Source organism: Brucella sp. GW823-FHT04E01 (genome assembly GCF_058796175.1).
On sequence record NZ_JBXAIK010000003.1, the window covers coordinates 301,641 to 530,492 of the forward strand.

Genomic DNA, 228,852 nt, shown 5'->3' on the forward strand with positions numbered 1-228,852 from the left:
GTGGCGGGACTGCCGACAGCTTCAAGAGTGCTGGCATGTTCCTTGACGTGACCAGCACTCAGGCGCGCATCGCCTTCATCGCTGAACAGATCGTGTTTTCGAACGGTACCGAGTTCTTCAAGCCTTTCGTCATCCAGAACAACGTGATGTACGGCGAAGGCTTCGTCATGGATTGGGCGAAGATCGTAAATGTTTCGATCCAGTGGGCACAGATACAGAATGCCGTTATCAATAATCTGGTCGTCGGAACAAGCAATCTGGATTTCGGGGCAGTCACAGGCGGTTCACGCGCTTCATTCAACCAGCTTCTGAACGGATCAACCGGAGCTGTTGCGGCCCTGACCATTAACAATCCGGTCGGCAACAAGACTATCCCCGGCTGCAATGTTTCCCTAACCTATTCGTCTACGGGTTCAATGACGCTGAAACTGGCGCTCCTGAATATAACCACCGGTGCAGAGATAATCTCGAACACCGGCACGGCTTCGGGCGGTAGCAACACACTGACCCTTGGCGGCAGCAATGTCGATTTCAGTTCGGTTGCCGGAAACAACGTCTACGGGCTTCAGGTAACCGTACTGGCCAGCAGCGGAACCACAACAGTGAACAATACTGTCGGGACCGTACAAGCGCTCTTCTGGAAGCGCTGACTTTCATCAAAATCCAATCATAGGAAACCGCGTTGACGGCGCGGGGAGGTATTTCATGGCTGTTCTGTCGGACTATACCGATGGCACGATCACCGTAACCAATGGATCGGTTGATTTCACGGGCACGGACACGCTCTGGCGAAGTGCTGCATTTCGAGAGGGTGATACCGTCCTTCTACAGGGCTTCACCGGAGTGATCGCCGGTACGTCGGACGATGATCCGCTGATCTTGTCCAACACGACAGGGCAGTTCACCGAGCCGTGGCCGGGTGCAAGCGGTACGTTCAACTATCGGATGCGCTATCAGCCAGACAATGCCCGTTTTTCGGCGAAAAGCACGGCTCTGATCAATCTTCTCGCCAACGGAATTCTGCGCGGGATTGCGGACATCGGTGTTGAAGATGGTAAGCTGCTGATCGGCAACGTTGCGGGCCTTTATGATCTCATCGATAAATCAGAGCTTGGCATCCAAGACCCCAACGGCAGTATTGGGAAGCTTGCGGCGCTGCAGCTGGCTGCAAACATGGTTCTTCGGACAAACGCCGAAGGAGCAATGGAACAGTCTCAGTTAACGTCATCCGGCGTGGCGCTCTTAAAGGCTCCACCAGTCGCGGACGGCCAGTTTCTATACGCAATTGGACCGGACGAATTTTCTGTCGCTACGCTCACGACATGGTCGCGCAGTTTTCTGGCTTCACCAGATGCGGCCGAGCAGCGCCGTATCATCGGCTATAATCGACCGGCATTCAAAGCGCATCTCGCTGCCAATCAGCTTGTCTATAACGGCACGACTAATCTGACCTTCACGGCAGCGCCTTTGAATGTCAACAACGGGTGGTCAGGCGGCAGGTTTACCATCACCCAGCCAGGCACCTATTTCTTCATGTTGAATATTACGATTGGCGATGGCTTTGCCGGGCAGTTCATCCCGCAGATATTCGTCAGTAACGGTACAAATCCATCATCTGTCTACAGTGAGGTCGTTGCCCCCATCGGGCCGCAGAGTGCGCAGCGGTTCTATGCCGGAGGAAACGTGGGAGCCGCTATATGGCTCAACACAGGATCTTACGTAGAATTCAAGCTGGTGTTGGATGCCGTACAGGGCAACCCGTACATGGGTGCCTTTCGGTGTTCTGCGACCGGCTTTTTGATGTGAGGGCACTATGAAATACAAGTTCATCAAGTTCGGCCCGGAGGGTTTCCCGCTCTTCTATTATGACGAGTTGCCCTATCCGCCGACCGAAGACGGAATCCGGAACCCTGATATTCCTTTAGATGCGGTTCCCGTTACCGACGAACAATGGGCAGATGCACAGCGTATTGCGTTGTGGCAATCTCCAGACGGCACGCTTACAACCCCGCCGCCACCGGAGCCGGTGGAAAGCCCGTCAGTTGTCGTCATTCCATCGGTAAGCCTCTGGGAGCGCCTGACTGAAGCCGAGGCGGAGCAAGTAAATGCTGTAATGGCAACACAGCCGTTCCGCACCCGACAGATTTTCCTGACAGCAAACACCTTCCGATCCGATCATGAACTGTGGCCTCTTCTCGTTCAGATGGCGACCGAATTGTTTGGAGAGGATAGAGCGGCGGAGCTTCTCGCAGTATAATAAATGATATCGGTTACTCGACACACTCGCCGCCCACTGAGGCGGCTTTTCTTGGCGAAGGATAAGGCCCCAGTAAGGTTTCACTGAACTGGGGCCGAGCACTTTGGGAAATCAAGCTGAAAGCAATGATAGGTGCCCAGTCGACGTTTATCTCGCATATTGTAAACAGTCTGTTTCGGGATGAAAGAAAACCCCCGGCGCCGTGTCGCGATCACCGGGGCTGCACCGAACATCCAGTCACGTCAGAAGGTTGGTCGGCACTCCTATCGATGTAGTACTGCTGTAGATAAAATGAAGCCCCGGCACGTCTCCCAACACGCCGGGGCTACGCGCCTCCACGTGCGGCGAACACGATGGGCACGCTGATGAAGTATATCATAGACGCAGCGACTATAGCGTCCATCCATACACAGCGAGGGCTACACCTCCGACGGCACCAATAACCGACCATCCAATCATGCTGATTCCCATGAAGCTGTGATACGTTTCGGAAGAGATCTTGTTGAAAGCTGCGGCCACAAAAAGGTTGGCAGCGGCACCGAGGATTAGACCGATACCGTTGGCGACGTAAGCGGCGGGATGAAGTGCCATGCTCTGCATGAAATATGGCCGCAGTAGGAAAGTTGCTCCAAGCATTCCTGCAATCAGCACAAAAACCGATACCATTCCGAAGCCGGACCATCTTACTAGCATTTGGTGAACTACCTTTGTCTTGGGGAGAGGTCAGGCGGTAATGGCCCTTGCTCGTTCGTCGGACAACCCATCGACGACAAAATCCTCAAGAAAAACCCCGGAATGAGTGGGGGTCTATGTTCATTGTTTTCGTCTGGTGTCCCAGAAAAGCATTGATATGACCCAGAGCAGCGCAACGAGAATTGTGCCTTCAATTAGAAAATACCAGTGCATGACACCACCTCACATCGGAATTCTACCGCCGCTCGAGGCTTTGCTCATCATCCATGGCATTGCCGCTTCCGGCTGTTCAAGCAGATTGCGCTTTCTCGCGAAGCCTTCGAATGCGTTACGCGCTACGTGAACCGGCTTAAGCCCATTCTGTGCATCGCAGCAGGTTTTCCACGTAACCTCAAATATGACGTCGCGTTGTTCGTCGGGCCATTCATAAAGAAAATCAATAGCATCTTCGATGCTTGCAATCTCTTGGATTAAGTATTCGCCGTCCTTCACAAAAATTGGACTGTCAAACAAACGGTCGCTCATCGAAACCTCCATTTGATCGAACGAAGTGTGTTGGAATGACGGCTTCGATTTAGTGATCGCGTCGGCGGTTTCAAGAGCCTCTTATCGTTAAATTTCAGGACATCCCCATGAACAAAACAACGTTCTTCGCGTATGCGAGGCGCGCGCCTTTTGGCGGGCGCTTGAGCCAGGCTCAGATCGACGCCGCCTTCGCGTATCCGATATCGAAAACTCGACACACCGCACCGCCTTCGAGGCGGTTTCTTGTGCCTGAAAGGGAAATTCAATGAAAACCAGTGCAGCAGGGCGGAAGCTCATCGAACAGCGCGAAGGCGTTGAATTGACGGCCTACAAGGATAGCGCCGGGATTTGGACTATCGGCGTGGGCCACACATCCGCAGCTGGAGCGCCAAAGGTGGTAGCCGGAATGAAGATCACGGCGGCGCAGGCCTCAGAAATTCTATCTCGTGATTTGGCAACCTTTGAGGCGGCGGTGTCGTCGGCGGTTAAGGTTCCGCTCAATCAGAATGAATTCGATGCTCTAGTTAGCTTTGCGTTCAATGTCGGTGCTGGAGCTTTCAAGGGCTCGACCTTGCTGAAGCGCCTCAATGCGGGTGCCAGGCAGGCCGCAGCCGATCAGTTCCTTGTGTGGAACAAGATCACCGTCAACGGAAAAAAACAGGTCCTCAAGGGGCTGACAATCCGCCGTGAGGCAGAGCGCAAGCAGTTTCTGACACCAGTATCCGCAGCGAAGCCCGAAGTCGGAATTCCGGCCACGCAAATCTCAACCGGTTTCTGGGCCGATCTATTCCAGGCAATTCTCGCGATTTTTGGAAAGGGCAAATGATGGATATCGCCCTGTTTATTCCGATCATTCGGCAAATCCTTCAGGTTGTCGGCGGCATGCTGATTGCACGCGGCTGGCTGGATGACGGCGCAGCCGATGCCCTTACAGGTGTCATCGTGAATGGCATCGTGTTCGTCTGGTGGCTGTACGACCGCCACCGGATCAACAAGAAGGCTCGCCTTCTGCGGTACAAGGTAGGAGAAACCGACCATGCTTGAAGCAATTCTTGGCCTTATCGCCGCTTCGAATGGATGGGTGGCTTATATCGGGCTTGCCATTGCCGGTGCGTTCGGCCTGTATCTGAAGGGCCGGGCAGACGGCAAGGGCGCTGAAAAGACGCGGCAGAAAGATGAAAGCTCTGCCGCTCGATCAGTTGCGGACGAAATTGACGCAGCAGTGGCGGGCCGCGATCCGCAGCAGAACCGCGAAAGGCTGTCGAGATGGTCAAGGTGATTGCACTGACCGCTCTCTGCGCTCTCTCGGCATGCGCCAGCCCGCAAGGCTCATTCTGTCTGGTATCGGCCCCTATGCGCCCTTCGCCTGCCGCTCTGGCTGCGATGACAGATCGGGAGGTATCAGCGATGCTATCTCACAATGAAAAAGGTGCAAAGCTTTGCGGGTGGAAGGCATGACCGAATTCGAAGGTGGCGAGGAACACTGGCGATGAGTGAAGACTTCAAATGGCTAATGGGTACAGCCGTCACGCTAATTGTCTTTTTCAGTGGTGCGCTGATTGCGTCATTTCGATCGCTGGCAAAGTCTCAGAAGGACGGTGACGATCAGCTACATGACCGGGTGAACCGGGTCAGAGACGAGTACGTTCGCCGCGTCGATCTTGACGATCACGTCAAACAGCTGCGCGACGGAATGAAAGAAATGCGGGATGAAACTCGTGAGGGCCTGAAAGAAACGAACAAGCGCCTTGATCAGGTGCTGGCTGTCCTGGCGCAAGATAAAAAGGTGTGACCTAAAAAGAACCCCGCAGCGGATCGCGCGGGGCCGGAAGTCATGTCTCATCGGCACCCAAAATTTTATTCAGGGAATCGGATTTGTAAAGCCCCGATGTTTAACGCTCATTCAGTCGGTACCAGCCTCGCATTACGCGGATGTAGGTAGGTTTGTGCGCCCGGTTGAACTTAACTGCGTTCTTCCGCAGATGATCAGCGATTTCTGTGGCATCCAAATTTGGCAAAGCGCGTTGAACTGTCTTGGCGCTGAACGGCTCGCGCAATTTGAGGTGCCGGATTGCCCGCTCGATTTCGGAGCTTTTCATAATCCCCTATCCGTCAGCAACCTGCAGCAATAAAAGCCCCGACGCTTTCGGCAGGCGTCGGGGCCGCGCTTGGCAAATGAGGTGCATGTCCTCGCCCGCGCTCTATCCGCTGAGCTTCGTACGGACCCAGCGAATAACTGAAAAATGCCCTGCCGAGGGACGAGCTAGGCAGGGCTGCGCCAGCGATGGTTCTGGTGCCAGTAGATTTGAACTGGCGCGAAGTTATCGTTCTTGCATCATTAAAACTCTGGGGAGGGGGAATGGTTCCGCGGCGGGAGCTCCAGACCATTCTTCGGGAATAGTTCTCTTATCACCCGTGTGTACGCCATTAACCATGCTATTCATTAAATCATAGCCAAGCGTTTCTGCGACGGCGCTTATTGGTTAGCAGGGTCTAATTAAAAGTTGTTAAGAAGGTGTTTGGCTTCGCCTGGGCGTGGTCGGTGCCTTGCGCTTAGGCTTGGGTAACAAGCCTTCCCTTTGTGCCTTCTTTTTCGCATCCTTACGTGCACGTCGAATAGCCTCTCCCTTTTCGCGGGTGCGCTTTTCGGATGGCTTTTCGTATGCTCGGCGCTCTCGAAGTTCACGGAAAATGCCTTCTCGCTGCATCTTCTTTTTGAGCACGCGCAGCGCTTGATCAATATTATTATCTCTTACAAGTACCTGCATTAAATTCCTAACTATGGCTTTGGTGGTCGGTTATGTTCTAATCGCGCAGCTCGCAGCCGCTCTGTTTTGGCGTCTATAGCTGCTTTTTCTGTCTCGAGAATAGCTTTTGCGGCGTTGTCCGTTATCGCGTTTTTCGCTTCCGTACGTGACAACGTTTTTTTGAAAAGGGTATCTTTAGTTAGTTCGGTCGATTTTGCTTCAAGCATTTTCCTTGTCCTCGTTCTGGAAAGGTCACACTTTCCGTGAAGGATTGAATGGGTGGGGGCAAGCCTCCATATGATCGCCGTAACATCGGCTTCGCCGACATGATTGGAATTGCTGATATCTATCCTATCAATGCGAGAACACCGTTTGGATGTTTTAACCTCTGTTTACGGGCAAAAAACAAAAAAGGCCGGGAAAACCCGACCTTTTAATCGCCTCAACGATCAGTGCCAGTACATCCGTGGTCATGGATCGAAGGCAATGTCTGAACACTAAAACTAAAGTGCTTGCAGATTATCTGCGGCTTTCTTGCCAGAACGGCGATCAGCTACGAGTTCGAAGCTAACCCGTTGACCTTCGTTGAGCGTATGCAATCCTGCGCGTTCAACTGCGGAAATGTGAACAAAAACATCTGGAGATCCGTCTTCGGGTTGGATAAATCCAAAGCCTTTGCCGCCATTAAAGAATTTTACTGTTCCGTTGGTCATATTGAATATCCTTCAAATCGAACGGTTAAATACTAACGAAAATTAATTCGCTGCGAGTTTTACGATTTGAAAGAAAAAGAGGGGCTTTAAATCTTAGCCACGTCGTTCGATAACAAAGTCGATGGACATCATTTAGCGTTAATCAACGCTTTTTACAAGAGTAGCGCTCTTGTTTTATTAAAAATTGATTCTGCGGCTTAAAAAAAGAACCCCGCAGCGAAAACTGCGCGGGGTAATGGGGAGGTATCATGAACCTGACCAAAATTCTAATCACGCGAGATAAAAAGTAGAGCCCCGACGCTTTCGACCGGCGTCGGGGTCGCGCTCGACAAATGAGGTGCGCGACCTTGCCGTGCGCTCTATCCGCTGAGCTTCGTACGACCCAGCGAATAACTGAAAAATGCCCTGCCGAGGGACGAGCTAGGCAGGGCTGCGCGCGATGGTTCTGGTGACAGTAGAGGTGAACTGGCGCGAAGTTATCGTTCTTGCATCATTAAAACTCTGGGGAGGGGGAATGGTTCCGCTGTGAGCGCCACGCTATTCCTCCGGATCAGTTCCCGTTTCTCCCATCTGGACGCCTTTTGCCATACTAGCGATAGCCCGTGCTATTTCGATGCGATCCCATCCGGCCTCTTGTGCGTCTTCTATCAGGCTGAACAGGCCGTCGGCCAGAGCTTCCTGACAGTCCATAAACCGTTCCGGGTAGCCCTCGTCTTTCTTCGGCCCTTTCATTCTATCCTCCCTAAAATAAACTCGGCTGCTCTTCCTTATTGTCATTGCTTGGCGTGAGGTCGATCAGATCGGCGTCGGGCAGGGGCTTTTGCATTTCCTTGGCTTCATCCCATGGAGCGCGTAGCCAGGTGTCGATTTCCTCCGTGGTGCGGAGAATGACCGGCATTGCCTTCGGATGAACCGGCTTCACGACAGCGTTTGGCTCAGTGGTGAGGAATGCAAAGATATCGACCTCGACCGGGCCTTCCTTCTTCTTCCGCACGCCTTTCCAGCTTGTCCAGATACCTGCGAAGGCAAACAGCGGCTTTTCCTCATTCAGCGCGAACCAGTGCAGCGGCTTACGCTTGGTCTTCGGGTCGGGTTCCTGCCCGTATTCGGAGAACGATGTGGCCGGCACAGCGCAACGGCTTTCGACGCCTTGCCACCGCCACCAGTGAGGCGAGGTGAGGTTGCGGATATTCGTTACTCCGCTATCCGCTTCGCCCTTCACATATATCGGGGGCGTAGACATGCCCCAGCGGAGCATTGCGAGCTCCGGCTCATCACCTTTGATGTTTCGCAAAACAGGGGCCGGATAGTCGGGAAAGATATCTATCTGCGGATCGACACGGTTCGTAAGGTCCGAGAATTTCTTGAACAGGCGGCGCATGGCCTCATGTGTCGTGGTGATATTGTATAGATTGCACATGCGCTCCTCCTCGTTACGAAAAGAATAGCGCGGTTATTGTTGGCGTCTAGCTGGTTGCTTTCACTCTGACTGTAGTGCGAAGCTGCGCGGGTTAGGTTGTATCGCATCTCAAATAGTCGGGCTGATCAATTTAGGATTTTGCAATGCGAATTGTTGATATCAGAGAAAGGTCGATTGATCTCAGTCGTTTCGCGGATTTGAGCATTCATCAGTCGCTGCTAACGACGAGTATTGTGGCTGTCGTGACTGATGTTTTACGTAACGGCATCCCGATCGTCGGATATGGCTTCGGTTCTGTCGGTCGGTTCGCCCAGTCAGGATTGATCAGAGAACGGTTCGCTCCTCGCTTACTTGCAGCCGACATTGATCAATTATCGAATTCCGCAAACGATAATATCGATCCGTTTCGCGCTTGGAAGCTAATGATGTCTGATGAAAAGGCAGGCGGCCATGGTGAACGCTGCGTTGCGGTCGGAGCCCTAGACATGGCAATCTGGGATGCCGCAGCAAAAATCGAAGACGCCCCACTATTCAGCTTTCTCGCCGAAACCTTGGGCAATAATTCAGAGCCCGGGACTCAAATTAACTGTTACGCTGCCGGCGGATATCCTTACCCCATCGAAGACCATTCTTCGTTGCGCACTGAAATTCGATTGATTGTTGATCGAGGCTTTACGCATGCGAAAATCAAGATCGGTAAAGGGGAAATATCGGAAGACTTACAGCGGATCGATATAGCTGCAAAAGAATTGCCAAATGGCTATTCTAGTTTGGCTGTGGACGCAATGAACGCCTACAGCCATGAAAGTGCGATACAGGCCGCAACCGCGCTCTCGGTAAAAGAACTGTGGTGGTTCGAAGATATCTGCGATCCGTTGGATTTCGATACTCAATCTGACATTGCCGAAATTTACGCGCCGCCTCTTGCTGCCGGCGAAGCGTTATTTTCTCTCTCTGAGGCCAAGCTGTTGGCGCGTCACGGTGGTTTAAGATCCGATCACGACGTCTTGGTATTTGATCCTGTTCACTGTTACGGGTTGCCTGTCTACCTCAAAATTGTTGACCATTACGTCAAACAGGGATGGTCGAAAAAGTCATTCTGGCCACATGGCGGCCATCAATTTTGTCAGCACGTAGTGGCTGCGCTAGGCCTTGGAGGCGCGGAGGTGAACCTCACTAGCTTTCAGCCGCTTTGTGGGCTTGCGGACGATACTGTTGTGGTGGATGGAAGGATTAGTATGTCTGACCGCCCTGGCATTGGTTTTGAGCATCGCAACGCAGTGCGCCAATTGTTTCATAGCTTGCTGGAAACGGGGTAAGTACTCATCCGTGGCGGTGGCCTTGGCAACCGAAAGTGCCATCCTTATCTGCGCCGTCCAGTCACGTCGAAATACGACATTTGCCGTATAGCGCTTCACTTGATTCTGCCGTCGTGTGTTTGCAGATCGTGCACTTCGCCTGCACGGTCCCATTTGTGTTTCAGGCGAATTGCTGGTGAGGCCAGCAGTGGAGGACATATGAAGACCTTAGCAATAGTGGCCGTTGGCGCATTCATGGTGTCGGGAACGGCATTCGCGTCCGCGCCTGCTGTATCGACTTCTAAGCAGACCATCAAGCAAGCCCCAGCATCCGGCCCAGTGGTGGCAACTGGCTCGGGCAAACAGAATCGCGTTGGTTTGCCAGGGACGGGTAAGAGCTTTCGTTTTTAAGTTGGATGGTTTGCCCCGTTTAGGTGGGGCAAACGCCTATTTCTTTCTGCCAGCCAGTGCGTTGTCGTTTTTGTAAGCAGTCATTATCCCCTCGGCATTTTCGTAATTCCAAACTGCGCATAGCCTTTTGTCGTGCAGACCTTGCAGCGCATGCGCCTGTGTAGGTCCACAAACCAAGTATGCGTTCCGTATTTGCGTAGAAGCATCTCTCTATCAACCGATCCGATGTGCCCGCACTGGCAACAGAACCCGTAAAGCTCGTACCATTTGAACAGGTCCATGATCCTTGTCGATACCGGCATTTCGGTCAGGTAAGGTGGACGATGTTTCATCGGTCAAAGTACGTCTCCCACGGCTTGGATTTCTTGTCCGTTGGGTCGTAGGGTACGCCGCCATATAGCTGGATGAACTCCTGCTGGCCTTCTTCAGTCCGGAACATTGCTACACTGAACAACGTGATATTGTGCCGAGCGATGCTCCATAGTCGATAACCGCCAAGCCGCTCACGATCATCCAGCATTTGAACGAGATTCGTTCGGTGCCATTCAGTCAAGAAAAGCACGACCTGAAACGGATATTGCTTATTGACGAGCGTCTTTGGCGGTTCGCCGCGCGATCTCCCGCTCATTTCACGAACACCGTAGGCTTCCAACCGCGTGCAAAGCCCATCGACATAGCCAGACTGGCGTATTCGATCTCTTTGACGAGAAAATCCCGATCTTTCAGAAGTGCCTCAATTGCGGCCCGCGCATCGCCCTTGTGGTAGGCGAGAACCATTTCAATTTCGTCGTCGTATTCATTTTCCTGCGCAACCGAATTCATTGTTCTGCTCCAGCGAAGCAGACACACACGCCACCTAACGTGTCCGGATTTCATCAGCGCCGCTCGCCGATGTTCCTAAAATGTTCTCATCCTGAAAAAGAGTCAATCGAGATTTTGCGATCGTGGAAATTGCCTTAGGGAGTGTCTTCACTGCAGACATGGAGCGTGATATGAGCGACGGCAACTGCGTTCTGTCAAATTAACTTCGGTATTCTATAGTTTGTCAAACGCTTCCGTCCGGTCTGATTCTTTGACACCGGTCGCTAAGCGAAAAGGTACGAAAAAGGATAAACCAATGCCAACGGCCGTATCTTTATTTAGTGGTTGCGGGGGGTCCGACATAGGCTTGAGTGCCGCCGGCTTCGATGTTCTTTTTGCTAATGATATTTTGCGTTATGCAGCAGATGTGTATCGTACCAATATGCCTGATACGGAATTCAAGTTGGGCGACATTCAGCAGATTACCAACTTTCCTAAAGCAGACCTCTTGGTTGGCTGCTACCCGTGCCAAGGGTTCAGTCAAGGCGGTGTGCGCAAAGCCGATCGTAAAATCAACTATTTGTATCGTGAGTTTGATCGCGCATTAAGGCAAATTAAGCCGAAAGCATTCATTGTGGAAAACGTTTCCGGAATGCAGCGAGCTGATTTCAGACACTTGTTAAATAATCAAATTACTCGGTTTCGTTTGGCTGGATATCGAGTGAATGCTCAAATACTTGATGCGCGAGAGTATGGAGTTCCGCAGGAACGTAAACGACTATTCATTGTAGGTATTCGATCAGATCAGGGTATTCATTATCAGTTTCCTGATCCGACACACAGTGAAAGCGATCCAAAGCTTAAACCTTTCACCACATTACGTGAGGCAATTGGCGATTTGCCTGACTGGCCCAAAGGACAATTCAACGAAGAAAACTTTCATTGGTATTATCTCTCAAGAAATAGATATCGCGGATGGGAAGAATGCAGCCGTACTATCGTAGCAAAGGGACGGCACGTTGGGCTGCACCCCATTAGTCCAAAACTGCTGAGGATTCATACCGACAAATGGATTTTTGAAACCGACAACCCAGCACGACGGCTGTCATTCTTGGAGTGCGCAAGAATTCAGGGATTTCCCAAAGATATGGTATTTCCCGATACTGCGAACTTGAACGAAAAGTACAAAGTCGTTGGTAATGCTGTTCCTCCCCCTTTGTTTGGAGCTGTAGCTCGGGCTTTGCCAAATATTTGGTGAAATCCGCTTATACAAGTTCTAAGCGGGCTTCGAGGAAACGGTGAAGAACGTTGGGCTGTTCAAAAGTATTAATGTCTTCTTCATCTACGTGGTTAAGTATTCTTAGTCTGTCCATGACAATTATCGCCGTCACATCCGCCTTGACCGCCCAGCTTCCCCGGTTATCTCGAAAAGAAAGGGGAATGAAAATCATCTCCATCCACGGGTAACTAGGTCTTAAATGATTACCTAATCGTTGATGCGTGATTTCAGATTGTTTTTTCACCCACTGCGAGCGCGAACAAGCGCATTGGGCCAAGGCACTTGGTATGTGCGACCCTTCATGCTTATCTAGTTGAAGCCAAGCTACGAGATCAACGCCGCCATCTCCGCTATCGTTCTTTCGAAAATCTTCCTTGGTTAAAGACGCACTGCCGCCGAGATCTTTACTAAGCGCGTTGAGACGCTGCCATTTTTCACCTTTATACTCGGTCTCGTTTTTGCCAAATGCTCTCACGACCGCATTTGTGGGCCAAAGCTTCCGAATTGCAGCGAGCGAAAGTTTCTCGAACGCATCAGTGAGTGGTTTAGTTGCACCACGTTCGAGAAATGGCAAATTGGCACACAGCAATAAGAACACATACAGGTTCTGTGAGTCAGACGTTTGAGGTACCCCGCTGAGAACTCTCCCGTGCTCTATGAGAGTGAAGGGATAACGTTCTCCAAAAGCCAATGTCCTCCATCTAAGTTGTTCAAATGTGTCTTCTAGCTGATCATCTGAAATGACTTTGTCTGGATTATTGTCTCTCACATAATCAGCAAGGCTGTCGCGGCTGCACATTCGATCTGGAGTTAAGAGGCAAAGAATCTCGGTGAAATCCGCCAACGTGTGTATATCGCCGTCGCGAGGGAAATCAAAAGTCAGCATCATTACCCTCGGTTAAGAGTGTCCTCATCGAAGATACAAGGAAAGACGCGGCTTTTTGCACACGTTGGGCGTGCTCCACGTCAGATGGCGTTAATCCCTCAACAATAGCTAAAGTCTCTTGGACCGTCTGGAGCGATTTATCAGCCGCCATTAAATTGGTGCGAACAGCTTCCAAAGGGCCAGATGTGAGCAGGTCTGCGCGTTCAAGAGGTTCTCCCCGGCGGAGCATCGTAAGTGCAGGCGAACTCCGAACAACGCGTGCAAGCATGGCAAAATTACGAGATTCGCCAAGCGCGGTTGGTCCATGTCTCTTATCGAAAACCCAAGTAAAAAACTCTTCAAAATGTTCTGAATTTAGGTCGTTGGCGCTTACATCGGTGATGCCATTCAGTCCAATAAACTCCTGAATCCCTTCCCAGCCTATACCTGTAGTTAGTAATGAGAAAGGAATATCATCAGGAGTGATCTTCAGTCTATCTAAAATACCTAAGTCTTCCGCGCGCTGTAATAATTTTAAACCAGTAAGAAGTTTGGCAACCGTAGTTGATTTGCTTCCAATTTCTTTCGCTAGAGCTTTATGGGCCGCATCGTGATCATGTTCATCGTGGAGTTTTCTCAATTGCGCCAAGTAACGCGCTTTGGCTAATGAATCCCATTCCTTTATGCCAGTTATATGACGATAGCCAAGATATGATAGAATATCTTCGCGCTTCTCAAATATAAGAACCGGAATCACATCCGGCTTGAATTTAGCTGTATTTCTGACCTGTTGTATAAGGTTTTCTTGTACAGGTATCGGTGTCGTGTCCTGTAAGAGTTTTAGAGCGCCGAGCCGTCTATTGCCTTCAACGATGACGAGGCGTCCGTCTCCTCCTAAAGGAGCAGCCATGAGAGGCTCGCCGGCGAAGTAATCTTTCTCGCCAATCGACATCATGAGCTCAACCAAATTGCATTCCAAGACGAAAAATCTCAGAATTTCAGAATCGGGCTGCCCTTTTAGTCGATCAGGTAGCCGCGGGTTTTCTGGATCAAATTCCAGATGAGACAAGTTTACGTATTGAAGCTCGGGCTTGTTCATCTAATTCGTCTCACGCATTGATCTCTTTTCTGTCTTATGACGCGTGGCCTCTCTATCTGCAAGGCCAACACTAATATCTCTTTCTAGTAAGAGCCACACACTTCAACATTCGATGAACAGTTCAGAAAAAATGCTTATTCGGTTGATTTTATCGGTGAAGAGCAGTCAGTCGTGTTTTAGGCCACAAAATAGTGCACATATGAGTGCACATATGAGTGCGCAAAAATACGATAGTGTCCAGAAAAGCGGTATTCTGGAATAGTTGATATGGTGAATGGTTCCAACCGACCGTACCATTGTCTCTCATATATTCGTTGCGAGTTTAAATCAGCGATAAAACGCTGGTTCGTAGATCTGAGAAAAATTCATAAAAACAACAGTTTGACGCGAATTGCAGGAATGCGATAGCGCGCTCGATGCTTTAATTGGAACCAATAGCCTACCCTGCCATTAGGTCTGTAGCGGCAAATCTTATGCCGCTGAAACCAACAGGAGGATTTGATCCATGAAACAGGTCAACCCGACTGAGGCAAGGCAGGGGCGCGAAGGCAAGCCCGTTCTCATCGTGCTGCTGGTCAGTATCGCGGCGGCACTGGTCGTGTGGGTGCTGGTCGAAATCTACGGAACCGTTATTTCTCCCGATGAGAATACGCCCAATGGCGAGAACTCCCTGCCACCCGCCACGACGGAATCGGTCCCACCGGCGTCGGCGAAATGATCGTTTGCTTGCGAGTGCGCGTCGTTGGTACATTCGTCTATAGCGGAACCAAACCCAATGGTGCCCGTTGTGAAGCATGGAACAATTCTGGGCTGAATTTACGCATGAGAATGTAATCAGTTTGCCGGTGGTTCTGGCGCGGATGCTGCTGGCAACACTGCTCGGTTCCATTATCGGTCTGGAGCGGGAATGGCGTCGGCGACCGGCCGGGTTGAAAACCCATATGCTCGTCTGTCTCGCCTCCGCTACCTTCACGATTGTTTCGCTGGAACTGGTCAATGTGCCGGTATTCAACGATCAGAATATCCGGATGGACCCTTCGCGGCTCGTTGAAGCAATCACCAGCGGCGTCGCCTTTCTGGCGGCGGGCTTCATCATCTTCGCACGCGGAAAAATAACCGGCATCACGACCGGCGCCGGCATGTGGCTTGCGGCCTCAGTGGGGCTCGCCAGTGGTCTGGGCCTCTGGCATATCGCAATCATGGCGACGTTGATTGCCGTCACGGTTCTGGTCGTGGTGGGCAGGATGGAAAACTCGGTTGGCCCGGACAACAGCAAAGTCGAGGACAAAACCTCCTGAGCTGTTACCGAGCCAACAGTTTGCCGGAGTGACGGATTAAGCGTCGGCGAGCGCTTCGGCGATGCTGTCCTTCAAGGCAAGGCGCTGTTTGCGCAGGTTTGTTTCTTCTTCCTGGCTTACTGGCGCAATCTTCGTTTCAGCGCGGTGGATGCGGTCATTGACGGAATCGTATTCTTCCAGAATGCGGGCAAAATGCGCATCCTTTGCCTTCAATGCGTGAATGGCGTCGAGCTGGCCGGGAAACTCTTCTCCAAGTGTATGGGGGGTGTTCGACATTCTTTAGCTCCTTCCTTTGTTGAAAAGAGCTTCGCAAGCCAGCGAGCCAAAGGCATTGATCGCGATCAAGTTGAGCGGAAAGGAATATGCGGAAACTGCATGGCTGGCATGCAAATGCCGATCTTCTAAGTTGTCAGTGCGATCCCCATCTCATGGGCACGGACCAATGAAGTGTCCGTGATGGAGAGAAAAATGTTTACCCGCTTCCATAATCGTTTCGGTCGTGCATTCGCGCAATTCGGCAGCGCCGTTCGTGCTTCTGCTGCTGTGCGCGCTGGTCAGAAGCCTACTGCCCAGGACCTTGAGACGCTTGGCATCGACGTTGACCAGTTCCGTCGTATTCAGGGTTGAGCAATCAAGTAAGCGTATGTGTATCTGAGTAAAAAAGCCCCGGGTTTCCGGGGCTTTTGTTTTTAGTCTTCGTCCGTTGCCATCTGGCTCAGCAGGGCACCCTTGCCACGCTGGCGCATGATCATCGGCACAACGACTGCTGCAATCGCCAGTGCGATCAGCACGATCGATACCCAGGAATGCACCAGAGCCATCGGGTTGCCCTGACTGATCTGCAATGCCTGACGCAGGCTCTTTTCTGCCATTGGCCCGAGGATCAGGCCAACAACAACCGGCGCGATGGGATATGAGAAGCGCCGCAGCACGTAGCCCAGCACACCGAATGCCAGTAGCAGGCCGAGCTCGAATGAAACCGGCAGGCCGAACAGCATCGAGGTGGAGGCATTCGCACCGATTGTTCCAAGCGTTGCGAAAACCAGAATGCCTGCATAGAGCCAGTGGCGCGGGATGGTGAGCATCTTCACCCACAGGCCGATCAGCGGCAGGTTGAGAACCAGCAGCATCAGATTGGCCACGAGAAGGCTCGCCACCAGACCCCATACCAGCGTGGCATTGGTCACGAACAGGAGAGGGCCGGGCTGCAGGCCGAACTGCTGGAAACCGGCAAGCATGATTGCTGCCGTTGCCGTGGTTGGCAGGCCGAGCGTCAGAAGCGGCACGAGGGTGCCCGCAGCCGAAGCGTTATTGGCCGCCTCCGGTCCCGCAACGCCTTCGATAGCGCCTTTGCCGAATTCTTCCGGATGTTTCGAGAACTGCCGTTCCGCTGAATAGGAAAGGAAGCTCGACACGTCGGCGCCGCCTGCTGGCATGGCTCCGATTGGAAAGCCGATGGCGGTGCCGCGCAACCACGGCATCCATGAGCGTTTCCAGTCATTCTTGGTCATCCAGACGGAACCCTTGACGGCGATGACTTCATCCTCTGGTCGAAGCTTCTTCGACACGACCGCAAGGGTTTCACCGATGGCGAACAGCGCCACCGCCAATGTGGTGACATTGATCCCGTCGAGCAGGTTCGGCGTTCCCATGACGAGACGTGCCTGACCCGTCAGCTGATCGATGCCGATCAGGCCGAGCGCCAGTCCGATGAACAGGGACGTCAATCCGCGAAGCGTGGAATCGCCAAATGCTGCCGAGACCGTCATGAAGGCCAGAAGCATGAGCGCGAAATATTCGGACGGTCCGAAGGACAGGGCGAATTTCACGACCCATGGTGCGACGAAGGCAAGCGCCAGAGTGGCGAGCAGGCCTGCGATGAACGAGCCGATGGCCGCCGTTGCAAGCGCTGGCCCGCCACGCCCGGCCCGGGCCATCTTGTTGCCCTCCAATGCGGTGACGATGGAGGCGCTTTCTCCCGGTGTATTGAGCAGGATCGATGTGGTCGACCCGCCATACATGCCGCCATAATAAATGCCCGCGAACATGATGAGCGAGCCGGATGGATCCAGCTTGTAGGTAACGGGCAGGAGGAGCGCGACGGTAAGTGCAGGGCCGATACCTGGCAAAACACCGACGGCGGTGCCGAGCGTGACACCGATCAGCGCGTAAAGAAGGTTCGATGGTTCAAGCGCCACCAGAAGTCCGTTGGCGAGAAGTGCGACAGTATCCATGATGGCACTGAGCCTTTAAAGCATTTCCAGCAAAAATGCGAAGCGGTTTTGCGTGGAATAATGCGACAAAACAAGGACTTAGAGCATTTCCAATGTTTCAGTCAAAACTGGGAATGCTCTAAACGAATTGTTCGAGCCAGCCGGACGGCAGCGATAGCTGCAGGCCGCGTGCAAAGATAAACCAGATCACGAAGGCGAAGACGATGCCGACGGGAACGCTGATCCAGAATTTGCGATAGCCGAAGCCACGTGCGGTTGCTGCGAAAAGCAGGCCGGTGGACAAGGAAAAGCCGACAGTCTTCATCGTCAGCATCTGGATGGCCAGACCGCCGATGATCCATGCCATCGGGGCGATCTCCTGATGCTCTCGCTCTGGAAAATCACCGCGAAGCGCCTCGAATACGGTCCAGATGGCAAGGCCGAACAATCCGGCTGCGACGACATAGGGAACGGTTTTCGGGCCGACCGGCGAGTAGCTCGTCACGTCGTTTCCATAGGTTGTCGACCAGGCAATGGCGATGGCGACAGCGGCAAGAACAAGGGCGATGACAAGAGCGGCGAAATCTGGCGCCGCCCCTTCCGGGCGGCGCTTTTCCTGCGGTTCTGTTCCTGTCATTTGACGAGGCCGATTTCCTTGAGGATGGTTTCAGTCGCAGCGACGTCCTTGGCAAGCTGCTCCTTGAACGCCGGGCCGGCGAGATAAGTATCCGCCCAGCCCTTGTCTTTCAGAGCCTTCTGCCAGGATTCCGACTTCACCATTTTCTCGATATCGGCATTGATGGCAGCTTCCTGCTCGGCAGTGATGCCGGGAGCAGCGGCCACCATGCGCCAGTTCTGGATAGAAACGTCCACGCCGCCTTCCTTGAAGGTCGGTGCGTCAATGCCTTCCACGCGCTCGTCGCTCGAAATGCCGATGATGCGCAGCGTACCGGCCTTGATCTGGGCGTCGAATTCGCCATAGCCGGAAATGCCGACGGTTACCTGATTGCCGAGAATGGCTGCCAGTGCTTCGCCGCCGCCTGAGAAGGCGATGTAATTGACCTTGGTCGGGTCGACGCCTGCTGCCTTGGCAAAGAGGCCAGCGGTGATGTGATCGGTGCCGCCCGCAGAACCGCCGCCCCACGAAACGGAGCCTGGATCAGCCTTCAGCTTCGCGGCAAGGTCGCCAAGGTTCTGGATGTCGGAAGAAGCAGGCACGACGATGGCTTCATATTCACCGGTAAGGCGTGCAATCGGCGTGATGGCGTCGAGCGTGACCGGCGATTTGTTGGTCAGGATAGCGCCGACCATGACATAGCCACCGACGATGAGCTGGCTTGGGTCGCCCTTGTTCTGGTTCACAAACTGGGCAAGGCCGATAGTGCCACCAGCGCCCGGAACGTTGATGACCTGCACGCTGCCGGAAATCTTTTCGTCCTGAAGCGCGCTCTGCATCGTGCGCGCCGTCTGGTCCCAGCCGCCGCCCGGAGCCGCAGGCGCCAGCACCTTGTAGTCTTCTGCGGAAGCAGAGCCTGCCATAGCCAACGCCGCTACCGACGTCAGGGCCAGAATAAATCTACGCATATGTCCTCCCAGATAGAATGTGTGCCGCCTCCCGGCGGACCTCCCCAAAGTCCCGCTCCTCTAGCGGGAGAAAACTACATGGAGATTAGCGAAAACAAATTCAATAGGCCAGCGCATGCGACGATAGTTTGGCCGCAATTTAAATAACGGGCTTTCGAATCGCTTGAAAACCGTGTGTTGGAAATAGCCATCGAGACCTGCTTGACGGCGACATCGGGTCAACGTAATAGTGTAACGACGGTTCCCCGACCGAGAGCGAAGGGGATTAATAGGGAACACGGTGAGGACGACCCGAAAAGGGGCCAAGACCGTGGCTGCCCCCGCAACTGTAAGCGGATTGCCGTTCATCCTCGTGACGTTGAAAGCGTCATGCCACTGTGCCGGAGAAGCGCGGGAAGGCAGATGAACAGCAGATATTCGTGAGCCAGGAGACCTGCCGTCTAGTGTTGTCCATTGTCACGGGCGGGGATGCCCGGAGCAGGAGCCGGTTATGACAGATTTCCGCGTCGCAGGACGCATCCTTCCATCGTCATCACATGATTTCGACATGTCCCCGGATATGCCTGTCCGTCTTCCGTATCGGATTTTTTCCGTCAGCTGACAGGGCGTCTTTTTCTCATCATTTCGGGGACTTTCATGAATATTCTCGGCAAGATGCCGTTTCGCGCCGCCCTCTGTGCGGTTGCATTTCTCGCAGGCGGTTTGGCTGCACAGGCAGCGGAAACGCAATATCCGCTGACGCTGAAAAATTGCGGTCGTGACGTGACCTTCAAGCAGGCACCGAGCCGCGCGGTTGCGGTCGGCCAGAGCAGCGCAGAAATTCTTTACAGCCTTGGTCTCGGCGACAAGGTCGTCGGCACGGCAGTGTGGTTCGGGCCTGTTCTCAAAGGTTTTGAGGAGGTGAATGCCAAGGTAAAGCGGCTCGCCGATAACGATCCGAGTTTCGAAAGCGTTCTGGCGCAGAAGCCGGATATCGTGACGGCGGATTTTCAGTGGCATGTCGGGCCGACCGGCATTGTTGCGAAGCCTGAACAATTCGAGGAACTGGGCATTCCGGCCTATACATCGCCTTCCGATTGTGTTGGCAAGGACAATTCCGGCGGTGGCGACGGTGTTCGTACGGCAGCCTTCAAGATGGATATCGTCTATCAGGAAATCACCGAACTGGCGGAAATCTTCAATGTGCAGGATCGCGGCGAGAAACTCGTCGCCGACCTGAAGGCGCGCGAAGCGGCCGCGCGCGAAAAAATTGGGTCTGCTGGCGGCAAGCTGTCTGCCGTTGTCTGGTTCTCCAGCACGCAGGTCGATGCCGATCCTTACGTCGCAGGCAAGTTCGGCGCGCCCGCCTACATTCTTTCGGCACTCGGCATCAAGAATGTCATCAACAGCGAAGAAGAATGGCCAACGGTTGGATGGGAAACGATTGCAAAATCAGACCCTTCGATGATCGTTGCTGCAAAGCTGGACCGCCGCCGCTATCCGGCTGACGACATCGCCGTCAAGCATCAGTTCCTTGATAGTGATGCGGTCACGAAGCTGATGCCAGCAGTCAAGGACAAACATGTCTTCGACATGGATGCGCAGTCGATGAGCACTTCGCTTCGCGTGATCGAAGGCATCGAAACACTTGCAGCCGATATCGCCGCCTCGGACCTGAACAAGTGACGGCGCGGGCAGCGACAACAGGCTTCAAACAGAAGGGAAGGGCCCGCTCCGGCGTGTTCTTCCTGGCCTTTTCGCTTGTCCTGCTTCTTCTTGCCCTTTGGCTCGGAGCGGCGATAGGCGAAACGGCGATACCACTCGATGTGGTTGCGAAAACCGTAGCCAATCGGGTGTGGAACGCCGGTTATCCGCTCGAACCCATCGATGAAGGGATTGTCTGGAGCTATCGCCTCAGCCGTGCGGTTATCGCTGCATGTTGCGGCGCGTCTCTCGCAATATCCGGCGTTATTCTGCAGTCGCTGCTCCGAAATTCGCTCGCGGATCCGTATATTCTGGGCATTTCCGCCGGCGCCTCGACTGGAGCCGTCGCCGTTGCCATTCTTGGCATCGGCGCTGGCGTGCTGACACTCTCGCTGGGTGCGTTCATTGGCGCTATTGTTGCTTTCTGTCTCGTGTCCCTGCTGGCGCTGCGGGCGGGGCGAGGCAGCAGCGCTATCATTCTGGCGGGTATTGCCGGTTCACAGCTTTTCAACGCGTTGACGTCATTCATCGTCACCAAAGCAGCAAATGCCGAACAGGCGCGCGGTATCATGTTCTGGCTCCTTGGCAACCTTTCCGGCGTGCGCTGGCCCGATGTCACTCTTGCTCTGCCTGCCTGTCTGATCGGTCTTGCCATCTGTCTGTGGCATGCGCGTGCGCTCGATGCCTTCACCTTCGGAACGGAATCCGCAGCTTCTCTCGGCATACCGGTGCGCCGCGTCTACGCGGTGCTGATCGGCGTCAGCGCCATGATGACGGCGGTCATGGTCTCCATCGTCGGCTCTGTGGGCTTTATCGGTCTCGTCATTCCCCATGCGGCGCGAATGGTGGTCGGGGTCAGGCACGGCAGGTTGTTGCCCGCGGCGGCCCTTATTGGAGCAATCTTTATGATCGTCGCCGATATTCTGTCGCGTATCATCATTCCGGGTCAGGTTCTGCCGATCGGGGTCATTACGGCGTTGTTCGGTGCGCCGGCCTTCGCCCTGTTGCTTGGACAAAGGAGGGCGTCGTCATGATCCTCTCAGCATGCAATGTCGGCTGGTCGGCGGGCAGTGTCGAAATCTTGCGCGATGTTTCGCTGGAAGTGGCGGAAGGTGAGTTTCTTGGCATCATAGGGCCGAATGGATCGGGAAAGACCAGCTTTCTGTCTTTGCTTTCCGGTGTTCGCAGATGCCGCGTGGGCGAAGTGAACCTCTGCGGTGCATCCATCGACAGTTTTAGTCGTCGCGAGATTGCGCGCCAACTGGCGCTGGTCGAGCAACAGGCGGGAACAACCGAGCGCATTACGGCGCGTCAGGCGGTCGAACTCGGGCGAACGCCCTATCTTGGGGCCCTGTCGCCATGGTCGGCGGAAGACGATGCAATCGTTGACCAGGCGCTGGTCAATGTCGATATGGTCCATCTGGCTGACCGCTATTGGCATACGCTTTCCGGCGGAGAGCGGCAGCGCCTGCATATAGCGCGCGCCCTGGCGCAGGAGCCGCGGATTTTGCTTCTGGACGAACCGACCAATCATCTCGATATCGGGCACCAGATCGGGTTGCTTGATCTTGTCAGTCGTCAAAAACTGACAGTCGTGGCTGCCTTGCATGACCTGAACCATGCTGCGATGTTCTGCGACCGCATCGCGGTGATGGACAAGGGCAATCTCGTCGCGCTCGGCACACCGCGAGAGGTGTTGCGGGCAGAGCGTATCGCCGAGGTCTTCGGTGTCGATGTCGACGTCGAATATCAGGGCATCAGCGGCTGTCACATCCGCTATCGTGCTCCAGGTCAGCGCCCGTTGGAACTCAGACATTCTGCATGATCGGTCAGGCTGCAAGTCATTGTTTCGGTTGCTGCGGTACTTCTAATAAACGGGAAATAAATAGGATTATAAAATAGGTATTACTAATATTAATATTGATGTTTTCGGATAACATCATGAAAAGTTGTAGCTTTTTCAGAGTTTACTCACAGTAATGTGAGCGGTTTTGTTGACAAACTGTTTCCATCGCGTTGACGGTTGCGCTATACAGCCTCAGCGCATCAGGGCATGCATTCACTTGTAAGGCTGTGGCCTTTCTTGTTGAGTGCAGGCTGAAGGACAGAAGAGATCATTCTTTGATTTGTTCCGTCATTCACGGTTCTGATATGCGGGTCGCCCCGGTTTTGGGCCGGGAAGATCCGTTTTAAATAAAGAAACCTTATTGGCAGGTTCGCATGAATGCGACGTGCGGCGAATGCAGTTTTTTCAATGAATTATTATACTTATAAAGAGCGGCGGCTTTTCGTTTTGGAAAGCCGCCGTTGTTTTATCAAGGATATTGGGCGCCGGTGACTGTGAGATAGACCGCATAAAGCGACTTCGTTGCTGTGATGAACAGCCGATTGCGGCGTGGACCGCCGAAAGTCACATTGGCGACCGTTTGCGGCGTCCTGACCTTGCCGAGAAGCGTCCCTTCCGGCGAAAAGCAGTGCACGCCATCACCAGCACTGGTCCATAGATTACCATCCGTATCGAAACGAAAGCCATCCGGCAGGCCCATGTCGATGGTGCAAAAAACCGTGCCGCCCGTCAGGCGCTTACCGCCATCCACAACGTCGAAGACGCGGATGTGACGGGGCGCATCCTCATTGTGGCTATAGGCGCTGTCGGCGACGTAGAGTTTTGTTTCGTCCGGTGAAAAGGCGAGACCATTCGGCTGGTGGAAGTCAGTTATGACCGCATCGATATTGCCGGTCTTCGGGTCGAGGCGATAGACATTGCGCGACGGCTGTTCCGGCTCAGCCTTATAGCCTTCGTAATCGGCCATGATGCCGTAGGTCGGATCGGTGAACCAGATCGTTCCATCCGAGCGCACGATGACGTCGTTAGGCGCATTGAGCTTCTTGCCCTGATAGCTGTCCGCCAGCACAGTGATGCTGCCATCTGGTTCCGTGCGGGTGACGCGGCGACCGCCATGCTCGCAGGTGACGAGGCGTCCTTCACGATCACGGGTGTTGCCGTTGGAGAAATTGGAGGGCTGGCGGAACACTGAAACGCCGCCATCTGGGACCCAGCGCAGGATGCGCTGGTTCGGAATGTCACTCCACAAAAGGCAGTTCTGGTCACCGAACCACACCGGGCCTTCCGCCCAGCGGCAGCCGCTATAAAGTTCGTCCAGATCGGCGCTCGGCACGATCATCTGCTTGAAGCGTTCGTCGTGGATTTCGTAAATCGAAACAGTCTGAGACAAGGGAGATACTCCGAAGATAATTAGCGCTCGGCGCGTCGACCACTGGCGAGGATGATCACCGCAATGATGGTGAGGCCAGTCAGGACAAGACGGACACCGGCGCCGAAGCCGTAGGTGTTGAGCATCGAAACTATGAGGAACATGAAGAGGGCGGCACCCCAAATACCAGGGATGTTGGAATCACCGCCTGCAACCGCCGTGCCGCCGATGATGACGACGGCAATCGACATCAAAAGATATTCCGCGCCCATGTTCAGCGCTGCACCGCCCGAGAAGCAGGCAAGCAGAAAGCCGCAGAGCGAAGCGAGCACTGCACAGAGCAGATAGGTGATGAAGCGGGTGCCATCGACCGGAACGCCCGCCATGCGCGCAGCGAAAGGATTCTGGCCAATTGCCGAAATCCAGCGTCCATAGATGCTCTTCTTCAACAGTACCCAGCCAATGACTGACAGGATCAGCGCCACGAGGGCGACATTGGGAACGCCAAGCGTGGAGGATGTCGTGAACTGCGCTAGGCTTTCCGGCGGTTTCACGCGCAGGCCGCGATTGCTCCAGATGGCGGTGGACTGGATCAGGAAGCTCATCGACAAGGTGGCGATGATGGGCGGAATGCGCAGAAGCTTGATCAGCGTATAATTGCAGATGCCAATGGCAACACCAACCAGAATGGCAACACCAAGCCCCGCAAGCACCATGCCGTCCTGCGTATCCATGAGCTTGAGCGCCAGTGTTGCGGCGAGCGTCATATTGGCCGGGACCGACAGATCGATATTGCCGGGTCCGAGCGTGATGACGAACATCTGGCCGAGGCCGACAATCACCGAAAAGGACGCGAAAGTGAAAGCTGCGTGGGAGAGCCCGTGCGCGCCAGCGCCGCCGGTAAAGAGGATGGTGATGATCCAGACGACGGCAGTGGCGATGAACGACCATATCCACGGACGGTTGGTCAGGATGGTGAGACCGCTCATTGCTTTTTCTCCCTCTTTTCGAGGCGATTGAGGAAGAGGCGCAATGCCAGCACCACGATGAGAATGCCGCCTTGTGCACCGATCTGCCAGTCCGGCGAAATGCGCATGAAGGAGAGGAACGATCCGGCAAGCGTCAGCGTCAGTGCGCCGATGACGGCTCCGATAGGCGATACGCGTCCGCCGACGAATTCACCACCGCCGAGAATAACGCCTGCGATAGACAGAAGCGTATAACGTAACGCGATATTGGCATCGGCCGATGTGGTGAGACCGACGAGTGCGATACCTGCAAGCACTGCGAAGAAGGCCGCCAGTGCATAGGTTCCGGCGCGGATCATGGTCACAGACCAGCCCGCACGTTCTATGGAGCGGCTGTTACCGCCCGCGCCACGCATTAGCACGCCGAAGGTCGAGCGCATGACGATGAAATGCGTGACGACCGCGATCAGGATGCTGGCGACAATGGCCATCGGCATGAAAGGCGGCTTGGCGGTCATGATCCAGCGCGCCCAGTCCGGCGCCTGTCCGCCGGGCGAGGGCAGCAGCAGAACGGCAAACCCGCCCCAGACGAAGCTCATGCCAAGCGTGACGACGATGGAAGGCAGATTGCGCAGGTGGATCAACGCGCCAAGCGCCGCATAAGCTGCAATGGCTGCGGCAAGGATCAGCACTCCGATGACGGGCGCAGTGTTGAGATAGGTTGCGGCAACACAGACCACGAAACTCACGAAGGTGCCCATCGAGAGGTCGAGGTCGTTGACCGCCATGATGAGCATCTGGGCGATGGTCGCTAGCGCAATGGGGACGGCCAGATTGAACAGCAGATTCAGCCCGGTATAGCTCATGGCGCGTGGTTGCATGTAGAAGACGGCGGCAAGCAGCAGAACCAGCGAGAAAACCGGCGTCAGCAGGCGGATGGAGGAAGAGGAAAGGCGCATTATTCGTGACCTCCCTCAAATGATGCTGCAAGCACGTTCTTTTCCGTAATGTCTTCGCCGGTCAGTTCCGCAACGATACCGCCGTCGCGGAAAACATAGACGCGGTCACAAAGTTCGATTTCATCCATTTCGGTGGAGTACCAGACGAAGGTGCGTCCGTTGTCAGCCTCATGGCGCAGGATTTCATAGACTTCCTGCTTGGTGCCGACATCGACGCCACGCATCGGATCGTCCATCAAAATAGTGTTGGCGCTGGTTGCCAGTGCACGGGCGAAAAGCACTTTCTGCTGGTTGCCACCCGACAGTGACAGGATGCGGTTACCCATATCCGGTGTGCGTATCTGGATGCGGTCTTTCCAGTCACTGCCGAGGACGTCTTCCCGCTTCTGGTCAACCAGCTTTGCCGACGACAGCCGGTCCAGCGAGCCGATGGTGAGATTGTGCAGAATGCTCCACAGCGGGAAGGTGCCGTTGAGGCTGCGGTCGCCCGCAACGAAGGCGATTTCGCAATTGCGAGCCGGAACCCAGTTCGGCCGCCGTGCATAGTAGAGATCGAGCAGCATCCTGGTCTGTCCGTGTCCGGCAAGACCGGCGAGACCAATGACTTCGCCCCTGAATGCCTGAAACGGCTTGATGTCGCTGGCGCGCTTGGCAAAGGACAGAACGGGCGTGCCGCTCATATCGGTCTTTGCAACGCGGCGCGCAGCCTTTTCGCGCTCGACGCTGCCCATGGCTTCGACAAGGCTGCGATTGGTGAAATCGTTTGCGGCGCGGTTGGCGACCACCTTTCCGTCCTTCATCACCACGATGCGGTCGGAGGTTGAGAGGATTTCACCCAACATATGCGAAATCAGGATAACCGCGCCGCCGGTGCTGACGAAACGGCGCACATAGGCCATGAGCTGCGCGGCGATGCCTGCATCAAGCGAAGAGGTCGGCTCATCGAGAATAACCAGTTTTGGCGCAGTGCCGGGCGCGGTAAAGTTGATGGCGATTTCGACCATCTGCCGCTCGGCGATGGAAAGCTCGTCGATGGTGGCACTGCTGTCGATCTTGTGGCCCGGAAAAATCTCGTCGAGCTTTTTGGAAATCAGTTCGACGGCCTTGCCGCGCCAGCCAGCGCCCGTCAGGTCGCGCTGCATGATGCGGACATTTTCGGCAATGGTCAGGTTTGGAAACAGCGACAATTCCTGAAAGACGCAGCGCACGCCATGCTTGCGCGCCATCGTTACGCCGTATCCTGCTTCCTCATGATAGGAAACGCTGCCTTCATGTGGCGACAGCCCGCCATTGATGACATTGACGATGGTGGATTTGCCCGCGCCATTGTGGCCGACCAGCCCGACGCATTCGCCTTCGCGGATCACGAGCTCGGCACCATCCAGTGCTTTCACCGCACCGAACTGCACGCGAATATTGCGCGCGGCGACGACCTCCCGTTTCTCTGCTGTTTCTGTCATACGCTCAACTGATTGCTGGAAATGCTGAAGAATAGACGATGGAAAAGGGCGGGAACGAAACCCGCCCCAATCGCTCGATTATGTGAGGCCCGGCTTACTTGGCCGCGTCGATAACCTTCTGCGCGTCTTCCAGCGAATATTCGACATTGGCGACGCCACCCTTCCGGGTGTTGGCCAGATCCTTGTCGAGCGATTCCTGGCTGACGCTGAGGAACGGAACCACGAGGTCCTTCTTCACGTCCTTGCCGTCGAGAATCTGCTGGGCAACCCAGAAAGCAAGCGTCGAAACGCCGGGTGCAATCGAAACCGACATGGTTTCGTAGCCATTGGCGTCCTTCTGTTGCTTCCACCACTGCAGTTCGTCTTCACGGTTGCCCATGATGATGATCGGCGTTTCGCGCTTGGCGGCGGCGAAGGCCTGCGCAGCGCCATAGCCGTCACCGCCTTGCGTCACGACTGCGTCAACTTTCGGCAGGCTTGGGAGGATGCCGGCGACGGCACGCTGTGCGACGTCCGCCGCCCAGTCGCCATTGACGGAGCCGACGATCTTGAATTTCGGATGCTTCTTCACGCCTTCTTCGATGCCGGCATGGATATTGTCATCGACCGAAACACCGGCAAGGCCGCGGATTTCAAGCAAGTTGCCGCCATCGGGGAAGCGCTTTGCGAGATAGTCGATCTGGCCTTCGCCCATTGCCTTGAAATCGACCGCGATGCGCCATGCGCAAGGCTCGGTGACGATGCCGTCGAAGGAGACGACGGTGATGCCCGCATCGCAGGCTTCCTTCACGGCACCGTTTAGGGCCGTCGGTGAAGCCGCGTTGATGACGATGGCGTCATAGCCCTGCAGGATCATGTTCTGGATCTGTGCAGCCTGTTCTGTCGCCTGATTTTCTGCGGTCGTGAACGGATCGGCGGCGGCCACCACGCCAGCCTTCACGGCTTCCTTGGTAATCTTGTCCCAGCTTTGCAGCATGGCCTGGCGCCATGAGTTGCCAGCATAATTGTTGGAGAATGCAATCTTCTTCGACGATGTGTCAGCCATCGCGCTGCCAGCGGCGAGAACGCCTGCCAGTGCTGCGGATGCGAAAAGGATTCTTGCGAGTTTCATTCTTTCCTCCCGGTTGCCAGTGTACGACCCGCAGCGCCCCGGCACTTCGGATCGTCTGAATTGATTGTGATGCGGGCCTCCCGCACCGCCGCTCCTCAACGGCACCAGTCTGCACCTGACGCGATTTTACGCTCTTGTCTTGCGGGCAATTTTCTGGTGAAGCGAGGATGAAAGAAGACAAGCCTTCTGTGAAGGCCGAATGAAGCAACTGTCTTGCGGGTTCCCGCAGCAAAATTGCGGGAACCCGCAAGACGCGCCGAGGATGTGACGGCGTATTATAGTGCTTCAGGAGCAATTTGCGTTTGGAGGAGAAACGCTTGGCCGAACTCGTGCCCCAGAGGTTGCTCGACCACTATCTGAATATTTCCAGATTGCTGGCGGGACAACTCGACTTCGATTCCATTATTCAGGCGGTGGCGGCGGAAATCACGCATATCGTGCCCTATGATCATCTGGACGTTTGCATCAAGATGGTCGATGGCAAGTTCCACATCGCCTATGAGAGCGGCATATCGACGGCCTGGAGCCGTAATCCTCCCGCCCTGTTGTCGGGCAGTCCCATTCGAACAGTGCTCTCCGGCGAAGTCGACCATCTTCTGACCGACGATGCGCGCACCGATCAGCGTTTTCACTTTGAAGGTTCCTTTTCCAGTCCGATCATCGAGCATGATCTGAAAGGCCGCCTGCATGTGCCCTTGAAGGCGCAGGGCGATATTATCGGCGCGCTCAGCTGCTCCAGTCTCGCGCTCGCCTGCTACACCATGCGGGACGTGGAAAACGCCCAGTCGATTGCCGATCTGCTTGCACCATATTTTTTTGCGATCCGCGCGGCGGAACAGGCCAAGCGTTCCGCTATCGTGGAAACGGAAGCGCGCGCTCGCGAGGAAGGCTTGCGTTTCGGCGCGTTGAAGCTGACCGAAGCGCTGGAGACAGAGCGCCATCGCATCGGTATGGATTTGCATGATCAGACGCTGGCCGACCTGACACGCCTTGCGCGTCACGTGGAGCGGCTTACCCATGCACCGGACCTCTCGGGCGAGCAGCTTGAACCGCTGTTTCGCGGGCTGCAGCATTGCATGCACGATCTCAGGCAAATCATTGAAGAAGCTAAGCCTTCAATTCTTCAGCTGTTCGGTTTTGTGCAAGCGACGGAAAACCATCTTGACCGTTCGGTGCGCGACAGTGGATCGTCCATCGAGTGGACGCTGGACGACCGCAGCGACGGCATGGCCGATCGGCTGGAGGAAACAGTTGCGACTTCGCTGTTCCGCATCGTGCAGGAAGCGATCAACAATACGATCCGCCATGCTCATGCCAGCCGGTTGCGGGTTACGTTTCGCGACAAGGGCGGTCGCCTGCACGTCGAAGTCGCTGACAATGGCATCGGCATGGATCGCCAGATGCAACGTTCCAGTGACGGGCATGGTGTCGGACATGGGATCGACAATATGCGCACGCGCGCGCGGTTGATTTCTGCAAGTTTTGCTATCAGGAAAAATGGGGAAGGCGGTGGCACCAGCGTGACGATCCATCTGCCTGTGGAAATGTGCCGGGAGACGGGAGGGTAAAATGCATGTTCTGATCGTGGAAGATGATCCATTGCATCGCGCCTATCTTGGCGAGGCTGTGCGTGCGGCATTGCCTGAATGCAGCGATGTGCTGGAAGCCGACAACGGCTCGGCAGGTGAGAAGCTGGCCCGTCAGCATCGCGCAGCCCATATCGTCATGGACCTGCAGATGAGTGGACGTAACGGCATTGAGGCCGCCCGCACCATCTGGAAGGAGAATCCTGAAACGCGCATCCTGTTCTGGTCGAACTATGCCGACGAAGCCTATGTGCGCGGTGTGTCGCGCATCGTGCCGGAAGGGGCGGCTTATGGCTATGTGCTGAAATCGGCGTCCGACGATAAGCTGCGGCTGGCATTGCGCAGTATCTTTGTCGAAGCACAATGCGTCATCGACCGCGAGGTGCGCGGCCTGCAGCAAAAGAGCCTCGGTCATGCCAGCGGTTTCAGCGAAAGTGAGTATGAAATTCTGGTCGATATTGCGCTGGGGCTTACGGATCGCGTTATTGCGCGCCGCCGCAATCTGTCGCTGAGAAGCGTCCAGAACAGATTGCAGCAACTCTATGAAAAACTTGGCGTTTATCAGGAGAAAGGCGAGCCGGAGGAAGGGCGTTTCAATCTCCGGGCTCGTGCCGTGACGGTAGCGCTTTTGCGCAAACTACTGAATTACAGTGCGCTGGAACGCGCAGAAATCGAACTGAACGAATGGCTTAGCCGACAGCTGCCTTCAAACGGCTCTGTGCGAGATTGAGGCCGAGTTCCGACGCACGGGCGATGACCGGAGCGAAGCGACGCCGCTTCTTTTCGTCATGGTTGGAAGCAATGTCTGCGATGCGATGCTTGAGGAAAGGGTTGAGAAACCGCTCCCGCACCGAAGCCACGTAAGCTTCGGCCTGTTCGCCAAGGCCGTCCGCAGCAAATACCGGCAGGACTTCCTCGCGCCATACCGCTTCCAGTTCATTCCGGATCGTTTCGTCCTGCATGGCTTCCAGTACGATCTCGTCTTTCGGACGGCTGCCCTTGAGCCATTGTTCCGCGATGAATGTGTGGCCAAGGTTGAGCAAGTAGAGTTTCAGATGCTCATAGCGCGCAAGATCGTCGGTGACGACGATATCTTCGTGTTCGCAAGGAAGCGTCAGGCCATCGGCCTTCTCGATTGCCCAGAGCGCATAGGGCTCGGCGATGGCGCCGATTGGCTCGATGGGTTCGGAAACGATGCGATCGACAAGGCTGTTGGCAAAAATGCATCGGGTTTCGAGCCATTGCACGAAACCGTCCGGCAGTTTCCAGTTATGGGCAAGATCGATGAGGATCGAGCGCAACCTGTCGCCATTGCGCGAGATCAGCTCGCAGGGAAACAGCGACAATGGCGCATCGGGATTGTGCTGCCAGCGGTGATGTAGAAGCACCAGAAGTTTGGCTGGAAAACTCTTCGGCAAAGCATCCGGGTTCGCAAGAAGCGAGCTGTCATCGCTTCTGTCGAGTTCGTAGCCCTTGTCGCCGGTGTTGGAGAGGATCACATCGACGCTGGCACCGAGGTCGAGAATCGCCGCCCAGTCGTGATGTGCGGAATAGGCAGCGGTAACGCCCTTCGCCTGATGTTCCGTCTCGGATGGCTTGCTGTCGACAAGCCCACGGATCATCACAGGATAGCCGTTGCTTTCGTTCAAAGCCGCGATGCGCTGGCTGCTCTGCGGGTTTGAAGTCGTCTGCACGACGGCAATTGTCCCAATGGCTTTGCCCTTGGAAAGCGCCTCCGAAACAAAGAAATCGACATGAGCCAACAGAAAACGGCTGGTGCCGAACTGCAGGATCGCTGGCTTCTCGTGCATGACCTTCTCCCATAAATCAGTGGTTTTAACTAAGCGATGCAGGGTAAATTGGTCAAGCCAGTAGGATTCTTTATCGAACGATTGGTTCGGTTCCACATGTTGAAATGCGCGATTTGCCGCAATTAACCGGGTTTTTAAGCATATTGCGCTTCTGTCCGGTTGGAAATATGGTAAGGCCAATTCGAGGAGAGGCGGATTTGGGAGCGCTATGAGCGATTTTACGGCAACTGCGGAACCGCGCAGGCTTTATCAGCAGATTGCAGACCGGGTGAGAAGCCTTATCCAGGACGGCCAGTTTCCTGCTGGCAGCAGGCTACCGGCTGAACGCGAGCTGGCGCAGCAACTTGGCGTGTCGCGGCCTTCGCTGCGCGAGGCGCTTATCGCACTCGAAATCGCCGGTAATGTCGAAATCCGCATGGGGTCGGGCATCTATGTCACGGCAGAGTCGGAAAAGCGTTCGCTTTTACATGGCGCTTCCATCGGCGAGAGCCCGCTTGAAATCATGCAGGCGCGCGAAATGGTCGAAGGCAGCGTGGTCGTCACGGCTTGTGCGCGCATGACGCCTGAAAGGCTTGCCGAGTTGCGCGCAACGATTGACGCAATGAAGGTGAATGTCGATGCCGGGCGCAAGGCGATTGAGCTCGACAGGCAGTTTCATCTGCTCATTGCCGAGCAATCAGGCAATTCCGTGCTGGTGCGCATCGTGCGCGACCTTTTTGACGAGCGGCATAGTCCGCTGACGTCGCATATCAGGACGCGCTTCGAGGACAACGATACATGGGCTCTGGCTTTGGCCGAGCACGAAGCCATCTATGCGGCGCTGGAAGCGAGGGATCCGCTTCAGGCGCAGGCAGCCATGCGAACGCATCTGGACCGGTCCAAGCAGCGTTGGATGGATAATGAACCCAGCGAGTAATTAGCCGGGACGATTTGGGAGTGAGGTCAGACAAATGAATGAATCCGTTGATACAGCGGTTGCGCCGGTTATTCTGCTGCATCCGTCGGATGATGTTGCCGTTGCGCGCGTTTCCGTTCGCGCCGGTGATCCGATCGGCCTTGACGGGATCAGGGCCAGCGAACTGATCGGTCGCGGGCATAAGGTTGCCATTCGCGATATTCCGGAAGGCAAGGAAGTCCTGAAATACGGTCAGGTGATCGGCGTTGCGACGAAGGATATCGCTCAGGGCGAGCATGTGCATTTGCAGAATCTCGCCATGCTGCCCTCCGAACACGAGCATCAGTTCTCCATCGATATTGAAGAGCGCGGTATGCTGCCCGAGGCGGAGCGTCGTCATTTCATGGGCTATGACCGGGGTGCTGGCGGTGTCGGCACGCGCAATTTCATTGGGGTGATTTCGTCGGTCAATTGCTCGGCCACGGTGTCACGTTACATCGCCGATTATTTCAACCGCATGGGCGGTCTCGATGGTTTCGACAATGTCGATGGCGTCGTGGCGCTGACACATGGCAGCGGCTGTGCGCTCAACACCAAGTCGGAAGGCTATCGCCTTTTGACGCGCACTATTCAGGGCTATGCCAAGCACCCGAATTTCGGCGGCATCCTGCTGATCGGCCTTGGGTGCGAAACCAACCAGATCGCGCCGATCCTCGAACATTACCGCATGGAAGAAGGCTCGCGCCTGCGTACCATGACGATCCAGCAGCATGGCGGCACGCGCAAGACCATCGATCATGCGATCGCCGAGATCAAGGAAATGCTGCCGCTGGTCAATTCGGCGGTGCGCACCAAACAGCCTCTGTCAAAGTTGAAAGTAGCGCTGGAATGCGGCGGCTCGGATGGCTATTCCGGCATTTCGGCCAATCCGGCATTGGGCTATGCCTCGGACCTTATCGTGCGCAATGGCGGCACGACCGTTCTTTCGGAAACGCCGGAAATCTATGGTGCCGAACATCTTTTGACCCGTCGCGCAGTAACGCCTGCGGTCGCTGAAAAGCTGTTGCAGCGCATCGACTGGTGGCGTGATTACACGGCGCGCAATGGCGACGAACTCAACAACAACCCATCGCATGGCAACAAGCTCGGCGGGCTGACCACCATTCTGGAAAAGTCGCTCGGTGCAGTTGCCAAGGGTGGTTCCATGCCGCTCAAGGCCGTCTATGAGTTTGCCGAAACCGTCACGGAACAGGGTTTCACTTTCATGGATACGCCGGGTTACGATCCCGTCGCGGTGACTGGACAGGTGGCCGGTGGCTGTAACGTGATCTGCTTCACCACTGGCCGTGGTTCGGTTTCCGGTTTCAAACCTTCGCCTTGCATCAAGATTGCCACGAATTCCGAAATGTACGAGCACATGAAGGAAGACATGGACATCAATTGCGGCGGTATCGTCACCGGCGACGAGACCATCGAACAGTCCGGCATCCGCATCTTCGAACATATCATCGCGGTCGCATCCGGCGAGAAGACGTTGAGTGAAGTCTACGACTATGGCGACAACGAATTCGTGCCTTGGCAGGTCGGCGCCGTAACCTGATCCCTTTCTTTAATGACGACTGACAGGAATAATTCGATGGTCAAAGCTCTGCGTATCGAGAGCGAAAACGTCACACGTTTTGCAGAAATCGACGAAGCGCCGTTGCTGGCCGGTCAGGTCCGTGTGCGGGTTCGGCACGTGGGTCTCTGCGGCAGCGATCTGAACACCTTCAAGGGGCTTAATCCGCTGGTGCAGCTGCCGCGCATTCCTGGGCATGAAATCGGCGGCGAGATCATGGAAGCCGGAGAGGGTGTCAGCGCTGCCTATGTCAAAGGCAAGCGGGTTATCGTGCTGCCTTATACGAATTGCGGTGAATGCTCGTCCTGCCGCAAAGGTCAGCTCAATGCGTGCCGTTATAACAAGACGCTCGGCGTGCAGCAAAATGGCGGACTGGCCGACCAGATCGTGTTGCCTGCCGAAAAATTGATCCTCAATGAGACACTGGCGCCCCGTCATCTGGCGCTGGTCGAGCCGCTTTCGGTTGGCTTCCATGCCGTCGAGCGCGGACGTGTTCAGGCAGGTGATACGGTTGCTGTTCTCGGTTGCGGCATGATCGGTATGGGTGTTCTCATCGGCGCGCTGGCGCGCGGTGCCAAGGTCATCGCCATTGATCCAAGTGCCGAAAAGCGCGAACTCGCGCTGCAATTTGGCGCAACGCACGCATTGCCGGGCGGTGAGGATGTCGTCGCCAAGGTTCAGAAACTGACCAACGACGACGGCGTGGATGTTGCTTTCGAAGCGGTCGGCCTGCCGATCACCTTCACGCAGGCTGTCGACCTGGCGGGCTTTGCGGGCCGGGTGGTTTATGTCGGCTATTCCAAGGCGCCAGTCACCTATCAGACGCAGTTCTTCAACCTGAAGGAACTCGACATCATGGGATCACGCAATGCGACGCTGACCGATTTCGAGGCCGTCATTGCGCATCTGGAAAAGCTTGGGGCGGATGCCGACAAGCTGATCTCGAAGATATTTCCGTTTGATGAGGCTGAAGCGGCACTCCCTTACTGGGACGGCGACCGTAACGTTTTGAAGATCATCATCGAACGCGACTGAAATCGAAGCAAATGCTCCACGTCGGGAAGGAAGACGTGGGCTGCCACGCATCGATGGAAAATCGATGCGTAAACTGAAGAAATTAGAGCGTCCTTTAAGCGTCCAAATTGGACGCATGGCGCTCTAACGGAGGAAACCGGCCCTAGGGCCAATTGTTTAATGACCCCATATGGGAGGACAAAGATGAAGAAACTCGTTACCGGCATGATCGCCGCCAGCATGCTGCTGGCAGGAAGCATGGCCGCCTATGCTGCCAATGTTTCGATCAAGGTTGCCTATGAAAACAACCCCGGCGAGCCTTTCGATGAGGTGATGCATTACTGGAAAGATGATCTTGCCAAGCGCAGCAATGGCGAGATCACGCTCGAACTCTATCCAAGCTCGCAGCTTGGCTCCAAGAAGGACGTGACCGAGCAGGCCATGATGGGGCTCAATGTCGTGACCATTTCCGACGTTGGCTTTCTGGCCGAATATGACCCGGACCTCGGCGTACTCTACGGTCCGTTCCTGACCGATGATCCGGCACAGCTTTTCAAAGTTTATGATGGTCCCTGGTTCAAGGAAAAGAGTGAAGAGCTGATGAAGAAGGGCATTCACATCGTAATGCCGAACTATCTCTACGGCATTCGTCAGATCATTTCCAAGAAGCCGATCCGTACGCCTGAAGATTTGAAGGGCATGAAGATTCGCGTGCCGAACAACGTCATGCAGATCAAGACTTTCGAAGCCATGGGCGCAACGCCGACCCCGATGCCGCTGGGCGAAACCTTCCCTGCGCTGGCGCAGGGCGTGATTGATGGCGTTGAGAACCCGATCTCGGTTCTTTACGGCCAGAAGTTCCAGGAAGAAGCCAAATATCTGAGCAAGGTCGGCTATCTGACCAACGTTGCTCTGATTGTCGGCGGCGAAGCCTTCTTCTCCACGCTGCCGGAAGATCAGCTCAAGATGATCCATGAGTCCGCTTACGATGCGGGTCTCTACAGCCAGAAGCTGACGATCGAAAAAGACAATGAAATGATCGAGAAGATGAAGGAAGCTGGTGTCGAGATTATCGATGTCGACCGCGCTCCTTTCAAGGCACTTGCTGAAAAGGTCTACACCCAGTTCCCGGAATGGTCGCCCGGCCTTTATGACAAGATCAAAGCCGAACTGAACTGATCCATCCTTACTCGGATAATGCCGTGTCGCGGTTTGCCGCGGCATGGCTCGATCGTGGAACTCAATCCGATGAAATACTTTGAAAAACTGATCGAATGGCTGGCTGCTGTGCCGCTGTTCATCCTGCTTGCGATGTTCAACATCGCCGTCGTCATGCGCTATTGGATGCATCAGCCATTGCAATGGACCGAGGAAATGGCCGGTCTGTTGATGATCTGGATCGTGATGCTTGGCAGTGTCGCCGCAGAACGCAGCAACCAGCATCTTGCCATTCCGATGCTCGTGGATCTGCTGTCGGAAAAGGTGCGCGATGTCGTCAACGCCATCGTCTCCATCCTGTCGGGACTGTTCCTGCTTTACGTGTCCTATGCCGGTTACAAGCTTTCGGTTGCGGCTCAGTTCAAAGTGACTGACGTGCTGCGGGTCTCCTATTACTGGATCGATATCGCTGTGCCGGTCGGCTTCGTCATTATCGCTCTTTATATGTTTGCAGGCGCATTCAAATCCTTGCGCGCCGCTTTTGCGGGAGGCAAGGCATGAACCTGACAACCATCGTTCTCATCATGCTGGCGCTGATCGCGCTCAATATGCGCCTCTATGTGGCCATTTTGATTGCGGTCTTCACCTATTTCACCTTTTTCAACCAGATGCCGATAGCGATTGCCGTGCAGCGCTTCATCAGCCCGGCACAGAACACGTCGCTGCTTGCCATTCCGTTCTTCATCATGCTTGGTACGGTGATGTCGCATACCGGCATTGCAGAACGTCTGATCAAGGTCGCGGAAATTCTGGTCGGTCGTATGCGCGGCGGCATGGCACTCACCAACATCATGGTTTCCACCCTGATGGGTGGCGTCAGCGCTTCCAATCTGGCCGACAGCGCCATGCTCACCCGCATGATGGTGCCGGAAATGGTCAAGCGTGGCTATGACAAAGCGTTCTCCTGCGCGGTGACGGCAGCTGGCTCGCTGATTACGCCGATCATTCCTCCCGGCATTGCGCTCATCATCTATGGTCTGATTGCGGATGTTTCCATTGGCAAGATGTTCATGGCAGGTGTGCTGCCGGGCATTCTGGGCGCCGTTATCCTGATGATCGCGGCTTATGCGACATCGGTAAAGCGCGGCTACAAGCCAAGCCGTGAAAAGCGGATGAGCGGCGCCGAAGTTGCCTCGACGCTTGCTTCGGCATGGCCTGCGGTGCTGCTGCTGTTCGCGATCATCGGCGGCATCCGCTTGAACATCTTCACCCCGACGGAAGCCGGTGCAGTTGCCGTTACGCTGGTTCTGATTATCGGCTTCGTGATCTATCGCGAAATGCGCGTCTCGCATGTGGTGGATTCGCTGATCGAAACGGCGAAATCGACCGCATCCGTCATGCTGGTCATTATGGCATCATCGGCGCTCGCATGGGTGTTTTCGCTTGAACAGGCCGGCCAGTCGCTTATGCAGCTGATCTCGTCCTTCACCAGCAATCCTTATGCGTTCTTGCTGGCAGTCAACGTGATCTTGCTGATTCTCGGCGCGCTGATCGAGGGCACGGCCCTGATGATCGTTCTGGTGCCGCTTCTGATACCGACGGTAAAGGCTCTGGGCATTGATCCTGTGCATTTCGGTATCATCGTGATTATCAACCTGTCGATTGGCACGCTGACACCGCCTGTCGGAACGGTCATGCTGATGGTCTGCAATATTGCGAAGGTGAGGGTGGGAGATTTCACCCGCCAGGCATTCAGCATGTATATGGCGCTGTTCATCCTGCTGGCGCTGGTCACTTACGTGCCGATTATCTCAACCTATCTGGCTCATTAGAGCATTTTCAGCAAAAATGCGAAGCGGTTTTGCGTAGGATAATGCTTAAAAACAAAGAGATAGAGCATTTCCAATGTTTTAATTTAAACCGGAAATGCTCGAAAAAAGCGCGGGAAATTCCCGCGCTTTTTTCGTTTGTTCACCACGGGTTTTCGACACGCGGCCAGATGGCACGGCTGAGCTTGCGGTAATTGGTCGTGCGCGGATTGCTCGGATAGGAGCTGGGCGCCGCGACATAGATAATCTCGGCAGCAATCGGCACGAAGCCTGCGTGGAAATGATTGGTGGATTTGACTACCAGTATATCCTTCTTCATCGGATCGATGCCGATATTGGAGAAGATATCCGGCTCGAATGTCTGCGTCCGGTTGGTGTTGAGAATGATATCGATCTCGGTGCCTTCAAGTCGCACAACCGCCGAGGCCCCCAGCGTCACGCGGCTTGGGCCAAAACTCTGCCAGCCTTCGGCAAGGGTTTTCATGACCGTCACGCGGGCATCGATGGGTTCGCCACCAAGCGGACCGGACTTGCCGCCGAAACGAAGATCGATCACCGCGCCTTCGCCTGCCGCATGACAGAAGGTCACTGCGATGGGGTCCCAGATCGTAGCAATGCCTATATTGTCGATGCCGCGTTCGATCAGGCGGCGAAGGACATAGGTTCCGTCGCCTGCAACCCCGCCGCCGGGATTGTCCCATACATCGGCGATCACCGCAGGTTTGGCGGGATTGGCTGCATGGGCAGCCAGCGCCCGGTCGATGCCCTGATCGGTGTCGAACATGGTCATCAATGTCTGCTCGCGCATCGCAATCAGTTCACGCCCGAGTTTTTCGGCAAGTGCTGCCCCCTTTGCCGGATCGTTGTCTGTGACGACGAGAATGCGGGTTCCCATTTCCGGCACATCGGCAGCCATGAAGCCATGAATGACGGAGATCGACAGAATCCCGTCTTTGCCGTGCATCGCCTTGATGCGATCGACGAAGGAGCGCATCGGCTCCTTGCTTGTGGGAAACACACTGATCATATGGCAGTCGAATGTGGATATGACCGGCTTGATGTGACCTTTCAGGGCGTCCAGCGCAAGATCGACCACATGCTCGCCGCGCTCATAAAAATCCGTGTGAGGAAATTCGAGGAACGACGCGAAAATATTGAGGTTTTCGACACGCTTCGGCGTCAGGTGGCTATGCGGATCGAATTCGCTGGCAACCAGAATATCCGGCCCGACAATGGCGCGCACGCGTTCCAGAAGATCCCCCTCGCAATCGTCGTAACCTTGAGCGACCATGGCGCCATGCAGGCCGAGCACGACTGCATCAACGGGCATTGCGGCTTTCAGCTGGTCAAGGATTTCATCGCGCAATTCCTCGAACGCCTGCCGCTGCAACAATCCGCCCGGTTCCGCCCAGGTGGCAGTGCCTTCGATGACGGTCAGCCCTTCCGCTGCCGCACGCTTGCGCAACGCGACAATGGGCGAAGAGCAAAGCGTCGGCGTTTCCGGATGCTTGCCCGGCGCGGCATAAAAAGCCATCTCGAACGAGGCCCTGTCGGTTGGAACCGGCGAGAACGTGTTGGTTTCTGTCGCAAGCGATGCGGTGAAAATGCGCATGGAAATACTCTGTGCGGGGAGGTGACGTGCTTATTTTTGTGGTGCGTAGGCGATGGCTTCGACTTCGATCTTGATGTCGATCATCAGGCGGGATTCAACCGTGGTGCGCGCGGGAGGCTCTTTTGGAAAATAGGTGCCGTAAACGGCATTCATCCGCCCGAAATCCCGAGCATCTTCCAGCCATATGGTGGTTTTGACCACGTCTTCCATTGTGGCGCCTGCAAGCGCAAGTGCGGCCTTGACGTTTTCGAGGACCTGTTTTGTCTGGGCTTCGATGCCGCCTTCAACAATCTGGCCGTTTGGTCCAACCGGTACCTGACCCGAAACATAGACTGTGTCGCCTGCGCGAACGGCGGGGGAAAGTGGCACATGTGATGCGCCGAAGACCTGTTTTCTGGACATGATTTTCTCCGGTTATTTGACTGCTCCAAGGGCCAGTCCCTTGATGAGATAGCGCTGGAGCCAGATGAAAAGGATGGCGACCGGCAGTGTTGCAAGAAAGGTGGCTGCCATGACGTAGTGCCATTCGACCGTGTAGCGCCCCGCGACGAGCGAGAAGACCTGAATGGGCAGGGTGTAGCTTTCCTGCCTGCGCAGCATGGTCAGCGCCACGACAAATTCGTTCCATGCATTGATGAAGGTGAAGATTGCCGTGACGGCAATGGCGGGCAGGCAGAGCGGCAGAAACACTTTTATCAGTGTCTTGCCGCGCCCGGCGCCTTCCATCCACGAAGCTTCTTCCAGATCGCGCGGTATGGTGTCGAAATAGCTTTGCAGCATCCACACGGTGAAGGCGATGTTGAAGGCCATATAGACCGCGCCGACCGCGGAGACACTTTCAATCAATCCATAGGCGGCGAGCAGCCGGAAAAGGCCCAGCACCAGAACGATGGGCGAGATCATCTGCGAAATCAGCAGGAATTGCCGGAATGCACCGTGGCCTGCAAAGCGGAAGCGCGACATGGCATAGGCGGCAGGAATGGAAACAATGATGGCACCGACGGAAGCAATAACCGAAACGTAAAGCGAGTTCAGAAGCGCTTGCCCGAATTTGGTCTGAACCCACATTTCCGAAAAATTCTGCCAGCGGAAGCTGCTTGGCCACCATGTTGGAGACAGGACCTCCTGTGGAGGCTTGACGGCGGTGAAAAACATCACCGCGAAGGGAAACAGTGTCAGCACGATAAGCGGCGACAGAACGGCCCAGGCAATGATTGTGCGTTTCAGCTTCGAGCCGGTCATGCGCGTTCTCCCCGCATTGCGAGGCGGATATAGATCGCCGTGAAGACGAGGAGTATTGCCAGCATGATAAGCGATACGGCGGAGGCTTCTCCCAGCTTTCCGAGGCGGAAAGCCAGCTTGTAGAGATGCGTTACCAGAATATCGGTGGAGTTTGCCGGTCCACCCTGCGTCATGACCCAGATGATCGGGAATGAATTGAAGACATAGATCGTATTGAGCACGATGGCGATGTTGACGAAGGGCTTGAGCAGCGGAAACGTGATTTCGCGAAACTGCTGCCACAGGCTAGCGCCTTCGAGAGACGACGCTTCATAAAGATCCTCCGGGATGGATGACAGTCCGCCGAGAAATATGGTGGTCGTGAACGGCACGGTGACCAGAATGCCGACCAGTATTTGCATTGGAAAGGCGGTGGCCGCGCTCGCCAGCCATTGAATATTGCTGTCGATGATACCGAGATTGCGCAGTGCGGAATTGAGCATTCCGCTTTCGCCATTGAGCGCCCAGCGCCAGACAATGGCTGTCATGGTGAGCGAAACTGCCCACGGCAGCATGACGATGACCCGCGCTACCGAACGGCCATAGAAATCCATGTTGAGGATGATGGCGACCGGAATGGAGACGATAAGTGCCCCGCCAACCACGGCGACGGTCCAGAGTGCGGTGCGCCAGAGTGCATTCAGAAAATCGGGTGTTGCGAAAAGTGCAGTGAAATTTGCGCCGTCGTTGAAATCGCGTAGCTGCCCGAAGCGGTTTACGTCATGGCTGGCAATTTCAACGAGATGCACCACGGGCCAGAAGATCACCACCGCAGCCAGAAGCAGGCTCGGCAGGATCAGGAAATAGGGCAGGGTGCGGCTTTGCATTGGCAATCAAAATCCCTGAAAAGAAAAAAGCCCGGCAGAGCGAGGGCACTGCCGGGCAGGCGGGGAGTGTTACTTCTTCAGGATTGCATCCGCCTTGGCGGCGGCGTCCTTCAGCACGGCATCAGGTTCGCCCTTGCCGAGATAGATGCTCTGCATGGCGTTGGACGTGATGTCGGCAATTTCTTCCCAGCCCGGAATGATCGGTGCAAAGCGGGCATCCGGCAGAAGCGCGGTGAAGGCGGCAAGATCGGCATTATTGACGTAATAATCCATCTTCGCTTCTTCCTTGTTGACCGGAAGGAAACCTTCGCCCTGCGTGAACTTGGCGCGCCATTCAGTCTGGAACAGGAAGTCGAGCACCTTCCAGGCTTCCTCCTTGTTCTTGGAATTCTGGAACATGATGACGGAATCGGTCACGCCATAGGTACCACGCGCGCCTGACGGTCCGGCAGGAATGGCTGCAACGCCATATTTAAGGTTTGGCGCTTCTTCCTTGATCTGGTTGGAAAGGAAAGGCGCGGTAATCATCATGCCGACCTTGCCCTGCTTGAAGAGGTTCTGAACGTCTTCACGGGCATAGGAGGTGACGCCGGGCTGGGTCAGGCCATCATCTATCAGCGACTTGTAAAGCTTCGCGGCTTCAAGCGCGCCGGGTGTGCTGAGGCCCGACGTGCCGTCCTTGTTGAGAATTTCTGTCCCATAGGACCACATGCCGTAATAGTAATAAACGTCGGTCTCGATTTCCTTGCCCTGTAGGCCGAAACCGTAATTCTCTCCGCCAAGTGCCTTGATCTTGGTGGCGGCGGCTCTCAGCTCGTCCCAGGTTGCGGGCGGGTTTTCGACGCCTGCCTTGGCCAGCAGATCCTTGTTGTAATACATAGCGCGGGCAGAGGCTGCGATCGGCAGGCCGTAAGTCTTGCCCTCAAGGATGGACGGAGACAGGAAAGTCTCGATGAACCGGCCCTTGAACTCGTCGTTCATGTAACCGTCGAGCGGTTCGGCGATGCCCTGTTGCACGAAATCGATCAACCAGCGTGTGCCGATGATCGAAAGGTCCGCATTGGTGCCTGCTGAAATATCGGTAGTCAGTTTCTGCAGAAGTACATCCCATGGAACCACTTCAAAGTTGAGCGTGATGCCGGGATTGGCAGCTTCAAATGCCTTCTTGACCTCTTCGAAGTAGGGGCCGGTCTTGGAGCTGTACTCCGCGACAGTCATGCGCACTTCGCCTGCATTCGCAACCGATGACAGCGCCAGAACGCTCAATCCGGCCAGCAGGCCGGCCTTCCATTTATTGATAGACATCTTCCCGTTCCCTTGTTTTGCCCCGCATTGGTGCGATGACGATCTATTTTTGTTATTTTCTTACATTATCGGCTTAATCCGTACTTTCAAGCGAAAAGTTTTGTTGCAAACTTACATTTTGACTTTTACGCTGGTGGGAATAAACAGGTGCAGAAAGCTGCCGCATAAAAGGGGAATAGCGTGGAGCAAGCAGGCGAATTTACCGGAAAGTCGGTGCTGGTTACCGGAGCCGGTGGCGGTGTTGGAAGCGCGCTGGTCAAGCTGTTCTCTGAACGCGGCGCCCGCGTGATCGGTTGCGATACGACACTGGAGGCAATGACCGGCGATGATTTTCATGCGCGTCATGCCTTTGATCTGCTTGACCGCGACGGGCTGGAGCTGGCTGCAAAGCGGATAATAGCGGAATCGGGCCTGCCCGATATTGTCATCAACAATGCGGGCTGGACCCGTGCCGAGACCTTCGATGGGCTGGATCAGGGCAACATCGACGCTGAGATCGATCTCAACCTGACTGCGGTTGCCGGATTTTCAAATGTCATGGCGCAGGCCATGGCGTCGCGCGGACACGGCGTTTTCGTCTTCATTTCCTCGGTTAACGGTCTCCTGCATTTCGGAAACCCGGCTTATGCAGCTGCCAAAGCCGGAATCAATGCCTTTGCGCGTGGTATTGCGGTTGAGTTCGGAAGGAAGGGCGTGCGTGCCAACGTCGTCTGTCCGGGGTCGATAAGAACACCCGCATGGGATCATCGTATCGCACAGGATGCGAGCGTGCTGGAGCGCCTACAGCGCTTTTATCCGCTGGGGCGCATCGTTGACACGCGTGAAGTGGCGGAAACGGTAGCATTTCTGGCCTCTGACCGCGCATCGGGGATTACCGGCGCGATCCTTCCGGTCGATGCCGGGCTGACTGCGGGCTGCCGTCCTTTCATCGAAGATATTCTCGGAGGGAACTGACCGATGAAAGAAGTTTCTCTGCGCGGCATCACCAAGACTTTCGGACAATTGACGGTCCTCGACCATGTCGACCTTAATATTCAAAGTGGGGAATTCCTTGTGCTAGTTGGCCCTTCCGGCTGCGGAAAATCCACGCTTTTGCGGATGGTGGCCGGGCTTGAACCCATTTCCGGTGGTGACCTTCTGATTGGTGGGGAACGGGCTAACGAGTTGCCACCGCAAAAGCGCAATATTGCGATGGTCTTTCAATCCTATGCGTTGTTTCCGCATATGACGGCGCGTGAAAACATCGGCTTTGGTCCGCGCATTCGCGGCGAGAAATCGGAAGAAACGGCCGCGAAGGTGGACAGGGCGGCGTCCATCCTCAATCTCCATTCCTATCTTGATCGCTACCCACGCCAGCTTTCAGGCGGGCAGCGCCAGCGCGTCGCCATGGGGCGCGCCATTGTTCGCGAACCGTCGGTATTTCTGTTTGATGAGCCGCTTTCCAATCTCGATGCGCAATTGCGCGTACAGATGCGCACGGAAATCAAGGCGCTACATCAGCGGCTGAAGTCGACGGTGATCTATGTCACCCATGACCAGATTGAGGCCATGACCATGGCCGACCGGATTGTGGTCATGAATCAGGGCAGGATTCAACAGATCGGTGCGCCGCTGGATCTTTACGATCGTCCTGCCAACAAGTTTGTCGCGGGCTTTATCGGCTCGCCGTCGATGAGTTTCATTCCGGGAACTGTGTCAGACGGAGTATTCCGTACCGGAGAGGGCGAGGAAATCGCTGTTGGCGCGGGATCATCCGAAATCCGGCAGGTGGAAGCAGGCATTCGACCGGAAAATTTTACGGTCGCGCCGGATGGCAAGGGGCTGAAACTCACCGTCGAGGTGATCGAGCCGACTGGTCCGGAAACGCATATTTATGGCCGGATTGCAGGACAGCCTATACGAGCTGTGTTTCGCGAGCGCATACATCTTGCGCCCGGCGAGCAAGTGCCTGTAACTGCGAAGAGCGAACACATACATCTTTTCGACAAGGATAGCGGTCTCCCGCTTTAAATTTCCGATGAGCAAGGTTGCCGACATCATCACGCGGCTGCATGTCGTGGCGCAGGACGGATCGAAATCCGACCGGAGGCTGGCTGCGCTCGTGCTGGCTGATCCCGATTATGCTTCCAAGGCGGCAATCTCGGAAATTGCAGCCAGAGCAGGTGTCAGCGAACCCACGGTGACACGTTTTTGCCGGGCACTTGGCTGTGACGGGGTTCGCGACTTCAAGTTCTTTCTGGCGCAGGCCTTGGCCATCGGCGGGCAGTATCTGACGGCTGAAATCCCCGCGCGGGATGTGCGTGAAAGCCGCATAGCGACGGCTGTGACCGATGCGGCAGTTGCTGCTATCCAGCGCGCCAGCGACGGGCTCGACATGGGCGTGTTGATGAAAGTGGCCGAACGGCTTGCCGCCGGTGGCCCTGTGCTATGTCTCGGGTCTGGCGGCATCTCGTCCATGCTGGCAACAGAAATGCAGAACCGCTTGTTCCGGCTCGGTATTCCGGTCAGCGCACAGGTTGATGGGCAATTACAGCGCATGTATGCCGCCGTCACCACGCATGAAACAACGGTAATCGCTTTCTCCGTCTCCGGCTTTGCGCGTTCGGTGGTGGAGGCCGTGCTGGTTGCGCGGCAATATGGAGCGCAGACGGTAGCGATCACGCCTGCCGGTTCCGATCTCGCCAAGGCGGCGGATGTGCTCATTCCATATCAGGCCAATGAAGACGGCAATATCTACAAGCCGACATCGTCACGCTTCGCGCTGCTGGCCATTCTCGACATGATCGCCACGGCGACAGCAGAAGCGCGTGGCCCGAAGGTGCTGGAAAGCCTGCGCCGCATCAAGCATAGCCTCAATACGCTCACCATAGACGATCCGCGCTTGCCGCTGGGAGACTGATCCATGACCAGACCGAAAACCGTTCACGAGGTGGATACACCTGCGATCCTCATCGATATTGATCGCGTGAAGGCGAATATCGCTAAGGCACAGGCCCATGCGGATGCGGTGGGGATTAAACTGCGCCCGCATATCAAGACGCATAAGCTGCCGCTCTTCGCCAAAATGCAGGTGGAAGCGGGCGCGACCGGGATCACCTGCCAGAAGCTAGGCGAGGCAGAAGTCATGGCCGATGCCGGGCTGACGAACATTTTCCTGCCCTACAATATTCTCGGACAGGAAAAGCTTGATCGCCTTCATACGCTGCATCAACGCATCACCCTGTCTGTAACGGTCGATAATCGAACCTCCCTTGCAGGACTGGCGGCGCGTTTCACTGATGAAAAGCATCCGTTGAAAGTGCTTGTCGAATGCGACACGGGCATGGGGCGCTGTGGCGTGCAGACGCCAGCCGAAGCCCTGGAGCTGGCACGCATTATAGACCAGAGCGCAGGACTGCGTTTCGGTGGTCTGATGACCTATCCCGCAGCGGGTAAGCCGGACGAGGCTGAACAATGGCTTTATTCGGCCCGTGAGTTGCTGGAGGCGAATGGCCTTCCCTGCGAGACGATTTCAAGCGGCGGCACGCCCGATATGTGGCGCAAACCCAGCGACAGCGTCGTCACCGAATATCGCCCCGGCACCTATATCTATTTCGATCGTTATCAGGTCGAAAAGGCCGCGGCGACAGTGGATGACTGCGCCTTGACGGTGCTTTCAACGGTCGTCAGCCATCCAACATCAGAACGAGCGATCATTGATGCCGGGTCCAAGGCACTATCCAGCGATACGCTGGGACTGAGCGACTTTGGTGAAGTGATGGGCCGTCCCGATGCCCGTGTGATCGGCCTGAGTGAGGAGCACGGCAAGCTGGTTGGTGATGTCGCGGGTCTGAAGGTTGGTGAGCGGCTCCGAATTATTCCCGACCACGTCTGCGTCGTTTCCAATCTCTTTGATGAAGTTCATCTTGTTTCGGGCGAGGATGTCGTCGATATCCTGCCGGTCGCCGCACGTGGAAAATTAAGATAATCAGGAGGATAGCATGAAGGGTGCGGCCAATCCGTTTGCTGGCGACAAGGATCGCGAGCAGATTTGGGAGATGCTTGTACGGCGCGATATCGAGGCCTTCGTATCGCAGGACTGGTCATTGGTGGCCGATGATTTCGATGAGGTGCGCTTCCTTGGCATTCATGCGCACAATGATCGCGATCCTGACAATTGGGACGCCGGTTTTCCGACGCTCGCAAGTTATCGCGATGAATGGCTGCGACAGGCAGCGGAGAGTGCAGCGGTGGAATATGCCGAATCTCTGGCGGACGGTATCTTTCGTGCGACCAACCTGAGTGTGATCGATATTACCGGCGACGTCGCTCTCGCACGGAAAAAATTCGATGGAACGATCGCCAGAAAGGACGGAACAATCGATCGCCTCAACTGGCAGACGCTTTATTTTTGTCGTCGCGACGGGGCACGCTGGAAGATCACCGGCTTTGTCGGATATATGGCTTATCGTTGAAGAAACAGGCCTTTGAAACAGGTCTATCACGGCGCGGATTGCTCAATCCGCGTCGTCTTTATGTATAGACTAGATAATTCCGAGCGACAGTATAATCACACTATTTTTCTGTAATTATAGTCATTTTTATCCCGAATTATACTAATTCGGACGATGTCGCAGCTGATAGCATATTTGTCGCAGGGTGTTCCGGTAATTGACTGGATCGGGACTACTATTGTCTTCAAGCTGGTCGATTGCCTCCTGCTTTAGGCAGTGTCGAACAGCCCTCGAAATGCGTCGTGCAACCCTTCAAAAAAATCATTCAAGGGGACGGTTGCTGGACGGATCATTCAGATGAATTCACGGCTGTGGGTGGACATGTCGGGAAATGACCTATATAGAATCAAGCAATCTATCGATAATCATTCCATGCGGACCGTTTGCGGAACGCAGATCGCGTGTGGGCACTTTGCGCTGGAATGAAGTTCTATCAATGTTAAAAAGGAGATTAAGTCCGCCAGCACAGCGGGGTTAAACTTAATGCATGGTATTTTATACAAGGAAGAAAGTATGAAGTCGCCGGCTGAGACGAAAATAAGCTTGAAGAGCGTTTTTAAAGTCTTCGGCGATGACCCGGAGCGTGCAATGCAAGAATTGCGCGCAGGTAAATCAAAAACCCAGATTCACAGCGAACTTGGCGCAACAATCGGCGTCGATGATGCGACCTTCGACATCTATGAAGGCGAAGTATTCGTTATTATGGGCCTCTCCGGCTCGGGCAAATCCACGCTTCTGCGTCTGCTCAATCGCTTGATCGAACCGACTGCCGGTTCCATCGAAGTGGACGGCCGCGATATCGTCAAAATGACGAAGCGCGAGCTGATCGATCTTCGTCGTCGCGACATGAGCATGGTGTTCCAGTCTTTTGCGCTCCTGCCCAATCGTTCGGTTCTGAACAATGCGTCGTTCGGTCTCGAAGTGGCCGGAATGGGTGAGGCTGAACGTCACCAGAAGGCACTGAAAGCACTCGCTGCTGTTGGTCTTGAACCATATGCCCACAGTATGCCGGATCAGCTTTCCGGCGGTATGAAGCAGCGTGTCGGACTGGCGCGCGCGCTGGCAAGCGAGCCGACCATTCTTCTGATGGACGAGGCATTTTCTGCCCTTGATCCGCTGATCCGCACCGAAATGCAGGACGAACTCAAGCGGTTGCAGGCTGAACATAGCCGGACGATCATTTTCGTGAGCCATGATCTGGACGAAGCCATGCGTATCGGTGATCGTATCTGCATCATGCAGCACGGCAAGGTCGTCCAGGTGGGAACGCCGAACGAAATCGTGTCCGCACCGGCCAACGATTATGTTCGTTCCTTCTTCCGCAATGTCGACGTGTCCCGCGTATTCAAAGCCGCTGATGTGGCTCGCGACGACGAGCTGATCGTGTTTGAACCCGAACAGCTGGCGACGGCGCTCGAGCGTTTCGACGCGAGCGGCAAGACGTTCGGCGTGTTGATCGATGCCGACCGTACATATCGCGGCATGGTCAGTCGTGATGCGCTGGCAAAGGGTGCTGTCGCGCAGGATGGCGAGAGACTGGATAGCGTCTCTGCTATCGAAGCCGAAGCGCCGCTTGCCGGATTGCTGACACAGGTGGCGGAAAGCCCTTGGCCGGTCCCGGTCACTGACCGCCAGAACCGTTATGTCGGTGCTATCAGCAAATCGGCCTTGCTTGAAACGCTTGGTCGCGCGGGCTGAGACCTGCGCGCCAACGGCCTTTTGCCTGATGAAGGCAGAATTGGTCCAATCCAGAAGAAATACGGAAATGGACGGTAAAACATGGATTTGAATTTCAGTGTCGGCGGATGGGCGGATGTTGTGGTCAACTACATTCTCGACCACTTTACGCCTGCGCTCGATATGATCGCAGCCGCCATCGGTTTTGTGACTGACGGTATTCAAAACGCTCTTCTCGCAGTCCCGCCGATAGGTGGGGTCGCAATTCTTACACTGCTCGCGCTGTGGCGTGTGGGGTGGAAGTTCGCGATATTCACGGCTCTCGCATTGGGCCTTATCATCCACATGGAATTGTGGACGGGCACGATGGAAAGCCTCTCTCTGGTGCTGGCATCAACGGTTATTGCTGTCGTGATCGGCATTCCGCTTGGCATCGCCATGGCGCGCAGCGATACAGTCGCCTCGATTGTGCGCCCGGTGCTCGACCTCATGCAGACGATGCCCGCTTTCGTCTATCTTATTCCGGCAGCAATGTTCTTTGGCCTCGGTGCCGTGCCCGGAACAATTGCGACGGTGATATTCGCCATGCCGCCGGTTGTGCGTCTGACCAATCTTGGTATCCGGCAGGTACATGCCGAATTCGTTGAAGCCGGGCTGGCCTTCGGCTGCACGTCACGGCAGCTTCTGTTCAAGGTGCAGCTTCCAAACGCCATGCCCTCGATCATGGCCGGCATCAACCAGACGATCATGCTGTCGCTTTCAATGGTGGTCATCGCGTCGATGATCGGTGCGGGCGGCCTCGGCAATACAGTGTTGACCGGCATCCAGCGCCTCAATGTGGGCCTCGGCTTTGAAGGTGGCCTTGCCGTGGTCATTCTGGCGGTCATTCTCGACCGCATTACCCAGAGCTTCGGCAAGGGCGGAGCCGGATTTTTCAAAAGGCTCGCATCTTTAAGAAAGGCGGCGGACACTCAGTCCGCCTCGTCCTTTCGCAAGCAGGAAGCATAAAGAAAGCCAAAATAACCAAGAATAACCCAATAATAACAATGGGAACTGATACCAATCGAAAAGGAGAAGCTATGTTAGGCAAACTAACCAAATTCGGTCTGGCGGCAGTTGTGGCGGGAACGATGACTATGGGCGCAGCATTTGCGCAGGACGGCAAGCCGGTGAAGATCGGCTGGGCACCGTGGTCGGATGCTGAGTTCGTCACCAAACTTGCCAAGAAACTGATCGAAGACAATCTCGGCCAGAAGGTTGAACTGGTTCAGACGGACGTGGCCCCACTTTATCAGGGCGTGAGCCGTGGCGATATCGATGCCATGATGATGGCCTGGCTGCCGGAAACGCACGCCGATTACTATGCACGTGTGAAGGACAAGGTCGAAGACCTAGGCCCGCTCTATGAAGGTGCAAAGCTCGGTTGGATTGTTCCGGCTTACATCCCGGAAAGCGAGATCAGCTCCATTGAAGACCTGAAGAAGCCAGAAGTTCGCGAGAAGCTGAAGGGCGAAATTCAGGGCATCGATCCGGGCGCAGGCCTCACTCGTCTATCGCAGGAAGCGATCAAGAAATATGGGCTGGACTACAAGCTCAATATTTCGAGTGAAGCGGCCATGCTGACGACAGTTGATCGCGCCACACGTTCCGACGGCTGGTTCGTGGCAACTTCGTGGAGCCCGCACTGGATGTTCGGCAAGTACAAGCTCCGCTATATTGCCGATCCTGAAGGCGCACTGGGTGGTGCCGAACATATCGACGCCATTGCACGTAAGGGCTTCAAGGAAGACAATCCGAAAGTTGCTTCGTTGCTGACCAAGATGAGCATTCCGATCAGCGAGCTCGAAGCTGCAATGTTCGATGCGCAGGAAACATCCTATGAGAAGGCCGTCGATAAATATATCGCGGACCATCCGGACCGCATCAAGGAATGGCTGGCTGAGTAATCAGCCCCGGAAGAAAGCCCCGGGAAACCGGGGCTTTTTCATGCCTTATCCTCTTCGAGCGATCAAAATGCCCGATATCACGATGATACCGCCCAGAGCCTGCAACATGCCGATAGGTTCCGACAGGATAGTCCAGGCAAGAAACGCTGCGACAACCGGTTGCAGAAGCAGGGTGAGTGACGAGAACGATGCCGGAAGATAGGCGAGGGCATAAGCGATCATGCTCTGGCCTGCGGCATGAGTTACCCATGCGAGGCCTGCAAGAATAAGCCATCCATAGAGCGTGGCAGGCAGTATCTGACCTTCCATGAAATACGCAACCGGCAGCGAAAAGACGGCTGCAATCGCGCTGCTCCACAGCATGATGCGCATGGTGGAAAAGCGGCTGCGCAAGCGGCCAACCGAGAGAATGTAACCGGCATAGAAGACTGCGGCCAGAAGCGCCATCGCATCGCCGGACGATTGGGACTGGAGAAGCTCGCCCGGTCCACCCTTTAGCACGACGACGCCAATGACCGCGACGGCAAGGCCGATCATGAAAGACGTGCTCACGCGCGATTTGAAAAGCAACCAAGCGCCCAATGTCACGAAAATCGGCGCCATATTGGCAAGCAGCGTGGCATTTGCAACGGATGTCATGTGCAGCGACAAGTGCCACGCGCCGAGGTCAAAAGCGATAAATAGGCCTGGCAGGGCGAGGCGCAAACAGTCGGACAGCGTGAGCGGGGTAGTATCCTTTTCGTCGCGCCGTTCGCGACCATCCATGAGCAGAAGCGGTAAAACTGCGAGTGCAAGACGCCAGAAGCCTGTTGCGAGCGGACCCACCTCGGAAAGTCGGACAAAGATCGGCGAGCTGCCAATAGCGATTCCGCCAACGATCAGAGCGGTCATCGCCAGACGTTGCGCATTGGTAGGAGCGGGGCTTGCGGCGGTGGTATGCGACATTCTCAAACTCAAGGTTGTGCCGAAATCGTTCTGTTGCCCGCGCAATGCACGCAGCTAAAGAGCGACTGCCGGCTTTGGACTGAACTGGTCGTGGAGAAAGTCGAGCACATTTCTTTCACCATCCACGTTCTGAATATTGTCCGTCATGTCGCAAAAGAATGGGAACGAAGAAAATTTTGCCCGCGACATTGCTATGACGCGGGCTTGCTTATTCCTCTTTGAGAGAGGCGTCCAGCATTGGGTTATCGCAGAAACCGGAAATTTCATCACGTTTCTGTTCGGCACATCGTAAACTATATGAAAAAGCGCCCTCAAAGGGCGCGTTTCCAATTATCAACGAGAATAGGGCGAATAGCACTGTCTGCGCGGCCCATTATAGGGCTGGAATGTATTGTCCGAGGAGCGATAGGATTTGTAGCGGTTATAGCACCACTGAACATGCGCGTTGGACATCCTCGGTGCACGATAAACGGGGCGAGGCTGACTCACGGCACCGCCAATGATGGCACCTGCGCCGAAAGCTGCCAGCGGATACCACCACCCGTCATTATAGCGACGATAGCCATGACGATAATGCCGATAGCCGCGATGACCGTTCCAGTATCCCGGCCGGTGGGGCCTATGGCCATTATAGTGACGTGGCGGGCGGCGATGATCGCGCACCTGTTCCACATTATGATTGATGACCGGACGTTCCAGATTCAAAGGCGCTGCCATTGTCGGCGCGATGGACGTCGCTCCGAAGATCACGGCCAACGCACCGACACAGGTCTGTTTGAAGATATTCACGTGCAACCCTCCGTCTTAGGTGATTAAGGTAAACGCTTGAAATATCGATTTGTTCCCGCTTTTCTACAGGCGGAAAGCCGGGTTTTCGCTGTTTTGGGCAGGACTGAATGTTGCGCAAAATGAAAGGGAGCAGGCTCCTCCCCAAGAACCTGCTCCCCCAATGCATCGCCCCCCGCCATAGGTGGTGCGATGCTTACTTTTATGGCCCTTGCCGAGCCTGAATTCAGCGTGTCAGACCTTACCTTCGAGTGCAGCATTTAGCAACTTCAACGCGCGTTCTTTTGTCAATTCAATCGGGTTGCCGCCAGCGGTTGGATCGACGATAGCCATCTCGGCAATCAGGTCTTTCCGGGCGTCATCCATTGTGAGGCCTTTGATGAATTCGGGCAGCGTATTGGGGACGCTCAAATCGCTCCGCAATTTCATGACTGCTGCCAGAAATCCGTCGAATCCGCCCTTGATGCCGAGATAATCGGCAAGCCGTTCTATACGCTTTTCGATGGCAGATCGGTTCTGAAGCAGGACATAGGGCATGAAAACCGCATTCGTCATGCCATGATGGGTATCATAAAGGGCACCGATGGGATGCGACAGCGAATGGATTGCGCCGAGCCCTTTCTGGAAGGCCGTTGCACCCATTGCGGCCGCTGCCATCATGTTCGCACGCGCTTCAATATTCTTGCCATCGGCATAGGCGGTGGGAAGGTTTTCAAGAACCAGACGGATACCCTCCACCGCGATGCCATCGGCCATCGGATGAAATCCCGGAGCGCAATAGGCTTCAAGGCAGTGTGCCAGTGCGTCCATGCCAGTGCCCGCAGTGATGAAAGGTGGCATTCCGGTGGAAAGCTCAGGATCGGCAATGACTGTGACCGGCAGCATCTTGGGGTGGAAGATGACCTTCTTGGTATGGGTCGCTTCGTTGGTCAAGACACCTGCACGGCCAACTTCCGATCCTGTGCCAGCGGTCGTGGGCACGGCAATGATCGGGGCAATTGCTTTGCTGTCAGCGCGCGTCCACCAGTCACCAATGTCTTCGAAATCCCAGACCGGTCGTGTCTGCCCTGCCTGAAAGGCAATCAGCTTGCCGAGGTCGAGCGCTGAACCACCACCAAAAGCGATGACACCATCATGCTTGCCGCTTTTGAAGACCTCAACGCCCGCATAGAGATTGCTTTCGACCGGATTAGGTTTGACGTCGGAGAAAACCCCGTATCTCACACCGGCTTCATCCAGAATAGCGAGCGTGGACGCCACCACTGGAAGTTTTGCCAGACCGGGGTCAGTCACAAAGAGCGGATTCTGAATGCCAGCGGCCTTGAGGACGGCAGGCAATTCCTTGATGCGGCCTGGGCCAAAAAACACGGTGGTGGGGAAATTCCATTTGGCAGTCAAAGTGGTCATGTCGATTGCTTTCCAGAAATTCAATTCAGATCAGATTTTCTCACGCAGGTGGAAGGATTTCGGTCGCGTGAGGTTGCCGTAGCCGATGGGTGACAGGGCAGCACCCTTGCCAGTGTCTTTGACCCCGGTCCAGACAAGTGCGGGGTCGAGATAATCGCAGCGGTTCATGAAAACCGTGCCCGTTTCGATGCGGTCACCGAGAGCGGCAGCGTGGTCCGTATCTGCTGTCCAGAGCGAAGCTGTGAGGCCGTAGATGCTGTCATTCATGAGCGCGAGAGCTTCCTCGTCATTGCGTACTTTCATGATGCCGACGATGGGGCCGAAGCTTTCTTCACGCATGACGCTCATCTGGTGGTCGACATTGGTGAGCACTTCCGGCGCGACATAGGGAGAGCCCGCGCGATCATTCTCGACGCTCATATTGACGTGGGTCTTCGCACCCTTGCGCAACGCTTCCGCCTTCTGCTCGCGGATGAGATCGGCAAAGCGCGCCTGCGCCATTGGTCCAAGCGTCGTTGAGTTATCCAGCGGATTGCCGACGACATATTGCTTCGTCAGGTCGATGAAACCATCGACGAAGCGGTCATAGACTGCTTCATGAACATAGATGCGCTCGATCCCGCAGCAGCACTGGCCGGAATTGAAAAAAGCACCATCGACCAGATTGGCGACGGCATGGTCCAGATTGACATCAGGAAGCACATAGGCCGGGTCCTTGCCGCCAAGCTCCAGCCCGAGCGTCATGAATGTGCCTGCAGCAGCCTTTTCGATGGCGCGCCCCCCGCCAACCGAGCCGGTGAAATTCACGTGGTCAATTGTGCCGGATGCAAGCAACTTTTCGGTCGATGCGTGATCGAGAACGATATTCTGGAAGACACCCTTGGGCAGCCCGGCCTTCTCAAACGCTTTTGCAAAGCGTTCACCAGCCAGAAGCGTCTGCGTTGCATGTTTGAGGATCACGGTATTCCCGGCCATAAGTGCGGGAATGATTGTGTTGACGGCGGTGAGATAGGGATAGTTCCACGGTGCAATCACCAGAACCACGCCGAGCGGCACGTGCTTCACATACCGACGGAAACCATCCTTCTGTGTGGGCACATAAGGTTTCAGCGCCTCTTCGGCGATGTCGATCATATATTGGCCGCGTTCCTGCACGCCGCCATTCTCCCCGCCGTAACGGATCGGGCGCCCCATCTGCCATGCGATTTCAGGGATAATCTCTTCCTGCATCCCGGCAAGCGCATCCAGTGCGGCCCGGCAATAGCGCGCGCGCTCAGCAATACTCAACTGAGCCCAGCCTGTTTGCGCAGCGCGCGCTGCCGCCACCGTCGAGGCGATTGCAGCCTCATTTAAAAAAGGACGCTCGGCATAAACCGAGCCGTCTATCGGAGAGATGATCTTGGCCGTGCCGCTCATCTGCAATTTCCTCTGAAGTCTGGCATTGCGTTATTCATTTCGGGACCGGTCACGCGGGTCAATAGCGCTCGAAACCGCGATGTAGTTCCCAGTCGGTCACGCGCCGGTCGTATTCGATCTGCTCCCAATGGGCGGTGTGGACATAGTGGTTGACCACAGCCTCCCCAAAAGCTTCCTTGAGAAACGACGAGTTCTTGAGCGCCTGTGCGGCCTCCCGGAGCGTGTAAGGAATTTCCTTGAGTTTGACCGCACTATAGGCATCGCCGACAAAGGGCTCATCAAGTTCCAGTTGTTCATCTATGCCTTGCAAGCCCGATGCGATAAGCGCTGCAAAGGCCAGATATGGATTGAGATCAGCACCACCGATGCGGCATTCGATACGGATGCCTTTCGTGCCTTCGCCGCAAAGGCGGAAACCTGCAGTGCGGTTATCCTGGCTCCACATGATTTTCGTCGGCGCAAAAGTGCCTGCCTGAAAGCGCTTGTAGGAATTGATGTAGGGCGCCAGGAAATAGGTGTAGTCGGTGGCGTATTTGAGCTGTCCGGCCACCCAGGAACGCATCAACGGCGTCATAGTGTATGGGGCTTTCGGATCAAAGAAGAGCGGTTCCTTGCCATCGGCGCTCCAGATGGAATTATGCACGTGGCTGGAGCTTCCAGCCTTGCCGTAATCATACTTGGCCATGAAGGTGATGCATTTGCCGTGTGCTTCGGCGATTTCCTTCATCGCATTCTTCATGATGACATGGCGGTCTGCCATTTCGAGCGCTTCGGCATAGCGCACATTCAGTTCTTCCTGTCCCGGACCCCATTCGCCCTTGGAGTTTTCGACCGGAATTCCCGCTGCCGCGAGCTGGTTGCGCATTGCGCGTAGAACCGGTTCCTCCTTGGTGGTCAGGTGGATGACATAATCCTGCACGTAAGGAGATGCCGTTTCCATATCCTGCCAGTGCTTTGCGCGGGCTGTCTTATAGGTCTCGTCAAAAAGATAGAACTCAAGCTCAGACGCGAAATAGGCGCGATAGCCGCGCTCGTGCAGGCGCGCGAGCTGTTTCTTAAGGATAGCACGCGGGGAATGCGCCAGATCCTGATGGTCGTGATGATCGAGCACGTCGCAAAGCACGATGGCGGTCTTTTCCAGCCATGTGGCGACGCGCAAGGTTGAAAGATCCGGCTTGATGACAAAATCACCATAGCCCTTGTCCCATCCGGCGGCCTCATAGCCCGGCACTGGTTCCATATCGATATCGTCGGCAAGAAGATAATTGCAGCCGTGGGTCTCGTCGTAACCAGATTCCACGAAAAACTGCCCGTAGAAGCGTTTGCCGATCAAGCGTCCCTGCATGTCCACAAAACATGCGAGAACCGTATCGATTTCATCATTCGCAACAGCTTTTTTCAATGCATCGAAAGTCAATTGTCCGGCCATTTATGCTCGCTCCAGAACGGAAAAAAGTGATGGACGCGGCACAGTGTGCCGCGTCCAAAATCCTTAGGCATAACGGTAAGGTGCACCCGCACCTCGCATGGTTTCCTGATATTTTTTCAGGATTGCGACCACCTTCGCGTTTCTCTCGCTCTTGGTTGCGATTTCATCCCAGAACTGTTCGGCAGCGTCCTCGATCTGCTTCCATTCCGATTCCGGAATAGTTGTCAGTTCCAGCTTCCCACCGGTGGTGCGATAGTGAGCTTCGCCCCACCAGTACCAATGCTGGCGATAATAATGCGATGAGTCCATTGCCAGCTTGAAGAGCGTCTTCAGGTGATCCGGCACGGCGTCCCATTTCTCGGTGTTCGCGAAATAGGAACCGGCCCATGCGCCGTTGATATTGTTGGTCAGATAGTATTTGTTGATGTCGGCCCAGCCGACTGTATAAGCCTCGGTCGCGCCACACCATGCAACGCCGTCAAGCTCACCCGTCTGGATAGCGACTTCGATATCTTCCCAAGGCAGCGTGACAGGCACGACGCCGAATTTGGTCAGGAAGCGGCCACCGGTCGGGAATGTGAAGACCCGAAGTCCCTTTAGGTCAGCAACGCTGCGGATCGGCTTGGTGGTTACGAAATTGCAGGGGTCCCAGGAACCGGCGCTGAGCCATGTGACGCCCGGAATTTCCTTATAGGCTTCCTCCCAGATTTCATTGAGTCCGTACCAGTTGAACAGGGCAGGCACATCGAGGCTGTAGCGCGATGCAAAGGGGAAATAAGCCCCAAACACCGCGACATCGACTGGTGACGCCATGGAGTCGTCATCACTTTGCGCGGCGTCGATTGTGCCGGACTGAACCGCGCGGAACAGCTCACCCTGCGGCACAAGCTGGTCGGCAGTATAAAGTTCGATCACCATCTCGCCATTGGCAGCCTTGTTGAAGGCGTCGATAGACGGCTTGATGACGTGCTCTGCAAGTGCCGGACCTGCATAAGTCTGGAGCCGCCATTTGATTGGGCTTTGCGCCCTCACATATGGCGTTGCAAGCGTGCTTGCACCCAGCGCGCCAACGGTTGTCAGCCCGGCTTTCTTGAGAAAATCGCGTTTGTTAAGCTTGCTATTCTCACTCATGCCCATTCTCCCACTCTTGTTTGAGTTCACCCTTTATGTGTTCCGGTCTGGCCGTTCTGGCTCTTGTCACCGGCTTATGCGTATTCTCCCGTAATTATCGTCATCGTCCGGTGTACCAGTTGGGCAACCACATCGCGATCTGCGGAAAGATCATCAGAAGGATGATGGTCAGCACCATGAGGAAGAAGAACGGTACGATTGAACGATAGATGTCTATCAGCGTGACTTCCTTCGGGGCCAAGGCTCGCATCATGAAGAGATTGTACCCGAAAGGCGGCGTGATATATGCGATCTGGCAGGTGATCGTGTAGAGCACACCGAACCAGATGGCGTTGAAGCCGAGGCTCTTGACCAGCGGTATGTAAAGCGGTGCCACGATGACCAGCATTGCCGTGTCATCAAGGAACATGCCCAATATGATGAACGAAAACAGCATCAGTATCAGGATTGTCCAGGGCGACAGATCGAAGGTGTTCAGCAACACCCTTTCAATGGCTTTCACCGCTCCGAGGCCATCGTAGACCGACGAAAAGCAGAGTGCAGCCAGAATGATCCAGAGGAACATGCAGGTGACGGTGAGACTGTTCCGTGACGTGGTTTCCCAGACAATCTTGTTGAGGCGTCCGGTGAAAAGCGCGGCAAGCGTTGCAAGCAATGCGCCGACGGCTGAGCTTTCAACAAGGCTGGTAACGCCGGTGAGGAACAGGCCCATCATCGCGCCGAAGACCACGAGTGGCAGAATGCCTGCGCGTAGCGCGACGAAGCGGTCGTGCCATGTGATCCTGTCCAGTTCTTCTTGTGGCAAAGTCGGTCCGAGCTCGGGCTGGAGGCGGCAGCGTATGTAGATATAGATCGCAAAGAGCGCGGCCATGAGAAGGCCGGGACCAATCCCTGCGAGCCAGAGCTGCAATACCGGCTGCCGGGCAATCATCGCATAAAGTACCAGCACGACGCTTGGCGGAATAAGGATACCAAGCGAGCTGCCCGCCTGGATGACGCCCGTTACCATAACCTTGTTGTAGCCACGCTTGAGAAGCTCTGGCAGTGCGACGGTAGCACCGATTGCCATGCCCGCAACGCTCAGGCCGTTCATGCAGGAAATAATGACCATCAGGCCGATCGTACCCAGTGCCAGACCGCCGCGAATGCCGCCGAACCACACGTGGAACATGCGGTAGAGATTGCTGGCAATGCCCGATTCCGAGAGCATGTAGCCCATGAAGACGAAGAAGGGCACAGTGATAAGCGGATACCAGTTCAGCACCGCAAAGGTGGCATTATACGGCATCTCGAACGAGCCTTTGCCCCAAAGCAGAAGCGCGGCGAGCGAGCCGACAAAACCGATCACGCCGAATACGCGCTGCCCGGTCATGAGCAGCACCATCATGGTTGCAAACATGAAGAGCGTTATGAATTCCGAACTCATATGTGATGCCCTTCCTCAATGGCAGGACCCGCAATGGTGCTGATCGGCTGTCCACGCAGGGAGGCCCAGTCCTTGAAGAAATTGGAGACGCATTGCAGCAGCAGCAGGAGAATACCGACAGTCATGATGAGCTTGATCGGCCAGAGAAGCGGCGCCCAGGCGGTATAGTTCTTCTGGCTGTAAACGATGGCGTAGTTGGTCGATGAAATGCCACCGGCGACCATCACACCGAGATAGAAGATGATGAACAGGATGGTGATCATGTCGGTGATCATTTTCCTGCGTGGTGAAAGACGGTCAAAGAACAGGTCCATGCGCACATGCGCGCCTTGCTGCATGGCGTAGGCACCGCCGAGCAGATAATAGGCAGAGAGCAAGAACTGGGACATTTCCAATACCCAGTTGACCGGTACTCCGAGAACAACACGCGAAAAAGTCGAATATAGAAGGCAGGCACCGAGCACGAAGAAGAGATACATCGCGAAGCGCCCGACATAGTAATTCACTGCATCAACATATTTGACGAACAGTCTGATCGGCTTCGGCATTTCCCGCTCCTTCAGGCTTTCTGTTCTGTGTTGCGAGGGTCGATTGCTTTCGCAATGTCCCTCAATATCGTTGCGAGTTTTTCGGCCCAGGCAATCTGTGCCGGACCGTCGGCAATCTCATTGTTGCGAAGTTCGATCATCACGCAGGGCGCATTGCGCGGACGCGCGTGCCGCTCCAGCGTGTAATAGACGCGATCGGCTGGTGAATAGGGTTCGTTGACGCCGACATTGAGCGCTGGATCTTTTCGCAGTGCAGCGATCAACGGCTTGCCGATCCGGTCATCTTCGTCGTGGATGATGCCGATCGGCCAGGGGCGGGGGACGTCGCGATAGATGGGCGTGAAGGAGTGGATTGTCACGATCCAGGATGCCTGTCCTCGTCGCGCACGCTCTGCAATCACGTGTTCGACAGCAGTGTGGAATGGCCGATGTGAAAGATCGATACGTGCCAGACGTTCCATGGAATTGAGCGCGTGATTTCCGGGAACCACGGTTGTCTCGCTGATTTCCGGAATGAGGTCGTGAGCGTCGAGTGGACGATTGCAATCAATCAGCAGTCGCGAAAGCTGGCTTTCGACGAGCGGCGCATCGAGAGACGTAGCGAGATGTCTTGCGACTTCCACCGCGCCGGGGTCCCACGCGATGTGTGCCTGCAAGGCATCTCCCTCTAGACCGAGCCCCTTGAAAGTCTCGGGAATGAAATTGGATGCGTGCTCGCAGACAAGAAGATAGGGACTTTCCCCATCCTTGTTGAAGACAGAAACAGGCTCGCACGAAGCCGTGCGATGTTCTCGCTCGTCCGTCATTCTGTTCGTTCCCCGCGCTGTAACTTATGTTACGTTTTTTCCAATTATGCGCTATTGCGGATTATTTGATACGTCCTATGATTATTTGTCAAACACAATTTCGCCCGAATTCAAAAAGGGCGTTCAGGAATGGGAAGTGCTGTGCCGGTGCATGCAAGCGTTGCGGAATTGATCAATGAACGGATCGACACGATGCCAGCGGGCGAGCGCAGTGCCGCCCAGACGCTGATCGCCAATTACCCGATGCTGGGACTAAAAACTGTCGCGGAGTTTTCCGGCTTGGCCGGTGTCAGCTCCCCAACGATATTGCGCTTTGTGAACAGGCTCGGGTTTCAGAGCTATCCTGATTTTCAAGCGCGTTTGCAGGATGAACTTGCGGCTCAACTGCAATCACCGCACCACCGCAACGAACAGCCGGGAACCGGGCGAGACACAGCCTATCCGGCGGTGGAACATACGCTTGAGAATATTCGTGAAAGTTTCCGGCATTTGGGTGCAAAGCAGTTGCGGCAGGCCGTGTCGGCTTTGAGTGACGCCAAGGGCAATGTCTATCTGATTGGCGGGCGCTTCACCGATCCGATTGCGCAATATATGGCGGCGCATATGACGGTCATTCGCCCGCATGTCTTTCACTTGGGTGGACAGGAGAGCGTGTGGCGTGACCGTCTTCTCGATATGGGAAAGCGTGATGTTCTGGTGGTTTTCGATATTCGTCGTTATCAGGACAGTCTTTTGAAACTGGCTGAGACGGCAAGGTCACGAGGCGTGGAAGTCATCCTCGTGACCGACCAGTGGCTTTCACCGATTGCACGCGTGGCGCGTCATGTTCTGGCGGGACGTACGGCCGTACCGTCAGCCTGGGATTCTTCGGCAGCGCTCTTTGTGCTGGCGGAAACGGTCATTCGCGAAATGACCAGAATGCTTGAAAAAGACAGTGCCGCCCGCATCGCGGAACTTGAAGGATTACGCTGAAAGGGTTGTCGGTACGCGTTTTATTCCAATCCACAGGCCCGCAGAAACAGCGCCGAAACCTCTTTCTCGATCCTTTCGAGATCGAGCGGTTCGTCCTTGTTGAGTTCCATCATGCTGCGAACCTGCGTTTCAAAGTCGGCATAATGCTGGGTGACGGCCCAGATATGCATCTGAAATAGTAGGGGATCGACAGGTTTGATCCGACCATCATCCACCCACGACTGGATGAGTTTCACTGCATTATGGGTCGCTGCGACGTGCTTTTTCCAATGGCGGCTCAGATAAGGTGCGCCATTGGCAATTTCGGTGGTGAAAAGGCGCGAGGCTTTGGGGCTTTTCTGGCTATATTCGAGCTTGGCGCGGATATATTGGCGGATCACCTTGGCAGGGTCATCTTCGGTACTAGCCCCGAGGAATATGTCTTCCCATTCTTCGAGGATGTATACGATGATGTCCTCGTAAAGCTCTTCCTTGCTCGAAATATAGTAGTGCAGTTGCGGCTTGGTGAGACCGGCGCGGTGCGCAATGCCTTGCGTGGATGCCCCCGCAAGGCCTTTTTCGGCAAATTCATCGATCGCGGCAGCCCGTATTGCACCGAGAATGCGCCGCCTGCGTCCGAGAACCTTGTCCCGTCCGGTCAGTTCGGTGTCGTCATTCTCGTCGCCGTTGTTCATTCATGCCTGCCGCGATTGAGGAGGGGTTATTGCCCCAGCTTTTTCTTGATGTCGAGCCCTACGCCCTTGTTTACGAAGGCATCGGTCGCGACCTTGCTCATGTCGAGTTCGTCGCCGCTGACAATCCCTGCCTTGCGGGCGAGTTCGTAGAACGCCTTGACGCGATCCATCGAGATTGCGCCAATTCCCTTTTCAAGCGTATCGCCACTGTCGATAAGCTGAAGGTTCTTGATCCGCTCCAGTTCCGCATTGAGCGTTTCCTTGCTCATATCCGGATTGTCTTTCAGGATCAGTTCATAGGCTTTGCTGCGGTCGCCGTAGAGGAAATTGGTCCAGCCTTCCACGGAAGCGCTGACGAAGCGCTGTACCAGATCAGGGTTCTTTTCGATCAGATCCTGACGGGTTTCGATTGTATTGCCGTAAGTGCTGTAACCGTAGTCGGCGAGGAGATAGGTCGTAACCTTAGCGCCTTCCTTTTCTGCATAGATCGGCTCGGCGGTCGCATAGGCCTGTTGCACGACTTTCTTGTCGTTGAGGAACTGGGCGAGGCTGTAGCCATAAGGGCGCAGCTGTTCGTCCTTGAAGCCGAAATCCTTGACGAGCCATGGCCAGAACGAGAACTGGCCGTCCTTCGAAATCAGGATCGTTTCGGCATTGGCCAGGTCCTTGAAGTCCTTGTACGCACCTTCATGCGCCATCAATGCCTGCGGATCCTTCTGGTAGAATGCGGCAACAACCGTCGTCGGCACGCCGTTGGCGACATTGTTGAACGACAGTAGCAAGTTTCCGGTCAGCAGGAAGTCGAGACGGCCTGCAGCAAGCATCGGGCGATTGTTGACCTGCGGTCCGCCCATTTCGATTTGCACATCGAGGCCGTATTTTTCATAGGTACCATCTGCGACAGCCTGATAGAAACCGCCGTGACCGGCTTGCGCGAGCCAGTTGGTGCCGAGCGTCACCTTGTCGAGCGCATAGGCCATCTGTGCAGAAAGGCCCATGGAAAGTGCAGCCAACGCCGCAACCAGTGTCTTTTTCATTTGGTTCCCCTTGTTTTAATCAGTCAAAGCCATGTCAGCGGTCCAGCCGCGCGTTTTGCCCGGATTGAGCAGGCCATATGGGTCTGCCAGTTTCTTGAATTCGATCTGGACACTGTCGATTTCTTTCATGCCGCCATCCTCGATGGTGTAGGCATGCGGATCGTAGATATCGCAACCGTCAACCTGCTCCAGTTCCTTGATCAGGCGGTACATCTCGTCACGACCTTCAAAGCGAACAAGCGGAAGCGCGAAAATCTGCACTTCTCCTTCAAGGCGCGCCATTTCATGATGCATATACTGCGTTTCGCCGTAGCGCTTGATCTGGCGTGTCACTACGTCCACGTCAAACGGGCGCGGATAGGCGACCTGCAGATAGGTCCAGCCTTCCTCGGCTTTCAGCGCCTGCAAGGTTGTGTGGTTCCAGCCACATTCATAAGCGGGTTGCAGCCCGTTCTTGTGCAATTCATCCAGCGTCATGGCGAAGGAAATCTTGCCACCAAATTCAGTGGCGAGCGCTTCGAAACGAGCCATTTCTTCCGGGGCAATCATGGCAAAAACCGCATCCTTGTCGGATGGGAATAGGTCGCCGAACTTGGTGTAAAAGCGCGCAAAACGGCGATCTACAGTGGTCAGAAGATAGCAGTCGAGATTGCCTTCTAGCGCCTTGAGGCAGAAGTTGAGCGTTGCCTCGTAACTATCGAACAAGGCTGCAGTATGTATCCAGTCCGTTGCCTTGGTAAGACCGATTTCCAGTTCCAGAATGATGCCGTTGGTGCCATAGGCATGCTGGACTTTATGAATGTCGCGTCCGGTCAATTCGATAATCTTCGGCTCCGGTTCGACAGTCAGAACCTTGACCGAATAGACATTGCCATCGTCGCGCAACATGCCGTGACGCAATGAGCCGATGCCGCCTGAACCACCCGAGAAGAAGCCGCCAATCGTGGCGATGCGGCGGGTCGACGGATACATCAACAGTTCCTGACCGGTTTCGCGTACGGCATCGTCCAGACGCGAAATGCGCGCGCCGCCTTCCACGCGAACCTTGCCGGGTTCGATGGAGACGATGCGGTCGATCTTGGTCATGTCCAGAATGATGCCGCCTTCGAGCGGAACGCATTGACCGTAATTGCCGGTACCTCCGCCACGAACGGTGATCGGGATACGCAATTTTGCAGCGGCTGCCGCTACGCGACGCACCTCATCCTGATCTTTCGGGATGACGACGAGATCGCCGACATAATGGCCGATATCTTCGGTGAGGATTGGGCTATACCAGAAATAATCACGCGAGCGCAGTTCGACTTGCTTTGGGTCGTCATAAATGCGGATTCCATCGATTTCGGCGCGAAATGCGGCCCAGTCGTAGATGCGCTGTGGAGCGGCAGAATTCATGTGGCTCTCCCGTTGATTTGAGGCACGGCAACGCCATTACGCCAGACGACGCGGCGGGCCTGCGGGCGGCTGATGAGATCGTTCAGGTCTGCTGCGTCGTGCCAGACAAAACTGGCCACGCCACCTGCCTGCGGTTGCTGCACGCATTCGCTGCCAATAAGGCGGGCGGGCAGGGTGGTGATGCTGTCGAGCCAGTCCTGCGGCTCGACATGGCAAACCGGCGCTGCGAGACGAAGAATGGCGAGCGGGTCGTAATCGCCATAGGGATAGAATGCATCGCGGACATTGTCGGAACCGAGCATGACATCCATGCCTGCTGCGCGCGCTTCCTTCAACGGTGCAACACCGCGCAGGCGCGGAGACTTTCCGCCGATCCGGTCTTGCAGATAGAGATTTGTCGTGGGTAGCGAAACGAGTGCCGTGCCTGCATCCGCGGCAGCGTCCAGGATACGCTGCAGTTCGTCCGGCTTGCGCAGTGATAGCGAGCAGGCATGACCGCACAGCACCCGACCAGCCATGCCATGGCGTTTGGTTGCCGATACTATCAGCGAAAACCCGTTTGCTTCGACATCCAGACCTTCATCGACATGGAAGTCGAGATTGAGATCATGCTGCACGGCGAGGCGGAACATCTCTTCGATTTTGGCTTCAAGATCGGCGTTGCGATAGAAGAACGCTCCGAAGACGCCGCCGTCTTTTGCAACACGGGCCGCGATTTGTGAGCCTGCATCAAGCACCAGATCACCATGCACAAGTGCCGCCAGCTGAAGGTCGATCCGGTCTTTCCATTCCTCGCGCAGCTCGTTCAGAACGGGCCATGCAACAGGAACTTCCGGTGTCGTCCAGTCCACATGGCTGCGCATGGCGCCGACGCCTTGTTCGAACGCAGCCTCAATGCCTCTGCTAGCGCGCGTGCGGATATCTTCCGCGCTCCAGTTCTTCCGGTCTGTGCCCATCAGGTCTATGGCGTCGAACAGGCAATCCACTGTGGCGCTGCCATTTTCTGTAATACGCTGAATCGTGAACGTCTTGTCGAGATGGACGTGGACATCCGCAAAAAGCGGGGTGACAAGTCCACCATCCACTGCCTGCGACGGAACAAGCGATGCGATGCGATCACCTTCGATCTTGATGTCGTAGTGTCCGGAACGTCCGGCTATGGCGACGCCAGTCAGCATTTTAGCGCTCACGACGGATTTCGCTTTCGTGCCAGCGTCCGAGGACGAAGCGCGACAACCAGCTTGTGATGAGGAAAATCACGATGCCGAGCAGCGACACGAGGAAAAGTGCCGCAAACATGCGCGGAATTTCGTTGCGAAAGCTCGATTCCAGAATACGCGAGGCAAGACCGGTGCTCTGGCCTGCCGTACCGGCAACAAACTCAGCTACAACCGCACCAATCAGTGACAGGCCGCCAGCGATTTTTAGCGCGGCCATGAAATAGGGCAGAGCGCTTGGTGCCAGCAGATAGCGAAGGCGCTGCCATGGCGAGGCGCGGTAGAGCTTGAACAGATCGCGCAGATTGTGGTCGGCGCTGCGCAATCCTATTACCGTGTTGGAGAGGATCGGAAAGAACGCCACGATCCAGGCGCAGATCAACAGGGCTGAAAATGTATCGCGTACATAGATGAGGATGAGCGGCGCAATAGCAATGACCGGTGTGACCTGCAGGATTACGGCGAAGGGAAAGAACGCCATTTCTATCGGGCGCGATAGGGCAAAGATCATGCCGAGCAGAACGCCGCCAATAATGGCACAGGCCAGCGAAATCAGGGTTAGCTTGACGGTGAACCACATGGATGCCGTTAAGGATGGACCGTCCTTGATCAGGGTCTCGGCGACCAGCGAAGGAGCTGGGATCAGGTAATGCGGTACCTGATAGTAGCGGACAAGGCCTTCCCATATGCCGAGCGCGATGATGATTGCCAATGTCGGCATCATGATGCGCAAAGTGCGCTCGCGCCGGGCGAGGCGATCCTGTTCGGAATTGAGAACTGGCAGTTCGTTTTGCATCTGGTTCATCTTCCCGCCCTCAATGGTCTATATCTTGAGAAGAAAGCGTCGCGGTCAGCGCGTCGGAAACCTTGGCGCAATATTTCGCATATGCGTCTGTCGTGCGGTAATTTTCGGCGCGAGGATAGGAACCAATGATTGGTATATCGGCAACCACTCGGCCCGGTCTTGCCGCCATGACGATAACGCGGTTTGACAGGTAGACCGACTCGTAAACGCTGTGAGTGACGAAGATCACCGTCAGGCCATGTTCCTGCCAGAGGCGCAGCACGTCATTATTGAGCTTGAAGCGCGTCATTTCATCGAGTGCCGCAAAAGGTTCATCCATCAAGAGAAGACGCGGACGTGTAACCAACGCGCGGGCGATGGAAACGCGCATTTTCATGCCGCCTGAGAGCTCTCGTGGAAAAGCCTTGGCAAAGCGTGACAAGCCAACCTGTGCCAGAGCTTCTTCAACGCGCGGGGTCGCCTCCTTGCGGGAGATACCGGCAAGGCGCAGCGGCAGATAGACATTGTCGAAAACGCTGGCCCACGGCATCAGCGTCGGCTCCTGAAAAACAAAGCCGATATCCTGCGCTCCGATAGGACCTTTGCCGGGAGCATGGCCGTTGACGCGGATATCACCGGCGGAAATCGATTCCAGACCGGCGATCATACGCAGCGCTGTGCTCTTGCCGCAGCCCGATGGACCAAGGAAGCTGACGAACTGGCCTTGCTCGATCGTGAGCGACATGTCGCTCACGGCCATCACACCAGTGCCATATTGCTTGTAGACGCCGTCTATCTCGATCAGAGAGGACGAAGCTTGCGAGTTGGGGGCCACGCTCATTGTCCTTACCAGGCTGGTTGATTGTCGAGCCAGGAAAGCGGCGCTCGTTCGATTTCTGCGAGAACCTCGACCAGCCGCTCGGCGGCAAAATCGATGGTCGCTCGACCTTTTTCGGCAGTCGCGAGCGTTGCGTCGCCAGCGGCGCCATAGGGATTGATATCCTGAATCTGCCAGGCAGGCTTCGCGCCGCCGCTCAGCGCAAGATGCTTGAAATCACGTGCAAAAGTTTCCGTAAGAGTGCGGAAATCCTGGGCTTTCGACATGTCGACCAGGTCTGGATGCATTTCCAGCATCACCGAGGTTTCCATGTCACCGGCATGAATGCCGTGCTTGGCGTCGTGGTCGCTGTAGACGCCTTCCGGCATTCCGAGACCGAACCAGTTGATGCTCACCACCATCATATTGTGGCGGATACGAAGTTCTCGTGCCACGATATCCATGACACTGATCTGGCCGCCATGGCTGTTGAGAAGCGCCATCTTGCGAACGCCGCTTGCCGCCACGCAGCCACCTATTTCACACCACATGCGAATGATTGTCTCTGCCGAGAACGTCAGCGTGCCGGGATAAAGACTGTGTTCGTTGCTCTTGCCAATGGCCTGCGTCGGCAGGAAAAGCGCGTGGCTTGTTTCAGGCAGGCGGGCGATTGTTTCCTTCACCATGCCGTCGACAATCGCGGCATCGACCGCCAGCGGCAGGTGCGGTCCGTGCTGTTCGATTGCGCCGACGGGCAGAACCGCCACGAGCTTCTCGCGATCGAGGCGGGAGAATGCCTCGCTCGTATAATCGGACCAATATCGTTTCAAGATTGCAACTCCTACACGCTCGGGCCAAGGGCGTTAGACATATCCTACTAAACAATCTGACCGATCGGTCAAACTAAATGTTTTAAATATTCGAATTGCGTGCAATTAAGGTGTGAATCCGTGGCTATTCGGTCACGCGACGGGCCGTGACGTGTTTATGATGCGCGGAAATTTCCGGAGGTCCTATGGACGACAGATGCATTATCATTGGTGCCGGCCATGCCGGTTCGCAGGCCGCTATCAGCCTTCGGCAGGAAGGCTATGCAGGCGAAATCGTTCTCATCAACGACGAAACCGATATTCCCTATCATAAGCCTCCGCTCTCCAAATCCTATTTGAAAGCCCCGGAAGGCGGTGGCCTGGTGTTGCGCCCGGAAGCAACCTATCGCGACAATAATATCGAGATGCTGTTCGGCCATCACGTCGATGCCGTATCGATTGCCGACAAGACGGTCGCGCTTGATGATGGGCACGTGTTGAACTGGTCTGAACTGATCTTCGCGACCGGCGCACGTGCGCGCATTCCCAATGTACCAGGTGTCGGGCTCGAAGGTGTCTTTACGCTGCGCCGGATGGAAGATGTACGCCGTATCGCAGCGGCAATGCCGAATGTCGAGAATGTCGTCATTATCGGTGGCGGTTTCATTGGCCTCGAAATGGCTCATAGCGCAATCGCGCTTGGCAAAAAGACGGTTCTGATCGAAGCGGCGCCTCGTGTGCTGGGGCGTTCGGTTGCAACTCATATCTCTGCCCATGTGGAAGCGCGCAGCCGCGCCGCTAACATCACACTTTTAACCGGTCTCGGCGTGGCGGCAGTCGAGGGGGAAAATAACCATGTTATCGGCGTGAAAGCTGCAGACGGCACGATATTCCCGGCGGATATGGTCGTGATCGGCACTGGTGCGGTGCCAAATGTCGAGCTTGCAGTAACGGCGGGACTTGCAATCGACAACGGGATTATTGTCGACGAGAACCTGCGTACTTCTGCCAGCCGTGTCTACGCCATTGGCGACTGCGTGAGCTACGATCACTTTCATGCTGGTCGCCGGGTACGGCTGGAATCGGTACAAAACGCGACCGATCAGGCAAAGCATGTGGCGCGCACCATTGTCGGACGCGAAGCGCCGTTTCGGGAAGTCGCCTGGTTCTGGTCTGATCAGGGCGATATGAAGCTGCAGACGGCAGGACTTTCCTTCGATGCTGATCGGCATATCCTTTCGGGGAACCCGGAAGAAAATGCATTTTCCATCTTCCATTTTGCCGGTGACAGGCTTGTGGCTGTCGATTCCATCAATCGTCCGGCAGACCATATGATCGCGCGCCGTCTGCTGGCTGCGGGTATTAATCCGACCGAGGCCGATATTGCCGCCGGGGCGGCGCGGCTGAAAGAAATGCTGGCCGCTGCGCCGAAATCTTGAGGATTCACGATGAACAGTTTGAAACATCTGCTGCCCGCTGACATGGCAGCACCCTTTGCCGCCTACAGCCATGGCGTGAAGGTTAAAGCCGGTGCTGAAATGATTTTCTGTTCCGGTCAGTTAGGCATCGCGCGGGATGGAAATGTGCCGGAAGACGCAGGCGCTCAGGCTGAACTCTGCTTCGAGAATATTCGCCGTATTTTGCGCGATGGCGGTATGGACCTTTCCGATGTCGTGCGTATCAACGCCTATGTGACAGACCGGGCCTATATGCGTCCTTATATGGATGTTCGTGACAGGCTGTTCCCGCAACCAGCGCCAGCCTCCACGCTGATGATCGTTTCCGGTTTCACACGTGAGGAATTCAAGGTCGAAATCGAGGCGGTCGCGGCCAGATAATCGTTTGTTTTGAGCCGTCAAAGCGCCGCAGCAATGCGTATCGCCTTTACCTGAAAGGAGTGGTAGGGTTGTCCGACATCCTCCATTCCCTTCAGGCCCATTCATGTCCAAAATTCAGCCTTCGGCTTCATCGCCGGAAACTTCGCTACGTTCGTCTGCACGATTGGCGGAACTAGCGCTTGCCATCGGCGGCTTCGGTATAGGTACCGGTGAGTTCGCCATTATGGCGCTGCTGCCCGATATCGCGCGTGATCTTAAGGTGACCATACCGCAAGGCGGCCATCTCATCAGTTCTTACGCGCTCGGTGTTCTGATTGGCGCACCGGTGCTTGCAGTGATCGGCGCAAAGCTTGACCGCCGCAAGCTCCTCTTCCTGCTGATGGGGCTATTCGCTTTCGGTAATCTCGCAAGCGCATTCATGCAGGACTATGCCGGTCTTTACATGATGCGGTTCATCGCTGGTTTTCCTCACGGAGCCTATTTCGGCGTTGCTTCACTCGTCGCCGCATCTTTGGCGGAACCGGGCAAGCGTGCTCAGGCTGTAGGACGGGTCATGATGGGACTGACCATTGCGACATTGTGCGGGACGCCGCTTGCGACCTCTCTTGGCCAGATTGCCGGGTGGCGCGCAATGTTTGCATCCGTTGGCCTGATCGCAATGCTAACTATGGTGCTGGTCGCGATCTATGTACCCAAACAGCCTGCAGAGGAGGGGGCGTCACCCCTACGCGAACTGGGAGCATTTCGCCGCAAGCAAGTCTGGCTGACGCTTGGGATTGGTGCAATTGGCACGGGCGGCCTGTTTTCCGTTTTTACCTATGTCGCGGCAACAGTTACCGAGGTTTCGCATGTCGATGTGAAATGGATGCCTTTCGTCTTCGCGATGTTCGGCCTCGGCATGGTGCTTGGTAATATAGTTGGGTCGCGACTGACAGATCGTTCGGTTATGGGAACTGTTGGTCTGGTACTGCTCTATGATATGGCCGTCATGTTGGCATTCCCCGTCCTCATGCAGCATCCTGTGACTGCATTCTTGAACGTGCTTCTGGTCGGCGGCGGGTTTGCACTCGTCCCAGCATTGCAAACGCGTCTGATGGATGTAGCGGCGGATGCGCAGACGCTGGCTGCTGCCCTCAACCATTCCGCGCTCAATCTCGCCAATGCGCTCGGTGCTTGGCTCGGCGGTCTTGCGGTTGCATGGGGCTATGGCTGGACGTCGACGGGAACAGTCGGCGCATTGCTTGCCTTGTCTGGTCTGGTGGTCTTTGCAATCTCGATTGCATTCGACAGACGCGGTGCGGCAACACCTGCCTCGCAAGAGGCATAAATACAGCCCATAAACGAAAACACCCGTCGCGGGAGGAGGCGACGGGTGTTTTATGGGGAAGACCGGACTTGGGAGGAGGACATCCGGTCTTGAATCACCGAGGAAATGGGAGGAGGAGAAAGCACCCCGGTGATATTCTGGAAACTGTAGGACCGCGCGGTTATGGGGACTCGCGATCCTTGAAGAAGGCTGATGCCTTCCGGAGGCGCTATTAGCGAGCAGCGGCCTTGCGTGCAACGAACGGGATTTCCGAAGGCAGGATGCCAAGGTCGTTCAGTTCACGTGGGCTCAGGCGGCTCAGTTCGTTTACGGTGTTACGGTAACGGCGCCAGTTGTTGTACGAGCGGATCAGGTTCATTTCTCTCACCTAGTAAAATCTTATCTCTTTGTTGCAAACAGCATATAGGCTTGAAGCATTTCGAATTGGAGAGACAGATTTGCATAGCTGCAATGCGTTAAAGCTTGTCAGTTGCACGCCTTTTGCGCAGCTTGGTCATCATGCGATCACAATCTGATGCCCTGTTAGGCAAATCGGTTGGATTCAGGCTGCTCCGGCAGCTAACTGGTTAAAACTTCTTTAAAAATTCGCTGGCCGAAAAACTGCTCCACAAAATGTGGTGGAGAGCGGCACGTCCAACGGATTTAGTTGCCGGTAAATGCGCGGTCTCGTCTGTGCCGCAATATGCATGTATAATAAAGTATAAATCCGGACCTCCTGTCCGCTTAAAATTTTGTCGCAAAAGTCCGGGAAATCGTCGGTTAGAGACAACAATTCTACATGACTTGCGCGCCGGATTGGGGTAAGGGAGTTCCGTCGGGTGTCGGGACGCCATATAATATGACGTTCTTGCACTGTCTGTCTGCGGGAGAGCGCCAATTGGCCGCCGAAGGGGAAATCGCCCGAAATCTCTCAGGTACAAGGAACCGCAGACGGGTAAGACAACTCTGGAAAGTCAGGGGAAACCCTGCGCCGAAGGTGTAAGTATGGCTTTCTATATAGCCATGCGAGTCTCTCAGGCCTGAGACAGAGGGGCACGAAGCAACCGCATTTTGCGGAGGCACACGTGCGACTCTGGAGTTGTTATGGGCGATACCGCACATTTGAATACCCTGCCTTTGCAGGATTTGCATGAACAGGCTGGCGCGCGCTTCGGCGGCTTTGCTGGCTGGAACATGCCGATCACCTATCCGCTGGGCGTCATGAAGGAACATCTTCATACGCGTGAACATGCGGGCCTTTTCGACATTTCTCATATGAAGCTGATCGAGGTTTCGGGTGCGGATGCCGCTGCGCTTCTTGCCGAAACCTGTCCGCTCGACCCGACTGTGCTGAAGGAAGGTCAGTCGAAGTACACTTTCTTCCTCAATGATAATGGCGGCGTTCTGGACGATCTGATCGTCACGCGTCTTGGCGAAGACCGTTTCATGGTTGTCGCCAATGCGGGCAATGCCGATGCCGATATCGAGCATTTGACGGAAGCCGCATCGGGCAAGGACGTTAAGGTCAATCCGCTTGACCGTGTGTTTCTTGCTCTTCAGGGGCCGGAAGCGGAAGCCGTCATCAATGATGCCGGGCTGGCTGGTGCCGAGCTTGCTTTCATGAGCGGGTTTGAACCCAAGGCTGGCTGGTTCATGACCCGTTCGGGCTATACCGGCGAGGATGGTTTCGAGATCGGCGTTCCAGCCGATGAAGCCCGTGCGCTTGCAATGAAACTGCTTGCCGACGAGCGCGTCGAATGGATCGGCCTGGCTGCTCGCGACAGTCTGCGCCTTGAAGCCGGTCTCTGCCTGCATGGTCAGGACATCACGCCGGAAACGGATCCTGTTTCGGCGGGCCTCACATGGGCAATCACCAAAGCCGTGCGCGAAAAGGCTGCATTCAACGGCGCAAAAGCCGTGCTGGACGCGATCGCCAAGGGCGCATCTGCCAAGCGCGTCGGCCTGAAGCCGGAAGGCCGTCAGCCGGTTCGCGGCGGAGCCGATCTTTTTGATGAATCCGGTCGCCAGATCGGAACAGTTACTTCCGGTGGGTTCGGTCCATCGGCAGGCTTCCCAGTCGCCATGGGTTATGTCGAGGCAAGCCTCGCTACCCCCGGCACACGTGTTTTCGCTGACGTTCGCGGCAACAAGGTTCCCGTTGACGTTTCGGCGCTTCCCTTCACTCCGCATCGCTATCGCAAAGGATGATTTCCATGGCCAATATCCTGTTCACCGAAGATCACGAGTGGATCAGCGTCGAAAACGGCGTTGCCACTGTCGGCATTACGATCCACGCACAGGAACAACTGGGTGACCTCGTTTTCGTCGAACTGCCGGACGTCGGCCGCACGGCCACCAAGGGCGAAGGCATCGTGGTTGTGGAATCGGTCAAGGCCGCTTCCGACGTTTACGCGCCAGTCGATGGTGAAGTGGTCGAAGTCAACGAAGCCGTTGCAAGCGATCCAGCCCTTATCAATCAGGCTGCAGAAGGCGAAGGCTGGCTGTTCAAGCTGAAGCTTTCCGACGAAGGCCAGCTCTCCGGTCTGCTCGACAAGGCCGGTTACGACAAACTGGTAGGATAAACAAATGACGCAACAGGTTCTTCCCTTTGTTGCCCGTCATATCGGGCCAAGACTGGAAGACGAGCGCGCAATGCTTGCAGCGCTCGGCCTTCCTTCCATGGAAACCCTTATCACCCAGGCGGTTCCAGCATCCATTCGTTTGAATCGCGCGCTCGATTTGCCAGCCGCTTTGAGCGAACATGCAGCGCTTGCGGAGCTCAATGAAATCATGGGCCGCAATGTGGTGAAGAAGAGCTTCATCGGCGCGGGCTATCATGGTGTGGAAACGCCACCCGTCATTCAGCGCAACCTGTTTGAGAATCCGGCCTGGTACACGGCTTATACGCCTTACCAGTCGGAAATCAGCCAGGGTCGTCTTGAGCTTCTTTTCCACTTTCAGACGCTGGTTGCTGAGCTTTCCGGCCTGCCGGTTGCCTGCGCATCGCTCCTGGATGAAGCGACTGCGGTTGCTGAAGCCATCGGCGTTGCTTGCCGTCACCACCGCGACAAGCGCAGCCGTATTCTGCTTGCAGGTGAACTGCACCCACAGACCGTCGATGTGATCAACACCCGCGCCGAACCGCTCGGCTGGGAGATCGAAACTGGCAGCACTGTCGATGACAATACCGCTGCCATCGTCGTGCCGTGGCCGGATACGCGTGGTGTCTATGGCGATTTCAGCAAGGTCATCGCCGATGCGAAAGCCAAGGGCGCCCTCGTCATCGCCGTTGCCGATCCGCTGGCATTGACCATTATGGAAGCGCCTGCCAGCTGGGGTGCCGACATGGCTGTAGGCTCCATGCAGCGTTATGGCGTTCCGATGGGCTTCGGCGGTCCGCACGCCGCGTATCTGGCGGTGTCCGAGCCTCTGACCCGCATCATTCCGGGCCGCATCGTCGGTCAGTCGGTTGATGCGCATGGTCGTGCGGCCTATCGTCTGGCGCTCCAGACTCGTGAACAGCATATCCGTCGCGACAAGGCCACGTCGAACATCTGCACTGCACAGGCACTGCTTGCCAATATGGCTGCATCTTTCGCGATCTGGCATGGCCCGGCAGGACTGCAGGCTATTGCTACACGCGTGGCCGGCCTTGCTGCACGCTTTGCGGCTGGCCTCAAAGCTGCTGGTGTCGAGATCGCAGGTGATAGCCTATTCGATACGGTAACGATTAAAGTTGCCGGTAAGGCTGCGAAGATTGCCGACGAAGCCGACAAGGGCGGTCGTCTGCTCCGCATCATTGATGCGGATACAGTTGGTGTCACCTTTGACGAAACCTCGACCGAGGAAGATCTTGCAGCACTCGCCGTTCTGTTCGGTGCCAAGTCGGTCGATGGCGACAAAGCTCTTGTTCCCGGCAAGGGGCGCGGTGAAGGTTTCCTCACGCAGGACGTGTTCCATTCGCACCGTTCCGAAACCGAGATGATGCGCTTCCTGCGTCGTCTGGCCGACAAGGATCTGGCGCTTGACCGTGCAATGATCCCGCTCGGTTCCTGCACCATGAAGCTCAATGCAGCGGCAGAAATGATGCCGGTGAGCTGGAATACGGTTGCAAACCTGCATCCATTCGCGCCTGCGGCCCAGACTGAAGGCTATGCGAAGATGACGGCTGACGTCGAAGCATGGCTTTGCGAAATCACCGGCTTTGCGGGTGTTTCGTTGCAGCCGAATGCAGGCAGTCAGGGCGAATATGCTGGTCTCCTGGCCATCCGCCACTATCACCAGTCACGCGGCGAAGGTCATCGCAACATCTGCCTTATCCCATCGTCTGCACATGGCACTAATCCGGCCAGTGCTTCGATGGCAGGCATGAGCGTTGTTGTGGTCAATTGCCGTCCGGATGGCGATATCGATATCGACGATCTCAAGGCCAAGGCCGAGAAGCATCGCGATAATCTCGCGGCGTTCATGATTACCTATCCGTCGACCTATGGCGTGTTCGAGGAAGGCATCAAGGCTTTCTGCGAAATCGTCCACGATAATGGCGGTCAGGTCTATTTCGATGGCGCAAACCTCAATGCACTCGTCGGCCTTGCGCGCCCTTGCGATATCGGCGCCGATGTCTGCCACATGAACCTGCACAAGACCTTCTGCATCCCGCACGGCGGTGGTGGTCCGGGCGTCGGTCCGATTGGTGTTGCCAAGCATCTGGTGCCTTACCTGCCGGGCCATGTGGATATCGGTTCCAAGCATGCGGTTTCGGCTGCACCGTTTGGTAGCGCATCCATTCTGGTCATCACGTGGATGTATATCCGCATGATGGGCGGCGTAGGTCTCAAGAAGGCAACCGAAGCTGCGATCCTCAATGCCAACTACATCGCGCATCGCCTGAAGGACGCCTATCCGATCCTTTACACCGGCGCGCATGATCGTGTGGCGCATGAGTGCATCGTCGATACGCGTGTTCTGAAGGACAGCGCAGGTGTGTCCGTGGAAGACGTGGCCAAGCGCCTCATCGACTATGGTTTCCATGCACCGACCATGTCCTGGCCGGTCGCCGGAACGCTGATGATCGAACCGACCGAGTCTGAGCCGAAGTCGGAAATCGACCGTCTCTGCGATGCGATGATCGCCATTGCGGGCGAAGCGAAGAAGGTTGCCGACGGCGTTTGGCCAGCAGATGACAATCCGCTTGCCAATGCACCGCACACGGCAGGCGATACACTGGCAACGGAATGGACGCATCCTTACACGCGTGAGGAAGCCGTATTCCCGGCAAGCGCGATCAATGGCGATTTCGATGCGACGGCAAAATACTGGCCGCCGGTCAGCCGTGTCGACAATGTCGGCGGCGACAGAAATCTCATCTGCTCGTGTCCGCCAGTAGCAGCCTACGGCTGAGATAAAATGTAGGTCTATTGATGGAAAGCGCCGCGGAAACGCGGCGCTTTTTTCTATGTTGCACCCACGTGTATTTGGCTGATTAACTGAGAATAAGTTAATTTGCAGAGTGGCGAATATAGTGAAGCTGATTCTTATGAATTAGTGTTTTTAAAACAGCAAGTTGCACAAGTTGCACATTTTTAGTGAAATGAGCCGCTATCCAGATTTTGGGCAAAAAAAGAGCCGGACTGAGAAGTCCGGCTAAGTTATGAAGGTGCCACATTGGGCAAACCTCCAGAGGGGAACACTTACCGCGCGCAATGGGAGGAGGCACAGCGGTAAGTGACTGTGATATGTATCACCTTGCTCCAATCTTCAACCCCTGAAACACGAAATTTTTGACCATTTCGGAAAATTCTGAAACTTTTCGAATTTCGGCCGTGTTCTTTGGCTTATTGGCCAGTATTTGTATCCTGTTACGGCTTCGGCGTGCTCCAAATCGAAACAATCGCTCGTTGCAAATACCAAGTGGGTTGCGACTAGCAAATCGGCCCGCAAAGTTTTGGGATGTATTCGCACTGGTTGATGACTAGGATGTCGTCGGGAACATTTTGGCATCGCTGCGAATGGGAGATTTCATGGATTTGCGGCTGCTTCTGCTTATGGTTGTCGCCGGGATAGGCTTCGGGGTTCTGTTAATTCATTTTCTGGGTGGAGGGCTTAAGCGTAGTATTCTTCCCGACGACGAAAGTGTCAAAGCGCGCTTTCATCTTGACTATCCTGAAATCAAAATCGGCGAGATTTGTTATACCGATGATCGTCGTACAGCATTTTTCCCGTTGCGTGGCGCATCCACAGGGCTCGTTCATAGCGTCGGGGACCGCTTTTTGACGCGATGCGTGACCGCCGCAGACGTCCTTGCTCTAGAGGATAAAGGCAATACCGAACTGATATTACATATGAAGGATTTTACTTGGCCCAAAGCGCGGTTTCTTTTCAGTAATGCTGAGGATCGGGAAAGAGTGATGGCCTGGCTTTCAGGTCCGTCTGGGGAGGGGAACCGACATGGATAGCAATCCGGTATTTTTCGATGTGACGCGTGTTGCGATCCCGCTTTATGTGCTGGGAATCCTGATTGAGCTCGTGGCAATCCGATATTGGCAACGCAAGGGCGAATTTGAGACAAGAGACGCTTTTACAAGCCTGTTGATGGGGGCGGGCAATGTTGCGGCGGGTTTGCTGCTCGGCTTCGTTTCCGTGACAGCGCTGCTTTGGGTTTGGCAGTTCCGCTTTCTTGATCTCGGCCTGCACTGGTGGGTATTTGTAGTCGCCTTCATCTTCGATGATTTGCGCTACTACTGCTATCATCGGATTGCGCATCGTGTGCGCTGGGTCTGGGCGGAACACGTCAACCACCACTCCAGTCAGCACTATAATCTCACGACGGCGCTGCGTCAGTCGTGGACAGGACAGATGACGGGCATGTTCGTGTTGCAAGTGCCGATGGTACTCATCGGATTTCACCCTGCGGTGATCGCCTTCGTCTATGGGTTCAATCTGATCTATCAATTCTGGATTCACACGGAAGCCATAGACAAACTACCGAGGCCTATCGAGTTCATCTTCAACACCCCGTCGCATCACCGCGTACATCACGCGACCAATCCGCGTTATCTTGATGCAAATTACGCTGGCACGCTGATTATCTGGGATCGCATGTTCGGCACTTTCGTGGAGGAATTACCGGAAGATATGCCGCGCTATGGCATCGTGAAAAATGTCGGCACATTTAATCCGGTGCGTGTGGCGTTTCACGAATGGGTTGGTATGTTTAAAGACGTATTCTCGTCAGGTCTCACCTTGCGGCAGCGCCTGATGTATATGATCGCGCCTCCCGGCTGGAGCCATGATGGCAGCCGCAAGACATCCGAAGATTTGAAAGCTGACTATGTCCGGCTTAATCCGTCGCAAGCCGGGAAAGCAGGTTTGCCCGAGGGATTTGAAACCTAGATCAGTTTGATTTCAGTGCGCAATCAACTGCTGTCTAAAAGTGCTTGGGCCATGGCTTCAGTGCATTTTCAATGACTTATGCAATCATCTCTGAACTTGGCAGACTATCATTCCTCGCTAACAAACGGACTCATAAGCTCCTGAAATAATTAGAATAATTCTAAAACATTCCTACGTTGGTCAACTTCATTTAGCTTGCAGCGCTGGCCGTGCGGATATAAAAAGATGACCAAATGGCGAAGGCTTCATGCCGGGTTTGAAGAGAAGCGACCGAGGGACAGGCCGATTTCTCTGTCTTTTGGATAGTTGGAATGCTCGTACCTTTTCTAATCATGTTCCGCGAAGGCGTGGAAGCAGCGCTGATCGTTGGCATTATTGCCAGTTATCTCCATCAGACTGGCCGCAGTGCCTGGATGCCAGTGGTCTGGATCGGCATATTGCTGGCATTGGCCATGTCGTTGGCCGTCGGCGCTATCCTGCAGCTTCTGAGTGCAGAATTCCCACAGAAGGCGCAGGAACTGTTTGAAGCCATTATTGGTCTGATTGCCGTTTTTGTGTTGACCTCGATGGTGTTCTGGATGCGCAAGGCGGCCCGTTCTATCAAGTCGGAACTGCATCATTCCATCGATGCAGCTTTTCAGACACCGACACATAAAGGTTTCGGCCTCATTCTGATGGTGTTCTTTGCTGTCGCACGCGAGGGGCTTGAATCGGTCTTCTTTCTGCTGGCGGCTTTCCAGCAGAGCGAAGGGGCGGCAGCACCGCTTGGCGCGCTTCTTGGCGTGTTGCTAGCTGCGGCAGTTGGCTACGGCATCTTTAAAGGCGGCTTGAAGCTGAACCTTCGCCGTTTCTTCCGCTGGACCGGCGTTTTCATTTTGATCATTGCGGCAGGCATTCTCGCCAATTCGGTCATGGCATTGCACGAAGCTGGCATCTGGAACCATTTCCAGACGGTCGTTTTCGATATGAGCGATATTCTCCCGCTCGACAGCACGCTTGGTTCAGTTCTTGCTGGCATTTTCGGTTACATCGCGACACCGACCGTCAGTGAAGTTGTTGCCTATGTAGCCTTCCTCGTTCCGGCGCTCATTCTGTTTCTGATGCCTGCAAATGCACCAGCAACGGCAAGCCAGGCCAAAACAAGCGCACAGTAAAAGAGATTTCAATGACGAATCCGAAACCTGCTGAACCCATGTCGCGCAATCTGGTCCGCATCGGACTGGCTTTCGCCGTGCTGTTGCTGCTCGCCGCTGGCGCTGCGTTTTATTATGCATCCCGTGTATCGGACAAAGCCCGCCATGCAGAAGCCGGTGACACAATACAGGTCGCGATCAACGCAAAAAGCTGCGAGCCGAACGAACTGACCGTTCCGGCCGGGCGCTCGGTATTCGAAATTGTCAATAAGTCCGACCGTACGGTCGAGTGGGAAATTCTCGACGGAGTAATGGTTCTTGAGGAGCGCGAAAATATTGCTCCTGGCTTCAAACAGACCATCACCGCCAAGCTGACGCCAGGCGAATACCAGATTACCTGCGGGCTTCTTTCCAATCCGCGCGGCAAGCTGATCGTGACTGCGACCGCTGCCAGTGAAGCGGAAAAGGGCAAGCTTCCGCTTACAGCTTTCATTGGTGCACTGGCTGAATATCAGATTTATCTGACCACAGAGGTTGCCGAATTCCAGAAATCGGTTTCGGCACTTTCCACGGCAATAGCCAGCGGTAATCTTGAGGCTGCGCAAACCGCCTACGGTCCGGCGCGAGAAGCCTATGCGCGCATTGCTCCCGTGTCGGAAGCGTTCTCCGATCTCGATACAGCTATCAATGCTCGTGCGGATTATTTTGAAAAGCGCGAGCAGGACCCTGCGTTCGGTGGTTTGCACCGTATCGAATACGGTTTGTTCGAACAGAAATCCGTCGATGGTCTGGCTCCTGTTGCTGGCAAGCTTGAGCAGGATGCCACTGCATTGAAAGAGCGCATTCGCGGGCTTCGGATTTCGCCGGATCGCATGATGGCGGGCACTGCTTCTGCATTGAACCGTTTTGCATCGACGGCGTCGGATGCTGGTGAAGACCGGTACGCTCACACCGATCTGCAGGCTTTGTCTGGCCTTCTTGAAGGCTCTGGCAAGACTGCCGATGTTCTGCGCCCCATTGTTATAAAGGCTGATCCGAAAGCCTTTGAAGGCATCGACAAGGACGCAGCTTCGATCAGGAAGCTGCTTGGTACGGGTGCTGAAGGCAATGGCTACAAGGCGTACGATGCTCTGTCGTCTGATGAAAAGACGAAAATTAAGGAAGGTGCGGCTCAACTCGCTGCACAGTTTACGAAACTCCGCGATCAGCTTGGGGTAGATTGATGACCAGAAAATTTTTCAAAACCGATAAGATTACCACAGAAGAGCCTGTTTCCGCCGGTCGCCGTGCACTGCTCCTCGGGGCTGGTGCAACCGGGGTTGCCGGAGCAGTTGCAGGCGTGCTTGCCCCGCAGACAGCCCATGCTCTTTCTTCGGAAAGCGTGACCAATGCGCCGGAAAGCGACAAGATTCACGAAAGTCAGCCTTTTTATGGGAAGCACCAGCCCGGTATCGTCACGCCGCGCCCTGCTGCGGGTCTCGTCGCTTCCTTTGATGTGTTGGCGCGTGACCGCGCCGAACTGGAACGCATGTTCAAACTGCTCACCGAGCGGGCAGAATTTTTGATGAAGGGTGGAGAACCACCGGAGCTTGATGCGAAGTTTCCGCCATCGGATTCCGGTATTCTTGGACCTGTCGTCACGCCGGATAACCTCACGGTTACGGTGGCGCTCGGCTCATCATTGTTCGATGATCGTTTCGGTTTGAAGCCGTTGAAGCCGAAACTTCTGCAGCGCATGACCGGTTTCCCCAACGACGCCCTGCAGAAGGACATCTGCCACGGGGACCTCGTCATTCAGTTCTGTTCGAATACGCCGGACACGAACATCCATGCGCTGCGCGACATCATGAAGAACATGCCTGATCTTCTGATGGTTCGCTGGAAGCAGGAAGGGACGGTTCCTGTGCAACCGCCGCATTCGCCCCGGGCGAAGGAAAGCGCACGAAACTTCCTCGGTTTCCGCGATGGATCCGCCAATCCGGATTCCGCCGATGATGCATTGATGAACCGCATCGTTTGGGTGCAGAAGCAAAATGAAGAGCCGGGCTGGGCCGCTAATGGCAGCTATATGGCTGTGCGCATCATTCGCAATTTTGTCGAACGCTGGGACCGCACGCCGCTGCAGGAGCAGGAAACCATTTTCGGACGCCGCAAGAATAGTGGCGCGCCATTCGACGGTAAAACCGAAGCCGATGTTCCCGATTATGCGAAGGATGCGGATGGCAAGGTGACGCCACTCGACTCGCATATCCGTTTGGCAAATCCGCGGGATGCCAATGCCGAGCAACACCTCATTCTGCGTCGGCCATTCAACTATTCAAACGGGGTCAGCAAATCAGGTCAGCTTGATATGGGGCTGCTCTTCATCGCCTATCAGGCCGATCTGGAGAAGGGCTTCATCACGGTCCAGAACCGTCTCAACGGCGAGCCGCTGGAAGAATACCTGAAACCGATTGGGGGCGGGTATTTCTTCGCGCTGCCTGGTGTTCAGGATCATAAGGACTACTACGCGCGCGCACTTTTGGAGGCAAGCGGTCCGCAAAATGCTGGCGGGTGAGGATCGCATCTCAAGTTTTTGATTTGACGCGCATTTCCCGCAATGCGCTTTATCTGGAGAGGCTAAACATGAAGTATCGTCTGCCATTGCTCGCATCGGCATGTGCCGTTGCCCTCACGCTCAGCTTCGGCGCAGCCAAGGCTGAAGTTTCGCCGCTGGACCTTGTTCAGCCGATTGCTGACTACAAAGTCTATGTGCAGGAAAACCTCGACGTTCTGGTAAAGGACACCAAGGCTTTCACTGACGCGGTCAAAGCAGGCGATTTGGAAAAGGCCAAGGAGCTTTATCCTTCATCGCGCGTCTCCTACGAAAAGATCGAGCCGATTGCCGAGCTTTTCGCCGATCTTGACGCTTCGATCGACAGCCGCGCCGATGACCATGAAAACGGCGAGAAGTCGGAAGACTTTATCGGGTTCCATCGCATCGAGTATGGCCTGTTTGCGCAGAATTCAACCGAAGGACTCGCTCCGGTTGCCGACAAGCTCTACGCAGATGTGCTGGAACTCCAGAAGCGTGTAAAAGACCTCACCGTTCCGCCAGAAAAGGTTGTTGGCGGAGCTGCTGCCCTGCTTGAAGAAGTGGCTGCAACCAAGATTTCCGGTGAGGAAGATCGTTACAGCCACACCGATCTTTGGGATTTCAAGGCCAATGTCGATGGCGCCCAGAAAATCGTCGAGCTCTTCAAGCCTTTGCTGGAAAAGGAAAATCCGGATCTCGTGAAGAAGGTGGAAGCCAACTTCAAGACTGTCGACGACATTCTTGCAAAGTACAAGAAGGGTGACGGCTACGAATCCTACGACAAGCTGTCGGATGATGATCGCAAGGCGCTTGCTGGTCCTGTGACCACGCTTGCCGAAGATCTTTCTACCCTGCGCGGGACGCTCGGCCTGAATTAAAAAGCGAACACTGAAATGGCGGGTTACCCCGCCATTTTCATGCGCTCATGCGCAGTTTGATTTCGGCATTGAGTAGAATGCGCTGTGTTTCTGGAAGTTCCAGTCGGTCATCCGTTGTTTCGCCCAGTGTTCGAAACAAGAGCTCAATCGCCAGCCGTCCGATTTCATTGTAATCCTGCGCCACTGTAGTGAGTGGAGGACACGTATATTCCGATAACGGATTATTGTCGTGACCGGCGACACGAACGTCGCAATCCTTGAGTCTGCCAATTTTCAGACCGGCCTGCCAGAGTGCACTCGTTACGCCAAAGGCGATGCGATCATTGGAGCACAGAACAGTGCTTGTCGGCAGGCGTCCCTTTTCGCGTAGAATTCTCGCGGTCTGCTCGAAGGCATAACGTTCGAAATCCCAGCTTCGGCTTTGTTCGAGGTCAATGATGCGTGGCTCATAACCAAGCTTTTCCATGGCTTGTCGATACGCATCTTGCCGCTTGATTGCATTGTTGTTGACCATCGGCATGGAAAAATAACAAGGCTCGCTGCCCGAGCGGCACAGATAATCGACAATCAGATGGAAGGATTTGAGATTGTCGGTGCCGACAAAGGGTGAGGTGCTGTCCAGCGGAGAGTCGACATAGACAATTGGAACGTGTTCCGCGAGACGTGCCAGCGTCGAATGTTGCGACTCTTCACCAAGCGGTGCGATGATGGCACCAGCGACATTGAGCGAACGCAGGGTTTCAATTGCCTGCTTTTCCAGCTCAGGCTTGCCATCGGATGACAGGACAATCGCAAGATAGCCGCGTTGCTCTGCGAGCGATTGCAATCGTTTCGTCATCGCCATGTAGAAATGATCGAGCTGGTTGGGGATAATTATACCCAGAATTGTCGTGCGACGTCGATTGAGGTTCACCGCGAAAAGATTGGGACGAAAGCCGGATTGCTTGATCGCCGCTTCAATCAGTTCGCGGGTCTTGGGACGGACGGACGACGGATCGCTGAAATATTTCGACACTGTCGGGCGGGAAAGCCCAACAAACTCCGAAAAATCCTCCATGGTGCGTATTGTTTTGCGCACGTCTTTACGTCCTGTTCGTCAGTTGTCGCGGCCTAGGTACACACGACGATGCTGTTTTCTGCGAAGCCGCCGCATAAACTGGAATGTGCTGATTTCTCGGGACAAAGTCTGGTCCCGGTTGCCGCTTCTGTAACGATTTCAGGATGTTCCTCCAGCTCCGCTCGCCGTTGTATTCCTCCAGGCGAAGTCCCGTCAAACTGTCAAAGGCGGGGCAAAACGTCAAGCAGTCAAATGTGTTCGCAGAGAATGATGCGGTGAATATCCATATATGCTAAAACAACGGTTCGTGAATTTGGCAGGTGGAAATGTCCGCGATTTCGGCCCTTGGAACTGTTCACAAAAGCGGTCGTTTCTTCTCGCAACGCAAAATTGAAAACCGTGCTTGACAAGCTACGGAAGCTCACGCCATAAATTTTACATATGTAAGAATTTTGCTATGCATTCGTAAAGGAGGAGACGAAATGCGGACCAAGTCTTATGTTGCAGGGCTTATTGCGTCTGCTGCAAGTGTTGCAGTTATGGCCGGGGCTGCGTGGGCGGAAGAGCTCACCATCGCGACGGTCAATAATGGTGACATGATCATCATGCAGAAGCTGTCGCCGGAGTGGGAAAAAGCCACCGGCAATAAAATCAACTGGGTTGTGCTTGAAGAAAACGTGCTGCGTCAGCGCGTCACGACCGATATCGCTACCAAGAGCGGCCAGTTCGATATCCTGACCATTGGTGGTTACGAGACGCCAATCTGGGGCAAGGCTGGCTGGCTTCTGTCGGTCGATGATCTTGGTGATGATTACGGCTATGACGATCTCATCAAGCCGGTTCGCGCCGGTCTGACGGTGGATGGCAAGCTTTACGCCGTGCCATTCTATGCCGAAAGCTCGTTTACGCTCTATCGCAAGGACTTGTTTGACGCGGCGGGCCTCAAGATGCCCGATGCGCCAACCTATGTGGAAATCAAGGATTTCGCGACCAAGCTGACCGACAAGTCGAAAGAGCAATATGGTCTCTGTCTGCGCGGAAAGCCGGGCTGGGGCGAAAACATGGCTTACCTTGGTACATTGATCAATACGTTCGGTGGCAGGTGGTTTGATGAAAACTGGAAGCCCCAGATCAATTCCGATGAATGGAAGAAGGCGATTAACTTCTACGTCGATCTGATGAAGGAAGCGGGCCCTCCCGGAATTACGTCAAACGGCTTCAACGAAAATCAGGCCCTGTTCTCGACCGGCCATTGCGCCATGTGGATCGACGCCACTTCGGCTGCCGGACGCATCTATGATCCGAAGCAGAGCCAGGTTGCCGACAAGGTTGCCTTTACCAAGGCGCCGGTCGAGGTGACGCCAAACGGTTCTTCATGGGCGTGGTCCTGGAACCTCGCAATTCCGGCATCGAGCAAGAAGGTGGAAGCCGCTAAGTCGTTCCTGAAATGGGCGACCTCCAAGGAATATGTCGAGCTCGTCGGCAAGTCCGAAGGCTGGGTTGCTGTTCCTCCGGGCACACGCCAGTCCACCTATGCCAATGAGGAATACAAGAAGGCAGCTCCCTTCGCGGATACGGTGCTGAAAGCCATCGAATCTGCCGATCCGACAAAGCCGACCAAGGACCCGGTCCCTTATACCGGCATCCAGTTTGTGGCCATTCCTGAATTCCAGGCCATCGGCACGCTGGTTGGACAGGCGATTTCGTCGGCTGTTGCCGGTCAGCAGAGCGTTGATGCGGCACTCGACGGTGCGCAGCGTCAGGTCGAACAGATCATGACGCAATCCGGTTACATCAAGTAGCCGTGAGATAAAGGTCTGCCGCCTTCGGTAGGAGGAGGGCGGCAGACCTGATTTTCGTAGAGGTTCGCCACGGTGAATCCGAAACGGGAAGGGGAGGATAAGTCCGAATGCCAGCAAACCATGCGTTGGCCGCAGGCACAAAATCACGCTTTGCAGCAAAGTCTCGTCGCAGTGTCCGCACTGGACCTCTGCTCGCTCCAGCAGTCATTCTGCTTTTGCTGTGGATGATCGTTCCACTGGCGATGACCTTGTGGTTCTCGTTTCAGTATTACAATCTCATCAATCCATTTATTACTGGTTTTGCCGGTTTCTCGAACTATTCCTTCCTGTTATCCGATCCGACCTTATGGTCCGCAATCGCCAAGACACTGATCCTTGTCGTGTCGGTTCTTGTGATATCGGTCGTCCTAGGTGTGCTGTTCGCGGTCATCTTCGATCAGGATTTCTGGGGCAAGAATATAGCGCGGCTTCTGGTCATTGCGCCGTTCTTCGTCATGCCAACCGTTTCGGCGCTGATCTGGAAAAACCTGCTGATGCATCCGGTGAACGGGCTGTTCGCCTTCATTTCACGCAGTTTCGGATTGCCGGTCATCGATTGGTTCTCACAGTTTCCAATGGCTTCCGTCATCATAATTGTGTCCTGGCAATGGGTGCCGTTTGCGGCGCTGATCCTGATGACGGCGATGCAGTCTCTTGATAGGGAACAGATGGAGGCTGCGCGCCTGGACGGGGCCAAAGGCCCGGTAATGTTCTATTATATCGTGCTGCCGCATTTGCTGCGCCCGATCTCGGTCGTCATCATGATCGAGACGATCTTTCTTCTGTCGGTGTTTGCGGAAATTCTTGTTACCACTTCGGGTGGACCGGGGATCGCCACGACGACGCTGACCTATTTCATCTATCTGAAAGCGCTCCTGCAATGGGATATCGGCGGCGCTTCCGCAGCCGGCGTCATCGCCATCATCCTTGCCAACATCGTTGCCGCGTTCCTGATCCGGACTGTCGCACGAAATCTGGATAATTAGGAGGGCTGACCGATGGCTGCAAAACGCAAGATCAACAAGGCTGCCGTCTCTGCCGGGATCATTGGCTGGATCGTGGCGTTGCTGATGTTCTTCCCGATCCTCTGGATGCTGCTTGCTGCATTCAAGACGGAAATTGACGCGGTGGCACCACCAAAACTGTTCTTCGAGCCAACGCTGGAGAATTTTGTCGCGGTCAATCAGCGTGCTGATTATTTCCGCTATGCCATGAACAGTGTCGTTGAAAGTCTGGGTGCGACTATTCTCTCGCTCATTATCGCGGTGCCCGCGGCTTATGCGGCAGCGTTCTTCCCCGGCAAGCGCACTAAAGACCTTCTTCTATGGATGCTGTCCACCAAGATGCTGCCTGCAGTCGGCGTGCTGGTGCCGATCTATCTTTTGGCACGCGATACTGGGCTTCTTGATACGCGCACCGGTCTCATCATCATCTTCACCCTGTCCAATCTGCCGATTGTGGTCTGGATGCTCTATTCCTTCTTCAAGGAAGTGCCCGGAGAAATCCTCGAAGCAAGCCGTATGGACGGTGCGAAAGTCGGCCAGCAGATACGCTATTTGCTTCTGCCGCTAAGCCTTCCGGGTATCGCGTCCACCGCGCTCCTTTCGATCATCCTTTGTTGGAATGAAGCGTTCTGGAGCCTGAATCTGACGGCTTCGCAAGCAGGCCCGCTTACCGCCTTCATAGCGTCCTTCTCGTCACCGGAAGGGTTGTTCTGGGCAAAACTCTCGGCAGCTTCCACGCTCGCCATCGCGCCAATACTTGTCTTCGGATGGGTCACGCAGCGCCAGCTGGTGCGCGGCCTCACTTTCGGCGCAGTGAAATAAAGGGAATGAAATGGCTACACTATCACTGAAAAACGCCACCAAGTCCTTTGGCAATATTGATGTCATCAAAGGTGTCGATCTCGACATTGCAGACCGCGAATTCGTGGTTTTCGTCGGGCCATCCGGTTCGGGCAAGTCAACGCTTCTGCGCATGATTGCTGGGCTTGAGGAAATTACCGGCGGAGACCTCACGATTGATGGTGAGCGTATCAACGATACGCCGCCGGATGAGCGTGGTCTTGCCATGGTTTTCCAGACCTATGCGCTCTATCCGCATATGAATGTGCGCGACAATATGGGTTTTGCGCTGAAACTTGCAGGTGTTGCCAAAGCGGAACGTGATCGCAAGGTGGAAGAGGTTGCAAAAACGCTGCAGCTTGACCAATTGCTTGACCGCAAGCCGAAACAGCTTTCCGGCGGTCAGCGTCAGCGTGTTGCCATTGGACGCGCAATGGTGCGCGAACCGAAGATTTTCCTGTTCGATGAGCCGCTGTCCAATCTCGATGCCGCGCTCCGCGTGCAGATGCGTATTGAATTGGCGCGCCTGCACGACCGGCTCAATGCGACGATGATCTATGTCACGCATGATCAGGTGGAAGCGATGACGCTCGCACACAAGATCGTGGTTCTCCGCGACGGGAAGGTGGAGCAGGTAGGATCGCCACTGGAGCTTTATCATCATCCGGTCAATCGTTTTGTGGCTGGTTTTATCGGTTCACCGACCATGAACTTCATCGAAGTCAAAGCCAGTGCCGTCGATACCGACGGGGTGACAGTTCAGCTTGCAAATGGACGTTCGGTCAAAGCGCCTGTCAAAAGCGAAGGCGTAAGCGCTGGGGCGCCGCTGGTTCTCGGTATTCGTCCGGAACATCTTCATCCGGCAGCGGATGGTATCCTCGAAGGTGAGATCATGGTTGTCGAGCGCCTTGGTGGTGAGACCTATCTCTATGTGCAAAATGAAAGCGCAACCGGACTGATTGTTGCGGAGGCGGGCGGTGGCAGCGCAGCACGTGCACACGAAACGGCGAAACTGGGTTTTGACCCGACCGACGCGCATTTGTTTACACCCGATGGCAAGGCTTTGGAGCGCTTTGAACGGCATCCATTATTGCTGACGGAAAAGAAAACGCACCTGTGAGTGCAGGCTGCAATATCCCGGAGTATCCCCATGCGACTTAAAGACAAGGTGGCCCTCATCACTGGTGCTGCGCGCGGTATCGGACTTGGCTTCGCTGAAGCCTATGCGCGCGAGGGCGCGAGGGTTATTATTGCCGATATTAATATTGAGCGGGCAGAGGAGGCCGCACGCGGCATCGGTTCATCGGTCAAGGCGGTAAAGCTTGACGTGACCGACCTCAGTCAGATTGACAAGGTCGTTGCAGAGATCGACGCGGAATATGGCGGCATCGATATTCTGGTCAACAATGCCGCGATCTTCGATATGGCTCCTATCAACGAACTGACCGAAGACAGTTATGAGCGTGTGCTCGGTATCAATCTCAAGGGACCGCTTTTCATGATGAAGGCGGTCTCGAACGTGATGATCAAGCGCGGACGCGGCGGCAAGATCATCAATATGGCGAGCCAGGCCGGTCGTCGCGGCGAGGCGCTGGTGACCCTCTATTGCGCGTCTAAGGCCGCCATCATTTCCGCCACGCAGTCGGCTGCTTTGGCGCTAGTCAAGCATGGCATCAATGTCAATGCGATTGCACCGGGCGTGGTCGACGGTGAACATTGGGACGTGGTGGATGCGAATTTTGCCAAATGGGAAGGTCTGAAGCCGGGTGAGAAAAAAGCGGCGGTAGCGAAGTCCGTTCCAATCGGTCGCTTCGCGACGCCGGAAGATATTACCGGCATGGCCGTTTTCCTTGCATCATCTGATAGCGACTACATCCTCGCCCAGACCTTCGGCGTTGACGGTGGCAACTGGATGGCTTGAGACAGGGCCGGGACACACAATGAAAGCGATCTATTTTACAGGCCACGGCGAAGCCGGACTGACTGATCTGCCGGAGCCAGCATTGCGGCCGGGACACGCCTTGATCGACGTCAGGGCGTCGGGTTTGTGTCACACCGACATAGATGTTTTGCATGGCCGCTATGGGTCCAGCGCATTTCCGCTGGTGCCAGGGCATGAATATGCGGGCATTGTGGTCGCGGTGGCGGAAGACGTGACCAATGTGAAGGTGGGCGACCGCATTGCGGTCGATCCGAATATTCCCTGCGGTCATTGCCGTGCCTGCCTCAAGGGACTGACCAATCTGTGCTCGGACTTAAAGGCCTATGGGGTAACCCATAATGGTGGCTTTGCAGGCATGAGCCTTGTCGATGCCAGCCATCTCCATTCCATTGGCAATCTGCCTTTTGACGTAGCAGCACTCGCGGAACCACTTGCCTGTGTCCTCAACGGTCTTGGCGCAGCGGAACTGAAAATCGGCTCACAAGGTGCCGAAAATGCACTCGTCTTCGGTGCAGGCCCGATTGGCTTGTTGCTAGCCTTATCGTTGAAGGCGCAAAGCGTGCAACAGGTTGCCGTGGCTGACATCAACGAACACCGTCTGACTTTTGTCGAAAGTCTCGGCCTTGAGCCAGTCGTGTCGGGCTCGGAAATGCTGGATAAGCGTAAGCGCAGTTTCGATTTTGTTGCCGATGCGACCGGTATCGCCAAGGTCGTTGAAAGCATGATTGGCTTCACGGCTGACGGTGGTACGGTGCTGGTGTTTGGCGTTTGCGCACCTGACGCGCGGATTTCGATTGCGCCTTTCGACATTTTCCGTCGTCAGATCCGAATTGCCGGGTCACATTCGCTGAACCGCAACATTCCGCAGGCCTTGGAAATCCTGAAAAAGGACAAGGGCGAAATGGCGCGCCTCGTTTCGCATCGGCTGCCGCTCAGTGAAATGCTGTCGTTCTTCACCAAGCACGGTGGCGATCCAGCTACGATGAAAGTCCAGTTCGTACCCGATTGAATTGAAGGAAATCGTCATGACCAAGCTGTCGCGCGCAACGCTCCAGAGCTTCGACAAGGTACACAAACCCGGCTACGATCCAACCGGTTTGAAACCGGGCATCGTGCATTTCGGCGTCGGCAATTTTCATCGCGCTCACCAGGCTGTCTATCTGGACGATCTGTTCGGAATGGGTGAGGGGCACGATTGGGCGCTGGTCGGCGCTGGTGTGCGTGGCAGTGATGATGCCATGCGGGACACGCTCAAGGCGCAAGACTGGCTTACCACAGTTGTCGAACAGGAAGCCGATTATGCGGGGGCAAGGATTACCGGTTCCATGATCGATTATGTAACCATATCGACCGAAGAAGGGCGAAAGGCTTTGATGGCCTATCTCACATCGCCCTCTACTCGCATTGTTTCCATGACGATCACTGAAGGTGGTTATTATATCGATCCGGCCAGCCAGACCTTTGATCCTGCTCATCCTGATATTGTGGCAGATGCCACTCATCCGGACCAGCCAAAGACCGTGTTCGGCTTAATCGTGCAGGCACTGAAACTGCGCAAGACGGCGGGTGTTCAACCTTTCACCGTCATGTCGTGCGATAACATTCCGGGCAACGGGCATGTGACGGAAGATGCCGTCACCGGCCTCGCGAAGCTTAGTGATCCGGCCTTTGCCGACTGGATTTCAGCTAATGTCGCATTTCCGAATTCCATGGTGGATCGCATTACGCCAGCCACTGGTGCACGCGAGCGTGAAATCGCTGCGAAAGATTTCGGGGTTGAAGATGGCTGGCCGGTCTTTTGCGAAGTTTTCAAGCAGTGGGTGGTAGAGGACAATTTCCCCACTGGGCGTCCTGCGTTGGAAAAAGTCGGTGTCACGTTCACTGATCAGGTCGCTGCTTATGAACTGATGAAAATCCGCATTCTGAACGGCGGTCATGCAGCCATTGCCTATCCGGGTGGACTGCTCGACATTCACTTCGTGCATGAGGCGATGGAGCATCCGCTGATCCGGCGCTATCTGGAAAAGCTCAGCAAGGATGAGATCATTCCGGAAGTGCCACCCGTGCCGGATACCAATCTCGAAGACTATCGCATCCTCATCGACGAACGCTTCGCCAATCCAAGCATCGGCGATACGATCCGCCGCCTTTGCCTTGATGGCTCCAACCGTCAGCCGAAGTTCATTCTGCCCACTGCTTCTGATCGGGTGGCAGAAGGCAAGTCTGTGACAGGGCTGGCGCTTGTTTCCGCATTCTGGTGTCGTTACTGCTATGGCACGACCGATAGCGGCACGGTTATTGAGCCGAACGATCCGTCATGGGACCGCCTGAAAAAGCAGGCGGCTCTTGCAAAAAGCAATCCGGCGGCATGGCTTGCGATGGATGATATCTTTGGCTCGCTCGCTTCAAATCCAGCTTATGTGGCGGCTTTTTCATCCGCACTTCTGCGCATCTGGCAGGATGGGACTGTCAAAACGCTCGAGCGTTATCTGGCAAGTGAGCCGCTATAACTGAAAATTACAATGCGCCCGGATAGACCCTTACCGGGCGGTTGTCCTTGACCGACTCCATCACCACAAATGTCGATGTGCTTGCGACATTGGGCAGGCTCGATATCTTTTCGCCCAGCACCTCGCGGTAACGCCGGATGTTGGGCGTTCGCACCTTCAGAAGATAGTCGAAAGAGCTTGCGATCATATGGCATTCTTCGACTTCACGTATCTTGCGCACGGCCGTGTTGAACGCCTCAAGCGCGGCTTCGCGTGTGTCGGAAAGCTTGACCGTCGTGAAGGCGATATGATCGAGACCGAGTTTCTCAGGGTCGATGGCCGCACGAAAGCCGACAATATAGCCTTCATCGACCAGTCGTTTCAGCCTTGCCTGGCATGGTGTCTTGGAAAGACCGACCTTTTTCGAGAGTTCCGTGACAGGAATGCGTCCGTCTTCGCTCAATACTTCCAGAATACGCCGATCGAACTGGTCCAGATCGTCTACAGAATCTATCTTTCGCATTCTTTTAGCCTACTTTGGAGCCTATAATAAGATCGATAATCCTTTATATGGAGCAAATGAAGGCAGAATGCAATTTGCACAAATGATAGTGTGCGCCCACTTAAAGCAGAGCTAAACTGGGCAAAGACGCTCGGGGCTGTTTTCATTTGTGAGCATTGCACCATGACCGACACCATACCCGCTCCTATCAATCCGGTTTTCCAGAATTTTGCGCCGCCGATCCGCGAGCAAAGCGCACTGAGGCAGGCGATTACCGCCGCTTATCGCCGCCCGGAAGCTGAATGCGTTTCCGCGCTGGCTGCACAGGCCGCCTTGCCGGAAGAAACAGCCAAGCAAGTCCGTTCCACGGCTCGCAAGCTGATTGAAGCGCTGCGCGCCAAGCACAAGGGTACAGGCGTCGAAGGCCTGGTTCATGAATATTCGCTGTCGAGCCAGGAAGGTGTGGCGCTCATGTGCCTTGCCGAAGCGCTGCTGCGTATTCCGGACATGGCGACGCGTGATGCGTTGATCCGTGACAAGATTTCGAATGGCGACTGGAAATCTCATATCGGTGGTGGTCGTTCGCTCTTCGTCAATGCTGCAACCTGGGGACTTGTCGTTACCGGCAAGCTGACCAACACGGTCAATGATCGCGGCCTGTCAGCTGCCCTGACACGTTTGATCGCTCGTTGCGGCGAACCTGTCATTCGTCGCGGTGTAGACATGGCCATGCGGATGATGGGCGAACAGTTTGTCACCGGCGAAACCATCGACGAAGCTTTGAAGCGCGCCAAGCCGCTGGAAGAACGCGGCTTCCGCTATTCCTACGACATGCTGGGCGAAGCCGCGACCACCGCTGCCGACGCCGAGCGTTACTACAAGGATTACGAAACCGCCATTCACGCCATTGGTCGCGCTTCCGCCGGTCGCGGCATCTATGACGGCCCCGGCATTTCCATCAAGTTGTCCGCTTTGCATCCGCGCTATGTCCGCGCGCAAAGCGAACGCGTCATGGGAGAGCTGCTGCCGAAGGTGAAGGCGCTGGCCGCTATCGCCAAGTCCTATAATATCGGTCTCAACATCGATGCCGAGGAGGCAGACCGTCTGGAACTGTCGCTTGATCTGTTGCAGAGCCTGATCGAAGATCCGGATCTGGCAGATTGGGAAGGCATCGGCTTCGTGGTGCAGGCCTACGGCAAGCGCTGCCCGTTCGTGCTCGATTTCATCATCGATATGGCCCGTCAGAACAAGCGCCGCGTCATGGTTCGTCTGGTGAAGGGTGCCTATTGGGACGCCGAAATCAAGCGCGCACAGGTTGACGGTCTGGAAGACTTCCCGGTTTATACCCGCAAGGTACATACCGACGTTTCCTACATTGCATGCGCACGCAAGCTTCTTGCGGCGACAGATGCTGTTTTCCCGCAGTTTGCAACGCATAATGCGCAGACGCTGGCCACCATCTATCATTTGGCTGGTCCAGATTTCAAAACCGGAAAGTTCGAGTTCCAGTGCCTGCATGGTATGGGTGAGCCGCTTTATGATGAAGTCGTAGGTGCCGAAAAGCTCGGCCGTCCGGCCCGCATCTATGCGCCGGTCGGCACACATGAAACGCTTCTGGCCTACCTTGTTCGCCGACTTCTCGAAAACGGTGCGAACTCGTCTTTCGTCAATCGCATCGGCGATGAAAGTGTCTCCGTCGATGAGCTGATCGCGGATCCGGTTGATGTCGTTCGCTCAATGGCTGTCGTCGGAGCACGCCACGACCAGATTGCCCTGCCGGAGAATCTCTATGGCGCTCGCAAGAACTCTGACGGTTTCGACCTGTCGAACGAAGTCACGCTCGCTGAACTCAGCAAGATTCTGAAAGACAGCGCTGACCGCGTGTGGACATCGGAACCTCAGCTTGCCGGAACCAAGGTAAAAGGCACCAGCCGCTCGGTTCTCAACCCCGGTGACCGGAACGATGTTGTCGGTACGGTGACGGAGATCGCCGAAGAAGATGTGGCGAAAGCCATGAAAGCTGCACAGAAGGCAACGGCAAGTTGGTCTGCGGTTGCGCCAGCCGAACGTGCGGCTTGTCTTGAGCGCGCAGCGGATATCATGCAGCGTGATATGCCGGTTCTGCTTGGCCTCATCATGCGCGAAGCCGGCAAATCCATGCCGAACGCGATTGCTGAAGTGCGCGAAGCCATCGATTTCCTGCGTTATTATGCAGAGCAGACCCGTCGTACGCTGGGCGTCGGCCACAAGGCGCTTGGACCTATCGTCTGCATTAGCCCGTGGAACTTCCCGCTGGCGATCTTTACCGGTCAGATCGCAGCCGCACTCGTTGCAGGCAATCCCGTGCTGGCAAAGCCTGCCGAAGAAACGCCGCTGATTGCAGCACAGGGTGTTCGCATCCTGCACGAGGCTGGCATTCCAGCGGATGCGCTGCAACTTCTGCCGGGGGATGGCCGCATTGGGGCCGCGCTGGTTGCTGCGGAAGAGACTTGCGGCGTGATGTTCACCGGTTCGACCGAAGTGGCGCGCCTCATTCAGGCTCAGCTTGCCTCGCGCCTGTTGCCGAACGGCAAGCCAATCCCGCTGATTGCCGAGACCGGTGGTCAGAATGCAATGATCGTGGATTCGTCCGCTCTGGCCGAGCAGGTCGTGTTCGACGTGATTGCATCGGCATTCGACAGTGCGGGTCAGCGTTGTTCGGCGCTCCGCGTTCTCTGCCTGCAGGAAGATGTCGCAGATCGTATCCTGACGATGCTGAAGGGCGCGCTCAGGGAACTTTCCATCGGCCGCACCGACAAGCTGAAGGTGGACATTGGGCCGGTTATCACTGATGAAGCCAAGAACATCATCGAAAAGCACGTTCAGGGTATGCGCGATCTCGGTCGCAAGGTTGAGCAGCTTCCGCTTGGTCCTGAAACCCAGAATGGAACTTTCGTTGCACCGACCATTGTCGAGATCAATTCGCTTCGCGATCTGAAGCGGGAAGTCTTTGGCCCGGTTCTGCATGTCGTGCGCTACAAGCGCGATGATATGGAGCGCCTGATCGATGATATCAATGCGACCGGCTACGGGCTTACTTTCGGCCTGCATACGCGCCTTGATGAGACCATCGCCAATGTTGCGGATCGTATCCGTGTCGGAAACGTCTATATCAACCGCAATGTTATTGGCGCGATTGTCGGCGTGCAGCCATTCGGCGGACGCGGCATGTCCGGCACTGGTCCAAAGGCAGGTGGTCCGCTCTATCTCGGACGTCTCGTGGAAACAGCTCCAATCCCGCCGCGTCATAGCTCGGTTCACACTGATCCGGCGCTCAAGGATTTTGCGAAATGGCTTGGCCAACGCGGCATGAACGATCTGGCTCAGGCTGCGCGCGACACCGGTAGCGCTTCGGCTCTCGGTCTTGACCTTGAATTGCCGGGTCCTGTTGGCGAGCGCAATCTTTATGCGCTGCATCCGCGTGGAAATATCCTGCTGGTTCCGCAAACGGAAGCAGGCCTTTATCGCCAGATGACGGCTGCCCTCGCTACGGGCAATACTGTGTATGTCGACGAGGCTTCAGATTTGCGGAATGTCCTGAAAGATGTTCCAGCTTCAGTCGCAGCGCGCACGATCTGGACGAATAACTGGGAATCGGACGCACCGTTCGCTGGAGCGTTGGTCGAAGGGAACGCTGAACGCATTGTCGAGATCAACAAGAAGCTTGCAACGCTTCCCGGACCGTTGGTTCTGACACAAGCCGCCTCCACGGAAGAACTGGCAGACAACCCGGATGCCTATTGTCTCAACTGGTTGCTGGAAGAAGTTTCGACTTCGATCAACACCACGGCAGCTGGTGGCAATGCCAGCTTGATGGCAATTGGCTGATCTCCTTGGGGACAGGCAACAACTAAAAGGCGGCTTAGGCCGCCTTTTTCTTTTATCGATATAAGTTTGCATGGCTGTGCAAATGATAGTTGAAAACAGAATGATTTGATTATTTTTTATAATTTCAGAATAAAATTTACAAAGGCATTGACAGGCTTTCATAAAAGGCAAACACTGTGCACACGCTTGCAAAAGCGTCGGCGTGGAGGCGCCGTATAAAGGGAGGAAAACAATGCGTTCAGCATTTCTGGTTGCGGCGCTGGCCGCAGGTGTATCTTCATTCGCTTTTTCTGCGCAGGCCGCAGGCAATCTCAATCTTATCTGTTCCGCGGACGTGGTCATCTGTGAGCAGATGAAGAACATGTTCGAGAAGGATACTGGCATCAAGGTCAACATGGTACGGCTTTCCTCCGGTGAAACCTATGCCAAGGTGCGGGCCGAAGCGCGCAATCCGAAGACAGATATCTGGTGGGCCGGTACCGGCGATCCGCATCTTCAGGCTGCGGCCGAAGGGCTGACGCTCGAATATAAATCCCCGATGCTCGACCAGCTGAATGATTGGGCCAAGAAACAGGCCGAAAGCTCCGGCTTCCGCACGGTTGGCGTTTATGCCGGTGCGCTCGGTTGGGGTTACAACACCGATATTCTTGCCAAGAAGAACCTGAAAGAGCCGAAATGCTGGGCCGATCTGCTTGATGCGTCCTATAAGGGCGAAATCCAGATGGCCAATCCGAATTCTTCCGGTACCGCCTACACGGCACTGGCAACGCTTGTTCAGATCATGGGTGAAGACAAAGCCTATGATTATCTGAAGAAGCTCAACGAAAATGTATCGCAGTACACCAAGTCGGGCTCGGCTCCCGTCAAGTCGGCTGCGCGTGGTGAAACTGGCATCGGCATCGTCTTCATGCATGATGCAGTATCGATGACGGCAGAAGGTTTCCCGATCAAGTCAGTCGCACCGTGTGAAGGCACAGGCTACGAAATCGGTTCCATGTCGATCATCAAGGGTGCCAAGAATCTCGAAAATGCGAAGAAGTGGTACGACTGGGCGCTGACCGCCGAAGTGCAGTCGCACATGAAAGATGCGAAATCCTTCCAGTTGCCTTCGAACAAATCAGCCGAGGTTCCAAAGGAATCCCCGCGCTTCGAGGACATCAAGCTCATTGATTATGACTTCAAGACCTATGGCGAACCCGCCAAGCGCAAGGAATTGCTCGAGCGCTGGGATAAGGAAATCGGTGCACACGCCAACTGATCTTTCATTGGCTTGAAATCCGGGTGCGCCGCTCTTGTTGTGCGACGCACCTGTCCCGGATGAGGGAACAAGGCAGCGGTTTTCCTGAAATATGCAGGAGCCGGCGCACCTGGAGCATTTCCAGTTTAAATTGAATCATTGGAAATGCTCCATCTCTTTGTTTCTACGCATTATCCTGCGCAAAACCGCTTCGCACTTTTGCTGGAAATGCTCTAGCCATTCCTTGGAAATCCCCGATCTGGAGGGACGCGGACATCCATGAAACAGCATAATCGCAGACTGGATATCGTTCTGGCACTTGCACTCGCGGCATTTGTCTTGTTGCCGTGGTATCGCATAGAAGACGGCTTTCTGAGCTTCGGCTGGCTCGCTGGAATGTTCGGTGATGGTGCAACGGCGCCCGGCCTTTGGCAGATAGCCTTCTTCGGGCGGCCTTGGATTGGCGCTGTTGCTGTATTCATGCTGCTTTGTGCCGGTGCCCGCTTGCTATTGCCTGTTGAACGTCGGAGCGGTGTTCTGATATGGGCGAGCCTTCTTGGTGTACTTGTCCTGACGCTGCAAGGCTTGGCCATCGGCTTTTCCGGCTGGAACTGGACCATCAGTGAAAACCTGTTCGGCGCACTTTCTGAAGGCCAGCCAGCCTTCGGCGCTGGAGCAATCCTGACAGGTCTCTGCTTTCTGCTGATTTTCTCGTTTGGTCTCGCAGAACGCGGCGTCATGAAGGGGGACGCTTTTGTCGTCTCTTCCATTACACTGCTGGTTGCATTGGTGGCTGTATTCGTCTTCTATCCTGTTATCAGCATGTTTGCAGGGTCGGTGCAGGATTTCGACGGTTCTTTCAAACCTGAGGGGTTTATCGGCAATATTCAGGATTCCTCAATCTGGAGTCTGGCCTGCGTTATCGGCGAAGGGCGATGTGGCGTTGCATGGCGCACGTTATGGCTGGCTCTGATGACTGCGACTGGTTCTACAGTGCTGGGGCTTGCCTTTGCACTGGTTGCGACCCGCACAGGCTTCCCTTTCAAGAAAGGCTTACGGCTTCTCACCATATTACCGATCATCACGCCGCCCTTCGTTGTCGGTCTTGCATTGACGCTGCTTTTTGGCCGCGCAGGCGTGGTGACGGAACAGATTTCCAATATATTCGGGGTGGAGCCGGGACGGTGGCTTTATGGCCTCACCGGCATATGGATCGCGCAGGTCCTGTCTTTCACCCCGATTTCCTTCCTCGTACTTATCGGTGTTGTCGAGGGTGTGTCACCGTCGATGGAAGAAGCATCTCAAACTCTGCGCGCTGATCGCTGGCGTACGTTTCGCAGGGTTTCTCTGCCGCTGATGGCACCGGGGCTTGCCAATGCGTTTCTCATTGCTTTCATCGAAAGCATGGCGGATTTCGGCAATCCTATGGTGCTCGGAGGCAGCAATGGCGTGCTTTCGACTGAAATCTTCTTTGCCGTGGTTGGTGCGCAGAACGATCCATCGCGCGCGGCAGTTCTCGCAATCGTGCTGCTCTGCTTTACATTGACTGCGTTTCTTATCCAGCGCGTCTGGCTCTCAGGCAAGAACTTCGCAACTGTGACCGGCAAAGGCGATTCCGGTATGCATGCCGGGCTGCCACGCGGCCTAAAGATCGGCGTTTATGCCCTTGTCATTCCTTGGATGATTTTCACTGTCGTTGTTTACGCGATGATCCTTATTGGCGGCTTCGTGCGTCAGTGGGGGCTCGACAATACATTGACAGTCGAGCACTACGCGCGGGCGTTTTCCCTCAATTGGACAGAGAGTGGCATTGCGTGGACCGGTGTGGCATGGAATTCATTCTGGACGACGATGGAAATCTCGCTAATCTCGGCTCCGCTGACTGCTGCTGTCGGGTTGCTGACGGCCTATCTGATCGTTCGCCAGCGCTTTGTTGGACGGAACGTCTTCGAATTCGCCTTGATGCTGAGCTTCGCAATTCCCGGCACCGTCATCGGCGTCAGCTACATCATGGCTTTCAATCTGCCACCGCTTGAAATGACTGGCACGGCGCTGATCCTGATTGCATGTTTCGTCTTCCGCAACATGCCAGTGGGTGTGCGTGGCGGCATCGCAGCAATGAGCCAACTCGACAAGAGCCTCGACGAAGCCTCGCTGACGTTGCGGGCAAACAGCTTCCGCACGATCCGCAAAGTCATTCTGCCACTGCTGCGTCCCGCAATCACAGCTGCATTGGTCTATTCCTTCGTGCGTGCCATCACGTCCATCAGCGCGGTTATTTTCCTCGTTTCGGCGCAATACAACATGGCGACATCCTACATTGTCGGGCTGGTCGAAAACGGTGAATTCGGCGTGGCTATCGCTTATTCATCGATGCTGATTGTCGTGATGATCGTGGTCATTACAGGCTTCCAGCTCCTCGTGGGTGAACGCAAACTCAGGCGCGAGAACCGCGTTGCGGCTGTCCCCCCCGTCAAAACCGTTCGTCAGGAGAAAACCGCATGACTGCGATCCGTCCCGGCTCCGTTACATTTGAAAATGTCACCAAGAAATTCGGTAATTTTACCGCCTTGCCCGATCTGTCCCTGACCGTCGAGCCGGGAACTCTGGTGACGCTCCTTGGACCATCCGGTTGCGGCAAGACGACGACATTGCGGCTGCTGGCTGGGCTTGAACATCCGACTTCGGGTCGCATTCTGATCGGTGGCAAGGATGTGACCAATCTGCCAGCCAATGAGCGGGATGTGTCCATGGTCTTCCAGTCCTATGCACTCTTTCCGCATATGAACTCGCTCGACAACGTGGCCTACGGCTTGGAATCTTCAGGTTTGAAAAAAGCGGAAGCGCGCGAACGTGCGGAAGAGGGGCTGAAGCTCGTCGGTCTTGCAGGAATGGGGCATCGCCTTCCGGCAGAACTGTCGGGTGGCCAGCAACAGCGCGTGGCCGTAGCGCGCGCGCTTGTGCTTGAACCGCAGGTTCTGCTTCTGGACGAGCCGCTTTCGAACCTCGACGCTCGCCTGCGCCGCCGTGTGCGCACCGAAATTCGCGAGCTTCAGCAGCGGCTCGGGTTTACCGCCGTCTATGTCACGCACGACCAGGACGAGGCGCTCGCTGTCTCCGATACGATCATCGTCATGAAGGAGGGCAATATCGCACAGAAGGGAAGCCCTCGTGATCTCTATGAAACACCGGCCTCAGCCTTTATCGCGGATTTCATGGGAGAGGCGAATGTTGTGCCGTGTGAGGTGATGACGGCAGATGGGGGCGAAGCTGTCATTCGTGTGGGCAGCCTGACCCACCGGGTTACCGCGCGCAACGCTCGACCAGGTCCGGCGCAACTTGCTATCCGGCCCAACGCGGTGACCTTGCAGCCAAAGGCTGGCGGCGGATTCCCCGGAAGGGTTGCCCATTCGGCCTATCTTGGCGATCATATCGAGTATGAAATCGAGACCGAGCACGGCAAGCTTTTCATTGTCGATCCGGCGGTCGAGGAGGCTCTGCCGCCGCAAACCGATGTATCGATCGAGTTCAAAACGCGCGGACTTGCCATTATCAATCAATAGGCGCAAAAACGTCGCGCCTTTCTTTATCTCTCATCGGAAAATCATCATGACTTCCCATCCCCGACAGGAACTAGAAGCGCGGCTGGCGCTTGCCGAAAAGATCGCGCGCGAGGCGGGCGCCAAGGCCCTCGACTATTTCAAGCAGCGTGAAACACTGGTTATCGAAACCAAGCGCGATCCGCAGGATGTGGTGTCGATTGCCGACAGGGACGTTGAACAGCTTATCCGTGCCCGTGTGTCGGAAGCGTTTTCTCAGGATGGTTTTCTGGGAGAGGAATACGGGTTGAATGAAGGCACTTCGGGTTACACATGGGTTGTGGATCCTATTGATGGCACCAGTCCTTTCGTCAACGGTATGCCGAACTGGTGTGTTTCCATTGCCGTTCTGAAAGACGGCGAGCCCGTCATCGGCGTAATCCAGGCGCCGTGCTTCGACGAACTCTATGCTTCGGCAAAAGGCTTGGGTGCAACACTTGATGGAAAGAAGCTGGTTCTCGATCCGAGCCGCACGATCCGTAATTCGGTGACGGGTATCGGCGCCAACAACTACGTAACACCACAGGTTGTTGCAAAAATCGTAGAAGACCTGCTTGAGGCGGGCGGAACCTTTCTCCGTAATGGTTCAGGCGCACTGATGATCGCTTATGTCGCGGCTGGCAGGCTGGTCGGATATTATGAGCCTTATATGCATGCCTGGGATTGCATGGCAGGCTTCTGTCTCGTGCGTGAGGCGGGAGGTTATGTGCATCCTTTTCCGGTAGACGGAGAACAGCTCACCAAAGGCAACAAGGTCTTCGTGGCTGCACCCGGAGCGGTGGAAGATCTGAGAAAAATCGCGCGTTTAAGCCCGAGATAAGCAAGGAGAGGACAGAAACAAAGAACGCCTAATTTCCTAAACTGTTTGTTTCGGTTTAGCTGAGAGGCCCTGATAACGTACTCGTGAATGTGTTTTATTTAACTAATGCAGGCCGCAATAATATGCTGGCATAGTGTTTCATTTGAAGGAAGGAAGCCTATGTCGGCAAACGGATGGACAGCTGCATATCAACCGATCATGCTCAGTATTTTACGTATCGTGGCAGCTCTTGTACTCTTCAGTTATGGTACGGAGAAGATACTTGGCTTTCCTTCAGGCCGTTCGCCAGCAATGTTCTCATTGTCGTGGACCGCGGGTGTCCTTGAGCTTGTTTTGGGCTTCACGCTGCTAATCGGTCTTTTCAGCCGGTTTTCTGCCTTCATTCTCTCGGGCCTGATGGCATGCGCCTATTTCATCGCTCATGCATCCCAAAGCTTTTTCCCAGGCCAGAATGGCGGTGTTGCTGCAATCCTGTTCTGCTTCATTTTTCTTTATCTGTTTATTGCCGGACCTGGCCCCCTGAGCATCGATGCATCGCGGGCGAACAATGCGCTGCCAGCCGGCCGATAGCGACGAACGACAGCTTATTGAAAAGCCCCGGATCCGGGGCTTTTCTGTTTACGGATTGTCGCGTTTGAAAATCCAGTCATGGTCGGGATGGTTCTTGAAGCGCCATTTGCGCAAGGGACCGGCCATCACATTGAGATAATACATCTCGTAGCCATAGGGCGCGCCACATGGATGGTGGCCTTTTGGTACAAGCACGACGTCTCCGTCAGAGACCGCCATGGTTTCATCAAGGCTTCCGTCTTCGGTGAAAACACGCTGGAAGCCGAAGCCCTGCGCCGGGTTGAGACGGTGATAATAGGTCTCTTCCAGATAGGTCATATGCGGGAAATTGTCTTCGTCGTGTCTGTGGGGTGGATAGGACGACCAGTTTCCCTGCGGTGTGAATACCTCGGTAACAAGAAGGCTATCGGCAACATCGCGGCTTTCCATTGCGATATTATGGATAAAGCGGGTATTGGCACCTTTTCCGCGTTGTTCAAGTGTCAGGCTTTCCGGCCCAAGCTTCTGTGCCTTGCGACCTGGCTTGCCCGGTGCGGTGCAAACAGCCAGAACACAATCTGTCGTGGCGGTTGCATGCCAGTCGCTTTCAGCAGGCACATAGAGGCAGTGTGGCGGCAGTTTCTCGAACACGTTTATGCGCTGGCCCATCTCGCCGAAATCCTCGCCAGAAGCGGAAATCTTTGCCTTGCCTTCCACAAGAACAAGGATCACCTCCGTCGATCCGGTCTTTTCGGAGACACTCTCGCCGGATTTGAGACGATAGAGCCCGAACCCGACATAACCCCATTTGGCGCTTTTCGGAGTGATGTCGTGGACCTTGCCATGCTTGCCGTTGGGCTTGCGTAACAAATTGGCCATGTCTCAGTCTCCTTTGTCGAGTCCTGCTTCGCGTGCGAATGATTTTAGCGATTTTAGCCCAAGTGACTGATACTGATACGGATTACGAATATCGGGGTCCTGTTCTGCCTCGATCACCAGCCAGCCTTGATAGGTTTTATCAGCAGCAACTTTCAGTACAGGTACGAAGTCGACGCCGCCATCTACATCGCCCGGAACAGTGAAGACGCCGCGACGGACCCCCTCCAGAAACGACAGGCTCTGGTTGCGTACTTCAGTGGCTATGGCCGGGCGAACGTTCTTGGCGTGGATATGCCCGACGCGGTCCATATGCTTTTTCGCAACCCGCTCCGGGTCGCCACCACCAAACAGGCAGTGACCGGTATCGAGAAGAAGTTTCGTGTGCGGTCCTGTATGCTGCATCAGAAGGTCTATCTCATCCTCACTCTGCACCACCGTTCCCATGTGATGATGGTAGACAAGCGCGATACCTTGGGCGGCGGCATGTTGTGCCAGTGCTTCGACGCCCGTGCCGAATTCTTCCCAGCGCGCTTCTTCCAGCACTGGACGCTCAGACAGCGGCTTGTCGTTGTCGCCGTGAATGGCATTCGACGTTTCGCAAACAATGATGACCTTCGAGCCCATTGCTTTCAGGAGGTCGAGCGCAGGCTGCATTGCCTTCTTTTCTTCTTCGACCGAATTGACCAGTAGATTGAGCGAATGCCAGCCCGATACATAGCGAAGCTTGCGAGGTTCAAGCACGGCTTTGAGTGCAGCCGGCTCCTGCGGAAATTTGTGACCTTTCTCGATTCCATCGAAGCCGATCTCGGCTGTTTCATCGAGACATTGATCCAGGGTGATATGCGCACCGAGGTTGCGATCATCGTCGTTCGACCAGGCAATAGGATTGGTGCCATAGAGGATCATCGGTCAGTTTCTTTCTTTGAGCTTGGCTTCATAATCTTTACGCGCAGCACGTACCTGTTCGCGCTCCGAGACTTCCGGCACCGCGACATCCCACCACCAACCGCCAGTTTCAGGGGTCGGGTAAGGATCGGTATCGATAATGACGACAGTGGTGCGCGGGCTGTTGCGGGTTTCCGCCAAAGCCTCTTCCAGCTCGCGGATCGACCCTGCTTTCTTCGTATCGGCACCCATAGCTCCGGCATGGGCGGCGAAATCGATGTGCGACGGGTTCACGTGGCTCGAATGGTCGAGCAGGTTGTTGAACTCAGCGCCACCAGTCGCCATCTGCAGCCGGTTGATGCAACCGAAACCACGATTGTCGGTAATAACGACCGTAATCTTCTGCCCCATCATGACGGCAGTGGCGAGTTCGGAATTGGCCATCATGTAAGAGCCGTCACCGACCATCACGATGACGTCTCGATCCGGTTCGGCCATCTTGATACCAAGGCCGCCAGCTATCTCATAACCCATACAGGAGAAGCCATACTCCATATGGTAGGACATGGGGCGACCGGCTTTCCAGAGTTGGTGCAGTTCGCCCGGCATGGTGCCTGCCGCGCACATGACGACCGTGTTCTCTCGTGCCTGACGCTGTACCGCGCCGATCACCTGCATATCGGTTGGCAAAGCGTTGCCGTCACTGGGGGCAGCGGTAAACCCATCTGCCGCCGCAAACCATTTTTCTTTCAACGCTGTGTCTGCAGGTTGGCGCTTATAGCTGCCAACCGCTTGCGAGAGCGCTTCAAGACCAATCTTTGCATCGGCAACCAATGGAAGCGAACCGTGCTTGGAGCTGTCATAGGGTTGGACGTTTAGCGAGACAAGCTTGCGCCCTGGATGTTTGAACAGCGCCCATGATCCGGTCGTGAAGTCCTGAAAGCGTGTGCCGACGCCAATCACAAGATCGGCTTCCGCCGCGATAGCATTGGCGCTGTCTGCCCCAGTCACGCCAACCGGACCAAAATTGAGCGGGTGATCCCACGGTAACGCCGATTTGCCAGCCTGCGTCTCGATGACTGGAATGCCATGTGCTTCGGCAAAATCGCGCAACGCTTCGTGAGCGCCGGAGTAGTGCACTCCGCCGCCTGCAACGATAACGGGTTTCAGCGCTGCCTTGATTGCTGCCGCTGCAGCATTCAGTTCATTCTCATCCGGCGGTGGACGGCGCCAGTGCCAGACTTTCGGTTCAAAGAACTCTTCCGGCCAGTGATATGCTTCCGTTTGCACATCCTGACAGAAAGCAAGCGTAACCGGCCCACAATCAGCAGGATCGGTCATGGTGCGGAAGGCGCGGGGCAGGGCAGTGAGAAGCTGTTCAGGTCGGGTGATCCTGTCGAAATAGCGGCTGACCGGACGAAAACAGTCATTCACGGTCATAGTGCCGTCATTGAAGTCTTCGATCTGTTGCAGCACGGGATCAGGTCCACGATTGGCAAAGACGTCGCCGGGAATGAGGAGAACTGGTAGGCGGTTCACATGGGCAAGGGCTGCTGCAGTGACCATATTTGTTGCGCCGGGGCCGATGGAGGAGGTGACAGCACAGGCACGCTTGCGGCCAAGCTGCTTGGTATAGGCAATGGCTGCATGGGCCATGGTCTGTTCATTATGGCCGCGCCATGTAGGCAGTTCTTCGCGAATGCCATGGAGGGCCTCGCCAAGTCCGGCCACGTTTCCGTGGCCGAAAATAGCCCAAACACCTGCGATAAAGGTCTCACCATCCGGCGTCATCTGATTGGCGAGGTAGCGCACCAATGCCTGTGCGGCGGTTAATCGAACGGTTTTCATAGCTCCTCCAGTTTCCTCCCGGCAGAACGAATTCAATATGTACGCACGCTGTCCCAGACGTTGCAAAGGCCACGATAGCGCATCACCATGTCGGCGATTGCTTCTTCGTCGCTGATCGAACCGTTCAGCCATTTGCGTGCCGCGTCACCAAAAATCGTACGTCCCACTGCAAAGCCTTTGACGAGGTCGAATTCGGCAGCAATTGCAAGACTGGCTTTGAGTTCTTCCGCTGGTGCATCCAGACCCAGAACAACAATACCGCGTGTGTGTGCATCATTGCGCGTGATCGCGTCACAGGCATTGGCCCAGGCCGCTCTGGTCTTCATGGGTTCTAGCTTCCACCAGTCGGGATAGACGCCGATTTCATAAAACCGCTCGATCACACGCGCAGTTGTGTCGTCATCGACGGGACCTGCTTTGGATGGGATGACTTCCAGCAGGAATTCCAATCGGTTGCGCCGTGCGGCTGCGAAAAGACGTGAAACAGTTTCTTCCTGTTCTGCCTTGAATTCAGCTGTGTCATCCGGATGATAGAAGCATAGCAACTTCACGACATTCTCGACAGGCCACTCGACCAGTCCACCGCAGTCTGGTCCGAGTTCCGGTTCCAGCTTGAGTGGACGCGAGCCGGGCCATTCGGTCGGACGTCCGATCCACAAGCCCGAACCGGCGGCCCGGTAAAGAGCATCGCGGCCCAGTCGACCATCACACAATATGCCGTAACCCTCATCCCCGTTTGCCACCTGCAAGGCCGCATTCAGGCAAAGCTGTTTGAACTCGCCAATCTTTTCCGTTGAAACGCTCGCCTCGGCGGCCATTTCTTCCAGTTGAATACGATGATCAAAGGCAAAAACGCGCATATTTGGCCAGTGGCCGTTGCGATTGGTGGACCAATGTATCTGCTCCAGCGCGGCATCCTTGCGCAAAGCCTTGTTGCGAATGCCGGTACGGAAAAAATACTGAAGCTCTTCCCAGCTCGGATAAGCTGGCGTGCATCCATGTCGCGAGACTGCAAAGGCCCCACAGGCATTGGCTAATTTGAGGCTGGTAGGCCAGTCTTCGCCCTTCAACCAACCGCGCAAAAGCCCGGACATGAACCCGTCGCCCGCACCAAGCACGTTGAAAACGTCAATCGGGAACCCTTCGCCGCTCTGTCCCTCGTCGAGGCTGTTAGGGATTGGGCCTTCGAAAACCACGGCTCCCATGGGGCCGCGTTTGCAAACCAGTGCAGCGTCCGTTACTGCGCGCACGGCTTTCAGCGCTTGAAGCGTGTCTGTCGAGCCGCCAGCAATATGAAACTCTTCTTCCGTGCCGACGATCAGGTCGAACAGATGCAGGGTCGATTGCAGTTTGGTCGTAACATCTGCGGATTCGATAAAACGGTTTTCACCGTCGCCATGACCGGAAAGCCCCCAGAGATTGGGGCGATAGTCTATGTCGAGGGCCGTCCGGCTGCCATTGTCGCGAGCAAGACGGAGTGCTTTCAGAACAGCCGCTTCTGTCTTCGGATGTGATAGATGTGTGCCCGTAACCAGAATACAGCCAGCTTCGGCGATGAAGACCGGATCGATGTCGTCCTCGCACAATGCCATGTCGGCACAATTCTCGCGATAGAATATCAGTGGAAAATGCTGCTGATCGCGAATGCCGAGAATAACGAGCGCGGTCAGGCGTTCGGGATCGGTGACGATACCGCGTGTGTCCACGCCTTCGCGTTCCAGCTCACGTAACAGAAAACGGCCCATGTGCTCGTCACCAACACGGGTGATAAGTGCGGATTTAAGGCCCAGCCGTGCAGTCCCGGTTGCGATATTGGTAGGAGAGCCACCTACATATTTGTTGAAGGAGGCCATGTCTTCCAGAAGGCCGCCAACCTGTGCACCATACAGGTCAACCGAAGATCGGCCAATCGTTATCAAGTCGAGCCGCTTCACTACAATCCTCCCTCGCTATTTTCTTATTGCTGCAAGGCTGTGCAGAATTCATGCACACATAGCAGTTATTCCATTTTTGATTAAAATGGATTTATTATTCCATTTCAACTAAAAAATGGAATATGCACGGGAAGGATCAGTCGCTTTGACGTGCGGTGCCTACGGCTACAGCGAGCGCTATAGCAAGACAAAGCGTTGCGGAGAGTGAACGGAAGGCGCCGAAATCCACCTCTGAAACGAGCAATGTCTGTTTGGCGGATTTACTCATCGGGCTGACAAACGTGTCAGTGATGCCGACGACGTCGATACCACGCGCAGCGACAGTTTCGGCCATTGCGACCGTTTCCGGTGAATAGGGGGAGAAGGTAATCGCCAGAAGCACATCACCTTCGCGAATAGCATGCAGGTTCTCCAGTTTGCCGACAGCGCTGTGCAGCATGGCAGGCACTTGCATCTTCTCCAGCGCGTAAGCCAGGTAGCTCGCGACGGGAAAAGCACGGCGGATGCCGACAATGTGGATTGTCTGCGCGCTGGCCAAAAGCTGAACGGCCTTTTCGAGTGCATCTGGATCAATGGTTTTGAGCAGCCCTTCAAGAGACGTGCGCCCTGCTTCGGCAAACTCGGCAAGAAGGGCAGGGGCGCTGCCGGTCGCCGTTTCTCGCAAATGTTGCAATCTGGTTGAATAGTCAGGCCAGCCGCCTGCATAGGAATCCCGGAACAGCTTCTGCATCTCCGAAAAGCCGGAGAAACCCATGATCTGGCAGAAACGCATGAAGGCTGAGCTCTGCACACCCGCACCTTCAGCCATCTCGGCGACGGTCGACACAGCGATACGGTCCTGGTTGGCGGCAACGAAATCGGCGCACTGTTTCAGCCTCTTCGGCAAACGGTCGGAAACCTCTAGCAGCTTCGCCTCGAATTCCTTGATATTCGTCGGAACGTTGATTGATGACGGGGCGGGGGAATCCATCAGTGGCCTTTCATATGGTCTCTTGACAATCTTTATGTCACATTCTAGCAAAATAGAATAAATATTCTATAGTATATCTTCGTTTACCCGAAGATGGCCGTTTCCTGGGAGGATGAGGCAATGGTGACACGTCTGGCACTGCTCGGCGCGGGCCGTATCGGCAAGGTTCACGCAGGCGCAATCGCTGCGGACAAGCGGGCCCGATTGGTCGCGGTCGCAGACGCAAATGAGGCGGCGGCGCGAGCAATTGCTGATTCTGCCGGTGCGGAAGTCCGCAGTATCGACGCTATTGAGCAATCAGACGATGTGGACGCAGTGCTGATATGCACGCCGACCAATACCCACGCCGATCTTATTGAACGGTTTTCTCGCGTCGGCAAGGCTGTTTTTTGTGAGAAGCCGATTGATCTTGACATAGCGCGCGTTAGAGCCTGCCTCAATGTCATTCGAGAAACTGGCGCGAAAGTGATGCTGGGTTTCAATCGCCGTTTCGATCCGCATTTTGCAGCGGTGCACAAAGCCATCAAAGATGGGCGCATCGGCAATGTTGAAATGGTGACGATCACCAGCCGTGATCCGGGTGCACCGCCGGCAGAATATATCAAAGTATCCGGCGGTATTTTCCGCGACATGACGATCCATGATTTCGACATGGCGCGTTTTCTCCTCGGTGAGGAAATCGAGAACGTATCGGCCTCGGCTTCGGTGCTGGTCGATCCGAAAATTGGAGAACTTGGCGATTATGATAGTGCAAGCGTCATTTTGACGACTGCTTCCGGTCGCCAGTGCGTCATTTCCAATTCGCGCCGCGCTTCCTATGGCTATGATCAGCGCATTGAAGTCCATGGATCGCTCGGTGCTGTTTCGGCGGAAAACCAGCGTCCGATCTCGATAGAAATCGCTTCTAAAGACGGTTATAACCGTCCGCCATTGCACGATTTTTTCATGACCCGCTACACGACTGCTTATGCAGCGGAAATCGCCTCGTTTATCGATACGCTGGACACCGGCAAAGCGCCGCATCCTTCAGCAGAAGATGGATTGCAAGCTTTGGCTCTGGCTGAGGCAGCACTTCGTTCGGTAAGGGAAGGCCGGACTGTCAAAGTTGCGGAAGTTCTCGGATAAGGCGGTAATTTTGTTTGCCTTTGTTCGCAATCGGCTGCGATATGCGGGGCATGGCCTACAAGATCGATGATTTGCCGTTCGGAGAATTTTTCGTACCCGTGAGCAAAGCTACGGCGGCTCTGGTGCGGCTCGATGAACGACTTTTGCGCTCGCCCATTCGCGAAGGGATGCTCGAGCGAATGCATATGCACGATGCCGTCGCTTCGATGTGGCTTGAAGGCGAACTGGTACATATGGAAGACTTGGTCTTGCATGATGCCTTGATGGACAGCCGGATGCCTAGTCACGCCCTGACCATCGCACATGCGGTTTTGCGCATGCGTCGGCAGATTGCTGGAAGACCTGCAGATTGGGCTCTTGACCCTGCTGGTGTTCAGCAATTGCTTGGCCGCACGGTCGATACCGTGCCCTCTGGAATTGAGCCATCCGGGGCAATGGACGACGATGATGTTGATCCGATGCTTGATGACATCGACAACTTGCTTGCGCGAACTGATGCTCTTTTGAAGGGAACTGTCTCAGACAGGTCGAAGCCGGAAGCCGTCGTGCGCGATACGTTACTCTACGACGACGACTGGGATGAGGATGCGCGTTTGCAGGAATGGCGGGACTGTCTTGCAGCGACAAGGCATCTGCCGCCCCTTATGCGCGCCGCATTGATCCACGACGCGTGGTTTTCTCTGGAAGTCGTGCAGCGATCGTCATGGATTGGTCGGTTGCTGACAGCCGCCTTCTTGCGTCAGAGTGGCCTTGCAATCGGTCATTTGCCAGCAATCAGTCTTGGTCTCCGCGCGAAACGACCGGATGAACGGCGCTCACCTAACCGTCTTGTCCGTCTCAGGGCGTTTTTTGAAAGTATCGAAGATGCAGCCGATACGACCATGAAGGAGCATGACCGGCTGCTGCTGGCGCGCGAACAGATGCAGCGTAAGCTCAAGGGGCGCAGGTCCAATTCGCGATTGCCGCAACTGATGGATATGGTTTTGCGCAGTCCCGTTATTTCCAGCCAGATGGTGGAGAAGGAATTGCAGGTTACGCAGCAAGGGGCTTTGAAGCTGATCTCGGAACTCAATCTCAGAGAAGTCACCGGGCGCGGACGGTTTCGCGCCTGGGGAATTCTCTAGGCCGGCTTCATGCACTTGCCGCGAAGATGGTCAGCGAAGAGCTGAAACTCGTTGCGGCGGGCGGCGTTGGAGCGCCAGACGAGAACCAGTGACCGATAATTGTGCTTGCCTTCATAAGGAACGATGCTCAGCTCCGTTCCGCGCGTGGCTCCGGCTTTGACCGCCACTTCAGGCAGCAGCGTAACACCCATCCCGAAGTCGACAAGTTGCACCAATGTCATGATAGATGTGGCATGAACGTCACCGCTTGCTTGGGCCGGTGTGGACCCTATGGCAGCCATGACGTGTTCCCGAAGGCAATGCCCGGTTTCCAGTAGAAGAAACGGCTGGTCCTGCAAGTCGTCTGCATCGACCTGTTCGCGATTGGCCAGCGCATGATCGCGCCGTACTGCCAGATAGAAGATGTCCCGACCAAGCTCTGCTATCTCAAATTCATCAAGGTCGTAGGGATGGGCGACCAGTGCTACATCGAGCGAACCTGAACGCAAGCTGTCGAGCAACGACCGAGTGAGACCTTCACGAATGGTCAATTGCAATTCGGGAAAGGCTTTAGCGGTCGCAGGCAGGACTTTAGGTAGCAGAAAAGGCGCTATCGACGGAATGACGCCCATTCGTAGTCTGGTCGTCAGCGGTCGTTCAGCTTGTCGCGCGTGTTCAGGCAATTCTTCAATGAGGGCTATAATCGTACGAGCGCGTGCCAGAAAATCCTCACCAGCGGGCAAAAGCTGCATTCGTCTGCCCGAGCGATCGATCAACGTTACGCCAAGTTCTGTTTCAAGCGCCTGAATAGCAGCACTCAATGTCGATTGGGTAACACCCACGACCTCAGCTGCACGCGAAAAGGACCCCGCTTTGACAAGGGCCATAAAGTAATGGAGCTGGCGGACGCTGATATTGAGCATTGATTCTTTCGACTTTGCTCCATCGTTAAAATCGATGGATTTGATCGTTATAATCGCTTTGACCGATTTAACAAGAATCCCTATATATGACTCGTAGTCGGAAAATTCTGTAAGTTCAGAAATTTCCGCATAACAATTGAATTTACAGGCAGGTATAAAATGCTCGGTATCGGCGATAAGCTTCCCTCCTTCAAGGTCACCGGCGTAAAGCCCGGTTTCAACCATCACGAAGAAAACGGCGTTTCGGCATTTGAAGAAATCACCGAAGCAAGCTTTGCGGACAAGTGGAAGGTTATCTTCTTCTACCCGAAGGATTTCACCTTTGTTTGCCCGACCGAAATCGCCGAATTTGCGCGTCTTGCATCGGATTTCGAAGACCGTGACGCAGTCGTCCTGGGCGGTTCGACCGACAATGAGTTCGTGAAGCTCGCATGGCGTCGCGATCACAAGGATCTCGACAAGCTGCCGATCTGGTCGTTTGCCGACACCAATGGTTCGCTGGTCGATGGCCTCGGTGTTCGTTCGCCAGATGGTGTTGCGTACCGCTACACCTTCGTTATCGATCCGGACAACACGATCCAGCACGTTTACGCAACCAACCTCAACGTTGGTCGCGCTCCCAAGGATACGCTGCGCGTTCTCGATGCGCTGCAGACCGATGAGCTCTGCCCATGCAACCGTGAAGTCGGTGGCGAGACGCTCAAGGCTGCCTGATAGGCCCTGATTGGTTTGCAGAAAGGCGGGTCAAGGCCCGCCTTTCTTTTATCTAGAGCGGTTCCGGTTAAAACGGAATCGTTGGAACCGCTCTATCTCTTTGTTTTCGGCATGTCTTTACCCCAAAACCGGTTCCCACTTTCGGGAGACATGCTCTAGTATCCAAATGACAGATAAAGAGGGTTCCATGTCCATTGATGATCTGAAGTCAAAGATCCCGGATTTCGCCAAGGACGTTCGTCTCAATCTTTCGTCGATGGCAAGCGACGAAACTCTGACACCGCAACAGAAATACGGTCTGTTCGTCGCCTGCGGCATTGCTTCTCGTAATGCCGACGTGCGCAAGGCGCTTGTTGCCGAAGCCGCTGCCAAGGTCGATGCCTCCGTCATTCAGGCGGCAAAATCTGCTGCGTCGATCATGGGCATGAACAATGTCTATTACCGCTTCGTGCATCTTGCGACCAACAAGGACTACCGCACCATGCCAGCGAAGCTGCGCATGAATGTGATCGGTAATCCGGGTGTCGATAAGATTGACTTCGAACTCTGGTCGCTGGCCGTATCTGCTATCAATGGCTGCGGCATGTGCATCGATGCGCATGAGGATGTTTTGCGCAAAGCCAATGTGACGTCGGAAACGATCCAGACAGCCGTGCGTTTTGCGTCGATTATCCAGTCAGTGGCTATTGCGCTGGAAGCTGCTGACACAGAATAAAAGCTGCAAGCTCCCTAAAAAGAAAAGCCCACGTGGATCGCTCCACGTGGGCTTTTTCGTTTCGGAAGTTCGTTATTCGCCGCGCTTGAACGAGATAAAGGCAAAACCGATCAGCGAGATCACAGCTGCGGCAGACATGTAATAGCCGACATAGTCGAAGCTATAATGTGTTGCGAGCCAGGTTGCGATGTAAGGCGCTACTGAAGCACCCAGAATGCCTGCCAGATTAAAAGTCAGCGAAGCACCGGTGTAACGAACCGAGGTTGGGAATGGTTCGGCCAGAGCAGCGCCAATCGGACCGTAGGTCAGACCCATCAGGCCGAAGCCGATGACGAGGAATGCGAGTACGCCGGCCGTACCAGCCATGAACAAAGGCGCCATGATGAAGCCGTAGAGGCCGATCAGAACGGTGACGATGATCATGACCGGACGCATGCCGAAGCGGTCTGACAGCAGGGCCGCTACCGGGATCATGAGGCCGAAGAAGATTACGCCAATCATCTGAAGAATAAGAAATTCTTCGCGGCTGTAACCAAGGGCGCGCGTGCCCCAACCCAATGAGAAGACTGTCATCAGATAGAACAGGACGAAGGTTGCAACCGCACCGATCGTGCCGAGCAACAGGCTCATCTTGTGCTTTTTGAACAGAGCTGCGACCGGTACTTCGACGCGTTCAGCCTTGTCGATTGCTTTCTGGAATTCTGGCGTTTCAGCGATTTTCAGTCGGATGAACAGGCCTACACCGACCAGAAGTGCACTGGCGATGAAAGGAATGCGCCAGCCGAAAGCGAAAAACTGTTCTTCAGTTAGAGCTTCTGCCAGAACTAGGAAGATGCCCGTCGCCAGAATGAAGCCAACTGGCGCGCCAAGCTGCGGGAACATGCCGTACCAGGTGCGCTTGCCTTCGGGTGCGTTTTCTGTTGCGAGCAGCACTGCACCACCCCATTCACCGCCAAGACCAAGTCCCTGGCCCAGACGGCAGAGAGCGAGCAAAAGGGCTGCCCAGACGCCAATCGAATCATAGGTTGGCAGGAAGCCGATGGCGACGGTGGAAATGCCCATGGTCATGAGCGCTGCAACGAGCGTCGCTTTGCGTCCAACCTTATCGCCAAAGTGACCAAACAGAGCACCACCGATAGGGCGGGCGAAGAAGGCAATCGCAAAGGTTGCCAGAGACTGGAGAAGCGCGGAATTGCCGTCGCTCGCAGGGAAGAACAGATGCGGGAATACGATCACCGCAGCGGTGGCATAAATATAGAAGTCAAAGAATTCGATCGTGGTGCCGATCATGCTCGCGGCCAGAACTCGGCGCGCGGAATTTTTCTGCGGGGCAACCGCTACAGCGACAGTCATTGTTTCAGATCCAATATTTACGGGCCGTCTAAATTTGGGGGAGGAGCCCGAGATACGGCTTCTTTAAAACCGCAGGGTATGGAATCGCAAGCAAAAAACGGCTTTTGAGCAACTTTATGATTTCGAATAGGCGATTTTGGAAAGAAAAGCGAAAGTGGGTAAAATTCCCGTCAGTGCTCCTTCAGGTCTTTTAATTGCCGTAACGGACGACTAGATTTCCAATGTCGTCCGTTTGGAAGCAAAGATGTATCGAGCACAGTACGATATCGGTTTCAGGAATACAGCACGAGGCCATGCGGTCTTGTGTTCGCCCTCCCGCGTGCTCGTGACAATGCTTTCGTTCGTGTTTCTTCTCTCAGTGCAACTCTGTTACGCAATGGCGCATGACATGCCATCTGTGCAGACAGTTTCTGATTGCAGTGTGAGCCTGCCGCATCACGTGGACAATTCGTCGATGCCGTCGAGCATGGATAAATCTGCCCCAATGGATCACGGCGCTAAAGCACCCAATGCTTGTGTCATGATGATTTGTGGCTGCGTCGTTCAGCTTGGCACGAATTTGCGTGCCTTTACTCCTGTTCTGGATTTTGGTTTGCCGCCGCTTGTCGCGGCACTTAGCGGCAAAATGCCGAATAGAGATTTGCGGCCTCCCATACTGCTTCCGGCTTGATCTGAAAATCGCCGCCAAACCTTTGGCGGCCATGAGATTATTGTCTGGAGAATAACCATGACTGGAATTACACGTCGTCGCCTGCTGTCTCTTGGGGCAGGGGCCGCTTTTCTAACCGCTATTCGCCCTTTTGACAGCATTGCCCAGGACGCGCACATGGGCCACGGCGCTGCTTCCTCAGCGACCGCCACGGCTGGACGGCCTTTGCCTTTACCGCCGTTGATCGAACCGGACGCATCGGGCGTTGTTGAACTGAAAGTGCAGACAGGCCGGCACAGCTTTGAAGAAGGAAGCGAAGCGGCATCCGCTGGCATCAATGGTGCCTATCTCGGCCCCCTCGTTCGTCTGAAGAACGGCGAAACGGTCACTCTTTCCGTTGAAAATGGCATGGATGAAGAGACTACACTTCATTGGCATGGGCTTTTCGTTCCGTCCGCACTCGACGGCGGGCCACACAATCTGATTGCGGCGGGCGCAGAATGGAAGCCGAAAGTTACGGTTAACCAGCCGGCCTCGTTCAACTGGTTTCATCCACATTTGCATGGCAACACCGCCCGCCAGGCGCATATGGGTATTGCCGGTTTGATGGTGGTTACTGACGGCAAGGATGCTGAGCGCGGACTACCAGAAGATTACGGAGTGGACGATATTCCGCTGGTGCTTCAGGATCGCCGGGTGATCGAAGGTGATAAGGTCTATCAACCGGATATCATGGACTTGATGCATGGTTTCCGAGGTGACAAGCTTATCGTGAATGGTGTCGTTTCACCGGAAGCACGTGTTCCCGCCTCCATTGTCCGCCTGCGTATCCTGAACGGTGCCAATGCGCGAAATTTTCATATTCGTCTGAGCGACAATCGGCCTTTGCTTGTCATAGCATCTGATGGCGGCTTCATTGGAAAGCCAGAAGCGGTCGAAAGGCTGACCATCAGCCCCGGCGAGCGCTACGAGGTTCTGGTTGATTTCTCCAAAGGTGAAGCCGCTGATTTGTTGACCTATGGGGATGACAGCGGCGGTGACGATCTGCACTTGATGCGGTTTGTCGTGGACAGCACCTTGCGAGGGAAAATCACGGCAGTTCCAGATCGTCTTGATGGTCCTGATGCAGCCGATGAAAAACTATCTGTAAAACGCCGTTCATTTTTCTTCGATGAGCGCATGGCGGAAAATATGAAACTGATGATGGCAAAGCCGTCAGCTGATCCTCATGCCGGGCATAATATGGGCAATATGGATATGAGCTCGATGTCCAGCGCCATGGATCATGATATGCACGGTGCCAGAACTTCTGCCGATGCGGGGCCTGCGCTTGAAGCTCTGACTTCGGGTGTGGAAATGGCAATCGCGGGTAAACCGTTCGACATGGATCGTATTGATGTCGAGGCTAAACTTGGATCCTGGGAGATTTGGGATCTCACAACCAAGGAGATGCCACACCCGTTCCATATCCATGGAGCCTCATTCCGCATTCTTTCCCTGAATGGCAAGGCTCCGCCAGCGCACCAGTCGGGATGGAAGGATACTGCTTTGATCGATGGCAAGGCCGAAATACTTGTCCATTTTGACCGTGAGGGAGCAAAGAGCCACCCGTTCATGTTCCATTGCCATGTGCTGGAACATGAAGATGTGGGCATGATGGCTCAGTTCGTAACGGTATAATCCGGCTGGACCGCGTGTCAGGCGTTTGTCACGCGGTCCTCACACGGAAGATTTATTTTCGAACAATTTCTGACGGTGTGCGTTGTCCTCTCATCACGAATTATCGCGATCAGGAGGAAATGATGCAGCCGTTATTGATTGCTTCAGCAATGATGCTTCTGACAGTTCCAGCCGCTGCGGCGGATGTGAGTGTCAAACTCTACGAAGCTCTGCCGACGGGGCAGGGGAAGGAAATCGGCACCGTCACGATCTCGCAGACTGCGGACGGATTACAATTCAAACCCGATTTGCGTGGCCTTCCCGCGGGTGAGCACGGTTTTCATGTCCATGAGAAAGGAAGCTGCGCACCCGGCGAACAAGATGGAAAAACTGTTCCGGCGCAAGCCGCCGGTGGGCACTACGACCCCTCACATTCCAAGCATCACATGGGGCCGGAAGGCGAAGGACATCTTGGTGATTTGCCTTTGCTCAAAACAGATGCCGAGGGCAACATAACGCAAAGCGTTATGGCACCGCGTCTCAAGTCACTGGATGAAATCAAAGGCAGAGCTTTGATGGTTCATGTTGGTGGCGACAATTATTCCGACGAGCCCAAGCCACTTGGCGGCGGCGGAGCACGGTTTGCCTGCGGTGTGATCGAATAGTCTGGAGCGAAGATCTATCCCCAGTTCTCGATGCGGATTTTGGAGCCATCTGAAAAGCGCGATATATGAAACGCTGAAGGATCGACAACCGGCGTTTCTCCCGTGACCATATCGGCCACAAGCTTACCTGCGCCTGGGCCGATACCGAAGCCATGCCCTGAAAAGCCTGTCGCTACGATCGCCCCTTCCACGCCTGGAAGGGGTGAAATGACCGGAATGACGTCCGGCATTGTGTCAATGAGGCCTGCCCATTCCTGCGCTATTGTGGCCGACGCGAAAGAAGGAATTGCCTGCTTCAGTTTCGCAAGGACCTGAGCATTTGCTGCCTTGCGTGGGGCGGGGTCGAGCGTGCGGATTTTCTCGAAGATGGAGACCTGATCGGCGGGACGAAGTTTCCACTGGAATGCTTCCTCGAAGAAACGTTCGCCAAACCGGAATCGCAACGACCGCCACTCGGTCGAAAGCGATGGTATAAAATCGCGGAAGAACCGAAAGCTGTCAGGCACGATATCGGCGATGGAGCCTCCAAGGCTTGCGACCGTATAACCTCCGTCCAGCCTTTTGCGCAGTGCAAAATCTGAAAATGCAATCGCAGGCTCCACACCGGCATCAATAGGCGCTGTACGGAATACGGATGAACGAACTTTCAATTGCGGCAGATGGGCATCAAAAGCGGAAATGATAAGTCTGGACCAAGCCCCGCCCGCGATGACCACCGCTTCACAGCGCAGGCGGCCTTTTTCGGTGAGGACAGCCGTCACCCGACCATTGGTCGTCTCGATACCGCGCACCGCACAATTTTGCAGGATGACAGCACCATTCTCTTGTGCTTTTGCTGCAAATGCCGGAACGGCCTTTTGCGGCTCCGCGCGACCGTCGAGTGGCGTAATCATGCCGCCTGCGAGATGTCGATTGACGCCCGGTGCAAGTGCTGCAGCTTGCTCAGTATTGAGAAGTTGTGTTTCGATGCCGTGTTCGCTGGCGATTTTTATCCATTCGGCATAAAGAGCCATTTGCTCTTCTTTTTCAGCCGTATAGGCAATCCCGGTAACGCGAAAGCCCGTTTCACGACCTGTACGTTCGTTCATACCACCCCATAGCCGCATGCTCTCGACGATGAGCGGCATTTCGCGGCTGTCACGGCCTGTGCGGCGGCACCAGCCCCAGTTACGGCTGGACTGTTCGCCAGCAATCTCTCCCTTTTCAAGAAGAGCGACGGGAATACCGCGTTCGGCCAGGAAGAGGGCTGTAGAAACACCAATAATGCCGCCGCCAATGATGGCAATTTTGGTTTCCTGCGGCAAGCTTTCAGCTGTCGCCACCTTATCCGTGACCGGCCCCATTTCGGTATTCTCCTGCAATGCGATTGGGTGATTTGGGTATGTGGAAGCATGGTGAGCATGGCCCGCTTTTTGTTCACGATCAACCAGATAACCCATTCTAAAAATACTCAATTACGATATTCCTGAGATATTCTATCCTGTTTTGGTAGCTTTCTGGAGAATGTGTCTCTATATCCGCCTGAACTGCAATCTGGACACGCGATCTTGCTTATGGACGCACGCAACCCGCATGATGAACGACAGGTCTCCGGTCATTCCGGTCCGGCGCTGACGCTGTCCGGTGTCAGTCGCCAGTTTGGCGCAGTGCGTGCGCTTGATGACGTGTCTCTTGATGTTCATGCGGGTGAGATCATTTGTCTGGTTGGTCATTCGGGCTGTGGCAAGACTTCCCTGTTGCGCATCATCGCCGGCATTGATGCTCCAGATAGTGGAACACTCACGATGGGGGGCAAGACACTTGTCGGACCATCTATCTTTATTGAGCCGGAAAAACGGAACGTTGGTGTGGTCTTTCAGGACTACGCCTTGTTTCCGCATCTGACGGTCAAAGAAAATATCCTGTTCGGCTTGCGAAGAATACCCCGCGACGAAGCGAACGCACGAGCAACCGAGCTTCTCGAACTGGTGTCGCTCTCCCATATGGCGGATCGCTATCCGCATATGCTGTCAGGCGGTGAGCAGCAGCGTGTTGCTCTTATCCGTGCCCTTGCTCCGAACCCACATCTTCTGCTGATGGACGAGCCATTTTCGAATCTCGACAGAGGTCTGCGTGCCCGGGTTCGTCGTGAGACAGTGGCTTTGTTAAGGGAACTTGGAACGACAGCAATTATTGTAACGCACGAAGCAGAAGAAGCCTTGTCGACTGGGGATAGTGTGGTGTTGATGCGCTCTGGCAAGGTCGTTCAAAGCGGTCCGGCACGCGAACTCCATGACCGGCCAACGAACCGTTATGCCGCAGATTTTTTCTGCGACTTCAATATGATATCGGGCAAAGCTGAAGACGGTAAACTGGCAACTCCCTTTGGAGAGCTTGCTCTGGCTGAACAGCTTGAACCAAATGCCGAAGCGTTTGTTTATCTGCGTCCGCGCGACTTCTCGATTCTGTCCGATGCTGAATCCAACGAAGCTGTGCTGCATGGACATATTGAATCACGAACGTTTCTCGGTGAAATCGAAGAATTGGTTGTACGGGTGACTGATGCTGCGCCGTTGTTGCGGGTGCGTACAGAATTGAGGCTTCCGGCCTCTGCGACCGATATTTTTTTATGCCCACATTGGGATAAGGCGCTCATTTTCCCCAAGTGATGGAAAATATACGCCGTTAGAGTTGCATGGGTAATTGACCGTCAGCGAGCCTCACCGTATAACTTGATTAGTCCGCTCATAATTCAAAATGAACCATGTCCATCTGGAGGTAAAATGTCCAAATTTGCGCGTTCCGGTCTCGCCCTCGTCGCAGTAACGCTGTTCGCAGGAGCCGCCCACGCAGATGAAGTGAACATTTACACGACACGCGAACCGGGTCTCATTCAGCCCTTGCTCGACTCTTTCAAGTCGTCCACGGGAATTACGGTCAATACGGTGTTCCTGAAGGATGGTCTGGCAGAGCGTGTGGCCTCTGAAGGTGCGAATTCGCCCGCTGACATCCTTATGACGGTCGACGCCGGTAATCTGGTCGATCTCGTTGACAAGGGCCTTACCCAGCCTGTCGATTCCAAGGTGCTGAAAGAGGCCGTTCCGGAGCAGCTTCGCGACGCGAAGGATAACTGGTTCGCGCTCTCCATGCGCGCTCGCGTTGTCTATGCAGCCAAAGATCTGGAACTCGACAAGATCAATTATGAAGACCTCTCTGATCCGAAGTGGAAAGGCAAAGTCTGCATTCGTGCGGGCCAGCATCCTTACAACACCGCTCTCTTCGCGGATTATATTGCGCACTATGGTGCGGAAAAGACTGAAGAATGGCTCAAGGGTCTCAAGGATAACCTCGCGCGCAAAGCTGCTGGCGGGGACCGTGACGGAGCTAAGGATATCGTCGGGGGTATCTGCGACATAGCAGTCGCCAATTCCTATTATGTAGGTCTGATGCGTTCGGGCAAGGGCGGCGACGAGCAGAAGGCTTGGGGCGAAGGCATCAAGGTTCTGCTGCCAACCTTCAAGGATGGGGGTACTCAGGTTAACATCAGTGGTGCGGCTGTTGCAAAGAACGCGCCGAACAAGGACGCGGCAGTCAAGCTGCTTGAATATCTGGTTTCCGATGAGGCTCAGCAGATCTATGCCAAGGCAAATTTCGAATATCCGGTAAAGCCGGGTGCGCCGCTTGATCCGATCGTGGAATCGTTCGGTGCGCTGAAGATCGACAGCGTTCCGCTGTCTGAAATCGTCAGCCATCGTAAGCAGGCAAGCGAACTGGTCGACAAAGTCGGTTTCGACAACTAAAAGCCGAATAAGTTAAGCAGAATAACGCCGGTGCAGTTCATGCGCCGGCGTTGCACTATAGAGAGACGAATGGAAGTCCTTGCAGCCATGCGGAAACGAGTTTTGCAACCCGCAAGAGCAGGGCGCAGCTGGTTATGGTTCTCGGTTTTCGTCGCAGTTCTGGTTTTGCTGCCGGTTTTCGCCCTTGCATTGGAAGCCATACAAGGCTCAGTCGGACTATGGACGCATCTATTTACCACCAACCTGCCAACGGCTTTTCTTGAAACAGTCATCTTGCTTACCGGCGTTGGCATTATCGCTGCCGTCCTCGGAACGTCGATGGCATGGCTGGTCACGGCTTATGATTTTCGCGGTCGAGGCGTGCTGGAATGGGCGCTTCTGCTGCCATTGGCTGTCCCGACATATATTATCGCTTATGCCTATCTCGATATCCTGCATCCCATTGGTCCGGTGCAAGGTGCTGTTCGCTTCGTACTAGGATATGAAAGCCCGCGTCAGTTTCGATTGCCCGACGTCCGCTCGATGACCGGGTGTATCATTCTGCTAGGCTTCGTTCTCTATCCCTATGTCTATATTCCTACACGAGCCATGTTTCTCACCCAATCCGCCAGCCTCATCGAAGCAGCGAGAACTCTGGGGGTAAGCCGCAAGGGCATCTTCTGGCGGGTTGCATTGCCACTTGCCCGGCCTGCCGTGGCGGTCGGTGTCAGTCTGGCCTTGATGGAAACATTGAACGATGTGGGGGCTGCCGAGTTCCTGGGCGTTCGCACATTGACCGTTTCGATTTATACGACCTGGATAACGCGTTCCGATCTGCCTGGTGCAGCCCAACTTGCACTCGCTCTTCTGTTTCTGGTTGTTGCTCTCGTTTCAATCGAGCGCTGGGCACGGCGCAAGCAGCGCTTTGCTTCCAATATCCGCCATTCGCGTGGCTTCGAGCCGTTGAAAGTCAGACGAGGGCAAGCGATCTGGTTGTTCTGTCTCTGCTCACTGCCGGTAGTTATCGGATTCGTACTGCCGGCAATCTATCTGGTCGTGGAGGCCATAAAACGTATTCGTTTTGCAGGTGTGTCCCCGCGATTGCTCGGAGAAGCTTTTAATACCGTTGCTCTGGCTTCGATCGCGACTGCGCTGGTGCTCATATGCGGAATGTTTGTCGCATATGCCGTCCGACTTTTTCCGGGTTCAATTTCGCGCTGGTCTTATCGCTTTTCGACGATGGGATATGCGGCGCCGGGCACTGTAATCGCCATCGGTATTCTGGTGGTCGCCGGCGGCTTTGATCATCTCTTCAATCAGTTCACATTGCATTTCTTCGGATATTCCGCCGGATTGGTACTGATCGGAACGGGTGCAGCGGTCATTTATGCCTATGTGGTCCGATTTCTCGCCATTTCTGCAGGTGGTATTGATTCCGGATTAGAACGCATACCCTTGTCGCTGGATCATGCATCGCGCACATTAGGGCGCGGTGTGACACAAACATTCTGTGCAGTTCATCTGCCACTATCCAGAACAGCCATTGTGGCGGCAGGTTTGCTCGTATTCGTAGACTGTGTGAAAGAATTACCAGCAACACTTTTGCTGCGCCCACTTAATGTCGAAACTTTTGCAACGCATCTTTATGGTGAGGCTGCGCGCGGGACTTATGAGGAAGCGTCCATTGCGGCGCTTGCCATCGTGGTAGTCGGAATTTTGCCCGTGATATTGCTTGCTCGTGTCGGACGGCGTTTTGGCAAGCGTACTTGATCCACTCTTGCAACGTCAGCTTATGTGGGCCGATATATATCATAGTTCAGAAATGCTTAAATAGTTATTGGTACTTTTGTTCAGGGAACAAAGCACAGTCTGAATGATGCTTCTGGTTGTATTTTTATATGGTGGCACTTCAGGCGGGCGCAGGGGGCGGTATGTTTAAAGTCCTGGAATGCGTAACAGTACAGCACGATCAGCCTTTCGTGGTTTTGGCTGCATCCATCTCATTTGCAAGCATGTTTGCTTTCTTTCTGTTGCTCGTCCGCGCGCGGGAATGCACGGAAAGCCGCCGTGACAATTGGCTGGCGATAAGCGCGCTCGCGGGTGGATTGGGCGTGTGGGCAACCCATTTCGTGGCGATGCTTGCATATCGTGGCACCGTGGCAATCGAGTTCGATTTTACGATCACGGTTCTTTCAGCGGCAATTGCCGTACTTGGCTTTTGGCTGAGTGTGCGCTTCCTGAATGGTAAGGCGTTCAAATACGTTTTGATCGCAGCCATTTCAGCAACCCTATCGATTGCCGCAATGCATTTCACTGGTATGAGTGCAATCAGAGCAGCTGCAGATGTTCACTATGACCTTCCACCGATCCTGATTGGCAGTATAATATCGATCCTGCTTTTGCTGGCTGCTTTCTGGTTTGTGATGAACGCTGCCGGCTGGATGCGCGTTTTGCTACCGACCGTTGGGGGGATTCTTGCTGTTTGCACGCTCCACTTTACTGCAGTTGCGTCGACCGAGCTGGTTCCAAACCCGACCCTTCCTGCTGCTGATCCGCTGGGCATAGGGCGTCTCTGGCTGATCGGTGCAATTGCCGCTGTTGTCAGTATAGTAGCGCTGACAACGATTATTGCAGTATTTGTAGATCGTTACATGACGGACTTGAAGGGATTTGCGAACGCTACCCTGGACGGACTGGCCGTCGTTCGTGATGGTGGAATAGTCGAGATGAACGCTCGGTTTTCCGATCTCATGCGAAGCAGTGAAAAGGCGCTTGTCGGTGTTGCGCCGGATACTCTGTTGCTGGCGGCTGATGGGCTCCCCGTCTGTGCTTCTCGCCCGGAAGCAATCGAGGCCGCACCCAGATTTCCAAATGATGAGCGCATCTTTGAACTCGCGGTTCATACGATTGAGTATCAGGGACGCCCTTGCGAAGTTCTGGCTGTCCGTGATCTTACCGAAAAGCGCACGGCCCAGCGTCAGATCGAGCATATGGCGCGGCATGATACACTCACGGATTTACCTAACCGAATGTTCTTTGAAGAGCGTCTCGCAAACGCAGTGGCACGCCGCAGCCGAGAGCCTTTTGCTGTACTCGCGCTTGATCTGGACCGGTTCAAAGCAGTGAACGATATTTTCGGCCATGCCGAAGGTGATCGGGTATTGAAGACGGTTTCCAGCATTCTGAAGCGATCCATAAACGGTATAGACACGGCAGCACGTATTGGCGGCGACGAGTTTATCATTCTGCAGGTCGGGGTTCCGCAGCCCAAGGGTGCACGGAAACTGTCCGAAAAGATTCTGGATACCTTCCGGTCGGAACTGAATACAGTGCTCGATCCGACTGCTGTCGGTGTCAGCATTGGCGTTGCCGTATACCCGAATGACGGCAAGGATGCAGAAGCCATCCGACATGCGGCAGACATTGCGCTTTATCGGGCGAAGACAGAAGGACGGGGTACGGTTGCATTCTACTCGCCGGAAATGGACCGTGAAATAAGAGAGCGCCGCCAGATGGAGGCTGATTTGCGCCACGCCATGGTTCGCGGTCAGATCAGTATTGCCTATCAGCCATTGTTCGCAACAGCAGATGGTAGTTGTACCGGCTATGAAGCACTGGTTCGTTGGAACCATCCGGAACGTGGCCAGATACCACCGGAGGTTTTTGTTCCTATCGCTGAGGAAACGGGGGTAATTGTCCCACTCGGTGAGTGGGTTCTGCGTGAAGCCTGCCGCACTGCCGCCGGATGGGAGAAGCATTTAACTATCGCTGTAAACCTCTCCCCAGTACAGTTCCGTTTGGTCAATCTGCCGGACACGGTCAGTTCGGTTCTCCTAGAAACGGGTCTGGATCCCACGAGATTGGAGCTGGAGGTAACGGAAGCCGCATTAATGAAGGACCGATTGACGACACTCGAACTGTTGCGTCGCATGAAGAAGCTGGGTGTCCGTATCGTGATGGATGATTTCGGCACTGGCTATTCGTCGCTCAGTAACCTTCAAAGTTTCCCATTCGACAAGATCAAGATCGACCGCAGTTTCATCACCAGCATGGAAACGGATGTTAGTGCGAGAGCCATTGTACGAGCCATCGTCGGGTTGGGTCGTAGTCTTGATCTCCCGGTGGTGGCCGAGGGTATAGAAACCTTTGACCAGCATCGCATGGTGATCGAAGAGGGTTGCGAACAGGTTCAAGGCTTTCTTTTCGGACGTCCGGCCAATGCGCCAGCGTCAGCGGATCCGTCTTCGCGGCTTCCTAGCAAAAAGGGCGGTGGGCAAGTAAAGACTACCTAATAAACTGCAACCTTGTGAATAACTTTGAGGCTTCGGTGTTGCCGGAGCCTCTTTGCTGTGCCGAATTGTTACAAAGCTGTTATTTGATGCGATTGTGAATGAAATTCCATAGTGAAATATTCAGGGGGCGGAACCACAAATTTCTCAATCGCTGGAAGGGGTTGCGCCACATCCAATGCAGTCGAACACTGCGAATAGCGTAGTGTTTTCAACACGATATTTCGCGTGATCGCAATAATAAGTGAATTTATCCGAAGGAGCTTTCCGTGCTTGTAACACGTTACGGCCACAAAGCGAAAGCTGAATAGGACGAACAGTAACAGTACTAGTGATCGTAAAGACAAATCCCGTAACGGGGTCCTCGATACGCATCTTGGTTAAGTGGATGATGGAAACGATGCTTACTTCGCAACAATGGCTTCCGGTCGAGTTGCTCAATATCGGGCTGGCCGCTGCCCTTTTCTTCGCCTGCCTTGTTCACTCACTGTGGAAGGCTGTCTTCGATGAGCTCAACCCGGTATTCTGGCGCCGCACGGCTGCTCTGCTCTGGGCTGGTATCTTTATTGTCGCGCTGAGCGGCGGGATTGAAAGCTTCAACTGGCCACAAGCCATTGGATGGCTTCTCGTTCTTGGCGGTGTTGTTGCGACTGTGACACGTACCGGTATGAGCTATTATCGCCAATATTGCGCACATACATCGCGCGGTGTTCATTCGGGCCGCACCCGGCTTTCTGGACGGTGATCGCCATGTTTGCAAAGACTGTTGAAATGCCTTTGCGGCTTCACCGCCCACATAGCTTGCGCTCGTTCTTTATCCGCGCTTTTGCTGCTGCACGATCCCGTAAATATTCGTAGAGCGTGCACCCGATCGGCAGTAACCAAGAATGGGGCCCTCAGCTTCATCCAGCGCTGCTGCCATCGCATCCACATCTTCTTGCGTCAATTGTCCGCCTACAACCGGGATGTAGTAAGTTGCAAGCCCGGCTTTTTCGGCGACACGTGCAATTTCGCTGAACTCGGGTTGTTCAGGGCCGCCTTCGCCGTCTGGCCGATTGCAAATGATTGTGCGAAATCCCTCCGCTGCAATATCGCGTACGTCGTCGGGCTCGATCTGGCCCGAGACTGAATAATTGTCGTCTACCTGGCGAATATCCATATTTTCCTCACTTGCCGCTCAAATCGCGACGGCTTGTCCGGTGGCAACTTACATTAAAGTTGTTTTCATGCCACATGAAACTGCTGGGAGAACGGATGCGATGACAGGGGAGCGATTAAGGTGACGATCCACAAGGTTAGCCAGAGCGCTGTACGTATCGCGCATCGTGTGTCGAGCTTTCATGAAAGCACCCGAATGGTCCCGGAAGAAGTGCCCGTGGCGGTCAGCTATAACGGTTCAACCCAAGCCGTAATGATGGCTACACCGGATAATCTTGAGGACTTCGCGATCGGTTTCACGCTCACCGAGAATATCGTTGACCATATTTCCGAGATAGAAGCGGTTGATGTCGTAGCCTTTGAAAAGGGTATAGACCTACAGATCAGACTGTCCGAACGCCCCGAGCAGAGGCTTGCCGCGCGACGCAGGTTTATGGCTGGTCCCGTTGGGTGTGGTCTCTGTGGTATAGATTCAATCGACCATGCGTTGCGGTCGCTTGAGGCTTTGGAACAAGGTGATAGGAAATTCTCTTCCAACGATATTTCAATGGCTGTCGTGTCTCTCACGAAAGAGCAGCAACTGAATGCTGAGACCCATGCAGTTCATGCGGCGGGGTTCTATGTGCCAGGCGAGGGGCTTATTGCTGTACGTGAGGACGTGGGGCGTCACAACGCATTGGATAAGCTCGTCGGAGCTGTCTCGCGTATTGGTACTGCACCGGGAAATGGGATCGTCGCGATTACCAGCCGTGTTTCGGTCGAAATGGTGCAGAAAGCAGTTATGTTCGGTGCGCCAGTTCTGGCCGCAATCTCTGCGCCGACAGCTCTTGCCATTCGAACGGCGGAAGATGCCAACCTAACGCTTGTTGCACTGGTGCGAGGTGTTGAATTCGACGTTTATGCCCATGGAGAGCGTATCGCAGGAGAATGACCGGCCTTTTCGCAAAGGCCGGTCGAAGCATCATTATGCAAGGGCGGCAATACGGCTGCGTTCGCTAACGACCTGCAACACCGCATTGGCTGCTTCCACGCCCTTCACCTTGAAGTGGGCATGGAAAAATTCATGATGTTCCTTGCTTTCATGGAAATGATGCGGTGTCAGAACAACGCTGAGCACCGGAACTTCGGTCTCTAGGCCGACTTGCATCATGCCGTTGATGACAGCAGTTGCCACGAAATCATGTCGATAGATGCCGCCATCCACGACGAACGCAGCGCCGACAATGGCAGCATACTGGCCGGTTTTGGCCAGAGTCTTGGCGTGGAGAGGAATTTCATAGGCACCTGGAACGTCGAAGATTTCGACTTCTATATTTGTGCCAGCCTTTGCGGACAGTTCCGCGATAAAGCTCTTGCGAGCTTCGTCGACAATATCGGCGTGCCAACGGGCCTGAATGAATGCGATCTTGAAGGAAGTCTTGTTCGGATAGCTCTGGTTCATAGGTTCCACACGAAACTAGAATCAGGGCGCACAAAAGAACGCATTGATTGTGCCCAAGGGCGCAATCCTAACGCTCATTCGCTCTCTTCCATCCGGACTTTAACCGTCGGCTCCGGCATCTCACCGGATCTGCTGACCCTGAACGGAAGCCGAATCGGCATCTTTCAGGCGCTCGCGGGCTCGAAACTTTTGCTTCATACCGCCGGTGGGGAGTTTCACCCCGCCCCGAGAACAAGCCCGCACACCATTGTGCGAGCGGCGTGAAATTAGGGTTTCGTCGCGGGCTTGTCCAGTAAAATAAGGGAAATTTTATACTGCCGGCATTTCAGGTCGATGAGGGGGATTTTAGAGTGCTGGTTTGATGGGAGGCGCCATGTAAAACGCTGCCCTTGAGGTGGTAATGCTTTAATTTCTAAGCGTTTTTCAGGGCGCCGGCTCTACCTGAAGTTTTAATCGATTGAATTTTACGCGTTTTATCTATCGGAAGATATTGACACCCTGGCAGGGTTTGGGCCTATCCTATGTTCACATCTTGTCTTGTGGATATTTAGCATCCTTAAAAGACAACGTTGTCAATTGGGCTTAAGCGGCGTATGAGTGGGATGGAGGATTTCAGGAAAAGCGTCGTGAGGGATGGCCGGGCACAGGTGAAAGCGGAAGCTTTCGCATCGTATTGCGGCAGTGAGTAGGAGAAACTGGTTGTGTGGTGCAGCTGGTTTCGGGTCTGTGCCGAAGAGGCGCGGATGGGAATGACGAGACGGATTACTGCGCTGAAGCAAAGGCTTAGCCAGATATCCGATAGTTTTAGTTTCGTTTGTTTCTACGGGAGGTAGACATGCATAAACTTTTGAAGCTCGCCGCGATGGGTACAGCCGCCTGTGCTTTGCTCGCCGGAATGGCCCCTGTTGCCAGTGCGCAGGACAAGCAGAACGTTGAAGTTCTGCATTGGTGGACTGCTGGCGGTGAAGCCGCCGCGCTCGACGTTCTCAAGAAGGATCTCGAAAAGAAGGGCATTAGCTGGACCGATATGCCGGTTGCCGGTGGCGGTGGTACGGAAGCCATGACAGTACTGCGCGCGCGCGTCACAGCTGGCAATGCTCCGACGGCAGTGCAGATGCTCGGCTTCGACATCCGCGATTGGGCAGAGCAGGGTGCTCTTGGTAATCTTGATGAGATCGCAAACAAGGAAGGTTGGGAAAAGGTCATTCCGGCTCCTCTGCAGGAGTTTGCCAAGTATGACGGCCACTGGATCGCTGCTCCTGTCAATGTTCACTCCACCAACTGGATGTGGATCAACAAGGCAGCGCTCGACAAGGCTGGCGGCAAGGAGCCTACCAACTGGGATGAACTGATCGCTCTCCTCGATAAGTTCAAGGAACAGGGCATCACCCCGATCGCTCATGGCGGCCAGCCATGGCAGGACGCAACGATATTTGATGCTGTAGTGCTTTCTTTCGGTACAGATTTCTACAAGAAGGCCTTCATCGATCTGGATCCAGAAACGCTCGGCAGCGATACGATGAAGCAGGCTTTCGATCGTATGACGAAACTGCGCTCCTATGTTGACGATAACTTCTCCGGTCGCGACTGGAACTTGGCTTCAGCTATGGTCATTGAAGGCAAAGCCGGCCTTCAGTTCATGGGCGACTGGGCGAAGGGTGAGTTTGTCAAGGCTGGCAAGAAGCCGGGCGAAGACTTCGTTTGCATGCGCTATCCGGGCACCCAGGGCGCTATCACATTCAACTCCGATATGTTTGCCATGTTCAAAGTCTCGGAAGACAAGGTTCCTGCACAGCTTGAAATGGCATCGGCGATTGAAAGTCCGACTTTCCAGTCGGCATTCAACGTAGTGAAGGGCTCCGCTCCGGCTCGTACCGATGTGCCTGATACCGACTTCGATGCTTGCGGCAAGAAGGCTATCGCTGACGAAAAGGAAGCGAGTGAAAAAGGCACGATGCTGGGCTCCATGGCGCATGGTTACGCTAACCCTGCTGCGGTGAAGAATGCGATCTATGACGTCGTAACACGCCAGTTCAACGGTCAGCTTTCCTCGGAAGATGCCGTCAAAGAACTCGTGTCGGCTGTTGAAGGTGCGAAATAACAGCAAAGAGGCGTCCGGCCCTTTCCGGACGCCTTCTATCTCAGGTGCTTTGGATATTGGTAGAGCATCTGAAAGTACTGGCATCAGTGGCCAGAAATCAAAACAACAATTGCATGATGAAGGCCTGCATGTTTCCATCGGAAATTGCAGCAGACTGAATTTATTGGGTGCATTCGGTCGCGCATAATGCAGAAGCGCTGGAATGCCGATCAAACAGATGTCCGGAACGTGCGCCTGATGTTTGGCGTATGTCCGGGTGGCGTAAACAAGGTGACGCAGAGATGCAGCGTAACAACCGATTACAAGAACTGGTGCCAAAGCTGGTTCTGGGGCCGAGCTTTCTGATAGTGCTCGTGTTTGTCTATGGTTTTATCATCTATACGGGCGTTCTTTCGCTAACCAATAGCCGAATGCTGCCGTCATATGGCTTCGTCGGACTTACGAATTACACCAAGTTGTGGGCCTTGCCTCATTGGTGGCGTGCGATCACCAATCTGGCGATCTTTGCATCGCTCTACATCATTATCTGTTCGGTCATCGGGCTGTTCCTTGCGATCCTTCTTGACCAGAAGATCCGCGGTGAAGGCGTTCTACGTCCGATCTATCTTTATCCGATGGCGTTATCTTTCATCGTCACTGGAACGGCATGGAAGTGGTTTCTCGATCCAGGTATCGGTCTGGAAAACACAATGCATTTATGGGGTTGGGAGAGTTTCTCCTTCAACTGGATCAAGAGCAATACAATGGCAATCTACTGTCTGGTGATTGCTGCTGTGTGGCAATCCTCCGGATTTGTGATGGCGATGTTCCTAGCAGGATTGCGCGGCGTGGATAATGAAATCATCAAAGCGGCGCAGATTGACGGAGCATCATCCGGTACGATCTATCGCCGCATCATTATCCCGTTGATGCGTCCGGTTTTCCTGTCAGCTTTCGTGGTTCTCGCTCATCTGGCAATCAAGGCATACGATCTTGTTATTGCGCTGACCGGTGGCGGTCCGGGGCAGGCCACCGAATTACCTGCGACTTTCATGTATTCCTATACGTTCACACGGAACCAGATGGGTATCGGTGCATCGTCGGCGATTATCATGCTGGCGATGATCTTCTCGATTATCATTCCTTATCTGTATTCTGAAATTCGCGGAGGGTCTCGGTCATGAGCGCCCAGTCGCAAGACAATGCCATCAAAAGCGGAAAGCTGACGCGAGCGCTGATCTACACTGCGCTACTGCTCTTTGCATTCTATTATCTGCTGCCGCTCTATGTGATGCTGGTCAACTCCTTCAAACCCCTTGAAGAAATCCGTCAGGGCGGGATGTTGAACCTCCCGCAGCAATGGACCATCGAACCATGGTTATCTGCATGGTCGACCGCACAGATCGGAGTTCAGCCTACCGGGTTGAAGCCGTTCTTCATCAACTCGATCCTGATGGTGGTTCCAGCCGTTGCGATCTCGACTATTGTCGGCGCCTTGAACGGTTACGTTCTGACCAAATGGCAATTCCGCGGGTCGAACATCTTTTTCGGCTTATTGCTGTTGTCGTGCTTCATTCCGTTCCAGATCGTACTCATTCCGATGGCGCGTGTTCTTGGTTTTCTGGGGATTGCGGGCACGATTTGGGGACTGATCCTCGTGCATGTGGTTTACGGTATCGGTTTCACGACGCTCTATTTCCGCAACTATTATGAAGCCTTCCCGACAGAATTGGTGCGGGCGGCGCAGATCGACGGAGCGAGCTTCTTCCAGATATTCTGGCGTATTTTGCTACCGTCTTCAGGACCGATCATCGTTGTGTCGGTGATCTGGCAGTTCACGAACATCTGGAACGACTTTCTGTTTGGTGCCTCCTTCTCGGGTGCAAATTCCACACCGATGACGGTTGCACTCAACAATCTGGTTTCCTCCTCCACCGGCGTTAAGGAATACAATGTCCATTTCGCAGCTGCCATCCTGGCAGCTCTGCCGACGCTGATCGTCTATATCGTTTCCGGTCGCTATTTCGTACGTGGCCTGATGTCCGGTGCCGTAAAGGGATAAGTTGCAATGTCTTTTCTGAAAATATCTGATCTCTACAAATCCTACGGCAATGTTTCGGTTTTGAAGGATATCAATATCGAGATTGATGAAGGCGGTTTCCTCGTTCTCGTGGGCCCGTCTGGCTGCGGCAAGTCAACATTGTTGAATACTATCGCCGGGCTTGAGCCGATCACATCGGGTGACATAGCCATCAATGGCAAGTCGGTGTCCGGCCTGCATCCATCCCAGCGCGATATTGCGATGGTCTTCCAGTCTTATGCGCTTTATCCGAATATGACGGTTGCCGGGAATATCGCTTTCGGCATGGAAATTCGTAAGGTTCCGAAGGCTGAGCGCGATAAGGCTATTCAGGAAGTTGCCGATATCCTGCAGATCGGCCATCTGCTGGATCGCAAACCAAGCCAGCTTTCAGGCGGCCAACGTCAGCGTGTGGCCATGGGGCGTGCTCTGGTGCGTAATCCGCAGGTATTCCTGTTCGATGAACCACTTTCCAACCTCGATGCCAAGCTGCGTGTCGACATGCGCACCGAGATTAAACGGCTGCACAGCCGGATGAAAACTACGATCGTTTATGTGACGCACGATCAGATCGAGGCAATGACGCTGGCAACTAAGATCGCCGTTCTCAAGGATGGAATCTTGCAGCAATTCGGAACGCCAGCCGAAATCTACAATAATCCGTCCAATATGTTCGTTGCTGACTTCATGGGATCGCCAGCAATGAACCTGCTAACTGCTCGGGTCGAAAAGAACGGTTCGGGCTATGCCATCAATCTCGGACGTGGTGAAGGTGAACCGTTGAAGCTGCCATTGAAGGCGGCGCCCCAAGGACTAGGCGCTTATGAAGGCCAGGATATTGTCTTCGGTATTCGCCCTGAAGCACTCACAGATCCGGATGGAGCTGATCGCAATGCAAATGCGATAGTGGAAGGGGATTGCCTGATCGATGTTGTCGAGCCCGCAGGCTCGGATACGTTTGCTGTTACGCGATTGGGCGGCAAGCACGTTGTGGCACGACTGCGCGCAGATGCCCGCATCGCTGCGGGACAACCGGCCACGTTGGCCTTCAACCTGGACAAGTCGGTCTTCTTTGACCCGAACAGTCAGGGTCGAATTCTCTGACTGTGAGGCACATAGTGCAATCTTTGCCAACACTGCGGAGACTGTATGAAACGAAAAGAGCGCTTCCATTTTATTGGAAACGCTCTTTTTCATGTCTGCCTGGAGGGCAAAAAACTTTGTTTAGGGGCACGCTTTAATGCAGGAAATCAAGCCCAAGAAGGCCGACTGCAAGCGCAGTGTTCAGTGAAATGATCATCATTCCGTAGATGATGGCGGTTCTTGTAATATCGTTCATTTCCTACCTCCTTGAACCGGAGCGGCCCCCCACCCGGTTCGAAGCCTCGTGAAACTGTAACGAAATGTAACAAGCTGTTACGGGAAGCGCAACCCTGTTTTACGCAAATGTGAACGGTTGAAATCTGGCGTGAGAAATTCAGTGACTTTTGTCGGCAGAGAGCCAGTTAGGCCCAAAACCGCGATAAATTACTGATTTTATCGCATATTCACCGCAATGTGACGCTGCTCTGACTAGCAATAATCAGTGTGGCGCTACATAGGATTGTCAGCTCTTAAATATCCGTCATTTCGGAATATTACCGTGAATCGCATCATTCCTCTCGTACTGGCCATAGCCCTATTCATGGAGCAAATGGATTCGAACGTCATCTCGACGTCGCTTCCTGCTATCGCTGCTGACATCGGTACAAGCCCTATTGCGCTCAAGCTGGCGCTGACTGCTTACCTTGTTGCGCTCGCAGTTTTTATTCCCGTCAGCGGCTGGATGGCCGATCGCTTCGGGGCCAAGAATGTCTTCCGGGCTGCAATTGCGGTATTCGTGGTTGGTTCTGTAGCCTGCGCTGCATCGAATTCACTGACTGCTTTCGTCGTTGCGCGGTTTTTGCAGGGTATGGGCGGTGCGATGATGACACCGGTTGGCCGTCTCGTACTTATCCGTTCGACTCCGCGCAGTGAACTTGTGTCAGCCATGGCGTGGCTTACGATTCCAGCAATGGTCGGGCCGCTGGTAGGTCCACCAGTCGGTGGTTTCATCACGACTTTTCTGACTTGGCATTGGATTTTCCTGATTAATGTACCGATCGGTTTCGTCGGTATCTGGTTTGCAACGCGGTTTCTGCCGGACACAGACGAGCGCATCGTAAAGCGCCTTGATTGGACGGGCTTCTTTCTTTCCGGGATCGCAATGTCGGGTGTTGTCTTCGGATTGTCGGTCGTCAGCCTGCCAGCCTTGCCGCCTGCGGTGGGTTTTACAACCCTTGCAATCGGTATTGTCTGCACGGTTCTCTATCTTCGGCATGCGAGGAGAACCGATGATCCGCTGCTGAACCTGAAACTTTTCGATAATCAGGTATTTCGTTCCGCAGTCATCGGCGGCAGCATTTTCCGGTTCGGGATCGGGGCTATTCCATTCCTGCTGCCATTGATGTTTCAGCTTGGCTTTGGTCTCACACCGTTTCAGTCGGGTATGATGACTTTCGTTTCGGCGATCGGTGCGATCAGCATGAAATTCGGTGCAAAGCGTATCTTTGTTCGCGTTGGTTTCCGGCGCGCCTTGATGGCAGGGTCCTTGATTTCGGCCTGCTTCATTGCCGTCAACGGCCTGTTCACACCGACAACACCTTACTGGATCATCATCGGCTTTTTGCTGGTGGGGGGCTTTGCGCGTTCGTTGTTTTTCACTGGTGTCAATGCGCTTGCTTTCGCCGAAATCCCCGATGAAAAGACCAGTCAGGCGACGCCCATCACGGCAGTGGCGCAGCAGGTTTCCATTGCTATCGGTGTGGCACTGGCAGGTGGTATTCTGGAAATCAGTACGTCGTTACGCGGAGCCCATCTCGAATTGGTGGACTTCCACATCGGCTTCTTTGTGGTTGCTGCCGTTTCCGCTCTGGCTTTTCTCTGGTTTGCGCGGCTCGCACCTGATGCAGGCAAGGAACTGTCTGCGCCAACAGTCGTGAAACATCACGGTAAGGAGCCCGCAGCCATCGAAGCCGCGAGCACCTCAGCCGGAAAATAAGCTTCAACCTTTGAAATCGCGGGCGAGTAGATAAAGCTCGACCGATTCCGCGCGTGATGCAGGTGGTTTGACATGATGCACAGAGCGGAACTTCTGCTTCAGCAGAGCTAGTAGTTCATTTTCCGTGCCACCCTGGAATGTCTTGGTGAGAAAATGCCCGCCCGGCTTCAAAACCGAAATGGCAAAATCAGCGGCGACTTCACACAGATGCACGGTACGCAGATGATCAGTCCTGCGGTGGCCAGTCGTCGGGGCAGCCATGTCGGAAATGACTAAATCGGGCTTGTCACCGAGCGCATCCATCAGTTTTTGTGGCGCCTCATCATCGAGAAAATCCATTTCCAGCAAGACAACGCCGGGCAGGGGGTCGACGTGAAGGTAGTCGATGCCAACGACGTTCGGATTCTCGTCGGTTGAACCGACAATCTTGGCCGCGATCTGCGACCAGCCGCCAGGCGCAGCGCCGAGATCGATGATCTTTTGACCCTTTTTGAGCAGATCATAACGATCATTGATTTCAATGAGCTTGTAGGCTGCGCGCGAACGATATCCGTCCTGCCTGGATTTGTGCACATAGGGGTCGTTCAAATGGCGCTGCAGCCAGCGGCGTGACGATTCCTTGATCGTGCCTGCCTTTTTCTTCACACGTACCTGCAGATTGCTGGAGCCCGCGCCACCGCGACCACCAGTTTTTACTCCACCCTTGTTTCCGCCTGCCTTGCTCATTTTCAGTGCCTGTTTCTAGCGCCTGTCGCGCGATTGTGTCGCCATGCGCCGTCGCGCGACATCAGTTCGGTCAAAATGCCTTCACGCAAACCACGATCGGCAACAAGTAGTTTTTCGCTGGGCCATACTTTGCGTATCGCATCGAGAATAGCACAGCCTGCCAATACCAGATCGGCGCGATCTGCGCCAATACACGGGTTGGCTACACGAGCGTCAAAATCCCACGACAGAAGACGGTTGGTCATTTGCGTCACATCGTCGGCACCCATCCACATGCCATCGACTCGGCGCCGATCATAGCGGTCGAGGCCGAGATGAATTCCAGCGAGCGTGGTTACGGTTCCAGATGTACCCAGCAGGTGGAAACGTGGACTGGCAGTCAGATTTCCGAGACACTGCCGCTCGGCAAATTGCGCAAGCAGATCGGTCACATGCGAAACCATGGAATCGAAACTTTCCTGCGTGACATTGCGTCCGCCGAAACGTTCTGCCAGCGTCACGACGCCGACAGGAAGAGACGTCCAGGCCATGATATGCTCTGCCAGACGAGGAGAACGGCGACGGGAAACATCAATCAACGCGATTTCAGAGGAACCGCCACCAATATCGAACAACACGACAGCATCCGTTTCGCGGGTAACCAGTGTACCGCAGCCTGAGACAGCGAGCCGGGCTTCCGTCTGCCGGTCTACGATCTCCAGTTCAAGTCCGGTTTCCGCCAGAACCCGTGCCAAAAATGCTTCGCCATTCGAAGCCGAACGGCAGGCTTCGGTGGCTATCAGTCGCGAACGTCTGATTTTCTTGCCTGCAAGTTTGTCACGGCAAACCTTCAGTGCTTCAACGGCACGATCCATCGCATTTTCGCTAAGCTGGCCAGTGGCACTCAAGCCTTCTCCCAATCGTACGATGCGTGAAAATGCATCCACAACGCGGAATTGGCCAGGCCGCGTCGGCGACGCAACCAGCAGGCGGCAATTATTTGTGCCAAGATCCAAAGCCGCATAAAGTGGAGCGTCGCCCTTTTCGTGATGCGCGCCATTAGCAGCGCGGGGCATCTGGCCATTGCCGCCCTTACGCTTGTTCGGCGTCGATGCATGTTGGCTTTCCGCGCGCGCGACATTATGCGTAGACTTCAACGCAGCTTCAGCTACCAGCGGCGTCTGCGCACCCTGTTGTCGTGACTGCTTCTTTTTACGAGCGCGGCGGCGGCGATTCGAGATTTTTCCGGAAGATCGCTGTTGGTTGTTTGCTGCTTCTGCAGCCTCGGGCTTTTGCGCAGAAGCTTCAACAGCCGGCACAGACTTACCGCGCCGACGCCGACGTGCGCGTTTACGCTGGCTCTGCGAATTCGTGCCTTCGGTCTCGTCCTGTGGCTTTGAGCGTCCTGAATCGGATGCACTACGGGCATTGCCGATATCTGTAACGGCTTTCTTGCGCGGTCTGCGCTTGCCGTTATCGGACGGATTCCGGGCCTGCGAATTGCCCGATTGTCCGCCGGACGCCCCTTGATGCACCATTTCGGCGGTGCGCTCGTCGGGGTTCTTCAAGGTTTTTGTCCTTATGGCGCCGCGCGAACCTGTCAGGACGCAAGCAAGGCGCTTCAATTTCTACGTTGTGCATAATGTAACAGTGGTTTTCTGTTTTACCAAGGGGCAGGCTGTCGAGAGCCGCCGGAAAATTTTGAATGCACGTATGAAATTTGAGCCAACGGCGCGCCCGAGGGCTTTCGCTGGTGGCGAAAGCCCTTAAGGAGACGATATGTCTGCAGGTTAGATGTCGTAAGTATGGGCTGCGTTGATTGTCGCAACGAATTGTTTTGTGCGCTCACGCGCAGGCCGCGTGAAAACCTCGTGTGCGGAGCCCGTTTCAACGATGTTGCCCGACTCGAGAAAGACGACGTTCTTTGCAATTTTGGAAGCGAGTCGCAGGTCGTGTGTCGCGATCACCATGGTGGTGCCTTCCTTTGCAAGTTTGCTCAGAACATCAACGACTTCGGAGGCGAGTTCGGGGTCAAGGGCCGAGGTGGGCTCATCGCATAACAGAACACGCGGGGATGGTGCCAATGCACGTGCAATCGCGATACGCTGTTGCTGGCCACCAGAGAGCGTTGAAGGCCAAGCATCCGCTTTATGCGCCATCCCTACCTTTGTGAGCAATTCCATCGCACGTTCTTTTGCCTTGTCCTTCGGCCATTTCAGAACCGTAACGAGGCCTTCCATCACATTCTGGATCGCGGTCTGGTGAGGAAAGAGCTGGAAGTTCTGAAACACCATGCCTGTCTGGCGGCGGATTGATTGGATTGCCTGCCAGCTCGGCTTACGGTCAGGCTCAAAGCTGAGGCTCTGGCCACCCAGAACCAGAGTGCCCGACGTCGGAATCTCCAGCAGGTTTATGCAACGCAGCAACGTGCTTTTGCCTCCGCCGGATGGACCGACTAGTGCTGTTACTGTGCCCTCGGCAATCGCAACGTTGATATCATTAAGGATCACAGCGTCGTCAAAGCGCTTTACGATATGTTGCAGCTCGATCATGCGTTTGTCTCCAGTGTGCCGCCATAACGTCCGAAGCGTTTTTCAAGGCGCACTTGCAGCGCTGAGAGTACGGAACTCATCACGAGATAGATCAAGGCTGCTTCGATATAGAGGATGAGAGGTTCGTAAGTGGTCGCGACGATACGTTGCGCGGACTGGAAAAGCTCCGGCACGGTGATGGCGGCTGCAAGCGACGTGTCCTTCACCAAAGAAATGAAGGAATTGGAGAGCGGAGGCACTGCAGTCCGGGTTGCCTGTGGCAGAATGGTGCGGGCAAGTGCCTGACGCCAGCTCATACCAATGGAATATGCGGCTTCCCATTGACCTTTCGGAACGGCAGATATGACCGCCCGGATAATCTCCGAACTATAAGCACCAACGCTGAGAGAGAAACCAATTACGGCCGCTGGAAATGCATCGAGATAGATGCCGGCGCTTGGCAGGCCGTAAAAAATTACGAACAACTGCACGAGCAGGGGGGTACCGCGGAATATCCAGACATAAAAGCGTGCGATAGATGAAAGCCAAAGCGGAGCGAACAACCGCACGAGCGCAGTCAGGAGCCCCAATGTCAGGCCGAATGCAAAGGACAGAAGGGTGAGGGGAATAGTGAAGATCAAGCCAGCCCACAAAAGAGTCGGCAGGGATTCCACCATCAGTTGAAGCCAATCGGGCACGGTTTTCGGCTCCTCAATAATGTATAAAGTCAGACTGAAATGAACTTGCGCTGATAAACCTGCGCGTCCTTATCTTATACAGCCTGACATTCATGTCTTGGGAATAGTTTTTCACAATCACAATAAAACGAAGCCGGAAGGAGCTTCCGGCTTCGTCTTGTAAACCAGGAAAACGCTTACTTGGAAACGTCCTGACCGAAATATTTCTGTGAAATTTTGTCGTAGGTGCCGTCGGCTTTAATTTCGTCGAGAGCCTTGTTGATTGCCGTTACGAGATCATCGTCGCCCTTGCGGACGATGATGCCCGACGCGTCGGCATTTTCTTTCTCGGCCACAACCTTGACCGGAGCCTTCGGCTGGTGCTTTTTGAAGTCGAGAAAAGACAGGCTGTCATTGAGGGTCGCATCCGCACGGCCTGTCAGAACAAGCTGGATCGACTGGTCGAAACCATCTGTGGCTACGAGTTCAGCGCCGGCTTCCTTCGCGAGCTTGCCGTAATTGCTGGTGAGCGACTGTGCTGACTTCTTGCCCTTAAGGTCAGCAAAATCCTTGATCGTATCGTCCTTGTCGTTGACGATCAGAACGACCTTGGAAACGATATAGGGGTTGGAGAAGTTGAACTTCTTCTGACGCTCTTCGGTAATGCCTACCTGGTTGATAACGGCATCATAGCGTTTGGAATCAAGCCCAGCGATGAGCCCGTCCCATTTGCCTTCAACGAATTCCGGCTTTACGCCGAGCTTGGCAGCCACGGCTTCACCGATTTCCACGTCGAAGCCGACGAGCTTGTTGTCCTTGTCGTGATAGGTGAACGGCGCGTAGGTGCCTTCAGTGCCGATCTTTAAAACGCCCGCCGACTTTATGGCGTCGAGATTTTCTCCGGCCATAGCGCCAGTGAAAAGAGCTGCCTGAATGATGCCTGCGGTAGCGATGATCTGAGCGAATTTCATTTTCGGTATCCGTGAACTGGTTGAGGTTCTATTGATCGCAGAAATTTAATTCTAAAGATGCGTCCAAAACGACCATTACGCAGTAATTATTAGGATTGGTTACTAATTATTTGAATAATTTGAGTGAATAATTCTAACACCCTTCAGTCCGGATCGGAAGGGTGGAGAAAGCATTCACCCGCCCTCAGTCACTATGAGATGACTTTAAGCAATCGATGCCGGTTGAACGCAAAGCGCCGCCAGAATTTCAGCTGGCGGCGCTTTGCGTGTCGGTGGGCAGGCCAACTACTAGGGTTTGCCGTAACCGCCACCGGTTGGTGTGATGACGGTGAAGGCTTCACCTGCTTCCAGAACGGTCTGGTCGCAGTTGCCGAGCACTTCGATGGAGCCGTCCTTTCGCCGTACTTCATTGCGACCGGTTTGACCGGCTTCGCCGCCTTCAAGGCCGAAGGGCGCTACGCGGCGATGTCCTGAGAGAATGGCGAAATCGAGCGTCTTAAGTGCACGGATCGTGCGCTTGGTGCCGTCGCCAGCGTGCCACTTGCCCTTGCCGCCCGATCCATGCCGAATGTGGAAATCTTCCAGCAACACCGGGAAGCGTGTTTCCAGAATCTCCGGATCGGTGAGGCGGGAATTGGTCATATGTGTATGCACGGCATCTGCACCGTTGAAACCCGGACCGGCGGGGGCACCAGAACAGATGGTTTCGTAATACTGATATTCATCATTGCCGAAGGTCAGATTATTCATAGTGCCTTGCGCTGCGGCCATGGCCTTGGTCGCGCCAAACAGGCAGTTGGTGACAGCCTGACTGACTTCGACATTGCCCGCCACCACGGCTGCCGGATAGCGCGGTGAAAGCATCGAACCTTGCGGAACGATGATCTTGATCGGGCGCAGGCAGCCCGCATTCATCGGAATGTCGCCTTCGACCAGCACACGGAAGACATAGAGCACAGCGGCACGTGTCACCGGTTCCGGCGCATTAAAATTATCCGGGCGCTGTTCCGACGTGCCGGTGAAATCAACCGTCGCTTCGCGCTTTTCTTTGTCGATCGTGACGCGCACCTCAATTTGGCAGCCCTGATCCATCTCATAGGTGAAATGGCCGTCCGGCAGCTTGTCGAGCACACGGCGCACGCTTTCGGCGGCATTGTCCTGAACATGGCCCATATAGGCTTTCACAACATCCTCGCCGAAAAGACCGATCATCTTTTTCAGCTCGGCGACGCCCTTTTCGTTGGCGGCGATCTGCGCCTTCAAGTCGTTGACGTTCTGCGTCAGGTTGCGGACGGGGTAGGTCGCACCCGTCAGCAGAGCGGCGAGCGCTTCCTCGCGGAAGGTGCCGCGATCAACCAGCTTGAAATTGTCGATATAGACGCCTTCCTGCTCGATATTGACCGCAAGCGGCGACATGGAACCCGGCGCGATGCCGCCAATATCCGCGTGATGGCCACGGCTAGCGACCCAGAAGCGGATTTCGCGATTGTCGTCATCGAAAACCGGCGTGCATACTGTAAGATCGGGCAGATGCGTGCCGCCATTATAAGGCGCGTTGATGAGGAACACATCGCCCGGCTTGATGTCGCTGTTTTCGCGGATGGCGGTGGCGACGGATGCATCCATGGAACCCAGATGCACCGGCATATGCGGCGCATTGGCGACGAGATTGCCTGCCGCGTCGAAAACTGCGCAGGAAAAGTCGAGACGTTCCTTGATGTTCACCGAATAGGCGGTGTTTTGAAGCGTCACGCCCATCTGCTCGGCTATGGACATGAAGAGATTGTTGAAAATCTCCAGCATGACCGGATCGGCTTCGGTGCCGATGGCCGTGCGGGCGGGCAGCGCCTTGATGCGCGTCAGCACCACATGGTCATGCGCGGTCAGGCGAGCCTGCCAGCCATCTTCGATGACGATGGTCTGGTTTTTCTCGATGATGATTGCCGGGCCGGTGACGGTCTGGCCGCGCTGCATCTGCTCACGCAAGACGACGCCCGCATCGTGCAACGTGCCTTGCGAGAAGAAGCTGGTCCGTTTGGCGGTTGCCGCTTCCAGATCGCTGTCGAGCGACTGGGCGCTTTCGGTCTCGCCAGCACCTCCGCCAACGGCTTCAACTTCCACTGCGTCGATAACGAGAGCCTTGTTTTCCGCAATGAAGCCGAAACGGCGCTTATGGGCGGCCTCGAACTCGGCGCGAAGACGGTCGGCATTATCCTGTGCCGGGAAGGCGGCTTCAATGGAGAGCACCGTGTCGGTGCCCGCATAGCGGATGTGGGCGCGCAGATGACGCTGCACGGCTTTAGCCTCTATGCCCTGGGCCAGAAGTTCAACGACGCATTCCTGCGCCAGTTCTTCGCCGAGTTCTTTCAAGGCTGAAGGCGCTGCTGAATCGAGCGCGACGCCAAGCGCCTTTTGGCGCGTGGCGCGAATATCGGCCAGGCCCATGCCATAGGCGGATAGCAGGCCGGACATGGGATGGAGAAGAATATTCTTCATGCCAAGCGCATCGGCCACGAGACAGGCATGTTGTCCGCCCGCGCCACCAAAGCAGTTGAGCGCATAGCGCGTCACATCATAGCCGCGCTGGACGGAAATTTTCTTGATGGCCTCGACCATATTGGCAACCGCAATGCGGATGAAACCATCGGCAACCGCTTCCGGCGAACGACCATCGCCGATTTCAGTTGCCAGCGCGGCGAAGCGTTCCCGCACCCGCTCCACATCAAGTGTCTGGTTCTGGTCGGGGCCAAAGATTGCCGGGAAAAATTCCGGTAGAAGCTTGCCCAGCATGACATTGGCATCGGTGACGGCGAGCGGTCCGCCATTGCGATAGCAGGCCGGACCGGGATTGGCGCCTGCCGAATCCGGTCCGACACGGAAACGTCCGGCGTCGTAATGCAGGATCGAACCGCCACCTGCGGCAACCGTGTGGATCAGCATCATCGGCGCGCGCACGCGCACACCGGCAACTTCCGTTTCAAAAGCGCGTTCATATTCGCCGTCGAAATGCGCGACATCCGTGGAGGTGCCGCCCATGTCAAAGCCGATGACATTCGGGAAACCAGCCGTTTCGCCGGTCCGGGCGAGGCCGACGACGCCGCCTGCCGGGCCGGAGAGGATTGCATCCTTGCCCTGAAACAGATCGGCTGCGGTGAGGCCGCCTGACGACATCATGAACATGACGCGTGCGCCGGTGCGCTCGACATCCAGCTCGTTGGAGACCTGCGCAACATAGCGGCGAAGAACCGGCGACAGATAGGCATCGACGACAGTGGTGTCGCCACGCCCGACCAGCTTGATCAGCGGCGAAACTTCATGGCTGACGGAGACCTGTTCAAAGTCGAGACTGCGCGCAATGCGAGCAATTTCAGCCTCATGTGCAGGGAACTTATAAGCATGCATGAGCGCGATGGCGACGGATTTGTAGCCCTGTTCCTTCAGTGCAGCCAGTACGGCTTCCGCCTCGGCGGGATCGAGCGCCGTTTCAACCGTGCCGTCTGCCTGAACGCGTTCGTTCAGCTCGACCACCTTTTCGTAAAGCGCTTCCGGCTTGATGATTTCAGTCGCAAAGATGTTCTTGCGTTCCTGATAGCCAATGCGCAGCGCATCGCGAAACCCCCTGGTGGTGACAAGGGCCAGCCGCTCGCCCTTGCGCTCGAGAAGCGCATTGGTCGCGACCGTCGTTCCCATGCGAACTTCGCCGATGATACCGGCGGGAACCGCTTCGCCGGTCCTGAGGCCAAGATGCAGGCGAATGCCGTGAACGGCGGCATCCTTATAGGCAGACGGATTTTCGGAGAGAACCTTGCGTGCATGGAGCTGGCCCTGCGGATCTCGCCCGATGATGTCCGTAAACGTACCGCCGCGGTCGATCCAGAAGTCCCATACTCCGCGTCCTGTTCCGCTCATTATCGGCTCCCTCACACAGCACTACTGGTGCATTTCGAAATCTTTTCAGGATTTCATAGTCCCACTTTATTGACAAAATGTCGATAAGATGGTGACATAAAATACACATAAATAAGGGAGCAGCAAGAATGGGGAAGAACAGGGACAGCGAAGAAACTGTAACGGTGTCTTCCGAGACCCGGGAAGCAAGCTTCGATGAAGTCGCGTTGCCCAAGCATCTGCGCCCCGTCGCCTCAATAGGTCCCATTGTATCGTCTGCGCATCTTGCCGAAGGCGGTTCGCCAGGTATGTCCGAGGTTGAATATGGCCTCATTCTCGCATCGCACGCATTTTCGCGCTGGATGGTTCGCTGCATGGCTGCGGCTGGATTGCCGGGGCTTTCGCCCATCGAGGTGCTGATTCTCCATTCGATCCGCCATCGTGATCGCGAGAAGAAGCTTGCCGATATCTGCCTCGTTCTCGACATTGAAGACACGCATATTGCCACCTATGCCATCCGCAAGCTTGAAAATGCCGGTCTGTTGACGACCGGCAAGGCGGCGAAGGAAAAGACGGTGAAGATCACCGCCAAGGGCGCTGATGCCTGCGCGCGCTATGCGCAGATTCGCGAGCGCCTTTTGGTCGATTCCACTGCCAATGCACGCCCTTCGGAAGAAACGCTTTCGGAAGTGGCTGCGCTTTTGCGCTTCATGTCCGGTGCATTCAATCAGGCCACGCGGTCTGCCATCACACTGTAAAAGGGTTGGAAGTTTGAGCGGAACCGAGTTGAACGCACCAGTTTCAAAGCCTCTGCTGACTGTCGATGGCCTCAGTGTCGAATTTGGCGCGAGCCGTGTCGTTGACGATCTGAGTTTCTCGGTTCATCCGGGTCGCACGCTGGCCGTGGTTGGAGAATCCGGTTCGGGCAAGTCCATCACGTCGCTTTCCATCATGCGGCTTGCCGATATGAGCGGCGCGAAATTCCCGTCTGGCCGCATTCTGTTTGGCGAACGTGATCTGCTGAAAGCCGATCAAAAGACGATGCGCGGCATTCGCGGCAAGGAGATCGCCATGATCTTCCAGGAGCCGATGACGTCGCTTAATCCCGTTTTCACCATCGGCAACCAGCTATCCGAAGTGCTGATGCTGCATGAGGGCATGACCCAGCAGGCGGCGCTTGCCGAGGGTAGGCGGCTTCTGGAAATGGTGCGGCTGCCGGATGCGGAAGGACTGCTGAAGCGCTATCCGCACCAGCTTTCTGGCGGGATGCGCCAGCGCGTCATGATCGCCATGGCGCTTGCCTGCCGCCCGAAGCTTTTGATCGCCGATGAGCCGACCACCGCACTCGATGTGACTATTCAGGCCCAGATACTGCACATTATCAGAGATTTGCAGCAAGAGCTTGAAATGGCGGTGATTTTCATCACACACGATATGGGCGTGGTGGCGGAAATGGCCGACGATGTCGTCGTCATGTGGAAGGGTAAGAAGGTCGAGGAAGGCCCGGTCGGGCAGATTTTCTCGAAACCGGAACATGCCTATACCAAGACGCTGCTGTCGGCAGTGCCGAAGCTTGGCAGCATGACGGGCGAAGCCTTTCCCAAGCGGATGCCGGTCATGACCATGCGTGACGGCATGCCTGTTTTGACGGGCGAGGAGCGCATTCAGGACACGGCGCGTTATGGCGACAAGCCGTTGCTTTCCGTAGACGATCTTTATGTGCGCTTTCCGATCAAGAAGAACCTGTTCGGGAAGGTCACGCATGTCTGCAACGCTGTGTCGAAGGTCGCATTCGATATCTATCCGGGCGAAACGCTGGCGCTGGTCGGTGAATCCGGTTCGGGAAAATCGACCATAGGGCGCACCATCCAGCAATTGCAGACGCCGCTTTCCGGCGATATTCGCTTCAACGGCAAGGCCTATTCGGCCATGAGTGCTGCCGAGCGATATGCCATGCGTCGCGAAGTGCAGTATATTTTCCAGGACCCGTTTGCATCGCTTGATCCGCGCAAGACGGTTGGCTTTTCCATTGCAGAACCGATCCGCACGCATGGCCTTCTCGACAATAGTAAGGCGATCAATGCGCGCGTGGCAGAATTGCTGGAGCGGGTTGGTCTCGGCCCGGAACATGCCAAGCGCTATCCGCACGAATTTTCCGGCGGTCAGCGCCAGCGCGTCTGCATTGCGCGTGCGCTTGCCTCCAAGCCGAAGCTCATCATTGCCGATGAAGCTCTGTCGGCGCTTGATGTTTCCATTCAGGCGCAGGTTATCAACCTGTTCATGGACCTCCAGAAAGAGCAGGATCTCGCTTATCTCTTCATCAGCCATGACATGGCGGTGGTCGAAAAGATGAGCCACCGCGTGGCCGTTCTCTATCTCGGCCAGATCATGGAACTCGGCTCGCGGCAGCAGGTTTTCGAAACGCCGTCGCATGACTACACGAAGCGGCTTCTCTCGGCGGTGCCGATTGCCGATCCCGCTGCGCGCACCAACCGGTCCGCACTGGAAGGTGAAATTCCAAGCACGACGCGCCGGATCGACGACAAGCCGCCGATCTATCGTCATCGCGAGATCGCAGCCGGACATTTCGTGGCCGAAACCGTCTGACGCATAAAGTTCAACAGAAACCCAAAGGGGAAAAAACAATGATAAGGAAGACACTTAAAGCCGTTCTTATGGCTTCCGCTCTCTCGGCGGCAGTGTTTGCATCTGCTCCGGCTTTCGCTGCCGGAAAGCTGACCGTTTCGTCGCCGCAGGACCCGGGCAGCTGGGATCCGATCGACACTTTCCTCGTCAACTGGGCTTCTGTCGCCACCAATATTTTCGACGGTCTCGTCTATCGCGGACCAGACCTCAAGATTGTTCCGGCACTGGCAGCCTCGTGGGATGAGCTGGATGACGGCAAGCGCATCCGCTTCCATCTGCGCGAGAACGTCAAGTTCCATAATGGGGAGCCGTTCAACGCCGAAGCCGTCAAGTTCACCTTTGATCGCCTGCTCGGTGACGAGGGCGCGAAAGGCCCGCAGCGTTCGAACTATATCGCCATCGAGAAGGTGGAAGTTATAGACGACAAGACCGTCGATTTCCATCTGAAGGCGCCAGATCCGGTTCTGATCACCAAGCTGGCCGGTTATGGTGGCATGATCGTTCCGCCAAAATACATTCAGGAAAAAGGCGACGATTATTTCAACACGCATCCGGTCGGTACCGGGCCATTCAAATTCGTGTCCTATGAACCGAAGGTGAGCATCAAGCTTGAGGCTTTCGCTGATCATTGGGGCGGTGCGCCGAAACTTTCCGAACTGGAATATCGCTTCATCACCGAGCCTTCGACCGCCGTTGCCGAACTTCAGGCCGGGCGCGTCGATCTGGTCATTCCGCCGACCATTCCGATTGGCATGATCCCGACCATTCAGGGCGATCCGAAGCTGGAACTCGTCACGACGGCAGGCCCGACGGTCTATGCCCTGCGCTTCAACACGGCTGATGGCATCACCAAGGACGAGCGCGTTCGCAAGGCGCTGATCATGGCAGTTGACCGCGATGCGATCATCCAGTCCATTCTGGCCGGTCAGGCAGAACCGATTGCAAGCTTCCAGGGCTCGCTGTCCTTCGGTTTCGATCCGAACATGAAGCCGCTGCCTTACGATCCGGAAGGCGCGAAGAAACTGCTCGAAGAAGCGGGCGTCAAGCCCGGCGCAACCGTGCAGATCGATGTGCGCGGTCAGGATGCAAGCTTCAATGAAGTGGCGCAGGCTATCGCAAGCTTCCTGCAAATGGTCGGCGTCAATGCCACCATCAAGCCTTATGACACCAATGTTTTGCTGAACGATATCATCCCGCAGGGCAAGACCGGCGCGATGTTCCAGCAGGCCTGGGGCGGCTGGACCTTCGACTACGATAACACCGCCTATTCCATGTACCATTCCGGCGAGAAGTGGAACCCTTACGACAAGGACGAAAAGCTCGACAAGATGCTGGAAGCGCAGCGCTCGGTTATTGATCGCGGCGAGCGCGAAAAGCTCTTGCAGGAAATCGCGGTTTACGCTGCCGACCGTGCACTCGAAATGCCGCTTTACAATCTCAAGGCAATCTTCGGCGTCAACAAACGCGTGAAGAACTTCGTGCCGGTTCCCGACAGCCGTCTGCGTCTCACGGACGTCACTGTCGAGTAAGCAAGAATGACAATACGGCAAGCCGGTCATATCCGGCTTGCTGCAGCATTTCGGAGGCGCACTGGTGGCCGGATTTCTGATCAAACGAATTTTGCAGGCGTTGTTCGTGCTTGTCGCGATGACGCTGCTTGTCGCTTTCGCGGTCCGCCTGACAGGCGATCCGGCATTGATGCTGACGCAAGGCGCGGGCAGCATTACCGAAGCTGATCTTGCGCGCATCCGTGAAGGCCTCGGTCTCAACCAGCCGTTCTTCGTTCAATACTGGCAGTTCCTGAAAGGACTGTTCACGATGGATCTGGGGCGCAGTTTCCTCGGTGGAACGTCGGTTTCCACGCTCGTTGCTGGCGCTCTGCCCGCCACGCTGATGCTGGCCTTCGCCTCGCTGTTCGTTTCTATCGTGATTTCCGTTCCACTCGGTATCAAGGCTGCGGTGTCGCGTGGAAAATGGGCCGATCAGCTGATCCGCATCTGCTCGCTGGTGGGCCTGTCCTTTCCGAACTTCTGGCTGGCGACCATGCTGGTGCTGCTGTTCGGCATCTCGCTGCAATGGCTACCGCCAAGCGGCATGAGCGGCATTGCAAGCTTCATCATGCCCGCGCTCACCATGGGCGTCATCCTGACTGCAACCAATGTTCGTCTTGTGCGCACGGCGATGCTGGAGACGCTGCAATCGCAATATATTATGGTGGCGCGCGCCAAGGGGTTGAGCGAGAACAAGGTTCTCTACAAGCATGCGCTGCGCAATTGCGCCATTCCGTTGATCACCTATCTCGGGCTTCAGTTCGGCGGTCTTCTCGGTGGTATCGTCGTGGTGGAACGCGTGTTCAACTGGCCGGGCATGGGCACACTTGCCTTCGACGCGGTGGCCGGGCGCGATTATCCTGTCCTGCAGGCCACCATCGCGATCCTTTCCATGCTGATCATCGGCGTCAATCTTCTCGTGGACATCGCTTATGGCCTTGTCGATCCGCGTATCCGCACGGAGTAGGACCCATGGCAACCAAGACCTTATCCGTTCTGTTTTCGCGTTTTGCGAGCCTCGAATTCATCGTCGGCGTCGTGCTGACCGGCTGCATTTGTCTGGCGGTGATTTTCTCCGGCTATCTGTTTCCGGGCGGCGCCAACAAGATCGATCTCCTGGCGCGCCTGACACCGCCATTTGTCAATCAGGCCCATATTTTCGGCACAGATCCGCTGGGCCGCGATGTGCTGGCGCGTGTCATCACCGGCGGCAAGATTTCGCTGTTTGTCGGTTTTGTCTCGGTGATCGGCTCCGTTCTTATCGGCACCATCATGGGTCTCGTCGCTGGCTATTATCGCGGCTTCTGGGATATGGCGCTGATGCGCTTTGTCGATGTGCAGCTGGCCATGCCCTTCATTTTGCTTGCCATCACTGTGATGGCCATTCTGGGTGGCGGGCTTTTCAACACCATCATTTTGCTGATCGTCTCGCAATGCGTGCAATATGCGCGACTGGTGCGCGGCTCGGTGTTGTCGTTGCGCGAGCGCGAGTTCATCCTGTCAGCCCGGGCCATCGGCGTGAAGGATTGGCGCATCATCTTCCAGCACCTGCTGCCGAACCTGCTTGGTCCGGTCATCGTGCTGATGACGCTCAATGTCGCCAATAATATCCTGCTGGAATCGAGCCTGACCTTCCTCGGCCTTGGTGTTGATCCGACCATTCCAAGCTGGGGCGGCATGCTGGCCGATGGTCGCACTTATCTCCAGACTGCATGGTGGGTGAGCATTTTCCCGGGCCTCGCCATTCTGTTCACGGTGCTTGGTCTCAATCTTCTTGGCGACTGGCTGCGCGACAGCCTAGATCCAACCGGCAGGACTTCCCGATGAGCGTGCTTTTTGAGAAAACCTATCCGCGTACGGTTCATGCGCTTGTCGAACGCTTCCTGAAACCGGAAATGCGCGGCGCGAAGGTGGAAGCATGGCTGTTCGATGATCAGCCGAGCCGCTTTGCCGCGGAAACGACGCTGCGCGAGGCTGGTGTCGAGGTGCGGCTGCGCTCGGCTTATAAGCCGCTCCTGCATTTCTTTCTGGAAGAAGTTGATGGCTCTGCGCTGAAGTCGGCAGCGATCCGTTATCCGCGTCATGACGCCTGTGTGCAGAACAGGTTTCTGCTTGAGACCTATCCTTTATCAGCGCTTCTTCCGGAGACGGAGATAGATTTCTCGGCTTCGGGCAAAGACGACTTTCATTATGAAGTCGATCTGGTCTTTGCCGATGGCCACAGCGAAAGCCATCGGGTTTTCGCGCCCAACCGCGTGCATGTGGATTTCATCGGCGAAACGCTGGTGTCGCCAACCGGCTGGCTGGCCGTCACGCGGCACGGCAAGATTGAAAACGCGCGCTATGAGACATCCTATGAAAAGCTGTTTCATGACACCGTCGCGGCCATCGCCGCCCATGACTGGAAGCGTGGCGAACCTTATTTCGATGAGTTGAACATCGCGGTCAGTCTGCCGATCACCGACCGCCGCCTGCCTTACGACGAGGAAACGCTGAGCCTCACCGAAGCCATGCACGAGGATATCTACTTCTCGCTGCTCGAAGTTTTTCAGAAAAAGTCGGGTCGTCCGGTGGGCGATCGTGGCTTGCAACCGGGCCAGATTGTACCGGAAGTCCGCTTTCGCGATGCCGAGCCGTCGGTCAAAGTGGAGACACGCTCGCTTTCAACCGATGACGCGCTGACGGCAGAACAGGTTCTGGAGACGGCGCAAGCGCCGCTTTCCGCCGATCAGATCCGCCGTGAAATCGCCAGACTGGGCGGCAAGCCGTTCGAGGCAAAGACCCGTTCAGGCAGAACGGTGCGCGCGACCTATCGCAAGGGCAGCGATGCCGCGATGATGATCAGCGCCGGACAGCACGCCAATGAAACGACCGGCGTTGTCGGCGCGTTACGGGCGGCTAACCGGCTTGCTGCGCGCAAAAGCGCGCATTTCACGATCTCCCCGCAGGAGAATCCAGACGGATACGAGATACACAAGCGGCTTTGCGCACTTCAGCCGCACCACATGCATCACGCCGCGCGCTATACGGCGCTGGGTGACGATCTTGAATATCGCAGCGGCGAGGGGCTTTACGAAAAGGCCATTCGTGTCGAGGCTGAAAAGCTGACGGATGCGAAACTGCACGTCAACCTGCATGGTTATCCATCGCATGAATGGACGCGTCCGCTGTCCGGCTATGTGCCGCGTTCCTTTGCCATGTGGACGTTGCCGAAGGGCTTTTTCCTGATCATCCGCCACCATGCCTCCTGGGAGAAGGCAGCAGAAGAACTAATCGACCGCGTGACGAAACATCTGGCCGCGATTGATGGCTTGGTTGCCTATAACAATGCCCAGATCAGGCTGTTCGAGCAGCATGCAGGCGAAACGGGTTTCCGCATCATCAATGGGTTTCCGTGCCTCGTCGGCGTGGATGACCGCCATACGGTGCCATTGACGCTGATCACCGAGTATCCGGATGAGACGGTTTATGGCGATGCTTTCGTCAAGGGACACACGGCGCAAATGGAAACCGTGCTGGCATCCTATGATGCCTTGCAAATGATGCTTCCCTCGGATGCGGTTGCTTAAAGATAATAGACGCCAATGCGTTTGCCGCCGATAATTTCGACGGCAATCTCCATCTCGTAAATGTCTGCAAGGATTTCCGGATGAATAAGTTCATCCGGGCTTCCTTGATGCACAACCTTGCCGTGGCGCATGGCGACTATGTGGTCGGAATAGCACGATGCGAAATTGATGTCGTGCAGAACCAGAACAACGGTTTTTCCAAGTTCGTCTGCAGCTCGCCGCAACAACTTCATCATTGAAGCTGAATGCTTCATATCGAGGTTGTTGAGCGGTTCGTCCAGCAGCACATAATCTGTATCCTGGCATAGCACCATTGCTACGAATGCACGCTGGCGCTGTCCGCCCGAAAGTTCATCCAGAAAGCGTCCGCTTAGATCTTCAAGACCGAGATAGCCGATGGCCTGCTCGACATGATTGCGGTCTTCACTATTCGGGCGGCCTTTAGAATAGGGATAACGACCGAAGGTTACGAGGTCGCGCACGGTCAGGCGGGAATTAATCGCATTTTCCTGTCGTAGGATCGAAAGGCGTTTTGCCAACACATCACCGGATGTCGTTGAAACATCGAGTCCGTCTACGGTCACACGACCCTTGTCCATTGGCAGGAGACGGCTCACCATCGAGAGCAGCGTCGATTTTCCTGCCCCATTCGGCCCGATGATCGAGGTTATGCCGCAAGCAGGCAATTTCAGGGTCACATCATCAACGACAAGTGTGCTGTTGTAGGATTTGCTGACTTGGCTGATTTCTATCAACGCGCGTGCCCCCTGACGAGAAGGATAATGAAGACAAGGCCGCCCAGAAACTCGATGATGACACTGAGTGCGGTATTGAACGAGAAGACCCGTTCCAGAATGGTCTGTCCGCCAACGATGCAGAGGATTGCAAGCAAGATGGCTATAGGCAGGATAAACCGGTGTTTTGCCGAACCGGCAAGCATGTAAGCCAGATTGGCGACCAGAAGACCGAAAAAGGTTATAGGTCCAACCAGTGCGGTGGAAACGGAAACCAACACCGTGACCATGAACAGGATTTTGCGCACGATGCGTCGATGATCGACGCCCAGATTGATTGCCGGATCTCTGCCGAGTGACAGGACGTCAAAGACATAGACGAAGCGCAGACCGTAGAGCGAAACAGCCGCGACAATAACGGCTGACATAATCAGAATGTCGCTATTGATGGTGTTGAAACTGGCGAAGAAACGGTCTTGCAGAACAGCGAAAAGATTTGGATCAAGCATCCGCTGCATCAGGTTGGAAATGCTGCGGAAAAAGACACCGCAGACAATGCCGACAAGCATAACGAGGTGCAGGCTGCGCGTTGCTCCGGAGAAGAGCCAGTAATAGAGTGTACCAGCGAAAACCACCATGATAGCGGTTTCTGCCAGAAAGCGAATATTCGGTCCGATCCAATCGATTTGAACAGCGCCGAAGAAGAAGACTACCAATGTCTGAATCAGAATATAAAGCGCGTCGAACCCCATGATCGAGGGGGTTAGGATGCGGTTGTTCGTGACTGTCTGGAACAACACCGTTGAAACCGCAATCGAGTATGCGACCAGTACCATGGCTGCAAGCTTGGTGCCGCGGAAGGACAGGATGAAAGACCAGCTTCCCTTTGCGCCGACTGTCATGAATGCTGCCACTGCAAGCAGAGTGATCACAGAGAGGAGCGAGAGGATCAAGGTAGGGCGCTTAAGCAAGGCGTGATCCCCGCCGCAACAGAAGATAGAGGAATATGACGCTTCCCACGACTCCCATCATGGTACCGATTGGAATTTCGTAAGGAAAGCGGACTACTCGCCCGACAATATCGCAGGCAAGAACAAGTCCAGCGCCGAGTATTGCAACCCACGGTACAGCCCGTCGCATATTGTCGCCGATAAACATGCTGACGACGTTCGGAACGATAAGACCAAGGAAAGGTATCATGCCAACGGTCACGACGACTGATGCGCTGACCATCGAAACGATGACAAGGCCAAGTGTGACTACACGGCGATAATTTAGGCCAAGGTTGGTGGTGAAATCCTCGCCCAGTCCCGCGACCGTGAAGCGGTCAGCGGCAATGTAGGCGATGATTGTAAGGAAGAACGCAAGCCACAAGAGTTCATAGCGTCCGCGAAGAACGCCGGAAAAATCGCCGGTTGTCCAGGAGTTGAGCGATTGCAGAAGATCAAAGCGGTAAGCAATGAAAGTAGTGATTGCGCTGACAACACCACCAAGCATGATGCCGACCAAGGGCACGACAAGAACGGATCGCAACGGAATGGCACGAAGAATGCGAAGGAACAAAGCAGTTCCGGCAAGCGCCGTAACAGAAGCGACCAGCATTTTTCCGATTACTGGCGTTTCCGGTGCAAACAGTATGACCAGAAGGATGCCAAGACTGGCAGATTCCACCGTACCTGCCGTCGATGGTTCAACGAAACGGTTGCGTGTCAGCATCTGCATGATCATGCCTGAGACGGCCATGGACATGCCCGCCAGAATGATTGCAAGGGTGCGTGGAATACGGCTGACAAGCATGACTTCGGCGGCACGGTCAGTGCTTTCGGTGCCGAATAGCGTGCTCAGCGACACATCGCTGACGCCGATAAACAGGCTGATGACAGCCAGTACGGCGACAACGGCAATGGCTGCTGCAAGTCCCTTCACGCTCGTTTCCTGTTCTGTTGCCTGATCACGGTTTCGGGCCACCTGCTATTAACTGTGTGGCCCGACCGGATTGGGTTTGGAAAGCTGTTACTTTGCTTTGTCGAAAGCCTGGGAAAGCTGATCGATCGTGCCGTGAAGCGCGCCGAGACCGCCGCCAATCAGATACCAGTTCTGAGCGTTCAGATAGACAAGCTGCTCCCTTTTCCAGGCATTGGTCTGGCGCACGAGCTCATTGTCCAGAACCTGCTTTGCCGAATTGCCTTCACGACCGATGGCGGCGTCACGATCGATGACAAACAGCCAGTCGGGATTGGTTTCGAGGATAAATTCCGAGCTCACGGGCTGGCCATGATTGCCGATGGAAAGGTCAGGCGCTGCAGGCTTGACCCCGAAACTGTCATGCAAGACGCCGAAACGCGAACCGGGGCCATAAGCGCTGATTTTGCCGCCGGAAGTGAGGATCAGAAGGCCGGTGCCTTTGTTGGCGGCCTTTTCCTTCAATGCAGCAAGTGCGGCATCAAGCTTCTCGGCTTCCGCCTTTGCTTCTGCTTCCTTCCCGAAAATCTGGCCAAGTTTCTCGACATTGGCTTCAGTGTCGGCGATGAAATTCTTCGCATTGGTCGTCAGATCGATGGTTGGAGCGATCTTCGAAAGCTCACCATATTTCGCAGCCGAACGACCTGCCACAATAATAAGATCTGGTTCTGCCGCATTAACGGCTTCATAGTCAGGCTCGAACAATGTGCCGATTTTCGCATACTCGTCGCCCTGATATTTCTTCAGATATTCAGGAAACGATATGCCGCTGGGAACACCAGTCACCTTGACGCCAAGGCGATCCAGATTGTCGAGGGTGCCGAGATCGAAAACCAGTACCTTAGCCGGTGAGGCTGGAACTGCTGTTTCACCCTGAGCATGCTTGATAGTCACATCAGCAGCATTTGCAGTTGAGGCAATGCTCAGCGCCATTATGGCGGCACCGCACAAGCGTGTAACCTGTTGAGCGATATTCAGCATGATGTTCGATCCTTTCATCAATCCTGTGCTTTACAGTCAAGTATCTTCTCCGTCAAAGACCGAGAGAGAAAATTCAGTTGTTTTTGCCCTTGGGGTTTTGTCCGAGCACAATGAAATTAAGGCTGTCCGCCACCGTGAGCGGTATCATTGAGCCGTGGCTCTCATCCTCGAAACGATGAAAGGCTGCGCCAACTTGCGGTAGTTCAGAAAGCTCTTTGAAGATGTCTGAACCGGAAGGTCCGCCACGCAGTTTCTTCAAACGGTCATCGTCCTGCTTCGTCTGGCCGGGGCGGCTACCACGTTTGCCGGAGGTTTCTATAAGCAAGCGGATTGGGCGAGGGGCATCCTTGAAGCGCGTGATGAACTGATTTTTATCAGTTAGAATTGAACGATCATTCCACCAGATCGATGGGTCCGCTGCGCTATAGCTCTGGAAGGAATTCGTGTGGTTGAACAAGGCATAAAGGGTGAACAATCCGCCCAGAGAGTGGCCGAACAGGGCCTGTCGGCTTTCATCGACGTTGAAACGCTTTTCGACTTCTGGCTTTACCTGATGGTCGATGAAGTCGAAGAATGCATCTCGTCCTCCAGTCTTTGGTACATTGAAGTGGACTGGGATCAGATCGTCAGGTGTCGGAGGCGTGAAGTCGAAATATCGCAGGCGGACGATTTCTTCCTGATTGTCAGTCGGGTAGCCGATGCCCACAAATACAGCCTTCAGGGCAGAGTTTTCTGCCATGAGCTTTGCTGCAATCGGCAACATGCGATTGCCGTCGACCATGTATATGACAGGATAGCCACCTTCGGGTGCAGCCTCCTGCGGTGCAGCGGTGAATATACGATAGGCGATGCCGTTGGCTTCCATATCAAAGGACGAGGTGGAAGGCTCAGCAGCCTTCACGGTGGAAGCCATCAGTATCCCCGTCATCATCAGGCATGCTTTCTTCACGATATTCGTCAGTGCGCTCATAAGAGCATCCCATTCATGCAAAAGACGCCAGCCATTGCGGGCAGGCGTCTTTTTGTTGTGATACTAGAAGCGGGAAGTCATACCGACCCAGAGGCGACGACCATCGACGACTGTATTGAAGTCATCAACATCAACCTTCTTGTCGAAGACGTTGTAGACGGCAGCGTTCAGAGTAACATTCTCGCTGAAGTCATACGAGCCGCCGATATCGAAGGTTGCATAGGGCTTGTACTTGCGAGCGACTACCTTGCCGTTCCTGTAGACGGGTTCACCGGCTGTGCCGATACGCGCACCCGCATTGGTTTCTTCGCCGTGGTAGTTACCGCTGGCCCATGCACTCAAGCCTTCAATCGGCGTTATCCAATCTGCACGCAAGCTGGCCATGTGCTTCGGCGTACGTGTCAGAGGCAAGCCCTTGTAGTCACCGGTCTGCTGTTCGGAGTCGGTGTAGGTATAGTTGCCGCGCACGGTAATTGTGTCGGTTGCTTCCCAGTTGAAGGTTAACTCCACACCTTGCATGACGGCTTCATCGATATTGAAGCTGTACCAGAGACGATAGTTCGGATCTTCGCTCCAGCGAATTGGATTACCATTGGCATCCGTCACCAGCGCATTGCTGATCTTGTCTTTGAAATCCGTGTAGAAATAGGTTGCGCCGAGGCGAAGGCCAGACTGGTTGTCCCAGAGAACACTCGCTTCATAGCTTGTGCTTTTTTCAGGCTGCAGATCTGGATCGCCGATGATTACGCCGCAGGTGCCGTTTGGACCATACGAGCATCCCGCGCCGCCCGTCGTATAAGCATATCCCGGGGCGATAGTACGGAGTTCCGGTGCACGGAAGCCGGTGGAGATACCGCCCTTGAACGTCAGTTGTTCAGTTGCGTGCCAGACGGCATAGCCGCGTGGGCTGAAATGGGAGCCATAAATCTCATGGTCGTCCATACGCAGACCGCCTGTCAGGGCGAAGTCTGGCGTGATCCACCATTCATCTTCTGCAAAGAGCGCCCACTGGCGAACGCTGAACTCTTCATCCAATCCGGTACGACGTCCTGGGTTCTGATCGGTCAGCACCGATTGCGAAAACTGTCCACCGGTTACCAGCGTGTGATTACCGTAGAATTCGAACGGAGTTGTGAACTTGCCATCGAGTACCGAATTACGGATATGCGGCGAACGCAGGTTCTCGACGTAGCTCTTGGTCTTGTTGTCCCAATTGAAATTGGTGCGTTCTGCCCATTCTTGCTGGAATGAGAATTCCGACGTTGTCGGTCCCCAGCGACCAGTATGGCTGATCGACCAATGATCGCGATCATTGTAGTTGTAGGAATCCGAGCCCGATGCCGCCGTGTTGCCGACGGTGGCGTCGCGACGAAGGCGAGTCTTGCCCAGCTCGAGCATGATATCATGATCTTCATTCGGCGTGATTGTAACGCGACCGGTGATGTCGATATCTTTCTGTTCTGGCGTCCCGCTGACGATATTGTCTTCCTGCCGCTTGAGACCGCGTCCCCAGACCTGAACGCCGACGAGGTTCGGGACCAGCGGCCCGGTCATGTAGTAAGACCCCTGCAACGAATTTCCGAATTTGGAATGCTGCTGAACCGTGCCGTCTACAGAGAAAGAACCGCTCCAGGTGTCCGATACTTTCTTGGTGATCACGTTGATAACGCCGCCCATCGCGTCCGATCCGTAGAGCGAAGACATGGGGCCACGAATGACCTCGATCCGTTCGATTGCGTTCGCAGGCGGTAAGAAGCTCTGCTCGAAGCCGGAGTTGCCGTTGGTGCGGGCATCGCGCGTGCTCTGGCGCTTCCCGTCAACGAGCAGCAAAGTATAAGAACCAGGAAGACCACGAATGAATATGTCGCGCTCGGCCGCCGGACCTGTCACCGCGACGCCCTGAACGTCTTTCAGAGCATCGGTCAGATCGCGATAGGCGCCTTTTTCCAGCTCTTCGCCAGGAACGACAGTGATGCTTGCCGGAGCGTCGGTGATGTTCTGTTCGAACCCTGTTGCCGTGACAACAATCTGGTTAAGTTTGACAGCTCCATCAGCGGTCGTTTCGATGCCCGCTTCCGTTGCCTTTTTCTTCTTGGTGCCAGCTTCGTCTGAAGTTGCCTCTTCCGCAGCGTTGATCGCGGTTTGCGCGATGGCATTCATTTCGCTCAGAAGTAGCGTTGTGGAAAGACACGTCCCCGCAAGGATCGCCCGATAAATGAGCGATTTGCTGGCCAAACGCCTGTTTTGTGTACCATCGGCCCACAATCCCCGAAACAAGCTGGTCATTTTCGTCACCGTTTAAAGTTGAGTTTTCAAGTCTCCTTATGTATGGCTGTCGGGTGACGTCAATCGTGATGTTTTATAAGTGTTCTAAATTTCAAAAACCGCAAATGGACGGGTAAGAAAGTGATGTCGGGCAAGCCGGTGAAAACGCAGCAACAAACGGAGAAAGGTGAGAGTGAAAGCCTTCGTTTGGGACAATTGCGCTTGCTTATCGCTCTTGATGCACTTCTTGTGGAAGGCAGTGTTGGCGGTGCTGCCAAACAGATGGGGTTAAGCATTGCGGCTATGAGCCGACTGCTCGGACAGATTCGCGAAAAGTTCAACGACCCCATTCTAGTTCGCTCCGGCCGAAACATGGTGGCCACCCCGAAAGCCGAGGCGCTGCGCGGGCGTTTACGGCGGTTGGCGAATGAGGCCGAAACGCTGTTGAGTTTGGACTTTACCGAATTGCCGAAGTCGAGCTGTACCGGGCATCACGGGTGGAAGCGAAGCGCCATTGTAACACCGCCGCCGCTCGGAATCCGTAAGGTTGTTGAGCTTGAAAACCATCCGACACCAGAGCAGCTTGCAGCACAGTTCGCCAACATCCAGGACGAAAACGATCCGGCCAGACGACTAGCGAAATATATCGCTGTTGTAGGGCGAAAAGCCGGGCACACCCGTCCGCTCGAGATGTCTGAGGCTGATGATGCATTCACGACGATCTTTAGGGGTAATGCCGATCCGATGCAGATCAGTGCGTTGCTGCGGCTCATTCACTATCGTGGGGAAACTGCACCGGAACTTGCTGGCATAGCGCGAGCAGCGAGACGAATTTATTCCGTGGAGGCGGGCTTGAACATGCCAGCGCTGGACTGGCCAGCTTATCTATCGCCGAATTCTGTGCAGTCACCGTGGTTCATGCTTTCAGCCTTGCTGGTCGCGCGGGCTGGTTATCCTGTTGTCTTACACGGTAATTGTGGCACAGGTGAAATCTCGGGCAAGCTTGAGATAGCGGCCGAAGCTATCAATCTCCCGATCGCGACATCACATTCGCTCGCAGAAGGTGCATTAAGAGCGCATGGCATCTGTTTTATGCCGTTGGCCGGTTTCGCTCCTCAGATTCATGCGCTGATGGCGCTTTACCCACTGTTCGAGTCGCGTTCATCGATGAATAGCCTCGTTCATTTGCTCAATCCGATGAATCTCAAGGCATCGTTTTTGGGGGTTACACAGCCCACATATCGTGAGTTACACCGCGATGCGGGCGTACTTCTTGATATGCCTTCTATTTCGGTAGTTTCGACCAGCCGGGACGTTGCCGAGTTAGTTCCGCATCGAACGCATACGATCCATAGGCTTCTTAATGGTCGTGAAACAGATTTATTGCTTCCGACCCTTTCCAAGGAAAGTGGTGACAAGCATTCGAGCTTCAGTTCATTCGAATACTGGTATGGCATCTGGTCTGGCGCGGCAACGGACAAACGTGCAGAAAATACAATCGTTGCGACGGCTGCCATGGCGATGATGACGGCCGCCGCCGCAGACAACGAAAGCCATGCGCAATTTTTCGAGAAAGCCGAAAAGCTCTGGCGAAATCGCCACAGCCGGGCGGCGGCGTGATTTGGAAGTAGTTGCGATTGTGGAACGTAAAACTGTTTCACGTCCGGCAGAATTTGAAAAAGCTTTCTCTCGCTCGTTCGAGGATGGCAAGTCCATGCTTTGTCTACTAATTTTGTAGGCTTTATCTTTCTCCCCGTGAATTCGATTGCAACAGGGGAGCTTCGATGGTCAATCAGGTACTCGGCGAGGCGGGGACGTCTATTTTTGAGGCGATGTCGCGACTTGCTGTTGAGCGTGGAGCCATCAATCTGGGGCAGGGATTTCCAGAAGGCTTTGAACCGTCCGAGCTCCTTGATGCCGCTGCTCGGGCTCTTCGTGAAACTTCACAACAATATCCGCCCATGATGGGGCTGCCGGTTCTCCGCCAAGCTGTCGCAGAAAACGCAAGGCGATTTCTCGGTATTGACGTAGACTGGGAAAGGGAAGTTCTAGTTACGTCCGGCGCTACGGAAGCGCTCGCCGATACGTTTCTGGCGCATCTGGATACGGGCGACGAGGTTATCTTGTTCGAGCCGGTCTACGATGCTTACGCTACGCTTATCCGCCGTGCAGGCGGGAAGGTGGTGCCGGTACGGCTGAAACCACCTCATTGGGAGCTACCGCGAGAGGAGCTGGCAAAAGCCATTTCTCCACGGACGAAACTCATTGTCGTCAATACGCCGATGAACCCAATCGGCAAGATACTGGATCCAGATGAGCTGGACTTTCTCGCCGAACTTGCGATCAAGCATGATCTCGTGATCGTTTCGGATGAGGTCTACGAACATCTCGTCTTCGACGGTCACCCGTTTCATTCTATGTTCGGTGTTGAGAAAGTCCGCGACCGTGTCGTGCGAATTGGCTCCGCTGGAAAGAGCTTTTCATTGACAGGATGGAAGGTCGGCTATGTGACAGCTTCCGCGAAGCTTCTCGCACCGATTGCTCGTGCTCATCAGTATGTCACTTTCGCCACGCCGCCAGCATTCCAGTCGGCGGTTGCGGTTGGGCTTTCGTTACCTGATAGCTACTTTGTCGGCCTTCGGACAACGCTGGCATCGCGACGGGATCTGCTGGTTGAAGGGCTGAAATCTGCGGGTTTTGATGTCGTAGCTGTCCCTGCCACCTATTTCGCGGTGGCCGATATAAAGTCGCTCGATCATGGCGGTGACGATCTCGATTTTTGCCGACGGTTGACGCTTGAAGCAGGTGTAACCCCGGTTCCTATCTCATCTTTTTATGGTGCACGCGATGTGCGCAGCCATGTCCGTTTCTGTTTCGCCAAGGGCGAAGAAACGCTGCGGGAGGCCGCTTCACGGCTGGTCCAGTGGAATAATGAGCACAATTGGCGCGCGGCATCATAGGCGCGCCCGAAAATCACTACAGGGAAAATAAGATGCATTCAGTTTCATTTTTGCGCGGTGCAGTTTCCGCAGCACTCTTCTCAGTGCTCGTCGCTTCACCGGCGCTTGCGGAAAAAATCCGGTTTGGTGTAACTTCGGGGCCGCATGCTGAAATCGCCGAAGCACTCGCGCCCGTTGCCAAGGCAAAGGGGCTGGATATCGAGATTGTGGAGTTTTCGGACGGCGCACTGATCGACCCGGCGACAAATGATGGCGATCTCGACGCCAATGGCTTTCAGCATACACCTTACTTCGATCAACAGAACAAGGATCGAGGTCTCAATCTCGTTGCTGTTGGCGGACGTACTGTCTTGCTGCCAATGGCTGGTTACTCACGCAAGTACAAATCTCTAAGTGAGCTGCCAGAGGGCGCACAAATCTCCATTCCCAATGATCCGAGCAATGCAGGCCGTGCCTTGAAGCTTCTTGAAGCTGGCGGCGTTATCAAGCTTACGCCGGGTGTAACTTTCAACGCAACTGAACTCGATATTGTCGATAATCCGAAAAAGGTCAAAATCATACCGATGGAAACGGCCCAGCTTCCACGGTCGCTGGAAGACGTGGATTTTTCCGTCATCACTTCACATTTTGCGCTGAGTGCCGGGCTGGTTCCGACCCGTGATGCGATCCTGATCGAAGACCAGTTATCCGATTATTTCTGCCTGCTTGCTGTCGCGGGAAAGAACAAGGATGCACCGTGGGTCAGGACGCTTGTCGAGGCTTATAAATCTCCTGATGTCAAAGCCTTCATCGAGAAGAAGTTCGATGGCAATATCGTAGCGGGTTGGTGACATGAACGTGCTCGTACGCAGCGGACCTGTGTCGAACGCCGTACCGGACGATACAAACCCGGCACCGTCAATCATCGACATACGTTCGCTGACAAAGACCTTTGACAAGAAGGCCGGTCCGGTCATCGACAATGTCTCGCTTCAAATCGCCAAGGGAACCATTCACGGAATCATTGGTCGTTCAGGCGCTGGAAAAAGCACGCTCGTGCGTTGCCTGAATGGTCTGGTGCACCCAACCGGAGGACAAGTCGTTGTTTCCGGGCGAGAGATCACAACGTTGCGTCAAGGCGAATTGCGACAGGTTCGTCGTGAGGTATCAATGATATTTCAGCATTTTAGTCTGCTGTCTTCACGAACTGCTTTTGGCAACATAGCCCTGCCACTGGAGCTCACAGGCGTTGATCGCAGCACCATAAGAACCCGCGTGAACGATTTGCTTGATCTGGTGGGTCTCAAGGGAAAGGCCGATGCTTATCCATCGGAACTGTCTGGTGGTCAGAAACAGCGTGTGGGTATCGCGCGCGCATTGGCTCTGGAGCCGAGCGTTTTGCTGTCGGATGAGGCGACGTCGGCGCTTGATCCCGAAACCACGGAGCAAATTCTTTCGTTATTGAAAGATATCAATCGGCGACTGGGGCTGACGATTGTACTCATAACGCATGAAATGGACGTGGTGCGCCAGATCGCAGACCACGTGACGGTTCTTGATGGCGGCAAAGTCGTTGAAAACGGAGCGACCTTCGACGTCTTCGCCTTTCCGCAAACACCGATCGCCCGGTCATTTCTGGCTAGCATCGTCGCCCACGACCTACCGCCGGAAGTATCGCAGCGGGTGCTTCCACAACCAGTTGTCGGGTCGGATCCGGTTCTGCGCATTATCTTTTCCGGTGAAGCCGCGCATGCGCCGGTCGTTGCTACGCTCGTACAGCGCTTCGGGATAAATCCGAACATATTGCACGGGCGCATAGACTATATCGGTGGCAGACCACTGGGCATCATAACGCTCGTCGCTGAGGATGGTTCCGCCGATCTCGCGGACGTTCGCAATTATCTGTCTTCACTCAATCTTCATGGAGAGGTCCTCGGTCATGTTGTCCGATCTGCTTCCGCCGGCACTCGTCGGGCTCTTGCTTGAATCGCTGAAGCAGACGGCTACTATGGTGGCCGCATCTGCCATTCTGTCGACATTGATTGGCCTGCCGCTCGGTGTTGCACTGGTTGTTACCAGTCCGGGCCAGTTTCTCGAACGGCCGGTCTTCAATCGTGTTGCGGGCACTGTCGTCAATCTGGTTCGATCCACGCCATTCATCATTTTGATGGTGGCGATCATTCCCTTAACGCGCCTGATTGCCGGAACGACCGTTGGCACCTATGCGGCCATCGTACCACTGACCGCGGCAATCGCACCTCTCTACGCACGGCTCGCCGAAACGGCGATGCGTGAGGTGGACCAGAGCCTGATCGAAGCTGCCGAGAGCATGGGTGCAACGCCAATTCAGATCATCTTCAAGGTGCTCTTGCCTGAAGTGCTACCCGGGATCATTGCGGGGCAAACAGTTACGCTTGTCAGCCTTGTCGGGTACTCGGCGATGGCAGGAACAGTCGGCGGCGGTGGACTGGGCGATCTCGGAATTCGCTTCGGATATCAACGCTTCATGCCGGAAGTCATGGTTGCCGTCGTCATCATCCTGGTTGCGATCGTGCAATCCATCCAGATCACGGGCGACTACGCTGCCCGTCTTGTCAATCACCGTGTGGCGCGCAGCCGTCGTTCCCGCTGAGAGTTTTTCAGGAGCTTCCGATGAATATACATACCACCCCAATCAATCTGCCTCTGCTTGATTTGTCCCGTTTCAACGGCAGCGCCGAGGAGCGCGACAGTTTCATTGAGGAGCTGCGCCGCACTCTTCACGAACATGGCTTTTTCTATCTCACGGGACATGGCGTCGATCCGAAACTCGTGGAGGACGTGGTTGCAACGGCGAAGACGTTCTTCGCACTTCCAGCGGAAGAAAAACTCAAGATAGAAATGGTGAAGTCATCGCATTTCCGCGGTTACAATCGTGCCGGCCTTGAACGGACGCGTGGCGAGCAGGATTGGCGCGAACAGCTCGATATCAACACGGAAGCAGAACCTGCCGAGATCGGTCCGAATAGCCCGGCATGGAAGCGTTTGATCGGCCCGAACCAGTGGCCGGAAGCACTGCCCGAACTTAAGCCATTGTTGCTTGCTTATCAGGCCGAGGTGACACGCGTTGGCATTGATATTCTCAAGGCCATCGCGGCGGCTTTGGGACAGCCGGAAGACTTCTTCGCCCAGATTTATGAGCCGCATCCGTCTCAGCTCCTGAAGATTATCCGTTATCCTGGGCGCGATGTGGCGGAAAGCGAACAAGGGGTAGGAGCCCACAAGGACGGCGGTTTCGTTACTGTTCTGTTGCAGGATGTTGTCCCCGGTCTGCGCGTTCAGCGGGAAGACGGTGAATGGATCGATGCGCCTCCGGTTCCCGGCACTTTTGTTATCAATACGGGAGAATTGCTTGAGCTTGCCACCAATGGATTCGTGCGGGCAGATGTGCATGGCGTTGTCGCGCCGCCAGCCGGTGTGGAACGCTTTTCCGTCGCCTTTTTCCTGGGCGCCCGATACGATGCAATCATCCCTGTTATAGATTTGCCGGATGAGTTGAAGACCAGGGAGCGCGGCGTTACTGTTGATGCGCTAAATCCAATCTTCCGAGAGGTCGGTGCAAATAATCTCAAAAGTCGCCTCCGGTCCCATCCTGATGTTGCGCGTGCTCATCATGCAGATTTGCTGACACCCGAACAATTGGCGGATCGCTCGCCCGGATCGGCATATTGACAGGTTGGTCGTCATTTTCCAGGGCGTCGTGGTCGTGCTGACGAGGATGCCCTGTTCACCCCATCCCTTGACGGCTAATTGTGCTGGTCTCAACAGTCGTCAAGGAACGAGTTCGGGGGTACGTGGTTGATCCAGATTGTTCCGGATCATGCGACACCCTCACGAGTGACCGCCGCTCATGTTTCGCTTTTTCGCTAACATTTATAAGCTGCGATTGCTGACAGGTGAGCGCGGCAGCTATCATTATGGTGGAAACCTTTTATCATTTTGCCAAGCGGATGCCGGTCTTTTTTTCAAAAGTTTCGGCAGATTGACCGTGTAGTTGTCATTTTGAACAATTTGTTCCCACGAAATTTAACAAATCCACGGCTTGATCGTTCAAAGCATCAATGGAAATCTCCCTGCACTTATAAAAGCGTGAAGTAGGGAGGGGATCGCTGAAATGCCTGTAATGCCCAAATTGTGTGCCGATACCATAGTTTATAACGGCACGATCTGGTGTGGATATGAAGAGGGCACAGTCGAAGCCCTAGCGATCTGGCAAGGCAAGGTGCTTGCTACGGGCACCAAGGATCAAATCTGGTCTTTGAAGGGCGATAATACGCGTTTGATCGATCTGAAAGGGCGCTTTGCCACACCCGGGCTGAATGACGCTCACCTGCATCTCATTTCGATTGGGTTGACACTCAAGTGGATTGATGCGACGCCGCAGGCGGCCCCGACATTGCAAAGCCTGCTTGACGCCATTCGGGAACAGGCTGCTTCCGCACCTCCCGGGGCATGGATCAGAGCACGCGGCTATGACCAGACCAAGCTCGATGTCGGTCGCCATCCGCATAAGTCGGAGCTTGATGCTGTTGCTCCAAACAATCCTGTCATGGTGGTACGCGCATGTGGCCACGTTTCGATCTTCAATTCGAAGGCATTTGAACTGGCGGGTATCGACGAAAATTCCCCGGTACCGGATGGCGGCTTGATCGAGCAGAAGAATGGTACTTTGACGGGGATGGTTGCAGAAAATGCGCAAGGCGCTGTCCGCAAAGCGATCCCCAAGGCAACGACGGAAGAGATGATCGAGGCCATTGAGGCCGCAGGCAATCTTCTCCTTTCCTATGGCATCACCAGCGTTATGGACGCCGCTGTCGGTCAGGTCGCGGGCTTCGATGAAATCCGTGCCTATAACCTCGCCAAACTCGACAAGCGCTTGCCGGTGCGCACCTGGCTCGTACTGCTCGGCGATCCGGGACCTTCCATTGTCGAAGAATGCTACAAAGCAGGCCTTGTTTCCGGTGTCGGCGATGACATGCTGACAGTCGGTGCCGTCAAGATTTTCCTTGATGGATCGGCGGGCGGACGCACTGCATGGATGAGCAAGCCGTATCTCGGCGACGACGATAATATAGGTGTCCAGATATTGCCGGATGCAGAACTGGAAGCGCTGGTGCTCGATGCCCACAAAAAGGGTTATCAGTTGGCTTGCCACGCTATCGGCGATGCAGCGATTGGACAACTTATTACAGCCTATGAAAAGGCACTCGCAGCGCATCCCGATCCAGATCGCCGCCATCGTATCGAACATTGCGGATTCTCTACGCCGGAACAGCATGAGCGGATGAAGAAAGCCGGGATTTATCCTTGTCCGCAACAGGTCTTCATATACGATTTTGGTGACGCCTATATTTCTGTTCTTGGCGAGGAACGCGCTCTTTCAAGCTATCCGCTGAAAACTTGGAAGGATCTGGGCTTTAAGCCTGCGACTGGCAGTGATTCACCGGTCTGCCATCCGAACCCCTATCCAAACATCTATTCGATGCTTACGCGCGAAACGGGTAAGGGAACGGTGATGGATACCCGCGAATGCGTGACCATCGAAGAGGCCCTGCAGGTTTATACGGAGTTCGGTGCTTTCTCTCAGAAGCTGGAGAATGTGAAGGGCAAGCTTGTACCTGGGCAGGTTGCTGATATTGCGGTCTTTTCACGCAATATGCTCACCGCGAAGCCGGAAGAGATTCTCAACGACACGCATTGTGTTCTTACCATGCGTGACGGTGAGGTCGTATTCGAACGGTCGTGAGTTAAATGCTCCCGGTTTCCGGGGGCAATAAAAAGAATTGAAGCGTAAACGCTTCGGGGCGATTTCGGGCAGCGAGGTTTCGACAGAGCTGCCCGAAGAACGGTTCATCTGAATCGCAAGAATGACATTTATGAAGGGGAACAACATGAGAAAATTTGCATTGCTGGCAGCGCTGTCCGCAGTCCTGCTGGCCGGAACGGCGGCTTACGCGGCGGACGAACCACGTTCGGGAGGCGTCATCAATTTTGTCGCGCCCTACGGCGACAGCTTCTCGACGCTCGATATTCAAGCATCGCCTGCCACACAAGACGAGTTCTACGCCAAGGCGATTCACCGTACGCTCTATGATTGGGATGCTGATCTCAACAAACCGGTACTCGGTCTTGCAACCGATGTGACTGTGTCCGACGACAGGCTCGTCTATACCTACAAGCTTCGTCAGGACGCATTTTTCCACAATGGCAAGCCTTTGACGGCAGACGACATTATCTGGAGCTACACCCGGATCATGGATCCGAAAAAGGCATTCCCACCGGCACGTTACATCGCCGAAATCAAAGGGGCGGAGGAATATACGCAGGGCAAGGCCAAGGAAATTTCCGGCCTGAAGAAGATCGATGACCATACGCTCGAAATCACGCTGAAACAGCCAATTGATCCGGGCTTCCAGTTCATGCGCAACAACACTGCCATTTACCCGGCAGGTGAGGGTGATAGCGAAGAGTTTCAGCGCCACCCGATTGGTCTCGGACCCTACAAGTTTGCCGAATATGTTCCCGGCTCGCGCCTGACGGTTGAGAAGTGGGACAAGTATTACGAAAAGGGCAAGCCTTACGCTGACAAGATCAACATCATGATCATGGGTGATGCGGCCGCGCGCGACGTTGCGTTCCGCAACAAGGAGATCGACGTAGCCGTGCTCGGGCCGGCGCAGTATACGGCCTATCTGGCCGATCCTGAACTTGCGAAGAATATGGTCGAGGTAGCCGAGGTCTATACGCGCGCCGTCGGCTTTAATCCGGATTTCAAGCCGTTCCAGGACAAGCGCGTTCGTCAGGCAATCAACTACGCCATCGATAGCGATCTCATCATCAAGCGTCTCGTCAAGGACAAGGCCTATCGTGCTGTTGGTTGGCTGCCAAACTCATCGCCAGCCTTCGACAAGGATGCGAAGCCTTATCCGTATGACCCTGAAAAAGCAAAAGCTTTGCTTGCTGAAGCTGGGTATCCCGACGGCTTCGAATTCGAATTGACAGCAACGCAAAACGAGAGTTGGGGCCTGACCATCGTTCAAGCGATCATTCCGATGCTCGCCAAGGTCGGTATCAAGGTGAAGGCAAAGCCGGTTGAAGCGTCAGTGCTTGCGGATGTAGTTCCGGCTGGCAATTTCCAGGCCTATATGTGGTCGCTCGAAAGCGGTCCGGATGCACTGACGGCGATGCAGTGCTTCTATTCCACGACCCCACAATCTGCGTGCAACTACCAGAAGTTCTCGAACGCAGAATTCGACAAGATTGTCGATGAGGCAAAGGTGGCGAAAACCGAAGGAGAGAAGAACGAGCTTCTGAAGAAGGCCAACAACCTGTTGCAGGAAGAAGCGCCGGTCTGGTTCTTCAACTACAATAAGGCTGTCATGGCACATCAGCCATGGTTGCATGGCCTGCAGCCAAACTCGGCGGAGCTCGCCGTTCAGTCCTATGAAAAGCTGTGGGTTGATGACACGGTTCCGTCCGGTCGCTAATTCTGGCTGATCTGGATCGGCCCGCTCGTTATCGGGCGGGCCACTGATCCCCTTTGCTCCAGCGTAGTTTACGCTGATCCGAAAGGAGGACCGTGTGCTCTATTTTATTTTTCGGCGCGTCTTGCAGATGATACCGACGGTCGTCGCTGTATCACTGCTGATCTTCATCATTTTCAGTGTTGTTCCGGGCAGCATCGCTTCTGGCCTAATTGCCAATGGTAAGGGCATGAACGACCCGAAGATGGTCGAAAAGATCACTCAGGAATTTGGCCTCGACAAGCCTGTCCATGTGCGTTTCGGCAATTATCTGGTTCAACTGGCACAGTTTGATCTTGGTACGTCCTATCGATCAAGACAGCCGGTTGTCTCGCTTATTCAGGAGCGCATGTGGCCAACATTGAAGCTCGCTTTTGCGGCTATGGGGTTTGCGATCCTGATAGGCGTACCGCTTGGGTTTCTCGCGGCACTTAAACCCGGAAGCCTTCTCGACAGTGTGACGATGATAGGCGCAGTCTCGGGCCTCTCGCTACCACAGTTCTGGCTGGGCCTGCTGGCCATGTATCTCTTCGCACTGACACTCGGATGGCTGCCGAGTTTCGGCTATGGCGATGGAGGCATCAGAAACGTCATTTTGCCTGCGCTGACGTTGGGTGTTGCGCCATTGGCGTTGCTGGCAAGAACAACGCGTGCAGCCGTGCTTGAAGTGATGGGCGCTGATTTCATTCGTACCGCCCGCTCTAAAGGCATGAGCAGCTTTCGCCTGGTGAAATGGCATGTCATGCGCAATGCGCTGGTGCTGATTATCACGACAATCGGCTTGCAATTCGGATCGATGATGGGGCAGGCCGTGGTGGTGGAGAAGCTATTCTCATGGCCGGGCCTTGGCTCCTTGCTGATCGATAGCGTTTCGCTGCGCGACATTCCCGTGGTGCAGGGGGCAATTCTCGTAATCGTGTTGTGGTTTTTGGTCATCAATACGATCGTTGACATTCTCTACGCGGTTATCGACCCGCGCATAAGCCACGAGTAAGCCCATGAAGCTCCGTTTCAATCTCGTATTCGGCGGGTTCGTGTGTATCGTCATCGTTGCAGCAGCCGTCTTTGCGCCGTTGCTGGCGCACTATAATCCGGTTCTCGACGCTGATTTGATGAATGCTGAATTGCCGCCTGACGCACAGTTCTGGTTTGGCACTGATGCCCAGGGTCGTGATGTTTATTCGCGCATCCTTTATGGTGCGCAAGTGTCTTTGACCGTTGGTGTCGTCTCGCAATGCATCAACACGGTTATTGGTCTGTGTTTTGGCATTTCTGCCGGTTATTTCGGCGGTTGGTGGGATGATTTCGTCAATGGTCTCACTAATCTCATGCTGGCAATTCCGTCGCTGATCTTCGCGCTGGCAATTATGGCGGTCCTCGGCCCCGGTTTGCCAAGCCTTCTGCTCGCGCTTGGCCTGACGAATTGGTCCTGGACTTGCCGCATTGCGCGCAGTTCGACCCTTTCACTAAAGAAGCAGGGCTATATTCAGGCTGCCAAGATGCTTGGCTATAGCGATGCCCGCATCATGATCACGCAGATCGTGCCAAACATGATCGGACCGATCCTCGTTATCGGCACTCTTGGAATGGGCGACGCAATTCTCGCAGAAGCAGCACTTTCCTATCTTGGTCTTGGGATCAGTCCACCGGATCCAAGCTGGGGCAACATGCTCACTGATGCGCGTGAGTTGATCGTGAACGCGCCTTGGGCTGCCGTATTTCCCGGTTTGGCCATCTTCTTCACGGTGCTTGGACTCAATCTGTTCGGGGACGGTCTTCGCGACTGGCTCGACCCGCATATGAGGACACGCAAGGTATGAGCGAACAAGCACTTCTTGAGGTAGAGAACCTCCGGATCGATATTGTTTCTGGTTCGAGCAAACATAACGTGGTCGAAGACGTATCGTTCACTATCGGAGCCGGCGAGACATTCGGACTGGTTGGAGAGTCTGGCTGCGGAAAGAGCATCACTGCACTATCGATGATCGGATTGCTGCGCAAACCACTGTCGATAACGGATGGCGTGATACGCTTCAAAGGGCAGGATTTGCGGTCAATGTCGTCGCGTGAAATGCGCAAGCTGCGTGGCAATCGCATAGCGATGATCTTTCAGGAGCCGATGACTGCTCTCAATCCGTTGTCGCCAGTAGGGCGGCAGATCGCGGAAATGTTCGTGCTGCACCAAGGTGCTACTTGGCACGAGGCGGAGCGCAAAGCGATCGAAGCGCTCGCCAGTGTTCAAGTTCCTGCGCCAGAGCAACGTGTGAAGAACTATCCACATCAGATGTCTGGCGGTATGCGCCAGCGTGTAATGATCGCTATCGCACTCGCGTGTGATCCAGATTTGCTGATCGCTGACGAACCCACGACCGCGCTTGATGTGACTGTTCAGGCGGAAATTCTTCGTCTGATGCAAGAGCTTTGCACGGCACGAGGAACTTCTGTCCTGATGATTAGTCATGATCTTGGTGTCATCGCGAAAATGTGTCGTCGCGTGGGGGTCATGTATGCTGGGCATCTAGTCGAGCAGCGCATAACAGCAGGCCTGTTCCACCACCCGGCTCATCCTTATGCGCATGGTCTTCTGGCCTCTCTACCGCAGCTCGGCTCACGACAAAAAGCAGGTCAGTTGCGGCTGCAGGAAATCGAAGGCGTGGTACCCTCCATTTCCGCTTTTCCAAAGGGCTGCAGGTTCGAGCCGCGTTGTACGCGCGCGACTGATATTTGCCGTGCGCAAAAACCGGGCTGGACGCCACTTGAAGATGCCGGTGTGGTGAGGTGTTTCCATCATGAATGACATGCATTCAGCCAAACTAGCAGAACCATTGGTCCGCATCGACGATGTCTGCGTTTACTTCCCGGTGAGCGGCGGCATTTTCAGTCGCTCAAAGCAATTGCTGCGTGCCGTCAACAATCTCAGCCTGACCCTCAACAAAGGCGAGTGTCTTTCGATTGTTGGAGAGTCCGGTTGCGGTAAATCTACGCTTGCACTCTCCCTCGTCGGCTTGCAAAAGCCGACGAGCGGGCAAATCTATTTTGAAGGACGACCGATCACCGGAAAGGACGAACCGTCGCGGCTGGAACGAGCAAAGATGGCGCAGATGGTCTTTCAAGATCCGTTCGCTTCACTCAATCCGCGCCAGACAGTCTATACGTCCCTGGCGGCGCCCTTGCGACTTCACGGTGTGACCTCGCGCAGCGAAGTCGATGGGCGCGTCGAGGAAATTCTGCGTCTTGTCGGTTTGAAGCCCGAGCAGGCAAAGCGTTTTCCGCACGAGTTTTCGGGTGGGCAACGCCAGCGCATCGGCATAGCACGCGCGCTGCTGCTCAATCCGAAAGTTATCGTGCTTGATGAGCCTGTTTCGGCGCTCGATGTTTCGATCCGGGCTCAGATCATCAATCTGCTGCTGGAACTGAAAGAACGGCTCGGTCTCTCTTATATCATGATCAGCCATGATCTGAGTGTCGTAGAGCATATGAGCGACCGTGTGGCGGTTATGTATTTCGGGCAGATTGTTGAGAGCGGACCGTGGGATCGGATATTCTCGAACCCGACGCATCCCTATACACGGAGACTGATTTCGGCCATTCCCGATCCGATGACGGAATTGACGGGCGGTCGGCTGCTCGACGATACAAGCCCACCGCAAGCACCGGAAGGTTATGCATTCTACCCCGAAAGCTTTGGCACGCACGATGTTCATGAAGTGCCGCCACGGACACAATTCATCGATATAGGCGGGGACCATCGCATTCGCGTTATCGAGAAAGCTTGAGTATCAAGTAAAAAACTAAAAAGCGCCGCTAACCGGCGCTTTTTATTGTCGTAGTATAAAGATCAACCGCTGATCAGCTTTACTTCCATGAAGTCTTCCAGCCCCCATTTGCCGCCCTCGCGGCCATTGCCTGATTGCTTGTAGCCGCCAAACGGACTTCCCGGTGCACGCGATGTGCCGTTGATCTGCACCATGCCAGCGCGCAATTTGTGAGCCACGCGTTTTGCGCGTTCCGGACTACCGGTCTGGATATAGGCTGCAAGCCCGTATGGAGTGTCGTTGGCAATGGCGACGGCTTCTTCTTCGGTATCAAACGGGATCATTGCAAGCACCGGTCCGAAGATTTCTTCGCGAGCAATCGTCATGTCATTGTTTACATCGGCAAAGACGGTTGGCTTGACGAAATCACCTTCGGTGAACCCGTCGGGACGTCCCGTACCACCCGCAACAAGCCGTGCACCTTCATCAATGCCCTTCTGGATCAGGTGTTGAACTTTCTCGAACTGGATTGAGGAGGAAAGCGGGCCGATGTGATCGCCTTCCTTTGCCGGGTCGCCGACCTTCGTGCCTTCTGTTATCTTTTTCGCGAGGTCTACTGCCTTGTCGTAAACTGAGCGCTCCACGAGCATGCGCGTCGGCGCATTACAGGACTGTCCGGTATTCTCGAAGCAATGCGCAAGGCTGCGTGCCATAGTCTTTTCAAGATCGGCGTCGGCGAAAACGATGTTCGGCGATTTGCCACCAAGCTCCAGCGAAACGCGCTTTACCGTTGCTGCTGCTGCTCGCGAAACTGCCGTTCCGGCGCGGGTCGAGCCGGTGAAGGACATCATGTCGACATCTGGGTGTTGCGACAAGGCTTCGCCAACAACGGTGCCTTCACCATTGACGAGATTGAAAACGCCTTTCGGGAAACCTGCCTGATCCACAAATTCGGCAAAGAGCATGGCCGACATCGGCGCAATCTCGGACGGCTTCAGGACGACGGTGCAGCCGACCGCAAGTGCTGGAATAACTTTCAGCGCGATCTGGTTCATCGGCCAGTTCCACGGCGTAATGAGGCCGCAAACACCGATTGGTTCGCGCACGACCGTCTGGTTCGGGTGTTTCGGAGAAAGGATCTCTTCGAACTCGAAGTTTTCAAAGGCCGCAATGAAAGCCTTGGTATGCGAGAGGCCTGCCGCTGCCTGCGATTCCCGCGCAAGTGTAATCGGTGCACCCATTTCGAGTGAAATTGCCTTGGCCATTTCCTCCAGACGGGTTTCGTAAATTTCCACTAACCGTCGGATGTAACCGATGCGTTCTTCCGCCGGGGTTTCGCTCCAGGACAGAAAAGCCTTGCGTGCGGCTGCGACCGCCAGGTCGATGTCTTTTGCGGAACCGGCAGAGATGACGGCATAAGGCTTTTCGTTGGCGGGGTTGATGACCTCAATGGTCTTGGCTTCTATCGGAGCGCGCCACGCTCCATCGATATAGAAGTCTGTTTTCTGGTCGAGGTTTTTCTGAAGCATCGTGCTGTCCTCCGTCGCGCTGAATGTTCGAGTTCAGCATAAGCCAACCCGATTTGCTTTCGACACTAATGCCGGGACATGGCAGCGTCAAAACAGAAGGGTGCATGGAAACATCAATTTTTCTTATTCATTATCGTAGGCTTCAACATCAAAACCCAGGGCAACCAGTCCTTCTTCCAGATAATCTCCGAGAAGCGGTGTGCCTATGAGATATTTGGCTTCACGGCCATTGTCGCGATCAGCCGCGGTTGCAAGAGCTTCATCCCATTCTTCTGCACTAAAATCGCCGCGTCCAACCCACATCAAAGCGAGCAGTTCCTGCCGCTCATCTATGTTTAGGGACCGGATAGCCGCAAAAAGTTCCTTGCGGGTGGGATTTGCCAGTGAGGCGTCGAGAATATCAACTTCATTGTCATCGCTGGCATTTGACCCGGATTCTTCATCGGTTGCGGGAACCTGAACGTCATACTCCCGGGCTTTGGCGATTATAAACTCCAGATTGTCGATATTGTTGACCAGCTCGACCACGCTTGCCTCCGTTACCTAGAGCATTTCCAGCAAAAGTGCGAAGTGGTTTTGCGTAGGATAATGCGTAAAAACAAAGAGATAGAGAATTTCCAGCAGTTCAATTTAAACTGGAAATTCTCTGGGTTGTTTGGCAAACAACGCTTTCGCAAAGCCTTGGTTCCGGCTGCCTCAGGGAGCTGGATCAGCTTCGCGCAGCCTGTAGCCGACGCCTGTTTCGGTTAGGATATAATGCGGCTGATCCGGGGATTTTTCAATCTTCTGTCTCAGCTGGCGGACATAGATGCGAAGATATTGCACATCAGCCGCCGGCCCCCAGACCTGGCTGAGAATGAAATGGTGCGTCAGCACTTTTCCGGCATGCTGCACGAGAAGACGGAGAATATCGTATTCCTTCGGCGACAGTTTAATTTCTTCACCATTGAGTTTCACAATACGGCGCACAAGATCGACGGTTAGGCCGTCACTCTGGAAAAGTGGCTTTTCTCCCTGCTGTTGCAACCTGTGCCGCAACGCGACACGCAAACGCGCGGCAAGTTCCTTCATACCGAAAGGTTTCGGGACATAATCATCGGCTCCTTCTTCAAGTGCACGAACAATCCCCGCTTCGTCGGTTCGGCTTGAGAGGACGAGAATAGGCAAGGTCACGCCGGTTTCTCTCCAGCGTTGAAGCAGCGCATGCCCATCAGTGTCAGGAAGGCCCAGATCAAGTACCACGATATCGGGCTTTTCCGTCGTAATGCGCTCGTCGGCTTCGCCACCATTCACGGCCTCGACGACGGTGTAGCCTTCCGTCGTCAGTCCGACCCGCAACAGTTTGCGGATGGCTGGTTCATCGTCGACAACAAGAATTTTCAGTTTCGGATCGTTCATGAGTTCCTGTCAACTTCATCAGCTGGGACGGGCAAAGCGATTGTAAAGACGGCACCGGTGCCTTCATGCCGATTTCCGGCCCGAATAGAGCCCCCCATTGCTTCGATGAAACCGCGAGCGATTGAAAGCCCCAATCCGGTACCGGCCTGCACGTGATCACCTTTACGCACACGATAGAACGTATCGAACACGCGCTCCAGATCACCGGGTGGAATACCTGGACCCCGATCACTGATTTCCAGTGTTATACGAGACGGAGCAGCATGAGCCTTAATTGTAATCGGTGTGTTTTCGGGGGCATATTTCGCTGCATTGTCGAACAAATTGAACAAGACCTGCTCGAACAGAACGGCATCAAGCTGAACCATAGGCAAATCAGCTGGAACGGCAATGTTGACCTGATGATGAACCAGAATCTTGGCTGCACGATTGAGCGCTGCTCCGACAAGATCACCAACGTAGTGAAGCGACAGATTGGGCTTCATCGCTCCCGCTTCAATCCGCGTCATATCGAGGAGGTTTGCGATGAAGCGGTTCAAGCGCTCTGATTGGTCTACCACGGTTGCAACGAGATCGGAACGGTCTGTATCTGGCAATGAGCCGGAATAGTCGCGCAAGGTCGTGGCTGCGCCCAGAATTGCCGCCAGCGGGGTCTTCAGATCGTGTGAGATTGAGGTGAGCAGGGCCGAACGCAATTTGTCAGCTTCGGCGGCGAGTTTTGCTCGCTCCACATCACCGACAAGCTGAACGCGTTCGATGGCAATTGCGGCCTGATCGGCCAAAGCCTCGAAGAGACGCTGTTGTTCAGGCGTGAGGATAGGTCCCATGCGATCATTGTCGAGGCCGATGACGCCAACTGATGTTCTGGCGGTTTTGAGAGGCAGATAGAGTCGTTTGGCACCCGGCAAAGTATTGGCACCACGCCCAGCGGGAAGGTCGTGTTCCCAGGTCCAGTGTGCTGCAGCGATATCGGCGTCATCCAGAGTGTCATCAGGCGGATAACCACCTCTGACCGTTATACTGTTTCCTTCAGGGAGAAGGATCACGACCCGCACCTTGAGCATTGATGCGATCTGGAATGCGGTGGCCCATAACACATCATCGAGCGAGCCAGTCCCTGCCAGCTTTTTGCTGAAGAGATATAGATCTTCCGTCATGCGTGCACGTTGCCGTGCCGCTGCAGCCTGCCGCTGGACCCGGCTTGCCAGATTGCTGGCAATGAAACTCACGAACAGGAAGAAAACCAGCGCCACAACACTTTCAGGATCGGCGATGGAAAGCGTGTAGAGGGGAGAAAGAAAGAAGAAATTATAGGCGAAAGCGCTAAGTACGGATGCGAAAAGCGCTGGCCACAGACCAAGGGTGACCGCAACACCAAGAACGCCGACAACGAACACCAGTGCTATGCTGCGCACATCCAGAAACTGGTCGAGCAGCAAGCCGGTGACAAGCGCTATTCCTGTCATCACCATACCGATCAGATAGGGCGTGATGTCGGGCGTTGCCTTCTGATTGGCGGTCTTTACCTTACGAGGGGCCTCCCCGTTTTCATAGTCGACACCTGCCGTTATGTGAATATCGATGGCGCCGGAGAGCCGCACCAGTTCTCGTGCGATGGAGCCGTCAATCATCTCACGCCAGCGCGATTTTATCGATTTTCCGGCGACGATCTGGGTAAAGTTGTGTGTTGAAGCGTAGCGAACAATGTCTTCGGCGACGGATTGACCGGGAATGATGATGGTTTCCCCGCCGAGCTGTTCGGCAAGCCTCAATGCCGTTGCAAGCCTGTCCTTTGCTTCTTCAGTAAGCCCCGCAGACCGTGCCGTTTCTATATGGATGGCCGCCCAAGGTGCGCGAAGACGATCCGCAAGCCGACGCGCATAGCGAACCAGCGATATACTACGGGGGCGTTCATCGACCGCAACCAATATGCGGTCGCCTGCGGCCCATGGCCCTTCAATGGCATGGGCGCGCATGTGACTGAGCAGTTGCTCATCGACACGCTGGGCGGTGCGGCGCAGCGCCAATTCACGCAACGCGGTCAGATTCCCGGGAGAAAAGTAATTGCGGATCGCTCGTTTCGCGGTCTTTGGTAGGTAAATCTTGCCTTCATTAAGACGTTTGATGAGATCATTCGGCGTGAGATCGATAAGCTCAATGTCGTCGGCACGGTCAATGATGCTGTCGGGTACTGTTTCACGCACACGGATACGCGTGATCTGTGCCACAACATCATTTAGGCTTTCGACATGCTGGATGTTGAGCGTCGTATAGACATCAATCCCGCGCGCCAGAATTTCCTCGACATCCTGATAACGTTTGGGGTGTCTGCTGCCCGGTGCATTCGTGTGTGCCAGTTCATCCACAAGAACCAGTTGTGGTTTGCGGGCCAGCACCGCATCGATATCCATTTCATCCAAGAGATGCCCGCGATAGGCCACTTGCGCACGCGGAATAATCTCAAGCCCTTCCGTCAACGCTTCGGTTTCCACTCGACCATGTGTTTCCACAACGCCGATGACGACATCTATGCCATCAGCTCTACGCGCGCGACCGGACATCAGCATTTCATAGGTTTTACCAACACCGGGTGCGGCACCGAGAAATATCTTCAGGCGGCCACGCGTTTCGCGTTCCGCCTGTTCAAGCAGAGCATCGGGAGAAGGTCTGTTCTCGCCGAAGCGAAGCGGGTCCGATGTCAAATAAAACTCCTGAAAGGAAGGGCGGCAAATCATGCCGCCGCCAGTTATTCTACTTGGTGCTGGTCCTGTCCAGAACAAGGTTCAGCTTCAGAACATTGACCACCGGTTCCCCAAGAAATCCGAGCTCACGAGCTTCAACTTGTTGCTCAACAATCTCTCGCAGTGCGGCTTCATCGATCCCGCGCGCCTTTGCGACACGCGGCACCTGATAGAAAGCTGCTTCCGGTGAAATATGCGGATCGAGACCGCTTGCGGATGTTGTCACAAGGTCAATCGGTGGTGGTGCTGAACCTTCATCTTGTGACAGGGCGGTGACGTCAGCTTTAATTCGTTCAATGAGTTTTGGATTGGTTGGGCCGAGATTGGACCCGCCAGAACTCGCGGCGTCATAACCGTTTTGCCCTGCCGCAGATGGGCGACCGTGAAAATAGCGGTCACCGGTAAAACCCTGTCCGATTAACTCGGAACCAATGATTGTACCGTCCTTTTCGATCAGGCTGCCAGTGGCATTAGTGGGGAAGATTGCCTGGGCGATACCGGTCATGCCGAGCGGGTAGAGCAACCCGGTTATGACAGTGAGCGAAACGATCATGACAAGTGCTGGACGAAGTTGTTTCAGCATTTTTGTTAATCCTTATGCGAGGCCAAGGGCGGTAATGGCCATATCGATGGCCTTGATGCCGATGAATGGCACGATGACGCCGCCTAGGCCGTAGATCAGAAGATTGCGCGAGAGGAGCGCACCTGCACCGACCGGCTTGTAGGTCACACCTTTCAGCGAAAGCGGGATCAGAGCCACAATAATCAGGGCATTGAAGATGATGGCCGACAGGATGGCGCTCTGCGGCGTGGAGAGCCCCATGATATTGAGCGCGCCAAGCTGAGGATAGAAAGCCAGAAACATAGCCGGAATGATCGCAAAATATTTTGCAATGTCATTGGCGATGGAGAAGGTCGTCAACGCTCCCCGTGTCATCAGCAATTGCTTGCCGATTTCAACGATTTCAATGAGCTTGGTGGGATCGCTATCAAGATCGACCATATTGCCTGCTTCTCGCGCGGCAACCGTGCCGGTATTCATGGCCACGCCGACATCCGCCTGAGCAAGGGCAGGGGCGTCGTTTGTACCGTCTCCGCACATTGCAACAAGTTTCCCCTTCGCCTGTTCCTCTCGGATAAGCGACAGCTTGTTTTCTGGCGTTGCCTGCGCAAGAAAGTCATCCACACCTGCTTCGGCAGCGATGGCTGCTGCGGTCATAGGGTTGTCGCCGGTAATCATGACAGTGCGGATACCCATCCGGCGCAATTCGGCAAAGCGCTCGCGGATGCCGCCTTTGACGATGTCCTTCAGGTGCACGACACCGAGAAGGTGGCCATCTTTAGCGACGGCAAGCGGTGTGCCGCCAGCCTTGGCGATTGTGTCAGCGATAGACTGTAGTTCCGACAGTGTTCTTTCATCGGCGTGGCTATTCTGGCCCACATAGGCAAGCACAGCATCCACAGCGCCTTTGCGAATGACGGAACCCTCAATATCGACGCCGCTCATGCGGCTTTGCGCGGTGAATGGTACAAAATGCGCGTGAAGACCTTGCATGTCACGCCCACGTAAACCGTATTTTTCCTTGGCCAGCACGACGATGGAACGACCTTCGGGCGTTTCGTCGGCAAGCGAGGCCAGTTGCGCTGCATCGGCAAGCTCTTGCTCGGTTACGCCATTGACTGGCACAAAAGCGGTCGCCTGACGATTGCCAAGAGTGATCGTGCCGGTCTTGTCAAGCAGAAGCGTGTCCACATCACCCGCTGCCTCGACCGCACGACCGGACATGGCAAGCACGTTGAAGCGTACGAGGCGGTCCATGCCTGCGATGCCAATGGCAGAAAGCAAGGCGCCGATTGTCGTCGGGATCAGGGTGACGAAGAGCGCAACCAGCACCGTGACGGGGATATAACCGCCTGCATAAGTCGCAAAGCTAGGGATCGTAACAACGGCGAGCACGAATATCAGCGTCATGCCTGCAAGCAGAATGTTGAGTGCGATCTCGTTGGGTGTCTTCTGGCGTTCGGCACCTTCCACCAGACTAATCATCTTGTCGATGAAGGTGGAACCCTGTGCGGCGGTGATGCGCACCTTGATCCAGTCGGACAGAACTTGTGTTCCGCCTGTAACGGCAGAGCGGTCGCCGCCAGATTCACGGATGACAGGCGCAGATTCGCCGGTAATGGCGGCTTCATTGACGGATGCGACACCTTCAATGACTTCACCGTCTGAAGGGATGATGTCATTGGCTTCCACTAGAACGATATCGCCAACTTTCAAGCTCGTTCCCGGCACACTTTTCCAGTTTGGTCCCTCGGGACTGTCTAGAAGTTTAGCTTGTGTTTCCGTTCGTGTCCGGCGCAGCGAGTCTGCTTGTGCCTTGCCTCGGCCTTCTGCGACGGCTTCGGCAAAATTCGCAAACAGAACTGTGAACCACAGCCACAAGACGATCTGGAATGAAAAGCCGACATCGGGATTGCCGGTAGCGACGTCCTTCAGCAGCAGCAAAGTTGTAAGCGCTGAAACGACGGCAACCACGAACATCACCGGATTGCGCGCAAGGCTCCTGGGGTTGAGCTTACGAAAGGCATCGCCGATGGCGGGTAAAAGGATGCGGGCATCAAGAATGCTCGCGGATTTGGACTGGCTCATAACAGAGGCTCCAGTAAAATTACGTTTCCGTTCGGAAAGCTCAGATCAATCCGGCAAGCTGAACCGCGAGAAGGAGTGCGGTCGTTGCCAGAAGGATCGAGAGAATGCAGCTTGAGGGTTTGAGCATCAAAACATCTGCCCCTTGATCATTGCGAGGTGTTCGGCAATGGGGCCGAGCGCCAGCGCCGGGAAGAATATCAGGCCTCCAACCACAAGAATGACACCGATCAGCAAGCCCACGAAAAGCGGCCCTGTCGTCGGGAAGGTGCCTGCAGATTGCGGTGCAGCTTTCTTGCCGACAAGCGAACCGGCGATCGCCATGGCAGGCAGGATCACGAGAAACCGGCCCATCAGCATGGCAAGCCCGATGGTGATGTTATACCACGGCGTATTGCCGGAGAGGCCGCCGAAGGCCGAACCATTATTCGCTGTGCCGGAGGTATAGGCATAGAGAATTTCCGAGAAACCATGTGGTCCGGGATTGGCGATCGATGCCAGCCCTGTTGGAATAACGGACGCTATGGCGGTAAAACCCAGAATTGATAACGGAAGGCAGAGAACGGCGAGCATCGCCATTTTCACTTCCTTGGCTTCGATCTTCTTGCCCAGATATTCAGGCGTGCGTCCAACCATCAGCCCGGCAACGAAAATGGCAACGACAACAAACAGGACGATACCGTAGAAGCCTGCACCTACGCCGCCGATGATGATCTCGCCCAGCATCATGTTGATCATGGGGATCATTCCGCCCAGTGCCATCATGCTGTCATGCATGGCGATCACGGCACCGCATGATGCCGCGGTGGTAACGACGGCGAAGAGCGCGGACATTGCGATGCCGAAACGTGTCTCCTTGCCTTCCATGTTGCCACCATCAACACCGAGTGCATGGATGAGGGGATTACCAGCAGCTTCTGCCCAGTAGCAGATTGCAACGCCTGCGACGAACAATATGCCCATCGCAGCAAAGATTGCCCAACCCTGACGTTCGTTGCCGACCATTCGCCCGAAGACGTTGGTAAGCGAAGCGCCGATTGCGAAGATCGCAACCATCTGGATCATGTTGGAGATGGCATCCGGGTTTTCAAAAGGATGCGCGGAATTGGCATTGAAGAAACCGCCGCCATTGGTGCCGAGCATCTTGATGGCGAGCTGCGAGGCAACCGGCCCAAGCGCGATCACCTGTCTAGCGCCTTCCAGCGTCGTTGCTTCGGCATAAGCACCAATTGTTTGCGGCACACCGAGGCTGACGAAAGCCAACGTGAGGATAATGCACAAGGGCAAAAGGAGGTAGAGTGTGCATCGTGTAAGATCGACCCAGAAATTTCCGAGCGTCTTCATGGATTTGCGCGAGAATGCACGAATGAGTGCAATGGCGATGGCAACGCCAGTAGCAGCCGAGACGAAGTTCTGTACCGTCAGTCCTGCCATTTGCGTCAGGTAGGACATGGTGCTTTCGCCACCATAGTTCTGCCAGTTGGTGTTGGTAACAAAACTGGCGGTGGTGTTGAAGGCCAGGTCCGCCGGGACGTCGCTCATACCCATCGGGTTGAAGGGCAGAGAGCCCTGAAACCGTTGCAGCATGTAAAGCAGCAAAAAGCCGGCCAGATTGAACAATAGCAGGGAAGCAGCATAGGTTGTCCAGTGCTGTTCTTCTCGTTCGGTTGTGCCTGCGAGGCGGTAAAGCCCCCGCTCGACCGGAACGAGTACAGGTGAAAGGAGCGTCCGTTCACCGCCGAAAACGCGCGTCATGTAGCCGCCGAGCGGTTTGACGAGCAAAATGATGATCCCGCAAAAAACGAGGATCTGAATCCATCCATTGATTGTCATGGTCTTTTCCGAGGCCTGAAAGGCTGCCGGTTACGCGGGCTTGGCCGGAGATCGGCCTAGAACCGCTCCGGTCGTATGAGCGCGTAAAGGAGATAAGCGGCTATAAAGGCTGCAACCAAGGCGCCAGCGACATATTCGATCATCATGGCGACGCCTCAAAGCCTTTCGCAGATGCGCAGATAGCCGAACAGCAGCGCGAAGAAGCCGATGCCGATTGCAAGGACGGCGAAATCCATAGTCATGCCTGAATTGCCCGAAAGGGCTCCCTGTTTCTTACAGGGACATTATGTTGCCGCATTGCATAGGGTTTCGAGAGCGAGCGCTGCTTCAAAAAATAAAAAACTCATATATGGAATGCGGTCGATAAAGGCCGATGTTGCCGTCTTGTCTTTCACTAGAGCGATGTTGCCGCGGCAGCTGCACGACCGGCCGTTCGTCCGGAAAAGATGCAGCCGCCGAGGAATGTGCCTTCAAGTGCATTGTACCCATGATAGCCGCCACCGCCGAAGCCTGCAGCTTCGCCTGCAGCGTATAGACCGGGCACCTTTTCTCCTGCCGCATTGAGAACTTGGGCGTCCATATCGGTATGTAAACCGCCAAGTGTCTTGCGTGTCAGAATATGAAGTTTGACGGCAATAAGCGGACCGTTGGAGGGTTCCAGCAGAGAATGCAGCGGCACGGCGCGCGTGAGACGGTCACCGATATAGGCTCGGGCATTATGGACCGCCATCACCTGAGCATCCTTGGAGTAGCGGTTGACGATCTCGCGATCTCGCGCTTCGATTTGATCACGGATATGGTCAGGCTTCAGAAGCTTCTCTCCCGTCAAACCGTTCATTTTTGCAATGAGCTCATCCAGTGTTCCAGCTGTGATGAAATCTGCTCCGTTATCGAGAAAGGCTTGGACCGGCGGCGGTGGCGCTTTACCGAGGCGACTTTTAAGCAAAAGCTTCCAGTTTTTGCCCGTGAGGTCCGGATTTTGTTCCGATCCGGACAGAGAGAACTCTTTGCGGATGATTTTTTCGGTCAGGATGAACCACGAATAGTCGTAGCCGGTCGAAAGAATATGTTTGAGCGTGCCAAGAGTGTCGAAGCCAGGAAGATAGGGAGCGGGAAGACGATTGCCCTTAGCGTCGAACCAAATGGAAGAAGGCCCCGGCAGAATGCGAATGCCATGGTTCGGCCAGATCGGGTTCCAGTTTCGCACGCCTTCCGTATAGTGCCACATGCGATCAGCATTGATGACATGCCCGCCCGCAGCCACGGCAATATCTATGCCGCGTCCATCAACATGAGCTGGTACTCCCAATACCATTTCTTTCGGGGGAATGCCGAGCCTGTCGCGCGGCCATGCCCTTCGAACCTTGTCGGGGTCACCGCCTATGCCGCCAGATGTGACGATTACACAGTCAGCAAAATAGGCAAATTCGCCAATGGTGTCGCGTGACGAAGATTGCCCGCGCTCGACAGTCGATGGCACCAGCACCTCTCCATAGACACCACTGACGCGCCCGCCGGTAGTGGCGATACTATTGACTCTATGACGGCATTTTAGGGTTATGAGCCCTTTGCTGATTGCTGCACGGAGCGATCGTTCAAATGGTGCTACGACAGCAGGTCCTGTTCCCCAGGTTACATGAAAGCGTGGCACTGAATTGCCGTGACCATCGGCTTTTGCTCCGCCACGCTCCGCCCAGCCAACAACAGGAAACCAGCGCATGCCGAGACCATGCAGCCATGAGCGCATTTCTCCTGCGGCAAACTCCAGATAGGATTCGGCCCAGCGTTTCGGCCAACGATCTTCCGGCCGGTCAAATTGTGCCGATCCGAACCAGTCCTGCCGCGCGAGGTCGATATTGTCCTTGATGCCAAGGCGACGCTGTTCCGGGCTGTCGACCATAAATAATCCGCCGAGTGACCAGAACGCTTGTCCACCAATGGAATTGTCACCTTCCTGTTCGAGAAGAATGACTTTGCGACCCGCAAGAGCCAACTCATGAGCGGCAACAAGCCCAGCTAATCCGGCACCGATGATGATTGCATCCGCATTCTCCATCCCCGCTTCCTCTCTCCCAAAAGGCGCTCGATGAGCGCATCGTGACTGAAGGGATGATGTGTTGCAAGCGGTCGTCGGGTGTATTCAACCGAAGAAATAAGGCACGATCCAGTCGGCAATCAGCTTGATGGAAAGTCCAAACAAGGTCAGCTGCACGAGCAGGAAAAACGGACCGTCGGGCATTATCCGGGTTAGTTTGGCACCGACGAAGGTGCCGATGACTGCGGCAGGGACCAACCAAAGGCCGAGCGAGGTATCGAGATTGGAGAACTGCTGCAACTGCCAGTAGGGAACGAGTTTTGCGGCGTTGACGATGGCAAAAAGAATAGTCGAGGTGCCGGCGAAGACGAGTTTTGGAAGATGCTGCGGCAGCACGTACATCTGGAACGGTGGCGCCCCGGAATGAGAGACAAAGCTGGTCAGACCTGTGAGAACGCCCCAAAAGACGCCGCCAGGAACATCCGCCTTTCGCGCGCTTTTGCGGTAACGCGCCCCGAACCAAGCATTGAAGCAGAAAAGGATGCCGACCAAGCCGACCAGCATTCCGATGAAGGTAGGAGAAAGATGTGCGCTGAACATCCAACCAACGCCAACGCCGAGAATTGCTGCTGGGGTCAGGATTGCAAGATTGCGTGCCGAGAAGTGATGGCGATAAAGATATAGGCCAAACATGTCGCTGATGACATAGATCGGAAGCAAAAGTGCGGCGGCGGTGACCGGCGATATGACCAGCGCCATCAAAGGAACCGCGAGCGTACCGACGGACGGCAACCCACCTTTCGAAAGCCCAACAAGAAATGCCGCAATGACTGCGATTGTGAGAAAAAGAGGCGTGTGTTCGAGCATGTGATAGGGCAGCTTTGCGGTGGGGGGAGAAAACATCTCCGGCGTTGGGCCAGAGATGTTGTGATTGGATGTCAGGCGTGGGCCCATTCCCAGTAAAGCGCCCGCGCCCGCTTCGTCAGTGGTCCATATTCAAGTTTGCGATCATCAAAACCGACAATTGGCACAACTTTGCTCATATTGCCTGTCGAGAAGATTTCATCCGCTTCGCGGAAATCTTCGATCTTCAAAGTGGTTTCATGGACGGTGACGCCTGCTGTGCGCAAAAGCCCGATTACGCGCTGGCGAGTAATGCCGTTGAGGAATGTACCATTGGGCGCTGGTGTGAAAACCTCGCCACCACGTACCATGAAGACGTTTGAGGTTGCTGTCTCCGCAACGTTGCCAAGCACGTCGGTCACCAGCGCATTGTGAAAGCCTTTTGCCTTTGCCTCGCGCAGCATGCGCGCGTTGTTCGGATAAAGGCAGGCGGCCTTGGCATTGACCGGCATGACTTCCAGATATGGCCGACGGAACGATGTCGTGGTGACCGTGAAACCCTTCGGCTCGACCATGGGGATCGCTTCAAGGCAGAGTGCAAAATCCGTTGACGATGCGAGCGGAGCGACTGCGCTGGCGTCACCTTCTTCTGCCCAGTACATGGGGCGGATATAAACGTCTGTTCCAGGCGTGAACTTTTTCAGGCCCTCACGCGCAAGCGTCTCGATGTCATTGGCGGAAAGTGTCGGTTCTAATCCCAAAACACGAGCTGAATCATTGGCGCGGGCAGAATGGCGGTCAAGGTCTGGTGTTACGCCTTCAAAGAGGCGTGCACCATCAAATACCAGCGAACCAAGCCAGGTCGCTTGTGAGGCTGCACCGAGAATGCGAACATCGCCTTCACGCCATTCGCCCTTGTAATAGGTCCACATCGCGCGTTTATCGGTCATTTCCCTAGTCCTTTGACAATATATTTCTCGTGCTTCTGCCCGCGTCAGAGCGCTGTCAAACACAAATCGTTATCGGAAAAATGCTCAAAGCGTCTTGATATGGTTGAATCAGGTTAACGTCCTAAGCACTTCTGTTTGAAGCGTTATTTCATCAACCGTGGACAGGCTACCTATATCGTAGGAGCAGGCAACGCCGGAGACAAGCGCGAACTTGTCACTGTTCGCTTTCAAGATTGTTCGGCCTTGTCTTCAACAAGCGCGGGAGTTGGTTCCGATGTGACGACAGCCGGAGGCCCCTCGACACCGCGTTGCCTTTCGCGGATAAAGGTGAAGAGACCGGAAATGGTAATGAGAACGATGCCGATCAGCATGGGCATATCTATGTGATCGTGGAAAACAAAATATCCGAAAAGGATCGCCCATATCATCTGGCTATACTGTGGGGACGCAATTGCACTTGCTGGCGCACGTTGGGCTGCAAGCATCAGCAGGATATTGGCTAGCGCGGCGAGAAGGCCATAGCCTGCGAGATAAACCCATTGCTCGGTATTTGGTGGCTCGTAGGACGGGACCATCAAAAACCCGCAGATGATGATCGGGCCGACAAGTCCGCTTGTATAAAGCGATATGCGCTTTTCATGTTTACCCATGACGCGGAAGATGATGATGCTCATCGCACCGCCCATGCCAGCCGCCAGTGCGCCTAGGTGGCCGATCGAGAGCTCCCTGAACCCGGGACGGAGCACAATCAGAACGCCGATAAAGCCGATCAGAACCGCTGACCATCGCCGCCAGCCAACCTGTTCCTTCAAGAATACTACTGAAAGTATAGTCACGTAGGCTGGAAGAAGGAAAATGAGCGCGAAGGCTTCCGCCATAGAGAGATGTGTGAATGCCGTAACGCTTCCTATTGTTCCCATAGCCGCCGTTACGGTTCGCAATAGCCACATTTTGATATTGGTGGTGCGAAACATATCGCGCCAGACATCGTCAGCTTTCTTTGTAAATGGAATAGCCAGCAGACCAAGTACAGCGCCGAAGAATGCCACTTCGTAAGGTGACAGCGTGCCATCAAGAAACTTGACGCAGGCGTCGCTTACAGCGAATGCCGCATAGGACGCAAACGCGAGAAAAATACCGTAAAGCATGTCAATGTCCGAAAGAAACGGGGGGAGGAGTTCGTTCCTGCCGCTCCCTTAATCGATTAGAAGCTTATTGGCAAAAGGCTTTTCTGAAAATTCGCATTTAAGACTATAATTGGGCCATTGCTTGGAAAAGAAGTAAATTCGACCTTTTCAAGGTTTTGAGCTCAAGCAAAAACGCATGCCTCATTTGCAATCATATCCGTGGTGGAAATTTGGGCAAACGCCTATCTGATAATCATCCAAACGAGGAGAAAGCAAATGAACATTCGTCAGAAAGTACAGCAGTTCGTGTCCCGCCGCCGCGCTATCCGTGAGCTCGGTGCAATGGACGACCATCTTCTTGCCGATATCGGTGTTTCGCGTTCGCAGATTCACAGCGCCGTTTTCGGTAAGTAATAGCTTATGGCGTTTCTCTCGAAAGATCGCCCCATAAGTGAAAATCGAATAAAGTAACAAAGCGTCGGTCTCCAGTCCCGGCGCTTTTGTTTTATGCGTTGCCCCTTAAATAGTTTCTTGACCTGAAGGTCTGTGGTTCTGACTGCGCGATGCCGCTTTCCCAGTCGTTACAGCTTTAGTTTCTTGCCCGCTCATTATTCAGCTGTTTATCGCTAATGAGACATAATCCGTACCATTTTGGGACAGATCGCTGTTGTCGCCAACGCAATTTTCCGCCAGCTTGTATTTGCGGGGGCAGGCGATGAAGATACGGCGTTTCCGTTTTAAACTGCGGTTTGTTTGCTAAACTTCATCGCCTCATATTTCATAGCAATGTCTATTGCCGGTTGGTGTTGCGTTTATTGTTCTAAATTATTGCTAGTCAGTATTGCGTGGAATGCAGGAGTGCACGCAATCTAGCTCTTGCGCATCGGGCGGTGTCAGGCTTATCTGGCCGCCCGATGACGCAAAGGCAGATACAGTATGGATATTATCTGGCGCGGGATTTTGATTGGAATTGGCGCAACCGTCGTAATGGACTTGTGGGCGCTGATACTGGCCGCAATACCAGGGCAGAGGCGCCCGAATTGGGGGCTGGTCGGTCGCTGGTTCTGGCATCTCCGCCACGGGCAAATTTTCCACGATAATATTTCTGATGCCAAGCCCTATAAGCATGAAGTAGCACTTGGCTGGATTGGGCATTATGCGGTCGGTATTCTTTACGGTGTCATCTTTGCCATTTATGGTGGTGCGGAATGGTTTTCCGACCCGGTCTTTTTGCCGGTTTGGATTTTCGGTATACTGACAGTATCGGCAGGGTGGTTTTTGTTGCAACCCGGTTTGGGAATCGGTTGGGCGGCTTCAAAATTGCCGAATGCGGGTAATGTACGTTTGCTCAATCTTATTGCACATACTTTTTTTGCTCTTGGCATGTATGGCACGGCTTTGCTCTTACAAAGCCCATTTCAATCAGTTAGTTAGAAATAATCGCGCCCCTCTCGCAAATTGTCTTTTTTGAATCTGTTTCAAATATTTCCCGGCAAATGAGTGACTGGCGCGTGATGAAATCTCAGTCCACACTAAATCATGTCAACAAACTGGCATTCACGCGGCAGAACTGTGCTTTTGTCCGTGATGGGTGTATGGGGAACTTGTCCGACTGCAAATCTGCAGCGGCAACTAACATTATGGCAATCGCATAGGTTGCCTCAGCTCGGCTCTTTACGAAGCGCAACAAGTTGCGCGTCGTGAATTAACGCGAACTGAGGCGCCAATTGACGGGCGCTTGCCTTGGAGGGACGATGCTCGAAAAGCTGTTCAAATTACAGGAACACGGCACTACGGCGAGAACGGAAATCATTGCCGGCGTGACGACCTTCCTGACGATGTCTTACATCATCTTCGTAAACCCGGACATTCTGTCCACTACGGGTATGGATCGAAACGCTGTTTTCGTTGCCACCTGCCTTGCGGCAGCTCTCGGCTCGATCATTATGGCGCTCGTTGCGAACTGGCCTATCGGCATGGCGCCCGGCATGGGGCTCAATGCCTTCTTCGCCTTCACTGTGGTCGGGGCGATGGGCTTTTCCTGGCAGCAGGCGCTTGGTGCCGTTTTCATTTCCGGCATTATCTTCCTGATCTTGACGGTGACGGGTGTACGCCGCTGGTTGGTCGAAGGCATTCCGCATTCGCTACGTAGCGCAATTGCTGCGGGTATCGGCATGTTCCTGGCCCTGATCGGCCTCAAAAGCGCTGGGGTGGTTGTTGGCAACCAGGCAACTTTGGTCGGTCTGGGGGATCTGACGAAAGCTGGCCCGCTGCTGGCGATCGCCGGTTTCTTCATCATTGCAGTGTTGGATGCCCTGAAAGTTCGCGGTGCGATCCTCATCGGTATTCTTGTCGTCACCGTCGCATCGATTGCTCTCGGTATCAGCCAGTTCGGCGGCGTTTTCTCGGCTCCTCCGAGCTTGGCGCCAACGTTCCTTCAGCTTGATGTGATGGGCGCTCTGCATACCGGCATTCTGCACGTCATTCTGGTTTTCGTACTGGTTGAAGTTTTTGACGCCACTGGCACGCTGATTGGCGTGGCAAAGCGTGGTGGTCTGATCGAACCGGGTAAACCAAACCGTCTCGGACGCGCCCTTTTTGCCGATAGCACGGCAATCCTTGGTGGCTCGCTTCTCGGTACGTCTTCTACGACAGCTTATGTTGAAAGCGCGTCTGGCGTTCAGGCTGGCGGTCGCACGGGTCTGACGGCTCTGGTTGTTGCACTCCTTTTCCTTGCAGCCTTGTTCATTTCGCCGCTCGCCGGTTCGGTTCCGGCCTATGCTACGGCACCGGCTCTGATCTACGTCGCTTGCTTGATGATGCGTGAACTGACTGAGATCGAATGGCACGATGTAACGGAAGCCGCGCCTGCTGCACTGACGGCTTTGGCTATCCCGTTCACCTATTCGATCGCAAACGGTCTCGCCTTCGGTTTCATCAGCTACGTCGTGCTCAAGGCCTTCACCGGCAAGGCACGTGATGTGCATCTTGCGACCTGGTTGGTTGCTGCACTCTTCGTCATCCGCTTCGCATTCTTTGCGGAGTAACAATAGATGCGTCGGACCGAAACGGTCCGGCGCTTTTCTGCAACATCGGGAGGAATAGAACTGTGCAAACAGATGAACTGAAACTGCTTGAAAAACTGATCGACGTTATTGAGCAGGATGTCATTCCGCTGACCGAACGAGGTGTTGCGGAAGGCAACAAGGTTTTCGGCGCAGCTTTGTTGCGCAAATCAGATCTATCCCTTGTTCTTGCGGAAACCAACAACGAGACTGAAAACCCGCTCTGGCACGGTGAAGTGCACACTTTGAAGCGTTTCTACGAAATGCCGGAGAATGGACGTCCGGATACGAAAGACATGGTCTTTCTTTCCACTCATGAACCTTGCTCCATGTGCCTTTCGGCCATTACCTGGAGCGGTTTCGACAATTTTTACTACCTGTTCAGCCATGAGGATTCACGAGATGCTTTCTCGATCCCTCACGACTTGAAGATTCTCAAGGAAGTCTTCACGCTGGAGCCGGGTGGGTATAACCGCGATAATACCTTCTGGCACAGTCATTCGATTCCGAAGATGGTTGCGTCGCTACCAGACGCTGACCGCCATCGTCTCGGCAAAAGGCTCGATGCTATTTTCGCCAAGTATGACGAATTGTCCGGCACTTATCAGGCGAGCAAAGATGGAAACGCTATTCCTCTCAATTGAGGAGAAATCGTTTCATATGGTCATACGCCTGAAATAGGCACATGCCAGAGGGGATGCGCGATGCCGGATATTCGGCTCGCGCATTTTTCATGTCTGACAGGACGAGCATCATGACCTCTGACCATACAATATCAGCGATTGGCTTCTGCACCCCTACGGGTGACGGTAATTTCAGCACGCTTGAGGGCGCAATCCGCAATATCGTCGAACTCGGTTCGGAAGCTGTCGAACTGTCGCTATATGGCGAGGAAATAATCTCAGGCGGTCGTCTCATTCCGCATCGCGTGGATCGTCTCATCGATATCACCAGACAGTTCGACATGCGCTACAGCGTTCACGGACAGATTGTTTCCAACTTCATGGATCGAGAGCATCTGGATTATCAAAAGGCGGTTGTTCGGGCGATGCTGGAACTCTGTGACCGTGTCGGAGCGGAAGTTCTGGTTCATCACTCCGGCCATGCTCCGATGCCTGCACTTTCTCGTATTCCCGACCTCGACAAGATGGAACGGGACGCGCTCGCCGAAATGGCGGAGCTTGCGAAAACTTATGGCGTCCGGATCGCGCTGGAGAATATTTTCGCGATGAGCGATGCTGAATATCGCCAGACACCGGCTCAGGTTGCCGAAACAGTAGTTGCGGTCAATCATTCTTCCGTTTGCGGTCTGATCGATTTCAGCCATGCCTATATTGAATGCACACGTCTGGGGATTGACTGGCGTCCGCAAATTCGCGCTATGGCTCCTGTGACCGGACATCTGCACGTTCACGATAGTTTTGGCCGTCCTTATACGATGACCAAGTTTTATCATCCTGCCGAGGCAACAGCACTCGGTATCGGCGATCTGCACCTGCCGATCGGCTGGGGTGATATTCCGTGGGAAGAAATTTTCGACGAACTGACTTTTTTGCCCGATACATTCCTGATCATGGAAATCGGAGAAGATCGTTTCAGTACCGAACAAGCCGACAGTCTTGTACGTGCTCGCAAGTTGGCTGAACGCGTCAACAACCGCCTGAAAGCAGCCTGAATGAAATGAAACAGGCCGCGCAAAGAGCGCGGCCTGTTCTTTTGGTTCAGGCTTTTACTATTTGCGGATTTCACCAAGCTGCTTTTGCACTGCGTCGATAATGTCATCGCCGATCTGGGACTTATATTTGGCATAGATCGGCTGGGACTTCTCAAGCATGCGAGCATGCTCTTCCGGTGACAGTGTGTTTACTTCCAGGCCCGCTTCCTTGATCTTCTCGAGCGACTTCTGGTTCAGTTCGCGAATGACTTTGCGTTCAACGTCGCGACCGACTACGGCACACTCACGCAAGGCGGCCTGTTCTTCCGGTGAGTACGTGTCGAAGATCGGCTTGGAGTAAAGGAACAGAAACGGTGTATAGGCATGTTTCGTTTCCGTTACGTATTTCTGCACTTCGTAGAACTTGGACGTATCGATTGTGACGTAAGGGTTTTCCTGTGCATCGATAGCCTTTGTTTCCAGCGCTGAGAAAATTTCACCGAAAGCCATCGGAGTAGCGTTGGCACCAAAGTTCTGGAATGTGTCGAGGAAGATGTTGTTCTGCATCACGCGGACTTTCATGCCGCTGAAATCTTCCCACTTGTTGACGGGATGTTTTGAGTTCGAAAGATTTCGGAAGCCATTTTCCCAATAGGCCAGATTGACGAGGCCAACAGCAGCAAGCTTTTCGTCCATCATCTTGCCGAAGGGGCCATCGACGACGGCGTCTGCTTCTTTATCATTTGCGAAGAGAAATGGCAGATCGAAGACGCCAAGTGCAGGAACGATGCCAACGAGCGGCGATGACGACGTGACGACGCCTTCCTGCACACCGGAACGCAGTGCCTGTGTGGCCTGCAAATCACCTCCGAGTGCACCGCCCCAGAACGCAGTTATCTTCATCTTGCCGCCGGACTTTTCAGCAAGACATTCATTCATTGCCTTGATGCCATTGCCGACGGGATGATCCTCGTTAATGCCGTTCGAAACGCGAATATTGCGATCCTGAAACTCTGCAAATGCAGGAACGGTTAGCGCTCCCGCCACAAGGGCGGTCGTTGCCAGCATAATCAGTTTTCTCATTGAACTCTCCTCCCAGAGTTGATGTTAAACCTAATGAAGCCAGTTCATGGGTACCAATACGAGGCTTGGAAACAGAACCAGCAGCAACAATACGATCACCTGCGAAATCAGGAACGGATTTACGCCTGCGACCACTTTTCCTAGCGGAACCTTTGAGACGCCGCTCACGACATTCAGCACGACGCCCACTGGGGGCGTGATAAGCCCGATACTGTTATTCATGATGAACAGGACACCGAAATAAGCCGGATCAATACCCGCCTGCTTCACGATGGGCATCAGAACTGGCGTCAGGATGAGAATTGTCGGCGTGAGATCCAATGCCGTTCCAACAATCAGCACCAGGATCATGATCGCAAACATCAACAGTTTTGGGCTGTCGATTAACGGTGCAATATAGCCACTGATTTCTGCGGGAATATTTGCGGCCGTTATCAGCCATGACGAAACCAGCGCCGAGGCGACGAGAAACATGATGATGGATGTTGTCTTGGCTGCTCGCAGGAAGACGCCGTAAAGATCGACAAACCGCAGCTCGCGGTAGATGAACATACCGACAAAGAGGGCGTAGGCTGCGGCTACCACGGCTGCTTCCGTCGGTGTCATGACGCCCATACGTATGCCACCTAGAATGATGACTGGCATGCCCAGCGCCCACAGTGCGCGTCCGGTTGCTTGCAGCCGATCTTTGCCGGATTGCTTGGGAAGCACTTTGAGGTTGTCTTTTCTGACGACGATCTGCCACGTGAAGAGCAGGGCGATACCCATCATCAGACCTGGTACAATGCCTGCCATGAAAAGCTGCGTTATGGATACATTGGCGGCAACGCCGAATACGATCATAGCCATAGATGGCGGGATAACAGGTGCGATAATGCCGCCGGCAGCCATCAGTCCGGCAGAGCGCGGGATATTATAGCCCGCTTTCGCCATCATGGGGACGAGGATCGTGGCAAGCGCTGCAGTATCTGCAGCAGCTGAACCCGATACGCTGGCCATAATGATGGCCGCAAGAATGGCAACGACACCGAGACCACCTCGAATATGGCCAACGCAAGCTATGGCGAAATCAATGATGCGACGGGACAAGCCGCCCGAATTCATTAGTTCACCAGCCAGAATGAAGAACGGAATTGCCAGAAGGGTGAAGGAGTCAACACCAGCAATCATGTTCTGCGCTATGATCTGCGTGTTGAACATCCCCATGTACAACATGAGAATGACACCGCAGAACATAAGCGAGAAGGCGATCGGAACACCAATGGCCATAGCGCTGAGGAGTGAGCCGACAAATACTACAAGCGTCATGTCGTTTACTCCATCAGATGATCGAGCGAATGTTCGCCCGCAAAGGTGGCAATTTCCTCATCGGTCAGACGACCGGTGACAGCGCGCAGGAAACGCTCGGCCGCAATGATGAACATTGCGCCGCCGGTGAATAGTCCGACGCCGTAAACCCAGATCATCGAGAGCCCGGTGACGGGTGCAACCATGCTGGCGTTGATGTCGAATTGTTTCCATGTGCCCCAGAAGAAAATTCCCGAACACAGTGCGACGATCAGATAGCTGATCGCCATGCAGGTAATGCGGCCCTGCCGTCCGAAGCGGGCAACGAGCGTCTCGATGCCCAAATGGCTGTTCTCGCGAAAAGTAAGAACGGCTCCGAGAAACGATACCCAGACGAAGAAATAACGCGCAAGTTCTTCCGATACGGTCAATCCGGAATTTGCGGCGTAGCGCAAAATCACGTTGACGAAGACCATAATGGCCATGCCGGCGAGGAGGAAGACGAGAATTGCGCCAAGCATCTTGTAGAAGAAGTCTATGGCTTTCGTCATATATCCGTCCTCAAATTTTATCGAGCAGATTGCGCGCTTGCAGGTTTCGGATCAGCGCCCTTATGCCGAATGTCCATTCGGGACATTTGTCGGTCCGGTCGACCCAATTGACGAGGCGACCGAGCTTGGGGGTTGATATCTCCACACGATCGCCGACTTCATGTGTGAAACCTTGTCCGACACCGCGACGGTCCTTGACAGGTGCGAACATCGTGCCGAGGAACAACACGGCGCCGTCTGGGTATTGATGATTGCGGTTCATCATCTGCGATGCAAGATTTTCAGGATCGCGACTAATCGCTTCCATAGGGCTTTCGCCGGTCATCTCGAAACCGTCAGCTCCGTGAACAGTCAGCGACAGCTTGAGCTTGCGCAACACGTCCATGGTGAATTCGCCATCGAACAGGCGAATGAATGGGCCGATAGCGCAAGACGCATTGTTATCCTTGGCTTTGCCGAGCAAAAGAGCCGAACGCCCTTCGACGTCCCTGAGATTGACGTCGTTGCCCAGAGTTGCTCCAACAATGCGTCCATCAGAAGCGACGACCAGAACCACTTCCGGTTCAGGATTATTCCATTGTGAAATCGGTAGAATACCGACAGTTGTGCCGCATCCAACGGCGGACATCGGCTGGGACTTGGTGAAAATCTCTGCATCAGGGCCAATACCCACTTCCAGATATTGTGACCAGAGCCCCATTTCTTGAAGGAGCGCTTTAACCTCCGCCGCCTTTTCGGAACCAGCTGCGACGCCTCTCAAATTGTCGCCAATGACAGGGGCCAGACGTTCGCGAATTTCACGGGCGCGGGAGGGGTCGCCTTTTGCCTGTTCTTCGATCACGCGTTCAAGCATGCTGTCAGCAAAGGTGACACCGGCTGCTTTAATCGATTGCAGATCGATGGGAGCAAGCAACTCTCCACAATCACCGGAAAGAAAATCGTCCAGAGAGCCAAGATTGGTGAAGTTTTCTGTGCCATCTAACTCGCGTAACAGTGAGTTGTGCTCCAGAAGACCCGAAACTGTAGCGGACAAGCTGGATATATCGTGCACATAACCGTCTTTTACCAGTACTGGACAAGGGCCGTTTTCGGCTTTCGACCATACGCGACCGATCAAGATCGCAGAATGGCTGTCCTCGGGCAAAATCGCCGTTGCTTTCACTTCACGCTTGTCTTGCACAGATATCCTCCCATTTCATGACCTTTCCCATAGGTCATATGTTGTCAGGATGTCTGACAACAAGAGCGTTATTGTTATTAGCAGTCTGGGGCTGTGTCCAGACTTTAGGCCGAGCCAACATCAAAAATTAGATCGATCTGTTTTCCTTCGGCTGACGGTATAGGCCTTGTCCATTTCTGGGTGAAGTTCCATGCCAAGTCCCGCACCGGGTGGAACCGTGATCATCCCGTTCTTCACTTCGGGCAGGGCCGTGACCAGATCGCGATACCAGGTCTTGTAGAATGCGCGGACGCTTTCCTGAATGAGGGCATTCGGTGCATTCAGTGACAGGTGTGTTGAAGCACACAGAACGACTGGTCCTGTACAATCATGTGGCGCGACCGGCAGATGCCAAGCTTCCGCCATGGCGGCAATTTTGCGGGCTTCTGAAATGCCGCCACACCAGCTCAAATCGAGCATGACGACGCCAGCTACACCCGTTTCGAGAAGATCACGGAACGCCCAGCGACTCCCCAGTGTTTCAGAGGCACAGATCGGCGCTATGCTTGCTTCCGCATAGCGCTTGAGACTGCCAAGACTATCCATCTTGATCGGGTCTTCGTGCCAGAAGGTCTTGAAAGGCGCGAGTTCGCGGGCGATCTGCATGGCGGGTAAGAGCTGCCACATTGAATGAAATTCAACCATGATATCCATGCGGTCACCGACGGCTGCACGGATTTTCTCGAAAGGCTGTAATGCCGCCTTTAGATCAGGTTGAGAGATATACTGCCCGCGTGTCTTTTCTGCCGCCATGTCGAATGGCCAGATTTTCATCGCCGTTATGCCCTCGTCCAGCAACGAGAGCGCAAGCTCGTCTGCGCGGTGCAGGAAGCCATTAAGATCGTCACAATTAGCGCCAGCACCCGCCAGACCATAATTGGCGGATTGCTGGCCGGTAGCCTTCTTGATGTATTCAGTTCCGGCGCAGGTATTATAGGTTCGGATGGACTGACGGCTGAAGCCGCCGAGAAGTTGAGCAATCGGGAGGTTGGTAGCTTTGCCGTATAGATCCCACAGGGCAATATCGAAAGCGGAGTTGCCGCGCACTTCCGCGCCGGTTGAACGGAAACCGAGATAACCCACAAGGTCAGATGCCAGCAGATCAATCTGCAAAGGATCGCGACCGACAACGCGCGGCGCAACATATTCGTGGAGATAGGCCTCGACGGTCTCGGACATGAAAAAGGTCTCACCGAGTCCGGTAATTCCTTCGTCCGTATGAACTTCCACCCACAACAGGTTTGGCCGTTCGGCGATACGGATGGTTTCGATTGCGGTGATCTTCATTGCACCTCCCAATGCAGCTCGATTGCCTGCAAACTAGCTTTTCTGACCTTCATTGAGCTTTTCAAGATGAAGGAGCAGGGCGCTGTGATCCTTCTCACCACCGCCTTCGTCCACGAAAGCTGCGAAGGCTTCGCGTACGGTCTCGGTCAATGGCAAGCTCAACGATAGGTCGCTCGCAGTCTTGAGGATCGAATTGAGATCTTTGAGCTGGATGCGCGATGTGCCGCCTGGTTCAAAACTTCGGTCAATCATCCGTTTGCCGTGCAGTTCGAGAATGCGGCTTTCACAGAAACCACCGCGGATAGCGTCGCGGAATGCTGCCCGCGACCCACCACCTTTTTCAACCAGAACCATTGCTTCAGCGATTGCTCCGATAGTTACGGCGACAATCTGCTGATTTGCAAGTTTTGCGAGTTGACCGGCACCTGACGGGCCGACGCGGGTGAGGCGTCCCATTGGTTTGAACACATCGGCAAGGCCTGCGATGATCGCTTCATCTCCTCCGGCCATGATGGCAAGCGTGCCTTCCTGGGCACCCACTACGCCACCGGAAACCGGGGCATCGATGTGATTGATGTCAATTGCCTTTAGATGCTTGGTATGTTCGCGTGCGAAGCCTGGTGAAATTGAACTCATGTCAATGACTGCACTGCCTTTTTTCAAGGCTGCTGCGGCTCCTTGATCGAAAAGGACGTCGCGTACTGCCGGGCCATCGGTCAACATCGTGATGACTAATTCCGCGGTCTCTGCTGCCTCAGCGGCAGACTGAGCAAGTTTGGCGCCTTTTTCAGCAAGAGGGGCAGCCTTGGCGCTGTTCCGGTTCCAGACGGTTACATCAAAGCCTGCATCCAGAAGCCGACTGGCCATTGGTGCGCCCATCAGGCCGGTTCCAAGAAAAGCGATCTTGCGTGTCAACGTTGGCCTCCCATTTCATCTTCGATGTGAACGCGAATGATCTCATCAAAGGATGTTTCTGCGGTGAAGCCAAGAGCCTGGGCGCGTTTTGCTTCAAAACCGGGAGCCCAGCCTGCAACCATACGCATGATCATTTCGTCTGGCTCATGGCGGATCAGACCTACCGCCTTTTCCCCCGCAACGCGACGTAATGCTTCAATCTGCTCGCCTACAGTCGCACTGAGACCCGGCATGGAAAGATTGCGACGTGCTCCAACTGCTTCCGTATCGATGGTGGCTCCATGGATTAGAAAGCCGACGGCTGAGCGCGGCGAAGCATGCCAATGCCGGACATCTTCAGGAACAGGCAAGATTGCTTCTTGCCCGGAGAGTGGCTCACGCAGGATATTGGAGAAAAAGCCGGATGCAGCCTTGTTCGGTTTGCCGGGGCGTATGCAGATCGTTGGCAGGCGAATGCCGATGCCGTCGAAGAAACCGCGCCGGGTGTAGTCTGACAACAGAAGTTCGCTGATAGCCTTCTGCGTGCCGTAGCTCGTCAACGGGGTCGTGTGAAATTCATCAGGGATCGGGTAGGGGAGCGGAGCACCAAAAACGGCAATGGACGATGTGAAAACCACGCGAGGCTTATAGCCGTCAGCAATGTGTGCACGCCTGATCGCATCGAACAGATGGCGGGTGCCATCCAGATTGATTCGATACCCCTTATCGAAATCTAGTTCTGCTTCACCGGACACGATTGCCGCGAGGTGGAAGATGACGTCAGGGCGTCCTGACACGATCTTCTGAGCGGTTTCCATGGTGGATATATCTGCTGCCAGAGTATCGACCGATCCTGCAAAGCCTTTAGGAGGTTCCGCTGCAACGATATCGATAAGTGTCAGTTTTTCAACTGGAGTTTCCCCGAGATGGCCGTCGTTTGAAAGGCGCTGCGTTAGTTTGCGCCCGACCATGCCGGCAGCGCCGATGATTGCAATATGCATCTAGAAGGCTCCTCCTTGCCTCGCAGCCGACCCTACTCGAAAACGTGGCGTTGGCTACCATTACGACACTTCTCCAGTCTCCCACCAGATTTGTGTTGTAGGGTTGTCTGATAACCTTATATGTAGGCGTTGAAAACAGTTTTCTCCGTCTTGCCACAGGAATGAAACGGAAAAGCCTGCCGCATCTTAAAAACTGTCGTACATCCGCGACAGCGCATTGCATATCGGTAAAGCCAAGAGGATATCATGTATGGTTCGGGGGACATGACTGGAAACAAGCAGGCTGATCTCGTTGCTCTATTGGGCGTCGATCTGGTTATGACCGGGAAAAACGACATGCTTGGCTATTGTCGCGACTGGCCGGGAGATGTGGAGAATACGGCAGTTGCCGTGATCCGACCACGCTCGACAGCGGACGTTTCTGCCGCGGTTAAAACCTGCTATTCACTGGGATTGTCTATCATTCCGCAAGGCGGAAATACCGGTTTGGTGCAAGGCGGCGTACCGGATGGGCGCGACAATCTCGTCATTCTAAGTCTTGAGCGGATGAATCACATTCGGAAGATTGATCCGGATGATTTTTCGGCGGTTGTGGATGCCGGTTGCATTCTCTCCGAACTGAAAGACAAACTGGCAGCCGAAGGGATGTTTTTTCCATTAGCACTTGGTGCACAGGGAAGCTGTCGCATCGGGGGAAATGTCAGCACCAATGCCGGAGGCATCAACGTGTTGCGTTATGGCATGACCCGTGAGCTGGTCCTGGGGCTGGAGGTCGTGCTGCCAGACGGCACAATATTCAATGGCCTTTCGACGCTGAGGAAAGACAATCGTGGGATTGATCTGAAACAGCTATTTATCGGGGCAGAAGGCATTTTGGGAGTAGTGACCGGTGTGGCAATAAAACTTATGCCCTTGCCGGACAAGGTGGAAACTGCCCTGCTGGGGCTCAATTCGCTGGATGACGTGATTGCCCTTTATCGGCGCGCGCGTGTGCAGTGCTGTGATTTGATGTCCGCTTTTGAATTTATGCCGCCAGTGGCTTTTACCTTGGCGCAAGAGGCGATGCCGGAGCTTGCCATGCCACTTGGACAATACCCGGCCTATGTTTTGATGGAGGTCTCGGGTTCAGGGCTGGTCGACATACTATCCTTGATGGAACAGTTTCTCGCGGGCGCGATGGAAGATGGCCTCGTTCTTGACGGGACAATCGCGTCCTCTCGTGCGCAAGGTCAAAATCTCTGGACATTTCGTGAAGCGATGAACGAAGGACAGGCGCTGCGCGGCAAGCACCTGCGTACCGATATCTCGGTCCCGCTTTCAAAGCTGGCATCATTCGTCGGAGAAGCAGAAAGGGAACTGGCCAAGGTCCTTCCAGATTGTCTCGCCGTTTCTTATGGGCATGTTGGCGACGGCAATGTGCATCTCAATGTCATTCCAGAAAGCAATCTCGATGTAGCGACGAAAGACATGAAGATCACGCTTGCAAAAGAAACGATCAATGCTGTTCTGGATCGTTATGCAGGCAGCATCAGTGCAGAGCACGGCATTGGTCGCCTCAAAAGGGAAGATTTCGAGAAGCGCATTGACCCTGCACGGCGAAAACTGCTTGAAGGTATCAAGCAAGTCATCGATCCGGACAATATCATGAATCCGGGCTGCCAGCTTTCTCTTGACTCTTCAAAAGGCTGACGACACACCACTTGCACGGGCAATCAGGGAGACTTCATCAATTTGTTTGGCGAAATCAGGCGTAATGAGCAGCTTCCGGGACGTATTGCTTCGGAAATTACGCGGCAGATCAGTGAAGGTAGTCTTCTGCCGGGACAAAAGTTGCCGACAGAACATAATCTTGCACAAAGCTTCGGTGTCAGCCGGTCGGTTGTGCGTGAAGCGATTGCCCAGTTGCGTAACGAGGGCCTGGTTGAAACCCGACAGGGTGTAGGTGCGTTCGTAACGGAACCCGACAGGCGACATGCTCTCCGCATAGAACCTGAAACACTTGCCAATCGTGACAGTTTCCGCAGCCTGTTCCAGTTGCGAATGGCGTTGGAGATAGAAGCGGCGGGGCTTGCTGCGGTGCATCATGATGAACATGACATGATGCAACTGAATGAAGCACTCGCAGAGATGAGCGGTTCGAAAAAATGGACGGATACCGGTATTGCCGCTGATCTGGCATTTCACCGTGCGCTCGCTTCCGCAACGCATAACGAATATTTTCCGCTGGTTTTGGGTTTCATTGCCGAACGCATCAATCAGGCAATCAATGCGGCGCGTGCGCGGGCAGTACTAGAGCAGATTGTCGAGATTACAATCAATGAACACACCGCAATCAGGGATGCGATTCATTCACGTGATCCGTTGCGAGCGCGCGAAGTGATGCGTCAACACATTGTGCAGGCGGCAAGCCGCGTCGGTCTCAAATTGGAAACTTTCTGATGGCTCCTTCTTTCGAACTATTCAGTCTGGAAGGGCGCATAGCCCTGATTACCGGCTCAAGCCAGGGCATCGGCTTTGCATTGGCTCGTGGGCTTGCAGAACATGGAGCAACGGTAATCATCAATGGCCGTGATCAGAACAAAGTGAATAAGGCCGTTACGCTACTGGAAGACGAGGGCCATACGGTCTTTGCGTCGGTGTTCGATGTGACGGTTGCTGAAGAAGTTCGTGCAGCTATTGATGCGATTGAAGAGGAAATCGGTGCGCTCGATATTCTGGTCAATAATGCCGGGATGCAATATCGCGCGCCGCTTGAAGATTTTCCGATCGAGAAGTGGCAGCAGCTTCTGGAAACCAACATTTCCAGCGCATTTTATGCTGGGCAGGCAGCTGCGCGCCATATGATCCCGCGAGGACACGGCAAGATAATCAACATTGCTTCGGTTCAAAGTGAACTGGCGCGACCTTCCATTGCACCTTACACGGCAACAAAGGGAGCGATCCGTAACCTGACGCGCGGCATGGCCACCGATTGGGCCCGACATGGCTTGCAGATCAATGCGGTTGCTCCCGGCTATTTCAAGACGCCGCTGAATCAGGCATTGGTTGATAACCCCGAATTTACGACATGGCTGGAGAAAAGAACGCCGGCGGGCCGTTGGGGTGACGTGGAAGAGTTGGTCGGCGCTGCGGTATTCCTGAGCAGCGATGCCTCCTCTTTCGTCAATGGACAGGTTTTGCACGTCGATGGCGGCATGACCGCGAGTGTATGAGGAATTGATGCTGCGTATTATCGTTATGGGTGTTTCGGGTTCCGGAAAATCAACCGTAGGCGAGAAGATTGCCGATGAACTGGCGCTCCCGTTTCTTGAGGGCGACTCTCTTCATCCGAAGTCCAATGTCGATAAGATGTCAGCAGGCATCCCCTTGCAGGATGAGGATCGTTGGCCTTGGCTCGACAAAATCGGTGAACGTCTTGCGGCTTCGACCGACGGAATCGTTGTTTCCTGTTCCGCACTGAAGAAGAGCTATCGTGATCGTCTCCGCTCTGCTGCTGGTACACCGGTGCTGTTTGTCTTTCTGGATGGCAGTTTTGAAGTGTTGCACGAACATATGGGGCATCGCACAGGCCATTTTATGCCGGTCACTATGCTGGAAAGCCAGATCGCTACGCTCGAAAGCCCTGTTGGAGAACCGCTGGTCTTCCGCGCAGATATCGCCGAGACCGTGGAAAAAATTGTTTCCGACAGTCTCGAATGGATACGCTCAGTTCAGTTCTAGGACTATTTCAAGGGCCAGAAGAACATTAGTGTTGGGACTGTTACAATCGCTATAATGATTGATAGCGGTAATCCCAGACGTGGATAATCGCTGAATTTATAACCACCTGGCCCCATGACCAGCGTATTGCATTGATGGCCGATTGGCGTGAGGAAGTCACACCCTGCGCCGATCGCAACCGCCATCAAAAAGGCCTCCGGCTTGAAACCAAGTCCGGAAGCAAAACTTGTGGCGATGGGAGCCATGACGAGCACCGTCGCAGCATTGTTAAGAAATGGTGTCACCATCATCGCTGCTACAAGAATGAGCGCCAACGCACCTGCTGGCGGTAACTGATGGCCGATTGTGGCGAGCCCTTCTGCGATGAGGTCCGTGCCGCCGGTTGTTCGCAGCGCATCCGAAACCGGGATGAGTGCCGCAAGCATCACCAGAATTGGACCGTCGATTTCGTCATAGACCTCGTTGAGAGGTATCACCTTGAACAGCAGCATGGCGACAGCGGCGGCAAAGAAAGCCACCGCCACTGGTACAAGGCTTAACGCGGTTGCCCCGATGGCAGCGATCAGAATGGCGAGCGGGATCAACCCGCGCCGAACGCTGCCAAGCATAAGCTTGCGGCGGGCAAGCGGCAGCAATTCGAACTCCGGCAGGAAGGTGGACAGATTTGCTTGTCTGCCTTGCAGTACGACCACGTCACCGAAACGGAGGATGACTTCACTGAGCCGCTCAGTAATACGTTCGCCTGGCCGGCTGACCGCCAGGAGGTTCAGGTCGTAGCGTGCAAAAAGGGCAAGTCTCTGGGCAGTTAGGCCGATAAGGCGCGAATTCTTGCCGATAACAGCTTCCACAACCTCGATGTCGGTGGAACCGCTTGTCTCGGACGGATTACGGTTCTCGGACAAGGTAAGTTTTCCGGCACTTATGACAGCATCGAGCGCCTTGGGATCACCTTCAAGAAGGACAACATCGCCTTCGTTCAGGATCGTATCGGGAAGTGGCGTCAATCGTTGGTCGTTGCGTATGATGGAAGTCACCATCGCTTCACCTTCAGCTGCCTTGATGAGATCGGTCACGCGCTTGCCGGTCATCGTCGAAGTCTTGGTGATACGTGCTTCGGAAGCATAATTCTTGATCTTGATTGCCTCATCCAGCGATACGTTTTCGCGAGTGCGCTGTGGAACAAGCCAGTAGAAAAGTACCAGATAGATGAGTCCTACCACTGACAGTACAGCGCCGACAGGCGTAAAATCGAACATGGTGAAGGGTTCACCGACCATTTCGCCGCGAATGCGAGAAACAACGATGTTGGGTGAAGTGCCCACCTGGGTCATCAAACCACCGAGCAACGCGCCGAAGGCCATAGGCATGAGAAAGGTCGATGGAGAAACATTGGAACGACGTGCGAATTGAAAAGCAACCGGTATCATGATTGCCAGTGCGCCGACGTTTTTAACAAAAGCTGAGAGAACAGTGACGACTGCCACCAGCACTGCAAGTTGGAGCCGCACACTGTTCATTTCTGGCAGGAAACGCTGTACCGCCGCCTGCATAAGGCCGGAACGTGCGACACCTGCACTGACCACCAACGCACTGCCAACGATGATAACGATGTCGTCGCTGAAACCCGAAAATGCGTGATCGAAGGGTACGACCCCAACTACTATTGCCAGGAGAAGTGCACAAAGTGCGACCACATCATAACGGAACTTGCCCCAGATAAACGCCCCCATCATGAGTATGATTACCGCGAAGGAGAGTATCTGCTGGTGCGTCATCTATCGGGATTTCCTCACAGGCGGAAAAATATTCCACTTCTCTGTAACCGATAAATTCTAAAACAGAAATCGATTATTATAGCGGGTTGCGCTCCGTTGAAGGGCGCAACCCGTTTCATGTCAATCATTTACACGCTGGCCATCATTGTTGAAAACATGCACGTTTCCAGAGGAAGCGCCAACTCTGACAGTCTCATCAATGTTATGTGCCGACCGTCCGGCAACGCGGAAGATAAGCGGCTTGCCATCTGGCAACGCAGCGTGGATGTAGCTTTCTGCGCCGACGAGTTCGACAGCTTCAATACGAATGGTTGCATTAAATCCGTCAGCGTCCGGCTCGCCATCCTCCAGAATACGGATATCCTCTGGGCGAACACCGATGGTGAAACTCCCGTCAGGTTTTTGTACCGCGCTGCCTGTCGCCCAACCGGTGCTTTCTGTGCTTTGCAGCAGGTTCATTGATGGGGAACCGATAAATGTCGCGACGAAGGTGGAGGCAGGTTTTTCGTAAAGCTCGATCGGCGTGCCAACCTGTTCGATATGGCCGGCATTCAGCACGACAAGACGATCAGCCATGGTCATGGCCTCCATCTGGTCGTGTGTCACGTAAACGCTGGTGGTGCCAAGCGAGCGCTGTAGGCGCTTGATCTCGACACGCATCTGCACGCGCAGTTTCGCGTCCAGATTGGACAACGGTTCATCAAAGAGGAAAGCTGCCGGTTCGCGCACAATGGCGCGCCCCATGGCGACACGCTGGCGCTGACCACCAGAAAGCTGGCGTGGTTTGCGCTCAAGAAAAGGTTCGATTTCCAGCGCTTTCGCAGCCTTGGCGATGCGGCGCTCGATTTCGTCCTTTGGTGTCTTGCGGTTCTTGAGACCATAGGCGAGGTTCTCGCGCACCGTCATATGCGGATAGAGCGCATAGTTCTGAAACACCATGGCAATATCGCGTTCTGCGGGTTCTACTTCGTTGACCACGCGATCGCCAATGGAGATTGTGCCGGATGTAATACCTTCGAGACCCGCTATCATGCGCAGGAGAGTGGATTTACCGCAGCCAGAAGGGCCTACCAGCACCACAAATTCACCGTCGTGAATCTCCAGCGATACGCCTTTGATGACTTCTACATTGCCGCCATAGCTCTTGCGGACGTTATCAAGAACGATTTTGCTCATTACTTTTCCGTTTCAACGAGACCTTTGACGAACCAACGCTGCATCAACACCACAACGAGGATCGGTGGAATGATGGCCAGAATGGCTGTTACCATGACGTAGTTCCACGGTGTGGATGCGTCAGCCCAATCGACCATGCGGCGCAGGCCGATGATGATCGTGTTCATCTTGGCATCATTGGTAACGAGTAGTGGCCAGAGATACTGGGTCCATCCGTAAATGAAGAGAATGACGAAAAGCGCTGCAATATTCGTCTTCGAAAGGGGGAGCAGGATATCCCGCATGAAACGGAATGGTCCGGCATTATCGATACGTGCTGCTTCAACCAGTTCACCCGGAATGGTAAGGAAGAACTGACGGAACAGGAATGTCGCTGTCGCGGATGCCATCAATGGCAGCGTAAGCCCGGCATAGGTATCGATCATGCCGAGATCCACGATCACCTTGTAGGTCGGCAGGATACGAACCTCCACAGGCAGCATCAACGTTATGAAGATCATCCAGAAGAAGAACATGCGCATTGGAAAGCGGAAAAACACAATCGCGAAAGCCGACATGAACGAAATGATGATCTTGCCGACGGCGATTGCCATTGCGACCACGAACGAGTTCCAGAGAAGTCGTTCAAGACTTACACCAACAACACGCTCCACACCGCCAAAGATGGCTTCGCCGTAGTTTTCGACGAAATGGTCGCCGGGCAACAGCGAGATTGGCGGGCGAATGATCTGCGTTGACGTCATCGTTGAAGCGACGAAGGTGTAGTAGATCGGAAAGGCAACAATAATGATGCCTAGGATGAGGATCAGATGGCCGATCAGGCTGGAGATTGGGCGTTTTTCTATCATTGTCGCCTCACTCACGAATAATGCACGCGCTTCTCAACGAAGCGGAACTGGAACGCTGTCAAGGCAATCACGATTGCCATCAAAATAACTGACTGTGCCGAGGAAGAACCCAGATTCAGATTGACGAAGCCATCGTTGTAAACCTTGTAGACCAGCGTTTCGGTGGCTTTGGCAGGCCCGCCGCCGGTCACGGCATGGATGATGCCGAACGTGTCGAAGAAGGCGTAAACCGTATTCACGACCAGCAAGAAGAAGGAGGTCGGTGCAAGAAGTGGAAATACGATAGACCAGAATCGCCGCGCGCCGCGCGCGCCATCAATGGCTGCTGCTTCGATCAACGATTTAGGAATTGCTTGTAAGCCTGCGACAAAGAACAGGAAATTATAGGAAATCTGCTTCCAGGCCGCGGCAACGACGACGAGGCCCATAGCCTGATTGCCGTCAAGCAGCGGATCCCATGCAATGCCATTACGGCGCAGAATATATGCAAAAGTACCCATTGCAGGATTGAACATGAAGAGCCACAACATGCCGGCTACGGCTGGAGCTACGGCATAAGGCCAGATCAGGAGCGTACGATAAAATGTCTTGCCACGAATGACGCGATCTGCCGCCGTTGCAAGCAACAATGCTGCGCCCATGGCAAGCAGCGCGGTCAGAACATTAAAGACAATCGTTACTCTGAATGAATGTAGATAGTTCGGGTCGGCCAGAACGGTTGTGAAGTTCGCAAGGCCTACAAAAGTAGACTTCAGCCCGAATGCGTCTTCGCGCATGAAAGACTGATAAATTGCCTGACTGGCTGGCCAGAAGAAAAACACCACAGTCAGAACGATCTGCGGGGCCAGCAGGAAGTAGGGCAAGATTTTATTTGGAAAGGTAACTTTCTGCACGGGGAGCTTCCTCGTGGGTGACAAGGCCGCCCACCACAAGGGCAGGCGGCGTTGTGTTTATGTGATCAATTATTGAGCTGCGGCTATCGCGTCGTTGGCGCGTTTGACAGCGTTTTCAAGTGCAGTTTTCGCATCCTGCTTGCCGCCGAGCATTGCTTCGAACTCTTCGTTCAGAATATCGCGCACCTGCGGCAAGTTGACGAGACGCACGCCCTTCGAATTTTCGGTCGGTGCCTTGCCCATCATCTGCAGGATAGGCGTTTCGCGGCCCGGATTCTTTTCATAGAAATCCGACTTCTTGGTTTCCTCGTATGCCGCCAGTGTTACAGGCAGATAGCCGGATTTTTCGTGCAGCTTGACCTGAATTTTGGTTTGCGAGAGGAAGTTGAAGAATTCTGCGACGCCCTTGTATTGTTCGTCGCTAAGGCCTGCGAAGACCCACAGAGATGCACCGCCAGGGATCGTATTCTGCGGACCGTGACCTTCGTAGTAAGGCAGCTGGCCGATGCCGTAATTGATACCCGACTTAACAACATCGCCGAGGCCGCCGGAGGATTCGGTCAGCATTGCGCACTCACCAGAGGTGAAAAGCTGCTTGGCTTCCGATGTGCGGCCGCCGTAGCGGAACGTACCGTCGTTCGCGAGATCGGCAATCGACTGGAAGTGCTGAATGTAAAGCGGTGAGTTGATTTCGAGCTTCACATCGGTGCCGCCGAGACCGTTTTCATTCGTGCCATAAGGAACGTTGTTCCAAGCCGCGAAGTTTTCGGTCTGAATCCAGGTCAGCCATGTGGAAGTGAAACCGCACGGTGCCGCACCGCTGGATTTGATCTTCTTGGCAGCTTCGAAAACTTCAGGCCAGGTTTTCGGCGGATTGTTTTCGTCGAGACCAGCCTTCTTGAAGGCATCCTTATTGTAATAGAGGATTGGTGACGAGGAGTTGTACGGAAAGGACAACATGGTGCCGTCTGGCTTCGAATAGTAAGCGACGATGCCAGGCAGATACTGCGACTTGTCGAATTTGAAGCCACCCTTTTCCAGAACTTCGGCAGCTGGAACCATTGCGCCTTCGGCTGCCATCATAACGCCACTACCGGCGTCGAAGACCTGAAGGATCGCGGGGGGCTGCTTGGAACGGAACGCGGCAATGCCGGCATTCAGCGTTTCGGGATAAGTTCCCTTGTAGACAGGAACAATCTTGTATTCGCTCTGGATTTCGTTGAACTCCTTCGAGAGTTCATTGACCATTTCGTTGTTGGCACCGGTCATGCCGTGCCACCATGCCAGCTCCGTCTGGGCAAATGCCTGAGAACTGATGGTGAGGGCGAGGGCGCTTGTCAGCGCCGAAGTCGTGATCAGACGGATAAGCATGTTTCCTCCTCGAGTGTGAGATTGCGTGAACATTTGAGTTCCTTGGTGATGGTCTCAAAGTTCCGACATCTGCAATATTTTCATTGCACCTATATGAATGCAATTTTTGCCAAAGGATCAACCTTCGATTCTTCCAATGGCAGAATAAATCCGAAAACGATAGCGATCCAAATGAAAAAAAACGAAAGGCAAGTGATAATCGTGGGGAGAACATGTGTATAATTAATGGGTTGGGAACGCCACGTAATGCCATTTCCGCATGATGACTGCTGGTTCACCGTTCAACGGATTGACCAATGTGCAAGACTGAACTGATATATGCCTTTCGAATCTGACCGGCGGTTTTATTGAGTTTTGTCTTCAACCGGATCGGACATTGCCCAACTTGCTGACAGGTGAAGTTATGCCGAGTGACGATCGCAGGAAAAGCCGCGTTACGCTGCTGGATGTGGCACGCCATGCCAACGTATCGCGCGCGACGGCTTCCCTTGTCATCCGCAAAAGCCCGTTGGTGGGAACAGTAACGCGCGAAAAAGTAGAAAAAGCCCTTCAGGAGTTGGGCTATGTCTACAATATGGGGGCTGCTAGCCTCCGGGTAGAGAGATCTAATACGGTTGGCGTCATCGTGCCCACCCTTGGCAACCCGTTTTACGGCGAATTGCTTTCAGGAATAGACAGTGTTGTGGGTGAAGCAGGGCTGGTCGTTCTTCTCGCCAATAGTCACGAGAACTTCACCAATCAGAGTACCCTTATGCAGCGTATGCGTGAGCATGGTGTTGATGGCGTGATCGTTTCGCCAACAGCGGAAACAGCACCGGAGTTCGTCGAGCAGCTTGCCGACTGGGGCTTGCCTATTGTGCAGGTGTTGCGTCATGTCACCGATCGTGTCGATTACGCAGGCGTTGATTACGCGGGTGGTATGCGGCAGGCGGTCAATCATCTGGCTACACTTGGGCACAGGACAATCGCATTCGCTGTGCACGGGCCGATTCATTCCGCTTACCGCGAACGTGTCGAAGGTTTTCGCGAGGCAATGCAACAACAAGGGCTCGATCCTGAGATGATTGTCCGCTTTCCGCAGACGATGCCGGATATCGCTAAAGCGGCTCCGCTTCTCTTTCAGGACGGCCGGGAGCCGACAGCTGCAATCTGCTTCAATGACGTGATTGCGCTAGGCCTTTCGGCAGGGCTTTATGATTGCGGGAGAATGGTTGGTGGGGATTTTTCGTTGATCGGCTTCGACGATGTAAGCGATGCTGAAGCGACCCGCCCCCGGTTGAGTTCCGTGTCAACCCGACCTGTTACAGTTGGTGAGAATGCCGCTGGATTGCTTCTTTCCCGTTTGGCAAACCCGGAAAAACAGGCGCAGCGGATCATCAGTGAAACATATTTGCGAGTTCGACAGTCCTGTGGACCGGTGAGAGCCTCTGCTATCTAATCCCAATTAATGATTGACGTATGAGGCAAAACGCATTTAGATCGATCTAAATTATTGATGCCGGGAGGAGAAATCGGCACAATTGCGTACCGGGAGGTTCAGCATTGTATAATTTCAACTTCGCGCCTGTTTTCGCGGCGATGGATAAGTTGCTTGTCGGCGCGTGGCAGACAATTGAATTGTCTTGCGCGGCGATGGTGCTCGGCCTGATTGTTTCGATAGTCTGCGCGCTTGGGAAGACGTCTGGACCAAAGCCAGTACGCTTAATCATTGATGCCTATATCGAAATTATCCGCAACACGCCGTTTCTGGTGCAGATTTTCTTCATCTTCTTTGGATTGCCTTCTGCTGGTTTGCGATTGTCGCCCAACAGTGCAGCGCTTCTTGCGCTGGTGGTGAACTTCGGCGCTTACGGTACCGAGATTATTCGTGCCGGCATTGAATCCATTCATAAAGGTCAGGTGGAAGCAGGAACCGCACTCGGTCTCTCAAAGCTGCAAGTGTTCCGTTATGTGATCATGAAACCAGCTTTGCGGACGGTTTATCCGTCACTCACCAGCCAATTTATCTATCTGATGCTGACTTCGAGTGTGGTCTCCGTAATTTCCGCAAACGAACTTGCAGCGGCGGGTAACGATCTACAGTCGGCGACCTTCGCGAGTTTTGAGGTCTATATTGTTATCACGCTCATGTATCTCGTCATGTCCATCGGTTTCTCGGCCATTTTTTCAGTGATCGAGAAGGTGGCTTTTAAATACCCGTTGAGCCGATAGGAGCGGGCCATGATCAGACCTTTCGGCTGGAACGAATTTCTCATTATCGTCTATGCAGCGCAGTGGACCATTGCTCTTTCGGCTATTGCCTTTGTCGGCGGTGGCATCGGAGGGCTGCTTGTCGCGCTGATGCGTGTTTCGGACGCTCGCGCCCCACGTTACATCGCACTCGGCTTTATCAGACTGTTTCAGGGTACACCGCTTCTGATGCAGCTCTTCCTGGTGTTCTTCGGCCTTAATATTTTCGGTCTGGGTATCAACCCCTGGATTGCTGCGACGATTGCGCTGACATTGCATGCAAGCGCTTTTCTCGGGGAGATTTGGCGCGGCTGTATTGATGCAGTGCCCCCCGGCCAACGTGAAGCGGCGACGGCATTGGGGCTGCGCTACTACAATCGCATGCGCTATGTGATCCTGCCACAAGCCGCACGCATTTCGGTTGCGCCGACAGTGGGCTTTCTCGTGCAGCTCATCAAAGGCACTTCGCTTGCCGCGATCATCGGATTTACAGAACTGACGCGACAGGGACAGATCATCAACAACGCGACGTTCAGCCCGTTCATGGTGTTTGGCACGGTAGCGGCTGTCTATTTTGTCCTATGCTGGCCGCTATCGATTTTGGCACGCCGCATGGAAACGAGGTTTTCTCGCGCTACAGCTCGGTAATTGGGGGCTTAGGGGGAACGATCAGCATTTTCGACCGAATGTAAACCAACATGGCGTCAGGAAATGCGTTGAAAATAACGAAACGGTGCCGGTGAGGAGACTGGTACTTAATAGGGAAGGGATAAACATGACTATTACCAGACGTTTGGCAATGGCCCTGATTGGTGCGGGTGCCCTTGCAACGGCGTTGGCACCTGCTGCATTCGCTCAGACCGTTGACGACATCAAGTCCGCTGGAAAAATCAAGATCGGTATGCTGGTCGACTTTCCGCCATTTGGCATCATGAACACCAGCAATGAACCGGACGGGTATGACGCCGATGTCGCAAAGTTGCTGGCGAAGGAGCTGGGCGTCGACGCACAGATCGTGCCAGTCACCGGTCCAAACCGTATTCCTTATCTGCAGAGCGGACAGGTGGACGTTCTGGTTGCCTCGCTGGGCATCACCGAGGAACGGGCAAAGAGCGTTGATTTCTCGCAGCCTTATGCTGGTATTTCGATTGGCGTATTCGGACCGAAGGACACCGTTGTTACAAAGCCGGAGGATCTTTCTGGCAAATCGATCGGTGTCGCTCGTGCTTCGACACAGGACACGGCAGTAACCAAGGTAGCGCCGCAGGACGCCAACATCCGTCGTTTCGATGATGATGCGAGCGCAGTGCAAGCCCTGCTTTCGGGACAGGTTGAGTTGATCGGGCTCTCCAATGTAGTGGCTGCCGAAATCGAAAAAGCTGCTCCGGGCCGCTACGATCAGAAAATCCAGCTCAGCCAGCAAGTACAGGGTATCGCTGTTCGCAAGGGGGCGACGGAAATGCTCGAATTCGTCAACAAGTTCATCGAAAAGGCGAAGAGCGACGGTGAACTGAACAAGATTCATGAAAAGTGGCTCGGTGCGCCACTACCGGATTTTGTCTCTCAGGCAAAGTAAGCTCTCGAATTCCGTCATGCCCGTCCATCCGACGGGCATGACGATCCAGTCCACGAAAGTGAGTTTCTCGACATGAACCAGATGGCTCAGGGAAAAGCGAACCGGTTGCCGCAGGATGCTTCAGATCCTGCAGTGCTCATGCAGGGAGTAAACAAGTGGTACGGCACTTATCATGCTCTCAGAGATATTGATCTGAATGTCGCTCGCGGTGAACGCATTGTTATTTGCGGCCCGTCTGGCTCGGGGAAGTCGACCCTCATCCGTTGTATCAATCAGCTGGAGACCATTCAGAAAGGCCGCATCATTGTAGACGGCCACGATCTGACGGCAGGTGGAAAGAATGTGGATATCGTCCGGCAGGAAACCGGCATGGTTTTCCAGCAGTTCAACTTGTTTCCGCATATGACGGTTCTTGAGAACTGTACTCTGGCTCCGATGAAAGTGCGCGGTGTTTCGAAAACTGAAGCTGAGAAGACAGCGCGCAAATACCTCGAGCGTGTCCGCATTCCTGAACAGGCGGATAAATATCCGGCCCAGCTGTCGGGTGGCCAGCAACAGCGTGTGGCGATTGCCCGTGCGCTATGCATGAATCCCAAGATCATGCTTTTTGATGAGCCGACTTCTGCACTCGATCCTGAAATGGTCAAGGAAGTTCTGGACACCATGATCGATCTCGCCAAGGAAGGCATGACCATGCTCTGCGTTACCCATGAAATGGGTTTCGCGCGGCAGGTGGCAGATCGCGTTATCTTCATGGATCAAGGACAAATTCTTGAAATGGCGGAGCCGGAGGAATTTTTCGGCAATCCGAAGCATGAGCGCACGAAGGCATTTATCGGTCAGATTTCCTGAGCGCCTCTAGTAGTTTAGTAATGGAGTTTGAAGTGACGAACGAAGTTCTGCTTATCGAGCCGATGATGCCGTTGATCGAAGAGCGATTGGACGCAGCTTACAAGGTTCTTCGTCTATACAAGCCGGAAGACACGACGGCGATTGACGCGGCACTTGGCACCATTCGTGCTGTTGTTACTGGTGGCGGAACGGGGCTTTCCAATGATTGGATGGAGCGTCTGCCATCGCTTGGCCTCATCGCCATCAACGGTGTTGGGACGGACAAGGTCGATCTTGCTTTTGCGCGGGATCGCGATGTGCATGTCAGCACCACGCCTGGCGTTTTGACCGATGATGTTGCCGACACAGGCATTGCTCTCATGCTGGCGGTTATGCGCCATGTTGTTCAGGGTGACCAATTCGTGCGGGAAGGCAAATGGGAGCGCCGTGAAGCATTTCCTCTTGGCGTTAGTCCCAAGGGGAAGCGGGTTGGCGTCCTGGGCCTTGGCCAGATAGGAAAGTCGTTTGCACGACGTGCAGAAGCATTCGGCATGGAAGTGCACTATTGGAACCGCTCTCCTGTCGCGGGCACAAACTGGATTGCCCATGCGACGCCCGTGGAACTAGCGCAGCAGAGCGACGTACTCGCAGTGTGCGTCGCGGCTAATCCGTCGACGGCGAATATTGTGAACGCGGATGTGCTAGCAGCGCTTGGAAGCAGGGGGTATTTGGTCAATGTGGCCCGCGGCAGCGTCGTCGACGAAGATGCGCTTCTGGCTGCTTTGAATAACGGAACTATAGCCGGCGCCGGTCTTGATGTTTTCGTCAACGAACCGACGATCAGGGAGGATTTTCTGTCCGCACCAAACACCGTGCTGATGCCGCATCAAGGCAGCGCAACGGTTGAAACACGTGTCGGAATGGGTGAGCTCGTACTCGCCAATCTTGCCGCTTATTTTTCCGGCGATGTCCCACCCACCAAAGTAAACTGAGTTATTCCCATGATTGTCAGGCAGGCCTTTTTTGAAGGCGCTATCCATGCTGGGCGCGAGGATGCGTTCAAAGCTTATGTCGCGGATATTCTTATGCCGATGTGGCTTGAATTTCCGGGCATCAGGGAAGTCCGAGTTCTTTATGCTGTCGAACGCGACGAAGGTGCGCCAGCCTATCCGATGGTGCTGTGGACCAAGTATGACAGTAGGGAAGCATTGGCCAAAGCGCTTGCTTCACGTGTGCGATATGAAAGCCGAGAGGCAACGAAGGGGCTTCTGGAAATGTTCGACGGGCATATCCACCATCATGTTTTCGATCTCACCCTACGAGGGTGAGATCGTTTCTATTTTTCCCTTAAGCACCCCATGTCCGCTCAAGCACATTGATCCAGTTTCCATGAGCCAGTTTGACGATGGAAGCATCGTCATAACCGTGCTTGCGGAAGGCGTCTATGACGAGCTGGAGATCACCGACATCGCGAAGCGTGGAAGAAATCGTGGTGCCGTCAAAATCGGAACCCAGCGCCAGATGGTCGATCCCGATGCGATTGACAATGTAATCAGCATGGCGAACGAGTTCGCTCAGATCCGTATTCGGATCGCGTTTTCCATCTTCACGCAGGAATGAAACGCCAAAGTTAAGCCCGACGAGACCGCCAGTATCGCGAACGGCATCCAGCTGCTTGTCGGTCAGGTTGCGGCTTTGCTGGCAAAGCGCGTGCGCATTTGAATGCGAAGCCACGAGCGGCGCAGCGGAAATTGCCGCTATGTCCCAGAAGCCTTTCTCGTTCATGTGGGAAAGGTCGACCATGACTTTGAGTTCATTGCAGGCGCGAATGAGCGCTTTGCCATGATCAGTGAGGCCCGGGCCGATGTCAGGTGACGCCGGAAACCGGAACGGGATGCCATGGGCAAAAATATTCGGACGGCTCCAGACAGGCCCAAGCGTTCTGAGGCCTGCCTCATGCAATACATAAAGGGCATCAAGGTCTTCGCTGAAAGCCTCCACACCTTCGATATGATAGACAGAAGCAAAAATGCCGTTGGCAAAGGCATCACGAATATCGGCTGCAGTTTTGCAAATACGGACCTTGCCTTCTGACGCCCGTTCGATTTTCAGAAGAATTGCCGACATGGCGAGCGTTGCCTTCATCGCATCGGTCTGGCTCGGCGTCGCCAGATTGCCATTAGTGTCGAGTTCTCGTGAAGGCGAGGGCACATATACTGCGCACAAGCCGCCGCCGAGCCCACCCTTCTGCGCACGTGGAAGGTCGATATGGCCGACATTTTCTCCTTCAAGAAAACGCTTTTCAGGCGAGGAAGCATGCGATGACCACAGGCGCAACAGCACATCGTTGTGACCATCGAAAACGGGTATCTTCTGTTCTGTCGCCATGGGGAAGCCTTTTCAAAATCAAGTTTGGTATTTGAGAGGGGTGATGGACCCAAGCGAGAAGAATTGCAAATGCGATTTCGGTCACTTGATATGACGGCCCTGCATGAAGGGCGATTCTTTCTTGCAGAAGCTCTTCTTTAGTTTGCCCTCATGCAAACTCTGCATAGGGAATGCAAAATTCTGCATTGGCCCCTGCCTCCGCTGACGTGATAGCGGGAAGCTGGAAAAATATATCCAGAGATAGAACGCTGTCGATAAGCGCCCGATGTCAGGGAGCCATTCAGAAAGCGTTGCAAGAGGAGCTCTCAATGATTTCAAGACGCGGTTTTCTGGCAGGTGCGGCTGCCGTTCCTTTCCTGTCCTATGCGAGCATTTTGCCTGCCATTGGAGCCGGGCGTCAGGATATTCTGGTTGTGGCCCAGCAGCTCGACAATATGACCAGTCTTGATCCGCATGAGAGCTTCGAAGCTGTCGGCAGCGAAGTCTGCAACAACATGTACCAGCGTCTGGTACATCCAAGCCTTTCCAATCCGGACCAGGTGGAAGGCGGCGTTGCTGTTTCCTGGGAAGCCGACGCTGATGGGAAGGTCTTCATCTTCAAGATCGATCCGAATGCAAAATTTGCAAGCGGCGCGCAGATCACGGCTGAAGATGCTGCTTTCTCGCTGCAGCGTGCGATCAAGATGAACAAGGGCCCGGCTTTCATCATTGGCCAGTTCGGTTTCACGCCAGAGAATGCAGAAAAGAACATCGTAGCGACCGATCCGTCGACATTGTCTCTGACGGTCGAGCAGTCGACATCGCTGCCGTTCCTGCTGTATTGCCTGTCGGCAAGCGTTGCCAGCATTGTGGAAAAGAAGACCGTTCTGGAAAATGCATCCGGTGACGATCTCGGTAACGGCTGGCTTCAGAAGAACAGCGCCGGTTCGGGCGAATGGGTTCTCGTTTCCTGGAAGCCGAGCGAAAGCATCATCCTGAACGTTAATCCACATGGCGCATACAAGGGCAATGTGAAGCGCATCCTTCTGCGTCACGTCGCGGACCCGTCTTCGCAGCTCTTGATGCTTCAGAAGGGTGATGTCGATATTGCCCGCAATCTGACGTCCGAGCAGTTGCGTGTTCTTCAGGGCAATGGTGATTTCGAGCTCGTCACCAAGGCAATCGCGGGCATTGGCCTGATGTCTCTCAATCAGAAGATTGAAAAGCTCACTAATCCGAAGCTCTGGCAAGCGATCAAGTGGGCCGTCGACTATCAGGGCATCCAGAAGAATATCGTTCCGCTGACGCACAAGGTGCACCAGACCATCATCCCGGAAGGTTTCCCCGGTGCAGTTAACGAAACACCGTTCCAGAAGGATTTGGAAAAGGCGAAGGGCCTGATGCAGGAAGCTGGTCTTGCCGATGGTTTTACCATCAAGATGGATCATTATTCTGCTCAGCCTTGGCCGGATATCGCACAGGCCATTCAGGCGAACCTCGCCGAAATTGGAATCAAGGTCGAACTTCTGGCCGCCGAGAACCGTCAGGTTCTCACCAAAATGCGTGCTCGCGAGCACGAAATTGCGCTGACCGCTTGGGGCTCAGACTACTTCGATCCGAACACCAATGCCGACGTCTTCTGTAACAATCCGGATAATTCGGATAATGCGGCTACCAAGCCTTTCGCTTGGCGCTCGTCCTATCAGAACGAGGAGTTCGCGAAGAAGTCGATTGCAGCCCGCGATGAACGCGATTCAGCAAAGCGCATCGAACTCTATGAGAATCTGCAGCGCGAATTCATGAACGATAGTCCGTTTATCGTGATGCTTCAGACTGTTACCACAGCCGCCTGCCGCAAGGATGTTACCGGAATGCGTCTCGGCGTCTTGTCCGATTCTCATTCCTATGCAGGGATCGCCAAGGCGTGAAGAAAAGCCTCAAGAACCTGACCGGTATCCTGAGCAGCGTGTTAATCACGCTGTTCGGGCTTATGGTCATTACCTTCATGATCGGCCGCGTCATGCCGGTTGATCCTGTTATTGCTGCGGTGGGCGACAATGCGCCAGAGGCTGTTATCCAGCGCGTCCGCGCGGAGATGGGGCTCGATCAGCCACTTGTAATCCAGTTCGTGCATTATGTCGGGCAGGTCCTGCACGGCGATTTCGGCAACTCTATTCTGACCCGTAATCCGGTGACACAGGATATCGCCCGTTATTTTCCCGCGACATTGGAACTGGCAACGGCTGCGCTTCTTGTTGCTGCTCTTATCGGTATTCCGCTGGGGGTGTGGGCTGCTGTCCGGCAGGGTTCCATCGTCGACCAGACGATCCGCGTGATCTGTCTTGCAGGGCACTCTGTTCCCGTTTTCATGCTGGCTCTGATATCGCTTCTCGTCTTCTATGCAACGCTCGATATAGCGCCCGGTCCGGGACGACAGGACATCATTTATGAGGGCATGATCCCGCATGTTACCGGCTTGCTCACGATCGATACTCTTATTGAGGGCGACTGGGACGCGTTCCGGGATGCCGTCTATCACATGATTCAGCCGGTTCTGATCCTCGCCTACTTCAGCATGGCGTATATCACGCGTATGACCCGCGCTTTCATGCTTGACGCGCTCAAGGGTGAGTTCGTGATTACGGCACGTGCGAAAGGCTTGTCGCTGACCTCGGTCATCTGGAAACATGCTTTCCCGACCGTTGCCGTGCAGCTCGTGACAGTTCTAGCGCTCACCTATGCAGGTCTGCTGGAAGGTGCTGTCGTGACCGAGACGGTCTTCAGCTGGCCGGGTTTGGGGCAGTATCTGACCGTGTCGCTGATGAATGCCGATATGAATCCGGTGGTGGGCGCTACGTTGCTCATCGGTATCATCTATGTCGGACTCAATCTGCTCGCCGATATTCTCTATAAAGTTCTGGATCCGCGTGTCCGATGATTTTTGCCAATTTTCATAACTGGGCGCTAGATGACTCGCCTGCTTCTCGTTCTCAGGCTAACTGGGGCAGGCGCTACCGCATTTGGGTGAACCTTCGGGCCAATCCGCTCGCGATGATTGGTCTCTTTATCATTGTCGCTTTCGTCGTTCTGTCGTTGGCCGCACCATTGCTGACGCCATATGATCCGAGTGTTCAAGATCTAGGCAACCGTCTATCTGCTCCCACTGCCGCGCATTTGTTCGGGACTGATGAGCTAGGCCGCGATATCCTGTCGCGCATTCTTTACGGTGGCCGCGTAACCCTTGGAATGGTTATCGCTGTTGTCGTTCTCGTTGCGCCGATCGGGCTCTTTATCGGTTGTATTGCCGGCTATTTCGGCGGGATTGTTGACACTGCGTTGATGCGCGTCACTGATGTCTTTCTTGCGTTTCCTCGGCTGATCCTGGCGCTGGCCTTCGTGGCTGCGCTGAAGCCAGGTGTTGAAAGTGCCGTGCTTGCAATCGCATTGACTGCGTGGCCACCCTATGCGCGTCTGGCGCGCGCGGAAACCATGACTTTGCGCAAGAGCGATTTCATTGCAGCCGCCAAGCTGACCGGTGCATCGCCATTCCGCATCATTTTGCGTCACATCATGCCGCTTTGTGTGCCGAGCGTCATTGTGCGCATTACGCTCGACATGAGCTCGATCATCATCACCGCAGCAAGCCTTGGCTTCCTCGGAATGGGTGCACAGCCGCCATCGCCCGAATGGGGTGCGATGATCGCCACTGCTAAGCGCTTCATTTTCGAACAATGGTGGGTTGCCACCATCCCCGGCATCGCGATCTTCCTTGTATCGCTCGCCTTCAATTTCCTCGGCGATGGTCTGCGTGACGTGCTCGATCCGAAGCAGAATTGAGAGAACAGATGCTGGTTGATATCAAAAATCTGCAGATCAGCTTTGAAACGCGTACCAGCCGTTTTGACGCTGTTCGCGGGATTTCGCTTCAGCTCGGTCGTGAAAAACTGGGCATTGTCGGCGAAAGCGGCTCGGGCAAGTCCTTGACCGCGCGGGCCCTCATGAAACTGTTGCCGCCAATCGCTGAGGTGAAAGCGGATAGGCTTTCATTCGATGGCATCGACATTCTGTCAGCCACTGAACGTGGCATGCGTCAGATACGCGGCAAGCGAGCGGGCTTTATTCTTCAGGATCCCAAATATTCGCTTAACCCGGTCAAGACCATTGGCGTGCAGGTAGCTGAAGCGTGGCGTACCCACAAAGGCGGTAGCAAACGTCAGGCAATGGATGCTGCGGTTGATCTTCTCGATCAGGTTATGATCCGCAATCCGCGTGACGTGGCAAAGCTCTACCCGCATGAAGTTTCGGGCGGTATGGGCCAGCGTGTCATGATCGCCATGATGCTGGCGCCCGATCCCGAACTGCTCATTGCTGACGAGCCGACATCCGCGCTCGACGCTACTGTTCAGGCGGAAATTCTTCGCCTGATCGACGATCTGGTTTCCAAGCGCGGAATGGGACTTCTCCTCATTAGCCACGATCTTCCACTCGTGTCGCATTTCTGCGACCGTGTCATGGTCATGTATATGGGGCGTGTCATGGAAGAATTGAAAGCTGCCGAACTTGTGCGTGCTGAGCATCCTTATACGAAGGGGCTTCTCAATTGCATTCCATCGCTCATGCATCCTCGTGATCGATTGCCGGTTCTTAATCGCGAAGAAAGCTGGCTGAACTCATGATAGTCATTGATCAACTTCGTATCAGCTTCAACGAGCATGAAGTCGTCAAGGGTGTGTCCTTCAATGTCGAGAAGGGCGGGAGCTTTGGAATTGTTGGTGAAAGCGGCTCGGGTAAATCCACTATTCTGCGCGCAATGGCGGGTCTCAACGAACAATGGAGTGGCCGCATCGCTTTCGACGGGAAGGACGTTGCCCCAAAGCGCGCACCCGCCTTCTTCCGTCAGGTGCAGATGGTGTTTCAGGATCCCTTTGGCTCACTGCATCCACGCCAGACCATCGACCGTATCCTGAGCGAGCTTCTGCTGGTTCACGGTATCGGCGATATCGACAAGCGTATTGAAAAGGTTCTTGACGAAGTCGCGTTGCCCAAAGCTGCGCGGTTCCGTTTTCCGCACCAGCTTTCGGGCGGACAACGCCAGCGCGTGGCAATCGCGCGAGCCCTGATCGCCGAACCGGAAGTTTTGCTACTGGACGAACCGACATCGGCGCTTGATGTCTCGGTACAGGCTGAAATTCTCAATCTTCTCGCGGACTTGCGCGCTGAAAAGAATCTCACTTATGTGCTGGTGAGCCACAATCTCGCTGTGATCGCGCATCTCTGCCCGCAGGTGGGGGTGATGCAACACGGCGAGATGGTGGAACAGCTTAGCGCCGATGATTTGCGCGCCGGGCGAACGACACATCCGCATACCACAGAATTGCGCGCGCTAAGCGTCAATCTGGAAGAACCTGCCTGACGGAGTTTTCATGTCAACGCATGCTGACTGGAATGCGGCTTCGCTTGCCGCGAAAGTCTTGTCGAGAACCTGGGCCAAGGATGAGCCGGGTGGCGTCATCATCGGTTTCGGCCCAGATGGAGTGAAATTTGCCTATGCGAGCGGGCTTGAAAACCTGTCTACGGGGGTGCCGTTCACGGCGAATACAGTTGTTCGCTACGCATCAGTCACGAAACATGCGTTTTGTGCGATGGTTCTCAAGCACAGCGATATCATCGACCTCGAGGATCGGCTCGGCGACCATCTGCCGGAGTTGCAAAGTCCACTGGCCGATGTCACCGTGGGGCGTGCACTCGACATGACTGGTGGTCTGCCCGATACGCGAGAATGCCTCACACTTCTGGGGCTGTCTGTTTATACAGAAACGGAAGCGGGTCAGCTTCTGGACTACCTTGCTTCTCTCAATCGGCTCAATTTCGAAGCGGGTTCGGAAATTTCGTATTCCAACACCGGTTATCGTCTGGTGGAAGCTGCACTGGAGCGAAAAGGGTTTCGCTTCAATGATTTCGTTAAATCGGATATTGCGCAGCTTCTCGATATTTTCATGGAGGCGCCGGACGTCTGGAATGATCCGGTCGCGGGCTTGGTTCCCGGTTACTGGAAGTCTGACGAAAAATGGCAGCTCAGCTCTGCTGGCCTGCACATTTCGGCTTCTGGCAGCCTGACTGGCAGTGGCATGGCGCTTACCAAATGGGCACAAGCACTTGTTAATGGCGAGGGCGTGTTCAAAGGTTTGCTCGATAAACTGTCAGCTGACCGTCGTCTCTCTGACGGGCGCGTAACCGCTTACGGCCTCGGACTGCGGTGGAATGAAGTGGATGGCAAGCGGTTTGTCGGGCACGGTGGTTCGCATCCCGGCTACAAGAGCTATTTTCTGCTCGATCCAGCCGCGAAAACCGGCATGATTGTTGTTTCAAATCGTGAAGACGCCAACACCTATAAGATGGCGCGAGATTGCATGGCCGCTCTCAACGGATTGTCGTTGCCAGAAACCAATTGCACGATCCCCGACGGGCTTTATGTGACGGAGAGTGGACCGTTCTGGCTGGAAATGCGCAACGGTATAGCCAACTGGCTTGATTCCGAAGACACGCTTTACGATATCGGCGATGGCTGGTTCTCATCCCTGTCGCCGTCTTCGCCGGTTGAACTCCGCTGGACGGGTACGGAACTGGAAGGTGAGATTGGTTACGTATCTCGCCGGTTGAAGCCGGTGACACCGAAACCTGTGTACCGGGAACTCGACGGCCACTGGCAGGCATCGCCCTATGGCGCCAGTTTCGATATCAAGGATGGTCACCTCATCATGGGTATAGGCCCGGCACGCCGAGCCATGCCGTTGGAAGACCTCGGTCAGGGGCGCGCGCTGTTTACGTTGCATGATGGCCCTTGGACCAAGCGCGTCTGTCTGCATAAGCTTGATGACAATCGGGTCGAGCTCGTTCTCAGCCGAGCCAGAATGATCGAATACGTCCGGTAATCTGGACATTCGTGGGTTATGGACGCGGCGGAAGGGTGACCTTACCGCCGCGTCTTGCATTGTGGTAACTTTCGACAATTGATTCCGAATGTGAGGTGACGTGATGCTGGAACGGATGATCGATCAGGGCGCAGGTCGGGAACCTGCCGACATCGTGCTGAAGGGTGGCCGTTTCTTCGATCTCGTAACCGGTGAACTTGTTGAAAGTGACATCGCAATCTGCGGTGATCGGGTTGTTGGAACATTCGGCAACTATCGGGGCAAGCATGAAATCGACATTTCCGGACGGATCGTCGTGCCGGGATTTATCGATACGCATCTTCACATAGAATCCTCCCACGTAACGCCGCATGAGTTCGACCGGTGTGTATTGCCACAGGGCGTTACCACGGTCATTTGCGACCCGCACGAGATTGCGAATGTGCTGGGTGCTGAAGGCATAAAGTTTTTCCTCGATAGCGCGTTGGAAACCGTCATGGATATCCGCGTGCAGCTTTCGAGCTGTGTGCCCGCGACCCATATGGAAACGTCTGGCGCCGAGCTTCTGATCGATGATCTGTTGCCTTTTGCTGACCACCCCAAGGTGATTGGTCTTGCGGAGTTCATGAACTTTCCAGGTGTTCTGGCGAAAGACCCCGAATGCATAGCGAAGCTCAAGGCGTTTCAGGGACGCCATATTGATGGTCATGCGCCGCTTCTGCGCGGGCTCGACCTGAACGGCTATATTTCCGCAGGTATTCGCACCGAACACGAGGCGACAAGTGCGGAAGAAGCGCTGGAGAAGATGCGTAAAGGTATGCATGTATTGGTGCGTGAAGGGTCTGTTTCCAAGGATCTGAAAGCGCTTATGCCGATCATTACCGAACGTCATGCGCAGTTCCTGGCGTTATGCACTGATGATCGCAATCCGCTTGATATCGCCGATCAGGGCCACCTCGACTACCTTATCCGCACGGCGATTGCAGGCGGCGTGGAGCCGATTGCAATCTACCGGGCCGCGAGCATTTCCGCAGCACGTGCTTTCGGTCTTTTCGACCGGGGTCTGGTTGCGCCGGGTCAGCGCGCCGACCTCGTTGTGGTGGATAGCCTCGAAGGTTGTCACGCTGAAATCGTGTTGTCGGCGGGCAGAGTGATTTCAGAGGATTTGTTTGCCTCTCGTAAGATCGTTGCTCCTGTCGGGCGCAATAGCGTCAAGGCATCGAAAGTCAGCGCGTCCAGTTTCCGCTCTCATTCCAACAGCGGCAAGACGCGTGCAATCGGTATAATTCCGGGCAAGATCATAACGGAAAGCCTCGAATTCGATCTGAAGGTTGGCCCGAACGGCGTTGAGCCCGATTTCGAAAAAGATGTAGTCAAGATCGCCGTTGTCGAACGTCACGGCAAAAATGGAAATATTGCGACCGGCTTTGTGCACGGTTTCGGCTTGAAATCAGGTGCAATCGCGTCAACCGTCAGTCATGACAGCCATAATATCTGTGTGGTTGGCACGTCAGACGAAGATATTGCTGCAGCTGCCAACCGATTGGGCGAAATTGAAGGTGGTTTCGTTGTCGTGCGAGATGGCAAGGTGTTGGCTGAAATGCCTTTGCCCATTGCCGGATTGATGAGCGCCGAACCATATGAAACTGTCCGCGACCAGCTTCGTGTGCTGCGTCACGCAGCGGAAGAACTGGGTTCCGTTCTGGAGGAGCCATTCTTGCAACTGGCCTTCATCGCCTTGCCTGTGATCCCGCATCTCAAGATCACTGACCGCGGCCTTGTGGACGTCGACAAGTTTGCATTTGTCGGGAACTGATCAATGCAAGCCACCGACACCGAGTAGTTCTTCGACAGTCTGCTGGTTTTCGGCGAGTTCTGCTGACGTGCCAGACCATGCAATGCGCCCACGTTCCAGTATGATGATGTGATCGGCAAAATCGAGCGCACTCTGGATGCGCTGTTCGACAAGCAGAATCGTCATGTCTCCCTTCTGTGCAAGTGTCGAGAAAGCAGCCATCAGCTCTTCACAGATGACAGGAGCAAGCCCTTCCAGCGGCTCATCGAGCAGCAGCACTGTCGGTCGCCCGAGAATGCTGCGCGCGGTGGAAAGCATCTGTTGTTCTCCCCCGGAAAGCTGCGACCCAAGATTGCTGCGTCGTTCCTTAAGACGCGGAAACATCGCATAGGCTTCTTCAAGCGCATTCTTTGGTCGGTTTTTGAGGCCAACGAAGAGATTTTCTTCGACGGTGAGGGTCGGAAAAACATCACGAGTTTGCGGCACATAACCGAGACCGGCAATTGCGCGCGCGGCTGATGGAAGCGTGGCGATATTCTTCCCATTCAGCAGAATTTCACCGCCATAACGGCGGGTTTGCCCTGCGATAGTAGCAAAGAGGCTGGTCTTGCCGACACCATTGCGGCCCAGAATGGCAAGTCGCGATCCCGGTTCTGCTTTGAACGATACATTCTCGATGATGCGCGTGGGGCCGTAACCGGAGGAGAGATTGCGAATTTCAAGCGAGGCGGCACTCATTGCGCATAGCTCCCGAGATAGGCTTCGCGGACGCGGGTATCCTGCACGACATCTTCCGGCAATCCGTCAAAAATTACAGTTCCTGCAGCCAGCACGACTACGCGTTTTGCGAAGCGAAAAACGAGGTCCATATCGTGCTCGATCATGAGTACTGCCAGATCGGCCGGTAGTCGGTCGAGCGCTTCCTCGATGCGGCCTGTGTCGCTCTGTGGAACACCTGCAGCTGGTTCATCAAGCAGCAGAACTTTGGGTCGAAGCGCCAATGCAAGGGCAATCTCCAGAAGCCGCTGTTGGCCATATGCGATCTCGCTCACCCGCAACTGCCCGAGATGCAGAAGTCCGAGCGC

210 protein-coding genes, 1 pseudogene and 3 riboswitches (2 of these 214 running past the window's edge) are annotated in these 228,852 nt (G+C 54.7%); of the genes and pseudogenes, 116 read left to right on the top strand and 95 right to left on the bottom strand.

Features of this window, described 5'->3' with window-relative positions; translation table 11 throughout:
• The 3 genes in view from AC1RHM_RS11845 to AC1RHM_RS11855 are tightly spaced (at most 55 nt apart) and all read left to right on the top strand, a layout consistent with a single transcriptional unit that may run on beyond the window.
• Nucleotides 1-650, top strand: the end of a protein-coding gene (locus tag AC1RHM_RS11845; RefSeq protein WP_492332554.1) for a phage tail protein. 2,287 nt of this gene lie to the left of the window's left edge; the window shows 650 of its 2,937 coding nt (coding positions 2,288-2,937); the start codon falls outside the window, past its left edge; the stop codon is at nt 648-650.
• 55 nt (nt 651-705) lie between these two features.
• Complete coding sequence (locus AC1RHM_RS11850) at nt 706-1,806, top strand: hypothetical protein (protein WP_376912225.1); 1,101 nt, start codon at nt 706-708, stop codon at nt 1,804-1,806.
• Between the two features lie 7 nt (nt 1,807-1,813).
• Nucleotides 1,814-2,257 (top strand): hypothetical protein, encoded by a 444-nt coding sequence (locus AC1RHM_RS11855; RefSeq protein WP_492332555.1) that lies wholly within the window; start codon nt 1,814-1,816, stop codon nt 2,255-2,257.
• 390 nt (nt 2,258-2,647) lie between these two features.
• Here AC1RHM_RS11855 and AC1RHM_RS11860 read toward each other — a convergent pair whose 3' ends face one another.
• On the bottom strand, nt 2,648-2,923 hold the full coding sequence (locus tag AC1RHM_RS11860) for a hypothetical protein (RefSeq protein WP_010661708.1): 276 nt from the start codon (nt 2,921-2,923) through the stop codon (nt 2,648-2,650).
• Nucleotides 2,924-3,172: 249 nt separating this feature from the next.
• The gene (locus AC1RHM_RS11865; protein ID WP_194531585.1) at nt 3,173-3,475 is read right to left on the bottom strand and encodes a DUF982 domain-containing protein; all 303 of its coding nucleotides are present in this window, start codon (nt 3,473-3,475) and stop codon (nt 3,173-3,175) included.
• Nucleotides 3,476-3,740: 265 nt separating this feature from the next.
• Between AC1RHM_RS11865 and AC1RHM_RS11870 the strand changes: the two genes are divergently transcribed.
• From AC1RHM_RS11870 to AC1RHM_RS11885, 4 genes are all read left to right on the top strand, one after another.
• Nucleotides 3,741-4,301 carry a lysozyme gene (locus AC1RHM_RS11870; RefSeq protein ID WP_194531584.1) on the top strand — a complete coding sequence of 187 codons (561 nt, stop codon included), beginning with the start codon at nt 3,741-3,743 and terminating at the stop codon, nt 4,299-4,301.
• The gene (locus tag AC1RHM_RS11875) at nt 4,298-4,519 is read left to right on the top strand and encodes a Pam3-gp28 family putative phage holin (RefSeq protein WP_236020322.1); all 222 of its coding nucleotides are present in this window, start codon (nt 4,298-4,300) and stop codon (nt 4,517-4,519) included. The genes AC1RHM_RS11870 and AC1RHM_RS11875 overlap by 4 nt, the downstream gene beginning before the upstream one ends.
• Nucleotides 4,512-4,754, top strand: a complete 243-nt coding sequence (locus AC1RHM_RS11880; protein ID WP_194531583.1) for a hypothetical protein — start codon at nt 4,512-4,514, stop codon at nt 4,752-4,754. The genes AC1RHM_RS11875 and AC1RHM_RS11880 overlap by 8 nt, the downstream gene beginning before the upstream one ends.
• A 210-nt stretch (nt 4,755-4,964) precedes the next feature.
• A complete protein-coding gene (locus tag AC1RHM_RS11885) occupies nt 4,965-5,267 on the top strand; it encodes a hypothetical protein (RefSeq protein ID WP_125300276.1) in 303 nt (100 codons plus the stop codon).
• A gap of 715 nt (nt 5,268-5,982) precedes the next feature.
• Here AC1RHM_RS11885 and rpsU read toward each other — a convergent pair.
• The 5 genes from rpsU to AC1RHM_RS11910 all read right to left on the bottom strand — a co-directional run bounded on the left by rpsU (nt 5,983) and on the right by AC1RHM_RS11910 (nt 8,355).
• A complete protein-coding gene (gene rpsU / locus AC1RHM_RS11890) occupies nt 5,983-6,243 on the bottom strand; it encodes a 30S ribosomal protein S21 (protein WP_492332556.1) in 261 nt (86 codons plus the stop codon).
• A gap of 11 nt (nt 6,244-6,254) precedes the next feature.
• Nucleotides 6,255-6,449, bottom strand: a complete 195-nt coding sequence (locus tag AC1RHM_RS11895) for a hypothetical protein (RefSeq protein ID WP_492332557.1) — start codon at nt 6,447-6,449, stop codon at nt 6,255-6,257.
• 276 nt (nt 6,450-6,725) lie between these two features.
• A complete protein-coding gene (locus AC1RHM_RS11900; protein WP_122241926.1) occupies nt 6,726-6,935 on the bottom strand; it encodes a cold-shock protein in 210 nt (69 codons plus the stop codon).
• Between the two features lie 537 nt (nt 6,936-7,472).
• Complete coding sequence (locus tag AC1RHM_RS11905; RefSeq protein ID WP_151612360.1) at nt 7,473-7,667, bottom strand: hypothetical protein; 195 nt, start codon at nt 7,665-7,667, stop codon at nt 7,473-7,475.
• A 10-nt stretch (nt 7,668-7,677) separates the two neighbouring features.
• Nucleotides 7,678-8,355: an SOS response-associated peptidase gene (locus tag AC1RHM_RS11910; RefSeq protein ID WP_492332558.1), complete on the bottom strand. Its 678-nt coding sequence runs from the start codon at nt 8,353-8,355 to the stop codon at nt 7,678-7,680.
• Between the two features lie 143 nt (nt 8,356-8,498).
• Between AC1RHM_RS11910 and AC1RHM_RS11915 the strand changes: the two genes are divergently transcribed.
• Nucleotides 8,499-9,674 carry an enolase C-terminal domain-like protein gene (locus tag AC1RHM_RS11915; RefSeq protein ID WP_492332559.1) on the top strand — a complete coding sequence of 392 codons (1,176 nt, stop codon included), beginning with the start codon at nt 8,499-8,501 and terminating at the stop codon, nt 9,672-9,674.
• Nucleotides 9,675-9,769: 95 nt separating this feature from the next.
• Here AC1RHM_RS11915 and AC1RHM_RS11920 read toward each other — a convergent pair whose 3' ends face one another.
• The 3 genes from AC1RHM_RS11920 to AC1RHM_RS11930 form a co-directional block, all read right to left on the bottom strand.
• The gene (locus tag AC1RHM_RS11920) at nt 9,770-9,967 is read right to left on the bottom strand and encodes a hypothetical protein (RefSeq protein WP_479883750.1); all 198 of its coding nucleotides are present in this window, start codon (nt 9,965-9,967) and stop codon (nt 9,770-9,772) included.
• A 425-nt stretch (nt 9,968-10,392) separates the two neighbouring features.
• Nucleotides 10,393-10,692, bottom strand: a complete 300-nt coding sequence (locus AC1RHM_RS11925; protein ID WP_204157923.1) for a hypothetical protein — start codon at nt 10,690-10,692, stop codon at nt 10,393-10,395.
• The gene (locus AC1RHM_RS11930) at nt 10,689-10,886 is read right to left on the bottom strand and encodes a hypothetical protein (RefSeq protein ID WP_151614473.1); all 198 of its coding nucleotides are present in this window, start codon (nt 10,884-10,886) and stop codon (nt 10,689-10,691) included. Before AC1RHM_RS11930 ends, AC1RHM_RS11925 begins: the two co-directional genes overlap by 4 nt.
• Before the next feature lie 295 nt (nt 10,887-11,181).
• Here AC1RHM_RS11930 and AC1RHM_RS11935 point away from each other — a divergent pair, with 295 nt between their 5' ends.
• Nucleotides 11,182-12,123, top strand: a complete 942-nt coding sequence (locus tag AC1RHM_RS11935) for a DNA cytosine methyltransferase (RefSeq protein WP_492332560.1) — start codon at nt 11,182-11,184, stop codon at nt 12,121-12,123.
• A 7-nt stretch (nt 12,124-12,130) separates the two neighbouring features.
• Here the strand turns inward: AC1RHM_RS11935 and AC1RHM_RS11940 are convergent, their stop codons facing one another.
• Both AC1RHM_RS11940 and AC1RHM_RS11945 read right to left on the bottom strand, forming a co-directional pair.
• Nucleotides 12,131-13,030, bottom strand: coding sequence for a hypothetical protein (locus AC1RHM_RS11940; protein WP_492332561.1), 900 nt, complete (start codon nt 13,028-13,030; stop codon nt 12,131-12,133).
• Nucleotides 13,017-14,108, bottom strand: coding sequence for a hypothetical protein (locus AC1RHM_RS11945; protein ID WP_492332562.1), 1,092 nt, complete (start codon nt 14,106-14,108; stop codon nt 13,017-13,019). The genes AC1RHM_RS11940 and AC1RHM_RS11945 overlap by 14 nt, the downstream gene beginning before the upstream one ends.
• A 505-nt stretch (nt 14,109-14,613) precedes the next feature.
• Between AC1RHM_RS11945 and AC1RHM_RS11950 the strand changes: the two genes are divergently transcribed.
• On the top strand, nt 14,614-14,826 hold the full coding sequence (locus AC1RHM_RS11950; protein ID WP_010659108.1) for a hypothetical protein: 213 nt from the start codon (nt 14,614-14,616) through the stop codon (nt 14,824-14,826).
• A 76-nt stretch (nt 14,827-14,902) separates the two neighbouring features.
• The gene (locus tag AC1RHM_RS11955; protein ID WP_010659107.1) at nt 14,903-15,406 is read left to right on the top strand and encodes an MgtC/SapB family protein; all 504 of its coding nucleotides are present in this window, start codon (nt 14,903-14,905) and stop codon (nt 15,404-15,406) included.
• A 36-nt stretch (nt 15,407-15,442) separates the two neighbouring features.
• On the opposite strand, the gene AC1RHM_RS11960 is transcribed toward AC1RHM_RS11955, so the two are convergent.
• Nucleotides 15,443-15,682 (bottom strand): HP1242/YdcH family protein, encoded by a 240-nt coding sequence (locus tag AC1RHM_RS11960; protein ID WP_010659106.1) that lies wholly within the window; start codon nt 15,680-15,682, stop codon nt 15,443-15,445.
• 192 nt (nt 15,683-15,874) lie between these two features.
• Here AC1RHM_RS11960 and AC1RHM_RS11965 point away from each other — a divergent pair, with 192 nt between their 5' ends.
• Complete coding sequence (locus AC1RHM_RS11965) at nt 15,875-16,033, top strand: hypothetical protein (RefSeq protein WP_010659105.1); 159 nt, start codon at nt 15,875-15,877, stop codon at nt 16,031-16,033.
• Between the two features lie 62 nt (nt 16,034-16,095).
• Here the strand turns inward: AC1RHM_RS11965 and AC1RHM_RS11970 are convergent, their stop codons facing one another.
• The 3 genes from AC1RHM_RS11970 to AC1RHM_RS11980 form a co-directional block, all read right to left on the bottom strand.
• Complete coding sequence (locus AC1RHM_RS11970; RefSeq protein WP_010659104.1) at nt 16,096-17,640, bottom strand: tripartite tricarboxylate transporter permease; 1,545 nt, start codon at nt 17,638-17,640, stop codon at nt 16,096-16,098.
• Nucleotides 17,641-17,758: 118 nt separating this feature from the next.
• Nucleotides 17,759-18,256, bottom strand: a complete 498-nt coding sequence (locus AC1RHM_RS11975) for a tripartite tricarboxylate transporter TctB family protein (protein ID WP_010659103.1) — start codon at nt 18,254-18,256, stop codon at nt 17,759-17,761.
• A complete protein-coding gene (locus tag AC1RHM_RS11980) occupies nt 18,253-19,203 on the bottom strand; it encodes a Bug family tripartite tricarboxylate transporter substrate binding protein (protein ID WP_010659102.1) in 951 nt (316 codons plus the stop codon). The genes AC1RHM_RS11975 and AC1RHM_RS11980 overlap by 4 nt, the downstream gene beginning before the upstream one ends.
• Nucleotides 19,204-19,424: 221 nt before the next feature.
• Nucleotides 19,425-19,658: riboswitch (cobalamin riboswitch) on the top strand.
• A 181-nt stretch (nt 19,659-19,839) separates the two neighbouring features.
• On the opposite strand from AC1RHM_RS11980, the gene AC1RHM_RS11985 reads away from it, so the two are divergent.
• The 3 genes from AC1RHM_RS11985 to AC1RHM_RS11995 are packed head-to-tail and all read left to right on the top strand — an operon-like array spanning nt 19,840 to nt 22,711.
• The gene (locus AC1RHM_RS11985; RefSeq protein ID WP_010659101.1) at nt 19,840-20,868 is read left to right on the top strand and encodes an ABC transporter substrate-binding protein; all 1,029 of its coding nucleotides are present in this window, start codon (nt 19,840-19,842) and stop codon (nt 20,866-20,868) included.
• Nucleotides 20,865-21,920 carry a FecCD family ABC transporter permease gene (locus AC1RHM_RS11990; RefSeq protein ID WP_010659100.1) on the top strand — a complete coding sequence of 352 codons (1,056 nt, stop codon included), beginning with the start codon at nt 20,865-20,867 and terminating at the stop codon, nt 21,918-21,920. Before AC1RHM_RS11985 ends, AC1RHM_RS11990 begins: the two co-directional genes overlap by 4 nt.
• On the top strand, nt 21,917-22,711 hold the full coding sequence (locus AC1RHM_RS11995; protein WP_010659099.1) for an ABC transporter ATP-binding protein: 795 nt from the start codon (nt 21,917-21,919) through the stop codon (nt 22,709-22,711). Before AC1RHM_RS11990 ends, AC1RHM_RS11995 begins: the two co-directional genes overlap by 4 nt.
• A 490-nt stretch (nt 22,712-23,201) precedes the next feature.
• Here AC1RHM_RS11995 and AC1RHM_RS12000 read toward each other — a convergent pair whose 3' ends face one another.
• From AC1RHM_RS12000 to AC1RHM_RS12020, 5 genes are all read right to left on the bottom strand, one after another.
• Nucleotides 23,202-24,071 carry an SMP-30/gluconolactonase/LRE family protein gene (locus tag AC1RHM_RS12000; protein WP_050897432.1) on the bottom strand — a complete coding sequence of 290 codons (870 nt, stop codon included), beginning with the start codon at nt 24,069-24,071 and terminating at the stop codon, nt 23,202-23,204.
• Between the two features lie 71 nt (nt 24,072-24,142).
• Complete coding sequence (locus tag AC1RHM_RS12005) at nt 24,143-25,090, bottom strand: ABC transporter permease (protein ID WP_010659097.1); 948 nt, start codon at nt 25,088-25,090, stop codon at nt 24,143-24,145.
• Complete coding sequence (locus AC1RHM_RS12010) at nt 25,087-26,028, bottom strand: ABC transporter permease (protein ID WP_010659096.1); 942 nt, start codon at nt 26,026-26,028, stop codon at nt 25,087-25,089. The genes AC1RHM_RS12005 and AC1RHM_RS12010 overlap by 4 nt, the downstream gene beginning before the upstream one ends.
• On the bottom strand, nt 26,028-27,488 hold the full coding sequence (locus AC1RHM_RS12015; protein WP_010659095.1) for an ATP-binding cassette domain-containing protein: 1,461 nt from the start codon (nt 27,486-27,488) through the stop codon (nt 26,028-26,030). Before AC1RHM_RS12015 ends, AC1RHM_RS12010 begins: the two co-directional genes overlap by 1 nt.
• 94 nt (nt 27,489-27,582) lie before the next feature.
• Nucleotides 27,583-28,599, bottom strand: a complete 1,017-nt coding sequence (locus AC1RHM_RS12020; protein WP_010659094.1) for an ABC transporter substrate-binding protein — start codon at nt 28,597-28,599, stop codon at nt 27,583-27,585.
• Between the two features lie 317 nt (nt 28,600-28,916).
• Here AC1RHM_RS12020 and AC1RHM_RS12025 point away from each other — a divergent pair, with 317 nt between their 5' ends.
• Nucleotides 28,917-30,167, top strand: coding sequence for a GAF domain-containing sensor histidine kinase (locus AC1RHM_RS12025; RefSeq protein ID WP_010659093.1), 1,251 nt, complete (start codon nt 28,917-28,919; stop codon nt 30,165-30,167).
• A 1-nt stretch (nt 30,168) separates the two neighbouring features.
• Nucleotides 30,169-30,915, top strand: coding sequence for a response regulator transcription factor (locus AC1RHM_RS12030; RefSeq protein ID WP_010659092.1), 747 nt, complete (start codon nt 30,169-30,171; stop codon nt 30,913-30,915).
• On the opposite strand, the gene AC1RHM_RS12035 is transcribed toward AC1RHM_RS12030, so the two are convergent.
• Nucleotides 30,875-31,996, bottom strand: coding sequence for a mannitol dehydrogenase family protein (locus AC1RHM_RS12035; protein ID WP_010659091.1), 1,122 nt, complete (start codon nt 31,994-31,996; stop codon nt 30,875-30,877). The two genes, AC1RHM_RS12030 and AC1RHM_RS12035, sit on opposite strands and share 41 nt — an antisense overlap.
• 208 nt (nt 31,997-32,204) lie before the next feature.
• Between AC1RHM_RS12035 and AC1RHM_RS12040 the strand changes: the two genes are divergently transcribed.
• The 6 genes from AC1RHM_RS12040 (at nt 32,205) to AC1RHM_RS12065 (ending at nt 38,513) form a co-directional block, all read left to right on the top strand.
• A complete protein-coding gene (locus AC1RHM_RS12040; RefSeq protein ID WP_010659090.1) occupies nt 32,205-32,912 on the top strand; it encodes a FadR/GntR family transcriptional regulator in 708 nt (235 codons plus the stop codon).
• 34 nt (nt 32,913-32,946) lie between these two features.
• Nucleotides 32,947-34,491, top strand: coding sequence for a UxaA family hydrolase (locus AC1RHM_RS12045; RefSeq protein ID WP_010659089.1), 1,545 nt, complete (start codon nt 32,947-32,949; stop codon nt 34,489-34,491).
• Nucleotides 34,492-34,527: 36 nt separating this feature from the next.
• Nucleotides 34,528-35,544 carry a zinc-binding alcohol dehydrogenase family protein gene (locus AC1RHM_RS12050; protein WP_010659088.1) on the top strand — a complete coding sequence of 339 codons (1,017 nt, stop codon included), beginning with the start codon at nt 34,528-34,530 and terminating at the stop codon, nt 35,542-35,544.
• Nucleotides 35,545-35,727: 183 nt separating this feature from the next.
• On the top strand, nt 35,728-36,702 hold the full coding sequence (locus AC1RHM_RS12055) for a C4-dicarboxylate TRAP transporter substrate-binding protein (protein WP_010659087.1): 975 nt from the start codon (nt 35,728-35,730) through the stop codon (nt 36,700-36,702).
• Nucleotides 36,703-36,771: 69 nt separating this feature from the next.
• Entirely contained in the window at nt 36,772-37,242 is a 471-nt protein-coding gene (locus AC1RHM_RS12060) for a TRAP transporter small permease (protein WP_181152405.1), read from the top strand.
• Nucleotides 37,239-38,513, top strand: coding sequence for a TRAP transporter large permease (locus AC1RHM_RS12065; RefSeq protein WP_010659085.1), 1,275 nt, complete (start codon nt 37,239-37,241; stop codon nt 38,511-38,513). Before AC1RHM_RS12060 ends, AC1RHM_RS12065 begins: the two co-directional genes overlap by 4 nt.
• 139 nt (nt 38,514-38,652) lie before the next feature.
• Here the strand turns inward: AC1RHM_RS12065 and AC1RHM_RS12070 are convergent, their stop codons facing one another.
• From AC1RHM_RS12070 to AC1RHM_RS12090, 5 genes are all read right to left on the bottom strand, one after another.
• Complete coding sequence (locus AC1RHM_RS12070; protein ID WP_010659084.1) at nt 38,653-40,122, bottom strand: M81 family metallopeptidase; 1,470 nt, start codon at nt 40,120-40,122, stop codon at nt 38,653-38,655.
• Between the two features lie 30 nt (nt 40,123-40,152).
• The gene (locus tag AC1RHM_RS12075; protein WP_010659083.1) at nt 40,153-40,524 is read right to left on the bottom strand and encodes a RidA family protein; all 372 of its coding nucleotides are present in this window, start codon (nt 40,522-40,524) and stop codon (nt 40,153-40,155) included.
• A 12-nt stretch (nt 40,525-40,536) separates the two neighbouring features.
• Nucleotides 40,537-41,364, bottom strand: a complete 828-nt coding sequence (locus tag AC1RHM_RS12080; RefSeq protein ID WP_010659082.1) for a carbohydrate ABC transporter permease — start codon at nt 41,362-41,364, stop codon at nt 40,537-40,539.
• Nucleotides 41,361-42,230, bottom strand: coding sequence for a carbohydrate ABC transporter permease (locus AC1RHM_RS12085; RefSeq protein ID WP_010659081.1), 870 nt, complete (start codon nt 42,228-42,230; stop codon nt 41,361-41,363). Before AC1RHM_RS12085 ends, AC1RHM_RS12080 begins: the two co-directional genes overlap by 4 nt.
• A 69-nt stretch (nt 42,231-42,299) precedes the next feature.
• A complete protein-coding gene (locus AC1RHM_RS12090; RefSeq protein WP_010659080.1) occupies nt 42,300-43,535 on the bottom strand; it encodes an ABC transporter substrate-binding protein in 1,236 nt (411 codons plus the stop codon).
• Nucleotides 43,536-43,715: 180 nt separating this feature from the next.
• On the opposite strand from AC1RHM_RS12090, the gene AC1RHM_RS12095 reads away from it, so the two are divergent.
• The 8 genes from AC1RHM_RS12095 to AC1RHM_RS12130 all read left to right on the top strand — a co-directional run bounded on the left by AC1RHM_RS12095 (nt 43,716) and on the right by AC1RHM_RS12130 (nt 51,651).
• Nucleotides 43,716-44,489, top strand: coding sequence for an SDR family oxidoreductase (locus tag AC1RHM_RS12095; protein WP_010659079.1), 774 nt, complete (start codon nt 43,716-43,718; stop codon nt 44,487-44,489).
• Between the two features lie 3 nt (nt 44,490-44,492).
• Nucleotides 44,493-45,545, top strand: a complete 1,053-nt coding sequence (locus tag AC1RHM_RS12100) for an ABC transporter ATP-binding protein (protein WP_010659078.1) — start codon at nt 44,493-44,495, stop codon at nt 45,543-45,545.
• Nucleotides 45,546-45,552: 7 nt separating this feature from the next.
• Nucleotides 45,553-46,434 (top strand): MurR/RpiR family transcriptional regulator, encoded by an 882-nt coding sequence (locus tag AC1RHM_RS12105; RefSeq protein WP_010659077.1) that lies wholly within the window; start codon nt 45,553-45,555, stop codon nt 46,432-46,434.
• 3 nt (nt 46,435-46,437) lie between these two features.
• Nucleotides 46,438-47,502 carry a D-TA family PLP-dependent enzyme gene (locus AC1RHM_RS12110; protein ID WP_010659076.1) on the top strand — a complete coding sequence of 355 codons (1,065 nt, stop codon included), beginning with the start codon at nt 46,438-46,440 and terminating at the stop codon, nt 47,500-47,502.
• Nucleotides 47,503-47,515: 13 nt separating this feature from the next.
• Nucleotides 47,516-47,989: a hypothetical protein gene (locus AC1RHM_RS12115; protein WP_010659075.1), complete on the top strand. Its 474-nt coding sequence runs from the start codon at nt 47,516-47,518 to the stop codon at nt 47,987-47,989.
• Between the two features lie 552 nt (nt 47,990-48,541).
• Complete coding sequence (gene proV, locus AC1RHM_RS12120) at nt 48,542-49,726, top strand: glycine betaine/L-proline ABC transporter ATP-binding protein ProV (protein WP_010659074.1); 1,185 nt, start codon at nt 48,542-48,544, stop codon at nt 49,724-49,726.
• Between the two features lie 81 nt (nt 49,727-49,807).
• Complete coding sequence (locus tag AC1RHM_RS12125; RefSeq protein WP_010659073.1) at nt 49,808-50,713, top strand: ABC transporter permease; 906 nt, start codon at nt 49,808-49,810, stop codon at nt 50,711-50,713.
• Nucleotides 50,714-50,784: 71 nt separating this feature from the next.
• The gene (locus AC1RHM_RS12130; protein WP_010659072.1) at nt 50,785-51,651 is read left to right on the top strand and encodes a glycine betaine ABC transporter substrate-binding protein; all 867 of its coding nucleotides are present in this window, start codon (nt 50,785-50,787) and stop codon (nt 51,649-51,651) included.
• A gap of 45 nt (nt 51,652-51,696) precedes the next feature.
• On the opposite strand, the gene AC1RHM_RS12135 is transcribed toward AC1RHM_RS12130, so the two are convergent.
• The 9 genes from AC1RHM_RS12135 to AC1RHM_RS12175 all read right to left on the bottom strand — a co-directional run bounded on the left by AC1RHM_RS12135 (nt 51,697) and on the right by AC1RHM_RS12175 (nt 61,545).
• Nucleotides 51,697-52,596 carry a DMT family transporter gene (locus AC1RHM_RS12135; protein WP_029375998.1) on the bottom strand — a complete coding sequence of 300 codons (900 nt, stop codon included), beginning with the start codon at nt 52,594-52,596 and terminating at the stop codon, nt 51,697-51,699.
• Between the two features lie 333 nt (nt 52,597-52,929).
• Nucleotides 52,930-53,385: a BA14K family protein gene (locus tag AC1RHM_RS12140; RefSeq protein WP_010659069.1), complete on the bottom strand. Its 456-nt coding sequence runs from the start codon at nt 53,383-53,385 to the stop codon at nt 52,930-52,932.
• Nucleotides 53,386-53,616: 231 nt separating this feature from the next.
• Nucleotides 53,617-54,789: an iron-containing alcohol dehydrogenase gene (locus AC1RHM_RS12145; RefSeq protein WP_010659068.1), complete on the bottom strand. Its 1,173-nt coding sequence runs from the start codon at nt 54,787-54,789 to the stop codon at nt 53,617-53,619.
• 30 nt (nt 54,790-54,819) lie between these two features.
• Nucleotides 54,820-56,205 (bottom strand): aldehyde dehydrogenase family protein, encoded by a 1,386-nt coding sequence (locus AC1RHM_RS12150; RefSeq protein ID WP_010659067.1) that lies wholly within the window; start codon nt 56,203-56,205, stop codon nt 54,820-54,822.
• Nucleotides 56,206-56,263: 58 nt separating this feature from the next.
• Nucleotides 56,264-57,634 (bottom strand): glutamine synthetase family protein, encoded by a 1,371-nt coding sequence (locus tag AC1RHM_RS12155; protein WP_010659066.1) that lies wholly within the window; start codon nt 57,632-57,634, stop codon nt 56,264-56,266.
• 63 nt (nt 57,635-57,697) lie between these two features.
• Nucleotides 57,698-58,765: a TRAP transporter substrate-binding protein gene (locus AC1RHM_RS12160; protein WP_012093235.1), complete on the bottom strand. Its 1,068-nt coding sequence runs from the start codon at nt 58,763-58,765 to the stop codon at nt 57,698-57,700.
• Nucleotides 58,766-58,865: 100 nt separating this feature from the next.
• The gene (locus AC1RHM_RS12165; RefSeq protein ID WP_010659064.1) at nt 58,866-60,191 is read right to left on the bottom strand and encodes a TRAP transporter large permease; all 1,326 of its coding nucleotides are present in this window, start codon (nt 60,189-60,191) and stop codon (nt 58,866-58,868) included.
• Nucleotides 60,188-60,739 carry a TRAP transporter small permease subunit gene (locus AC1RHM_RS12170; protein WP_010659063.1) on the bottom strand — a complete coding sequence of 184 codons (552 nt, stop codon included), beginning with the start codon at nt 60,737-60,739 and terminating at the stop codon, nt 60,188-60,190. Before AC1RHM_RS12170 ends, AC1RHM_RS12165 begins: the two co-directional genes overlap by 4 nt.
• Before the next feature lie 11 nt (nt 60,740-60,750).
• Entirely contained in the window at nt 60,751-61,545 is a 795-nt protein-coding gene (locus AC1RHM_RS12175; protein WP_010659062.1) for an N-formylglutamate amidohydrolase, read from the bottom strand.
• 129 nt (nt 61,546-61,674) lie between these two features.
• On the opposite strand from AC1RHM_RS12175, the gene AC1RHM_RS12180 reads away from it, so the two are divergent.
• Complete coding sequence (locus AC1RHM_RS12180; RefSeq protein ID WP_010659061.1) at nt 61,675-62,517, top strand: MurR/RpiR family transcriptional regulator; 843 nt, start codon at nt 61,675-61,677, stop codon at nt 62,515-62,517.
• A 20-nt stretch (nt 62,518-62,537) separates the two neighbouring features.
• Here AC1RHM_RS12180 and AC1RHM_RS12185 read toward each other — a convergent pair whose 3' ends face one another.
• From AC1RHM_RS12185 to AC1RHM_RS12215, 7 genes are read right to left on the bottom strand one after another with little or no spacing between them, the layout of a single operon-like run.
• Nucleotides 62,538-63,191, bottom strand: coding sequence for a TetR family transcriptional regulator C-terminal domain-containing protein (locus AC1RHM_RS12185; protein ID WP_010659060.1), 654 nt, complete (start codon nt 63,189-63,191; stop codon nt 62,538-62,540).
• 26 nt (nt 63,192-63,217) lie between these two features.
• A complete protein-coding gene (locus AC1RHM_RS12190; protein ID WP_010659059.1) occupies nt 63,218-64,228 on the bottom strand; it encodes an ABC transporter substrate-binding protein in 1,011 nt (336 codons plus the stop codon).
• 15 nt (nt 64,229-64,243) lie between these two features.
• A complete protein-coding gene (locus AC1RHM_RS12195; RefSeq protein ID WP_010659058.1) occupies nt 64,244-65,623 on the bottom strand; it encodes an FAD-binding oxidoreductase in 1,380 nt (459 codons plus the stop codon).
• A complete protein-coding gene (locus tag AC1RHM_RS12200) occupies nt 65,620-66,813 on the bottom strand; it encodes an amidohydrolase family protein (RefSeq protein ID WP_226622539.1) in 1,194 nt (397 codons plus the stop codon). Before AC1RHM_RS12200 ends, AC1RHM_RS12195 begins: the two co-directional genes overlap by 4 nt.
• Nucleotides 66,803-67,645: an ABC transporter permease gene (locus AC1RHM_RS12205; protein WP_029375997.1), complete on the bottom strand. Its 843-nt coding sequence runs from the start codon at nt 67,643-67,645 to the stop codon at nt 66,803-66,805. The genes AC1RHM_RS12200 and AC1RHM_RS12205 overlap by 11 nt, the downstream gene beginning before the upstream one ends.
• 10 nt (nt 67,646-67,655) lie before the next feature.
• Entirely contained in the window at nt 67,656-68,465 is an 810-nt protein-coding gene (locus AC1RHM_RS12210; RefSeq protein ID WP_010659055.1) for an ABC transporter ATP-binding protein, read from the bottom strand.
• 5 nt (nt 68,466-68,470) lie between these two features.
• Entirely contained in the window at nt 68,471-69,271 is an 801-nt protein-coding gene (locus AC1RHM_RS12215; RefSeq protein WP_010659054.1) for a creatininase family protein, read from the bottom strand.
• 185 nt (nt 69,272-69,456) lie between these two features.
• Between AC1RHM_RS12215 and AC1RHM_RS12220 the strand changes: the two genes are divergently transcribed.
• From AC1RHM_RS12220 to AC1RHM_RS12230, 3 genes are all read left to right on the top strand, one after another.
• Nucleotides 69,457-70,689 carry an NAD(P)/FAD-dependent oxidoreductase gene (locus AC1RHM_RS12220; RefSeq protein ID WP_010659053.1) on the top strand — a complete coding sequence of 411 codons (1,233 nt, stop codon included), beginning with the start codon at nt 69,457-69,459 and terminating at the stop codon, nt 70,687-70,689.
• Nucleotides 70,690-70,698: 9 nt separating this feature from the next.
• Complete coding sequence (locus AC1RHM_RS12225) at nt 70,699-71,088, top strand: RidA family protein (protein ID WP_010659052.1); 390 nt, start codon at nt 70,699-70,701, stop codon at nt 71,086-71,088.
• 103 nt (nt 71,089-71,191) lie between these two features.
• Nucleotides 71,192-72,415 carry an MFS transporter gene (locus AC1RHM_RS12230; protein WP_010659051.1) on the top strand — a complete coding sequence of 408 codons (1,224 nt, stop codon included), beginning with the start codon at nt 71,192-71,194 and terminating at the stop codon, nt 72,413-72,415.
• Between the two features lie 211 nt (nt 72,416-72,626).
• On the opposite strand, the gene AC1RHM_RS12235 is transcribed toward AC1RHM_RS12230, so the two are convergent.
• Nucleotides 72,627-72,773: a DUF1127 domain-containing protein gene (locus AC1RHM_RS12235; protein ID WP_002965914.1), complete on the bottom strand. Its 147-nt coding sequence runs from the start codon at nt 72,771-72,773 to the stop codon at nt 72,627-72,629.
• 495 nt (nt 72,774-73,268) lie between these two features.
• Nucleotides 73,269-73,352: riboswitch (glycine riboswitch) on the top strand.
• A gap of 146 nt (nt 73,353-73,498) precedes the next feature.
• Between AC1RHM_RS12235 and gcvT the strand changes: the two genes are divergently transcribed.
• The 9 genes from gcvT (at nt 73,499) to efeO (AC1RHM_RS12280) (ending at nt 84,372) form a co-directional block, all read left to right on the top strand.
• Nucleotides 73,499-74,602 (top strand): glycine cleavage system aminomethyltransferase GcvT, encoded by a 1,104-nt coding sequence (gene gcvT, locus AC1RHM_RS12240; RefSeq protein WP_010659050.1) that lies wholly within the window; start codon nt 73,499-73,501, stop codon nt 74,600-74,602.
• A gap of 5 nt (nt 74,603-74,607) precedes the next feature.
• A complete protein-coding gene (gene gcvH / locus AC1RHM_RS12245) occupies nt 74,608-74,976 on the top strand; it encodes a glycine cleavage system protein GcvH (RefSeq protein ID WP_010659049.1) in 369 nt (122 codons plus the stop codon).
• Between the two features lie 4 nt (nt 74,977-74,980).
• Nucleotides 74,981-77,794: an aminomethyl-transferring glycine dehydrogenase gene (gene gcvP, locus AC1RHM_RS12250; protein ID WP_492332563.1), complete on the top strand. Its 2,814-nt coding sequence runs from the start codon at nt 74,981-74,983 to the stop codon at nt 77,792-77,794.
• A 620-nt stretch (nt 77,795-78,414) separates the two neighbouring features.
• On the top strand, nt 78,415-78,849 hold the full coding sequence (locus AC1RHM_RS12255; RefSeq protein WP_036563560.1) for a hypothetical protein: 435 nt from the start codon (nt 78,415-78,417) through the stop codon (nt 78,847-78,849).
• Nucleotides 78,842-79,786: a sterol desaturase family protein gene (locus AC1RHM_RS12260; protein ID WP_010659046.1), complete on the top strand. Its 945-nt coding sequence runs from the start codon at nt 78,842-78,844 to the stop codon at nt 79,784-79,786. Before AC1RHM_RS12255 ends, AC1RHM_RS12260 begins: the two co-directional genes overlap by 8 nt.
• A 311-nt stretch (nt 79,787-80,097) precedes the next feature.
• Nucleotides 80,098-80,940 (top strand): iron uptake transporter permease EfeU, encoded by an 843-nt coding sequence (efeU, locus tag AC1RHM_RS12265; RefSeq protein ID WP_010659045.1) that lies wholly within the window; start codon nt 80,098-80,100, stop codon nt 80,938-80,940.
• Between the two features lie 11 nt (nt 80,941-80,951).
• Nucleotides 80,952-82,142: an iron uptake system protein EfeO gene (gene efeO / locus AC1RHM_RS12270; RefSeq protein ID WP_010659044.1), complete on the top strand. Its 1,191-nt coding sequence runs from the start codon at nt 80,952-80,954 to the stop codon at nt 82,140-82,142.
• A complete protein-coding gene (gene efeB / locus AC1RHM_RS12275) occupies nt 82,142-83,476 on the top strand; it encodes an iron uptake transporter deferrochelatase/peroxidase subunit (RefSeq protein ID WP_010659043.1) in 1,335 nt (444 codons plus the stop codon). Before efeO (AC1RHM_RS12270) ends, efeB begins: the two co-directional genes overlap by 1 nt.
• Nucleotides 83,477-83,544: 68 nt before the next feature.
• Nucleotides 83,545-84,372, top strand: a complete 828-nt coding sequence (efeO, locus tag AC1RHM_RS12280) for an iron uptake system protein EfeO (RefSeq protein ID WP_010659042.1) — start codon at nt 83,545-83,547, stop codon at nt 84,370-84,372.
• 37 nt (nt 84,373-84,409) lie between these two features.
• Here the strand turns inward: efeO (AC1RHM_RS12280) and AC1RHM_RS12285 are convergent, their stop codons facing one another.
• Entirely contained in the window at nt 84,410-85,429 is a 1,020-nt protein-coding gene (locus tag AC1RHM_RS12285; RefSeq protein WP_010659041.1) for a LacI family DNA-binding transcriptional regulator, read from the bottom strand.
• Between the two features lie 482 nt (nt 85,430-85,911).
• Between AC1RHM_RS12285 and AC1RHM_RS12290 the strand changes: the two genes are divergently transcribed.
• The 7 genes from AC1RHM_RS12290 (at nt 85,912) to AC1RHM_RS12320 (ending at nt 93,566) form a co-directional block, all read left to right on the top strand.
• A complete protein-coding gene (locus AC1RHM_RS12290) occupies nt 85,912-87,231 on the top strand; it encodes an ABC transporter substrate-binding protein (RefSeq protein WP_010659040.1) in 1,320 nt (439 codons plus the stop codon).
• Between the two features lie 107 nt (nt 87,232-87,338).
• Complete coding sequence (locus AC1RHM_RS12295; RefSeq protein ID WP_010659039.1) at nt 87,339-88,256, top strand: carbohydrate ABC transporter permease; 918 nt, start codon at nt 87,339-87,341, stop codon at nt 88,254-88,256.
• Nucleotides 88,257-88,268: 12 nt separating this feature from the next.
• Complete coding sequence (locus AC1RHM_RS12300) at nt 88,269-89,096, top strand: carbohydrate ABC transporter permease (protein ID WP_010659038.1); 828 nt, start codon at nt 88,269-88,271, stop codon at nt 89,094-89,096.
• Between the two features lie 10 nt (nt 89,097-89,106).
• Nucleotides 89,107-90,234 carry an ABC transporter ATP-binding protein gene (locus AC1RHM_RS12305; RefSeq protein ID WP_151606383.1) on the top strand — a complete coding sequence of 376 codons (1,128 nt, stop codon included), beginning with the start codon at nt 89,107-89,109 and terminating at the stop codon, nt 90,232-90,234.
• Between the two features lie 30 nt (nt 90,235-90,264).
• Nucleotides 90,265-91,035, top strand: a complete 771-nt coding sequence (locus tag AC1RHM_RS12310; RefSeq protein WP_010659036.1) for an L-iditol 2-dehydrogenase — start codon at nt 90,265-90,267, stop codon at nt 91,033-91,035.
• A 19-nt stretch (nt 91,036-91,054) separates the two neighbouring features.
• The gene (locus tag AC1RHM_RS12315; RefSeq protein WP_010659035.1) at nt 91,055-92,065 is read left to right on the top strand and encodes a zinc-dependent alcohol dehydrogenase family protein; all 1,011 of its coding nucleotides are present in this window, start codon (nt 91,055-91,057) and stop codon (nt 92,063-92,065) included.
• Nucleotides 92,066-92,081: 16 nt separating this feature from the next.
• Nucleotides 92,082-93,566, top strand: coding sequence for a mannitol dehydrogenase family protein (locus tag AC1RHM_RS12320; RefSeq protein ID WP_010659034.1), 1,485 nt, complete (start codon nt 92,082-92,084; stop codon nt 93,564-93,566).
• Between the two features lie 7 nt (nt 93,567-93,573).
• On the opposite strand, the gene AC1RHM_RS12325 is transcribed toward AC1RHM_RS12320, so the two are convergent.
• Complete coding sequence (locus tag AC1RHM_RS12325) at nt 93,574-94,068, bottom strand: Lrp/AsnC family transcriptional regulator (protein ID WP_010659033.1); 495 nt, start codon at nt 94,066-94,068, stop codon at nt 93,574-93,576.
• A 162-nt stretch (nt 94,069-94,230) separates the two neighbouring features.
• Here AC1RHM_RS12325 and putA point away from each other — a divergent pair, with 162 nt between their 5' ends.
• From putA to AC1RHM_RS12355, 6 genes are all read left to right on the top strand, one after another.
• Nucleotides 94,231-97,914 carry a trifunctional transcriptional regulator/proline dehydrogenase/L-glutamate gamma-semialdehyde dehydrogenase gene (putA, locus tag AC1RHM_RS12330; RefSeq protein WP_010659032.1) on the top strand — a complete coding sequence of 1,228 codons (3,684 nt, stop codon included), beginning with the start codon at nt 94,231-94,233 and terminating at the stop codon, nt 97,912-97,914.
• Nucleotides 97,915-98,146: 232 nt separating this feature from the next.
• A complete protein-coding gene (locus AC1RHM_RS12335) occupies nt 98,147-99,172 on the top strand; it encodes an ABC transporter substrate-binding protein (protein WP_010659031.1) in 1,026 nt (341 codons plus the stop codon).
• A 258-nt stretch (nt 99,173-99,430) separates the two neighbouring features.
• Nucleotides 99,431-101,656: an ABC transporter permease gene (locus AC1RHM_RS12340; RefSeq protein WP_010659030.1), complete on the top strand. Its 2,226-nt coding sequence runs from the start codon at nt 99,431-99,433 to the stop codon at nt 101,654-101,656.
• Nucleotides 101,653-102,714 (top strand): ABC transporter ATP-binding protein, encoded by a 1,062-nt coding sequence (locus tag AC1RHM_RS12345; RefSeq protein WP_010659029.1) that lies wholly within the window; start codon nt 101,653-101,655, stop codon nt 102,712-102,714. The genes AC1RHM_RS12340 and AC1RHM_RS12345 overlap by 4 nt, the downstream gene beginning before the upstream one ends.
• Before the next feature lie 46 nt (nt 102,715-102,760).
• Complete coding sequence (locus AC1RHM_RS12350; RefSeq protein ID WP_010659028.1) at nt 102,761-103,570, top strand: inositol monophosphatase family protein; 810 nt, start codon at nt 102,761-102,763, stop codon at nt 103,568-103,570.
• Between the two features lie 159 nt (nt 103,571-103,729).
• Entirely contained in the window at nt 103,730-104,140 is a 411-nt protein-coding gene (locus AC1RHM_RS12355; RefSeq protein WP_010659027.1) for a DoxX family protein, read from the top strand.
• A 48-nt stretch (nt 104,141-104,188) separates the two neighbouring features.
• Here the strand turns inward: AC1RHM_RS12355 and iolB are convergent, their stop codons facing one another.
• The 5 genes from iolB to AC1RHM_RS12380 form a co-directional block, all read right to left on the bottom strand.
• Complete coding sequence (gene iolB, locus AC1RHM_RS12360) at nt 104,189-104,998, bottom strand: 5-deoxy-glucuronate isomerase (protein ID WP_010659026.1); 810 nt, start codon at nt 104,996-104,998, stop codon at nt 104,189-104,191.
• A 3-nt stretch (nt 104,999-105,001) separates the two neighbouring features.
• A complete protein-coding gene (gene iolE / locus AC1RHM_RS12365; RefSeq protein WP_010659025.1) occupies nt 105,002-105,904 on the bottom strand; it encodes a myo-inosose-2 dehydratase in 903 nt (300 codons plus the stop codon).
• 3 nt (nt 105,905-105,907) lie between these two features.
• On the bottom strand, nt 105,908-107,731 hold the full coding sequence (iolD, locus tag AC1RHM_RS12370; RefSeq protein WP_010659024.1) for a 3D-(3,5/4)-trihydroxycyclohexane-1,2-dione acylhydrolase (decyclizing): 1,824 nt from the start codon (nt 107,729-107,731) through the stop codon (nt 105,908-105,910).
• 32 nt (nt 107,732-107,763) lie between these two features.
• Entirely contained in the window at nt 107,764-109,665 is a 1,902-nt protein-coding gene (locus tag AC1RHM_RS12375) for a bifunctional 5-dehydro-2-deoxygluconokinase/5-dehydro-2-deoxyphosphogluconate aldolase (RefSeq protein WP_010659023.1), read from the bottom strand.
• 136 nt (nt 109,666-109,801) lie between these two features.
• A complete protein-coding gene (locus AC1RHM_RS12380) occupies nt 109,802-110,635 on the bottom strand; it encodes a MurR/RpiR family transcriptional regulator (RefSeq protein WP_010659022.1) in 834 nt (277 codons plus the stop codon).
• Nucleotides 110,636-110,755: 120 nt separating this feature from the next.
• Between AC1RHM_RS12380 and iolG the strand changes: the two genes are divergently transcribed.
• Complete coding sequence (gene iolG, locus AC1RHM_RS12385; protein ID WP_151576561.1) at nt 110,756-111,760, top strand: inositol 2-dehydrogenase; 1,005 nt, start codon at nt 110,756-110,758, stop codon at nt 111,758-111,760.
• A gap of 41 nt (nt 111,761-111,801) precedes the next feature.
• Nucleotides 111,802-112,884 (top strand): RHE_PE00001 family protein, encoded by a 1,083-nt coding sequence (locus tag AC1RHM_RS12390; RefSeq protein WP_373418744.1) that lies wholly within the window; start codon nt 111,802-111,804, stop codon nt 112,882-112,884.
• On the opposite strand, the gene AC1RHM_RS12395 is transcribed toward AC1RHM_RS12390, so the two are convergent.
• A complete protein-coding gene (locus tag AC1RHM_RS12395; RefSeq protein ID WP_010659019.1) occupies nt 112,881-113,786 on the bottom strand; it encodes a hydrogen peroxide-inducible genes activator in 906 nt (301 codons plus the stop codon). The two genes, AC1RHM_RS12390 and AC1RHM_RS12395, sit on opposite strands and share 4 nt — an antisense overlap.
• Nucleotides 113,787-113,945: 159 nt before the next feature.
• Between AC1RHM_RS12395 and AC1RHM_RS12400 the strand changes: the two genes are divergently transcribed.
• Both AC1RHM_RS12400 and ahpD read left to right on the top strand, forming a co-directional pair.
• On the top strand, nt 113,946-114,500 hold the full coding sequence (locus AC1RHM_RS12400) for a peroxiredoxin (RefSeq protein ID WP_010659018.1): 555 nt from the start codon (nt 113,946-113,948) through the stop codon (nt 114,498-114,500).
• Nucleotides 114,501-114,687: 187 nt separating this feature from the next.
• Nucleotides 114,688-115,215, top strand: a complete 528-nt coding sequence (ahpD, locus tag AC1RHM_RS12405) for an alkylhydroperoxidase, AhpD family (RefSeq protein WP_010659017.1) — start codon at nt 114,688-114,690, stop codon at nt 115,213-115,215.
• A 72-nt stretch (nt 115,216-115,287) separates the two neighbouring features.
• On the opposite strand, the gene AC1RHM_RS12410 is transcribed toward ahpD, so the two are convergent.
• On the bottom strand, nt 115,288-116,568 hold the full coding sequence (locus tag AC1RHM_RS12410; protein WP_010659016.1) for an MFS transporter: 1,281 nt from the start codon (nt 116,566-116,568) through the stop codon (nt 115,288-115,290).
• Nucleotides 116,569-116,812: 244 nt separating this feature from the next.
• Here AC1RHM_RS12410 and AC1RHM_RS12415 point away from each other — a divergent pair, with 244 nt between their 5' ends.
• The 3 genes from AC1RHM_RS12415 (at nt 116,813) to sodC (ending at nt 119,541) form a co-directional block, all read left to right on the top strand.
• Nucleotides 116,813-117,238, top strand: a complete 426-nt coding sequence (locus tag AC1RHM_RS12415; protein ID WP_080574583.1) for a hypothetical protein — start codon at nt 116,813-116,815, stop codon at nt 117,236-117,238.
• Between the two features lie 57 nt (nt 117,239-117,295).
• Nucleotides 117,296-118,897, top strand: coding sequence for a multicopper oxidase CueO (gene cueO, locus AC1RHM_RS12420; protein WP_010659015.1), 1,602 nt, complete (start codon nt 117,296-117,298; stop codon nt 118,895-118,897).
• A 122-nt stretch (nt 118,898-119,019) separates the two neighbouring features.
• Nucleotides 119,020-119,541 (top strand): superoxide dismutase family protein, encoded by a 522-nt coding sequence (gene sodC, locus AC1RHM_RS12425; RefSeq protein ID WP_010659014.1) that lies wholly within the window; start codon nt 119,020-119,022, stop codon nt 119,539-119,541.
• A 14-nt stretch (nt 119,542-119,555) separates the two neighbouring features.
• On the opposite strand, the gene AC1RHM_RS12430 is transcribed toward sodC, so the two are convergent.
• Entirely contained in the window at nt 119,556-120,884 is a 1,329-nt protein-coding gene (locus AC1RHM_RS12430) for an NAD(P)/FAD-dependent oxidoreductase (RefSeq protein WP_010659013.1), read from the bottom strand.
• Nucleotides 120,885-121,094: 210 nt separating this feature from the next.
• Here AC1RHM_RS12430 and AC1RHM_RS12435 point away from each other — a divergent pair, with 210 nt between their 5' ends.
• From AC1RHM_RS12435 to AC1RHM_RS12455, 5 genes are all read left to right on the top strand, one after another.
• Nucleotides 121,095-122,189 carry an ABC transporter ATP-binding protein gene (locus tag AC1RHM_RS12435; protein WP_010659012.1) on the top strand — a complete coding sequence of 365 codons (1,095 nt, stop codon included), beginning with the start codon at nt 121,095-121,097 and terminating at the stop codon, nt 122,187-122,189.
• 114 nt (nt 122,190-122,303) lie between these two features.
• Nucleotides 122,304-123,320, top strand: a complete 1,017-nt coding sequence (locus AC1RHM_RS12440; RefSeq protein ID WP_010659011.1) for a Fe(3+) ABC transporter substrate-binding protein — start codon at nt 122,304-122,306, stop codon at nt 123,318-123,320.
• A gap of 69 nt (nt 123,321-123,389) precedes the next feature.
• Nucleotides 123,390-125,069 (top strand): ABC transporter permease, encoded by a 1,680-nt coding sequence (locus AC1RHM_RS12445; protein WP_010659010.1) that lies wholly within the window; start codon nt 123,390-123,392, stop codon nt 125,067-125,069.
• A gap of 161 nt (nt 125,070-125,230) precedes the next feature.
• Entirely contained in the window at nt 125,231-127,591 is a 2,361-nt protein-coding gene (locus tag AC1RHM_RS12450; RefSeq protein WP_036563555.1) for a bifunctional diguanylate cyclase/phosphodiesterase, read from the top strand.
• Between the two features lie 385 nt (nt 127,592-127,976).
• The gene (locus AC1RHM_RS12455) at nt 127,977-128,333 is read left to right on the top strand and encodes a hypothetical protein (RefSeq protein WP_181152406.1); all 357 of its coding nucleotides are present in this window, start codon (nt 127,977-127,979) and stop codon (nt 128,331-128,333) included.
• 69 nt (nt 128,334-128,402) lie between these two features.
• Here AC1RHM_RS12455 and AC1RHM_RS12460 read toward each other — a convergent pair whose 3' ends face one another.
• Complete coding sequence (locus AC1RHM_RS12460; protein ID WP_010659007.1) at nt 128,403-128,747, bottom strand: protein tyrosine phosphatase family protein; 345 nt, start codon at nt 128,745-128,747, stop codon at nt 128,403-128,405.
• Nucleotides 128,748-128,867: 120 nt separating this feature from the next.
• Here AC1RHM_RS12460 and fdhD point away from each other — a divergent pair, with 120 nt between their 5' ends.
• Complete coding sequence (fdhD, locus tag AC1RHM_RS12465) at nt 128,868-129,677, top strand: formate dehydrogenase accessory sulfurtransferase FdhD (protein WP_010659006.1); 810 nt, start codon at nt 128,868-128,870, stop codon at nt 129,675-129,677.
• A 33-nt stretch (nt 129,678-129,710) separates the two neighbouring features.
• Here the strand turns inward: fdhD and AC1RHM_RS12470 are convergent, their stop codons facing one another.
• Complete coding sequence (locus AC1RHM_RS12470; RefSeq protein WP_010659005.1) at nt 129,711-130,187, bottom strand: 6,7-dimethyl-8-ribityllumazine synthase; 477 nt, start codon at nt 130,185-130,187, stop codon at nt 129,711-129,713.
• Nucleotides 130,188-130,263: 76 nt separating this feature from the next.
• Nucleotides 130,264-130,424: riboswitch (FMN riboswitch) on the bottom strand.
• Nucleotides 130,425-131,022: 598 nt separating this feature from the next.
• Here AC1RHM_RS12470 and AC1RHM_RS12475 point away from each other — a divergent pair.
• The 5 genes from AC1RHM_RS12475 to AC1RHM_RS12495 all read left to right on the top strand — a co-directional run bounded on the left by AC1RHM_RS12475 (nt 131,023) and on the right by AC1RHM_RS12495 (nt 137,426).
• The gene (locus AC1RHM_RS12475) at nt 131,023-132,288 is read left to right on the top strand and encodes an ABC transporter substrate-binding protein (RefSeq protein ID WP_010659004.1); all 1,266 of its coding nucleotides are present in this window, start codon (nt 131,023-131,025) and stop codon (nt 132,286-132,288) included.
• A gap of 281 nt (nt 132,289-132,569) precedes the next feature.
• Entirely contained in the window at nt 132,570-133,451 is an 882-nt protein-coding gene (locus AC1RHM_RS12480; RefSeq protein WP_010659003.1) for a carbohydrate ABC transporter permease, read from the top strand.
• The gene (locus AC1RHM_RS12485) at nt 133,448-134,329 is read left to right on the top strand and encodes a carbohydrate ABC transporter permease (protein WP_151576564.1); all 882 of its coding nucleotides are present in this window, start codon (nt 133,448-133,450) and stop codon (nt 134,327-134,329) included. Before AC1RHM_RS12480 ends, AC1RHM_RS12485 begins: the two co-directional genes overlap by 4 nt.
• Before the next feature lie 6 nt (nt 134,330-134,335).
• Nucleotides 134,336-135,451: an ABC transporter ATP-binding protein gene (locus tag AC1RHM_RS12490; protein WP_010659001.1), complete on the top strand. Its 1,116-nt coding sequence runs from the start codon at nt 134,336-134,338 to the stop codon at nt 135,449-135,451.
• Between the two features lie 538 nt (nt 135,452-135,989).
• A complete protein-coding gene (locus tag AC1RHM_RS12495) occupies nt 135,990-137,426 on the top strand; it encodes a DHA2 family efflux MFS transporter permease subunit (protein ID WP_010658999.1) in 1,437 nt (478 codons plus the stop codon).
• Nucleotides 137,427-137,429: 3 nt separating this feature from the next.
• Here the strand turns inward: AC1RHM_RS12495 and AC1RHM_RS12500 are convergent, their stop codons facing one another.
• From AC1RHM_RS12500 to AC1RHM_RS12525, 6 genes are all read right to left on the bottom strand, one after another.
• Nucleotides 137,430-138,152, bottom strand: a complete 723-nt coding sequence (locus tag AC1RHM_RS12500) for an RlmE family RNA methyltransferase (RefSeq protein WP_010658998.1) — start codon at nt 138,150-138,152, stop codon at nt 137,430-137,432.
• 2 nt (nt 138,153-138,154) lie between these two features.
• Nucleotides 138,155-139,699: a Ppx/GppA phosphatase family protein gene (locus AC1RHM_RS12505; RefSeq protein WP_029375988.1), complete on the bottom strand. Its 1,545-nt coding sequence runs from the start codon at nt 139,697-139,699 to the stop codon at nt 138,155-138,157.
• 222 nt (nt 139,700-139,921) lie between these two features.
• Complete coding sequence (locus AC1RHM_RS12510) at nt 139,922-140,683, bottom strand: amino acid ABC transporter ATP-binding protein (RefSeq protein ID WP_010658996.1); 762 nt, start codon at nt 140,681-140,683, stop codon at nt 139,922-139,924.
• A complete protein-coding gene (locus AC1RHM_RS12515; protein WP_010658995.1) occupies nt 140,680-141,360 on the bottom strand; it encodes an ABC transporter permease subunit in 681 nt (226 codons plus the stop codon). Before AC1RHM_RS12515 ends, AC1RHM_RS12510 begins: the two co-directional genes overlap by 4 nt.
• Before the next feature lie 176 nt (nt 141,361-141,536).
• On the bottom strand, nt 141,537-142,310 hold the full coding sequence (locus AC1RHM_RS12520; RefSeq protein WP_010658994.1) for an amino acid ABC transporter substrate-binding protein: 774 nt from the start codon (nt 142,308-142,310) through the stop codon (nt 141,537-141,539).
• Between the two features lie 288 nt (nt 142,311-142,598).
• Entirely contained in the window at nt 142,599-146,219 is a 3,621-nt protein-coding gene (locus tag AC1RHM_RS12525; RefSeq protein WP_010658993.1) for a hydantoinase B/oxoprolinase family protein, read from the bottom strand.
• Between the two features lie 128 nt (nt 146,220-146,347).
• Between AC1RHM_RS12525 and AC1RHM_RS12530 the strand changes: the two genes are divergently transcribed.
• The 6 genes from AC1RHM_RS12530 to AC1RHM_RS12555 all read left to right on the top strand — a co-directional run bounded on the left by AC1RHM_RS12530 (nt 146,348) and on the right by AC1RHM_RS12555 (nt 153,963).
• The gene (locus AC1RHM_RS12530; protein WP_010658992.1) at nt 146,348-146,956 is read left to right on the top strand and encodes a winged helix DNA-binding protein; all 609 of its coding nucleotides are present in this window, start codon (nt 146,348-146,350) and stop codon (nt 146,954-146,956) included.
• A gap of 13 nt (nt 146,957-146,969) precedes the next feature.
• Complete coding sequence (locus AC1RHM_RS12535) at nt 146,970-148,805, top strand: ABC transporter ATP-binding protein (protein WP_050897425.1); 1,836 nt, start codon at nt 146,970-146,972, stop codon at nt 148,803-148,805.
• A gap of 38 nt (nt 148,806-148,843) precedes the next feature.
• Nucleotides 148,844-150,373 (top strand): ABC transporter substrate-binding protein, encoded by a 1,530-nt coding sequence (locus AC1RHM_RS12540; protein WP_029375987.1) that lies wholly within the window; start codon nt 148,844-148,846, stop codon nt 150,371-150,373.
• Between the two features lie 64 nt (nt 150,374-150,437).
• Nucleotides 150,438-151,361, top strand: a complete 924-nt coding sequence (locus AC1RHM_RS12545) for an ABC transporter permease (protein WP_029375986.1) — start codon at nt 150,438-150,440, stop codon at nt 151,359-151,361.
• Between the two features lie 5 nt (nt 151,362-151,366).
• Nucleotides 151,367-152,221: an ABC transporter permease gene (locus tag AC1RHM_RS12550; protein ID WP_010658988.1), complete on the top strand. Its 855-nt coding sequence runs from the start codon at nt 151,367-151,369 to the stop codon at nt 152,219-152,221.
• Nucleotides 152,218-153,963: a M14 family metallopeptidase gene (locus AC1RHM_RS12555; protein WP_010658987.1), complete on the top strand. Its 1,746-nt coding sequence runs from the start codon at nt 152,218-152,220 to the stop codon at nt 153,961-153,963. The genes AC1RHM_RS12550 and AC1RHM_RS12555 overlap by 4 nt, the downstream gene beginning before the upstream one ends.
• Here AC1RHM_RS12555 and AC1RHM_RS12560 read toward each other — a convergent pair.
• The 6 genes from AC1RHM_RS12560 to AC1RHM_RS12585 form a co-directional block, all read right to left on the bottom strand.
• Nucleotides 153,960-154,718 carry an iron ABC transporter ATP-binding protein gene (locus AC1RHM_RS12560; protein ID WP_010658986.1) on the bottom strand — a complete coding sequence of 253 codons (759 nt, stop codon included), beginning with the start codon at nt 154,716-154,718 and terminating at the stop codon, nt 153,960-153,962. The genes AC1RHM_RS12555 and AC1RHM_RS12560 overlap by 4 nt on opposite strands.
• Nucleotides 154,715-155,668, bottom strand: a complete 954-nt coding sequence (locus tag AC1RHM_RS12565) for an iron chelate uptake ABC transporter family permease subunit (protein ID WP_010658985.1) — start codon at nt 155,666-155,668, stop codon at nt 154,715-154,717. Before AC1RHM_RS12565 ends, AC1RHM_RS12560 begins: the two co-directional genes overlap by 4 nt.
• Nucleotides 155,661-156,623 (bottom strand): ABC transporter permease, encoded by a 963-nt coding sequence (locus tag AC1RHM_RS12570; protein WP_010658984.1) that lies wholly within the window; start codon nt 156,621-156,623, stop codon nt 155,661-155,663. Before AC1RHM_RS12570 ends, AC1RHM_RS12565 begins: the two co-directional genes overlap by 8 nt.
• Nucleotides 156,624-156,710: 87 nt before the next feature.
• Nucleotides 156,711-157,658 carry a siderophore ABC transporter substrate-binding protein gene (locus AC1RHM_RS12575; protein WP_010658983.1) on the bottom strand — a complete coding sequence of 316 codons (948 nt, stop codon included), beginning with the start codon at nt 157,656-157,658 and terminating at the stop codon, nt 156,711-156,713.
• Between the two features lie 55 nt (nt 157,659-157,713).
• Entirely contained in the window at nt 157,714-158,610 is an 897-nt protein-coding gene (locus AC1RHM_RS12580; RefSeq protein WP_010658982.1) for an alpha/beta hydrolase, read from the bottom strand.
• A gap of 63 nt (nt 158,611-158,673) precedes the next feature.
• Nucleotides 158,674-160,896, bottom strand: coding sequence for a TonB-dependent receptor domain-containing protein (locus tag AC1RHM_RS12585; RefSeq protein WP_105529205.1), 2,223 nt, complete (start codon nt 160,894-160,896; stop codon nt 158,674-158,676).
• Nucleotides 160,897-161,019: 123 nt separating this feature from the next.
• On the opposite strand from AC1RHM_RS12585, the gene AC1RHM_RS12590 reads away from it, so the two are divergent.
• From AC1RHM_RS12590 to AC1RHM_RS12645, 12 genes are all read left to right on the top strand, one after another.
• A complete protein-coding gene (locus AC1RHM_RS12590; protein ID WP_010658980.1) occupies nt 161,020-162,495 on the top strand; it encodes a glycosyl transferase family protein in 1,476 nt (491 codons plus the stop codon).
• A 164-nt stretch (nt 162,496-162,659) separates the two neighbouring features.
• A complete protein-coding gene (locus tag AC1RHM_RS12595; RefSeq protein ID WP_010658979.1) occupies nt 162,660-163,835 on the top strand; it encodes an aminotransferase in 1,176 nt (391 codons plus the stop codon).
• A 32-nt stretch (nt 163,836-163,867) separates the two neighbouring features.
• On the top strand, nt 163,868-164,665 hold the full coding sequence (locus AC1RHM_RS12600; protein WP_010658978.1) for a MetQ/NlpA family ABC transporter substrate-binding protein: 798 nt from the start codon (nt 163,868-163,870) through the stop codon (nt 164,663-164,665).
• Between the two features lies 1 nt (nt 164,666).
• The gene (locus tag AC1RHM_RS12605; RefSeq protein WP_010658977.1) at nt 164,667-165,800 is read left to right on the top strand and encodes a methionine ABC transporter ATP-binding protein; all 1,134 of its coding nucleotides are present in this window, start codon (nt 164,667-164,669) and stop codon (nt 165,798-165,800) included.
• Nucleotides 165,754-166,446, top strand: a complete 693-nt coding sequence (locus tag AC1RHM_RS12610) for a methionine ABC transporter permease (protein WP_010658976.1) — start codon at nt 165,754-165,756, stop codon at nt 166,444-166,446. Before AC1RHM_RS12605 ends, AC1RHM_RS12610 begins: the two co-directional genes overlap by 47 nt.
• Before the next feature lie 20 nt (nt 166,447-166,466).
• On the top strand, nt 166,467-167,525 hold the full coding sequence (locus tag AC1RHM_RS12615; RefSeq protein WP_010658975.1) for an isopenicillin N synthase family dioxygenase: 1,059 nt from the start codon (nt 166,467-166,469) through the stop codon (nt 167,523-167,525).
• 451 nt (nt 167,526-167,976) lie between these two features.
• Nucleotides 167,977-169,599 (top strand): amidohydrolase, encoded by a 1,623-nt coding sequence (locus AC1RHM_RS12620; protein WP_010658974.1) that lies wholly within the window; start codon nt 167,977-167,979, stop codon nt 169,597-169,599.
• 145 nt (nt 169,600-169,744) lie between these two features.
• Nucleotides 169,745-171,340, top strand: a complete 1,596-nt coding sequence (locus tag AC1RHM_RS12625; RefSeq protein WP_029375983.1) for an ABC transporter substrate-binding protein — start codon at nt 169,745-169,747, stop codon at nt 171,338-171,340.
• Between the two features lie 94 nt (nt 171,341-171,434).
• Nucleotides 171,435-172,370 carry an ABC transporter permease gene (locus tag AC1RHM_RS12630; RefSeq protein WP_010658972.1) on the top strand — a complete coding sequence of 312 codons (936 nt, stop codon included), beginning with the start codon at nt 171,435-171,437 and terminating at the stop codon, nt 172,368-172,370.
• 4 nt (nt 172,371-172,374) lie between these two features.
• Nucleotides 172,375-173,196, top strand: coding sequence for an ABC transporter permease (locus AC1RHM_RS12635; protein WP_010658971.1), 822 nt, complete (start codon nt 172,375-172,377; stop codon nt 173,194-173,196).
• A complete protein-coding gene (locus tag AC1RHM_RS12640; RefSeq protein WP_010658970.1) occupies nt 173,193-174,173 on the top strand; it encodes an ABC transporter ATP-binding protein in 981 nt (326 codons plus the stop codon). Before AC1RHM_RS12635 ends, AC1RHM_RS12640 begins: the two co-directional genes overlap by 4 nt.
• Complete coding sequence (locus AC1RHM_RS12645) at nt 174,166-175,152, top strand: ABC transporter ATP-binding protein (protein ID WP_010658969.1); 987 nt, start codon at nt 174,166-174,168, stop codon at nt 175,150-175,152. Before AC1RHM_RS12640 ends, AC1RHM_RS12645 begins: the two co-directional genes overlap by 8 nt.
• Nucleotides 175,153-175,214: 62 nt before the next feature.
• Here the strand turns inward: AC1RHM_RS12645 and AC1RHM_RS12650 are convergent, their stop codons facing one another.
• The 12 genes from AC1RHM_RS12650 to AC1RHM_RS12705 form a co-directional block, all read right to left on the bottom strand.
• Nucleotides 175,215-176,660 carry an aldehyde dehydrogenase family protein gene (locus AC1RHM_RS12650; RefSeq protein ID WP_010658968.1) on the bottom strand — a complete coding sequence of 482 codons (1,446 nt, stop codon included), beginning with the start codon at nt 176,658-176,660 and terminating at the stop codon, nt 175,215-175,217.
• A gap of 123 nt (nt 176,661-176,783) precedes the next feature.
• Nucleotides 176,784-177,188, bottom strand: coding sequence for a DUF3775 domain-containing protein (locus tag AC1RHM_RS12655; protein WP_010658967.1), 405 nt, complete (start codon nt 177,186-177,188; stop codon nt 176,784-176,786).
• A 168-nt stretch (nt 177,189-177,356) separates the two neighbouring features.
• Nucleotides 177,357-178,058: a response regulator transcription factor gene (locus AC1RHM_RS12660; RefSeq protein WP_010658966.1), complete on the bottom strand. Its 702-nt coding sequence runs from the start codon at nt 178,056-178,058 to the stop codon at nt 177,357-177,359.
• Complete coding sequence (locus AC1RHM_RS12665; protein WP_029375982.1) at nt 178,055-180,760, bottom strand: DUF4118 domain-containing protein; 2,706 nt, start codon at nt 180,758-180,760, stop codon at nt 178,055-178,057. Before AC1RHM_RS12665 ends, AC1RHM_RS12660 begins: the two co-directional genes overlap by 4 nt.
• Nucleotides 180,761-180,809: 49 nt before the next feature.
• Nucleotides 180,810-181,382: a potassium-transporting ATPase subunit KdpC gene (kdpC, locus tag AC1RHM_RS12670; RefSeq protein ID WP_010658964.1), complete on the bottom strand. Its 573-nt coding sequence runs from the start codon at nt 181,380-181,382 to the stop codon at nt 180,810-180,812.
• Nucleotides 181,383-181,394: 12 nt separating this feature from the next.
• Nucleotides 181,395-183,449, bottom strand: a complete 2,055-nt coding sequence (gene kdpB, locus AC1RHM_RS12675; protein ID WP_010658963.1) for a potassium-transporting ATPase subunit KdpB — start codon at nt 183,447-183,449, stop codon at nt 181,395-181,397.
• A 126-nt stretch (nt 183,450-183,575) separates the two neighbouring features.
• Nucleotides 183,576-185,279 (bottom strand): potassium-transporting ATPase subunit KdpA, encoded by a 1,704-nt coding sequence (gene kdpA / locus AC1RHM_RS12680; protein WP_010658962.1) that lies wholly within the window; start codon nt 185,277-185,279, stop codon nt 183,576-183,578.
• A 56-nt stretch (nt 185,280-185,335) separates the two neighbouring features.
• The gene (kdpF, locus tag AC1RHM_RS12685; RefSeq protein ID WP_036578495.1) at nt 185,336-185,425 is read right to left on the bottom strand and encodes a K(+)-transporting ATPase subunit F; all 90 of its coding nucleotides are present in this window, start codon (nt 185,423-185,425) and stop codon (nt 185,336-185,338) included.
• A gap of 248 nt (nt 185,426-185,673) precedes the next feature.
• Nucleotides 185,674-187,335: an FAD-binding dehydrogenase gene (locus tag AC1RHM_RS12690; RefSeq protein WP_010658961.1), complete on the bottom strand. Its 1,662-nt coding sequence runs from the start codon at nt 187,333-187,335 to the stop codon at nt 185,674-185,676.
• A gap of 84 nt (nt 187,336-187,419) precedes the next feature.
• Nucleotides 187,420-188,181, bottom strand: a complete 762-nt coding sequence (locus AC1RHM_RS12695) for a sulfite exporter TauE/SafE family protein (protein WP_010658960.1) — start codon at nt 188,179-188,181, stop codon at nt 187,420-187,422.
• Nucleotides 188,182-188,252: 71 nt separating this feature from the next.
• A complete protein-coding gene (locus tag AC1RHM_RS12700; protein ID WP_029375981.1) occupies nt 188,253-189,107 on the bottom strand; it encodes a branched-chain amino acid aminotransferase in 855 nt (284 codons plus the stop codon).
• 227 nt (nt 189,108-189,334) lie between these two features.
• On the bottom strand, nt 189,335-190,255 hold the full coding sequence (locus AC1RHM_RS12705) for a DMT family transporter (RefSeq protein ID WP_010658958.1): 921 nt from the start codon (nt 190,253-190,255) through the stop codon (nt 189,335-189,337).
• A 255-nt stretch (nt 190,256-190,510) separates the two neighbouring features.
• Between AC1RHM_RS12705 and AC1RHM_RS12710 the strand changes: the two genes are divergently transcribed.
• The 5 genes from AC1RHM_RS12710 (at nt 190,511) to AC1RHM_RS12730 (ending at nt 194,974) form a co-directional block, all read left to right on the top strand.
• A complete protein-coding gene (locus tag AC1RHM_RS12710; RefSeq protein ID WP_010658957.1) occupies nt 190,511-190,648 on the top strand; it encodes a DUF1127 domain-containing protein in 138 nt (45 codons plus the stop codon).
• A 522-nt stretch (nt 190,649-191,170) separates the two neighbouring features.
• Nucleotides 191,171-191,668, top strand: coding sequence for a DUF2938 domain-containing protein (locus AC1RHM_RS12715; RefSeq protein ID WP_036578490.1), 498 nt, complete (start codon nt 191,171-191,173; stop codon nt 191,666-191,668).
• Between the two features lie 320 nt (nt 191,669-191,988).
• Nucleotides 191,989-193,281, top strand: a complete 1,293-nt coding sequence (locus AC1RHM_RS12720) for an NCS2 family permease (RefSeq protein ID WP_010658955.1) — start codon at nt 191,989-191,991, stop codon at nt 193,279-193,281.
• Nucleotides 193,282-193,343: 62 nt separating this feature from the next.
• On the top strand, nt 193,344-193,943 hold the full coding sequence (locus AC1RHM_RS12725; protein ID WP_010658954.1) for a nucleoside deaminase: 600 nt from the start codon (nt 193,344-193,346) through the stop codon (nt 193,941-193,943).
• Between the two features lie 110 nt (nt 193,944-194,053).
• Entirely contained in the window at nt 194,054-194,974 is a 921-nt protein-coding gene (locus AC1RHM_RS12730) for a sugar phosphate isomerase/epimerase family protein (protein WP_036563545.1), read from the top strand.
• Nucleotides 194,975-195,031: 57 nt separating this feature from the next.
• Here AC1RHM_RS12730 and AC1RHM_RS12735 read toward each other — a convergent pair whose 3' ends face one another.
• From AC1RHM_RS12735 to denD, 7 genes are all read right to left on the bottom strand, one after another.
• Complete coding sequence (locus AC1RHM_RS12735) at nt 195,032-196,036, bottom strand: TRAP transporter substrate-binding protein (RefSeq protein WP_010658952.1); 1,005 nt, start codon at nt 196,034-196,036, stop codon at nt 195,032-195,034.
• 30 nt (nt 196,037-196,066) lie between these two features.
• Complete coding sequence (locus tag AC1RHM_RS12740; protein WP_010658951.1) at nt 196,067-197,344, bottom strand: TRAP transporter large permease; 1,278 nt, start codon at nt 197,342-197,344, stop codon at nt 196,067-196,069.
• 5 nt (nt 197,345-197,349) lie between these two features.
• Complete coding sequence (locus tag AC1RHM_RS12745; protein ID WP_010658950.1) at nt 197,350-197,874, bottom strand: TRAP transporter small permease; 525 nt, start codon at nt 197,872-197,874, stop codon at nt 197,350-197,352.
• A gap of 10 nt (nt 197,875-197,884) precedes the next feature.
• Complete coding sequence (locus tag AC1RHM_RS12750) at nt 197,885-199,054, bottom strand: fumarylacetoacetate hydrolase family protein (RefSeq protein ID WP_010658949.1); 1,170 nt, start codon at nt 199,052-199,054, stop codon at nt 197,885-197,887.
• A gap of 120 nt (nt 199,055-199,174) precedes the next feature.
• Nucleotides 199,175-200,380, bottom strand: a complete 1,206-nt coding sequence (locus AC1RHM_RS12755) for a mandelate racemase/muconate lactonizing enzyme family protein (RefSeq protein ID WP_010658948.1) — start codon at nt 200,378-200,380, stop codon at nt 199,175-199,177.
• Between the two features lie 33 nt (nt 200,381-200,413).
• Nucleotides 200,414-201,295, bottom strand: a complete 882-nt coding sequence (locus tag AC1RHM_RS12760) for an NAD(P)-dependent oxidoreductase (RefSeq protein WP_010658947.1) — start codon at nt 201,293-201,295, stop codon at nt 200,414-200,416.
• The gene (denD, locus tag AC1RHM_RS12765) at nt 201,292-202,275 is read right to left on the bottom strand and encodes a D-erythronate dehydrogenase (protein WP_010658946.1); all 984 of its coding nucleotides are present in this window, start codon (nt 202,273-202,275) and stop codon (nt 201,292-201,294) included. Before denD ends, AC1RHM_RS12760 begins: the two co-directional genes overlap by 4 nt.
• Nucleotides 202,276-202,521: 246 nt before the next feature.
• Here denD and AC1RHM_RS12770 point away from each other — a divergent pair, with 246 nt between their 5' ends.
• Genes AC1RHM_RS12770 through AC1RHM_RS12785 form a run of 4 tightly spaced genes read left to right on the top strand, consistent with a single transcriptional unit; the run spans nt 202,522 to nt 205,995 of the window.
• On the top strand, nt 202,522-203,964 hold the full coding sequence (locus tag AC1RHM_RS12770; protein ID WP_010658945.1) for an FAD-binding oxidoreductase: 1,443 nt from the start codon (nt 202,522-202,524) through the stop codon (nt 203,962-203,964).
• A 42-nt stretch (nt 203,965-204,006) separates the two neighbouring features.
• Complete coding sequence (locus AC1RHM_RS12775; RefSeq protein WP_010658944.1) at nt 204,007-204,714, top strand: FadR/GntR family transcriptional regulator; 708 nt, start codon at nt 204,007-204,009, stop codon at nt 204,712-204,714.
• Complete coding sequence (locus AC1RHM_RS12780; RefSeq protein WP_010658943.1) at nt 204,714-205,487, top strand: SDR family oxidoreductase; 774 nt, start codon at nt 204,714-204,716, stop codon at nt 205,485-205,487. The genes AC1RHM_RS12775 and AC1RHM_RS12780 overlap by 1 nt, the downstream gene beginning before the upstream one ends.
• Before the next feature lie 7 nt (nt 205,488-205,494).
• On the top strand, nt 205,495-205,995 hold the full coding sequence (locus tag AC1RHM_RS12785) for a gluconokinase (RefSeq protein ID WP_010658942.1): 501 nt from the start codon (nt 205,495-205,497) through the stop codon (nt 205,993-205,995).
• Between the two features lie 2 nt (nt 205,996-205,997).
• Here AC1RHM_RS12785 and AC1RHM_RS12790 read toward each other — a convergent pair whose 3' ends face one another.
• The 5 genes from AC1RHM_RS12790 to ugpB form a co-directional block, all read right to left on the bottom strand.
• A complete protein-coding gene (locus AC1RHM_RS12790; protein WP_010658941.1) occupies nt 205,998-207,770 on the bottom strand; it encodes an SLC13 family permease in 1,773 nt (590 codons plus the stop codon).
• Between the two features lie 120 nt (nt 207,771-207,890).
• Entirely contained in the window at nt 207,891-208,946 is a 1,056-nt protein-coding gene (locus AC1RHM_RS12795; RefSeq protein ID WP_010658940.1) for a sn-glycerol-3-phosphate import ATP-binding protein UgpC, read from the bottom strand.
• Complete coding sequence (ugpE, locus tag AC1RHM_RS12800) at nt 208,946-209,794, bottom strand: sn-glycerol-3-phosphate ABC transporter permease UgpE (RefSeq protein WP_010658939.1); 849 nt, start codon at nt 209,792-209,794, stop codon at nt 208,946-208,948. Before ugpE ends, AC1RHM_RS12795 begins: the two co-directional genes overlap by 1 nt.
• An 11-nt stretch (nt 209,795-209,805) precedes the next feature.
• On the bottom strand, nt 209,806-210,687 hold the full coding sequence (gene ugpA, locus AC1RHM_RS12805) for a sn-glycerol-3-phosphate ABC transporter permease UgpA (RefSeq protein WP_010658938.1): 882 nt from the start codon (nt 210,685-210,687) through the stop codon (nt 209,806-209,808).
• 69 nt (nt 210,688-210,756) lie between these two features.
• The gene (ugpB, locus tag AC1RHM_RS12810) at nt 210,757-212,058 is read right to left on the bottom strand and encodes a sn-glycerol-3-phosphate ABC transporter substrate-binding protein UgpB (protein ID WP_010658937.1); all 1,302 of its coding nucleotides are present in this window, start codon (nt 212,056-212,058) and stop codon (nt 210,757-210,759) included.
• A gap of 403 nt (nt 212,059-212,461) precedes the next feature.
• On the opposite strand from ugpB, the gene AC1RHM_RS12815 reads away from it, so the two are divergent.
• The 7 genes from AC1RHM_RS12815 to AC1RHM_RS12845 all read left to right on the top strand — a co-directional run bounded on the left by AC1RHM_RS12815 (nt 212,462) and on the right by AC1RHM_RS12845 (nt 218,022).
• The gene (locus tag AC1RHM_RS12815) at nt 212,462-213,496 is read left to right on the top strand and encodes a LacI family DNA-binding transcriptional regulator (RefSeq protein WP_029375978.1); all 1,035 of its coding nucleotides are present in this window, start codon (nt 212,462-212,464) and stop codon (nt 213,494-213,496) included.
• Between the two features lie 104 nt (nt 213,497-213,600).
• Complete coding sequence (locus AC1RHM_RS12820; RefSeq protein ID WP_010658935.1) at nt 213,601-214,269, top strand: amino acid ABC transporter permease; 669 nt, start codon at nt 213,601-213,603, stop codon at nt 214,267-214,269.
• A 9-nt stretch (nt 214,270-214,278) separates the two neighbouring features.
• Nucleotides 214,279-214,935, top strand: a complete 657-nt coding sequence (locus AC1RHM_RS12825; RefSeq protein ID WP_010658934.1) for an amino acid ABC transporter permease — start codon at nt 214,279-214,281, stop codon at nt 214,933-214,935.
• A 127-nt stretch (nt 214,936-215,062) separates the two neighbouring features.
• Nucleotides 215,063-215,863 carry a transporter substrate-binding domain-containing protein gene (locus AC1RHM_RS12830; protein WP_010658933.1) on the top strand — a complete coding sequence of 267 codons (801 nt, stop codon included), beginning with the start codon at nt 215,063-215,065 and terminating at the stop codon, nt 215,861-215,863.
• A 72-nt stretch (nt 215,864-215,935) separates the two neighbouring features.
• The gene (locus AC1RHM_RS12835) at nt 215,936-216,715 is read left to right on the top strand and encodes an amino acid ABC transporter ATP-binding protein (RefSeq protein WP_029375977.1); all 780 of its coding nucleotides are present in this window, start codon (nt 215,936-215,938) and stop codon (nt 216,713-216,715) included.
• Nucleotides 216,716-216,735: 20 nt separating this feature from the next.
• The gene (locus AC1RHM_RS12840) at nt 216,736-217,686 is read left to right on the top strand and encodes a 2-hydroxyacid dehydrogenase (protein ID WP_010658931.1); all 951 of its coding nucleotides are present in this window, start codon (nt 216,736-216,738) and stop codon (nt 217,684-217,686) included.
• Between the two features lie 9 nt (nt 217,687-217,695).
• Nucleotides 217,696-218,022 (top strand): hypothetical protein, encoded by a 327-nt coding sequence (locus AC1RHM_RS12845; RefSeq protein ID WP_010658930.1) that lies wholly within the window; start codon nt 217,696-217,698, stop codon nt 218,020-218,022.
• A gap of 19 nt (nt 218,023-218,041) precedes the next feature.
• On the opposite strand, the gene AC1RHM_RS12850 is transcribed toward AC1RHM_RS12845, so the two are convergent.
• Nucleotides 218,042-219,082, bottom strand: coding sequence for a dipeptidase (locus AC1RHM_RS12850; RefSeq protein ID WP_010658929.1), 1,041 nt, complete (start codon nt 219,080-219,082; stop codon nt 218,042-218,044).
• Nucleotides 219,083-219,390: 308 nt separating this feature from the next.
• Here AC1RHM_RS12850 and AC1RHM_RS12855 point away from each other — a divergent pair, with 308 nt between their 5' ends.
• From AC1RHM_RS12855 to ade, 7 genes and pseudogenes are all read left to right on the top strand, one after another.
• Nucleotides 219,391-220,989, top strand: a complete 1,599-nt coding sequence (locus tag AC1RHM_RS12855; protein ID WP_010658928.1) for an ABC transporter substrate-binding protein — start codon at nt 219,391-219,393, stop codon at nt 220,987-220,989.
• Nucleotides 220,986-221,999: an ABC transporter permease gene (locus tag AC1RHM_RS12860; RefSeq protein WP_010658927.1), complete on the top strand. Its 1,014-nt coding sequence runs from the start codon at nt 220,986-220,988 to the stop codon at nt 221,997-221,999. Before AC1RHM_RS12855 ends, AC1RHM_RS12860 begins: the two co-directional genes overlap by 4 nt.
• The gene (nikC, locus tag AC1RHM_RS12865; RefSeq protein ID WP_010658926.1) at nt 221,996-222,898 is read left to right on the top strand and encodes a nickel transporter permease; all 903 of its coding nucleotides are present in this window, start codon (nt 221,996-221,998) and stop codon (nt 222,896-222,898) included. Before AC1RHM_RS12860 ends, nikC begins: the two co-directional genes overlap by 4 nt.
• Nucleotides 222,899-222,906: 8 nt before the next feature.
• Nucleotides 222,907-223,737 carry an ABC transporter ATP-binding protein gene (locus tag AC1RHM_RS12870; RefSeq protein ID WP_010658925.1) on the top strand — a complete coding sequence of 277 codons (831 nt, stop codon included), beginning with the start codon at nt 222,907-222,909 and terminating at the stop codon, nt 223,735-223,737.
• The gene (locus AC1RHM_RS12875; protein WP_010658924.1) at nt 223,734-224,474 is read left to right on the top strand and encodes an ABC transporter ATP-binding protein; all 741 of its coding nucleotides are present in this window, start codon (nt 223,734-223,736) and stop codon (nt 224,472-224,474) included. Before AC1RHM_RS12870 ends, AC1RHM_RS12875 begins: the two co-directional genes overlap by 4 nt.
• 10 nt (nt 224,475-224,484) lie before the next feature.
• Complete coding sequence (locus AC1RHM_RS12880; protein ID WP_010658923.1) at nt 224,485-225,993, top strand: serine hydrolase domain-containing protein; 1,509 nt, start codon at nt 224,485-224,487, stop codon at nt 225,991-225,993.
• Between the two features lie 54 nt (nt 225,994-226,047).
• A pseudogene (gene ade, locus AC1RHM_RS12885) lies at nt 226,048-227,788 on the top strand (adenine deaminase).
• Here the strand turns inward: ade and AC1RHM_RS12890 are convergent.
• Together AC1RHM_RS12890 and AC1RHM_RS12895 are read right to left on the bottom strand one after the other, a co-directional pair.
• Nucleotides 227,789-228,505, bottom strand: coding sequence for an ABC transporter ATP-binding protein (locus AC1RHM_RS12890; RefSeq protein WP_010658921.1), 717 nt, complete (start codon nt 228,503-228,505; stop codon nt 227,789-227,791).
• On the bottom strand, nt 228,502-228,852 hold the final stretch of the coding sequence (locus tag AC1RHM_RS12895; protein ID WP_010658920.1) for an ABC transporter ATP-binding protein. It continues 399 nt past the right edge of the window; 351 of the gene's 750 nt are visible here — the last part of the coding sequence; its start codon lies off the right edge, out of view; its stop codon occupies nt 228,502-228,504. Before AC1RHM_RS12895 ends, AC1RHM_RS12890 begins: the two co-directional genes overlap by 4 nt.

What these genes read in the sequence shown, in the direction of transcription:
- AC1RHM_RS12450 (WP_036563555.1), top strand. Translation starts at nt 125,231, where the DNA reads ATGTTTAAAGTCCTGGAATGCGTAACAGTACAGCACGATCAGCCTTTC.
- AC1RHM_RS12260 (WP_010659046.1), top strand. Translation starts at nt 78,842, where the DNA reads ATGGATAGCAATCCGGTATTTTTCGATGTGACGCGTGTTGCGATCCCG.
- AC1RHM_RS12470 (WP_010659005.1), bottom strand. Translation starts at nt 130,187, where the DNA reads ATGAACCAGAGCTATCCGAACAAGACTTCCTTCAAGATCGCATTCATT.
- AC1RHM_RS12850 (WP_010658929.1), bottom strand. Translation starts at nt 219,082, where the DNA reads ATGGCGACAGAACAGAAGATACCCGTTTTCGATGGTCACAACGATGTG.
- AC1RHM_RS12790 (WP_010658941.1), bottom strand. Translation starts at nt 207,770, where the DNA reads ATGACGCACCAGCAGATACTCTCCTTCGCGGTAATCATACTCATGATG.
- AC1RHM_RS12730 (WP_036563545.1), top strand. Translation starts at nt 194,054, where the DNA reads ATGACCTCTGACCATACAATATCAGCGATTGGCTTCTGCACCCCTACG.
- AC1RHM_RS12255 (WP_036563560.1), top strand. Translation starts at nt 78,415, where the DNA reads ATGGATTTGCGGCTGCTTCTGCTTATGGTTGTCGCCGGGATAGGCTTC.
- AC1RHM_RS11885 (WP_125300276.1), top strand. Translation starts at nt 4,965, where the DNA reads ATGAGTGAAGACTTCAAATGGCTAATGGGTACAGCCGTCACGCTAATT.
- AC1RHM_RS11980 (WP_010659102.1), bottom strand. Translation starts at nt 19,203, where the DNA reads ATGCGTAGATTTATTCTGGCCCTGACGTCGGTAGCGGCGTTGGCTATG.
- gcvT (WP_010659050.1), top strand. Translation starts at nt 73,499, where the DNA reads ATGGGCGATACCGCACATTTGAATACCCTGCCTTTGCAGGATTTGCAT.
- AC1RHM_RS11945 (WP_492332562.1), bottom strand. Translation starts at nt 14,108, where the DNA reads ATGAACAAGCCCGAGCTTCAATACGTAAACTTGTCTCATCTGGAATTT.
- AC1RHM_RS12390 (WP_373418744.1), top strand. Translation starts at nt 111,802, where the DNA reads ATGCGGGGCATGGCCTACAAGATCGATGATTTGCCGTTCGGAGAATTT.
- AC1RHM_RS12745 (WP_010658950.1), bottom strand. Translation starts at nt 197,874, where the DNA reads ATGACGAAAGCCATAGACTTCTTCTACAAGATGCTTGGCGCAATTCTC.
- AC1RHM_RS12605 (WP_010658977.1), top strand. Translation starts at nt 164,667, where the DNA reads ATGAACGTGCTCGTACGCAGCGGACCTGTGTCGAACGCCGTACCGGAC.
- AC1RHM_RS11895 (WP_492332557.1), bottom strand. Translation starts at nt 6,449, where the DNA reads ATGCTTGAAGCAAAATCGACCGAACTAACTAAAGATACCCTTTTCAAA.
- AC1RHM_RS12410 (WP_010659016.1), bottom strand. Translation starts at nt 116,568, where the DNA reads ATGACTGTCGCTGTAGCGGTTGCCCCGCAGAAAAATTCCGCGCGCCGA.
- AC1RHM_RS12205 (WP_029375997.1), bottom strand. Translation starts at nt 67,645, where the DNA reads ATGAACCAGATGCAAAACGAACTGCCAGTTCTCAATTCCGAACAGGAT.
- AC1RHM_RS12175 (WP_010659062.1), bottom strand. Translation starts at nt 61,545, where the DNA reads ATGACGGACGAGCGAGAACATCGCACGGCTTCGTGCGAGCCTGTTTCT.
- AC1RHM_RS12415 (WP_080574583.1), top strand. Translation starts at nt 116,813, where the DNA reads ATGTATCGAGCACAGTACGATATCGGTTTCAGGAATACAGCACGAGGC.
- kdpC (WP_010658964.1), bottom strand. Translation starts at nt 181,382, where the DNA reads ATGCTGAAACAACTTCGTCCAGCACTTGTCATGATCGTTTCGCTCACT.
- AC1RHM_RS12580 (WP_010658982.1), bottom strand. Translation starts at nt 158,610, where the DNA reads ATGAGCGCACTGACGAATATCGTGAAGAAAGCATGCCTGATGATGACG.
- AC1RHM_RS12210 (WP_010659055.1), bottom strand. Translation starts at nt 68,465, where the DNA reads ATGAGCGTGGCCCCCAACTCGCAAGCTTCGTCCTCTCTGATCGAGATA.
- AC1RHM_RS12225 (WP_010659052.1), top strand. Translation starts at nt 70,699, where the DNA reads ATGAACAGTTTGAAACATCTGCTGCCCGCTGACATGGCAGCACCCTTT.
- AC1RHM_RS12870 (WP_010658925.1), top strand. Translation starts at nt 222,907, where the DNA reads ATGCTGGTTGATATCAAAAATCTGCAGATCAGCTTTGAAACGCGTACC.
- efeO (WP_010659044.1), top strand. Translation starts at nt 80,952, where the DNA reads ATGACGAATCCGAAACCTGCTGAACCCATGTCGCGCAATCTGGTCCGC.
- kdpB (WP_010658963.1), bottom strand. Translation starts at nt 183,449, where the DNA reads ATGAGCCAGTCCAAATCCGCGAGCATTCTTGATGCCCGCATCCTTTTA.
- AC1RHM_RS12540 (WP_029375987.1), top strand. Translation starts at nt 148,844, where the DNA reads ATGATAAGGAAGACACTTAAAGCCGTTCTTATGGCTTCCGCTCTCTCG.
- AC1RHM_RS11875 (WP_236020322.1), top strand. Translation starts at nt 4,298, where the DNA reads ATGATGGATATCGCCCTGTTTATTCCGATCATTCGGCAAATCCTTCAG.
- AC1RHM_RS12645 (WP_010658969.1), top strand. Translation starts at nt 174,166, where the DNA reads ATGAATGACATGCATTCAGCCAAACTAGCAGAACCATTGGTCCGCATC.
- AC1RHM_RS12735 (WP_010658952.1), bottom strand. Translation starts at nt 196,036, where the DNA reads ATGAGAAAACTGATTATGCTGGCAACGACCGCCCTTGTGGCGGGAGCG.
- AC1RHM_RS12065 (WP_010659085.1), top strand. Translation starts at nt 37,239, where the DNA reads ATGAACCTGACAACCATCGTTCTCATCATGCTGGCGCTGATCGCGCTC.
- rpsU (WP_492332556.1), bottom strand. Translation starts at nt 6,243, where the DNA reads ATGCAGGTACTTGTAAGAGATAATAATATTGATCAAGCGCTGCGCGTG.
- AC1RHM_RS12340 (WP_010659030.1), top strand. Translation starts at nt 99,431, where the DNA reads ATGAAACAGCATAATCGCAGACTGGATATCGTTCTGGCACTTGCACTC.
- AC1RHM_RS12755 (WP_010658948.1), bottom strand. Translation starts at nt 200,380, where the DNA reads ATGAAGATCACCGCAATCGAAACCATCCGTATCGCCGAACGGCCAAAC.
- AC1RHM_RS12525 (WP_010658993.1), bottom strand. Translation starts at nt 146,219, where the DNA reads ATGAGCGGAACAGGACGCGGAGTATGGGACTTCTGGATCGACCGCGGC.
- AC1RHM_RS12875 (WP_010658924.1), top strand. Translation starts at nt 223,734, where the DNA reads ATGATAGTCATTGATCAACTTCGTATCAGCTTCAACGAGCATGAAGTC.
- AC1RHM_RS12485 (WP_151576564.1), top strand. Translation starts at nt 133,448, where the DNA reads ATGAGCGCCCAGTCGCAAGACAATGCCATCAAAAGCGGAAAGCTGACG.
- AC1RHM_RS12295 (WP_010659039.1), top strand. Translation starts at nt 87,339, where the DNA reads ATGCCAGCAAACCATGCGTTGGCCGCAGGCACAAAATCACGCTTTGCA.
- AC1RHM_RS12600 (WP_010658978.1), top strand. Translation starts at nt 163,868, where the DNA reads ATGCATTCAGTTTCATTTTTGCGCGGTGCAGTTTCCGCAGCACTCTTC.
- ugpB (WP_010658937.1), bottom strand. Translation starts at nt 212,058, where the DNA reads ATGCTTATCCGTCTGATCACGACTTCGGCGCTGACAAGCGCCCTCGCC.
- AC1RHM_RS12060 (WP_181152405.1), top strand. Translation starts at nt 36,772, where the DNA reads ATGAAATACTTTGAAAAACTGATCGAATGGCTGGCTGCTGTGCCGCTG.
- AC1RHM_RS12635 (WP_010658971.1), top strand. Translation starts at nt 172,375, where the DNA reads ATGAAGCTCCGTTTCAATCTCGTATTCGGCGGGTTCGTGTGTATCGTC.
- AC1RHM_RS12035 (WP_010659091.1), bottom strand. Translation starts at nt 31,996, where the DNA reads ATGCACGAGAAGCCAGCGATCCTGCAGTTCGGCACCAGCCGTTTTCTG.
- ahpD (WP_010659017.1), top strand. Translation starts at nt 114,688, where the DNA reads ATGTCCATTGATGATCTGAAGTCAAAGATCCCGGATTTCGCCAAGGAC.
- gcvH (WP_010659049.1), top strand. Translation starts at nt 74,608, where the DNA reads ATGGCCAATATCCTGTTCACCGAAGATCACGAGTGGATCAGCGTCGAA.
- AC1RHM_RS12335 (WP_010659031.1), top strand. Translation starts at nt 98,147, where the DNA reads ATGCGTTCAGCATTTCTGGTTGCGGCGCTGGCCGCAGGTGTATCTTCA.
- AC1RHM_RS12710 (WP_010658957.1), top strand. Translation starts at nt 190,511, where the DNA reads ATGAACATTCGTCAGAAAGTACAGCAGTTCGTGTCCCGCCGCCGCGCT.
- AC1RHM_RS12740 (WP_010658951.1), bottom strand. Translation starts at nt 197,344, where the DNA reads ATGACGCTTGTAGTATTTGTCGGCTCACTCCTCAGCGCTATGGCCATT.
- AC1RHM_RS12145 (WP_010659068.1), bottom strand. Translation starts at nt 54,789, where the DNA reads ATGACCACTTTGACTGCCAAATGGAATTTCCCCACCACCGTGTTTTTT.
- iolD (WP_010659024.1), bottom strand. Translation starts at nt 107,731, where the DNA reads ATGAAAACCGTTCGATTAACCGCCGCACAGGCATTGGTGCGCTACCTC.
- AC1RHM_RS12555 (WP_010658987.1), top strand. Translation starts at nt 152,218, where the DNA reads ATGAGCGTGCTTTTTGAGAAAACCTATCCGCGTACGGTTCATGCGCTT.
- AC1RHM_RS11960 (WP_010659106.1), bottom strand. Translation starts at nt 15,682, where the DNA reads ATGTCGAACACCCCCCATACACTTGGAGAAGAGTTTCCCGGCCAGCTC.
- AC1RHM_RS12640 (WP_010658970.1), top strand. Translation starts at nt 173,193, where the DNA reads ATGAGCGAACAAGCACTTCTTGAGGTAGAGAACCTCCGGATCGATATT.
- AC1RHM_RS12700 (WP_029375981.1), bottom strand. Translation starts at nt 189,107, where the DNA reads ATGACCGATAAACGCGCGATGTGGACCTATTACAAGGGCGAATGGCGT.
- AC1RHM_RS12305 (WP_151606383.1), top strand. Translation starts at nt 89,107, where the DNA reads ATGGCTACACTATCACTGAAAAACGCCACCAAGTCCTTTGGCAATATT.
- AC1RHM_RS11855 (WP_492332555.1), top strand. Translation starts at nt 1,814, where the DNA reads ATGAAATACAAGTTCATCAAGTTCGGCCCGGAGGGTTTCCCGCTCTTC.
- AC1RHM_RS12840 (WP_010658931.1), top strand. Translation starts at nt 216,736, where the DNA reads ATGGAGTTTGAAGTGACGAACGAAGTTCTGCTTATCGAGCCGATGATG.
- AC1RHM_RS11920 (WP_479883750.1), bottom strand. Translation starts at nt 9,967, where the DNA reads ATGGTCTGCTTAGAAGTCGATACAGCAGGCGCGGACGCGAATGCCGTT.
- AC1RHM_RS12500 (WP_010658998.1), bottom strand. Translation starts at nt 138,152, where the DNA reads ATGAGCAAGGCAGGCGGAAACAAGGGTGGAGTAAAAACTGGTGGTCGC.
- putA (WP_010659032.1), top strand. Translation starts at nt 94,231, where the DNA reads ATGACCGACACCATACCCGCTCCTATCAATCCGGTTTTCCAGAATTTT.
- AC1RHM_RS12290 (WP_010659040.1), top strand. Translation starts at nt 85,912, where the DNA reads ATGCGGACCAAGTCTTATGTTGCAGGGCTTATTGCGTCTGCTGCAAGT.
- AC1RHM_RS12845 (WP_010658930.1), top strand. Translation starts at nt 217,696, where the DNA reads ATGATTGTCAGGCAGGCCTTTTTTGAAGGCGCTATCCATGCTGGGCGC.
- AC1RHM_RS12660 (WP_010658966.1), bottom strand. Translation starts at nt 178,058, where the DNA reads ATGAACGATCCGAAACTGAAAATTCTTGTTGTCGACGATGAACCAGCC.
- AC1RHM_RS12130 (WP_010659072.1), top strand. Translation starts at nt 50,785, where the DNA reads ATGTTAGGCAAACTAACCAAATTCGGTCTGGCGGCAGTTGTGGCGGGA.
- AC1RHM_RS12080 (WP_010659082.1), bottom strand. Translation starts at nt 41,364, where the DNA reads ATGACCGGCTCGAAGCTGAAACGCACAATCATTGCCTGGGCCGTTCTG.
- AC1RHM_RS12155 (WP_010659066.1), bottom strand. Translation starts at nt 57,634, where the DNA reads ATGGCCGGACAATTGACTTTCGATGCATTGAAAAAAGCTGTTGCGAAT.
- AC1RHM_RS12160 (WP_012093235.1), bottom strand. Translation starts at nt 58,765, where the DNA reads ATGAGTGAGAATAGCAAGCTTAACAAACGCGATTTTCTCAAGAAAGCC.
- AC1RHM_RS12715 (WP_036578490.1), top strand. Translation starts at nt 191,171, where the DNA reads ATGGATATTATCTGGCGCGGGATTTTGATTGGAATTGGCGCAACCGTC.
- AC1RHM_RS12190 (WP_010659059.1), bottom strand. Translation starts at nt 64,228, where the DNA reads ATGAAAAAGACACTGGTTGCGGCGTTGGCTGCACTTTCCATGGGCCTT.
- AC1RHM_RS12435 (WP_010659012.1), top strand. Translation starts at nt 121,095, where the DNA reads ATGGACGCACGCAACCCGCATGATGAACGACAGGTCTCCGGTCATTCC.
- AC1RHM_RS11950 (WP_010659108.1), top strand. Translation starts at nt 14,614, where the DNA reads ATGAAACAGGTCAACCCGACTGAGGCAAGGCAGGGGCGCGAAGGCAAG.
- AC1RHM_RS12135 (WP_029375998.1), bottom strand. Translation starts at nt 52,596, where the DNA reads ATGTCGCATACCACCGCCGCAAGCCCCGCTCCTACCAATGCGCAACGT.
- AC1RHM_RS12005 (WP_010659097.1), bottom strand. Translation starts at nt 25,090, where the DNA reads ATGAGCGGTCTCACCATCCTGACCAACCGTCCGTGGATATGGTCGTTC.
- sodC (WP_010659014.1), top strand. Translation starts at nt 119,020, where the DNA reads ATGCAGCCGTTATTGATTGCTTCAGCAATGATGCTTCTGACAGTTCCA.
- AC1RHM_RS12125 (WP_010659073.1), top strand. Translation starts at nt 49,808, where the DNA reads ATGGATTTGAATTTCAGTGTCGGCGGATGGGCGGATGTTGTGGTCAAC.
- AC1RHM_RS12085 (WP_010659081.1), bottom strand. Translation starts at nt 42,230, where the DNA reads ATGCAAAGCCGCACCCTGCCCTATTTCCTGATCCTGCCGAGCCTGCTT.
- AC1RHM_RS12345 (WP_010659029.1), top strand. Translation starts at nt 101,653, where the DNA reads ATGACTGCGATCCGTCCCGGCTCCGTTACATTTGAAAATGTCACCAAG.
- AC1RHM_RS12220 (WP_010659053.1), top strand. Translation starts at nt 69,457, where the DNA reads ATGGACGACAGATGCATTATCATTGGTGCCGGCCATGCCGGTTCGCAG.
- AC1RHM_RS12720 (WP_010658955.1), top strand. Translation starts at nt 191,989, where the DNA reads ATGCTCGAAAAGCTGTTCAAATTACAGGAACACGGCACTACGGCGAGA.
- AC1RHM_RS11880 (WP_194531583.1), top strand. Translation starts at nt 4,512, where the DNA reads ATGCTTGAAGCAATTCTTGGCCTTATCGCCGCTTCGAATGGATGGGTG.
- AC1RHM_RS11975 (WP_010659103.1), bottom strand. Translation starts at nt 18,256, where the DNA reads ATGACAGGAACAGAACCGCAGGAAAAGCGCCGCCCGGAAGGGGCGGCG.
- AC1RHM_RS12595 (WP_010658979.1), top strand. Translation starts at nt 162,660, where the DNA reads ATGGTCAATCAGGTACTCGGCGAGGCGGGGACGTCTATTTTTGAGGCG.
- ugpE (WP_010658939.1), bottom strand. Translation starts at nt 209,794, where the DNA reads ATGATAGAAAAACGCCCAATCTCCAGCCTGATCGGCCATCTGATCCTC.
- AC1RHM_RS11870 (WP_194531584.1), top strand. Translation starts at nt 3,741, where the DNA reads ATGAAAACCAGTGCAGCAGGGCGGAAGCTCATCGAACAGCGCGAAGGC.
- AC1RHM_RS12185 (WP_010659060.1), bottom strand. Translation starts at nt 63,191, where the DNA reads ATGAACAACGGCGACGAGAATGACGACACCGAACTGACCGGACGGGAC.
- iolE (WP_010659025.1), bottom strand. Translation starts at nt 105,904, where the DNA reads ATGATCCTCTATGGCACCAATCCTATTGCCTGGTCGAACGACGATGAT.
- AC1RHM_RS12550 (WP_010658988.1), top strand. Translation starts at nt 151,367, where the DNA reads ATGGCAACCAAGACCTTATCCGTTCTGTTTTCGCGTTTTGCGAGCCTC.
- AC1RHM_RS12310 (WP_010659036.1), top strand. Translation starts at nt 90,265, where the DNA reads ATGCGACTTAAAGACAAGGTGGCCCTCATCACTGGTGCTGCGCGCGGT.
- AC1RHM_RS12285 (WP_010659041.1), bottom strand. Translation starts at nt 85,429, where the DNA reads ATGGAGGATTTTTCGGAGTTTGTTGGGCTTTCCCGCCCGACAGTGTCG.
- AC1RHM_RS12695 (WP_010658960.1), bottom strand. Translation starts at nt 188,181, where the DNA reads ATGCTCGAACACACGCCTCTTTTTCTCACAATCGCAGTCATTGCGGCA.
- AC1RHM_RS12610 (WP_010658976.1), top strand. Translation starts at nt 165,754, where the DNA reads ATGTTGTCCGATCTGCTTCCGCCGGCACTCGTCGGGCTCTTGCTTGAA.
- AC1RHM_RS12325 (WP_010659033.1), bottom strand. Translation starts at nt 94,068, where the DNA reads ATGCGAAAGATAGATTCTGTAGACGATCTGGACCAGTTCGATCGGCGT.
- AC1RHM_RS12165 (WP_010659064.1), bottom strand. Translation starts at nt 60,191, where the DNA reads ATGAGTTCGGAATTCATAACGCTCTTCATGTTTGCAACCATGATGGTG.
- nikC (WP_010658926.1), top strand. Translation starts at nt 221,996, where the DNA reads ATGATTTTTGCCAATTTTCATAACTGGGCGCTAGATGACTCGCCTGCT.
- AC1RHM_RS11860 (WP_010661708.1), bottom strand. Translation starts at nt 2,923, where the DNA reads ATGGTATCGGTTTTTGTGCTGATTGCAGGAATGCTTGGAGCAACTTTC.
- kdpF (WP_036578495.1), bottom strand. Translation starts at nt 185,425, where the DNA reads ATGATGATCGAATATGTCGCTGGCGCCTTGGTTGCAGCCTTTATAGCC.
- AC1RHM_RS12050 (WP_010659088.1), top strand. Translation starts at nt 34,528, where the DNA reads ATGGTCAAAGCTCTGCGTATCGAGAGCGAAAACGTCACACGTTTTGCA.
- AC1RHM_RS12350 (WP_010659028.1), top strand. Translation starts at nt 102,761, where the DNA reads ATGACTTCCCATCCCCGACAGGAACTAGAAGCGCGGCTGGCGCTTGCC.
- efeB (WP_010659043.1), top strand. Translation starts at nt 82,142, where the DNA reads ATGACCAGAAAATTTTTCAAAACCGATAAGATTACCACAGAAGAGCCT.
- AC1RHM_RS12430 (WP_010659013.1), bottom strand. Translation starts at nt 120,884, where the DNA reads ATGGGGCCGGTCACGGATAAGGTGGCGACAGCTGAAAGCTTGCCGCAG.
- AC1RHM_RS11935 (WP_492332560.1), top strand. Translation starts at nt 11,182, where the DNA reads ATGCCAACGGCCGTATCTTTATTTAGTGGTTGCGGGGGGTCCGACATA.
- AC1RHM_RS12530 (WP_010658992.1), top strand. Translation starts at nt 146,348, where the DNA reads ATGGGGAAGAACAGGGACAGCGAAGAAACTGTAACGGTGTCTTCCGAG.
- iolG (WP_151576561.1), top strand. Translation starts at nt 110,756, where the DNA reads ATGGTGACACGTCTGGCACTGCTCGGCGCGGGCCGTATCGGCAAGGTT.
- AC1RHM_RS12890 (WP_010658921.1), bottom strand. Translation starts at nt 228,505, where the DNA reads ATGAGTGCCGCCTCGCTTGAAATTCGCAATCTCTCCTCCGGTTACGGC.
- AC1RHM_RS11865 (WP_194531585.1), bottom strand. Translation starts at nt 3,475, where the DNA reads ATGAGCGACCGTTTGTTTGACAGTCCAATTTTTGTGAAGGACGGCGAA.
- AC1RHM_RS12045 (WP_010659089.1), top strand. Translation starts at nt 32,947, where the DNA reads ATGAATGAATCCGTTGATACAGCGGTTGCGCCGGTTATTCTGCTGCAT.
- AC1RHM_RS12585 (WP_105529205.1), bottom strand. Translation starts at nt 160,896, where the DNA reads ATGACCAGCTTGTTTCGGGGATTGTGGGCCGATGGTACACAAAACAGG.
- AC1RHM_RS12150 (WP_010659067.1), bottom strand. Translation starts at nt 56,205, where the DNA reads ATGAGCGGCACGGCCAAGATCATCTCTCCGATAGACGGCTCGGTTTAT.
- proV (WP_010659074.1), top strand. Translation starts at nt 48,542, where the DNA reads ATGAAGTCGCCGGCTGAGACGAAAATAAGCTTGAAGAGCGTTTTTAAA.
- AC1RHM_RS12395 (WP_010659019.1), bottom strand. Translation starts at nt 113,786, where the DNA reads ATGCTCAATATCAGCGTCCGCCAGCTCCATTACTTTATGGCCCTTGTC.
- AC1RHM_RS12785 (WP_010658942.1), top strand. Translation starts at nt 205,495, where the DNA reads ATGCTGCGTATTATCGTTATGGGTGTTTCGGGTTCCGGAAAATCAACC.
- AC1RHM_RS12460 (WP_010659007.1), bottom strand. Translation starts at nt 128,747, where the DNA reads ATGGATATTCGCCAGGTAGACGACAATTATTCAGTCTCGGGCCAGATC.
- AC1RHM_RS11925 (WP_204157923.1), bottom strand. Translation starts at nt 10,692, where the DNA reads ATGAGCGGGAGATCGCGCGGCGAACCGCCAAAGACGCTCGTCAATAAG.
- AC1RHM_RS12355 (WP_010659027.1), top strand. Translation starts at nt 103,730, where the DNA reads ATGTCGGCAAACGGATGGACAGCTGCATATCAACCGATCATGCTCAGT.
- AC1RHM_RS12690 (WP_010658961.1), bottom strand. Translation starts at nt 187,335, where the DNA reads ATGGAGAATGCGGATGCAATCATCATCGGTGCCGGATTAGCTGGGCTT.
- AC1RHM_RS12825 (WP_010658934.1), top strand. Translation starts at nt 214,279, where the DNA reads ATGATCAGACCTTTCGGCTGGAACGAATTTCTCATTATCGTCTATGCA.
- iolB (WP_010659026.1), bottom strand. Translation starts at nt 104,998, where the DNA reads ATGGCCAATTTGTTACGCAAGCCCAACGGCAAGCATGGCAAGGTCCAC.
- AC1RHM_RS12590 (WP_010658980.1), top strand. Translation starts at nt 161,020, where the DNA reads ATGTCGGGCAAGCCGGTGAAAACGCAGCAACAAACGGAGAAAGGTGAG.
- AC1RHM_RS12180 (WP_010659061.1), top strand. Translation starts at nt 61,675, where the DNA reads ATGGGAAGTGCTGTGCCGGTGCATGCAAGCGTTGCGGAATTGATCAAT.
- AC1RHM_RS12110 (WP_010659076.1), top strand. Translation starts at nt 46,438, where the DNA reads ATGACCAGACCGAAAACCGTTCACGAGGTGGATACACCTGCGATCCTC.
- AC1RHM_RS12015 (WP_010659095.1), bottom strand. Translation starts at nt 27,488, where the DNA reads ATGACAGAAACAGCAGAGAAACGGGAGGTCGTCGCCGCGCGCAATATT.
- AC1RHM_RS12055 (WP_010659087.1), top strand. Translation starts at nt 35,728, where the DNA reads ATGAAGAAACTCGTTACCGGCATGATCGCCGCCAGCATGCTGCTGGCA.
- kdpA (WP_010658962.1), bottom strand. Translation starts at nt 185,279, where the DNA reads ATGACAATCAATGGATGGATTCAGATCCTCGTTTTTTGCGGGATCATC.
- AC1RHM_RS12235 (WP_002965914.1), bottom strand. Translation starts at nt 72,773, where the DNA reads ATGAACCTGATCCGCTCGTACAACAACTGGCGCCGTTACCGTAACACC.
- AC1RHM_RS12705 (WP_010658958.1), bottom strand. Translation starts at nt 190,255, where the DNA reads ATGCTTTACGGTATTTTTCTCGCGTTTGCGTCCTATGCGGCATTCGCT.
- AC1RHM_RS12100 (WP_010659078.1), top strand. Translation starts at nt 44,493, where the DNA reads ATGAAAGAAGTTTCTCTGCGCGGCATCACCAAGACTTTCGGACAATTG.
- AC1RHM_RS11915 (WP_492332559.1), top strand. Translation starts at nt 8,499, where the DNA reads ATGCGAATTGTTGATATCAGAGAAAGGTCGATTGATCTCAGTCGTTTC.
- AC1RHM_RS12795 (WP_010658940.1), bottom strand. Translation starts at nt 208,946, where the DNA reads ATGAGCAAAATCGTTCTTGATAACGTCCGCAAGAGCTATGGCGGCAAT.
- AC1RHM_RS11955 (WP_010659107.1), top strand. Translation starts at nt 14,903, where the DNA reads ATGGAACAATTCTGGGCTGAATTTACGCATGAGAATGTAATCAGTTTG.
- AC1RHM_RS11985 (WP_010659101.1), top strand. Translation starts at nt 19,840, where the DNA reads ATGAATATTCTCGGCAAGATGCCGTTTCGCGCCGCCCTCTGTGCGGTT.
- AC1RHM_RS11850 (WP_376912225.1), top strand. Translation starts at nt 706, where the DNA reads ATGGCTGTTCTGTCGGACTATACCGATGGCACGATCACCGTAACCAAT.
- AC1RHM_RS12520 (WP_010658994.1), bottom strand. Translation starts at nt 142,310, where the DNA reads ATGAAATTCGCTCAGATCATCGCTACCGCAGGCATCATTCAGGCAGCT.
- AC1RHM_RS11995 (WP_010659099.1), top strand. Translation starts at nt 21,917, where the DNA reads ATGATCCTCTCAGCATGCAATGTCGGCTGGTCGGCGGGCAGTGTCGAA.
- AC1RHM_RS12445 (WP_010659010.1), top strand. Translation starts at nt 123,390, where the DNA reads ATGGAAGTCCTTGCAGCCATGCGGAAACGAGTTTTGCAACCCGCAAGA.
- AC1RHM_RS12040 (WP_010659090.1), top strand. Translation starts at nt 32,205, where the DNA reads ATGAGCGATTTTACGGCAACTGCGGAACCGCGCAGGCTTTATCAGCAG.
- AC1RHM_RS12115 (WP_010659075.1), top strand. Translation starts at nt 47,516, where the DNA reads ATGAAGGGTGCGGCCAATCCGTTTGCTGGCGACAAGGATCGCGAGCAG.
- AC1RHM_RS12075 (WP_010659083.1), bottom strand. Translation starts at nt 40,524, where the DNA reads ATGTCCAGAAAACAGGTCTTCGGCGCATCACATGTGCCACTTTCCCCC.
- AC1RHM_RS12380 (WP_010659022.1), bottom strand. Translation starts at nt 110,635, where the DNA reads ATGGATTCCCCCGCCCCGTCATCAATCAACGTTCCGACGAATATCAAG.
- AC1RHM_RS12880 (WP_010658923.1), top strand. Translation starts at nt 224,485, where the DNA reads ATGTCAACGCATGCTGACTGGAATGCGGCTTCGCTTGCCGCGAAAGTC.
- cueO (WP_010659015.1), top strand. Translation starts at nt 117,296, where the DNA reads ATGACTGGAATTACACGTCGTCGCCTGCTGTCTCTTGGGGCAGGGGCC.
- AC1RHM_RS12440 (WP_010659011.1), top strand. Translation starts at nt 122,304, where the DNA reads ATGTCCAAATTTGCGCGTTCCGGTCTCGCCCTCGTCGCAGTAACGCTG.
- denD (WP_010658946.1), bottom strand. Translation starts at nt 202,275, where the DNA reads ATGCATATTGCAATCATCGGCGCTGCCGGCATGGTCGGGCGCAAACTA.
- gcvP (WP_492332563.1), top strand. Translation starts at nt 74,981, where the DNA reads ATGACGCAACAGGTTCTTCCCTTTGTTGCCCGTCATATCGGGCCAAGA.
- AC1RHM_RS12170 (WP_010659063.1), bottom strand. Translation starts at nt 60,739, where the DNA reads ATGCCGAAGCCGATCAGACTGTTCGTCAAATATGTTGATGCAGTGAAT.
- AC1RHM_RS11905 (WP_151612360.1), bottom strand. Translation starts at nt 7,667, where the DNA reads ATGAAAGGGCCGAAGAAAGACGAGGGCTACCCGGAACGGTTTATGGAC.
- AC1RHM_RS12400 (WP_010659018.1), top strand. Translation starts at nt 113,946, where the DNA reads ATGCTCGGTATCGGCGATAAGCTTCCCTCCTTCAAGGTCACCGGCGTA.
- AC1RHM_RS12030 (WP_010659092.1), top strand. Translation starts at nt 30,169, where the DNA reads ATGCATGTTCTGATCGTGGAAGATGATCCATTGCATCGCGCCTATCTT.
- AC1RHM_RS12815 (WP_029375978.1), top strand. Translation starts at nt 212,462, where the DNA reads ATGCCGAGTGACGATCGCAGGAAAAGCCGCGTTACGCTGCTGGATGTG.
- AC1RHM_RS11965 (WP_010659105.1), top strand. Translation starts at nt 15,875, where the DNA reads ATGTTTACCCGCTTCCATAATCGTTTCGGTCGTGCATTCGCGCAATTC.
- AC1RHM_RS12320 (WP_010659034.1), top strand. Translation starts at nt 92,082, where the DNA reads ATGACCAAGCTGTCGCGCGCAACGCTCCAGAGCTTCGACAAGGTACAC.
- AC1RHM_RS11910 (WP_492332558.1), bottom strand. Translation starts at nt 8,355, where the DNA reads ATGTGCAATCTATACAATATCACCACGACACATGAGGCCATGCGCCGC.
- AC1RHM_RS12575 (WP_010658983.1), bottom strand. Translation starts at nt 157,658, where the DNA reads ATGAAAGGATCGAACATCATGCTGAATATCGCTCAACAGGTTACACGC.
- AC1RHM_RS12490 (WP_010659001.1), top strand. Translation starts at nt 134,336, where the DNA reads ATGTCTTTTCTGAAAATATCTGATCTCTACAAATCCTACGGCAATGTT.
- AC1RHM_RS12195 (WP_010659058.1), bottom strand. Translation starts at nt 65,623, where the DNA reads ATGAATTCTGCCGCTCCACAGCGCATCTACGACTGGGCCGCATTTCGC.
- AC1RHM_RS12650 (WP_010658968.1), bottom strand. Translation starts at nt 176,660, where the DNA reads ATGCTTCAGAAAAACCTCGACCAGAAAACAGACTTCTATATCGATGGA.
- AC1RHM_RS12475 (WP_010659004.1), top strand. Translation starts at nt 131,023, where the DNA reads ATGCATAAACTTTTGAAGCTCGCCGCGATGGGTACAGCCGCCTGTGCT.
- AC1RHM_RS12620 (WP_010658974.1), top strand. Translation starts at nt 167,977, where the DNA reads ATGCCCAAATTGTGTGCCGATACCATAGTTTATAACGGCACGATCTGG.
- AC1RHM_RS12770 (WP_010658945.1), top strand. Translation starts at nt 202,522, where the DNA reads ATGTATGGTTCGGGGGACATGACTGGAAACAAGCAGGCTGATCTCGTT.
- AC1RHM_RS12615 (WP_010658975.1), top strand. Translation starts at nt 166,467, where the DNA reads ATGAATATACATACCACCCCAATCAATCTGCCTCTGCTTGATTTGTCC.
- AC1RHM_RS12480 (WP_010659003.1), top strand. Translation starts at nt 132,570, where the DNA reads ATGCAGCGTAACAACCGATTACAAGAACTGGTGCCAAAGCTGGTTCTG.
- AC1RHM_RS12020 (WP_010659094.1), bottom strand. Translation starts at nt 28,599, where the DNA reads ATGAAACTCGCAAGAATCCTTTTCGCATCCGCAGCACTGGCAGGCGTT.
- AC1RHM_RS11970 (WP_010659104.1), bottom strand. Translation starts at nt 17,640, where the DNA reads ATGGATACTGTCGCACTTCTCGCCAACGGACTTCTGGTGGCGCTTGAA.
- AC1RHM_RS12315 (WP_010659035.1), top strand. Translation starts at nt 91,055, where the DNA reads ATGAAAGCGATCTATTTTACAGGCCACGGCGAAGCCGGACTGACTGAT.
- AC1RHM_RS12105 (WP_010659077.1), top strand. Translation starts at nt 45,553, where the DNA reads ATGAGCAAGGTTGCCGACATCATCACGCGGCTGCATGTCGTGGCGCAG.
- efeU (WP_010659045.1), top strand. Translation starts at nt 80,098, where the DNA reads ATGCTCGTACCTTTTCTAATCATGTTCCGCGAAGGCGTGGAAGCAGCG.
- AC1RHM_RS12855 (WP_010658928.1), top strand. Translation starts at nt 219,391, where the DNA reads ATGATTTCAAGACGCGGTTTTCTGGCAGGTGCGGCTGCCGTTCCTTTC.
- AC1RHM_RS12625 (WP_029375983.1), top strand. Translation starts at nt 169,745, where the DNA reads ATGAGAAAATTTGCATTGCTGGCAGCGCTGTCCGCAGTCCTGCTGGCC.
- AC1RHM_RS12010 (WP_010659096.1), bottom strand. Translation starts at nt 26,028, where the DNA reads ATGCGCCTTTCCTCTTCCTCCATCCGCCTGCTGACGCCGGTTTTCTCG.
- AC1RHM_RS11900 (WP_122241926.1), bottom strand. Translation starts at nt 6,935, where the DNA reads ATGACCAACGGAACAGTAAAATTCTTTAATGGCGGCAAAGGCTTTGGA.
- AC1RHM_RS12835 (WP_029375977.1), top strand. Translation starts at nt 215,936, where the DNA reads ATGAACCAGATGGCTCAGGGAAAAGCGAACCGGTTGCCGCAGGATGCT.
- AC1RHM_RS12070 (WP_010659084.1), bottom strand. Translation starts at nt 40,122, where the DNA reads ATGCGCATTTTCACCGCATCGCTTGCGACAGAAACCAACACGTTCTCG.
- AC1RHM_RS11930 (WP_151614473.1), bottom strand. Translation starts at nt 10,886, where the DNA reads ATGAATTCGGTTGCGCAGGAAAATGAATACGACGACGAAATTGAAATG.
- AC1RHM_RS12300 (WP_010659038.1), top strand. Translation starts at nt 88,269, where the DNA reads ATGGCTGCAAAACGCAAGATCAACAAGGCTGCCGTCTCTGCCGGGATC.
- AC1RHM_RS12510 (WP_010658996.1), bottom strand. Translation starts at nt 140,683, where the DNA reads ATGATCGAGCTGCAACATATCGTAAAGCGCTTTGACGACGCTGTGATC.
- AC1RHM_RS12830 (WP_010658933.1), top strand. Translation starts at nt 215,063, where the DNA reads ATGACTATTACCAGACGTTTGGCAATGGCCCTGATTGGTGCGGGTGCC.
- AC1RHM_RS12090 (WP_010659080.1), bottom strand. Translation starts at nt 43,535, where the DNA reads ATGTCTATCAATAAATGGAAGGCCGGCCTGCTGGCCGGATTGAGCGTT.
- AC1RHM_RS12455 (WP_181152406.1), top strand. Translation starts at nt 127,977, where the DNA reads ATGATGGAAACGATGCTTACTTCGCAACAATGGCTTCCGGTCGAGTTG.
- AC1RHM_RS11940 (WP_492332561.1), bottom strand. Translation starts at nt 13,030, where the DNA reads ATGCTGACTTTTGATTTCCCTCGCGACGGCGATATACACACGTTGGCG.
- AC1RHM_RS12780 (WP_010658943.1), top strand. Translation starts at nt 204,714, where the DNA reads ATGGCTCCTTCTTTCGAACTATTCAGTCTGGAAGGGCGCATAGCCCTG.
- AC1RHM_RS12230 (WP_010659051.1), top strand. Translation starts at nt 71,192, where the DNA reads ATGTCCAAAATTCAGCCTTCGGCTTCATCGCCGGAAACTTCGCTACGT.
- efeO (WP_010659042.1), top strand. Translation starts at nt 83,545, where the DNA reads ATGAAGTATCGTCTGCCATTGCTCGCATCGGCATGTGCCGTTGCCCTC.
- AC1RHM_RS12000 (WP_050897432.1), bottom strand. Translation starts at nt 24,071, where the DNA reads ATGATCGTGCCGAGCGCCGATCTGGACGAACTTTATAGCGGCTGCCGC.